The organism is Amycolatopsis alkalitolerans (assembly GCF_006152065.1).
GTDB lineage: Bacteria > Actinomycetota > Actinomycetes > Mycobacteriales > Pseudonocardiaceae > Amycolatopsis_E > Amycolatopsis_E alkalitolerans.
On sequence record NZ_VDFW01000001.1, the window covers coordinates 171,870 to 400,858 of the forward strand.

The following is a 228,989-nucleotide window of genomic DNA, read 5'->3' on the forward strand; positions in this document are numbered from 1 at the left end:
TCCTGGCCTGCCTGGCGCCGGCTGCCATCAGCTCGGGAGTCAGGTCGGCCGCCGTGACCTCGGCGCCGGACCGCGCCGCCGGAAGGGACGCGTTACCGGTTCCAGCGGCGGTGTCGAGCACCCGCTGCCCCGGCCGGAGATCCGCGGCGGTCGCCAGGTCCTGGCCGAGGTCGGCGATCAGCCCCGCGATCCGCCGGTAGTCGCCGAGCGCCCAGAACGCCTTCGTGGCCTCGATGCTCATGGTCCCCACTCTGGCCATGCGCCCGGCTGGGTGGAAGTTCGAAAAGCGGACTGTCGCGCGGGCTCATCCTGAGGCAGGCTCGGATCGTGCACGAGTACGGCCAGTACTGTCCGATCGCGCTCGGCGCCGAAGTGCTGGCCGAGCGCTGGACGCCGATCATCGTGCGCAATCTGCTGGTCGGCTGTGCCCGGTTCGGCGAGATCCTCGACGGAGCGCCGGGACTGCCGCGCAGCGTGCTCGCCCAGCGGTTGCGCAGGCTGGAACGCGACGGGGTGGTCGAGCGGACCGGCACGGGCCGGGATGTGCGGTACCGGCTCACCGAATCCGGACGCGAACTCGCCGACGTGGTGCTCGCGCTCGGCGTGTGGGGAGCGCGCTGGCGGGAGTCCGCGCCTGCCCAGTGGGATCCGTACCTGATCTTGTGGACGCTGTCCCGCCTGATCGACCCGTCGTCGCTGCCACGGCGCCGCGTCGTCGTCCGGTTCGACCTCACCGGAGATTTCACGCCGGGCCGCTACTGGATCGTGGCGAGCGAGCAGGGCAGCGAGGTGTGCGTGACCTCGCCGGGATTCGCCGAGGACGGCGTGGTCGTCACCGATGTCGAGTGGCTGTACCGATGGCACGTCGGCCAGGTCGGCCTCGGTGCCGCGGAACGCGCGGGCGGGATGACCGTGACCGCACCGCGCTGGCTGGCCAGGACGTTGTCCGCCTGGGGCTCGCTCAGCCCGTTCGCCGGGATCAAGCCCGCCCGAACGGGAAAGGGCCCGGTGTGACTTAGCATCACACCGGGCCCTCCACCCCCGGGACTGCTCAGGACGCCTGTGGTTTCCGCCCGGCGAGCAGCCCGGCCCCCAGTGCGGCCGCCGCGATGATCACGGCGCCCCAGCCGTTCGCGACGGCGTACCCGTGCACGGTCGCGCCCGCCACGCCGAGCCCGGCCGCCGACGCGGTCGCGCCCGAGGCGATGGTGTTCAGCGAAGCCGTCCCCAGCGACGCGCCCACCTGCTGCGAAGTGGTGACGAACGCCGACGCCACACCGGTGTCCTTCTCGTCGATCCGCGCGGTCGCGGTGTTGATGACCACCGGCATCGCGAACCCGGCACCGGCGCCGAGCATCAGCTCGACCGGCAGGATCAGGCCCCAGTAGGAGGAGTCCGGGGTCAGCTGCGTCAGTATCGCCAGCCCGGCGGCCATCAGCAGCATGCCGATCACCAGCAGCGGCCGGGGCCCGGTCTTCGGCAGCAGCCGGCGCGAAAGCAGCATCGACACGAGCAGGTTGCCCAGCAGGAACGGCAGGAACGCCACCCCGGCCTGGAACGCGCCGTAGTGCATGATCCCCTGCAGCTGGAAGGTCAGGAACAGGAACATCCCGAACATGCCGAACGAGGTCGCGGCGATCGTCAGGTAGCCGGCGGACCGGGTACGGTCGCCGAGGATGCGCAGCGGCAGCAGGGGATTGTCGATCCGCGTCTGCCGGTAGACGAACGCCACGAGCAGTACGACCGCCGCACCGACGAAGCCGAGCACCAGCCCGTCACCCCAGCCGCGGGTCGCGGCCTCGGACAGCGCGTAGACCAGCGACACGATGCCGCCGGTGCCGAGGATCGCGCTGGTCCAATCCAGCCGGGTCTCGCGATGCCCCTTGGTCTTCGGCAGCACGAACCAGCCGAGCACCGCGGCGACGGCGGCCAGCGGCAGGTTCACATACAGGCACCAGCGCCAGTCGAGATACTCGGCGAGCGCACCACCGGCGAGCAGGCCGAGCGCGGCGCCGGACATCATGATCGTGCTGTAGATCGCGAACGCCTTCGCACGTTCCTTGGCTTCGGTGAACGTGATGGTGAGCAGGGACAGCGTGGACGGCGCGAGCAGTGCGGCGAAGACCCCCTGCGCCGCCCTGGCCGCGATGAGCATGCCCGGTCCGGTCGCCGCGCCGCCGACGGCGGAGGCGAGCGCGAACCCGATCGCGCCGATGATGAGCGTGTTCTTGCGCCCGAACCGGTCGGCCAGCCGGCCGCCGAGCAGGAGCAGCCCGCCGAACGCCAGCGTGTACGCGCTGATCGTCCACTGGCGGCCGGCGTCGGACATGCCGAGCGCGTGCTGCGCCGAGGGCAGCGCGATGTTGACGATGGTGGTGTCGACGATGACCAGCAGCTGGGCCAGCCCGATCGCGGCCAGTGCCCACCACCTGCGCTGGTCCACCCGTGACTCGGGCGGCGCGCCGAGTGTCGTTGTCATGGTGATCCCCTCACGAAGTATGCTGTGCGAGCCGTTAACTTGTCGGCCGGCAAGTTAACGTGCCAGTCGCAAGGTAAGCTAGAACTAGCCGGGCGTCAAGTTAGTTTGAGAGGGTTCTCAGGGAGGACGGCGATGGCGGGGCGTCGCAGTGACACGAGGGAGCGGATCCAGCGGATCGCGCTCGAGTTGTTCGCCGAGCAGGGCTATGAGAAGACCTCACTGCGCGAGATCGCGGAGAAGCTCGATGTCACCAAAGCGGCGTTGTACTACCACTTCCGCACGAAAGAGGACATCGTCGCGAGCCTGCTCGAAGATCTCGCGAGCTCGATGGACGAGGTGCTCGCGTGGGCGCGCGAGCAGGACGATCACGCCAAGATGCGCGAGGAGCTCATCCGGCGGCTCGCGAAGCTCGTGGAAGGGCAGTTCGGCCCGCTGATGCGGTTCATGCAGGATAACCAGCCCGCGCTCAAGGACTTCCACGATCGCAACCCGCTGGTGGGCCGGATGAAGGAACTGTTCGCCATCATCGCGGCCGACGAAACGGATCCGCGCGCGCAGCTTCGGGCCCGGCTCGCGGTCGTCGCGCTGATGCTCGGCAACAACCCGCAGTTCCACGAGGAGACCGGCGGGGTGGCCCAGCCGGAGGTCGCGCTCGAGGTCGCGCTGGAACTTGTTTCTCCTCGTGGGCGGGCGGCTGGGCAGGCCACGTAGTCTTGACGGGTGCTAGCCGTCGTTCCGCCTCCAGTCACCGTGCGGGTGCCGTCGAAGATCAACCTGCACCTGTCCGTCGGCGACCTGCGCGAGGACGGGTACCACGACCTGACGACGGTGTTCCACGCGCTGTCGCTCTCGGACGAGGTGACCGTGGCGGTGGCCGAGGAGCCGGGCCTCGAGGTCTACGGCGAGGGTGAGGACGCGGTCCCGACAGGGGCGGACAACCTCGCCTGGCGCGCGGTCGATGCGCTCGCCGCGTATGTGGGGAAGGCCGAGCCGAAGGTGCGCGTGGTGCTGCGCAAGGGAATCCCGGTGGCGGGCGGGATGGCGGGCGGCAGCGCGGACGCCGCCGCGACGCTGGTGGCGCTGACCGCGCTGTGGAAACTGGATCTCGGCCGGGACGAGCTGGCGAGCATCGCGGCCAAGCTCGGCAGCGACGTGCCGTTCGCGCTCTACGGCGGGACGGCGCTCGGCACTGGTCGCGGCGAGCAACTCGTTCCCGTGCTGTCCCGGCACACCTTCCACTGGGTGCTCGCGTTCGACCATCGTGGACTGTCCACTCCGAACGTGTTCGGTGAGCTGGACCGGTTGCGGGAGAACGGCAACCCGCCGCGCGTCGGCTCGCATGCACCGGTCGTCGAGGCGCTCGCGTCCGGTGACCCGCGGCAGCTCGCGCTGCTGCTCGGCAATGACCTGCAGGCCGCGGCCGTCTCACTGCGCCCGGGGCTGCGGCGCACGCTGCGCGCCGGGGTGAACGCCGGCGCGCTCGCCGGGGCGGTATCCGGGTCCGGGCCGACGTGCGCGTTCCTGTGCGAGGACGCGGAAGCCGCGCTCGAGGTCGCCGCCGAACTGGCGGGTGCGGGCGTCTGCCGGACGGTCCGCGTCGCGCACGGTCCAGTACCCGGTGCCCGGTTCGTCGGCGGTGACGACGTCAACCGACCCACTCCTCCTCCCCAGGTACACGCGTAAATGGCTAATCTGGTCAATCTTGAATCGGTCGGCAAGTCCTACGGTGTGAAGCCGTTGCTCGACAATATTTCCCTCGGTATCGCCGAGGGTGAGCGCATCGGGGTCGTCGGTCTCAACGGCGGCGGCAAGACGACGCTGCTCGAAGTGCTCTCAGGGCTGGCCGAGCCGGACTCGGGCCGGGTGAGCCGCGTCCGGGACCTGCCGATGGCGGTGGTCACCCAGCGCACGGAGCTGCCCGAGAGCACCGTCCGTGATGCGGTCCTGTCGCACTACGCCGCCGAGCACGAATGGGCTGCGGACCCGCGCGTCCGGTCTATTGTGGACGGGCTCGGGCTCACCGCGCTGGGCCTGGATTCCCCGACCACCAACCTTTCCGGCGGTGAGCGCCGCCGGGTCGCGCTGGCCGCCGCGCTGGTCGGTGATCTCGACCTGCTCGTCCTCGACGAGCCGACGAACCACCTCGACGTCGAAGGCGTGCGGTGGCTCGCCGACCACCTGCTGGCGCGGCGCACCGCGCTCGTCGTCGTCACGCACGACCGGTGGTTCCTCGACACGGTGTGCGGCCGGACGTGGGAGGTCGCGAACGGCCGTGTCGAGCAGTACGAAGGCGGGTACGCGGACTGGATCTTCGCGCGCGCCGAGCGGGCGCGGCTCGCGGCGAGCGCGGAGGAGAAGCGGCGGAACCTCGCGCGCAAGGAGCTCGCCTGGCTGCAGCGGGGCGCGAAGGCGCGGACGTCGAAACCGCGCTACCGGATCGAAGCGGCCGAAGCGCTTATCGCGGACGTGCCGCAGCCCCGCGATGCTGTCGAGCTGCTGAGCTTCGCCCGCCGCCGGCTCGGCAAGACGGTGGTGGAGCTCGAAGACGTCACGCTGCACGCGGGGGACAAGCCGGTGCTGGAGCACGTGACCTGGCGGATCGGACCCGGTGACCGGATCGGTTTGGTCGGGGTCAACGGCTCGGGCAAGACCACCCTGCTGAAGCTGCTGGCCGGGGAGTATGCGCCGGAGTCCGGGCGGCGCGTCGAGGGCAAGACCGTCCGGCTGGCGCATCTTTCGCAGGAACTCGAGGACCTGCCCGGGCACTTGCGCGTGCTCGAAGCCGTCGAGGAGATCGCCGGGCGTGTGGTGCTGGGCAAGCAGGAGATGTCTGCCTCGCAACTCGCCGAGCGGCTCGGCTTCCCGGCGGCGCGGCAGTGGACGCCGGTGGACGATCTGTCCGGCGGCGAGCGGCGGCGGTTGCAGCTCGCGCGGTTGCTGATGGGGGAGCCGAACGTGCTCCTGCTCGACGAGCCGACGAACGATCTCGACATCGACACCTTGCAGCAGCTGGAAGATCTGCTCGACTCGTGGCCGGGCACGCTCGTGGTGGTCTCGCACGACCGGTACCTGGTCGAGCGTGTCTGTGACGGCGTGTACGCGCTCCTCGGCGACGGCCGGGTGACGCATCTGCCGGGCGGGATCGATGAGTACCTGGCGCGGCGCGAGCGCACGGTTTCGCCGGCTCCCGCGCCCGCACCCGCTGAGCGGCGCCCGAGCAGCGCGGCCGAGCACCGCGCGGCGATGAAGGAGCTGGGCCGCCTGGAGCGGCGGCTGGATGTCTTGTCCAAACGCGAGTCCGAGCTGCACGAACAGCTCGCCGCGAACGCCACGAACCCGGAGAAGCTCGTCGAGCTCAACACGGAGCTGAAGTCGGTGCTGGCGGAGAAGGACGACGTCGAGTCCCGCTGGCTGGAAACCTCCGACCTGATCGACTAACCCGAGCCGAGAGCCGGATCGTGTGCGTCGAAAGCCCGGCTCGCGGGTGCACAGTAATGTTCCGGGCATGAGCAGGTTCGTGGACACGCTCGTCGCTACCGCGACGGGCGGCGGTCGGCAGCAGGGAATGGTCACCGGGGAACCCAAGGAGCCGGTGCGGCGGACGTGGGCGGAAATTCACGAGCAGGCCAAGCGCGTGGCGGGCGGGCTCACCGAGGGTGGGCTCGAGGCGGGCACCCCGGTCGCCGTCCTCGCGGCCGCGCCGGCGCTCATCGCGCCGACCGTGCAGGGGGTGTGGCTCGCCGGCGGCAGCGTCACGATGCTCCACCAGCCGACCCCGCGCACCGACCTCGCGATCTGGGCCGAGGACACCGTCAAGGTGCTGAACATGATCGGCGCCGGGCTGGTCCTGCTGGGCGAGCCGTTCGACGCGCTCGCGCCGGTGCTCACCGAGCACGGGATCGAGTTCCGGATGATCACTGAGCTGCTCGAGGCCGAACCGCTCGCCGCGCCCGTGCCGATGGGCGAGGACGATCTCGCGCTGCTGCAGCTGACCAGCGGGTCCACCGCCGAGCCCAAGGCCGTCCGGATCACCCACGGCAACCTGTACGTCAACATCAAGGCGATGGTCGACCGCGCGGAGTTCGTGTTCGACAAGGACGTCATGGTGTCCTGGCTGCCGACCTTCCACGACATGGGCATGGTGGGCTTCCTCACCGTGCCGATGACCTTCGGCGTCGAGCTCATCAAGATCACCCCGGTCGAGTTCCTCTCCGGGCCGCTGATCTGGCCGGAACTGATCAGCAAATACCGTGCGACCACGACGGCCGCGCCGAACTTCGCGTACGCGATCGTCGGCCGCCGCCTGGCCAAGGTCGAGGACGACGACGCCTACGACCTCTCGACCCTGCGGATCGCGCTCAACGGCGCGGAACCGATCGACGAGACCGCGGTGAAGACGTTCACCGACGCGGGCGCCCGGTTCAAGATGCCGGCCGAGTGCGTGTTCCCCGCCTACGGCATGGCGGAGGCGACGCTCGCCGTGTCGTTCGCGCCGCTGTTCACCGGCCTGACGCTGGACTACATCGAGGCGAACGCGCTGGAGGCAGGGGACCGCGCCGTCCCGGTCCCCGAGGGTGATCCGCGCCGTGGCACCGAGGAGATCCGGTCCTTCGCGGTGCTCGGGCGGCCGCTCGACGGGCTGGAGGCGCAGATCGTCGACGGGGACGGGAAGGTTCTAGGGGAACGCGAGGTCGGCGAGATCCGGCTGCGCGGCGAGGCGGTGACGCCCGGGTATCTCACGGTCGAAGGCCCGGTGCCGACGCAGGACGCGGACGGCTGGCTCGCCACCGGCGACCTCGGGTACCTGGTCGACGGGCAGATCGTGATCTGCGGCCGGAAGAAGGACGTCATCATCATGGGCGGCCGCAACATCTACCCGACGGACATCGAACGGGCGGCCAGTTCGGTCGAAGGCGTGCGGGCCGGCAACGCGGTCGCCGTCCGGCTCGAAGCCGGCACCCGGCGCGAGCGGTTCGCGGTCGTGCTGGAGTCGAAGCTCGCCGGGGACGCCGAGGCGGAGCGGGCCCTGATGAAGGAGGTCGCCGCCCGCGTGCGTGACGCGGTGGACCTGCGGCCGTTCGCGGTGGTCGTGCTGCCGGCCGGCAGCCTCCCGAAGACCCCGTCCGGCAAGGTGCGGCGAGCCGCGACAGCGGACCGCTTCGCCGACCGGATCGAGCAGTCGGCCAGTCGTTGAGGTTCGGCTCGTAGGAGAGCCTGGCTTCCAATGTTCTGGGCTGTTGTGTTGGAGGTTGGGTACCACGTTCCAAGTCTGGTTGCATGGTCGCAACCTCATTGGCCTACGACTCCATGGCGAGGTAGCTGCCCCGACGGTATGCCGACAGTTCGCGTCTTCCGAGCGCGGCTTCGATCGGATTACGGCCGCACGGGGAGGGGCGGGACAGCCCGCGGCCGTCCCGCCCCCTCTGTTCGCTCAGGAAGTTCTCGTGTCCAGGGGATCGTCCTGGAGAGCGGGCGCCGGGGCCCGGGTGGCCGTCGCCTCGGTGCCGGTGCGGGCGGACGGCAGCGGGTGTGCCTTGCCGAACCGGTCGGCGAGGGTGTCCTCGGCCGTCTCCAGGAACTCGTCGACTTCGCGCTCGTCGTAGCCGCGCTTGCCGAGTAGTGGTCTGTCGAACTCCACGTGGTGGACTTCGGCGGCGGTCAGGTCGTCTTCGTCCTGGAGCGTCTTCGCGATGCGCCGGACGAACGCGTCGACCTCGTTCTTGGCGTAGCCGCGCCGCCCGATCGGCGCGTTGGCGAACTCGACGCGGTAGGCGTCTTCGGCGGTCAGGGACATGAGAGTTCTCCTAGCTCGAGGCCGTTCCGTATTCAGTCCTAGCCGCGGTGCAACGCACCTGGAAGGTCTGGCCCCGGCATGAAACTCGATGGAGCCCCTCGCGCACGCCTTCGAGTGAAGATCGGCTACGCAGCGTGGAAGGCGTTCTGGGCCGCTGTCAGCCCTTTGCCGATGAGCGCTTCGACGGCGTCGGCACAGCGGTCGACCTCCAGCGGGAGCTCCTTGCGCTCGACCGTGGAGAACTCCTTCAGCACGTAATCGGCCGGATCCATCCGGCCGGGCGGGCGCCCGATACCGAAGCGGACCCGGTAGTAATCCTTGGTGCCGAGCGATTTGGTGATCGACCGCAGCCCGTTGTGCCCGTTGTCGCCGCCGCCCAGCTTCAGCTTGAGGCTGCCGAACGGCAGGTCGAGTTCGTCGTGGATCACGACGACGCCGGCCGGGTCGATCTTGTAGAACTTGGCGGTCGCCGACACCGGCCCGCCGGAAAGGTTCATGAACGAGCGCGGCTTCACCAGCACGGCGCTTCGCTCGGCCAGCCTGCCCTCGAGCACCTCGGCGCCGCCCTTGTGGGCCTTGAACTTGCCGCCCATCCGCGCGGCGAGCTCGTCCAGCACCATGAACCCCACGTTGTGCCGGTTGCCGGCGTAGCGGGGCCCGGGATTACCGAGGCCGGCGAGCAGCACCCGCTCACCGGCCCCGGGCAGCTCGGCGGTCACTCCGCGGCGGCCTCGGCTTCTTCCTCGGCCACAGCCGGGGCTTCTTCCTCCGCGGCCTGCGGTTCGTTGATCGCCACGACCAGGGCCTCGGGGTCGGTCAGCAGGGTCGCGCCGGCCGGCAGGGCGACCTGCCCGGCGAGGATCCGGGTGCCGATCTCGATGCCCTCGACGGAAACCTCGACCTGATCGGGGATGTGCAGCGCCTCGACCTCGACCGACAGGGCGTCCAGGTCCTGGTTGACCAGCCCGCCCGGCCCCGGGGTCCCGCTCAGCACGATCGGGACGTCGACGGTGACCTTCTCGCCGCGCTGGACCACCAGCAGGTCCACGTGCTCGATGTAGTTCTTGATCGGGTGCACGGTGATGGTCTTGGTCAGCGCCAATTCGGTGCTGTTCTCGACGTCGAGGGTGAGCACGGCGTTGCTGCCGTTCTCGCGCACGACGCGGGCGAACTCGATGGCCGGCAGCGCCAGGTGGCGGGGGTCGGTGCCGTGGCCGTACAGCACGGCGGGGATCTTCCCGGCGCGACGGGTGCGGCGCGCGGCGCCCTTGCCGAACTCGGTGCGCGGTTCGACGGACAGACGTACCTCGGACACGGTCTTGCACTCCTTCAACACGGTGGAACCCGCCTGTGCGGGATCAGGCTGGCGGTGCCTGCGGCGGCGGGCTCACGGCACGTGGACAGCGCGTGGCTACTCAAGCCGCCGCGTCGATCACGTCGGGCACGGCGTACCCGCCTCGCCGAGACAACCTGTTCAGTGTAAGCAACCGCCTGTTCAGGGGTTGCGGTGGGTCGCCAGGGCAAGTAGGAAACCTTGGGAGTCAGGGGGTGCCCGGATGCGGCGAAGGACAGTGAGTGGCTTTCTTGCGCTTGTCGTGGTTTTCGCGCTCGCCGCGTGTGAGAACCCGTCGTCCGGCGGCGCCGCCGCGGACCCCCGTACCGCTTTCGGATCCGCGCTGACAACGCTGGCCGAGGAGACGGCGGTCATCTACCACCTGGCCGAGGGTGCTGCTTTCACCGTGACGGCCAAGGGGCTCGCGCACGGCACGCTGCCGCTGCGGAACCAGCAGGTCAGCGCCCTGCACGCGGGCGGCGATCTGTATCTGCGGGCGCCGTCGGACTACTGGCGCGGGCAGGGCATGTCGGAGGGTCGCGCCGCGGAGTACGGCATGCGCTGGGCGCGGTCGGTCCTCGCGTTCGATCCCGGCTGGGCGCTTGTCCCGGCGACCGTCGCGCAGGCGCTGCGCGCGGCGGTGTCGCCCGCGACGCCCGCGTCGCGGATCACGCTCGCCAACGGGCTCGATGTGTTCGACGCCGCCGGCCTGCGAGTCAGCGCGGAACCCCCCTACCGGGTGATCAGCTTCGCACCCACGCTGCTCGGACCCGGTGTCGTGCAAGTGTTCGGAGACGACGAGATCGGCGTGCGAGGGCTGGCGCCGGGCGAGTTGACCGGCCTGCGGACCGCGTTCGACGGTGCGGTGGACAGTCTCGGCCGGCCCTTCGTCGCCGGACCGGTGGTGGCGGCCGGCGTCACGGACAACTCGCTGAACTGCACGGCGGCCGGCGCCTGTACGGACACCGTCCGGGTGTCGAACAGGCTCGTCGGGCACGCGCCGGAGGCCTCGGCGCGGCTCGTGCTCCGGTCGTCGGTTTCGTCGAACCGGCTCGGCGCGCAGGAGTGCGGTCAGGAGGTCGTCGCACCGCTCGACGAGGAGACGACGATGGCCTGCTCGGTCCGGTTCACGCTGCCGAGGCTGTCCGGCACCGCGACGGTCTCCGCCGTGCCGACCGTGACCGCCGAACCGGTCGCCCAAACCGACCCGGCCGCCTTCAAACAAGACGCCGCCACCGAACTCGGCTCGTGAAAGCCGACCTCGCGTGCGGTGAAAGCCGGATTCTGCGCGCGAATTCCGACTCGCGGGGAGGCCTGGCTTAACGCGCCGGGCGGAAGCCTCAGGCGTGCCCGTCGAAGAGGCTCGTGACCGAGCCGTCCTCGAACACCTGCTGGATCGCCTCGGCGAGCAACGGCGCGATGGACAGCACGGTCAGCCGCGCGAAGCGCTTCTCCGCCGGGATCGGCAGGGAGTTGGTGACGATCACCTCGCGCGCCTTGCAGTTCGACAGGCGTTCGGTGGCCGGGTCGGACAGGATGCCGTGGGTGGTCGCGATGACGACGTCGGCCGCGCCCTCCTCCAGCAGCGCGTCGGTGGCCTTCACGATCGTGCCACCGGTGTCGATCATGTCGTCGACCAGCACGCACAGCTTGCCCTCGACGTTGCCGACGACGCGGTTCGCGACGGCCTGGTTGGGCTTGTCCGGGTCGCGGGTCTTGTGGATGAACGCGATCGGCCGGTCACCAAGCTGCTGCGCCCACTTCTCCGCGAGCCGCACACGGCCCGAGTCCGGCGAGACGACCGCGATGTCGGCGTCCCCGTAGGTCTTCTTGATGTGCTGGGCCAGCAGGCTCTGCGCGAACAGGTGGTCCACCGGGCCGTCGAAGAAGCCCTGGATCTGCGCGGTGTGCAGGTCGACGGTCATGATCCGATCGGCGCCCGCGGTCTTGAACAGGTCGGCGATCAGCCGCGCGGAGATGGGCTCGCGGCCCTTGTGCTTCTTGTCCTGGCGCGCGTACGGGTAGAAGGGGACGACCACGGTGATCCGCTTCGCGCTCGCGCGCTTGAGCGCGTCCACCATGATCAGCTGCTCCATCACCCACTCGTTGATCGGCGTGGTGTGGCTCTGGATCACGAAGGCGTCCGTGCCGCGCACCGACTCCTCGAACCGCACGAACAGCTCGCCGTTGGCGAACGTGTGCGCGGTCTGCGGGGTGATCGTCGCGTTGAGGTGCTTGGCGACCTCATCGGCGAGCTCCCGGTGTGCTCGACCGGAGAAGAGCATGAGGTTCTTCTTCGGCGTGCCGGACTTAGGACTCATTCGACGACTCCCGCTCGGTTTTTTCGGTTTCTTCGGCGGCGAGCGCGGCTTCCGCCGCCTCCGCCGCGGGTGTGCCCGCCCTGCGCCGGGCCACCCAGCCTTCAATGTTGCGCTGCGGTCCGGTTGAGACCGCAAGCGCCCCCGGTGGAACGTTTCGCCTGATCACCGTGCCCGCGCCGCTGTGGGCACCGTCACCGACCTCGACCGGGGCGACGAACGTGGTGTCCGAGCCGGTGCGCACGTACGAACCGATGGTGGTGTGGTGCTTGCGCACCCCGTCGTAGTTGGCGAAGACGCTGGAGGCGCCGATATTGCTGTGCTCACCGATCGTCGCGTCACCGACGTAGGTCAGGTGCGGCACCTTGGCACCCTTGCCGATGTTCGCCTTCTTCGTCTCGACGAACGTGCCGATCTTGCCCTGCGCACCGAGCACCGTACCCGGCCGCAGGTATGCGAAGGGGCCGACGTTCGCGTTCTCTCCGACCTCCGATTCCGACCCGTGTGTGCGCAGCACGCGCGCACCGGCGCCGACCCGCACGTCGGTGAGCGTCGTGTCCGGGCCGACGACCGCGCCCTCGCCGATCGAGGTCGCGCCGCGCAGTTGCACGCCCGGCTCGATCAGCACGTCGCGCTCGAGGGTCACGCCCGCGTCGAGCCAGGTGGTGGCCGGGTCGACGACGGTGACGCCGGACAGCTGCCAGCGACGCACGATCCGGCGGTTGAGCTCGGCACCGAGCACCGACAGCTGCACCCGGTCGTTGACGCCTTCGGTCAGCCACGGGTCGTCGACCACGAGCGCGCCGACTTTGCGGCCCTCGGCGCAGGCGTTGGTGAGCACGTCGGTCAGATACAGCTCACCTTGGGAGTTGTCGGTGGACAGCTTCGTCAGGCCCTCGGAGAGCAGGGCCGCGTCGAACGCGTAGACCCCTGAGTTGATCTCGGAGATGTCGAGCTGGTCCTCGGTCGCGTCGCGTTGCTCGACGATGCCGCGCACGGCACCTTCGGTGTCGCGGATTATGCGGCCGTAGCCCGTCGGATCGTCGAGAACCGCCGTCAGCACCGTGACGGCGTTGCCGTTCTCCTCGTGCTCGGCGAGCAGGGCGGCCAACGTCTCGGTGTCGAGCAGCGGTACGTCGCCGTAGCTGACCAGGACCGTGCCCTCGACAGCGGCAGGCAGGGCGTCCAGCGCGCAGGAGACCGCGTGCCCGGTGCCGTGCTGGACCTCCTGGACGGCGGTGGTGATCGCGCGGCCGAGCGTCTTGCCCAATTGGTCGAGATGCTCGCGGACAGTCTCCCGGCCGTGCCCGACGACTACCACCAGATCCTGCGGGCCGAGCCCGGCGGCCGCCCGGACGGCGTGTTCGACGAGCGGTCTGCCGGCGATGGGGTGCAGCACCTTCGGGATCTTGGAACGCATCCGGGTGCCCTCACCCGCGGCGAGGACCAAGGTGCTCAACGAGCCGGTCACGGCACTCCCAACCTGCAGACGGGGTCGACTACCGGGCGTCGATCCTACGGAAGCTCTTCCAGGCTCGGCGCCGGGTCGGCCTCCGTCCAGCCCACCGCCCCTTCGCCGGGGATCGCGTTCGTCGTCGCGATCTGGTCCCCGCCACCGCGTTTCGCCTGGTACATCGCGGCATCGGCGCGTGAGAGCACCTGGTCTGCCCGCTCCTGCGGGCGCAGTGAAACGAGGCCGACGGACAGGGTTACCCCGTGCGAGAGGTGATGTGGCAGGGACGACACGGCGTTGACCGCGCGCCCGAGCGCCTGCTTCGCCGCCGAGACCGGCGCGCCCGGCAGCAGCGCGACGAACTCGTCACCGCCGTAGCGGGCCACGATGTCGTCACCGCGCAACGCGTCCCGCACCGTGCTCGCCACGACCCGGAGCACGTCGTCACCTTCGGCGTGCGAATGCTCGTCGTTGACGCCCTTGAACCTGTCGAGGTCGATCAGCGCGACGGCGAGCGGCTGCGCCGCGGTCGACTGGGACAACGTGCGCAGATGCTCGTCGAGCGCGCGCCGGTTCGGCAGGCCGGTGAGCGGATCCTGCAGCGCCTGCTGGCTGATCGCGCCGTGCTGGGCGGACAGCCGCTCGTGCTCGCGGCGGGTGTTCAGCGTCGCGATCTGCGATTCGCGCAGCGACCACAGCTCCAGTTCGAGTGCCGTGGCGTACTCGACGTACGAGTGGAGGTTTTCGCCGCCGAGCGCGTCTTCGGAGTCCAGCCGGGCCAGCTCGCGGGCCAGGTTGAGCCGCATCGACGGCTGCGAGGTGTCCTCTTCGAGGTTGAGCCGCATGCTCTGCAGTGTCTTCAGCGCCTCGTCACGGCGGCCTGCGGCATAAAGGCAGCGGGACAGCGCGATGGCCACGATGACCTGCTCGTGCGGGTAACCCGGCTCGACGAGCAGCCGCTGCAGCCGGTCCACATGCGCGGGATCGGGGACGGCGAACGCGAGCGCGGCGGCCAGCACGCCGACCTGATCGACCGCGGACAGCCCGATCCGGCGCGGGAACAGCGATTCCGCGAAGGGGGCCTCGACCGCGACGGCCATCGACGCGGCCGTCTCGAACTTCGCGGCCGCCTCGGCGTACCGCTCCACCCGTTCCAGCCGCAGCGCCCAGCCGAGCAGCATCTTGATCCGGTTCATCAGCTGCAGCGTGATCTCGTGCGGGCCGGCGGTCTCGCGGATCGCCTGGTGTGCCCGCGCGATGACCTCCTCGGCGGCTTCGTACACGCCGAGCTGGTTCAGCACGAGCCAGCAGTCGATGAGCGCGCTGGCCTGTGTCTTCGCCCATTCCCGGCGTGGTACCTGCATGTCCGGGCGGTCGGAATCGTCGAGGATCGCCAGCGCGCGGGCGATCTCGGTGAGCGCCGCGTCCTCTTGCGAGGCGAGCACGAGCCGGCGGCCGCGCAGCGCGTGCGCGTCGGCGCGGTAGAGCGAGAGCCCGTGGCGGCGGGTGTGGGCGAGCATCTCGTCGAGCAGCCGTTCGGATTCGCCGGCCAGGCCGCGGGTGACGAGCCGGGCGAGCGCCGCCGCGCGCAGCAGTTGCGCGACCAGGATGGGTTCGCCGCGGCGCTGGGTCTCCTCGAGCAGCTCGTCCGTGGTGCGCACGATCTGCAACTGCTCTTCGTGGTCCGTGTGCTGAACCGCCGCGATCAGTTCGCGCGCGCGCCCCACCAGCCAGGCGTCGGACAACTCGGCCAGCGCCGGCCTCTTGCTGGTCTCGCTCTCGCCTTGCAGCGGGGCACCCCCTCGCTCGTCGGGGTCGGGCACGGCAGCTCCGCCGCCAGGATTCGAACCTGAACTGTCAGAACCAAAATCTGAAGTGCTGCCTATTACACTACGGCGGATCGTGCCTGGTCAGGATACCGATACCGGAAACCGGGCCGGGGCTTGGGGTTGCGGCCGGTTCTGTGCTCTCCCCAGCGGGCAAAACCTCCTGTACCGTAACTTACGCAAACGTAGGTAAGGCGACCCTTTCCCGGGTCGTTTTCGCAGGAGGAAGTGGTTGCGCATGACGGCTACGCTGGATCCCACTCCTACCAAAGGCCCGAAACCGCTGATCAATGGTCAGCGCCCGGCCGGCATCCAGTTCGCGGTCTACCTCGGGGTGCTCCTGCCGCTGATCGCGCTCGCGGTCGCGGTGCCCTTCGCCTGGGGGTGGGGGCTGAGCTGGGTGGACGTCGGGTTGTTCGTGGCTTTCTACGGGTTGTCTGGGCTCGGGATCACCGTCGCCTTTCACCGGTATTTCACGCATGGTTCGTTCAAGGCCAAGCGCTGGCTGCGGATCGCGCTCGCGATCGCGGGCAGCCTCGCCGTCCAGGGGCCGGTGATCACCTGGGTGGCCGATCACCGCAGGCATCACGCCTTCTCCGACCGTGACGGCGATCCGCATTCGCCGTGGGCGTACGGCACTTCGCCGCTGGCGATCGCGAAGGGTTTCTGGCACGCGCACATGGGGTGGCTGTTCGAGCGCGACCAGAGCAACGCCGAGCGGTTCGCCCCGGACCTGCTCAAGGACCCGGCGATCAAGAAGGTCGACGAATACTTCTGGCTGTGGACACTGCTCACGCTGACAGTGCCCGGTTTGCTCGGCGGGCTCATCACGTGGTCGTGGTGGGGTGCGGTGACGGCGTTCTTCTGGGCCGGACTGGTGCGGGTGTGCGTGCTGCACCACGTGACCTGGTCGGTCAACTCGATCTGCCACATGATCGGCGAGCGCCCGTTCGCCGCGCGCGACCGGTCGGCGAACTTCTGGCCGCTGGCGATCCTGTCCTTCGGCGAGTCGTGGCACAACCTGCACCACGCGGACCCGACCTCGGCGCGGCACGGCGTCAAGCGCGGGCAGATCGACCTTTCGGCGCGCGTGATCTGGGCCTTCGAGAAGTTCGGCTGGGTGAACAACGTCCGCTGGCCCACCCCCGCGCGGCTGGCACGCCTGGCCGCCGAATAGGCCGGCCCCTCGCCCACCACCGCCCTCAGCGGAGACGCTGCGCGTCGCAGTACTGTCCCTAGTGTGGCGGGAAGACGGCGAGCGAAACGTGAGGCGGCTACCGGCGCGCGGCCGCCGGAGCCGGTGGCGCGCGTCCGGATGACGGGCGCCGAGCGCAGGCAGCAGTTGCTGAACGTCGCTCGTTCGCTGTTCGCGGAGAAGGGTTTCGACGGGACGTCGATCGAGGAGATCGCGAACCGCGCGAACGTCTCCAAACCCGTCGTGTACGAGCATTTCGGTGGCAAGGAAGGGATCTACGCGGTCGTCGTCGACCGGGAGACCCGCCTGCTGCTGGACCGGATGGTGTCCACTTTGCACGGTGGGCACCCGAAGGCGATGCTCGAGCAGGCGGCGAGCGCGCTGCTCGGGTATGTCGAGGAGTCGCACGACGGGTTCCGGATCCTGGTGCGCGATTCGCCCGTGGCCAGTTCGACCGGCACGTTCTCGACGGTGCTGAACGACATCGCGAGCCAGGTCGAGCACATCCTCGGCCAGCAGTTCGCCGCACGCGGGTACGACGAAAAGCTCTCCGCGCTGTACGCGCAGGCGCTCGTCGGCATGGTCGCGCTGACCGGACAGTGGTGGCTCGACGCGCGCCGCCCGAAGCGCGACGAGGTCGCCGCGCATCTGGTCAACCTGGCGTGGAACGGGTTGTCCCACCTGGAGCACAAACCGAAGCTGCGCCTGTACTAGCGGGCCGAGAGATCGGCGAGCAGGATCCGCAGGAGCCCGGCCAACTGGTCGCGCTGCCCCGGTGTCAGCGCGGACAGCAGCCCTTCTTCGTGCGTGAGCAGATCGTCGACCGTGCGCTCGACTTCCGCATGCCCGGCTTCGGTGAGTTCGACGAGTACCCCGCGGCCGTCCTCGGGGGAACGCATCCTGCGCACCAGGCCTTCGCGCTCGCTTCGCGCCACGCGCTGGGAAACCGCGCCGGGGCTGACGAGGGTGCGCCGGGCGAGTTCGCTCGGCGGCAGCCGGTACGGCGGGCCGGCGCGGCGCAACGTGGACAGCAGGTCGAGGGTGCCGGCGTCCATCCCGAGGCGCAGCATCGTCGCGCGGCGGTCCTCGTCGAGGACCCGGCCGATCCACCAGATGCGCGTGATCACCCCGATCGACGCGACGGGCGTGCCCGGCCGCTCACGTGCCCAGGCCTCCTGGATGGCATCTGCGCCGTCGCTTGACGGGTTTTCCGTGACGCCGGTACGGTCGGTCATGACAGTACTTTAGCAATAAAGGATAAAATTCCCATGGCAGATTCCAGGCAAGTCGTGGTGACCGGCGGCGGAACCGGGATCGGATACGCGATCGCTTCCCGGTTCGCGAAGGCCGGGGATGAAGTGACGATCACCGGGCGGCGCGAGAACGTGCTGACGGAGTCGGCGGCCTTGCTGGGCGCTCGTGCCGTCCCGTTCGACGCGAGCGATCCGGCGGCGGTGGAAGCCGCGCTCGCGGACCTGCCGGACCGGGTAGACGTGCTGGTCAACAATGCCGGCGGGAACGTGGAGTTCGGGGGTGGCGGCTCGGATCTGGCCGCGCTGGCCGGCCGATGGCGCGCGAACTTCGCGGCGAACGTCCTTTCCGCCGTGCTGGTGACGACCGCGCTGAAGCCACGCCTCGCGGACAACGCGCGCGTCATCACGCTCGGCTCGATCGCGGCGAACAAGGGCGCGGGTTCCTACGGCGCGGCGAAAGCGGCGGTCGAATCGTGGACCGCCGACATTTCCCGGGAACTAGGCCCGCGCGGGATTACGGCGAATGTCGTCGCGCCGGGCCTGATCGGGGAAACGGAATTCTTCCAGGGCACGCTGACCGGCGAGCGGCGCGAACTGCTGATCTCGCAAACGCGGAACAAGCGAGCGGGAACAGTCGAGGACGTCGCGGAACTGGTCGGCTTCCTGGGAAGCCCGGACGCCGGCCACCTGACCGGCCAGGTAATCCACCTGAACGGCGGCGCCCACCTAGCAAGGTGACCAACCGAAGGCCACCAGCCGCCCACACCCCCCGCCCCTCCGCGAACACTCACAGATCGGGGCGGGGGTGGGTTCTCGCGGCGAGGGCGCCCAGCACCCGGTTCAAAGATGCCTCGCCGGCGGGCAGGCTCCGGGATGACCCGAGGGTTCGCGGTCATCTTGCGTCGGGCGGGTGGTCGGGTTGGGTGGTCATCCCGTCGCCTGCGGTTTGCGTGTATCGTGGCGGTGTCAGGCGACGGGATGACCACCCACGAGCCCTTTGCGTTGTTAGCTGGGGGTGATTCGCAGGAGTTTGTCGTTGCTGCCATCCGAGGTTGTCACGTATAGGGTGCCGTCTGGGGCTGTTCGTGCTGCTCGTAGGCGGCCGTAGGTGTCGTCGAATTCCTTTGGCAGCGTGACATCCGTGATGGTGCCGTTGGGGTCGGCGCCGAACAGCAGCATCTTCTGGCCCTTCAGCGCGACGACAGCCAGCAGCCCATCGAGTGGGCCCCATTGTGCGCCGGTGAGGAAAGTTGCGCCGCAGATGGCTTCGGTGACCTGGCCCGATGTCCACAGTGCACGGACTGCTCCGGGGAAGCGGTCGGTGTCGGTCATCGGGACGCTCTCGTCGTACGACGTCTCGGTACCGCTCTTCGACGGGTCCCAGCCGTAGTTGGCGCCCGGGCGGATCAGGTTGATTTCGTCGTCGAACGTGGGACCGTGTTCGGCGGTGAAGACCTGACCGGTGCCGGGCCGCACCGCCACGCCCTGCACGTTGCGGTGGCCGTAGGTCAGGATCCGCTGCTCGTTCGGATCGGCCGAGGAGATGAACGGGTTGTCCGGGAGCGGCGCGCCCGTGCGCAGGTCGATCCGCAGCACCTTCCCGCCGAGACTGTGCCGGTCCTGCGCGATCGTCGGCCGCGCGGTGTCCCCGGTGCCGACCAGCAGCGCCCCGTCGGCCGCGATGGCGGGTCGGCAGCCGGAATGCCGCCCGCTCGGGTTGACCGGCAGTCCCGTCAGCAGATCCCGCACCTTCGTCGCGCTGCGTTCGTCCGGGGCGAGGGTCCAGGTGGTGAGCCGGATGTCCACCGGCTGCCCGCCTTCCTGGTGGGTCTGGCACATCGTGAACAGGCGGCTCCGCGCGAAGTCCGGGTGCACGACCAGCCCCATCAGCCCGCCCTCGCCGCGCGCGTACACGTCCGAGAGATCGGCCGAGACGTTGTGCGCCCCGGACGCATCCACCAGTGACAACCGGCCCGCACGTTGCGTCACCAGCAGTTTCCCGTCCGGCAGGAAGCCGACGTCCCATGCGTGTTCGAGCCCGCTCGCGAGCACTTCGGTGTGCAGGCCGGTCTCCTGCGGCGGCGCCGCCGTAGTGGTACAAGCGGTCAGCAGGAGGGCGAACGGGACGATTCGGATCCAGCGCATGCGGTCATTGTGGCCCGGCGAGCGCTTCCGCGGTGGCCTGATCGGCGGGAAGGAAGGTCTCCAGGCGCAGTTCGGAAATCGTGACATCGACGGCTGTCGCGAAAGTGGTGATGGCGGTGATCAGCCTGAGTTCACCGAGCGGCGTCCGCAGGCGCAGCGGCACCGCGAACCCGAGGTGGTCCGGCGCCGGAGCCAGCGGGCCTGGCAGGTAACCCGCCAGTTCCGCGAGCATCGCCTCGTGCCGCTCGTGCGGGGCGCGCGCGTTCGCCTGGCGTGGGCGTTCGAGCACATGCCGTGCCCAGTCGTCGAAGTTGACGATCCGCGGCGCCATCCCGCGCGGGTGCAGGGCCATCCGCAGCACATTGACCGGCGGTTCGAGCAACTCCGGTGCGACGCCTTCGGTGAGCAGATCGAGCGCGTCGTTCGCGGCGACCAGATCTCCGAACCGGTCCACGACGACCGCCGGGTACGGGCGGTGCCCGTCGAGCAACCGCCGCAAACCGTCCAGCACCGGCTTCACTGCCGGATCGTCCAGCCGCGTTTCCGGGTAGCTGGGCGCGTACCCGGCGGCGAGCAGTAGCGCGTTCCGTTCCCGCAGCGGCAGTTGCAGCGACTCGGCCACCCGCACGACCATGCCGCGGCCCGGCGTCGAGCGGCCGTTCTCCATGAAGCTCACGTGCCGTTGCGTGGTTCCGGCGCGCAGCGCGAGTTCCAGTTGCGACAGCCGGCGCCGCCCGCGCCACTCCCGCAGCGCCGCCCCGAAATCGTTCACACCACCATCGTGGCATTCCCTCCGGGGAATTGAGCTCATACCGTCACGCGGCAACTGTGGACGGATGAAATTCGGATTGCTTCTGCCCTCCGGGCGGCTGCCGGCCCGCTCGCTCGTCGACATCGCCGTCCGCGCCGAAGAACTCGGCTTCGACTCGGTGTGGGCCGGTGACTCGCTCGTGCGTGCCCGCGTCGAACCGTTGACGCTGCTCACCGCCGTCGCGCAGGCGACCAGCCGGATCACGCTCGGCACCGCGGTCCTGATCCCCGCGCACCGGCATCCCGTCCAGGCCGCGCTGAGCATTACCGCACTCGACCAGCTCTCGGGCGGGCGGCTCGTGCTCGGCGTCGGCGCCGGGTTCCCCGGGTTCAGCGAGCAGGAGTTCGACCTCGTCGGTGTGCGCTTCAAGACCCGCTTCTCCCACCTCGACGACACCGTGACGTTGTGGCGGCAGCTGTGGACCGGGCAGCCGGAATCCTTCCACGGCAAGGTGCTCCACTACGACTGGCTTCCCGAGGTCCCGCCGCCCGCGCGGCCGGGAGGGCCGCCGATCTGGCTCGGCGGGATCACCCCCAACGCGCTCCGGCGCACCGCCCGGCTCTACGACGGATGGTTGCCGTACCCGCCGGACCCGGCCGAGTACGCGAGCGCCCTGGCGACGATTCGCGAGGGCGGGCGTCCGGTCACGCCGGCCCTGTTCGCGACGGTCTACCTCGACGACGACATCGAACGCGGTACGGCGCGGCTCGATTCGTACTGCCGCGATACCTACAACCGGCCCCTCGACGTCATCGGCACGATCCAGGTGATGCTCACCGGACCGGATGTGCGCGCCCAGTTGGCACGATTCGCCGGGGCCGAGCACGTCTTGCTGCGGATCGCCGCCTCCGATCCCGCGACGTTCGAAGAGCAGCTGGAAAAGGTCGTGGACATGCTGCCGTAGGCTGGACGGTGAGAGCCGCTACCCGGTCTCGTCCCGGGCAGTGGCATGTCCGCATGCCTGCGCAGGGGAGTTTTCGTGACCGACGGGGTGTTGTCCGGTCTGCTTTCGTCCGTCCTCACCGATCCGGCGTTGCGTGGCGTCCTCGAGCGGGCCGGTTCGCCGCTGCTCGACCTCCAGGGCCCGACGGCCGCCCGCCAGCTCGTCGTCGCCGCGCTCGCGGCCGACGAAGGCGCCGGGCGGCCGGTCCTCGCCGTGACCGCGACCGGCCGCGAGTCCGAGGAGCTGACCGCGGCGCTCACCGCCCTGCTCGGTCCGGACATGGTCGCCGACTTCCCGTCCTGGGAGACGTTGCCGCACGAGAAGCTGTCCCCGCGGGCGGACACCGTCGGCCGCCGGCTCGACGTGCTGCACCGGCTCCGCGGCGGCGATGCGCCGCGCGTGGTGGTCGCGACCGTGCGCAGCCTGATCCAGCCGATGGCGCCCGGCCTCGGCGAACTGAAGCCGCTGGATCTCGTCGTCGGCGAGGACAACGACTTCGAGGGGGTGCTCGATCGTCTCGTCGTGCTCGCGTACACGCGGGTCGACATGGTCGAGAAGCGCGGCGAGTTCGCCGTGCGCGGCGGCATCCTCGACGTGTTCCCGCCGACCGCGAACCACCCGTACCGCGTCGAGTTCTGGGGCGACGAGGTCAGCGAGATCCGTGCGTTCGCGGTGTCGGACCAGCGCTCACTGCCGGGGGAGATCCAGGCCGTCCACGCGCCGCCGTGCCGGGAGCTGCTGCTCACCCCGGAGGTCAAGGCCCGCGCGGGTGAGCTGGCCGAGCAGTACGCGGCCGACGCGCAGCTGGCCGAGATGCTCACGAAGCTCGCCGGCGGCATCCCGTCGGAAGGCATGGAGGCGCTCATCCCCGTGCTCTGTGAAGGGGAGCTGGAGCTGCTGACCGACGCGATGCCCGAGGGCACGCACGTCCTGCTCGCGGATCCGGAGAAGATCCGCGCCCGCGCGCACGACCTGGTACGCACGGGGCAGGAGTTCCTCGAAGCGTCCTGGATGGCCGCGGCGGGCGGCGGGCAGGCGCCCATCGACCTCGGCGCGTCCGCGTACCGCGACCTCGGCGAGGTGGCCGGGCATGCCCGTGACACGAACCGCCCGTGGTGGACGCTGTCGCAACTCACGAGCGAGGACGTCTACCAGCTGGCGGTCGAGCCGGCGCCCGCCTACCGCGGGGACGTGGATCGCGCGATCGCCGACCTGCGGGCGCACCTGGCGACCGGCGGCACGGGGGTCCTGGTCGTCGCTGGGCACGGCACGGCGAGCCGCGCGGTGGAACAGCTTTCCGGCGCCGAGGTCCCCACCACGCTCGCCGAGGACGGGCTGGTCAAGGAGCCGGCCGCGGGTGTGGTCACCGTCGCCTGCGGTGGCCTGACCGAGGGTTTCGTCGCGCCGGAGCTGGGCCTGGTCGTGCTGACCGAAGCCGATCTGACCGGGCGCGGCGCCACCGCCGCATCGTCTACAAAGGACCTCGGGACGAAGATGCCGTCCCGGCGGCGCAACGCGGTCGACCCGCTCGCGCTCAAGAAGGGCGACTACGTCGTGCACGACCAGCACGGCATCGGCCGCTTCGTGGAGATGGTCCAGCGCACCATCTCCGGCGCCACCCGCGAGTACCTCGTGCTCGAGTACGCCTCGTCCAAACGCGGCCAACCGGGCGACCGGCTGTATGTGCCGACCGACCAGCTCGACGAGATTTCGCGGTACGTCGGCGGCGAGCTGCCCACGCTGAACAAGCTCGGCGGCTCGGACTGGAAGAACACGAAAGCCAAGGCACGCAAGGCGGTCAAGGAGATCGCGGCCGAACTGGTCCAGCTCTACGCCGCCCGCCAGGCCTCGCCCGGGCACCCGTTCGGTGCGGACACGCCGTGGCAGCGCGAACTGGAGGACGCGTTCCCGTTCATCGAGACCAATGACCAGCTCGCCGCCATCGACGAGGTCAAGGTGGATATGGAACGCGGCGTGCCGATGGACCGTGTGATCTGCGGCGACGTCGGCTACGGCAAGACCGAGATCGCGGTGCGCGCGGCGTTCAAGGCGGTACAGGACGGTAAGCAGGTCGCGGTGCTGGTGCCGACCACCCTGCTGGCGCAGCAGCACCTCAACACGTTCGGCGAGCGGATGCGGTCGTTCCCGGTGACCATCAAGGGCCTGTCGCGGTTCACCGACAAGTCCGAAGTGGACAGCGTGCTCGCCGGGCTGGCCGACGGCGCGGTGGACATCGTGATCGGCACGCACCGGCTGCTGCAGACCGGGGTGCGGTACAAGGATCTCGGCCTCGTGATCGTGGACGAGGAGCAGCGGTTCGGCGTCGAGCACAAGGAACACATCAAGGCGCTGCGCACGCATGTCGACGTGCTGACGATGTCCGCGACGCCGATCCCGCGGACGCTGGAGATGTCGCTCGCCGGCATCCGTGAGATGTCCACGATCCTCACCCCGCCGGAGGACCGGCATCCGATCCTGACCTACGTCGGCGCGTACGACGACAAGCAGGTGGGTGCCGCGATCCGCCGCGAGCTCCTGCGTGACGGCCAGGTTTTCTACGTGCACAACAGGGTTTCCTCGATCGAGAAGGCCGCGCGGCGGCTGCGCGAGCTGGTGCCGGAAGCGCGGATCGTGACCGCGCACGGCCAGATGAACGAGGACAGGCTCGAGAAGATCATCCAGGGCTTCTGGGAACGCGAATACGATGTGCTCGTTTCGACGACGATCGTGGAGACCGGACTCGACATCTCCAACGCCAACACGCTCATCGTCGAGCGCGGTGACCTGCTGGGTCTCGCGCAGCTGCACCAGCTGCGGGGCCGGGTCGGCCGTGGCCGCGAGCGCGGGTACGCGTACTTCCTGTACCCGGGCGAGTCGCCGCTGACCGAGACCGCGCACGACCGGCTCGCGACGATCGCGCAGAACACCGAGCTGGGCGCCGGGATGGCGGTCGCGATGAAGGATCTGGAGATCCGCGGCGCCGGCAACATCCTCGGCGCGGAGCAGTCGGGGCATATCGCGGGCGTCGGGTTCGATCTCTATGTGCGGCTGGTCGGTGAGGCGGTGGACGTGTTCCGCCGCAGCGCCGGTGCCGAAGCGGCGGAAGAGGAGGAGCTCGGCGAGGTCCGCGTGGACCTGCCGGTCGACGCGCATATCCCGCACGACTACGTGCCGGGCGAGCGGCTGCGGCTGGAGGCGTATCGCAAGATCGCCTCGGCACCCGACGCGGAGGCGCTGGCGGCGGTGGAGGAGGAGCTCATCGACCGCTACGGCCAGCCGCCGGCCCCGGTGCACCGGCTGCTCGCGGTCGCGCGGTTCCGGCACGCGTGCCGCGCGGCGGGCGTGACCGAAGTGACCGTGCAGGGCAACACGATCCGCTTCGCCCCGCTTCCGCTGCCGGACTCGAAGCAACTGCGGCTCAAGCGGCTATACCCGAAGGCGATGTTCAAGGCGGTGACGAACACGGTCTCGGTCCCGAAACCGACCGAAGGCCCGGCCGGCGGCCGGATCGGCGCCCCGCCGCTGCGCGACGAGGCGCTGCTGACCTGGTGCGAAAAGCTCCTCACCACCCTCACCAAGGAGCCCAGCCCAGTCGCTTGACCGCCGTGTTTGCCCTTCCGGACGCCGTGTTTGCCCTTCCGGACGGTGAGTTGGCTCGCCGCGGCGGTGACTTGGCTGTCCGCGGCACGGGCCCCCGCCGCGGGAGGGGCCCCCGCCGCGGGGCGGGCAAACACGCCTGCGGGAGGGGCCAACACGCCTGCGGGGCGGGCCAACACGCCGGGCTCCCAAACTGGTGACTGCTGTGAGAGGGTACGCGTGTGATGCGGATCATGAGTCGTTCCCGTGCGGTCGTCGCCGTCCTCGCCGGCGTGCTGGCGCTTGCCGGATGCGGGTCCGGGCCGAGGCAGGTCGGGGCCGCGTTCCTGATCGGGAACCACGAGGTCACCCAGGACCAGGTGCAGGCGCTGATCGACAAGGCGGTGCGGGAACAGCCCGCCGCTCAGCAACTCGCGCAGCAGCACAAACTCGACCAGCTCGGCCGCGCGATCGTGAGCCAGCTCGTCGTGCACGAGCTGGTCACCACCGCGGCCCGGCACGAGGGGCTCACCGCGGACGAGAACCTGGTCACGCAGACGCTGGCGCAGGATCCGCTCGCCGCCCCGGTGCCCACCACGGGCGTCGACCCGTCCCAGGTGCCGGACCAGATCGCCTACCGCGCCCGCGATCACCGCGAGGCGGTCACCGACCAGGTCCTGATGCGCGACCTCGCCCTGAAGTACTTCGACAAGATGTCGGTCACGTTCGACTACACCTCGGTGGTCTCCGAGCGCCCGGGCGCGACCATGCGTGATCAGGCGCTCGCCAAGGCGGAGCAGATGGCCGCGAACCCGGCGGCCGCCGCGCAGGTCATCCAGGCCGACACCGCCGCGGGTGCGGAGACCAGCGTCGGCGAGCGGGTGCCGGCCGTGCAGGCACCCGACCTCGCCGCGACCGTGGTGTTCGGCGCGCTGCCGGGCAGCGTCATCGCGTTCCAGCCGAGCAGCCAGCAGGCGGCGTGGATCGTCGCGGTAATCCGCCAGCGGGACCTGAACACGCGCCAGTCGGTCGACCAGACGACCGAGCCGACCGCGAGCCAGCTGGTCGCGATCGGCCAGCGGCTCCTGGAGCCGTACGCCGACGTAGCCGGGCTGAAAATCAACCCGCGCTACGGTGTATGGGACCCGGTCGCGATGACCGTCGCGCCCAGTGCCGCCGAAACCACCGGCGCCGTCATCTCCGTGAAGGGATCCACTCAGCCTTGACCGCCACCGTCGTCCTGCTGCCCTACCCCGACGCCGGTGTCCCCCTCGCCGCGATCCCGTATGTCCGCGACGCGCGAGCCGTGTACGCGAGCGGGCTCGATCTGCCGGGCGCCAAGCCGGCGCCCGAGCCGTCGGCGCTGGCGCGGGAGGAGGGCCCGCTGGTGGTGTTCGCGCCCTCGATGGACGATCCCGCGGTCCAGGCGCTGCCCGGCGCGCAGGTCATCACGCAGCCACAAGGGGCCGGGCTGGTCGAGGCGGCACAGGTGATGGACGTGCTGCGCTCGCCGGGCGGTTGCCCGTGGGACGCCAAGCAGACGCACGAGTCGCTGCGGCAGTACCTGGTGGAAGAGACCTACGAGCTTCTCGACGCGATCGAGGAGAACGACCGTGTGGCGCTGCGCGAGGAACTCGGCGACGTGCTCCTGCAGGTACTCTTCCACGCTCGTCTGGCGGCCGAGGACGCGGGCGAACCGTTCGACATCGACGCGGTGGCGGGTGCGCTCGTGGCGAAGCTGGTCGGGCGGCATCCGCATGTGTTCGCGGACGCGGAGAAGATCCACACGCCCGAGCATCAGGAAGTGAAGTGGGAGGAGCTCAAGCAGGCCGAGAAGCAGCGTCAGTCTATTGTGGACGGCGTCGCGCTCGGTCAGCCCGCGGCCGCGCTCGCCGGGAAGCTCGGGCAGCGCAGCGGCCGCGCGGGCATCCCGCTCGACCTGTTCCCCTCCGGTCTGGACGCCCCGGGGCGGATGTTCACCCTCGCCGCCACCGCGCGTCGCGCGGGGGTGGACCCGGAGGGTGAGCTGCGGGCGGTGGCGAAGCGCTTCGCCGCGCAGGTGCGCGCGGCGGAGGCGAACGCGCGTGCGGCCGGCGTCGATCCGTCCACTTTGGAGGCCGAGGGCTGGCGCGCCTACTGGCCGAAGAGCGAATCGCCCCAGTAGCCGGTTTCCGACACCCCGGGCGGCACGGCGAACAGCGCCGAACCGGTGTGCTGGACGTACTCCATCATCGTGTCCTTGGCCGAAAGCGCGTTCTGCATCGGGATGTACTGCTTGCCCGGGTCCCGGTTGAAGGCGATGAAGAACAGCCCGGCCTCGAGATGCCCGACCCCGTCGGACCCGTCGACGAAGTTGTAGCCGCGGCGCAGGATCTTCACGCCGTTCAACGATTCCGCCGCGGCCAGCCGGATATGCGAGTCCGCCGGGATCATCGGCTCGCCGTCCGCGCCGCCGACGTGCAGGTCCACCGGGTCGAACTCGGCGTTCTGCCCGAGCGCGGCCCCACTGCCCTTCGCCCGGCCGACGATCTTCTCCTGCTCGTCGAGCGAGGTCCGGTCCCAGGTCTCGATGTGCATCCGGATGCGGCGCGCCACCAGGTAGGAACCGCCCGCGAGCCACGGCTGGTCGTCGGTCTCGGTGACCCAGACGTGCTCGTCGAGCGCGGACGACTCCTCGGCCTTGAGGTTGTTCGTGCCGTCCTTGAACCCGAACAGGTTCCGCGGGGTGCTCTGCGTGGTCGAGGTCGAGGAACTGCGCCCGAAGCCCAGCTGGGACCAGCGCACTTCGGTCTTGCCGAAGCCGAGCCGCACCAGGTTGCGCACCGCGTGCACCGCCACCTGCGGATCGTTCGCGCACGCCTGGATGCACAGGTCGCCGCCGCTGCGCGCCGGGTCGAGGTTGTCCTTCGGGAACGCCGGTAAGTCGGTGAGCGCGGCTGGGCGGCGCGAGGCGAGGCCGAACCGGCCGTCGAACAGCGACGGTCCGAAGCCGATCGTCAGCGTGAGCGCGGACGCGGGGAGGTCGAGCGCTTCGCCGGTGTCGTCGGGCGGCGCGGCCTTCGCTCCGCCGACCGCCCCGGACATGCCGACTTCCCGGCCGGCCGTCATCCGCCGCGCCGCGCCGGTCCAGGTCTTGAGCAACGACACCAGCGCCGCGCGGTCCTTCGTCGTGACGTCGAGCGCCGCGAAATGCAGGTGTTCCTGCGCGGGCGTGACGATCCCGGCCTGACGCGCGCCGGTGAACGGCACGATGTCCGTTGCCGCGGCGGCGGTGTTCGTGCCGAGCGCGCGGTCGATCCCGACCCCGGCGGCACCCGCCCCGACGAGCGCGGCGCCGGCGCCGGCGAGGCCGAACACCCGGCGCCGGGACACCTCGCTCATTGCGCCACGACCTCCGCGACCTTGCTCAGCGGTTCGCTCAACGCGTCGACCGCCGACGCGAACTCCTTGATCTGGTCCTGGCTCAGCTCGGTGTAGTACTTGAACCCGTCACCGGCGCGGGTCGCGTCGAGCAGCTTCTGCACGTTCGCGAACTGCCCGTCGATGGTGGACACCAGCGCCGCGTCCCGGGCCTGCAGCACCGGCCGCAACGCCTGTACCGCCGCCTTCGAACCGTCCACATTGGCCTGGAAGTCCCACAGATCGGTGTGCGAGAAGGCCTCCTCCTCGCCGGTGATCTTGCCGGTCGCGACCTCGTCGAGCAGTTCCTTGGCGCCGTTGCCCAGATCGAGCGCGCTCAGCTCGAGCGTCTTCGACTTGCCGATCAGGGCGTTGACGTCCGAGACGAGCCGGTCGGCGACCTGCGCGCTGTCCGGCTGCAGCCCGGTCACCCACAGATCCTTCTCCAGCCGGTGGAAACCGGTGAACTGCTGGCCCTGTTCGAGATCCGCCTCGCGGGCGTCGATCGCCGGGTCCAGGTCGCCGAACTTCTCCGCGACCGGCTCGATCCGCTCGTAGTAGACGCGGGTGGCCGCATAGCGCGCCTTCGCGTCTTCGACGTTGCCGGATTTGACCGCGTCGGCGAACTTCTGCGTCTCCGTGCGGAGCACGTCGGTCTGGTCTTCCACATAGGACGCGTAGCTCTTGGTGGCGGCGGCCAGTTCGGCGTTCGAGTCGGCCTGCTTCGCCGCGCTGCCCGCCACGGTGAACGTGCCGCGGATACCGTCGCCGGTCATACCGGGCTTGCACGCGGTCTGATAGGTACCGGCGGTCGCGATCTCGACGGTGAGCTTGCGGGTCAGCCCGGGGGCGATGTTCTCGACCTCGCCCATGATCCGGTCGCCCTCGGCGTAGAGGTAGAACTCGGTGACCTTGGTGCCCTTGTTGGTGACCTCGAAGGTCAGGTTGCCCGCGTTCGCGGTGGTGGCGGAGACCTCGCACGCGGTATCGGAAGCCGAGACGGTGATGGGCCCGCCGCCCCCGCTCGCCGAATCCCCGCCGCCCGAGCATGCGGCCAGCGTCAGCAGCGCGGCCGGACCGGCCAGCGCGAACAGTCTCTTCGGCAAGGTCACTCCTTCGCACCCGCGAGGGCGGGTTTCGGGGCGGTAGGCCGCAGGAACAGCGGCAGCACGATCAGGACGTAGGCCACCCATGCGGTGGCCTGCAGGACGGTGGTCTGCTGGGAGTAGTTGAAGATCCCCTTCAGCAGCGCGCCGTACCAGGAGGTTTCGGGGATCGCGCCCGATGTGTCGAACGCGAGGGTGTGCAGCCCCGGCAGGAACGCGGCCTCCTGCAGATCGTGCAGGCCGTAGCCGAGTACCCCGGCGGCGACGAAGACGAGCAGCACGCCGGTCACGGTGAAGAACTTGCCCAGGTTGAACCGGACGGCGCCGCGGTAGAGCAGGTACGCGATGGTCACCGCGGCGGCGATCCCGATGGCGAACCCGATCAGCGGCTGCGTCGTGCCGCCCTGCGCGCTCTGCACCGAGGCGTAGAAGAAGACCGCCGTCTCGAGGCCTTCGCGGCCGACCGCGAGGAAGGACAGCAGCAGCACCGCGAGCGGGCCCACGGCGAGCGCTTCGTCCATCTTCCCGCGCAGTTCGGCGGCGATCGTCCGGGACGCCTTGCGCATCCAGAAGATCATCGCCGTGACGAACCCGACGGCGACGATCGACAGGCTGCCGCCGAGCAGTTCCTGCTGTTCGAAGGACAGCTGCGCGGTGGTGTAGGTGAGGATCGCGCCGAACGCGATCGACAGCAGCACCGCGGCGGCGATCCCGGGCCAGACCCAGCGAAGGGCCTGCCGACGGTCGGTCTTGACCAGGAACGCAACCAGGATGCTCACCACGAGGGCGGCTTCGAGGCCTTCACGCAGGCCGATGAGCAGGCTCGAGAACAACAACTTGGGGCCTCCTCAGTGCGGTCCGTTCACAGGATGTTTTAGGTAAGCCTTGCCTGTATGTCTAGTGCCAGTATGCCCCCGGCGTGCCGGATTCCGGGCAAATCGGGCGTTTCTGGGCGCGTTTGGGCTGGTCAGCGCCTTAGGTGAGGCTTAGATAACGAATTGTGTGATCCCGGCGTCAGTAGCGCATGAGGGTGAGGCCGCTAACCTGATCCGGTGGTCGAGCCCACCCATCCAGGGGACACCAAGCCGCGTCGCTCGGCGTCCACGCTGTGGCTGGCTCTCGGTGTCGTCGCGACCGGCCTCATCCTGATCTTCACGTTGGGCACAACCAGGCCCGACAGCCCGAAGCCCCTGCCCGCGCCTGGGCCGCCGTCCCCGCCGCCCGCGGCCGCGGCGCCCAAGCCGGCCGTCGCCGCGCCCGTCGACCGGCCGACGAAATCCGACGAAGCCCAGTTGGACGAGTGGGCTCGCGACCTCGCCGGGCCCACGAAGCTCCCGGCTGTGCTGCTCGGCGCCTATGGCCGTGCGGAGATGCGGATGCGCGAAGAGGCGCCGAACTGCCACCTTTCGTGGGCGACGCTCGCGGGGCTGGGCCAGGTGCAGGCCGTCGGCTCCGGACCGCTGCCGGTGCCGCAGCCGATCTGGAACCGCTGGTCCGCACGCGCGACGAACGACGCGAAACGCGCGGACATGCGCAACGTCGCCGACGCCGCGTACACCGTCGCCCGCTACCTGTGCTCGACCGGTGCGGACCTGTCGACCGCGAACGGCTGGTGGTCGACGATCCTCGGCTACACCCAGTCCCTGCCGGACACCCGCGACACCCTCACCGCCGCCGACACCTTCGCCACCGCCGCCCCAGCCCGCTGAGCGGGGGCGGGGCGGTCAGGTTTCTTGCAGCCGGACGCGGGCGTTGACCTCGGACAGGGCGTCCTGGTACTCGGGGACCGGGTTCATCGCCCAAGCCATCCGTAATTGACCGAGCGCCTCGACCAACCGGCCGAGGCGCTGCAGTGTGCGGCCCAGTACGAACCGGGCGTAGTGATCCGACGGATCGAGCTCCAGCACGCGCGTGAACGCCTGCTCGGCATGCCTGAGCTGCGCGGAATGGAAATAAGCGCGGCCGGCCAGCAGCTGCACGCTCGGTTTGTCCGGTTCGGCGTCGAGCACTGGCTGCAGTGCCCTCAGCGCGTCGAGCGGGCGGCGGTTCTCGACCAGCGCCTCGGCTTGACGGAACGCCTCGAACCGGTTGTCACCGACATGGTCCGGAGTCAGGTTCTCGCCATCCATAGTCAGATCGACGTTACCCCGCGGGACCGGCTTTCGGCAGGGGTGCGATCACGGGTCGGGATGGCGGCATGGTGCACTACACGCCCATGAGCGAACCTCGGTACCTAGGTCTCTCGCCGTACCTGTACTACACCGACGCGACCGAAGCCCTCGACTGGCTGGTCCGCGTGTTCGGCTTCACCGAGCGGGTCCGCTACGTCGACGGCGCCGGCCAGGTGTTCCAGGCCACCGTCGCGGCCGGCGACGCCGAGATACTGCTCGCCGGCGTCGGCGCGGACTACTGGGAGAGCAAGGGCGTCGACCGGCCCGTCGGCCAGTTGAACGTGGTCTACGTCGACGACGTGGACGCTCAGTTCGAGCGGGTGTGCGCGGCGCTGGGCGAGGGCACCGACGTCACGCCGCCGCAGGATCAGCCCTACGGCGCGCGCGTGTTCACCGTCGCGGACATCGGCGGCAACAGCTGGACGTTCTGGCAGCGCATCTCCGACACCGCCGATCTGCCGCCGGGCTGGCAGGAAATCAGGGCGGAGCCTCCAACGGGTGACGATGATCTGCCGTTAGGCTGAACCCGTCATCGCCCGCACGACATGAGGAGCGACGAGTGGCGGTCATCGAGCAGGTAGGCGCCCGCGAAATCCTGGATTCCCGCGGCAACCCGACTGTCGAGGTGGAGGTGGCACTCGACGACGGGACGCTCGCGCGGGCCGCCGTCCCGTCGGGCGCGTCGACCGGTGAGCACGAGGCCGTCGAACTCCGCGACGGCGACCCCAAACGCTACAACGGCAAGGGCGTCGAGCGTGCGGTGGCCGCGGTACTCGACGAGATCGGCCCCGAGCTGATCGGTATGGAGGCGGTCGAGCAGCGGGTCGTCGACCAGAAGCTCGTCGATCTCGACGGCACCCCCGACAAGTCCCGCCTCGGCGCGAACGCGCTCCTGGGCGTGTCGCTCGCGGTCGCGAAGGCGGCCGCGGAATCCGCCGAGCTGGAGCTGTTCCGCTACCTGGGCGGGCCGAACGCACACGTGCTTCCCGTCCCGATGCTTAACATCCTCAACGGCGGCGCGCACGCCGACACCGATGTGGACATCCAGGAGTTCATGATCGCGCCGATCGGCGCCGAGTCCTTCCGCGAGGCGCTGCGCTGGGGCGTCGAGGTCTACCACTCGCTCAAGTCGGTGCTCAAGGGCCGTGGCCTGACCACCGGCCTCGGCGACGAGGGCGGCTTCGCGCCGAGCCTGTCGAGCAACCGCGAGGCGCTGGACCTGATCACCACCGCGATCGAGAAGGCGGGCTACCGCCCCGGCCGCGACGTCGCGCTGGCGCTGGACGTCGCGGCGACCGAGTTCTTCGCCGACGGCGCGTACAGCTTCGAGGGCAGCAAGCGCACCGCCGAGCAGCTGACCACGTACTACTCGGAACTGCTCGACGCGTACCCGCTGGTGTCCATCGAGGACCCGCTGGCCGAGGACGACTGGGACGGCTGGGTCGCGCTCACGAGCCGGCTCGGCGAGCGCGTGCAGATCGTCGGCGACGACCTGTTCGTCACCAACCCGGACCGGCTGGAGCAGGGCATCGACCGCGGCGCCGCGAACGCGCTGCTGGTCAAGGTCAACCAGATCGGCACCCTGTCGGAGACCCTCGACGCGATCACGCTCGCGACCTCCTACGGCTACAAGAGCATGATGAGCCACCGTTCCGGCGAGACCGAGGACACCACGATCGCCGATCTCGTGGTCGCGACCGGCGTCGGCCAGATCAAGACCGGCGCGCCCGCACGCAGCGAGCGGGTCGCGAAGTACAACCAGCTGCTGCGGATCGAGGAGACCCTCGGCGACGCGGCCCGCTACGCCGGCGACCTGGCCTTCCCGCGGTTCACGCCGGAGAGCTGACGGTCGCGCCGATGGACCAGCGGGGCAGGGAGCGGACCAGACGGGGCCGCCGCACGGAACGCCGTGCGGACGGCCAGTCGCCGCGCCGCGCCGCGGGTTCGCCGAGCGCGGAGAGCCGGCGTCGCCGGGTGCGGCGGGAGCCGGTCAAGTCGCGCCTGCGCCGGGGGCTCGGGGCGAAGCAGCCTGGCGGGGCGGCCCGGGTGCTCGGCATGTCGACGACGCGGCGGGCCGCGGTGCTCGCCATCGTCGTATGCGCGCTGGCGTTCACCCTGGCCGTGCCTTTGCGGACGTACCTGAGCCAGCGGGCGGAGATCTCCCAGCAGGAGCAGCAGCAGGCGCACCTTCGCGACGAGGTCGCGCGGCTGCAGGCGCGGCAGGCGGCGCTCAACGATCCGGCGCAGGTCGAGGCCGAGGCGCGGCGCCGGTTGCAGTACGTGATGCCCGGCGAGACGCCGTACCTCGTCCAACTGCCCGAGGACACGCCGCAGGGGCAGCAGCAGAGGGCGCGGCAGCAGGCCGAGCCCGGCGGCGCGGCCTGGTACGAGCAGCTGTGGTCCACGGTCGGGCACTGAGCGCGGCTTGCGACAATAGGTTCGTGGAGAAGACGTTCGAGCCGGTGACCGAAGCCGACCGCGAGATCATCGCGCAGCAGCTCGGCCGCCCGCCCCGGGCCCTGCGCGCGATCGCGGCCCGGTGCCCCAGCGGCCATCCGGCGGTGGTCCAGACCAGTCCGCGGCTCGAGAACGGCACGCCGTTTCCCACGTTGTACTACCTGACCTGCCCGCGCCTGGCCTCTCTCGTCGGGCGGCTGGAGGCGTCCGGCGTGATGAAGGAGATGACCGAACGCCTCGCCGTCGACGAGGAGCTGGCTGCGGCCTACCTGCGGGCGCACGAGTCGTACCTGGCCGAGCGGGACGCGATCGAACCGCTCGGTCACCAGATCACCGCGGGCGGGATGCCGGGCCGGGTCAAATGCCTGCATGTTCACCTCGCGCACACCCTCGCGCGCGGCCCTGGCGTGAACCCGTTCGGGGACGAGACGCTGGAGTTGCTGCGCCCCGACTGGCCGTCCGGCGACTGTGCCTAGCGCCAGCCCCTCGCCCACCGCCACCCTCAACCGAGGCGCTTCGCGCCGCAGTACGCTTCCGAGCATGCCCCGAGTTGCCGCGATCGACTGTGGAACGAACTCCATCCGCCTGCTCGTCGCCGAGCTGACCGAGCGCCACGACGGCACCGTCGACCTGCGTGACCTGCACCGCGAGATGCGCATCGTGCGGCTCGGGCAGGGCGTGGACGCGACCGGCGAGCTCGCCCCCGAAGCGCTGGAGCGCACCCGCGTGGCGCTCGCCGACTACACGATCGCGGCGCGTCGCAAGGGCGTCGAGCGGGTCCGCATGGTCGCCACCTCGGCCACCCGCGACGCCCGCAACCGGGACGATTTCTTCGCGATGACGAGGGAAGTCCTCGGTGCCGAGGCGGAGGTGATCAGCGGCGACGAGGAGGCGCGGCTGTCATTCACCGGCGCGGTCGGGGAGCAGGATCCCGACGACGGACCGTTCCTCGTGGTCGACGTCGGCGGCGGTTCGACCGAACTGGTGCTCGGTGAGTGGGACGGCCGGAGTGCCTCGATCACCGCGGCGAAGTCGGTCGACGTCGGCTGCGTGCGCCTCACCGAGCGGGCCCTGAAGTCGGATCCGCCCACGGCGGACGAGATCGCCGCGGGCCGGGAGTTCGCGACCGGCGTGCTCGGGCAGGCCTTCGACGTGGTGGACGTGTCGAAGGCGAGGACCTGGATCGGGGTCGCCGGCACGGTCACCACGCTCTCGGCCGTGGCACAGCAGCTGCCGGAGTACGACTCGGAGCGCACGCACCTTTCCCGCCTGTCGCGGGCGCAGCTGTTCGCGCTGTCGGATGAACTGCTCGCGGCCGACCACGAAACCAGGGCCGCGAACCCGGTGATCCACCCCGGCCGGGTGGACGTCATCGGCGGCGGGGCGCTCATCGTGCGGTTGCTCGCGGAACAGCTGGCCGAGCGCGGTGGGCCCACGGAGCTGATCGTCAGCGAGCACGACATCCTCGACGGGATCGCCCTCTCGCTTGCCCACTGACTTTAGTCGGGTTTTTGTGCCGCTTTACCAAAACCTTAGGTAGGTTCCTCTCACCCTGTGGTGAGGAGGAGTTTCCTTGAGAAGATCCAGGTTGCTCGTCGCCGCGCTCGCGGTACCGCTGATCGGCGGTATCGTGATCGCCGGTCCGGCGGCCGTGGCACGACCGCGGCTTTCGGGTGCGACGACGGAGTTCACCGTGCTGGCGGCCGCCGGGCAGAGCGTCGCCGCTGCGGAACAGGCCATCCGGGCAGCGGGTGGCACGGTCCTGCACACCAATACCGCCGTCGGGCTGATCACGGCCAGCGCCCCGGCCGACGGGTTCGCCGAGCGGGTCTCCGCCGACCGCGCGATCTACGGTGCGGCCAAGGCCACGTCGATCGGGCAGGCGCCCAAGGACAAGGCCGTCAGGAAACCCGGCGCGGTGGAGAAGGAGGGCGGTTCGGCGAAGAAGAAGGCGGTCAAGCCCGCCGGCACCGACCCGCTCGACGACCAGTTGTGGGGCCTCAAATCGATTCGCGCGGATCTTGCGCGCACCGTGCAGCCCGGTGACAAGCGCGTGAAGGTCGGCGTGATCGACACCGGCATCGACGGCTCGCACCCGGACATCGCGCCCAACTTCGACGCCGCCGACTCGCGCAACTTCACCCGCGACATCCCCACCGACGAGACCGGCGCGGTGGTCGACGGGCCGTGCGAGTACCGCGGCTGCGTCGATCCCGCGAACCACGACGACAACGGCCACGGCACGCACGTCGCGGGCACGATCGCCGCGGCCGCCAACGGTTTCGGCGTCTCCGGGGTCGCGCCGAACGTGACGCTGGTGAACGTCCGCGCGGGCCAGGACTCCGGCTACTTCTTCCTGCAGCCGACCGTCGACGCGCTGACCTACGCCGGTGACGCCGGGATCGACGTGGTGAACATGTCGTTCTATGTGGACCCGTGGCTGTACAACTGCGCGGACAACCCGGCCGACTCCGAGGCCGAGAAACTCGAGCAGCGCACCATCACCGAGGCCATCGCGCGTGCGCTGAACTACGCCCACCGCAAGGGCGTGACGTCGGTCGTCGCGCTCGGCAACGAGCACAGCGATCTCGGCGCGCCGCAACCGGACATGACGAGCCCGGACTACCCGGCCGACTCGACGCACGACCGCACGATCGACAACGCGACCTGCCTGTCGCTGCCGGTCGAAGGCCCGCACACGATCGGCGTCGGCGCGTTCGGCCCGTCAGGGGCCAAGGCGGACTACTCGAATTACGGCACCGAGCAGATCTCCGTTTCGGCGCCGGGCGGGTACTACCGCGACGGGTTCGGCACGGACTGGTTCCGCACCAACGAGAACCTGATCCTCTCGGCGTACCCGAAGAACGTCGGGATCGCGGACGGGAACATCGACGCGCACGGCAACGTCACGCCGGACGGGGTCGCGCTCGGCGTGCAGAAGGCCGTCGCACCGGACGGCCGGGTGGGCTATTACCAGTTCCTGCAAGGGACTTCGATGGCCACGCCGCATGCGACGGGTGTCGCCGCGCTGATCGTTTCGCAGTACGGCAAAGCGGGCCGTGGCGGCTTCGGGCTGAGCCCGGACGCCGTGCAGCGCGTGCTCGAAGGGACGGCCGCACCGATCGCGTGCCCGGTCCCGCGGACGGTCGACTACCTCGACGAGGGCCGCGACGCGTCGTTCACCGCAACCTGCGCCGGCACGCCGGAGTTCAACGGGTTCTACGGCAACGGTTCCGTCGACGCCTATGCCGCCGTGAAACACGGCGGGGCGTACGCGCGGGATTGAGGCAACCGTTCCGGGCGCGCCGGCCGTCCATCAGGTATGCGGCTACTCGTACTGCTGGTGGTCCTCACGGCCTGCGGGACTCAGGCCGGCGCCCCGGAACGCGCCTGCACGGCGATCGGCGCGATGCCAGGCATCAGCGTGGCGATCGCGCCGTCCGTGGCCGCGCGGTTCGGCGGCACGGCAGGTATCGACGTGTGCTGGAACGGTTCGTGCCACGGCTATCCGGTGGTGCTTACCCCGGCCACGACGGCGGTCGCCACACCCTGCACCGGCGGTCCCGATGACACCTGCGGTGCGCGGATGCGGGAGACCGGCGGGAAGACCGGGTTCGCGACGGTGCCCGGGCTGCCCGCCGCTCCGGTGACGCTGACCTTCTCCGGCGAGACCGTGAGTGTCACGCCGGAACTGGTGTACCCCAACGGTCCCGCCTGCGGCGCGGGCGGCCCGCAGGCGAAGATCACCGTGGACGAGAAGGGTGTGCGCTGAGGCCCCGCAATGGCTCAGCAGGGGTCGCAGGAGGCGGTGGCGAGACCGATCACTCCGCAGATCTGCCGTTCTTACCCTGATTGGCTTTGAAGCGCGCTTTCTTCTGACGATTCCCGCAGGTGTTCATGTCACACCATTTACGGGTGCGGCTTTGGCTGGTGTCGAAGAAGGCGGCTCGGCAGGTTGGTGACGCGCACAGGGCCAGTCTTCCGTCTCGTTCGCCTGCGATGATGCTGATCGCGTCGGCGGCGATCACGCTGAGGGCGTCTTCCACGCGGGAGGCCGAGCTGAGCCGCCATTGCCGGTTACCCTCGGGGGTCAGGATCGCTGCGGCTCGACCCTGAGCGCTGCGGTCATTGATGACGTGGACGGCAGATGCGGGGAGCGCGTCGCCCACCGCGGCCGCTGTCGCGACGGCGTGAATCGACTCCCTCAGTTCCCGAGCGAGGTCGAGCTGGGCGGTGGTGCAGGAGTCCACGGCGAGGCCGTTCACCGCCAGCCAGTCGACAAGTCGCTGCGGCGTGGGAATGCGCTCCACAGCGTCCCCGTGGCGCTCCGACAGCGTCCCGGTGAAGCTGGTCGCCAGCACGTTACCGAGGCGGAAGTCAGGGAATCCAACACGCATGGAACCACCTTAGCTGGTTGCACGCGGACATCGCGGCGTGCTAGAACCGTCATAGCCGGTTCTACGACGCTCAGGAGGTCTCATGTCCCGTCCAGCCACCGACGTGCACGCATGTGAAACCCACGCACCTGACGCTGACCTCGACGATCTGCGCGCGCGATTGGCCGCGGCGCGGCTACCGGAGGCCGAGACGGTCTATCGCGCCGCGCCCGACCCTCGCCGATGGGACCAGGGCGTTCCTCTGGCCGACCTCGTCGATGTCGTGAACTACTGGCGCACCCGGTACGACTGGCGGTCGTTCGAAGCGCGCCTCAACCGGATCGGCCAGTTCCGCACGACCATCGATGATCTGGGAATCCACTTCCTGCACCGCCGGTCCGCGCGCGCGGACGCCACTCCGCTGATCTTGACGCACGGCTGGCCGGACAGCGTTGCCCGGTTCGTCGATGTGGTAGACGAGCTGGCAGATCCGAACGATGCGGACGCGCCGGCGTTCCACGTCGTGGTCCCGTCGCTACCGGGCTTTGGTTACAGCGACAAGCCGGCCACCACCGGGTGGGGAACCGAAAAGATCGCGGCCGCGTGGGTGGAACTGATGGGAAGGCTCGGCTACCGCAAGTTTGCAGCCCACGGCGGCGACTGGGGAGGCAATATCACCACGGTTCTCGGCGGCAGGTTCCCGGCACACGTTCTCGGCATCCACACGACGTTCGCGGAGGGACCGCCCGGGTTGACCACGGACGGGCTGACGGCGGTCGAGCGCACGTGGGCCGAGGAAACCCGCGATTTCTGGCGCCACCGCGCGGCGTACGCGAAGCAGCAGGCGACCCGGCCGCAGACCATCGGCTACTCGCTCGTCGACTCACCGGTCGGGCTTCTTGCCTGGATCCTCGACAAGCTCGCCGAGTGGTCCGATACCGAAGACAGCCCGTTCGAGACGATTTCCCGGGACCGTGTTCTCGACGACGTCACCCTGTATTGGCTGACGCGGACCGGCGCATCGTCGGCCCGCATCTACTACGAAAGCCACAACTCGCTCGATCCCGAACTTCGGGTCGACGTCCCCTCAGCAATCAGCATGTATCCCCGCGACGTCGAGAAGTGTCCGCGCCCCTGGGCGCAGCAGCGGTACCGGCAGATCGTCCGATGGACGTCACCCGAAACCGGCGGGCATTTCCCGTCGCTGGAGGTTCCCGAGTATTTCGTCAAAGACCTACAAGAAGGGCTCGCGGCGGTGCTGGCCGCTAATCGGTGAACGCGACCCGGCACTCGGTCGTGTCCTCCCCGGCTACCGGTTGCTGCTGGCCGCGATGAACGCGCCGAGATCCTTCGACTGCTGAACGCGTGAGGGCTCGTGCACGTACATCATGTGTCCGGCCGGGTAGTACGCCGACTCGACGTTTTCGCGCAGTTCTTCGGGGATCTGCAGGCGTGCCAGCACATGTTCGGCCGCGTAGTACGGCGTGGCGCCGTCGTAGTAGCCGAGCGCCACGTGCACCTTCAAATGCGGATTCGCCCGCATCGCCGCGCTGAGCCCGTCGACCACGGACACGGCGCGGCCTTCGAAGTCCGAATAGGACCAATCGCGCACGACGTCCATCGACAGGATCTCGTACGGCAGGTCGTTCTCGTATTCGAGTTCGCTGCGCACGTAGTGGTTGAACGCGGCCGAGTAGGCGCCGATGATCCGCGAGATCGACGCGTCGTCGCTCATCTGCTCGCGGCCGCCGTCCGGCTCCCAGGTAGTGAACCGGCCGTCCATGCGTCCTGTCGTCAGACCGCGATCCCGCAGGAGCTCCGTGAAGAACCGGACGTGCTCGATACGAAGATTCACCCTGTCCACATAGGACTCTTCGAGTCCGGTGAGCGAAGCCAGCGTCTGCACGGCGGCGGTGCGTTCCTCCGGCGACAGGCGGGCACCGCGTTCCAGCGCGTACGGCAGTTCTCGCGCGGCGAACTCCTCGGCGTCGGCGAGGACGTCGTCGAGCGGGCGGTCGCCATGGCGCCCGTGATAGTGCGCGATGGCGGCATACGTCGGGACGTACAGCGGATACGGCTTGTCGTTGCCCTCTGTGAAGCGGATAGTGCCCATGTCGAGCACGCTGCTGATGAGCATGAGGCCGTTGAGGTACAGCCCGTGCCGCTCCTGCAGGTGCGCGGCCAGCGCCGCGGCGCGCAGCGTGCCGTAGGACTCGCCGGCCACGAACTTCGGCGAAAGCCAGCGCCCGTTGCGTGAGGTCCACAGGCGGATGACCTCGCCGACGGATTCGATGTCCGGGGTGAAACCGAGGTGGTCCTTGGGTTTCTCACCGTTCGCCGCCCGCGAGTACCCGGTCGCGACCGGGTCGATGAACACCAGATCGCTGTGCACGAGCAGGGTTTCGGGGTTGTCGACCAGGCGGTACGGCGGCGGTTCGGGCGAGTCGACGTCACCGGAGACGACCCGCCGCGGCCCGAGCAGGCCCAGGTGCAGCCAGATGCTCGCCGACCCCGGGCCGCCGTTGAACGCGAACGTGACCGGGCGGGAACCGGGCTCGGCGTCATCGAGGGTGTACGAGGTGAGGAACACCTCGGCCTTGGGCCGGTGGCCCTCGAACTTGCCGTCGGTGAGCACCTCCTTGCGCACGACGATGCGGCCGGTGCGCACGGTGTACGCGAGCTTGCGGCGTTTGACGGTGAGCGTGTGCTGGGTGGTGACCAGCTCGTCGCTCGGCTCGGGCGCCTTCTTGTCCGTGGTCTCCTCTTCGGGGGTGTCGGGCATGACGTCAACATACTGTGGAGGGGTGACAAAGCTCAGGCCCGACACGATCGAGCGGCTCGACGAGGAGATCGCGGAATGCCGCCGCTGCCCGCGTCTGGTGGCGTGGCGGGAAGAAGTCGCCAGGACGAAGCGGGCGGCCTACGCGAACGAGACATACTGGGGCCGCCCCGTGCCGGGCATCGGCCCGGCCGACGCTTCGCTGGCGATCATCGGACTGGCGCCCGCGGCGCACGGCGGCAACCGCACCGGCCGGATGTTCACCGGCGATCGCTCCGGGGATGTGCTGTTCCAGGCGCTCTACGACGTCGGACTGGCGTCGCAGCCCACGTCCAGCCATCGCGGCGACGGGCTCGAACTGTACGGCACGCGGATCACCGCGCCCGTGCACTGCGCGCCGCCGGCCAACAAGCCGACGCCGGCGGAGCGCGATACCTGCCGGTCCTGGCTGGTGCGGGAACTGGAACTGCTGAGGCCGCGCCTGCGCGCGATCGTCGTGCTCGGCGCGTTCGGCTGGCAGGCGCTGCTGCCGGTGCTCGCGCAGGGGTGGACGCTGCCGAAACCGCTGCCGAAGTTCGGGCACGGGGTGGAGGTCGTGCTGGACGATCTGCACCTGCTGGGCTGCTATCACGTGTCGCAGCAGAACACCTTCACGGGCCGCCTGACGCCCGCGATGCTGCGGGAGGTCCTCGCTCGCGGCGCCGAGCTGGCCGGACTCGGCTGACTGACGCGTTGCGCGAGCACCCTGTCGGCGGCCACGCTGTGAAACCGATCTGAATCGTTTCGTGCTGGGACGGCGACCCCGGTCACAGCTGGTCGGGGTACACGAGCATCGTGCCGGGGAAAGTGGGAGGATGCCGGTATGGCCGCAGTGAAGTCGGAACCGACCCGGATCTTGATCTTGGGCGGTGGTTACGTCGGGCTCTACACCGCGTTGGGGCTGCAGAAGAAGCTTCGCGCCAATGAAGCGTCCGTCACCATCGTGGACCCCCAGCCCCACATGACGTACCAGCCGTTCCTTCCGGAGGCCGCGGCGGGCGCCATCGAACCCCGGCACGTGGTCGTGCCGTTGCGGCGGGTGCTCAAGCGCTGCCACGTGCTGACCGCGCGGGTCACCAAGATCGAGCACGAGCGCAAGTCCGTCACCGTCGAGGCCGCGGACGGGCATATCGAGCAGCTGAACTACGACGTGCTCGTGGTCGCGCTCGGGGCGGTCGCGCGGCTGCTGCCGATTCCCGGTCTCGCCGAGCAGGGCATCGCCATCAAGACCATCGGTGAGGCCATCTACCTGCGCAACCACGTGCTGACCAAGCTCGACGAGGCGGCCAGCACACTGGACCCGGAGCTGCGCAAGCGCCTGCTGACGTTCACTGTCGTCGGCGGGGGGTTCGCGGGTATCGAGGCGCTGGCCGAACTCGAGGACATGACGCGCTTCGCGACGCGGTACTACGAGAACATCGACCCGTCCGACATCCGCTGGGTCCTGGTCGAGGCGGCCGGCCGGATCCTGCCGGAGGTGCGCGAGACGCTCGGTGTGTGGACGGTCGAGCAGCTGGAAAAGCGCGGCATCGAGGTGTTCCTGTCCACCGCGGCGAAGTCGTTCGAGGACGGGCACGTCGTGCTGTCCGACGGCACCGAGTTCGACAGCGACACGATCATCTGGACCGCCGGGGTGAAGGCCAACCCGGTGCTCGCCACCTCCGATCTGCCGGTCGACAAGCGCGGCCGCCTCGAGGCGACGGCGTCGCTGCAGGTCGTCGGGCATCCGGATGTCTGGACAGCCGGTGACAACGCGGCCGTGCCGGACCTCGCCCGCACCGAGCAGGACCCGACGGCCACCACGCCGCCGAACGCCCAGCACGCGGTCCGCCAGGCGCGCGTCCTCGCGGCGAACATGATCCGCGTGCTGCGGGGCGGGCAGCCGAAGGACTACTACCACAAGAACCTCGGCGCGGTCGCCGGACTGGGCCTGCACAAGGGTGTGGCGGACACGCTGAACGTGAAGGTCAAGGGCTTCCCGGCGTGGGTGTTCCACCGCGCCTACCACCTCAAGGCGATGCCGACGTTCAACCGGAAGACCCGGATCCTGCTGGACTGGCTGCTGGGCGGCCTGTTCCGGCGTGAGGTCGTCTCGCTGGGGCAGATCAACAACCCGAAGGAAGAGTTCGCCAGGGCGTCCAAGTCCTGAGCGGCCGGGGCACCGCATATGCTGAGCGGTGCCCCCGTAGCCCAATCGGCAGAGGCAGTCGACTTAAAATCGATCAAGTGCGGGTTCGAGTCCCGTCGGGGGCACGCTCTTGCTGGTCAGTGGGTGGGGCTGAGGGCGCTCAAGATCGTCAGGTCCATTTAGGCCCCACGTTGCCGGCTCATCACAGATGAGGGTGGACTGGGAACTTTGACACGGCGACGGCGTCGCAGCTGCCCACCAGAGTTGCAGCAGCTCTAACTAGTGGCCGTGGCGCGCCCAGGACGGGCGCCATCTGTCGCTGCTTTGTCGGCCAGCGAAGTCGGCTTTGAGGAAGGCGAGCAGCTCGGCTAGATCGGGTTGCCGGTTGTTGGTACGCCAGATGACCCAAAGCGGGAAGACCGGTGTGGGGTCGACGATCGGGATGCGTCGAAGGTCGTAGTGCGCGGGCCAGAGATAGCGGGAGCCTTCGCCGACGAGGTTCGCGAGCGTCGCCGAATCGGCGATCTCGGTCATCAGCACCTCGGCCCCGAACGCAGGGCCCAGGACGTCGAGGGTGATCCCGAACGTGGCGCCGACCTCGGCGTAGTAGGCCGCGACCTCGTCCCCGCTGGGCAGCCCTGGCATCCAGATCGGGTGATCGGCGAGCTGGCGTGGGGTCACAGACGGAGCATCTGCAAGCGGGTGCTTCGGGCCGACCAGCAGCTCGTGGCGGTCCTCGATGACCAGGGCGCTGGAGAGTCCCGTGCCTGAGAGTTGCCTCCTCGGGTCGGTCAGGCCGCGGAACGTGGCGTCCATCGAGTTCGGCGTCATCATCGCGATGAGCCTGTTCAACCCCGTGGTAGCCACCTTCCGGCTCAAGCACATCGAACACGAGCGACTCTCACGCACGCTGTCGGCGTGGCAGATCAGCAGCAGCCTCGCCACAGCCTTCCTCACGCTCGCCTGGGGCGTCCTGGCAGCGCTGACGTCGACGAGGATCGCGATCGGGCTCGCCGGCCTTCTGCTGCTTGCCACGCCTCTGCTCCTGCTCCGGGCTGCGACATCGCGCGACAGCGCCCCTGTGCGCACCGTGGCACGTGGCGAGCGCCGGACGAGGCCGCTCATCACTGAGGAGATGTGACCGCCCGCCATACGGTGGCGGGTTTCGCGTGCCCTGACCTGACCACGTTCTGCCGACTCGACGAGCTCGGTCTCGAAGCCATAGGACAGCGTCTCGAGTTAGACCGCGCGGTGATCACGTGCCGGGTCGTCAAGTCCGATCAGTGGTGCCGTCGCTGCGGCGGTGAAGGCGTCCCGCGTGACAGCGTCGTCCGTCGGTTGGCGCACGAACCGCTGGGCTGGCGCGCGACCATGCTGGAGATCATCGTGCGTCGCTACAGATGCACCGATTGCAAGCACGTCTGGCGTCAGGACACCACGCTGGCGGCGAGCCGCGAGCGAAGTTGTCGCGCCGCGGGCTGCGGTGGGCGCTGGAAGCGATCGTGGTCCAGCACCTGACCGTCGCCCGGGTCGCCGAAGGCCTCGGGGTCGCGTGGAACACCGCCAACGACGCCGGCATGGCCGAAGGCAAGCGGCTGCTGATCGATGACTAGCGCCGGTTCGACGGCGTCACCGCGATCGGGGTTGATGAGCACGTGTGGCGTCACACCCGCCGTGGCGACAACCCGTGGAAGCTTCCGCTGCAGATCAGGTCGCGTAGTCATGCTCCGCTGCTGGCCCTGCTGGACCCGAAATAAGGTCAAGGGGTCGCGATATCAGGTCAGCATTGACTCTTCGGGATGTAGCCCTGCTGGCAGCCGTACTCGTGCTGGAGATCGCCGGACGTCTTTCCGCGGCCGGGACCGCCTGGATCGAGATAGCCTTGGTATTCGTGGCACTGCGGGTTGAATTTGCCCGCAGTGACCGCTCTTTGACCGCAACCCGGACCATTGGCTCCTGGGGTTGACCGTGTCGTCGTCGGACGCATTGAAGATTTGGTGGGCGGCCGGGTGGTCGGTGCAGGTGTGCTCGTTGACGTGGGCGGGGAGATCGTCGACGTCGAGGCTGGGGTCGATGAATGGGCCGGTGCAGCGGGCGGCTGGCTGGGCGCGGACGGGCTCTGCGCGCCGCATGCCGCCAGTGCGACGCTGAGGACGCCCACTAGCAGCGCGAATACAGCCCCGGACCTCATGCATTGTGGGTCGCCACGCTCAAGGTGCCTGTTATCGTGCGTCCCCGCTCTCGCCTAAATCGTAATGATCGAGTCCGCGGCGGGTTATCGTATGGGCATGACTGCCGCAGCGTCTCACCATGGTGCACCGGGGCCGGAGCGATTCGACTCGCCGCGGGACATCCGAACGGCTCTGTTGCCCGAGGAGGCTCCGGCGTTCGATGCGGCTTACCAGCGGGCTCTGCGGGAGGCGTCGGAGACGTTGAGCCTGGAGACGCTGCAGTCGATGTTGGCCAACTGGCGGCGGATCGCGCGGATGACGCAGGCCGATCCGGTCGCCCATCGCAGGATGTTGCAGCAGGCCGAGCGGACGCGGCGAACCGGGCAGCCGCCGGAAGACGCGGTCGAGTGGGAGCAGCTGCGCACGGAGCTGGGCGTCTGACCCTCTCGTGGTATATCGCATCGTGACGGACCCTCAGGTCCGTGCGCAGATCCGTGCCCTTCCGGCTGAAGTGCTGCCCTTGCTCGCCGACGCGATGGGCGTGCTCCAGCTGACCCCGTGGAACGGCCGGCCATACAACGAAGCCGACCCGGACGGCTGGATGCGGCAGCTCGACTTCGCCGACGACCGCGGGTTCATCACCTACCTCGTGCTCGACGACCAAGACCGGGTCGACGTGCTCAACGTGACCTGGTTCGGGTAGCGGGCCGAACAACATCAACTGCCCCACTTTTGCCCCACAATTGGTGTCAGCCGACGGCGACTGACCGTGCCGGTTGCGTGTTTGCGTTCGTTATTTGACCAGCTAGCGACAGGTGTCGCTAGGCATGGACAAACGTCGCGCAAGATCGGCTGGGAATCGATTCAGGGCGGGTTCGAGTCCCGTCGGGGGCACGCGCAAACCACCACCAGCGCCGGACTGCCGCGGGTCTTGAAGCCGTCACGATCGCGATGGGGCGTAGGCCAGTGTGCCGCCACGGGTGTATTCACATTCCACCCGCGTCGGCCTGCCCGGGCCATTCGGCAGGGGCTGGTGCGAACCGGATTCGCCGATTCGCGCGGTGCGTGGTGCCGGTTATCGCCGCGTCCGTCCCTGAGGTCTCATCCGCGCGGCCGGGACACGGTCACTGGTGGCGGCCCTCACAACGCCACCAGTGACCTGCCCCTGGCTCAGCTGACCCCCGCAGCCGGAGCGCAGGGAACCTCGTCCAGGGCGTCGGCCAGGTGCCGGGCCAGGTTGTTGACCAGCTGGATCAGCTGGGGCGTCGGCAGTGCGGCGACCATGCCCCGCAGGATCTGGAGTTTGGCCACCAGCCAGAAGTAGGTGGACGCCAGCGCGGGCGGCAGGACGGGCGGGTACTGCTGCAGCAGCGCGATGACGTGTGCCAGCTCGATGTTGACGAGCGCGGGGTCGGTCGTGGTGGACAGGTCGTACAGCGCCGACTGCAGCGCGTCCACTGTGGAGCACAACAGGGTCGTCTGCGTCGCTTCGGCCCGGGCGGCCTCCGAGTGCGCGGGTGTCGATGCCTCGGCGACGCCGGCCGTTCCGCCGATCATGCCGGCAGCCACCAGAGTGCCGACCACGGCACTTCGAACAGGGTTGCTGAACAAGGGGATCACCTTTCGAGAATCTGTCGGATGCCCCACGGGGGACGGAGCGCCGTTCGTCCCGCTACTCGCGGGGTCCGGGGGGCGTAGCAGATTGCCGAAGCGGTGACGGGCGGCCGTCCCGATGGGCAGAGGCAGCTTCCACCAATCGGATTTTCGCTGTCAACCTGAGACGATGGAAAATCCGGGGAAAGTCGGCAACTGGGCACTTTCGCGTGAATTACCGAACTTTTTCCAGGCGGGCGCGCGCGGTTTTCGGGCTCTGTTAAGACGATCGGGTGGCGTGCGGTTGTGCTCGACCGGCCGACGATAATGGGAAACTGGACGCGATGACCGTCCTTTTGCTACTCGTATCGGTGGCGGGGCTTGTCACCGGCTCCTTCCTCACCGTGGTGGTCCACCGCCTCCCCCGGGGAGAATCGCTGATCACCCCACCCTCGCGCTGCCCAGCGTGCGGCCACCGGATCCGTGCGCGGCACAACGTGCCCGTCCTGGGCTGGCTGCTGCGCAGGGGCCGATGTGCCGACTGCGGCGCGCCGATCGCCGCTCGCTACCCGGTCATCGAGCTGGGTACGGGCCTGTCCTTTCTCGTGGTCACGGCGAAAATGACCGGTATCGGGCTGACCTCGGCACTACCCGCGTACCTCTACCTCACCGCGGTCTCGATCGCGCTGGTCGCGATCGACCTCGAGCACCGGCGCCTGCCGAACGCGCTCGTGATTCCGTCCTGTGTGGTCATGGCCGTGCTGCTGGCGGTCTGCTCGGCCTACCGGGGCGCGTGGTGGCCGCTCGGGCGTGGCCTGGTCGGCGGGGCCCTGCTGTGCGCGGCCTTCTGGCTCATCGCGGTGCTGTTCCCCCATGCCATGGGGTTCGGGGATGTCCGGCTGGCCGGGCTCCTCGGCGGCGCGCTCACGTACCTGTCGTGGGCGGCGCTGGTGGTCGGTGCGCTCGCGGGCTTCGCGTTCGGTGCGCTGTTCGGCGTGGTGCTGTTGGCCACCGGGCGTGGTGATCGGAAGACGGCGGTGCCGTTCGCGCCGTTCATGGTCGCCGGCGCGTATCTCGGCACCTTCGCGGGCGACGCGATCGCCGTCTGGTACTCGGGGCTGTTCGGCGTGTGAGTCAGGACGCCAAGGCCCAGCTCAGCACGTTCACGACGCGGGGTGGCTGCGCGGATACGCGCACCTTCACCCGCAGCCGCGGGGTGCCCGTGCTGTCGCACGTGCTCGCCGCTCGGCACAGGTAGACCGTGAGGTACATGATGTTGGGCGCGGGGATGGGGCTGGCCGCCTGGTCCGGCACGTCGATCAGGGCGAGTGAAAGGTTGGCGCTGCCGGTGGTGCCGATGTACAGGGTCCGCGCGATCAGGCCCCACCTGAACACCTGATTGGTGCTGTTGTTGAGGTTCACGGTCAGCTGGGCGCGGGGAGCGTAGGTGGTGCCCTGGATGGTCAGGGTGGTGTTGGGGGACTGGTCGGTGCTGATGAGGGAGCAGCGGGGCGTCGCGGGCGGCAGCGTGGTGATGCACCCGCTCTGCGCGCTGACCGGGAAGGGACCGCCGAGCGCGGTCTTGAGGCCGTAGACCGCGATCGGTGGTCCCGACGGGCTTTTCGACGCGCAGATGGCGATCTGGCCGCCGGGGCTGCCCTGATGGCTCAGCGCGAGCTGGCTGTCGCCGCCGAAGACGAACTGCACGCCGCTCGTCGTGGTGGCCGACGTGCTGCCGGGCAGGACACAGGCGCCCGGCATCTGGGCGGGCGTCGGTGTCGTGTCCAGCGGGATGGTGGGTGTCCCGGCGATCAGGTAGGTCCGGTCGACATTCCACACATGGCTTCCCGCGTCGTTGAAGTCGAAGTAGTAGGTACCGGGCATGAAGTACACGATGCCCGTCGCGCAGCCGGTCATCAGGTTGAGCGCGGTCGCACTGGTGAACCGGCCCGGAGTCACGGTCTGGTACTGCGCGCCCGGTGGGCACGCGCCGATCGTGCCGTCACCGGGTGCGTCCGCAGGCGGGTCGTAGGACGCGCCGTGCGGGGTGAGCAGGCCCGGGTCGGTGCCGCGCGGGTCGGCCGCGGTGTAGTTGCACGTGGTGTAGGCCGCCGGCTGGATCAGGTTCTGGTTGACGCACGCGCCGCGCGCGAGGTTGTAGGCCGCGGTCGGCGGGTTGTCGTAGGTGTTGGTGATGCCCCCGGCGGCGGCGTTGATGGTGGAGTTCGAGAACACCCCGCCCCGGATCTTGATCGGGCCGGCGTTGGCGCCGACGTAGATGCCGTCCTCACCGCCGGTCCCGGTGCCCAGTGTGAGCGCCGCGCTGCCGGGGCTCGCGTTCGCGGACGTGGCACCGCTGCTCGCGCCGTTGCCGGCTGACGGGGCGCAGGACACATAAGCCGAGGCGGGAGCGGATCCGTCGGCGCCGGGGTAGAAGCTCGGCAGCACCATCGCGCTCGGGCTCGTCACGCAGGATCCCGGGATGCCGTTGAACGTGTCGGTGCGCAGCGCGTTGATCGCGATCTGCGCCGCGCCGTCGGCGCCGTAGGTGTCCGCGGCCTGGGCGCGCATCGCTTCCGTGGTGCGGGTGCTCGTGAACGTCAAGGCGATCACCGAGGTCACGACGAGGCTCACGACGGTGACGATGATCAGCGCGAAGATCAGGCTGGCGCCGCGGTCGTTCCGGCTCAAGACTGCCTCCGTTGCCCGGTGAGCGTGACGGTGTAGGGCGTGACCCGGTTCGTCGGCGCCCGGAAGGTGACGGTCATGGACACCGCGTCCGGCGCACCCGAGCATGGCGAGGAGCAGGTGACCACCGGTGGTGCGGCCGGGTAGAGATCGCGCGCCAGCGTCATCGCGGACTGTGGGGCGGCCGAGCCGGCGCACACGAGCCGGCGCAGCTGCGTGTGGTCGGCCGAAACCACGTAGGCGACCCGGGTCTGGACCGCCGTGGCGCCGGCGGGGTAGTCGTCCCACGCGAACCGGACGACCGGGGTGGTGCCACTCGCCCCGCACGGGTAGGGCCAGCCGGCGTCGCCGGTGGTGTCGATCGACGGCTGCGTGGCGTACGGGCTCGCGCTCGCGCGGACGCCGACGCTCGCGACGTCGCGGGCGAAGTAGGCAGCGGACAGCTGTGCGTCGGTCGATTCGGTCAGCCGCGCGGCGGTCTGGTCCGACGTGCGCAGGAAGACGAGCACGACCTGGGTGAGCGGGACCGTGATGATCCCGAGGATCGTGATCGCGAGCAGCAGTTCCACCAGGGTGAACCCGCCGTCGCGGCCGTTCAGCCGCATACCGTGCCGGTCCCGCAGGGGTTGCGTACCACCAGGGCCATCCGTTCCGTCGCCCGTCCGTCCACACTGGACACCATGAGCGTCAGCCGCTGCACCCCGAGATCGCCGGAAGTGCTGCAGGTGCCGGGAAAACCTGAACCGTTCCAGAAGCTCACCGAGGTGATCCGCGGGGTGGTGAACCCCGCGGGCGGGGCGAACCCGGCGCCGTAGCCCGGGGTGCAGCTGGCCTGGTAGCCGCCGACGCGGACCGAGGTCTCGATCGTCTCGGCGTAGTCGCGGATCGTCGCCCCGGCCGTGGCCGCCTTCCGGTGCGCGTCGGAGCTGATGACAGCGGTCGTCAGCCCGCCGACCAGCGCCACCCCGGCCAGGCCCAGGATCGCCACCGAGACGAGCAGTTCGAGCAGCGTTTCTCCGCGGTCTCCCGCCGCCATCACGTCTTCACCTGGTTGAACACGCCGTACATCGCCGAGACCAGCGCGACGGCGACGAAACCGACGATCGCACCCATCACGATGATCACGACCGGCTCGAAAAGAGCGATCAGCTTCTTGAGCTTGTGGTCCAGTTCCCCTTCGTAATAGCGGGCGGTGACCACCAGTTGCGCGTCGAGCGTGCCGGTGTCCTCACCGACCCGGATCATCTGGATCGCCGTCGACGGGAACAGCGCGGTGCCGGCGAGCGGCCGCGCGAGGCCCTCGCCCTCCAGCACGGACTCCCGCGCCCGGTCCAGGGAACGCTGGAACACCCTGTTGGGCAACGAATCCGTGGCCACCCGCAGCGCCTCCGGCAACACGACACCGGCGTTGACCATCGAGGACAGCAAGCGGCAGAAGCGTTCCACGAGCGCGTACCGGATCGTGCTGCCCACCGCCGGTATCGCGAGGAGCAGCCGGTCGCGGCCGTAGCGGCCGGCGCGGGTGCGGGTGACGAGGAACCCCAGCAGCAGCAAGACACCCAGGCCGCCCAGCAGCGCCCACCACCAGTGGCCGACGAAACCGGTCACCGCCAGCAGGACGCGCGTCGCCAGCGGGAGCTTGGCGTGCAGGCTGTCGAAGAACACCCGGAACCGCGGCATCACGAACCCGGCCAGGATGACCACGGTGCCGACGGCCATGACCGCGACGACAGCCGGGTAGATCGCCGCGGAGCGGATCCTGCGCCGGGCCGTCAGATCTCGTTCGAGGTACGCGGCGAGCCGCTCGAGCACGATGTCGAGCTCACCGCTCAGCTCCGCGGACCGGATGATCCCGCGGTAGTACTCGGGAAATATCCGGGGATGCCGCGCTAGGCAGTCCGAAAGCGTGTCCCCGGCGCGCAGCCCGTCCTCGACGTCGGTCAGCATCCGGCGCACCGAAGAGTTGCGGGCGTCGGTGCGCAGCGCGCGCACCGCGCTGGTCACCGGCAGGCCGGCGCGCACGAATGCGCCGAGCTGCCGCGACAGGTGCATCACCTCTTCCCGCTTGACCCGGGGTGCCAGGATCTCGGCCTGCAGCGGATTGCGCTTCTGGGTGATCCGGATGTCACTCAGATCGCGGTCGTAGAGGGCCAGCTCGACTTCCTCACGGCTGGTGGCCCGTTCGACACCACTGGCGGTGGTGCCGTCGGGCGCGGTGGCCACGTAGGCGAAGCGCGCCATGTCAGCTCCCCGTCACATAGATCGAGCGCATCGCCTCGGCAAGGCTGGTCACGCCGGTTTCGACGAGTCGTGCCGCTTCGTCCTGCAGCGACCGCATGCCGTGATAGCGGGCGATCTTGCGGATTTCGGTGTAGGTGGCCCGTTCGACGATCAGCTCACGGACCGCGTCGCCGACCGGCAGCAGCTCGTAGACACCGATCCGGTCGAGGTACCCGGTCTGCGAACAGAAGTTGCAGCCGGCACCACGGACGAACCCGTCGGCGGGCACCTTTCCTTCGATGGCGGCGAGGAACGACAGCTCGTCGCTGGTCGGCTGGTACGTCTCGCGGCAGTAGGTGCAGACGCGCCGGACGAGCCGCTGCGCGAGCACCGCCGTGATCGCCGAGGCGACGAGGAACGTTTCGATCCCCATGTCCAGCAACCGGTGCAAGGCGGAGGCGGCGTCCGCGGCGTGCAATGAGGACAGTACGAAGTGACCTGTCAGCGCGGACTGGACGGCAATCCGCGCTGTCTCCACGTCCCGGACCTCACCGACGAGGATGACGTCCGGGTCCTGGCGCAGGATCGACCGCAGCCCGTTCGCGAACGTGATCCCGGCCTGCTCGTTGATCTGGATCTGGTTGATCGCGGGAAAGGTGTACTCGACCGGGTCCTCGATCGTCATGATGTTGCGGTCGGGACTGTTGATCTCGTTGAGCGAGCTGTACAGGGTCGTGGTCTTGCCGCTGCCGGTCGGCCCGGCGCAGATGACCATGCCGTACGGGGAGCGCAGCAGTCCGGTGTAACGGGTGACGGTGTTCTCGGGCATGCCCAGCTCTCGCAGGTGGAACAGCGGGCGGCTCTTGTCCAGCAGCCGCAGCACGACCTTCTCGCCACCGACGACCGCGGTCGAGGCCACCCGGATGTCCACCGCGCGGCCCTCGATGGTCAGGCTGATCTGCCCGTCCTGCGGGCGGCGCCGCTCCACGATGTTCATCGCGGCGAGCACCTTGATCCGGCTGACGATGGACGGGCCCATCGACCCCGGGAGGTCGAGCACGTCGTGCAGCGCCCCGTCGATGCGGTAGCGAACCCGGATGCGTTCGGACTGCGGTTCGATGTGCACGTCGGACGCCCGGTCGCGCAGGGCCTGAGTGATGATCAGGTGCACGACCTGCACCACCGGCGCGTCCTCGCTCGCGGTCACCGCGTCGGTTGCGGCTGCGCCCTTGCGTGCCATGTCACGGGCTTCGAAGGCCTTCACCCGGGACCTGATGCCGGACAGCGCGCGGTAGGCGGCGCCGATGACGAACGCGATATCCGATGGCGGCGCGACCGCCAGCGCGAGCGGCCTGCCGATCGCCTCCTGCAGCCGGGCCAGCACATCCGCGGCCGGATCCGCCACCGCGACCACCACGGTGCCGTCCCGCACGGACAGCGGAATCGCGGTCAGTTCGCTGGCCTGGTTGTACGACAGCAGCTTCGTCGCCTCCGCGTCCGGGCGTACCGCCCGCAGGTCGACCACGTCGAGCCCGTACTGCCGGGCAAGCACCCACGCGAGGTCCCGTTCGTCGAGCACCCCGAGCTCGATCAGCCGCTCGCCAAGGCGCTTACCAGGGCTGCGCTGTGCCTCGTCGACCGCGGCGCGCACCTGCTCCGGCGTCGCCAGCTTCGCCTCGACCAGGAGCTCGCCGAGACGGCCACGGCGGCCCGGGACCGGCTTCGTCTGGGGCGGCGGCATTTCGGCCGGTTCGCCGGGCTCGCCGCGGCGGCGGATCACGCCTTCACCCCCCGCCGGACCCGGGGATCCTCCGCGAGATCCTTCGGGTAGAGGCTCCGGGTGACGGCGTCCTCATAGCTGATCTGGCCGGTGCGCACCAGCGCCGACAGCGAGCGTTCGAAGGTGATCATCCCGTCCTTCTGCCCGGTCACCAGGGAGTTGCGCAGCTGATGCGTCTTGCCCTCCTTGACGAGGTTGCGGACCGCGGACGTCGCGACGAGCACCTCGAAGGCCGCGACCAGGCCCTGCCCCTGGCGCGGGATCAGGCGCTGGTAGACGATCCCGGTCAGCGCGGCGGCCAACTGCGTGCGTATCTGTGCCTGCTGGTCGCCGGGGAAGGCGTCGATGATCCGAGCCAGCGCCTGCGCCGTGTCGTTGGTGTGCAGGGTGGCGAACACCAGGTGCCCGGTTTCGGCGATCGTGAGGGCGAACCGGATGCTCTCCAGGTCCCGCATCTCGCCGACCAGCAGCACGTCGGGGTCTTCCCGCAGCACCGAGCGCAACGCGGTGAGGAAGGAGTCGGTATCGGTGCCGACTTCGCGCTGGTCCACCACGGCGCGCTGGTGCTGGTGCACGTACTCGATGGGATCCTCGATCGTCACGATGTGGCAGGCGCGCTCGCTGTTGATCTGGTTGAGCACCGCCGCCAGCGTGGTCGACTTGCCCGATCCGGTCGGACCGGTGACCAGCACCAGCCCGTGGTGCCGCCGGGCGAACTCGTACAGCACCGGCGGCAGCCCGAGATCGCTCATCGTCGGGACTTCCCGCGGGATCATCCGGAACGCCGCCGCCGGACTGCTTCGCTGGCTGAACGCGTTGCCGCGGATCCGCGCGGTGTCCCGCCAGCTGAAGGCGAAGTCGTACTCGTTGGCGGCCCGCCAAGCTGGCAGCTGCTCGGGCCGGAGCACCTCGGCGAGCAGTGCTTCGATATCCGCCGGGCTGAGCGCCGTTTCCCTTGGCACGGCGAGAAGTTCGCCGTTGACGCGGATCTGTGGCGGCAGCCCGGCGGTGAGCAGCAGGTCCGTGCCGCGCCGCTCCCACAGGATCGCCAGCAGCCCGTCGACCCGGCTGGCCGCGGGGGAGGGCGGCACCACGGTGGGCTCCATGCCGGCTAGCAACCGGAATCGCTGGCGTAGCCGATCGTGTAGCTCGTCGCCGGCGTGCCCACGGTGTAGGCGACGTCCTTGGGCGCCGGTGGGTTGAGGAACTTGTTCTCCCCGGTCGTGAGCGTGTCGAGATCGGGCGGGTAGACGTTGTTCTTGGCGAAATAGGCCTCGACCGCGGTGGTCGCCGTGTTCAGGTCCGCCTGGCAGGCGGCCTTCTTGCCGCGGTCGGTGACGCCGACGATCGAGAAGACCACGATGGCGGCGAGAATGCCGAGGATCGCGATCACGATCAGCAGCTCGATGAGAGTGAAGCCGCTGTCGGACCGGGGTGTGGCTTGACGGCGTTGCAGCATCAGGCACCTCTTCCGAAGAGGCGGGTGTCCGGGCACCCGGCTAGTTTGACCATCCGGGGGCACGGGATGCGACAAGATGTCACGGCCGTTTCGCGGCGGCTTGCCCACCGCGGTGTGAACCCACTTTCTGCCCGGCGATTCCCTGGCGCAAGACGGAAAAGTCCGCGAGATCATGGAAACACCCGAACGTGTGGCGGGCGGTCAGGCGGCGGGCGGCAGCCAGGTCCTGGTCGACTCGGGACGGCCGAAGTAGAAGCCCTGCGCCTGATCGCAGCCGAGCCGGAGCAGGATCTCGGCCTGGCTCGCCGTTTCCACTCCTTCGGCGACGACCAGCAGACCGATCGCGTGCGCCATCGCGATGATGCCGCCCACTATTCCTTCGGTCTCAGGGGAGTGGCCGAGTGTCGCCACGAAGGACTGATCCACCTTCAGCACGTCGAGCGGTAACCGCTGCAGCTGGGCGAGTGAGGCGTACCCGGTGCCGAAGTCGTCGATGGCGAGTGTGACGCCGAGGCCGCGCAACGCGCGCAGTTTCGCCGCCGCACCAACCGGATCACGCATCAGCGTGGTCTCGGTGATCTCCAGGCACAGTGCGCTCGCGGGCAGGTCGGCGCTGCGCAGGGCGTGTTGCACGGTGACCAGCAGGTCCGGATCGTCGAGCTGGCGGGCGGAGAGGTTCACCGCGAGGTGCAGGTCGTTGCCCTGCCGCCGCCGCTCGGCCATGTCCCGCGTGGTCGTGCGGAGTGTCTGGATGCCGATCTTGTTGATCAGATCGCTCTCCTCGGCGAGCGGGATGAACTCGACGGGGGAGATGACGCCGAGCACCGGCTGGTTCCAGCGGAGCAGGGCTTCCACACCGACGGTCTTTCCCGTCGCCAGCTCGACCACCGGCTGGTAGGCGACCCACAGCTCCTCGTTGTGCACCGCCTGCCGCAGGTCCTGTTCCAGGCGCAGGCGGCGCTGCAGGCGTTCGCGCAGTGCGACGTCGAAGAACTCGAAGCGGCCCGGTCCGTTCGTCTTGGCCTGGTACATCGCCACATCCGCGTCCCGGATCAGATCCTCCGCGCTGCGCGTGTCGCCGCGACCGGCCACCACGATGCCGATGCTCGCGTCGATATGCAGTTCCCGGCCGGTGAGGCTGATCGGCGCGGCGAGACTGTCTCGCAGCCGCCTTGCCAGCGCCGCGGTTTCCTTCACCTCGCGGACGTGGAAGTCGACCACGGCGAACTCGTCGCCGCCGAGGCGGCCGACCAGGTCACCACGGCGCACCACACCGCTGAGCCGCTGGCCCACGACCCGGAGCACCTCGTCGCCGATACCGTGGCCGAGCGAGTCGTTGATGACCTTGAACTTGTCCAGGTCCACGAACAGGACGGTGATCGAGTCGTACCGCTTCTCCGCTCGCATCGCGTCTTCGAGCCGGCGGACGACCATGCGGCGGTTGGCGAGTCCGGTGAGCGCGTCGTGGGTCGCGTCGTACAGCAGGCGTTCGCTGATCTCGCGCCGTTCGGTGATGTCATTGAACGACGCGACGACCGCGTACGGCGGACCGTCGTCGGGGTCCAGTGGACGGCAGCTCACCGACAGCCACACTTCGGGGCTGCTGCGCGGTTTCGCCCGCACCGTCCTGGCGTTCTGCGGTTGCCCGGTCAGCCTGGTGATGTTCATCGGGCTCTCGGTCTCCGGGATGACCTTGCCGGTCTCGTCGTAGAGCTCGAACGGCTCCGGTCGCTTGCCGACGCCCTGGTCGGCGAGCACCTTGAGGATTCGTGAGGTGGCGGGGTTCACCGCCTCGACGGCACCCTGCTTGCTCAGCACCACCACGCCTTCCTCGAGCGAGGCTACGACCGAGGTGAAGTACTGTTCGGCGCGCCGCCGTGCCGTCTCGTCGGTGCACACGAGGACATAGCCGTCGTCCATCTCCGCCGCGGAGATGCGCAGGTGGCGAAGCTCTCCGTCGTTGATCCGGTGCATGGTCACCATGACGCCGCCCGGGTGCGTCACCGCGCCGGCCTCGAGCCGCACCCCCGTCAGGTCCTCGATCGTCCCGCCGAAGGCCATATCCGCGGAGACGCCGAAGATGGACTCCGCGGCCGGGTTGAAGCTCGTCACCTGCCAGTTCGCGTCTGTCGCGATGATCGCGTCGCTGACGTGCGCGACGAGCGCGGCCTGGTACCGCGTCGCGGCTTCGGCGGCGCGCTGCGTCGTGACGTCCCGCATGATCACCTGGAACGCCGGCCTGCCCTCCCAGGTGGTGCGCACCGAAACCGACTCGATCGTCACCGTGCCACCGTCGACCCGGCGCAGCACCGCCTCGGTGGGTTCGGAGCTGGCACCCGGTTCGGTGAGCGACCGGATCCGCGCCATCAGCGCGGAGAGGTCGTCCGCGTGCACGAAATCCACAATGGACCTGCCGACCACCTCGGCGGCGCTGCGCGCGCCCACGAACCGCACCGCGGCCGGGTTGACGTAGACGATGTCGCCGTCCTGATGGACGACGATGCCGTCGGGGCTGAGCTCCACCAGCAAGCGGTAGCGGTTGGTGAGATCGCTCAGCGCGCGCTGGGACTCCGCCTGTGCCGACACGTCCGTCGCCACCCCCACCAGCCCGGCGCCACCGCCGCAGCTGAACCGGCGGGCGCGGAAATGCGTCCAGCGAGTCCCGCCGCCGGGTTCGTCGAACCGCCGGACGAACTCCAGCTCCTGCTCGGCGGGAGCGGTTCGGGCCTCGTCGGTCAGCGGCTGGACGGCCTCGCGCAGGCGTGCGCTGATCGTCTCCTCGTCGGCTCCCGCGACGGCCAGCAGCTCGGCTATTCCGGGCGTCCAGGCGGCGGTACCGGTGGCGAGATCCAGCCGCCATCCGGAACCGGCGCCTTCGGACAGCGCGAGGTGCGTGACGAGGTCGGCGTCCAGGTTCGTGCCGGCGATGAGGCTGCCGGTATCGCCGACTTCGATACCCACGTTCTTCTCCGATCAGTGACAGCCGGGTACGTGGTCTTGATCGGCGGCGGATCCGGCCCGTTAAGGCAACGGGTGTCGACTGATCGGGTGTTTTCGGACCCGGGACCGTCGCACAGCGTGGCCCGGAGCCGGTCGATCGCGTTGGCGCAAAGCTGCGAAACGCGCGGCCGGCTGATGGAAAGCTCGGCGGCGAGCTCGGACTTGGGCCGTTCGTGCAGGAGACACTCGACCACGATCCTGCGGTTGCGTGGCGGCAGCCGGGCGATGGCCTCCCGCAGGCCGCGGATCCGTTCCTCGTGCAAGGCGATCTCTTCCGGCCCCGGCGCCTCGTCGGGCAGGAGGTTGGCCGCCAGGTCCGCGGTGAAGTCCTCGAGTCGCACTGACGTCGCCTGGTGCACTTCGTGCAGGGCGGCGTCCATCTCGATCAGGGGCAGGTTGAGATAGTGCGCGAGTTCGCGCGCCTTCGGTGTCCTGCCGAGCAGCGCGGTGAGCGACTCGCGGCCTGCGTTCACCTGGCGCGCCAGGCGCCTCGCCATTCGGCTGGCGCCGTCGAGGGCCCGCAGCTCGTCGAGCATCGCTCCCCGCACCCGGGCGGCCGCGAACCGAGCGAACGGCACGCCCCGGTCGCGTTCGTAGGCGTGGGCCGAGGACACCAGCGCGAGCAGCGCGACGGAGGTCAGGTCGTCCCGGTCGACGTGGCGGGGTATCCGGGCGGTCAGTTCGGCGACCATGTGGTGCACCCACGGCAGGTGGGCCCGGATGAGGTCTTCGGCCTCGGAATCCATCGTGGCCGGTCATCGTGCGGACAGCTCGAGGAAAGCCGCGGCGATCTCGGCTTCACGAGGCATGGTGCCTCCTTTCGCGGCAGACATCCGTAGTGTGGCGAGATTTCGCTGCGAAGATTTTTCTAGCTCCGTCCGGCCAGGTGGAAAACGTCTGCCGTTCATGTTCACCCGCAAAGGGTGAGATGGGCCCGGGAAGGCTTCGAGCAGGATCCCGGCGTTCTGCCGCGTGGAACCACCGGAAGCCCGGTTTTCGCTCTTGCCGTGGGCTCTGCGTCCCGGCCAGGCCGCTTGCGGCGGCGCGTAGTGCGGAGATGGTCCGGGCGACGGCCGGTATCCGCATCAGTTGAGGCGGCGCCAGTTATCGGCGTGCTCGGCGGGCCCGGGCCGGGAAGGATGCTTCATTCCAGCGTGTCTCTGCCGTCCAAAGTGGTCTCCGCGGCTGCACGCAGACCAGCCAGCCGGGGGAAAAGCGGCCGCAGCGCCGGGTACACATCTCGATAGACCGAGTACGTCTCGCGGTAGCGATTCCGGTCCGCTTCCTGGGGCTCGCGTGTCGTGGCGACCCGGCTCATCCGCTCGGCCACCATGCGGATGTCCTTCTCCCCGGCGAACCCGACCGCGGCGGCCGCGAGAATCGCGGCGCCGAGTGCGGTCGTCTCCGTTTCGGCGCAGACGTCGACCGGACGCTCCAGCGTGTCCGCGAGGAGTTGGGTGAACATCGCCGACCGTGAGCTGCCACCCATGGCGACGATCCGGTCGATGCGCCGGCCGCTCGCCTGCTCCATCAGTTCGAGCGTGAGTTTCTCCTCGTACGCCAGCCCTTCCAGCACCGCCCGGTACATCTCGGCCGGGCCGTGCTGATCGGACAACCCGAGAAAGCACGCTCTGGCACTGGAATCCCAATGCGGGGACTCCGCGCTGGTGAGGTACGGCAGGTACAGCACGCCGCGGGCGCCTGCCGGAACCTGCGCCGCCAGCGCCTCCATCCGCGGTTCGCGCGGGCCCCGCGCGGGGTCCAAACCAGACAGTGCGTCGCGGAACCAGGCGATGGACAGCGCTCCAGAGGACAGCAGCGCCTCGACCGTGTAAGCGCCGGGGATCGGGCTGGACAGCGTGCGAAACGCGTGCGACCACACGTAACTGTCGTGGTGCGCGCCCAAGGTCAGCCCGGTCCCGAGATTGAGGTAGGCACGCCCGGCCGACACCACATTGGCGCCAAGGCCGGCGCATTGGCCGTCGCCGGCACCCGCCACGACCGGAAGCCCCGCCGGGAGACCGGTTTCGGCGGCGGCGGTCGCCGACAGCTCCCCGACAACCGTGCCCGGCGCGACGAGCTGCGGCAGCTGTTCCGCGCTGAGCCCAGCCAACTCGAGCAGCCGTGGGGACCAGTCGAACGTGGTCATGTCGATCAGGGTCAGCGGGTCGGCGCAGGCCCAGCTGGTGGCCCGTACACCCGTGAGCCGCAGGACGAGATATCCGTGCACGTCGATGACCGTCGCCGCGCGCCGGAGCGCTTCCGGTTCGTGCTCGGCCAGCCACGCCAGCTTGTACAGGCTGGGCGTGGTCGAGGGTGGCTTGCCCGAGATCTCGTGCACCGCCGGAGTGCCCAGGCGGGCGATCTGCTCGCCGGCCCTCGTGTCGAGCCACATGATCGCCGGACGCAACGGGGCTCCGCTGCCGTCCAGGCAGGCAAAGGTTTCGCGCTGGTGCGTGATGCCCAGCGCCACCGGCTTCGCTCCGCGCGCGGCCAGCTGGGCACCGAGGTCGGCGAGGGCGCGGTGAGTGGCGGTCCACCAGTCGTCGGGGTTCTGCTCCTGCCAGCCGGGCGCCGGACTCGACCGGCCGTACGGGCACCGCGCCTCGGCGACGCCGGTCCCGTCCTCGGCGAAGGCGACCGCTTTGCTGCCGGTTGTCGAACAGTCGATTCCGATGATGACGTGCACCGTTGCACCTCCGTTGGCGGGCGCCGCTAGACGCGGGGCAGTACGGCGTCGGTGATGCGGGCACCGGGATCGTCGTGACCGGCCAGGATGTCCCGAATGGCACGGAACAGCGGGAGTTCGGACCATAGCTGCGGGGCTCGCTGATCGACCAGCTTGGCCGCGAGCCCAGCGGCCGGCACTCCCTCGACGGTCCTTTCCTCGGCCTGCATCGCGGCATAGGCCGCCGCGGCGGACTCGCCGGCTCCGATCCGGACGCCGTAGATCTTATTCCGGCCGGAGTTCCCGGTGACCTCCAGGTCACCGGCGCCGGCGAGCCCGATCGCGGTGCGAAGGCCGCCCCCCACCAGTTCGGCGAACAGCACCAGTTCCCGCACCGCGGCGGCGAAGGTCGCGGCCTTCAGGTCGTGGAATGGCTCGCCGCCCCGCGCGGCAAGCCCGTCGCACACACCGAGCGCGATCGCGTAGACGTTCTTCATCGGGGCACAGACCTCGACCCCGGACACGTCGTCCAGCGGTTCGGCCCGGTAGGCCGGGGTCGCGAAGTTCTTGGCGATCTCCTCGGCCAGAGCCTTGTCCCGCGCGGCGAACACGGCTCCGGTCGGCCGGCGCGCGGCGACCTCGTTGGCCTTGCAGGGCCCGCCGACGGCGATCACCGGCGGGAGGGTGACGCCCTGTTCGGCGGCGGTGTCCCGCATCGCGTCGGGCAGTAACCGGATCCGGCCGTCCGCGTCCGGCGCGAAGCCTTTGCTGGTCAGCAAGACCGCCCTGACCTTGGCGAGGCCCCTGGCCGCACGCCGGGTGACTTCCGCGACGCCGGCAGAGGCGACCGCGAGCACGGCCAGGTCGGCACCCGCGAGGGCGTCGTCCAGGTCCGGCGAGTCGAACAACGTCGTCGAACCGGCAAGGGGGACGCCGGTGCGCGGGTGCGGTTCGCCGCGCCGGCAGGCCGCGAGCAGGTGGTCGTCGAGCCAGGTTCCCCACAGGTTGACCGCCCAGCCGGCGTCGGCCAGGGGAGTGGCGAGCGCCGAGCCCATGGCGCCGGCGCCGAGGATGGTCACCGCGCGTGCGGTCATCGGACGCTCCTGGCGTGCGCGTCGAGTTCCTTGAGCTTGGCGACCTTGGTGTCGGACCGGCCCTCGTACTCCGCCGCCAGCCACGCGTCGACGATCGACTTGGCCAGTTCGGGGCCGACGGTTCGCGCGCCGATGGCGAGGATCTGCGCGTCGTTCGACTTGCGCGCACGCTCGGCGCTGTAGGTGTCGGCGGCCTGCGCGGCGCGCACCCCGGGAACCTTGTTCGCGGCGATGGCCATGCCGATCCCGGTGCCGCACAACAGAAGTGCGCGATCGTAGCTGCCACCCGCGACCTTGCCGGCCACCTCGACCGCGACGTCGGGGTAGTCGACCTTGCTCTCGCTGTGCTCCGGGCCGAACAGCTCGACGGTGAAGCCGAGCGATTCCAGATGCTCGGCGAGAACGGCGCGAAGCCCGGCAGCGGCTTCGTCGTTGCCGATCGCGATGGGCTTGGGGGACATGAGACTCCTCGTCTCGCATGCGCTGTGGAATTTAACGTCCATAACGTTACGCATGAGATTTAACAGGCTCAAGGGCTTGACGAGAGAAATCTCACCCATACTATGTTTGATATCTCGCCATGTACGTTAAGTTAGCGAGCAGCGGTAACCAACGGAGGTATCGTGACGAGCACCGCGATCGACCGCGCGGTCGAGACAGCCGAGAGCGCGGCCCTCGAACTTCGGGACGTGACGAAGGCGTTCGGCGGGATACCGGTCCTGCGTGGGGTCTCGCTTTCGTTGCGGCCAGGCACGGTCACCGCGCTGGCCGGGGAGAACGGCGCCGGGAAGTCGACCGTCATGAAGATCGCGTCCGGCCAGGTCCGGCCGGACGCCGGCGAGGTGCTGGTGCACGGCCGGCACCTGCGGCACGCGCAGCCGCGGGAGGCGCGGGGGCTGGGCGTGGGCATCGTGCCCCAGGAACTCGCGCCGATCCTCGACATGACGGTCTACGAGAACCTGTTCGTCGGACGGGAGTTGCGCGGCCGCGCCGGTCTGCTCGACCGGCGGCGGATGGCCGCGAAGGCCCGCGAGATGCTGGAGGTCTTCGAGGTCGACATCGACCCGCACGCGCCGATGCGCCGGCTCACCGTCGCGCTGTGCCAGATCGTCGAGATCGTCAAGAACACCACCGCTGGCGCGCGCGTCGTGCTGCTCGACGAGCCGACCTCGGCGATCTCCGAGCACGAGGTCGAGCGGCTGTACGCGATCATCGGCAAGCTGCGCGACCGCGGCGTCGCGATGATCTACACGACCCACAAGATGCAGGAGATCCAGGCGATCGCGGACCGTGTCGTGGTCCTGCGCGACGGGTCGCTGGTGCTGGACGAGCCGCGCGCCGCGACCACCGGCGACCGCATCGTGCACGCCATGGTCGGCCGGGAGCTCGAGGATCTGTTTCCCAGCCTGCCCGAACCAGGCGAGGACGTCGCGATGACGGTCTCCGGGCTCCAGGTGGCCGGGTACCGGGAGCCGGTGAGCCTGCAGGTCCGGCGCGGGGAGATCCTCGGCCTTGCCGGACTCGTCGGAGCCGGCCGCACGGAACTGATCGAAGCCGTTTACGGCGCGCGCCGCTCGCTGTCCGGTGAGATCACGGTCGCCGGGAAGCGGGTTCGCCGGAACTCCCCGACGGCCGCCATCCGCGCCGGGATGGCGCTGGTGCCCGAGGACCGCAAGCAGGCGGGTCTCGTCCTGCAGATGAACGTCCTCGACAACGGCTCACTGCCGCGGTTGAGCTCCTTCACCACGGCGGGATGGCTGCGCCAGCGATCCCGCGGCAAGGCGGTTTCGACCGTGATGTCCTCGATGAACCTGCGCAGCAGGGGGCTCGGCCAGCAGGTCGCCACGCTCTCCGGTGGCAACCAGCAGAAGGTCGTCCTGGCCAGGTGGCTCACCGGGAACGTCGACGTCCTGCTGCTCGACGAGCCGACTCGCGGGGTGGACGTCGGGGCCCGCAGCGAGATCTACGGCATCATCGCCGGGCTCGCGGCCACCGGGATGGCCGTCGTGCTCGCGTCCTCCGACATGGCCGAGGTGCTCGGCCTCACCCACCGCGTCCTCGTGATGCGGCAGGGCGCCGTGGTCGGCGGCCTCGACCGCACCGAGCTCCGCGATCCCACCGCGCAGCAGCGCATCTTCCGCTACGCCGCCGGCGTCGACGACTGAACCCGTTGCGCCCCTTCGACTTCCGCGCTTCCCCACATTCCCGACCGGCAAGGACGCCCGTGATGACCCGAGCACAGACAGAGCAGTCGCCGCGCGCCGCCGCTCCCACCGGTACCCGGACCCGGATCGGCGTGACCGTATCCGACATGTCCTCCTTGATCGCGCAGGGCAAGGAGGGGATGGCGGCGTACGCCGCGGAGCGCGCCATCGACCTGGTGTGGCAGTCCGCGGGCGGCCGCGGCGATGTCCAGGAAAGCCAGGTCGAGCAGCTCATCGAGGAGGGCGTTGACGCGATCGTCGTGGCGCCGGCGGTCGCGGACTCACTCGGCCCGCAGCTCACCGCCGCGGCCGATCGGGATATTCCGGTCATCGCGGTCAACACCGGTCTCTCCGACCCCTCGGGTCTGGCCGCGACCGTGCTGCCCGACGACATCGGCGCCGGGGAAGAGCAGATGAAGCTGATGGCCGGGAAACTCGGCGGCCAGGGCGCCATCGTGATCCTCAAGGGCAGTCCGGGATCCACCGCCGAGCGGGAGCGCACCCGAGGCATCGAGAACGTCCTCGCGAACTACCCGGGCATCACCGTGCTGGCCGCGAAAACCGCGAACTGGCACCGGGACGACGCGGCGGCCGCCATGCGCGAGTGGCTGTCGGCCCACGGCGACCGCATCGACGGCGTCGTCGCGCAGAACGATGACATGGGCCTCGGTGCCGTGCAGGCGCTCGAGGAGGCCGGCCGGAGCGTTCCGGTCGTGGGCATCGATGGGATCGCGGACGGCCTGCGAGCGGTGCAGACCGGTCATTTCATCGGCACCTTCCTGCAGCACGGCCGGGTCGAACTCGCCGCGGGGCTGGCGGTCGCCGCCCGGATCGCGCGGGGCGAGCAGGCCCAGCGGGCCTACACCTACACCATGCCGGCGGTGACCCGCGGCAACGTGGCCGGGGTCCTTGACCACGTGGTGACGGAGAAGGACCGGTTCCTGCAGCAGATCGCCACCTTGACCGACCAGAACCTGCGCACCGGGGACCTCGCGAACGAGAGCCCCCGGCGCCGGTGGATCAACAGCGACTGGCTGGGCAACTTCCTGCTCCGGCATTCGATGGTGCTGGTGATGCTCCTGGTCATCGCGTACTTCAGCTACCGCAGCTACCGGTTCAGCACCCTCGACAACTGGCTGACGATCGCGCTGGCGGCCGCCCCGTTCGCGCTGATCGCGCTCGGGCAGACACTGGTGATCCTCACCGGTGGGATCGACCTGTCCGTCGGCAGCGTGATCGCCGTGAGCGCCATGACTTCGGCGGCGACGATCAAGGCGCATCCGGACCAGCTGGTACTGGCCGTCCTCGTCGCCCTCGCCAGCGGCCTGCTCGCCGGCGCGGTCAACGGGTTCCTCGTGGCGCGCGTCAACGTGCCGCCGTTCATCGCGACCCTCGGCATGCTCACCGCCGGCTCCGGCCTGGCGTACGTGATCGGCGACGGCGCGCCCATCAACGGCCTGCCGCCGTCCTTCGGCAAGATCGCGAACAGCACGCTCTTCGGCATCCAGGCGCCGGTACTCGTGATGATCGCCGGCGTCGCGGTGTTCGCCGTCGTCATGTCGCGCACCTCCTACGGGATGCGGATCTACGCCGTCGGCGGCAACCGCACCGCGGCCGAGCTCGCCGGCGTCAAGTCCCGCCGGGTGCTGTTCAGCGTGTACGTGATCAGTGGCCTGCTGGCCGGCATGTCCGGGGTGCTGCTGGCCTCCCGGGTCATCTCCGGCCCGCCGAACCTCGGCTCCGGCTACGAACTGGACGCGATCGCCGCAGTGGTCATCGGCGGCGCCAGCCTGATGGGTGGCCGCGGCTCGATCTGGGGCACCATCCTCGGCCTGTTCCTCATCCAGACCCTCAACAACGGCCTGGACATCCTCACCGTGCCCGCCTACTGGCAGCAGGTGATCAAGGGCGTGCTCATCGCCGCCGCGGTCGCGGTGGACGTCTGGGCGACCAAACGCCGCGCCGCCTGACCCGTCACCCCCACGTGGAGCGAAAGGAAACGCAATGAAGCGCAAGATATTTCGGTTACTCGGGACGGGGGCCGCCGCCGCGGCGCTGTTCACCATGGCCGCCTGTGGAGCGGGTGACACCTCGCACGCAAGCGGCAAGACGCAGATCGGCGTCACCGTCTACGACATGTCCTCCTTCATCACCCAGGGCAAGGAGGGAATGGAGGCCTACGCCAGGGCGAACAACATCGACCTGGTGTGGAACTCGGCCGGCGGTGACGTCAGCACGCAGGCGTCCCAGATGGAACAGATGATCAACGCCGGGGTCAAGGCGATCATCATCGTCCCGGTGCAGGCGGACTCGCTCGGTCCGCAGATCGCCGAGGCCAAGGCCAAGCACATTCCGGTGATCGCGGTCAACACCACCCTGTCCGACGAGTCCGGGCTGGCCGCCACCGTGCTCCCCGACGACGTCGGGGCCGGCGCGCAGGAAATGGGGATGATGGCCGACAAGCTCGGCGGCAAGGGCAATATCGTCGTGTTGCAGGGACCGCTCGGCTCGTCACCGGAGCTCAACCGCACCAAGGGCATCCAGAACGTGCTGGCGAAGTACCCGGGCATCAGGGTGCTCGCCAAGGACACGGCCGACTGGAAACGCGACGAGGCGGTCAGCAAGATCAAGAACTGGCTGTCCAGCTTCGGCGACCAGATCAACGGCATCGTGTCGGAGAACGACGACATGGGAATCGGGGCGGTCCAGGCGCTGAAGGAAGCGGGTAAGAAGATCCCGGTGGTCGGCATCGACGGGATCGAGGACGGGCTGCGTGCCGTGCAGAGCGGCGACTTCATCGGCTCGTCGCTGCAGCACGGCCGGGTCGAGCTGGCCGAGGGACTCGCCGTGGCGAAGAACATCGTGGACGGCAAGCCCGTGAAGAAGCAGTATTCCTACGTGATGCCGGCGATCACCCAGGCCGATGTCGCCACCTACCTGCAGCACGTGGTCACCGCCAAGGACGCGTTCCTGCAGGGCCTGCCCCAGTTGGTCGAGCGGAACCTGGCGAGTGGGAACCTCTCCAACGAGAATTGAGCATTGCCGGCGGGCGGGCCGACCTGGCCCGCCCGCCGGATCAGGCCCAAGGAGACCAAACGTGGCACATCCCGACGCACGTCCTTCCGGCAAGCGGAGCGGCGACGGGCTGACCCGGCAGCAGCGTCGGCAGCGCCAGATCGCCGAAGCCGTGATCGACGGGGGCAGCATCCGCATCGAGGACCTGGCGGAGCGCTTCGACGTCAGCGTCATGACAGTGCATCGCGATCTCGACGAACTGGAGGCCCATGGCCTGCTGCGAAAGACCCGCGGGCAGGCGACGGCGCTGGCCTCGAGCCTGTTCGAGTCGAACGCCCGGTTCCGGCTCGGTCAGCAGCGGGCGGAGAAGGAAGCGCTCGCGCAGGCCGCGCTCAATCTGCTGGAGCCGGGGTACTCCGTTTTCATGGACGACTCGACCACCGGCGTCTACCTGGCCCGCCTGCTGCCCCAGCGGACGCCGCTGACCGTCATCACCAACTTCCGCGGCGTCATCGACGAACTGACCGATGTCCCGGCCATCACGGTGTTCGGGCTCGGCGGTCAGTACTTCGCGTGGTGCGACGCGTTCATGGGGGACATGACAGTCGCCGCCATCCGCAACCTCCGCGCCGACATCTTTGTGATGTCCACCTCGGCCATCACCGACGGCGTCTGCTTCCACCAGCACCAGGACACCGTCACGTTCAAGCGGGCGATGTTCGACTCAGCCGCCCAGCGCATTCTCTACGTCGACCACACGAAGTTCGGCCGGCGGGCCCTGCACGCCCTGCTGCCCTTGTCGGAGTTCGACGTGGTCATCGTCGACCGGGCGGCGCCGGCCGACGAGATGGCGCGCCTTGCCGACCTGGGCGTCACGGTGATCACCGCCGAACCGGTCGACTCCGTCGAGGCCACGCAGTAGTCGCCCCGCGCGGAAGTTGCCGAGACGGGGCTCGCGCGGCTGGCGCACAGGGTCCACTGTGGAGTTCGACGGGCTGGCTCCCGCGGAGCGGCCGACGCGCGGAAACGCGTGCGGCGCCTTCGCTGCAGACTGGGAAGGCCTGCCGACCCGGGACGCGCTCGCCACCTTCATGCGATCGACTCGGGTTTGCCCGCGACCACGAGCCGGGCCAGGACCTCCTGCTCCGCAAGGGGAGCCAAGCGCTGGCCGTCGCGCAGGCGCAAGGCGACCAGCCCGTCGGCCGCTTCCCGCGCCCCGACGACCGCCTGGAACGGCACCAGCCGCGCCTCGCGGACCCGGGCACCGAGGCTGCCACGGTTCGGATCGGACAGCTCCGCGCGCACTCCTGCCTCGACGCAGAGCCGCACGAACCTCTTGGCATGAGGTAGCTCCGCGCCGGACACCGGCAGCACGACGACCTGGACCGGTGCGAGCCATGCCGGGAAAGCCCCGCCGTGCTCCTCGATGAGCTGCGCGACGACCCGTTCCATGCTGCCGATGATGCTGCGATGCACCATGACCGGCCGATGCCTGCCGCCGTCGGCGCCGACGTACTCCAGGCCGAACCGCTCGGGCTGATGGAAATCGATCTGCACGGTCGACAGGGTCGACTCGCGGCCCGCGCTGTCAATGATCTGCACGTCGATCTTCGGGCCGTAGAACGCGGCCTCGCCTTCGACTGCCTCGTAAGGAAAATCGCCGAGGACGTCGATCAGCATGGCGCGAGCGCGCTGCCATATTTCGGGGTCTGCCACATACTTCTCGCCTGCACCGGGTAACGACAAGCGGTACCAGGCCGACCGTATGCCCAGATCGGCATACGCCCGGCGGATCAGCTCGAGCGCCGCGCGCGCCTCGCCCACCGCCTGTCCCGGTGTGCAGAAGATATGCGCGTCGTTGAGCTGGATCGAGCGAACCCGGGTCAACCCGCCCAGTACACCGGACAGCTCTGGCCGGTACATCCCGCCCAGCTCCGCGATCCGCAACGGCAGCTCCCGGTAACTGTGGGCGCGGGAACGGTAGATCAGCGCGTGATGCGGGCAGAGGCTTGGCCGCAGGACGATCTGCTCGCCGCCGACGTCCATCGGCGGGAACATGTCGTCACCGTAGTGCGCCCAGTGGCCCGAGATCTCGTACAGCTCGCGTTTGCCCAGCACCGGCGAGTACACATGCCGGTAGCCCTCTCGTTGTTCGATCTTTCGTACGTATTCCTCCAGGGTGTGTCGGATGGCCGCGCCTTCGGGCAGCCAGTACGGCAGGCCCGCCCCGATCAACCGGTCGGTGCCGAACAGGCCGAGTTGGCGGCCGAGCTTGCGATGGTCGTACATCGTGGTCTCCCTCGCCGGCGGGGGGCGAGTGACCACATCAGAAATACTCCGGGGCGCTCGCCCCGGGACAAAGTTCAGCGCGCCGGGACCGTCTCCGGCGTCGTCACGACGATGGCGCGCAACATGCCTTCGACCTTAGCAGCTCAACCGGTACCCGCCGAGCGGAATTCACTCAGGCCGACGAACCGGGGGCGTGGCCTCGATCAGCGTCTACTTTGTCACAACACAACGCCGCATTGTCCTTGGCGCACATGGGTATCGGTGCCGTTGCATCACTCCACTCGCCGCACCCTGTCCGCCGGTGACGCGGGACCACGGCGGTCTGCTGAGCATCCTCGGCCTCTGAGGTCGGTCGAACACGTGGCTTCCGCACCGAAGCCACGTTCGGCGCGAGGGAGGGTCAAGCGGGGGGCTACTACCGGTTCCGGTGATGCCCGTGGTGATCGTCGAACCCCGGCCAGTTCCCGTAGCCGCCCGGGTTCATCGGCCAGGTGTAAGTGCCCGCGGGGAGGTTCGGCGCCGAGACCCGCGGCGGCGCGACCGTCGTGCTCGTCGGCGCCGCAGCTTCGGTCGTCTTCTTCGCGGTGGGCAGGGTGCCGCTGAACTTGCCCTGGTCCGGCTGGCGCGCGGTGGTCGCCGGGATCTCCGCGGTGCCGGTCGGCGCGGCCGAGCCGAGCGTCGCGACCTGCGCGCCGACCGGAGCCGAGGCCAGCGCGGGGCTTTCCGACTCGGGCGTGTTGCCCGGCACCGGGCCCGACGCCGCCGCCTGCTCCGAACCCGGAGTCTGCGCGAGCGCCCAGCCACTGGCCAGCACGGCACCGGCGAAGGCGAGGCCGGCGATCTTCAGCCCGGTGCGGCCGGGCCGGCTCTTCTCCTCGTGCGGTGTCTCGACGACCGGCGCTTCGAGCAGGGCGGTCACCGTGGTCTGGTCGTACCGGTACTGCGCCGCGGCGTTGTCGACCGGCGGGAAGGCCGGGAGTGTGCCGTCGAACTGGCCCTCGTCCCCCCGGGAGCGACGGTGCGGGACCCGGCCGGTACGGGCACCGTTGCGAGCCAGTATCTCGGCGACCGTGGTCGCGCCCGACGTGGTGTCGAGACTGTGGGTCGCTGTCGTCACGGAGCGTGCCCTCCTCGTCCTTCGTCTGGGTGGCCACAGCCTACCGGGCCGGCGTCACCCTATCGTGGGAACACCGCGGGCGGGCAAGAGTCACCGCGGATTTCCGGGCCCGCGCGCATACTGGGCGAGTGCCCGGGGAGTGGATCCTGCACGTCGACCTCGACCAGTTCATCGCCGCCGTCGAGGTGGCCAGGCACCCCGACCTGCGGGGACGGCCGGTGATTGTCGGTGGCACCGGCGATCCGGCCCAGCGCGCGGTCGTCGCGACCGCTTCGTACGAGGCGCGCGAGTTCGGTGTCCACTCCGGCATGCCGTTACGGACCGCTGCCAAGCGATGCCCCGACGCGGTGTTCCTGCCGGTCGACAAGCCGGCTTATGAAGAGGTGTCCCAACGGGTCATGGCCACCCTGCGCCGGTTCCCGGTCGTGGTGGAGGTGCTCGGCTGGGACGAGGCGTTCGTCGGCGTGAGCACCGATGACCCCGAAGCCCTGGCGGCCCGGATCCAGCGCGCGGTCACCGAAGAGTCCGGTATGTCGTGTTCGGTCGGCATCGGCGATAACAGGCTGCGGGCGAAGACCGCGACCGGTTTCGCCAAGCCCAGCGGCGTGTTCCGGCTGACTCAGGACAACTGGTCCAAGGTCATGGACGGCCGGTCCACCGAGGCCCTGCAGGGGATCGGCCGCCGGACCGCCAAGAAACTGGCGGAGCTGGGCATCGACACCGTCGGGCTGCTCGCCGCCGCGGATCGCGACCGGCTCGCCGCCCGGTTCGGGCCGACGATGGGGCCCTGGTACCGGCTCCTCGCGCGTGGTCTTGGCGACCGTGAGGTGACGGCGACGCCGTACGTACCGCGCTCGCGCAGCCGCGAGACGACCTTTCAGCAGAACCTGACCGACCCCGCGGAGATCGCCGGGGAGGTCGCCGCGCTCGCGTTCCGGGTCGCCGACGACGTCGTCGCCGAAGGTCGCCCGGCGGCCCGCGTCGCGGTGAAGGTGCGGTTCGCGCCGTTCGTGACGCAGACGCGCAGCATGACCCTCGAGAATCCGACGAGTGACGCGGAAGTGTTGCGGGAAGCGGCTTTGACGGTACTCGGCCGGTTCGAGGACAACCGCCCGGTGCGGCTGCTCGGCGTGCGGGCGGAGTTCGACGTCACCGAGGCGACCTGAAACACGACGACCGATCAACCGGCGGCCGGCTTACGTTTCGCCGGTCGCCGTGACTGCCGGTCGGCTTGGCGACTGGCGGCACATCAGCGACGAGTGAGCGTCAAGAAACCGCCTTCCCCGGAAACCGTTCGCGCGTAAGAGGTTGCCACGCGAGAAAGCTCGTCGAAGCGCACCTGCCAGCCGTGCTGGGCGAACCAATCCGGCGCGCCGTCCCCGAGGCCGCCCTTCCACAGCGCGGTGTACTGCTTCGGGATTTTCCACGCGTTCGCGGGCACGGGGCCGTGTTCCAGCGCCAGCCTGCTGCCGGGTGCGGACAGTTCCCCCACCGAGCTGAGGAGGTGGGCGGCCTCGTCGAACGTCAGGTAGATCAGCAGGCCTTCGGCGAGCCACGCCGTTCTCACACCCGGGTCGAAACCGGCGGTGCGAAGCGTCGTAGGCCAGTTCTCGCGGAGGTCGACGGGTACGGCCGTGCGCACGCACCGGGGCGTGGCGTCGCGCAGTACCTCGTCCTTGAACGCCAGCACGTGGGGCAGATCGAGTTCGAAGAGCCGGACGCCCGGCGGCCACGTGAGCCGGAACGCCGTCGTGTCGAGACCCGCGGCGAGAAGCACGACCTGAGCGCAACCGGCGCTCAGCAGGTAGTCGTCGAAGAACCGGGTGCGGATGATCGCGTGCGTGGCGAACGCGGCGCCGATTCCGTTGCTGTCAGGGGTTTCCGGGAAGGCGCCGGGCAGCGCGTCGACGAAGGACTGGGCGTACGGATCGGAGAAGAGCCGGTCTTCGCGGCGGTTCTCGTGAGCACGGACGACCGCGACGCCCAGCGCCGTCCTGCCCACCCCGGTGAGAGACATATCGCTAACGATACATCTCTGCTGATGTAATCTGCCGGGATGGACGGTGGGCAACTGCATCGGCTCGGCAGGCGGCTGATCGAACTGTCGGCGGCGGCGACCGGGCAACCCGGCGATCTGGAGCTCACGCCGGGGGAACGGGCGGTGCTGGAGGATGTGATCCGGCATCCGGGCGGTTCCGTCGGCGAAATCCGCGAGCGCACCGGTTTCGTGCAGAGCCACGTGTCCGCCTCGGTGGCGAGGCTCCGCGAGCGTGGGCTGATCACGACGGCCGCCGATCCCCGCGACGGGCGGCGTACGCGAGTGCGGGTGACCGATCGGACGTCGCGAGCGATCACCCGCCGGGCGGGCCGCCGGATCGACAATGCGGTCGCGTCGGCGGTCGCGGATCGGGCTCAGGCGGCGCGGGCACTGGTCCTGCTGGACGAACTCGCCCGGCTCCTGCTCTGATTTTTATACCATTTGTCGGGAATGTTCGAAACTGCTCGACGAAATGGCTGGTTCGTGAGCGGCTGGCGAAATAGGGTCGACCCCATGGCAGAGTCGTCAGCATCCGGTGCCCGTCAGCGCCTCACGTCGGACCAGCGCAACTCCTTCCTCGCCGCGGTGCTCGGCTGGACAATGGACGCGTTCGACTACTTCGTCGTCGTCTTCGTCTACGCGGACATCGCGAAAAGCTTCGGCATGCAGAAGACCGACGTCGTGTTCATCACGACGGCGACGCTCCTCATGCGGCCGGTGGGGGCGTTGCTGTTCGGGCTGTGGGCCGACCGGGTCGGCCGGCGTATCCCGCTGATGGTCGACGTCGTCTTCTATTCGATCGTCGGGTTCCTGTGCGCGTTCGCCCCGAACTTCACGGTGCTGGTCATTCTGCGATTGTTGTACGGAATCGGTATGGGCGGTGAATGGGGACTCGGTGCGGCGCTCGCGATGGAGAAGATTCCGACGAAACGGCGCGGATTCTTTTCGGGAGTACTGCAGGAAGGTTATTCCTTCGGTTACCTGCTGGCTTCTCTCGCCTCACTCGTCATTCTCGACTGGGCCGGCCTGTCCTGGCGCTGGTTCTTCGCGCTGAGCATCATTCCCGCCCTGATCAGCCTGATCGTGCGGGCGCGGGTCAAGGAATCCGAGGTCTGGCAGACCGCGCGGGAGAAGATGCGCGTCACCCGGACCTCCATGAAGGACATCCTGCTCGACCCGAAGATCATCCGCCGGTTCGTCTATCTCGTGCTGTTGATGACGGCGTTCAACTGGATGAGCCACGGCACCCAGGATGTGTACCCCACATTCCTTTCCTCGCATTCCTCGAACGGCGCCGGTCTTTCCGCGACGACGGCGACCTGGATCGCGGTGATCTACAACGTCGGGGCGATCGCCGGCGGCCTGATCTTCGGTTCGCTGTCGGAACGGTTCGGGCGCCGCTACACGATCGCGTTCTGCGCCGTGCTCGGGCTGCCGATCGTGCCGCTGTTCGCGTTGTCGAAGACGGCCGCGTTGCTGTGCCTCGGCTCGTTCCTGATGCAGGTGATGGTCCAGGGTGCGTGGGGCATCATCCCGGCGCACCTGAGCGAGATGTCGCCCGACGCGATCCGGGGGTTCTATCCCGGTGTCACCTACCAGTTGGGCAACTGCCTGGCCGCGTTCAACCTGCCGATCCAGGAAAGCCTGGCCGCGCACCACGGCTACCCGTTCGCGCTGGCGGCGACGATCATTCCGGTGCTCATCGCGGTCGCCGTGCTGACCCTGGTCGGCAAGGAGGCGAAGGGTATCGCATTCGGCACGGACCGGACGGTTTCAGCCCCGGCGACCGCGGAAGGTTAGCGCGCACGGCCTAGAGTCGGCCCATGACACAGACCGCTACAGAGCTGGCGAGGGCGGTCCGGGCCGGCGAGCTCGACCCGGTCCGGTTGACCGAGCGGGTGCTCGACGGGATCGAGACGGCCGACCGCGTGGTCGGTGCGTTCCGGAAGGTGCGGCACGAGGCGGTGGCCGAAGCGCGCGAGCTGGCGCGGCGTGCCGATCTCGCCGGGCTGCCGCTCGCCGGGGTCCCGGTCGCGGTCAAGGACGTCACCGAGATCGCCGGGGAGTGCGCGTCATGGGGCTCGGCCGCACTGCCGGCGCAACCGTCCACAGAGGACTCCGAGCTCGTCCGGCGGCTGCGCGAGGCCGGTGCGGTGATCGTCGGGATCACCCGGGTGCCGGAGCTGTGCGTCTGGCCGATGACCGATTCCCCGGAGGGGATCGCGCGCAGCCCGTGGCAACCGGCCCGCAGCGCCGGTGGCTCTTCCGGGGGCAGCGGCGCCGCGGTCGCCTCCGGGATGGTGCCGGTCGCGCACGGCACCGACGGGCTCGGCTCAGTCCGGTTCCCGTCCGCGATGTGCGGGCTGGTCGGGATCAAAGCGGGCGCGGACCTGCTTGGGGAGACCGGGTGGTATGGCATGTCCGCGCACGGCAGCCTCGCCACGACGGTGGCCGACGCGGCGTTGCTGCTCTCGGTTCTGGCCGCCGAACCGGATCTCGCGCGGGTCGGCGAGCCGGGCCGGTTGCGGATCGCGGTGTCGACCGAGGTCCCGCTGACACATGCGCCGGTGCCGAAGCCGCTGTGCGACGCGGTCGACCAGGTCGCGGATGTCCTCGCCGCCGCCGGTCATCACGTCGAACGGGCGACGCCGCGCTACGGGGTCGAGGCGCCGTTGGGCATCCTGGGCCGCTGGTTCGCGGGCCCGGCGGAGCAGGCAGAAGGTCTGGACCGGGCACTGTTCCAGCGGCGGACGCAGGCGCATGTGAAGCTCGGCCGCGCGCTGCGGGCGGCCCGGCTGATCAGGCCCGGCACGAAGGAACGGTGGCTCGCCAGGGCCGAGGAGTTCTTCGGCGGCTACGACATCCTGCTGACCCCGACGCTGGCCACGCTCCCGCCGAAAGCCGAACGCTGGCACCAACGCTCGTGGCTCGCGAACGCGATCCCGGCGATCCGGTCGGCACCTTTCGCGGGGCTGTGGAATCTGGCCGGCTATCCGGCGATGTCCGTTCCCGCCGCGCGGCACCACACCGGCGTGCCGCTCGGCGTGCAGCTGGTCGCCGCGCCGCGGGGGGAAGCGCGGCTGCTGGCACTGGCCGCTCAACTCGAAGCGCGCAACCCATGGCCACGGCTTGCTGATACCGGAGCCCGGTAGGCGTTATTTCTGCTTCGCGGACGCGGGCTCGACCGGCTCGTGCGCGGGCTTCGTCGGCGGGAGGGCGGTGTCTGCCTTCGCCTGCTCGGGCTCCGAAGCCTTGATCGGCTGAACGACCTTCGTCGGCGGCGCGAAGGTGGCCACCGGTTTGCCGGCCACCGGGTTGGTCGGGGGCTCGATCGGCGCGGCACCGGTCAGGTCCACGACGGACTCCTCCCGCAGCGGCGTGAGGGCCGAGTGGCTGCGGGTCAGCACGTCGTTGGCCTTGCGCAGCCGGGTGAGCGCCTGGTCGCTGAGCGAGTTGAGGCGCTGGACCTTCCGGTTCGCCTCGTCCTCACGGCGCTCGGCGTCCGCCGTCGCGTCCGCGACGAGCCGCTTGGCACGCGCTGTCGCCTCGTCCACCAACCGCTTGGCCTCGGCCGTCGCATCGGCGATGCGGCGCTCGGCCTGATTCTTGCTCGCCGTCTTCTGGTCCGCGACGTGCTTCTCGAGCGCCGCACGCTGCGAAGCCATGGTGGTGTCGAAGTCGTGCTCGATGGTGCGGCGCTTGCGCTCGGCCTCGATGTCCAGCGCGGTACGCCGCTGTGCCGCTTCGGTGGTGAGCTTCCGGACCTCGTTCTTGGTCGCATCGAGTGCGTTCCGGTGCTCGTCGTCGAGGGCCTTGGCGTGCGACTCGAGCGTCTCGATCAGCTTCTGGTACCGCACACGCAGCTTGCTGGACACGTCGGTGCTCTTCGCCCACTCCTCGGCGGCGACCTCCGCCCGGCCGACGATCTCCTCGGCGCGGCTGTTCGCGAGATCGACCGTGCGCTGCATCCGCTCGTCGAGGTCCTCAACCCGCTCCGGCGGCTTCTTGAGCTCCTCGACCCGCATATGCAGCCGGCGGATTTCCGCGCGGGCGTTCTCCAGTTCCCGGGACATCGTGCTCGCCTGCGCCATCGCCGCGTCGCGATCGGCCATCACGCGCCGGAGGTTCATCTCGACGTGATCCAGGTACTGCAGCACCTGGCCGCGGTCGAAACCGTGCCACACCTGGTTGTATTCGCGCTTCAGCGGGAGCAGGCCGTTGTCTCGCTCGGAAACCATGCCGACGAAGGTACCTGGGTACAGGGTGTTAGCGCCGTCAGGTCAGCGCGTGTCCGGTGCACTCACCAGTGGAAGCCGCGCGTTAGTCTGATCAGGCGCGTCGCCGCCTTGGACAGGTTCCGTTCGCCCTTCCCGAGTTTGACCTCGCCGCTGCCGCCGGCCGCCGCCGAGTCCGGGAAGATGCGATAACCCTCGAAGGCCACGGCATCGACGAGTCCGGGCAGGAACGTGTACGCCGCCTGAATGAGGTAGCCCTCCGGGGTGCCGATGTGCTTGGGCCTGTCCTTGAGTGCCCGCACCACCATGTCCGCCGCCTGATCGGGTGATTTCGTGGGGAACGCGTCGTAGATCTTCGTCGGGCGGATCATGGGCGTGCGCACGAGCGGCATGTGGATGGTCGTGAACGTGACCCCGTCACCATGCGTCTCGGTCGCCGCGATCTTGCTGAAGTAGTCCAGCGCCGCCTTGGACGCGACGTAGGCGGAGAAGCGGGGCGCGATGCCCTGCACGCCGATCGACGAAATGTTGACGATATGCCCGAATTTGCGTTCCGACATATGCGGCAGCACGGCCAGGATGAGCCGCACGGCGCCGAAGTAGTTGATCGCCATCGCGCGCTCGTAGTCGTGGAACCGGTCATACGACAGCCTGATCGAGCGGCGGATCGAGCGGCCCGCGTTGTTGACCAGCATGTCGATACGGCCGTGCTCCTCGAGCATCTGCTTGACGATCTTGTTGATCGACTCCTCGTCGGTCAGATCCGCCGGGTACACCGACGCCGTGCCGCCGGCGGCGACGATCTCGTCGCGGACCTCTTCGAGTTCGTGCTGGCGGCGAGCGACGAGCAGGGGGACCGCGCCAAGGGCGGAGACCTTGAGCGCCGTCGCGCGGCCGATGCCCGAGGAGGCGCCGGTGATGATCACGCGCCGCCCGTCGAGTTCGCCGCGGCTGCCGTGGGCGCGGGCGCGGAACGGGTCGAGGTGCTCGCGCCAATAGCGCCACAGCACGCCGGCGTAGCTCTCCAGCCGCGGCACCTCGACCCCGCTCGACGCGAGTTCCTTGCGGGTCGCCGCGGACGCGAACACCGACGGGAACGACGCGGTCTCGAGCAGGACCGGCGGGATGCCCAGCCGGGCGAGGAAGGAGTCGCGGACCAGCGACACCCCGGGCACGTTCTCGCTCAGCTTCGCCAGCCGCAGCAGCCCTCCGGAGAGACGTTCGTCCAGTTGCACGTTGATCGTCGGGGCCCCCGCGACGCGTGCGAAGGCGTTGTAGACCGACACCACGGGCTGCGGTTTGGGGCTGACCAGGTGGAAGGCGCAGCCGTCGAGGCCGGGCTTGCGGACGAGGACCAGCAGCGCCTTGGCCACGTAGTCGACCGGCACGATGTTCGTATCCCCGAGATCGGGGCCGACGAGCGGCAGGTTCGGCACCCGGTTGAGCTTGTCGATGGCGGTGAACAGGTAGTACGGACCGTCCACTTTGTCCATCTCGCCGGTCTGCGAATGGCCGACCACGATCGCGGGCCGGTAGACCCGCCACGGCACGTCGTGTTGCTGGCGCACCAGCCGCTCGGCCTCGAACTTCGTCCGGTGGTACGCGGTCGGCAGACGCTGGCCGACGTCGAACATGTCCTCGGTGAACACACCCTTGTGGTCGCCGGCCACGGCGACCGAGGACACGTGGTGCAGACAACCCGCCTGGATGTCGGCGGCCAGTTCGACGACCTTGCGGGTGCCGTCCACATTGGCCCGGATGCTCGTCTCGTCGTCCGCGGTGATGTCGTACAGCGCCGCGAGGTGGACGAGGTGGTCGATCCCGCCGCGGAGCCGTTCGCGGGCCTGATCGTCCACGCCGAGCCGGTCGGCGGAGAGGTCGCCGGTGACGAGCGTGACCTTCTCCGGATGCGGCCACGCGCGCACCAGGTCGGCGAGCCGTTCGCGGGACGCGGCGCGGACGAGCAGGTGGACGTGCTCGGTGTCCTCCTGGTCCAGGAGCAGCTGGGTGAACTGGCGGCCGATCAGGCCGGTCGCGCCGGTCACGAGATACGCGGACATCGCGGGCGCCCCTTCTTGCGTGCGGAACCTGTGCAGGCATTGTGCTCGCCCGGCGGCCCCAAGACCACCGCCAGGCCGGTTCGGCCGCGAGCGCCGTCGGAACATTGGTCGAGACCGGGATCGACGATGGGTTCCGCGAGCCGCACGCCGGCTCCTCGCGTATCGTCGCCCCCGGATCGAAGGTTGGGTAAAGTCTTCTTTACCCGACGGGAACTGGTCGGCGGTCGCGACCGTTAGACCCCATGCAGGTGCCAGGAGATCCAGGAGGATCAAGGTGCGTTCCACAAGCAACCCCGCGTTCCGCCACTTGCCGGCGAACGCGGGCTACGGCCAGTACGGACCGAACGTAGGCTTCAACCAGCCACAGGGCGGGGTGCCCGGCTACGGCATGCCGCAGGCGCCCGCCGGGGCCGGCGACCGGCCGATGACGGTGGACGACGTCGTCATCAAGACCGGGCTCTCGCTCGGCGCGGCCCTGGTCACGGGCGTGCTCACGGCGATATGGGCGCAAGGACAGGTCGACGCGCGATCGACGGGCGCGGTGTTCGGTCTCATGGTCGTCGCCATGCTCGTCGGCCTCGGGCTGTCGCTGGTGATGATCTTCCGGCGCAAGCCCAGCGGGCCGATGACGCTGGCGTACTCGGCCGCCGAGGGCGTCTTCCTCGGCGCCATCACCGGCGTGTTCGAGATGATCTACCCGGGTATCGCGCTGCAGGCCATCCTGGGCACGGCCGGTGTGTTCATCGCGATGCTGGTGGTCTACAAGACGGGTGCGGTCAAGGTCACGCCGAAGCTGACCAAGTGGATCATCGGGGCCACCGCGGGTGTCGTCATCCTGATGCTCGCCAACCTGCTGCTCTCGATGTTCGGCGTGAACATGGGCCTGCGGGACGGCGGCGCGCTCGCGATCATCTTCAGCCTCGTGGTGATCGGTATCGCGGCGTTCAACTTCCTGCTCGACTTCGACATGGCCGACCGGATGATCCGGGAGGGTTACCCCTCGAAGTGGGCGTGGTTCGCCGCGTTCGGCCTGATGACCACCCTGGTCTGGCTGTACCTCGAGATCCTGCGGCTGCTTTCGTACCTGCAGAGCGACTAGCGCTTTCTCCGTAGAGACAGAGGACGCTCGGTAACAACCCGAGCGTCCTCTGTTGTTTTTCTGCCCGATCGGGGTGCCCGGCTCCCTTGCGTTAATCACTCAGTGTTAGATGCTGCAATCAAGCATTTCTTTCACATCTGTGAGGTCTCCGTGAGCGTTCCCCCCTCGCCGGGGCGAGACGGCCAACCGAACCCCTTCGTGGCCCCGGGCACCCCGCCGCCGTACGGCCGGCCCGGTGGCTATCCGCCGCCCGGCGGTCCCGGCCAGGTGCCCGGCTACGGCCCGATGCCCGGTGGTCCTGGTCAGCTGCCCGGCGGTTTCCCGCCGCCGGGGTCGTTCAACCCGCCACCGCAGAAGAAGAGCAAGTTGCGCTGGCTCCGGTTCGCCATCCCGGGGATCGTGCTGGTGCTCGTCGTGGGCGGGCTCGCCGCCCGGTTCATCGGGACGCCGACCGACCGCGCCGCGGTGGGCGACTGCCTGAACATCAAGGAGTTCAAGGACGGCGCGGAGCCGGCGAAGGTCGACTGCAACGATCCGTCGGCCAACGTGAAGATCGGCGTCCGGCTGGACGACGAGAACGCGAAATGTCCGGACGGGGATTACGACGAGTACTGGGTGAGCGGCGACCGGTCGTACAAGCTGTGCCTGATGCTCAACGCGCACGAGGGTGACTGCTTCGCGAACGTGCGGAGCGACACCGAGGGCTACAAGCGCGTCGACTGCGCCGACCCGAGCGCGGAGGTGAAGATCCTCAAGGTGGTCGACGGTACGGCGAGCGACTCGGCGTGTGAGGGCACGGGCGCGCACGGGGCCGTCAAGTACTCCCAGCCGCCGACGACCCTCTGCGCGACCAGCAGCACGAACAACGCCTGAGCCACCCCGGGGCGCCTTCGATGAGGGGGCGCCCCGGCTTCGAACGCATCAGCTCAGGCGCTCGAGGACCATGGCCATACCCTGGCCGCCGCCGACGCACATCGTCTCCAGGCCCCACTGCTTGTCGTGGTGCTGCAGCGAATTGATGAGCGTCGAGGCGATGCGGGCGCCGGTCATGCCGAACGGGTGGCCGACGGCGATCGCGCCGCCGTTGACGTTGAGCCTGTCCAGGTCGATGCCGAGGTCCCGGTAGGACGGGATGACCTGCGCGGCGAACGCCTCGTTGATCTCCACCAGGTCGATGTCCGAAATGGACAGACCGGCCTTCGCGAGCGCCTTCTTCGACGCCTCGACCGGGCCGTAGCCCATGATCTCCGGCGACAGGCCCGAAACCCCGGTCGACACGACGCGTGCGAGCGGCGTCAGGCCCAGTTCCCTGGCCTTCGTGTCGGACATGACGATCAGCGCCGCCGCGCCGTCGTTGAGCGGGCAGCAGTTGCCGGCGGTGACCCGGCCGTCAGGGCGGAACACCGGCTTGAGCCCGGCCACGCCCTCCAGCGTCACGCCCGCGCGCGGGCCGTCGTCCTTCGAGACCACGGTGCCGTCGGGCAGGGTGACCGGGGTGATGTCCTTGGCCCAGAAACCGTCCGCGATGGCCTTCTCCGCCAGGTTCTGCGAACGCACCCCGAACTCGTCCATCTCCTCGCGGGAGATGTCCTTCAGCCGCGCCAGGTTCTCCGCGGTCTGGCCCATCGCGATGTAGACGTCCGGGACCTGGCCGTTCTCGCGCGGGTCGGTCCACGCGTCGGCGCCGTCGGCCGCGGTCTTCGCGGTACGCGCCTCTGCGTCGGCGAACAGCGGGTTGTGCGTGTCAGGCCAGGAGTCCGAGCTGCCGTTGCCGAAGCGGGACACCGTCTCCACCCCGGCCGAGATGAACACGTCGCCCTCGCCGGCCTTGATCGCGTGCAGTGCCATCCGCGTGGTCTGCAGGCTGGACGAGCAGTACCGCGTGACGGTGCAGCCGGGCAGATGGTCGTACCCGAGTTCGACCGCGACGGCGCGGCCCATGTTGAACCCCGACTCGCCGCCGGGCAGGCCGCAACCCAGCATCAGGTCGTCGATGTCCTTCGGGTCCAGTTGCGGGACCTTGTCGAGCGCGGCGCGGACCATCTGGACGGTGAGGTCGTCCGGGCGCATCGACACGAGCGATCCCTTGCCCGCGCGCCCGATGGGCGAGCGGGCGGTCGACACGATCACGGCTTCGGGCATGGCGGGACACTCCTTCGGGTCGGGCTAAGCGGCTGCTTAGTCCTATCCTGCCTGTTTCGGGCCTCCGGGCAAACCAGGAAGCGACGTGGGCCACGGTCTACTGTGAGCCCGTGGAGTATTACGAGCATGTCGTGGACCTCGTGGGCAACACCCCGCTGGTCAAGCTGAACGTCCTCACCGAGGGGCTGCAACCGCTCGTGCTGGCCAAGGTCGAGTACCTCAACCCGGGCGGCAGCGTGAAGGACCGCATCGCGCTGCGCATGGTGGAAGCGGCCGAACGCTCGGGACAGCTCCAGCCGGGCGGCACGATCGTCGAACCGACCTCCGGCAACACCGGGGTGGGGCTCGCGATGGTCGCGCAGCGCAGGGGCTACCACTGCGTCTTCGTCTGCCCGGACAAGGTCAGCGAGGACAAGCGCAACGTGCTCAAGGCGTACGGCGCGCGCGTGGTCGTGTGCCCGACGGCGGTGCCGCCCGAGCACCCCGACTCCTACTACTCCGTCTCCGACCGGCTCGTCGAGGAGATCGAGGGCGCCTGGAAGCCCAACCAGTACGCCAACCCGGAGAACCCGGCCAGCCACTACCACTCCACCGGGCCCGAGATCTGGCGGCAGACCGACGGCCGGATCACGCATTTCGTGGCGGGCGTCGGCACCGGCGGCACCATCACCGGCACCGGCAAGTACCTCAAGGAAGTCTCCGACGGGCAGGTCGCCGTCATCGGCGCGGACCCGGAGGGCTCGGTGTACTCCGGCGGGAGTGGGCGGCCGTACCTGGTCGAGGGCGTCGGTGAGGACTTCTGGCCGCAGACCTACGACCGGAACATCGCCGACGAGGTCATCGCGGTCTCCGACGCGGAGTCCTTCGAGATCACCCGGCGTCTCGCGCTCGAAGAGGGGCTGCTCGTCGGCGGTTCGTGCGGGATGGCCGTCGCCGCCGCGCTCCGGCTTGCGAAGCGACTCGGTCCCGACGACGTGATCGTCGTGCTGCTGCCCGACGGCGGCCGCGGCTATCTCGGCAAGGTGTTCAACGACCAATGGATGTCCTCGTTCGGCTTCCTTTCCCCGGAACGCTCCGGTGCGACGGTCGGCGACGTGCTCAAGGCGAAGACGGGAGTCCTGCCCGACCTCGTGCACACGCATCCGAACGAGACCGTCGCGGAGGCGGTCGCGATCCTGTCCGAGTTCGACGTCAGCCAGATGCCCGTGGTGAGCGCGGAGCCGCCGGTGATGGCGGCCGAGGTGGTCGGCGCCGTCATCGAACGGGACCTGCTCGAGGCGCTGTTCACCGGCAAGGCCAACCTCGCCGACCGGCTCGACAAGCACATGTCGCCGCCGCTGCCCACGATCGGGGCGAGCGAGCACGTGAGTGCCGCGATGAAAGCGCTCTCCGGCGCCGACGGGGCGCTCGTCCTGCTCGACGGCAAGCCCGCGGGGGTGGTGACGCGCCACGATCTGCTGGGTTTTCTGGCGGGCAGGCGCGGGTAGATTTATCGTCCTTTTCGTCCGGGGCGTTACGAGCACCACGTCCAGGCATCCGATACCGTGTGCGGCCAGAGCACACACAGCCTTTCAAGGGGGTTCCAGGCCCACATGAGCGCTCCGCAGCCACCGAACCAGCCCTGGGGTGGCGGGCAACAGCCGCCACAGGGCCCGCCGAGTGGTCCACAGCCACAGCAAGACAGTCCGTTCGGTTCCTCCGAGCCCACGCAGGTGGTGCAGCCCGGTCAGTCGCAGGAGGGCTTGTTCGGGGAGACCGCCGAGCCGACCCAGGTCGTGCAGCCAGGTCAGCCCGGTGAGCAGGCCGAAGGTGGCGCGAGCGCTGCCGGGGAGCAGGGCGGGGAGTCGACTCAGCTGGTGCCCCCGGGCGCGCAGCCGCCGTCGTCGATCCCGTACGCCCCGCCGCCCAGCGCCGCGGACAACCCCGCTGCGGTCGCCCCGCAGCCGGGTCCGTTCGGCCAGCCCGGCGCGGCCCCCGGCCAGCAGCCGGGCGGGTTCCCCGGCCAGCCAGGAGGTTTCGGTCAGCCGCAGCAGCCGGGTCCGTACGGCCAGCCGCCGCAGGGCTTCGGCCAGCCGGGCCAGCCCGGTGGGTTCGGCGGGCCGCCGCCCGGGTTCGGCGCGCCCTACGGTGCGCCCGCCGGTGGCGGTGGGGGCAACGCTCAACTGTTCGGCTGGATCGCGGCCGGTGTCGTCGGGCTTCTCGGCCTGATCGGCGCCATCCTCGCGTTCACGCTGATGGCCGATATCGGCGGGGGTTCCGACGCGATCGCCCGTTGCGAGCAGCAGATCCAACAACTGGGGGGCAACCCGAGCATCTGTGGAGGGGACGCGGCCTCCAGCGGCAACACCCAGGCCTGGATCTACACCATCCTGATCGCGCTCGGTAGCCTGGCCGCCGTGGGCGGCGCAGTGTTGCTGTTCCTGAAGAACAAGCTCGCAGGCTACGTGATCGCCGGTGGCGGCGCGGTGATGCTGCTGTTCGCGATCGTCACCATGGCTGCGCTCAGCAGCCCGACCCGGATCGTGCTCGAACTGGTCTTCGGCATCCTGATCGCTGCGGTGGGTGCACTCGCGTTTTTCCCGCAGACGGCGCAGTTCGTCGGCCTCGGCGGTCCGTCCGGTCCCAGTGGGCCTGGTGGTTTCGGTGGTCCGCCCCCCGGCGGGTTCCCCGGCCAGCCGCCGTCTCCGTACGGCCAGCCGCCGCAGCCGGGCCAGTACGGCCAGCCGCCGCAGGGCTTCGGTCAGCCGTCCCCGTACGGCCAGCCGCCGGGTGGGCCGGCGCCGGGCAGCGGCGGGTTCCCCCAGCCGCCGAACCCGTACGGTCAGCCGCCGCAGGCTCCTCCCTACGGGCAGCCCGGCCCCTACGGCCAGCCGCCGCAGCAGCCGGGCCAGCCGCCGCAGCAGCCCTGGTGACGCACTGAAACCCAGCCGGTGCCCCCGGTCGCGAAACCGGGGGCACCGGCGTTTCCCATAAGCGAACCATGTCCGGAACGCCGGGCCCGCCGCTAGAGTGAGCGCACCATTCCGTGCTCGCCAAGTGAGGGCCATCGTGACGAACCCGTACGGCCATCCGCCAGGGCCCGGGGCTGTCGGACGGCGGCCCAGCGGCGTCACGGCGATTCTCGGCGGGCTGATCGCGCTCGTGCTCGCGGGGGTGCTGGGCTACCTGCCGGTGAAGGTGTTCATCGACTACGGCATCGATGATCTGCCGCGGAACACCAAGATCGTCCTCGGGCTGTACCTCGGTGCCGGGGCACTGCTGCTGGCCGGTGCCCTCGTCACGTTCTTCCGTACGGTCACCGGCGCCGTACTGCTGTTGCTCGGTGCGCTGGCGACGATCGGCGCCGTCGTCACCGAGCCCCTGTTGCTGTACCCGGGCTACTTCACGCAGTTCTTCGCGGCGGTGTTCCAGTTCGCGCCGGACCAGGCGTTCGTGCGGGTCGCCGCGACCGTGGGCGGGCCGGTCCTGCTGGTGCTCGCGTCGCTGCCGCGGACGTTCCGGTACCTGCGCCACCGGCCGAACGAGTACCCGAACGCCACCCGGCGCGCGGCCGGGTTCCACGAGACTGGTAGTTGAATGACCATGGACCATCAGCGATCGCGCGGCGGCGGTACCGGCATTCCCGCGGCGATACTGGCGCTGCTCGGCGGGGTCTTCCACCTCGTCGGTGTCGCCGGCGGAGCGGTACTGCTGGCCGGCGACGGCGCTCTCGGCCGCGCGCTGCTCACCTTCCTGCTGCATCTGGTGGTCGCCGCGACGCTGGTCACCGGCGGGGTGGGGCTGATCCTCGCCAAACCGTTCGGCCGGGCTTACACGATCGTCGGCGCGGCGCTGGCGTTGCTGCTGTATGTGTCGGTGCTGGTGCTGGCTTCGTTCGGGGTCTACTTCCTCGGGCTCGCCGACCGGACCCTGCCGATCGGCTACACGGCGCTGCTGTGTGTCCCGGCGACCGCGACGATCGTTCTGGCCAGCCTGCGGCCCACCGCGCGCTGGGTCACCAGCGGCTGGTCGTAGCCTGGGGGCATGACGGACGATTCCTCCCGGTTCGGTTTCGAGACGCGTGCCATTCATGCTGGTCAGGAGCCCGATCCGCGAACCGGTGCGGTCATCGTGCCGATCTACCAGACCTCGACCTACGCGCAGGACGGCGTCGGCGGCACGCGTGAGGGTGATTACGAGTACTCGCGCACCGCGAACCCGACCCGCACCGCCCTGGAGCAGCAACTCGCCTCACTCGAAGGAGCCCGTCACGGGCTTGCGTTCGCGTCGGGCATGGCCGCGTCGGACGCGGTGCTGCGGACGACGCTGCGCCCAGGTGACCATCTCGTGCTCGGCAACGACGCGTACGGCGGCACGTTCCGGCTCATCGACAAGATCCTGACCGGGTGGGGCGTGAGCTACACCGTCGCGAACCTCGCGGATGCCGGCGCGGCGCGCGCCGCGGTCCGCCCGGAGACGAAGCTCATCTGGTGCGAGTCCCCGAGCAACCCGTTGCTGGGCATCGCGGACATCCCGGCGCTGGCCGGCGTCGCGCACGGCGCCGGTGCCCGGCTGGTCGTGGACAACACGTTCGCCACGCCGTACCTGCAGACGCCGCTCGCGCTCGGCGCCGACATCGTCGTGCACTCGACGACGAAGTACCTGGGCGGGCATTCCGACGTCGTCGGCGGAGCGGTGCTGACCAATGAGGACGAGCTGCGCGAGCAGCTGTTCTTCCTGCGCAACGGCGCCGGCGCGGTGCCCGGCGCCTTCGACGCGTGGCTCACGCTGCGGGGGATCAAGACCCTCGCCGTCCGGATGGAGCGGCACTGCGAAAACGCGGAGCGGATCGCCGAGGCGCTGATCGCGCATCCGAAGGTCGCGCAGGTCTGCTACCCGGGGCTGCCCGGGCATCCGGGGCACGAGGTGGCCGTGAAGCAGATGCGGCGCTTCGGCGGGATGGTGTCGTTCCGCCATGCCGGCGGGGAGCAGGCGGCGCTGGACGCTTCGGCGCGGACGAAACTGTTCGTCCTGGCCGAGTCACTCGGCGGGATCGAATCGCTGATCGAGCACCCGGGCCGGATGACGCATGCGAGCGCGGCGGGTTCGATGCTGCAGGTCCCGGCCGACCTGGTGCGCCTGTCGGTCGGCATCGAGGACGCGCGGGACCTCGTCGCAGACCTGCTCGAAGCCCTGGGCTAAGGCCGGTAGTTGTTGTACTCGGCCGTCTGGCCGGAAGAATGCGCCGGGGTGGTCTGGAGCTGGTTGACCTGGCTGCCGTCCACGCAGCCGCCGACGAGTTCGATGCGGTTGTCATGGCGGATGTACTGCGCCGGGTCACCACAGGTGGCGCGGTCGACGGTGTAGAACGCGGCGCCCGTCAGCGCCAGTGCCGAGGTGATCGCCGCGACCAGAGGCAGCGCCCCGGCCGAACGACCGGCGCGGCGGGTGCTGCCGTCCACTTCGTTCCGCCTTCGCATCGTTACTCCCTGATTCCCGTCCCGGCCGGCTCCAGGGTACCTAAACCGCACGAACCGCCGGTGGCATGATCCCGGTTATGCGATTGGTGACCCTGGACCGGATCAACGAGGCGCGCCGGCTCCTCGAGGGGATCGTCCGTGTCACCCCGATGGAACACGCACGGGATCTGGAAAAGGTTCACGCCGGCCCGGTGCATTTGAAATGCGAGAACCTGCAACGCACGGGGTCGTTCAAGATCCGCGGCGCCTACACCCGGATGCACGGGCTCAGCCAGGAAGAGCGCGGCTGCGGGGTGGTCGCCGCGAGTGCCGGGAATCACGCGCAGGGGGTGGCGCTCGCCGCCTCGCTGCTGGGGATCTCCTCGACGGTGTTCATGCCGGTGCCCGCGCCGCTGCCGAAGCTGGCCGCCACGCGCGGGTACGGCGCCGACGTCCGCCTGCACGGCGCGGTGTTCGACGAGACGCTCGCCGAGGCGATCTCGTTCGCCGAGCACACGGGTGCGGTGTTCATCCACCCGTTCGACCACGAGGACGTGATCGCCGGGCAGGGTACGGCCGGGCTCGAGATCCTCGAACAGGTGCCGGACGCCGCGACCGTCCTGGTGCCGACCGGCGGTGGCGGGCTCGTGTCCGGGATCGCGAGTGCGGTGAAGGCGCTGCGCCCGGGCATCCGGATCGTCGCCGTGCAGGCCGAGGGCGCGGCCGCGTTCCCGCCCTCGCTCGCCGCCGGGAAACCGGTGCGGTTGCGCCAAACGCACACGATGGCCGACGGGATCGCGGTCGGCGAGCCCGGCGCGCTCACGTTCGAGCATGTGAAATCCCTGGTCGACGACGTGGTGACGGTTTCGGAGGAGTCGCTGTCCCGCGCCGTCCTGCTGTGCCTGGAGCGGCGGAAGCTCGTGGTCGAACCGGCCGGAGCGGCGGCGGTCGCGGCATTGCTGCAGTACCCGGGAGAGTTCGCCGGCCCGATCGTCGGGATCCTCTCCGGCGGTAACGTCGATCCGTTGCTGCTGCTGCAGATCATCCAGCACGGGATGACCGCGGGCGGGCGCTATCTCGCGCTCCGGCTGAAGGTGCCGGACCGGCCAGGGGTGCTCGCGTCGGTGCTGTCGCGGGTCAGCGAACTGGGCGCGAACGTGCTGGACGTGGAACATTCACGGGTCGCCGGTACGCTCGCGCTCGGTGAGGTCGAGGTCGCGCTGAACCTGGAGACCCGGGGGCCGGAGCACTGCACCGAGGTCACCGACGAACTCCAGCGGCTCGTACGCGAGCACGGCTTTGCCAAGTCGACCTAAAGTAGGCAGAGCTGATCAACCGGCAGCCGGCCAACAATTCGCCGATCGCCGTGACGGTGGTCGGCTTGGCAAACATCGACACAGCTAGGACGGGGGCGAACGTGGACGCACTCGATGCGAAGCTCCTGCTCCTGCTGACCGACGCGCCACGGCTAGGCGTGCTGGAATGCGCCCGGCGGCTCGGCGTCGCGCGCGGCACCATCCAGTCGCGGATGGACCGGCTCACCGAGCAGGGCGTGCTCGATGGGTTCCCGCCGCGGGTCGATCTGGCCGCGATCGGCTACGGGCTCACCGCGTTCGCCGTCATCGAGATCGCGCAGGGCAGCCGCACGGAGGTCGCCGCCGGGCTCGCCGCGATCGACCAGGTCTGCGAGGCGCACGCGACGACCGGGCAGGGCGATCTGTTCGTGCGGATGGTCGCGCGTGACCACGAGGACCTGCAGCGGGTGATCGACCGGATCGTGGCGCTGCCGGGCGTGCGCCGGAGCAACACCTCGCTCGCCCTGACCACGCCGATCCCCTCGCGCGTGCGCCCGTTGCTGGAGCGGATCGCTTACGACGAAACGAATTCCAGGTAGCGCTTGGCCGAGCGCTGCACGATCTCGTGACCGCCGGCGGGGATGACCGCGTCCCACCACGCGCCGTAGATCGCGTCGAACCGGTAGCCCGCAAGAATTTCCGCGGCGCGGCGGACGACCGGTGGCGACGAATTTCCGGTCGGGGATGACCTGCATGATGTCGCCGGACAGCAGGGCGCCGTCGCCTTCCGGCCAGTGCAGCACCGTGCCGCCCGCGAAGTGCACGCCGAGATTGATCAGCCTGAGGTCCTCCGCGACCTGTTTCGTCTCGCCGCTCCACCACTCGACGGCCGGGTCGGGGTGGCCGAGCCACTCGCGATCCTTCTCGTGCAGGTACACCGGCACATCGAAGGTGCGGGCCCATTCGACGACCGTCGTGTAGTAGTGCGGATGGCTGATCGCGATACCGGCGATCCCGCCGAGTGCGGTGATCTCGGCGACCAGCGCATCGTCCAGATACGCCACGCAGTCCCACAGGAAGTTGCGGGCTCACGAGAACCTAGCCCCGGGTGACGGACCTTCGCCAGCACGCGAAGGCCCGCCCGCCGGTCAGCCGGTGTAGGGAACGGCCTTGACGAGCTTCACCTTCTGCCTGGTGCCGTTGGGCAGGTCGTACTCACGCGACTCGCCCTCCTTGGCGCCGAGCAGTGCCTTGCCCAGCGGCGACTCGGGGGAGTAGACGTCGAGTTCGCCCTCGGCGCCCTCCTCGCGAGTGGCGAGCAGGAACTTCTCGTCTTCGTCGTCACCTTCGTAACGGACGGTGAGGATCTTGCCCGGTTCCGCGATGCCGTCGTTCGCGGGCGCCTCGCCGACCTTCGCACTGCGAAGCAGTTCTTGCAGGTGGCGGATACGGGCTTCCGCCTGGCCCTGCTCCTCACGGGCGGCGTGGTAGCCCCCGTTCTCCTTGAGGTCGCCCTCTTCCCTGCTGTCGTTGATCCGCGCGGCGATGACCGGACGATTCTCGATCAGTTCGTCGAGTTCGTGCTTGAGCCTGTCGAAGGCTTCCTGTGTCAGCCAGGTCACCTGGGTGTCGCTCACGGTCACCATCTCCTCGTCGTGCCTGCCGGACATGGGTATACATGCCGGCGTCCTCACCGAACCGCGCCCGGTGAGGCTCGTGATAAAGGAAAAACACGGCCCGTTGGGCCGTGCCGGTAGACCAGGATAGCACGTGGGGCGCCGTCAAGACCGCCCGATTTCGCCCCAGCTGCGACGTTGGGCGCGCGATTCACCCCGTTGGCCGCTAGCTACTTGACAAATATGTTGGTACCTCGTAAGAGCATCCGAACACGTCTGCGGTAACCGGGCGATCGATGCTTTGCACGACCGTTGTCTGCCGGCTGTGGTTGTCCCCGGCCGGGATGTAGACCTCCTTGCGGCCACTCTCCGCGCCGGAGTTGTCACGGAGGCGGACGATGCAGACCCCGGGCTTCGACGGGTCGTCACGGGTCACGTTGATCGTGACCGACATGGCGTTGCCGGGTTGCGCCGCGAAGGACACGCGTTCGGCGCTGATGGGCGCGGGCCCGAGGTTGACGTAGGCGACCCAGGCGACGATTCCGCCTGCGACCAGTGCCACGGCGGCGAACAGCCGCCGCCGCCACCGGGCGGGCGGCCGGCCGCCCGTGCCGTACCGCCCCTCGGGCAGCGCACGCGTGGTCAAACCCGGGCCTCCTGCTCTGTCCTGTCGTACCCCCGGGGACAATGGAGGTACGGACCGAGTATCCGTCAGGCTCGGAATAGTGGTGCAGAAGGGGTCGTTGGACGCATGGTGGAAGCTGACGAGCGGGGTTCCGAGGCGGATTCGCGCCTGCGCCTGATGGCGGTGCACGCCCATCCGGACGACGAGTCGAGCAAGGGTGCCGCGACGATGGCCAAGTACGTGGCCGAAGGCGCCGAGGTGATGGTGGTCAGTTGCACCGGCGGGGAGGCCGGGAGCGTGCTCAACCCGGCGATGGACGTGCCCGGGGTGCGCGAGAACATGACGCGGATCCGGCGCGAGGAGATGGCGAAGGCGGCCGAGATTCTCGGGGTCGAGCATCACTGGCTGGGCTTCGTCGACTCGGGTCTTCCCGAGGGTGACCCGCGCCCGCCGCTGCCGGAGGGCTGCTTCGCGATGGTGCCGATCGAGGAGCCGGTGGCCGAGCTGGTCCAGGTGATGCGGCGGTTCCGGCCGCACGTGGTGCTGACCTACGACGAGAACGGCGGTTACCCCCACCCGGATCACATCCGCACCCACGAGGTGTCGGTCGCGGCCTTCGACGCGGTCGCCGAACCGGACCGGTTCCCCGAGGCGGGCGAGCCGTGGCAGCCGCTGAAGCTGTACTACCTGCACGGGTTCTCCCGGCAGCGCATGCAACTGTTCCACGACGCGCTGACCGAGGCCGGGTTGGAATCCCCGTACACCGAGTGGCTCCAGAAGTGGGACCCGGACCGCGCGGACATCATGGAGCGGGTCACCACCCGGATCGACTGCGCGGACTACTTCAAGATCCGTGACGAGGCGCTCAAGGCGCACGCCACGCAGATCGACCCGACCAGCCGCTGGTTCGCCGTGCCGCTGGAGATGCAGCGGCGGATCTGGCCGACGGAGGAGTACGAACTGGTCCGCTCGCTTGTGGACAGCACCCTGCCGGAGGACGATCTGTTCGCAGGGGTACGTGAGAAGGTGACCACATGAGTTTCGTGTTGCCAGGGGTGAGCCCGGTCGAGACGACCGCGCTGGTCCTGGTACAGCAGCCCGACAGTGGCGACAACGGCGGCCAGGGCCAGGACTTCGGCAAGTCCTCGCCGGTCGGCTTCCTGCTGTTGCTGGTGTTCCTGATCGCCGTGGTGTTCCTGGTGCGGTCGATGACCAAGCACCTCAAGCGGGTGCCGAAGACCTTCGACGAGGAAGAGGCCGAGGCCGGGCAGGCTGAACAGGCCGAGCGGGAGAAGGAACCGGAGAAGACCGAAAGTTCGTGACGGCTCGCGGCGTGTCACCCTGGGGGCATGGCCAACCGACTCGCCACCGCCACGAGCCCGTACCTCCTGCAACACGCCGGGAACCCGGTGGCCTGGTGGCCGTGGAGCGCCGATGCGCTCGCCGAGGCCCGCCGCCGGGATGTCCCGATCCTGCTTTCGGTGGGTTACGCCGCGTGTCACTGGTGCCACGTGATGGCACACGAATCGTTCGAGGACGCCGACACCGCCCGGCTGATGAACGAGAACTTCGTGAACATCAAGGTGGACCGCGAAGAACGTCCCGATATCGACGCCGTCTACATGACCGCCACCCAGGCGATGAGCGGCCAGGGTGGCTGGCCGATGACCTGCTTCCTGACCCCGGAGGGCGAGCCGTTCCACTGCGGCACCTACTACCCGCCGCAGCCGCGCCCGGGCATGCCGTCGTTCCAGCAGCTGCTCTTCGCGGTCGCGCAGGCCTGGCGGGAGCGTCGCGAGGAGCTGCGGGAGGGCGCGGGCCGGATCGTTGAGCAGCTGGCGCGGCAGGCCGGGCCGCTGCCGGAAGCCGCGGTCGACGAGCGAGTGCTCACGGGCGCGGTGGAGAAGCTGGCCGCGGACGCGGATCGGGCCCGGGGCGGATTCGGTGGCGCGCCGAAGTTCCCGCCGTCGATGGTGCTGGAGTTCCTGCTGCGCCACCACGAACGCACGGGTTCCGCAGCGGCTCTGTCCTTAGTGGACGAATGCGCGGCGGCGATGGCCGGCGGCGGGATGTACGACCAGCTGGCCGGTGGTTTCGCCCGGTACTCGGTCGACGCGGACTGGGTGGTCCCGCATTTCGAAAAGATGTTGTACGACAACGCTTTGCTGCTCCGGGTGTACGCGCATCTGGCGCGGGTGACGGGTTCGGCGCGGGCGCTGGCGGTGGCGAGGGAAACCGGCGAGTTCATCCTGGACCAGCTCGGCACGGAGGAAGGCGGGTTCGCGGCGTCGCTCGACGCCGACACGCTCGGCGAAGAAGGGTTGACCTACGTCTGGACCCCCGGCGAGCTCCAGGAGGTTCTCGGCGAGGAAGGCCAGTGGGCGGCACAGGTGTTCGGGGTGACCGAGCTCGGCACCTTCGAGCGCGGCCGGTCCGTGTTGCAGCTGCGCCGCGAGCCGGATGACCCGGCGCGGTTCGAGCGAGTGCGTGCGGCCCTGCTCTCCGTGCGCGACCGGCGCCCCCAGCCGGGACGCGACGACAAGGTGATCGCCGCGTGGAACGGTCTCGCGATCACGGCCTTGTGCGAGGCGGGTGTCGCGCTGAACGAGCCGCGCTGGATCGAGGCCGCGGACCGGGCCGCTGTCGCGATCTCGGACATCCATTGGGTGGACGGCCGGTTGCGGCGCAGTTCGCGGCATGGCCAGGTGAGCGAGGCGGCGGGTGTCCTGGAGGACTACGCGTGCTTCGCCGACGGGTTGCTGGCCCTGCACCAGGCGACCGGCGACCCGCGCTGGCTCGAGGACGCGACGAGGCTGCTCGACATCGCGCTGGAACGCTTCGCCGCCGGTGACGCGCCCGGTGCCTACCACGACACGGCCGACGACGCGGAAACGTTGGTGCAGCGTCCTTCCGATCCGGCCGACAACGCCAGCCCGTCTGGTGCGTCGGCGCTCGCGAACGCCCTGGTCACCGCTTCGGTGCTGGCCGGCTCCGAACGCGCGGCGGCCTATCGCGACGCGGCGGAGCAGGCGTTGAGCCGCGCCGGGCAGCTGATCACGAAGGTGCCGAGGTTCGCGGGCCACTGGCTTTCGGCCGCCGAGGCGCTGGCCGCCGGTCCCGTGCAGGTCGCCGTGGTCGGCCTCGACCCGGAGGCGTGGTCGGAGCTGCGGACCACGGCCGCGCAGCTCGTGCACGGCGGTGGTGTCGTGCTGGCGGGCCTGCCGGACAGCGCGCCACTGCTGGCCGAGCGCCCGCTCGTCGACGGTGCGGCGGCGGCCTACGTATGCCACGGGTATGTCTGCGACCGGCCGGTGACCTCGGCGGACGCGCTCGAAGCCGCACTCGCGCGCTGAGTTTCGCCCTCGGCAAACAGCCTCGTGCTCGCCGCCGGTCCGGCGTAGCGTCTGTAGCGTTGTAATCATGTAATCGCGGAGGTTGTGATGCGGGGACATCGAGGCTGGAAAGGGCGCGGCGGCTGGCAGCAGGGCGAGGTGCCCTCGGCCGAGGACGCGGCAGGCTGGTTCGCGGGGCGGTTGCCGGACGGCTGGTTCACGGGTGCACCGGAGATCACCGTCGACCGTGAGGAGATCCTCGTCGTCGGCGAATTGCCGCCGCTGACCGGCGAGTTCGACGACGACGCGGCGCGGGCCGCAGCCGAATCCGGCCGGATCAGCCGGTTCCGCGAGGAGACGCGCGAGCAGCGCATCGAGATCGCGCGGCAGGCCGAGCACCGGTACCAGCGGAAGGTCGCGTGGGGTGCCCGGATCGGGGACACCCAGGAGTTGTTCACAACGCTGTCCGTGCCGGTGATGACCCGGCTGCGCCAGCCCGAGCGGCAGGTGCTGGACACCCTGGTGGACTCCGGTGTCGCGCGGTCCCGGTCCGAGGCGCTGGCCTGGGCGGTGCGCCTGGTCGGGCAGCACGCGGAAAGCTGGCTGACCGAACTGCGACAGGCGATGTCCACTGTGGACGACCTGCGCGCGAAGGGGCCGGACCTCGGCTGAGCGCTGCGAACTCGCGCCCGCTGGGCGAAGGTCGACAACTTTGAGCCTCCTTTGGGTAAGGTATCATTTTGTCACTTACCTCAAAGGAGGCTCAAACGATGGCCAGGACGTTGGCCGAGCTGAAGGCCGTGCTAAATGGCAAGTCCTCGGCGAAGGTGGAGACCGAGAGGCTCGACTTCAAGGAGCAGAAGTCGAACTTCAAGGAAGCCTGCAACGACCTCGCCGAGGCGGCGGTCTGCTTTGCCAACGGTAGCGGAGGCGCGATTGTCGTCGGTGTCGTCGATGGCGAGTCGGGAGATGCCGCCTTCGTTGGATGTGATCTTGACCCCGCGATCCTTCGGTCGAGGATCCATCAGCTCACCAACCCCGGGTTGCTGGTGGACATCGATGTGGTCGAGTTCTCGGGAAAGCGTCTGCTGGAGATTCGGGTTCCGGAAGGGCTGGAAGTCTACTCGACCACGAAGGGGTACACCTACCAGCGAATAAACACGGACTGCGCTCCCATGAGACCGGCCGATGTCGCTCGATTGACCGAGGAACGTCGTGGTATCGATTGGTCGGCTGCGTCGAGTGGTCGGCCGGTTGACGAGGCGGACCCACTGGCGTTGAGGTATATCAGGCGTCTCTTGGCCAGTTCGGCGGACCGGAGTAGGCAGCAATACGCCGAGCTCGGCGACTTGGACCTGCTCAGGGTATTGAAAGCCGTCGGAAATGACGGGCTGCTCACCCGGTCGGGCGAGATCCTGTTGTGCGCGCCGGGCCCCGGCGCTTCTGACGAGGTCGTAGTGTACCAACACAAGCGTACGCAATCAGGAGAAATTGATTCCATCGCCAGGCTTCCGGCGCCGGCCGTCACCGCCTTCGAGGAGCTGATACAGTTAATCCGGGCCAGGCAGGGAATTACGCCTGTCACACTTCCTGACGGTCAGCAGTTGCAGATAGAAGATTATCCATCGGGGGCTGTGCGTGAAGCTATTGCGAATTCCTTTATTCATGGCGACTGGCGGCTTCGGGTTCCGATTCAGGTCGAGCATTCGCCGCAATATCTTCGTATCGACTCTCCTGGGCCGTTGGTATCAGGTATCATGACCAGCAACATCTTGACCCATGGATCGCGGGCACGGTTCCCCGCACTGGCTGCTGGGTTCAGAACTCTGGGGCTTGCCGAGGAAGTCGGGCAAGGGGTCGATCGAATGTATCGCGAAATGATTCGATCCGGCCGGGACATTCCGATAATTTCCGAAGATCCAAGCCGTGTTTCGGTCCTGTTTCGTGGTCAGCCGCCGAAGGTGAGAATAACCAAGTTCCTGGCCACTTTGCCGGCGCCGGAACAGAATGATACCGATACTTTGCTGATCGTTCGCCGCCTATGTGACAAGCGAACTGTCAAGGCGGATGCCGTAGCCAGTGAGATTCAGCGCAGCAATGAAGAGGCGCAGGCTGTCCTCCTGCGCTTGTCTGCTCAGCCGGGCAACATCCTGGAGCCGACGCGTGGAACGATGAATCGACGATTCCCGTCGTATCGTTTACGTGCAGAAGTTGTCGCTCAATTGGGAAACGCGGTCGCCTATCATAGCAGGGCCATTGATGACATTGATAATAAAGTCATCGATCACATCAATGACTATGGTGAGATAAATAATCGTACAATACAACGGCTATTCGATGTGGATGTCTATCAGGCACGCGATATTCTGCGCGATCTTGTTGGGCGGGAAATAATAGCGCGCACTTCGACGCAGAGGCGAGGTGTCGCGGTCAAGTACTCGGCAGGCCCGAGGTTTCCGGATAACAGACGGCGCAGGAAAAGCCGATAGGGATTCGTCGAACCAATTGGAGTGGCCGGACCTCGGTTGAGCGCTGCGAACTCGCTCCCGCTGGGCGACGCTGTGCGGTACGAACCCGTTGACGGTCGTATTGGGCGGACGCTGGGCGGCGCTGCGGCGCGACGTCCGGGCGCAGCAGGCGGCGAACGGCTACCTGGAGCCGCGTGACGCGGGCACCGAGGAGTACCGGGCCTGGGTGCTCGAGCAGCTGCGTACGCTGGCGAAGACCGGGCATCCGCGTCTCGGATTCGCCCGCGAGTACGACGGCGGTGACATCGGCGCTTCGGTCGTGTCGTTCGAGATGCTCGGGTACGGCGATCTGTCGCTGATGGTCAAGGCCGGGGTGCAGTGGGGACTGTTCGGCGGGGCCGTGCAGCTGCTCGGCACGCAGCGGCATCATGAGCAGTACCTGGCCCGGATCATGGACCTGGACCTGCCGGGCTGTTTCGCGATGACCGAGTCGGGCCACGGCTCGGATGTGCAGCACGTGTGCACGACAGCCACCTACGATCGGCGGGCGCGCGAGTTCGTCATCGACACGCCGGATTTGGGGGCGCGTAAGGATTACATCGGCAACGCGGTGCGGCGACGCCACGGCGGCCGAGCTGCTGGGCAAGCTGCGCGATCTGTGCGCCCTGTCGGCGGTCGAGGAGGACCGCGCGTGGTTCCTGGAGCACGGCCGTATCACCGCTTCGCATACGAAGGCGGTGATCGCGGCGGTGAACGACCGGTGCCGCCAGCTGCGGCCGCGCGTCCGGGAATGGTGGACACCTTCGCGATCCCGGAGGCGTTCCTGCGGGCCGAGATGCTGGAGGACTGATTGATGACACGATCGCGTGTGTCCGAGCCGAGTGACGAGCAACTCGAGATCACGCAGCGCCAGGTCGAGGACGCGGTGGCGCTGACCGTGGTCGGCGAGATCGATTTGAACACCGCCCCGCAGCTGGACGCGCCGTTCGTCGTGCGCTTTCTCAGTCACCGCATGGGCCGTGTGTGGTCGATCTGAGCAGGGTGGCTTTCCTCGGCTCGTCCGGATTGAAGACCCTGGTGCGCGCCGCGAGCGAGGCCGAGCGGCGCCGGGAGCCACTGCGGATCGTGGTGGATGCGAACCGCCCGGTGATCCGCCCGATCGAACTCACCGGCCTGGATCAGGTCTTGGCGCTCTATCACGGCGTCGACAAGGCACTCGTCGGCGATTCACAAGAGCGGTGACGATCGCCGCTGCCTGGAGCTACGCGTACAGCGCGAGCCAGATCGCGATGTAGTGCGAAATCGCCGCTAGGACGGTGCAGGCGTGGAAGAACTCGTGGTATCCGAACGTGTCAGGCCAGTGGTTGGGCCAGCGGATGCCGTAGAAGATGGCGCCGACCGTGTAGAACAGGCCGCCGACCAGCAGTAACACCAGGGCGGCGAGACCGGCGTGGCGCGCCAGTTCGGGGAGTACGAAGATCGCGACCCAGCCCAGTGCGATGTAGATCGGCACGCCGAGCCAGCGCGGCGCGGACGGCCACAGCATCTTCAGCGCGACGCCCGCGAGCGCCCCGCCCCAGACGACGCCCAGGATCACCCAGCCGGTCGGCTTCGACATCGACAGCACGGTGAACGGCGTGTACGTCCCCGCGATGAACAGGAAGATCATCGAGTGGTCCGCGCGCTTCATCCACTTGTACCCGCGCGGGCTCCACAGCCGCCGGTGGTACAGCGCGCTCACCCCGAACACGCCCATCACCGTCAGGCCGTACACCGAAGTGGCGACCGCCGCCGTGCCCGAGACGGTCGCGCCCGCGACGGCCACGAGCGCCACGGCGCAGACGAGCGCGCCGAAGAACGACCAGAAATGCAGATGACCGCGAAGGCGCGGGCGGGTGTCCACAACCGGGGACGCAGTCTCGACCGTCACACACCTGAGGTTACGGGACCGTAGGTCTTATTCCCGTGAGCGTGGCGGGAACCACGCTCCACTCTCCGGGCGGTCGGAACCGCGGTCTCACACCGTCCTGCGTACGCTTGGTCGACGTGAGCCTTCGCGCTATCGGGTCCCGTATCGCCTACACCGTCTACGGGCGGCGGCTGATCCAGCAGGCCGCCGGAAACCACCCTCGCCATATCGCGATCATGCTGGACGGCAACCGGCGCTGGGCACGCGAAGCGGGGTTCACCGATGTGGCCGACGGGCACCGCGCGGGCGCCAAGAAGATCGCGGACTTCCTGTCCTGGTGCCGCGAAGCCGACGTCGAGGTCGTCACGATGTGGCTGCTGTCGACCGACAACCTCTCCCGCGCGCACGAAGAGGTCGAGGCGCTCCTCAAGATCATCGTCGACGTGGTCGACGAGCTCGCGGCCCCGGAGAACCCGTGGCGCCTGCGCATGGTCGGCGCGCTCGAGCTCCTGCCGGCCGACATGGCCCGCAGCCTCAAGGCGGCCGCCGCGCGCACCGACGGGCGCGACGGCATGGAGGTCAACATCGCGGTCGGCTACGGCGGCCGCCAGGAGATCGCCGACGCGGTCAAGAAACTCCTGCTCCAGCACGCCGACGAGGGCACGTCGATCCGAGAGCTCGCCAAGATCCTCGACGTCGACCACATCTCGGAGCACCTGTACACCTCGGGCCAGCCCGATCCGGATCTCATCATCCGAACCTCGGGCGAGCAACGCCTTTCGGGCTTCCTGCTGTGGCAGTCCGCACATTCGGAGTTCTGGTTCACTGAGGCGTACTGGCCCGCGTTCCGCCGGGTCGACTTCCTGCGGGCGATGCGTGATTACGCCTGGCGGCACCGCCGATTCGGTACTTGACATCACCGGCCGGGTCGGCCACTTCGTTTCAGATCTACCGTCGGTGAGGTGACGAGTTGGCGAATCACCTGCCTGGCTGCCTGCAAGATCCGTGATTCGCAGGTAACTTCCGTGGTGATGGTCCGTGACCTTGCGGACCATCGCGGGAGGCCCTGGACGTGGCGGTAGTTGACGGAACGACGGCGGTACCAGCCGTGACGTCGTTCGCGCAACACACGAGGGGGTCGGCACCCGGCCCTCGTGGCCGCGCCCGCTGACGCAAACCAGCGTCGGAAGGCGGACGGCCAGCCAGGGTGGTGCCCGGCCCAGCGAGTGCGGGCGTGGTGCCGCGCCTGAGGGAGATGCCGTCGTGACTGCGCAGCGTTTGCCCCGAAAGCCCGCGTCCGGTGCGGAAGGCGCCGGAGAATCAGCGGCTGGTCCGCAATCGGAGGAAATCCAGCGGCACACCTATGTGCTCGACACCTCGGTCCTGCTTTCGGACCCATGGGCTGTCACCCGGTTCGCCGAGCACTCCGTCGTGCTGCCACTGGTCGTGATCAGCGAACTGGAGGCGAAACGGCATCACCCCGAGCTGGGCTGGTTCGCGCGGGAGTCCCTGCGCCTGCTCGACGACCTGCGCCGCACCCACGGCCGGCTGGACTCGCCGGTGCCGATCGGGGACGCCGGCGGCACCCTGCACGTCGAGTTGAACCACTCCGACCCGACCGTGCTGCCGCCCGGATTCCGGACCGACTCGAACGACCACCGGATCCTCGCGTGCGCGCTCAACCTGGCCGTCGAGCGGACGAGCGTCACCCTGGTGACGAAGGACATCCCGCTGCGGGTCAAGGCGGGCGCGGTCGGGCTGGACGCGGACGAATACCGTGCGCAGGAGGTGACGCCCTCGGGCTGGACCGGGATGGCGGACGCGGACGTGCCGCAGGAGGCCATCGACGCGCTGTTCCAGAACGGTGTCGTCGATCTCGCCGACTACGGCCGGCCCGAGATGGCCGAACTGCCGTGCCACACCGGGTTGCGGCTGCTCGCCGGCAGTTCGAGCGCGCTGGGGCGGATCACCCCGGACAAGCAGGTGCGGCTGGTCCGCGGCGACCGGGAGGCGTTCGGCCTGCACGGCCGGTCCGCCGAGCAGCGTGTCGCGCTCGACCTGCTGCTCGACCCCGAGGTCGGCATCGTCTCCCTCGGCGGCCGGGCGGGCACCGGCAAGTCGGCGCTGGCGCTGTGCGCGGGCCTGGAGTCGGTGATGGAACGGCGGGAGCACCGCAAGGTCGTGGTGTTCCGCCCGGTCTACGCCGTCGGCGGCCAGGAACTGGGCTACCTGCCCGGTTCGGAGAGCGAGAAGATGCAGCCGTGGGCGCAGGCGGTGTTCGACACGCTGGGCGCCCTGGTCAGCCAGGAGGTGCTGGACGAGGTCTTCGACCGCGGGATGCTCGAGGTCCTGCCGCTCACGCATATCCGCGGCCGGTCGCTGCACGACGCGTTCGTGATCGTCGACGAGGCGCAGTCGCTGGAGCGCAACGTCCTGCTCACGGTGCTGTCCCGGCTCGGCACGGCTTCGCGAGTGGTGCTGACGCACGACGTCGCGCAGCGCGACAACCTGCGTGTCGGGCGGCATGACGGCGTGTCCGCGGTGATCGAGAAGCTGAAGGGCCACCCGCTGTTCGCGCACGTCACGCTGACCCGGTCCGAACGTTCGCCGATCGCCGCGCTCGTCACCGAGATGCTGGAGGACCACGGGTGAGCCGGACGGCCGCCCCCTCTCACCAACCGGCGGGGAGGGGGCGGCCCTCGGCGAACCCGGCGGCGGACTGCACGCCGAGCGTCGCGCGCTCGTGGAACTCAGCCGTCGTGCGCGCACCGGCGTAGGTGAACGAGGACCGCACGCCCGCGCAGATCGAGTCGATCAGGTCCTCGACGCCGGGCCGCGCCGGGTCGAGCAGCATCCGCGAGGACGAGATGCCCTCCTCGAACAGGGCCTTGCGGGCGCGGTCGAAGACGTTGTCGGTGCGCGTGCGCCCGGCGACGGCGCGTTTGGACGCCATGCCGAAGGACTCCTTGTACGGGCGGCCGTTCTCGTCGTAGCGCAGGTCGCCGGGCGATTCGTGGGTACCGGCGAACCAGGAGCCGACCATCGCCGCGGAAGCCCCGGCGGCCAGCGCCAGCGCGACGTCCCGCGGGTGCCGCACCCCGCCGTCGGCCCACACGTGCTTGCCGAGTTCCGCGGCCGCGGCGGCACATTCGGCGACGGCGGAGAACTGGGGGCGGCCGACGCCGGTCATCATCCGCGTCGTGCACATCGCGCCGGGGCCGACGCCGACCTTCACCACGTCCGCGCCCGCCGCGATGAGATCGCGCGTGCCCTCCGCGGTGACCACGTTGCCCGCGACGACGGGCACCTGCGGCGATACCGCCCGCACGGCCTCGAGCGCGGAGATCATCTTCTCCTGGTGGCCGTGCGCCGTGTCCACGACGAGCACGTCGATCCCGGCGGCCAGCACGGCCTCGGCCTTGGTCGCGACATCGCCGTTCACGCCGACGGCGGCGGCGACGCGCAAGCGGTTGCGCGAGTCCACGGCGGGCGTGTAGATGCCGGCGCGCAGCGCGGCGGTCGGGGTGAGGACGCCGACGAGCTTGCCGTCGCCGTCCACGCCGAGCGCGAGCCGGGCGCCCGCCGCGTGCAGGTGCTCGAACACCTCACGCGCGGGCGTGTCGAGGGGCAGGGTGACCGCGGGCGGCTCGGCGACCTCCGACAGGCGGGCGAACCGGTCCACCCCGGCGCAAGCGTTTTCGTCCACGATGCCGACCGGGCGGCCCTTGTCGTCGACCACCACGACGGCACCGTGCGCGCGCTTGCCGACGAGGTTGAGCGCGTCCGCCACGGCGTCGCCGCCGGTGACCACGAGCGGGGTGTCCCAGACGGTGTGGCGGCTCTTCACCCAGCCGACGATGTCCGCGACCGCGGCCGGGTCGACGTCCTGGGGCAGCACCACGAGGCCGCCGCGGCGCGCGACCGTCTCGGCCATCCGGCGGCCGGCCACTGCGGTCATGTTCGCGACGACGATGGGGATGGTCGCGCCGGTGCCGTCCACGGTGGACAGGTCCACGTCGAACCGGGACTCCACGTCCGAACGGTTCGGGACGAGGAACACGTCGTCGTAGGTCAGGTCGTGAGCAGGGCCGTGGCCCTCGATGAAACGCACGAGTACCCAGAATAGGTCATGGGACAATGGGCGCATGCCCGACCGCGATCGAGACGCCGGAGGCAGGGCCCGTAACGCCCGCCCGCGTGACGGGCTGGGCAGGCCGTTGCCCTATGGCGCGCCAGGCGTCGAGCGCCAGCCCGAGGGGGTCGTGCGCACCCCGGAGGAGACGATCACCGAGGCCCAGCGGCTGCTGGGGGAGGGCAAGCCGTTCCACGCACACGAGGTGTTCGAGGACGCCTGGAAGTCCACCGATGGGCCGGAGCGGGAGCTGTGGAAGGGGCTCGCGCAGGTGGCGGTCGGGCTGACGCATCGTGCCCGCGGGAACGCGAAGGGCGCCTCGGCGCTGCTCGCGCGCGGCGCCGAGGCGATCGAGCCGTTTGCCGCCGAGGCGCCTTACGGCATCGACGTCACCGGCTTGGTGGCCTGGGCCCGCAACGGCGCCCCCGGCCAGCCCCGCCTGCTCGCCTGACCCGCACTCTCCACGCTCGCCGGTTACGTCGGGACGTTCGCGCGTTCGGCGCCGATGGTGGTCGACTGGCCGTGGCCGGTGTTGACCACCGTGGCATCCGGCAACGCGAACAGCTTGGTGCGGATGGAGTTCACGATCGTCGGGAAGTCGGAGTACGACCGCCCGGTCGCCCCGGGGCCGCCGGAGAACAGCGTGTCCCCGGTGAACACGGTCGCCAGCTCCCGCGAGTACAGGCACACCGCGCCCGGCGCGTGCCCGGGCGTGTGCAGCACGGACAGGTCCGTGCCCGCGATCGTCAGGATCTGGCCGTCCTCGAGTTCCGCGTCCGGTGCGATATCCGAATGCGTGAGATCCCACAGCACCCTGTCGTCCGGGTGCAGCAGGATCGGCGCACCGGTGCGCTCGGACAGCGCGGGCGCGGCGTTCACGTGATCGTTGTGCGCATGCGTGCAGATGATCGCCCGCACGACCCGGTCACCGATCGCGCCGGCGATCGCGTCCGCGTCGTGCGCGGCGTCGATGACGAAGACCTCGCGGTCGTCACCGATGAGCCACACGTTGTTGTCGACGTCCCAACGGCCGCCGTCCAGCTCGAACACGCCGGACGTGACCACGTTCTCCACCCTTGCCGTCATGCTCACGACCCTACGACTCGCTCGAGCGCGCCCACAGGTTCAGACCCGAATCGGTGGCGTGCTTGTCGATCTCCGTGAGCTCCTCAGCGGTCAGCGCGGGCGCCCGCAGTGCGGCGATGTTCTGCTCGAGCTGCCGCACGGAGGACGCGCCGATCAGGGCCGAGGTGACCCGCGGATCCCGCAGCAGCCAGGTCAGCGCGAGCTGAGCGAGGGACTGACCGCGCCGCCGCGCGATCTCGTCGAGCGCGCGCAGCTTTTCCACGTTCCGTTCGACCGACGCCGGATCGAGCGACTTCCCTTGCGTGGCACGAGAACCCTCGGGGATCCCGTTCAGATACCGGTCGGTGAGCAGACCCTGCGCCAGCGGAGCGAACCCGATGCAGCCCGCGCCCTCCTTCTCAAGCACGTCGAGCAGGCCGTCCTCTTCGATCCAGCGGTTGAGCATCGAGTACGACGGCTGGTGGATCAGCAACGGCACCCCGTGCCCGCGCAGGAGCGCGGCCGCTTCACGCGTGCGCTCCGCGTTGTACGAGGAAATCCCGACATACAGGGCTTTTCCTTGCTGCACGGCGGAAGCGAGCGCGCCCACGGTCTCTTCGAGCGGGGTCTCCGGATCGAAGCGGTGCGAGTAGAAGATGTCCACGTAGTCGAGGCCCATCCGGCCCAGCGACTGGTCGAGGCTCGCGAGCAGGTACTTGCGGGAACCCCATTCGCCGTACGGGCCGGGCCACATGTCGTAGCCCGCCTTGGTCGAGATGACCAGTTCATCCCGGTACGGGCGGAAATCCTGCGCCATCAGCCTGCCGAAGTTGGCCTCGGCCGAACCATAGGGCGGGCCGTAGTTGTTGGCCAGGTCGAAATGCGTCACGCCGAGGTCGAAGGCGCGGCGGAGGATCGCGCGCTGCGTCTCGAGCGGGCGGTCGTCGCCGAAGTTGTGCCACAGGCCCAGCGAGATCGCAGGCAGCTTGAGGCCACTGCGGCCCGTGCGCCGGTAGGTCATTTCTTCGTAGCGGTGCTCATCGGCACGGTAATGGGTCACGTTTTACAGCCTAGTCGTTCAGCGGGTGGACACCTGCTGGACGGATCCGGATGAAAGCGTGCGGGTATGTGCATGAATTGTGGGGAAGGCGTGTCCCGCCGTGGGTTCCTGGCCGCGGCGGGTGCGGGGGCGGGCCTGGCCCTCGCTCCGATGACGTTCGCCGAGGCGGCCGAAGGATCGCACACGCAGGTGCTGACCGGCCATCTCGACCAGGGTGTGCCGGACTTCGTGTACCTGCCCGTGCAGGTGCCGAGCGGGGTCAGCCAGATTTCTGCCGTCTACAGCTACGACAAGCCGGCAGTGCCGTCCGGAACGCCCGGAAACTCGTGTGACATCGGGGTTTTCGACGCGCGCGGCACGAAACTCGGCGGGGCGGGTTTCCGCGGCTGGTCGGGTGGGTTCCGTGACCGGTTCTCGATCAGCCGCGCCGAGGCCACACCGGGTTACCTGCCCGGCGACGTCATGCCGGGCACCTGGAACATCGTCCTCGGGCCGTACCAGGTCGCCCCGCAGGGGATGAACTACCGGGTCGAGGTCACCCTGACCTACGGCGATCCGGGCGCGCCCTTCGAGCCGCACTACCCGCCGGTCAAGGCCCGCGGCCGCGGCCGCGCCTGGTACCGCGGTGACTGCCACCTCCACACGGTGTACTCCGACGGGAAGCGCCTGCCGGCCGAGGTCGCCGCGGGCGCGCGGGAGGCGAAGCTCGACTTCATCACCTCGACCGATCACAACACCTCGTCCTCGCACGCCGTATGGGGCGAGTTCGCGGGCGACGATCTGCTGATCATCCTCGGTGAGGAGGTCACCACCCGCAACGGGCACTGGCTCGGGCTCGGCCTGCAGCCGGGGCAGTTCATCGACTGGCGCTACCGCTCGACGGACGGCGCGGTCGGGGACTACACGCGTGCGATCCACCGCGTGGGCGGCCTGTGCGTGGCCGCGCACCCGTACTGCCCGTGGATCGCGTGTGCCTTCAAGTTCGGCTACGACGGGTTCGACGTGGTCGAGGTGTGGAACGGCCCCTGGACCTGGGACGACGACGCGACGGTGTCCACATGGGACAACAAACTCGTGGAAGCCGTCCGGGGCAAGGGAAACTGGCTGCCCGCGATGGGCAACAGCGACGCGCACAACCCGGGCCAGGTGATCGGCCTGCCGCAGAACGTGGTGCTCGCGGACAATCTGAGCCGCGATGCGGTCCTCGCCGGGCTCAAGGCGGGCCGCACCTGGATCGCCGAGTCCGCCGGCGTGGACCTGACGTTCGCCGTTTCCGGCCCGCGCGGCCAGTCCGCCGGTATCGGTGAGCGGCTGGACGTCGGTGACAACGACAGGATCGCGGTGCGGCTGGACGTCAAGGGCGTGCCGAACGGCACCATCCGGCTGATCACCGACGAGGGGCAGATCCTGCAGACGAGCCTGCCCGCGAGCGGGACCGGCACCGTCACCTGGCTGACCACGCCCGCCGTGTCGAAGTACGTCCGCGCCGAGGTGCGGCATCCGCTCGAGAACGGCAGCGCCGGCGCGCCCGCACTCTCGCCGGGGCTCAACTTCGGAGCCATGGCCGCGATGACGAACCCCATCTTCCTCGGGCGCGGCTGATCGGCGTAACGGCGGAAATCGTTATCTGACAGGGGCGACAGGGCGCATTCCATCTGTTAACTTTCCTCCGTTCCGTCGCACTTCTGGGGGATGGAGCCGGGAAACGATTCCCAGTCCCCCGCTCGGGGGTTGTGCGACATCAGTTTTTGTTTTCCGGAGGAGGTTTCCGTGGCGCGCTCTGCCGCCCGACGATGGAACAGATACCGGCCGGTGATACTCGCCGCGGCGATTGGTCTGGGCATTTCGGTCGCCCAGGTTCCCGTTGCCGGTGCGGCGGTTTCTCCCGAGTTGCGGCCGGTCGGTTCGGTGCCGGCCGTACCCCACGGTGCGGCACGGCTCGCCGCGCCGGCCGCCGATCAGCCGGTTCAGCTCAATGTGGAACTGGCCCCGCGCGACCCCGCCGCGCTGCAGGCTTTCGTGACCGCGGTGTCCACTCCGGGCTCCCCGCAGTACCGCCAGTATCTGAAGAAGGGCCAGTTCGCCACCACGTTCGGGCCCAGCAAGGCTTCGATCGACACGGTGACCGAGGCCCTGAAGGCACAAGGGCTGCAGCCCGGCCCGGTCAGCGCGGACGGGCTCTCCATTCCGGTGCACACCACAATCGGTGAGGCGGCTCGCGCGCTGCACGTCGGCTTCGCCGGGTACCGGCTGGCAGACGGGCGGACCTCCTACGCCAACACGGACGCCGCCGAACTGCCTTCGACCGCGGCCGCGGTCGTCACCGGCATCGTCGGGCTGAACGACCTGGTCAAACCTGTCGCCCATCACACCAGGTCGAGCCGGACCGTGGCGGCGCCCACCTCGGCTTCTTCGCCGTTCCAGCCGAACACCGCCACGCCGTCGTACTGTTCGGACATCAAGAACGTGCTGGCCAGCAACGGATTGACCGACACCCAGGACTACTGGGAGCCGGCCACGCTCTCGGCGAACTACGCCTACGGTACGTCCCAGCTGTACAACCAGTACGGCAACATCGGCAGCGGTGTCAACGTCGGTGTCTTCGAGTTGGAGAATTACTCCCAGGCCGACATCGATGCGTTCAAACAGTGCTTCGGCCTCCGCACCTCCGTCTCGGCGGTCAAAGTGGACGGTGGCCCGACCGCGCCGGCGGACATGAACACCGGCGTCGGCCTTGAGTCCGCGCTGGACATCGAGATCCTCGCCGGGCTCGCCCCGGGCGCCGGGATCACCGTCTACCAGGGACCGGACAACCCGTCGCCCGCGCAGTACCTCGACGTGTACCGGCGCATGGTCACCGACGACTCGGTGCAGGTGATCTCCACTTCGTGGGGCATCTGCGAGCCGAACCTGCGTGACGTGGACCCGACCCTGATGAGCTCGGAAGCGACGATCTTCCAGACCGCGGCGGCGCAGGGGCAGACCGTGGTCGCCGCTTCGGGCGACTCCGGATCCACCGACTGCTACCAGGGCGCGGGCAGCCCGCACGGCAGCGAACTGGCCGTCGACGACCCCGCGGCGCAGCCGAACGTCCTCGGTGTCGGCGGCACTCGCATGACGCTGCCCTCGGGCGGCAGCTCCGTCGTCCAGTCCACCTGGAACACCACCGGAAACCCGTCCGGCGCGAGCGGCGGTGGCGTTTCCCCGAACGAGGTGCTTTCCGGTGCCGCGAACTACCAGAGCGGTGTCCAGGGTGCCGGCTACAGCAACGTCTGTGGGGCCGCCTCGGGCGAACAGTGCCGGCAGGTGCCCGACGTGTCGGCGCTCGCCGATCCCAGCACCGGCTACCTGGTCGCCTACGGCCACGACGCCACGTCCCAGTACTGGACCATCATCGGCGGCACGAGTGGGGCGGCACCGCTGTGGGCCGCGATCATCGCGCTGTCCGACGCGAGCCAGTCCTGCGCGGCCAATGGAGCGGTCGGGCTGGTGAACCCCGCCCTGTACCAGAACGCGAACCTGCTGACCGACGTGACCACAGGCACCAACGTGATCCCGGATTCCGGGTACACCGGGAATCTCTATTCCGCCGGGACGGGCTATGACCTCGCGACGGGGCTGGGCACACCGAAGGCCCCCACCCTCGTCGAGGCCCTGTGTGCCGCCAAGCCGGCGTCGGTGGGCAGCACCTTCACGGCCGTGGCTCCGACCCGGGTGCTCGACACCCGGTCCGCGATCGGGACTTCGGGCACCGCACCCCTGGGCGCCGGTGCCACGCTCCCGTTGCACGTCACCGGTGCGAACGGGGTGCCCTCGAGCGGCGTGACGGCCGTCGTGCTGAACGTGACCGCGACCGAGCCCACCGATTCGGGGTTCCTGACGCTCTACCCCGATGGGCAGCCGCGTCCGGCGTCGTCGAACCTGAACTTCGTGCCGGGCGAGACCATTCCCAACCTGGTCACCGTTCCGGTCGGGTCGAACGGCGTGGTCGACATCTACAACAAGTTCGGCACGGTGCACGTCGTCGCCGACCTTTTCGGCTACTACGCGACCGGTGCCGGCAGCTTGTACAACCCGCTCACACCGGCTCGGGTGCTCGACACCCGGTCCGCGATCGGGACCTCGGGCACCGCGCCCCTCGGTACGGGCGCCACGCTTCCGTTGCAGGTGACCGGTGCGAACGGGGTGCCCTCGAGCGGGGTGACGGCCGTGGTGCTGAACGTGACCGCGACCGAGTCGACCGACGGCGGGTACTTGACCCTTTACCCTGACGGGCAGTCGCGTCCGGCGTCGTCGAACCTGAACTTCGTTGCGGGGGAGACGATTCCGAACCTGGTCACCGTTCCGGTCGGGTCGAACGGTGTCGTCGACATCTACAACCGGTTCGGCACGGTGCACGTGATCGCCGACCTGTTCGGCTACTTCACCAGTAGCGGCACCGGGTACAAGTTCCACACCTCGACCCCGCAACGGTTGCTCGACACCCGCAGCGGTCAGGGCGTGGCGCCCGGCCAACCGGCGCCGGTCGGGGCGGGCGGGGTGCTCGCGCTCCCGCTGACCGACACCGCCGGTCCCGGGAACGCGGGCCCGCTGGCGAACGCCGCCGGGCTCGTGCTCAACGTGACGGTGACCGGATCCACCGATGGTGGGTTTCTCACTGTCTATCCCTCCAATGTGGCCCGTCCTGCCTCGTCCAATTTGAACTTCGTGGCGGGACAGACCATTCCCAACGCGGTCGTGACAGCCGTGAACGGCTCCGCGATCGATTTCTACAACCGGTTCGGCACCGTCCAGGTGATCGCCGACCTGTTCGGTTATTACGCGTCGAACTGAGTCACGTACTCTGCTTGGGGCCCCGTTCCGGCGGGGCCCCAAGCAGGGGACAAAGGTAAGGAATGAGCTGGTTCGCGTCGATTCCGGTCGGCCTCGTCTGTGTCGCATGGCTGCTCGTACCGGGCCTTCTGGTGACCTACCCGATCGGACTGCGCGGCATCGCCGCCTGGGCGGTGGCGCCGATCGTGACCGTGGCGATCACCGCTTCGTTCGCCGTAGTCGCCGGCAAAGCAGGCATTTCCTGGTCGGTCGGTGCCGTCGTGATGGCGTGCGCGGCGGTCGCGATCGTGATCGGCGGCGGCGCATTTCTCCTGCGGCGCCGGGTCCGGGCACGTGAGCCCGACCCGCGGCGGCTCACGCTGGCGGCCTTGCTCGGCCTGGTGGTCGCCGCGATTCTGGGCGCGATCGCGTTCGCCCGAGGGGCCGGCGAACCGGAGTCGATCTCACAGACCTTCGACGGGGTGTTCCACTACAACGCCGTCGCCTCGATCCTCGATTCCGGGAACGCGTCCTCGCTGACGCTCGGCAGCCTCGGCTCGCCCGGCATCCCGCCCGCGTTCTACCCGGGCGCGTGGCATGACCTCGTGTCGCTCGTGGTGCTCAGCGGCGTCGCGTCCGTACCCGTCGCGACGAACCTGATGGCCGCCACCGTGGCCCTGGTGCTCTGGCCGCTGTCCTGCCTGCTGCTGGCCCGGCAGATCTTCGGACGTTCCCCGGCTGCGCTGGCTGTCACCGGGGTCGTCAGCATCGGCTTCGGTGCGTACCCGTGGGGCCTGCTCAGCTTCGGTGTGCTGTGGCCGAACCTGCTCGGCATGTCCCTGGCCCCCGCTTCACTCGGGGCCGTGCTTTCGCTGTTCGGGGTGGCCAGGGAGGACGCGATCGGCCGCGGCCGGGCCTGGCTGCTGCTGCCGGTCATCCTGGTCGCGCTCGCGCTCGGCCATCCCAACGTCCTGTTCAGCGTCGCCGCCCTGTCGATCTTCCCGGTCGGCACCATGCTGCTTCGCCGCGCCTGGCGCCGGCCATGGCGTGGCCTCGCCGAGATCGCGGGCGCGGTGGCCGTCTTGCTGCTCGGCTGGTGGTGGGCCGCGACCACACCGGCGCTCGCGACCGTGCGCACGATGCCGTGGCCGCCGGTCACCACGCCCGGGCACGCGGCCGGTGAAGTCCTCAGCAACGCGGCACCCGGGTACGACCCGCTGTGGGTGCTCTCCGCGCTCGTCCTGGTGGGAGTCGTCTACTGCCTGTGGCGCAGCGGCTGGCGCTGGCTCGTCGGCGGGCAGGTGCTGTCCGCGGCCCTGTATGTCGTCAGCGCCGGGGTCAACAAGCCGTCCACGTACAAGTTCACCGGCTACTGGTACAACGACTCACACCGGCTCGCCGCCATGATCCCGATCACCGCCGTCCCGCTGACGGTCGCGGCGCTCCTGCTCCTGGTGGCGCTGGTACGCCGCGTTCTTCCGAGAGCGCAAGAGGTTCTGGTCGCGTCGATACTCGGGGCGATCCTGCTCGCCGTCACCGGCGGACTGTACGTGCGCAGCCACATCTCGATCCTGGCCGGGCACTACACCAAGGCGGCCGGTGAACCGGGCAACCGGCTGTTCGATGCTCGCGAACGGGCCTTCTTCGCCCGCATCCAGCATGAGCTGCCCGCCGGTGCGAAGGTCGCGGGGAACCCCTGGAACGGCAGCGTGCTGCTGTGGGCGCTGTACGACCGCCCGGTGCTGATCCCGAACCTGGTCATCGCCACCACCCCGGACCAGGACTACCTGTCGGCGCATCTGATCGACGCCGCGGCCGACCCCCGGGTCTGCGAGATCGCGAACCGCCTTGGCGTGGGGTACCTGGTCGTCACCGACAACCTCTTCTGGCCGGGCTCGCCGGAGACGGCGAAGTACCCGGGCCTGGCCGACCCCGGCAACCGGCCGGGATTCCGGCTCGTCGACGCCGACGGGCCGGACAAGCTGTATCAGCTCACGGCTTGCGGGCGATGAGCACGAACTCGTTGTAGGGGAAGGCCTTCCCGGCGAACCGTGGCAGTGGGAACGAGATCCGCCGCTCCACCGCGAGCCCCAGCTGCCTGGCGACGTCGGTGAGGCCGTCGAAGTCGGTGAACTCGACATGCGTGCTGTCGGTGGCGTAGCCGCGTTCCTGCGGGCAGATGAACACCACGCGAGCCCCGGGCGCCAGGCAGTCCAGGTAGCCCGCGAGTACCTTGACCGCCTCGCCGCGAGTCATGTGCTCGATCAGATGGGCCGCCAGCAGGCCGCCGAACCGCCCCGGCCGCGAGTACTCGGTCTCGCCGAATTCTTCGGTCGTGAACGCCGTCAGTCCGCGCTCGCGGCACACTTCGACCGAGTGCGCGTTGTGGTCGACCCCGACCCCGCGCGGCGCCAGATGCGTGAGGTTGCGGCCCAGACCGCACCCGACGTCCAGCACCTCCCGATCCCCGAACAGGCGCCGGACGTTCCACCGGTACGGCGCCTGGACGTTCAGGACTCGTTTCCACCACGGTTGTTCGAGCCGGATGAGCCGGTCCGTGTAGTCGGCACCGTCGGTGGCTCCGGGAGCGTTCACCCCGGTGAGCGTACCGGCGCGACGGCGGCCGAAAGCGTGCCGGGCCAGCGTCGCGGCACCGCGCCCCTGCCGGGCCAGCAGCATGCCCGGCAGCATGCTGAGCGCGAACAGCCGCGAGGACAAGTGCAGTTCCGCGGCCCGCGCCGCGCGGTCCCACCCGTGGGCGCGCATGCTGTCGGCGGTGTCGAGGAAGAACCGCTCGGCCTCGACGAAACGCGCCCCGGTCTGTGCCGTCGCCGACGATTCGCTGCCGGCGTGGCGGCGGTATTCGAAGCACACGGTCTCGTCGACGACGAGCGTCTCGCCGGCCTGGACGAGTTCGAGCAGCAGCGCCAGATCCTGGATGACCCCCAGATCCTGCCGGAACCGCACGCCTTTCAGGCTACTCGCCCGCCAGCACAGCGACGGGAAGTACAGCCAGTCTCCCCGCACGAGGCTCAGCGCGAGCGCCTCGCCCGACATGGTGAGGCGGCCGCGCACCGCCGGTGCGTACACGCGCCGTTTCGCCTCGTCGACCAGCGTGCGGGCGGGCCTGCCGGAGCCGTCGATCAGCCGCACGCCAGGCTGGATGATCCCCGCCTCCGGCCTCGCCTCGTGCGCGGCCAGCACCGTGGCGACGTAGTTCGGGAGCATCCGGTCGTCGCAGCCCATCAGCACGACGAGTTCGTGCTCGACGAGGTCGAGGCACCGGTTGAAGTTGCCGGTCACCCCCAGGTTCCGCTCGTTGCGCAGGTAACGGACGCGGTCGTCGTCCAGCCCGGCGAACCATTCGGGTACCCCGGGCTCGCGGCCGTCGTCGACCACCGTCAGGCGCCAGCGCGGATCGTCCTGCGCGAGCACGCTTTCGACGGCGGCCCGCATCAGGGCGGCGTCGCCGTAGTAGGGCATGAGGATGTCAACGAGGGTCATGCTGCTGCTTCTTGTACTCGTCGAACTCGAGCCGAATGATCGCCAGGTCCTCGGCCAGCTTCCGGGTTTCGTTCTCGACGCGCGAGAGCTCCCACGACAGGTGAAGCGCGACGCCGACGAGGAACGTGATGCCCACGAAGAACAGCAGGTTCACTGGCAGCGTGACGCCGGTCAGCCTGCTCAGCGCGGTCAGCAGGCCGGGGAAGACGGTCAGCACGAGGATGATCACCCCGACGACCAGCCACAGCACGGCGTACTTTTCGCTGAGCTGCCGGCGCCGCAGCAATTCGAAGATCCCGGCGAGGATCAGCAAGCTGCCGAACAGGGCCACCAGGTACGAACTCATCGCGACACGCCGCCCTTCACCGGAACCGGCGCCGGCTCGACCGCGACCCTCCAGCGCCGCACCAGAGCCAGTAGCAGCGCGAACCCCGCGCGAAACAGGTAGACCCCGGCCTTGATCGGCCGGTGGCTGGGGCGTCCGTCGCTGCGCGGCCGCATCCGGGCCGTCACCTGCGTGACGCGGCAGCCGGCACGCAGCGCGATCACCAGTGACTCGACGGTGTCGCCCAGGTACTCGGCCGGGTAGTACCGCGCGAACAGGGGCAGCGCACGTGGCCCGGTCGCTCGGAACCCCGATGTGGTGTCGGTGAGCTTGGTGCGAGCCAGCCGCGAGATCACCTTCGCCAGCACCACCATCGCCCATCGCCGGGGCCCCCGGACCCGGTAGCCGCCGTCCTCGTCGAACCGGGCGCCGATCACGATGTCGGCCTCGTCCAGTTTGGCGAGCAGCGCGGGGACTTCGCGCGGATCGTGCTGGCCATCCGCGTCCACCTGGACGGCGGTGTGGTAGCCGCGCCGCAGGGCGTACCTGAACCCCGCTCGCATGGCGCCGCCGACGCCCAGGTTGTACGGCAATTCGAGCACGGTCGCGCCCGCCTGCCGGGCGGCGGCGACCGTGCCGTCGGTCGAGCCGTCGTCGACTACCAGGACATCGAGGTCCGGCAGCGCCGTCCGGATCTCGTGGATCGTTCGCCCGATGCACGGTTCCTCATTCCAGGCCGGAACGATGATCAGGACCCGTCCACCGGGCGGCTGTCTCTCCACGGCAGCAGTTTAAGTCACCGTTTTACGGGTCCACGCAACGCTGTGCGCGCGGCGATCACCATGCCCGCCACGACGAGAACCGAGCCCGTGAGCTGTGCCAGCACGGCGATGTCGACGGGGTCACCCGGCAGGAACAGCAATCCCGTCAGCGCTACCGACCCCAGCAGCCACGACAGCGTCGTCGCCCGGTGCATCCCCAGCGCCACCAACGCCGGCTGCAGCACCTGCGCCACCATCAGCGCGACGGTGCCCAGCGCCAGCCAGCCGAGCAGCACACCCGGCAGCGCGACGCGGGCGCCGAAGAACACGCGCAGCGCCCACGGACCCAGCGCGAACGACACTGCCACCCCCACCGCACCCACCACCGCGACCGAGGTCAGGATCAGCCGCAGCTTGCGCCGGAAATCGGCGAGGTCGCCCCGGGTCGCGGCGGCGGTGAGCGTGGGCAGCAGCAGGGCCTGCACCGGCGCGAAGAGGAACAGCGGGATGCGGACCAGCACGAATGCCGACGCGAACGCGGCTGCCGTCGCCGTGTCCTCGTCCAGCCGGGCCGACACGATCACCGGCGCCAGATTGGCCACCAGTTGGGCGAGGACGGTCGCCCCGGCGAGCACCGCGATGGCCGCGGCCATCGCGGTCAGCGATCGCTCCGGCGCGCCCTCGTTCCCGGGCACGCCGCCGCGCAGCGCCGGCAGCCCCGCCAGCACCCCGACGGCCGACCCGGCCGCGAAGAGCAGCCCGTAGGCCGCGCTCCCCGGCGCGGCCAGCACCGCGACCAGGATGCACGGCAGCAGCCGTCCCACGCCCTCGAACGCGAGCGTGGCCGCATAACCGCCGAAGCGCCGCTGGCCGCCCAGCAGGCCGCGGACGAGGTACACGGCCGCGGAGGTGGCCGAGCCCAGGACCAGCGCCGCGAACAGCGCCCAGCGACCGCCGAACGCTTCGGGCACCAGCACCGGCGACACCGCGAGCAGCAGCACGACCACCAGGCCGAGCAGCCCGGCGCCCGCGACCGTGGCCCGCCGCCGCACGACGTCGGCCGCCATCCCGGAGCTGATGCTCCGGCTGGCCTCCTGCTCGACCGCGGTGAACACACCGGGGCCGATGATGTTGATCAGCAGGTAGAGCGAGGCGATCGCGGCGGCGTCCCCGGTCGGCAGCGTGTGTCCGGACAGCGCGAGAAACCCGTACCCGGCGGCACCGACCAGCGCGAGCCCACCGCCCATCAACGCCGGGGGCCCGAGACGTCGCCGAGCGAACGCGGGTGCGGTCACAGCGCAACGGTACTGGGCTGCTCGTTACCAGTCCGACGGCAGCCACGGCGGAAACGGGTTTCTACGAGCAGGTCGGCTGCGGACCGTGTCCGCCTGCTTTCCGTCGGACCAGTGACTGGCGACCGTTCGCCAGGGACCTCCGGCTTGCCGGTCAAAGCACCATCCGGCCCGACGCGATAGCCTCCGCGACTCGCCTCTCCGTTGCCGTGCTCTCCTCGTCGGACGTGTCGAGCACATGCGGCTCCAGCGCGCCGAGGTCGGCGAACTGGTCCCACATGAGCAGGACCGGATGCTCGTCCACCAGCGCGTCCGGTGCCGTCCGGCCCCGCGCGCGAGCCAGCGCCACCTCACGACGCGGGCGCAGCACCACGTAGTGCACCGGCACATCCGGGTGAAGCCGCGCCTGCGCACGGAAGTGGCCGAGCATCCACGGGCCGACGATCCCGTCGACTACAGCGGTGAACCCGCCGGCCGAGTAGGCGAACGCCGCGCCGGCGATGACGTCCATCACCGTCTCGTTCTGCGCGTGGGAGGCCGGTTCGTACGGCGGTATGGCCCCGGCCACGAGGTAGTGCCAGAAATCGTCGGTGTGCAGGTGGGCGGCTTTGGGGTAGCCACGAGCCACCCGAGCCGCGACCGTCGACTTCCCGGCGCCCGGCGGACCGGTCACTATCACCACATCAGCCACGAACGAAGAGCATCGCCTCCTCCGCCACTGGATGCCAAGCCAATTCCGACTCCGGTGCCAGGGCGAGCCATTCCTTCATCGGCGTGCCCTTGTTGGCGTCGAACCGGATCCCCTCGCCCACCTCGACCAGCTCGTCCACTCTGGACTTCGGCAGCTTCACCACGAGCCGCCCGCGCACGAACATCGCGAAGATCTTGCCGCGCACCCGCAGCGCGTGCGAGCCGAACCTGCCTCCGGTGCTGCCCGGCGGGGCCACGTCGGGCAGCCCGGTGAACCGGTCCACCAGATCTTCGAATCGCTCCTCCGGTCCGCCGGCCCGGCCACCACCCCCGGCGGACCCCCTCCGCGTGGCTCGCCTATCTCCCTTCACCGTGCCCGTCTCCCTTCACCGTGGCGCGCACCGCGCCGATCGTGTCCGCTTCGGCCGGGTCCTTGTCCGGGCGGTACCGGACCACCCGGGCGAAGCGCAGCGCGAGCCCGCCCGGATACCGGGAACTGATCTGCGCGCCGTCGAGTTCGATCTCGACGACCAGTTCCGGGCGCACGTAGACCGCCCAGTCGTCACGCCGCGATTCGAGCTCCTGGAAGACTTTCGTCTGCCAGGCCAGCAGCTCGTCGGTCAGCCCCTTGAACGTCTTGCCGACCATGATCGGCGGCCCGCCGTCCGGATCGCGCGCGCCGAGGTGCAGGTTCGACAGGTACCCCGTGCGGCGCCCGTGCCCCCATTCCGCGGCCAGCACCACGAGATCCAGCGTGTGCACCGGTTTGACCTTCAGCCACGCACGCCCGCGCCGCCCCGCCGCATACGCCGAATCCAGCGATTTGACCATCACACCCTCATGCCCGGCCGCGAGCGCCGAATCGAGGATCGCGGCCGGATCGGCCGGTTCGGCCTCACCCGGGATGAGGTGCTCACCGGCCACCGAGCGCAGCGCCGCGTTGCGTTCCGACAGCGGCGCGTCGAGCAGATCCTGCCCGTCCAGGTGCAGGCAGTCGAAGAAGTACGGCCGCAGCAGCAGCGCGCGAACCTGCTCCTCGCGCGTGCTGCCGAACCGGCTCATCGTCTCCTGGAACGGGCGGGGCCTGCCGTCGTCGGTGAGCGCGAGCGTCTCGCCGTCCAGCACGACGGCCTCGCACGGCAGCTCCCGGACCAGCCGCACCAGCTCCGCGACGTTCTTCGTGATCTCGCGCAGCGTCCGCGTGTACACGTGGACCTCGTCGCCCATGCGATGCACCTGGATGCGCGCACCGTCCATCTTGTACTCGACGATGGCCTCGGAATGTTCCCGCAACGCCTCGTCGAGCGACTCCGCCGGCGAGGCCAGCATCGGCCGCAGCGGCCTGCCCAGCCGCAGACCGAACCCGGTCAGCGCCGCCTCACCACCGGTGACCGCGGCGAGCGCCGTCACCGGCAGCTGCCCGGACAGCATGAACGCGCGCCGCACGGCCTCGCCGGGCACCTCGGCCGCGGCGGCGACCGCGTCGAGCATCACGCCCTCCAACGCACCTTGGCGCAACTCCCCGGTGAGCAGGCGGAAGAGGAACTGCTGCTCTTCCGCCGTGGCGCGGGCGAACAGCGCGTGCAGCGCATCCACGCGGCGTTTCGCCGATCCGCTGCCCGACATGTCCGCGACCTCGCCCAGCGTCGTGTCGACCTCGGCGACCGTGAGCGTCGGCCCGCGGGCGGCGGGCGCGCCGAGCTCGGCCAGCGTGCGCCAGCCCGTCCCGATCCGCCCCTGGCTCGGCTGACCGGTGAGGAAGGCGACGACGGCCGGCAGTTCACCGTGGCCGGCGCGGTTGATCAGCTCGCCCAGCGTCGCGATCTTGGCCTTGCGCGAGCGCGTGGCGGCGAGCTCGGCGGAGGCACTGACGACGTCGGCGAGGAACATGTCGCCATCATGCCCCGGGGGTACGACAATTTCGCGGGGGCGAGCACGAGGGCCACGGCCGCGAGGCAGATCCCCAGGCCCGCCAGCCCGAGGACGGTGACCTGCTGGCCGAACATGAACCAGGCGAGCAGCATCGTGGTCGGCGGGGTGAGGTAGAGCAGGGTCGACACCGTCGTCAGCGAGGTGCGGCGCAGCAGCAGCCAGTAGCAGCCGTAACCGCCGAACGTCGGCAGCACCACGACCCACCCGATGGCGAACCAGAACCGGCCGCTGTCCGGTGGCGTGAGCATGCCGATCGCGGCCGCGAGAACGGTGAACAGCACGGCACTCGTCGTGCACTGGATGACCAGCGAATCGGCGATGCCGGGCTTCGTCCCGCGCCCGATCAGGCTCCCGGCCACGAGCGCGAGCATCCCGCCGAACGGGAGCAGATACGCCCACCACGGCGTGCCGAGATGGCCCGAGAGGTCTCCGGAAACCACGACGGCGACCCCGGCCAGCCCGCCGCAGAGGCCGATCCACTGGCGGCGCGTGGCCCGGTCGATGACCGCCGAGACGACGGGTTGCAGTGCCGCGACGAGTGCCGTGGTGCCCGCCGCGACGCCCAGCGCGGCGGCTTCGTACACGCCGAACAGGTAGCAGCACTGGGACAGCAGGCCTACCACGATCTGCGAGCCGAGCCACGCGCGTTTCGGCCGCCGCCAGGCAAGCAGCAGCGCGGCCGCGATGGCGAACCGCCAGGCCAACAGGGTGACCGCGCCCGCGGAACCGGCGCCGAGCGTCGCCCCGGCGAAACCCGAACTCCACAGCAGTACGAAGCCGGCGCCGAGCGCTGCCGTCCACATCGGACCTCCAGGTATACAGATCTGTCTACCTCGGCTAGCGTAACTAAACAGACCGGTATACTGTCAAGGGATGAAGACCTTGACGCCCGCGGCGCAACGGGTGCTCGATGTCGCCGCGGAGTTGTTTTACGCCAAGGGAATCCACGCAGTCGGGGTGGACACGATCGCGGCCGAGGCTGGGGTGACGAAAAAGACGCTGTACGACCGGTTCGGGTCGAAGGACGAGCTAGTCGGCCAGTACCTGGCGCAGCGGGACGAGCGCTGGCGCGCGCACGTGCGCGAGGTGGTGGCGCGCAGTCCCCGCACCAGCGCGGTGCGCAGGCCACTGCTGGTGTTCGACGCGCTCGAAGAGTGGATGGCGCACGAGACCGCGCGCGGATGCGGTTTCGTCAACGCCCACGCCGAGCTGCCCGAACGGGACCATCCGGGCCGGCGCGTGATCCAGGCGCAGAAGGAGTGGCAGCTGGCCTACTTCCGCGAGCTCGTGGCGGGCCTGCGCAACCCGGCACGGCTCGCGGAGTCGTTGTTCATCCTGCTGGAGGGGGCCACCGTCGCGGAGTCACTGCAGGTGGTGCCCGGCGCGGTGGCGAACGCCAAACGCCTGGCGCGTCAGTTGCTGGAGGCGGCGGCCTGATCACTTCCCGCCACGGGCCATACGCAGCACGTCGAGCGCCTCGTCGAGCTGAGCCTCGGTGAGCTTGCCCTGCTCGACGTAACCGCGCTCGATGACGACTTCGCGGATCGTCTTCAGTTCCCTGAGCGCCTGCTTCGCGACGGCGGCCGCCTCTTCGTAGCCGATGTACTTGTTCAGCGGCGTCACGATCGACGGCGAGCCCTCGGCGTACGCGCTGGTGCGGTCGGCGTGCACGGTGAGCGCGGCGAACACCTTGTCCGCCAGCAACCGTGACACGGCCGCGAGCAGCCGCGCCGACTCGAGGACGTTGCGCGCGATCACGGGCAGGTTCACGTTGAGCTGGAAGTTGCCCTGCGAACCCGCGAACGCGACGGCTGCGTCATTGCCGATCACCTGGGCCACGACCTGCAGCGTCGCCTCCGGGATCACCGGGTTCACCTTGCCCGGCATGATCGAAGAGCCCGGCTGCAGGTCGGGCAGGGCCAGTTCGGCGAGACCGGTCCGTGGGCCGGAACCCAGCCACCGCAGGTCGTTCGCGATCTTGCACAGCGACACCGCGACGGTCCGCAGGTTCGCCGACGTCTCGACCACGCCGTCCTGGCTGGCCTGCGCCTCGAAGTGGTCGCGGGCCTCGGTCAGCGGCAGGCCGGTGACACGGGCGAGTTCCTCGGCCACGGCGGCGCCGAAGCCTTCGGGCGCGTTCAGCCCGGAACCCACGGCCGTTCCGCCGATGGGCAGCTCACCGAGCCGCCCGAGGCCCGACTGCAGGCGCTCGATGCCGTAACGGACCTGCGCGGCCCAGGCCCCGGCCTCCTGGCCGAGTGTGATCGGGACGGCGTCCATCAGGTGCGTACGGCCGGACTTCACGACGTCCTGCCACCCCGCCGCGCGCTGCTCGATCGCGCTCGCCAGGTGGTCGAGAGCGGGGATCACGTCCGTGAGTACCGCTTCCGTGGCGGCCACGTGGATTGTCGTGGGGAACGTGTCGTTCGACGACTGCGACGCGTTGACGTGGTCGTTCGGATGCACGTCGGTGCCCAGGCGGCGGCTCGCGAGCGTCGCGATGACCTCGTTGGCGTTCATGTTCGACGAGGTGCCGGACCCGGTCTGGAACACGTCGATCGGGAAATGCGCGTCGTACCGGCCGTCGGCCACCTCGTCGGCGGCGGCCGCGATCGCCCCGGCCAGTTCGGGCTCGAGCACCCCCAGCCGGACGTTGACCCGGGCCGCGGCCGCCTTGAGCAGGCCGAGCGCGCGGATCTGGGCGCGTTCCAGGCCGCGGCCGGAGATGGGGAAGTTCTCGACGGCACGCTGGGTCTGCGCCCGGTACAGCGCGTCGACGGGCACCTTCACCTCGCCCATCGTGTCGTGTTCGATCCGGTATTCCTGTTCAGCCATGACGCCAGTTTCGCGCAGCGCGACGGCATCCGCCTCGTGTGTTTCGGCACGCGATGTGGCTACGATCTAGACGGTCCCGATCACCGGCGGAGGGCGGTACACCCCATGGAGCGTTCGGTCGATGTGCTCATCGTCGGTGCAGGGCCGACCGGATTGTTCGCCGCCTACTACGCCGGGTTCCGCGGGCTGTCGATGGCCGTCGTCGACTCGCTGCCCGAGACCGGCGGGCAGGTCACGGCGATGTATCCGGAAAAGATGATCTACGACGTCGGCGGGTTCCCTGCGGTACGCGGCCGTGACCTGATCAAGGGCCTGGTCGAGCAGGCGGCGCCGTGGGAGCCGGGATACCTGCTCGGGCGCAAGGCGGAGCACCTGCGTGACGGCCCGGACGGCTTGGATGTGCTGCTCGACGGCGGTGACGTCGTGCATGCCGGCGCGGTGCTGATCACCGCCGGCATCGGCGAGTTCACCCCGCGGCCGCTGCCTGCCGGTGACGGGTGGCTCGGCCGCGGGATGGTCCATTTCGTGCCGTCGCTCGACGTGCACGCCGGGCAGGACGTGGTCGTGGTCGGTGGCGGCGACTCGGCGTTCGACTGGGTGCTCGCGCTCGAGCCCATCGCGTCGAGCGTGACGCTGGTGCACCGGCGCGCGAAGTTCCGGGCCGCCGAGTCGATCGTGCGGGAGGCGCGGCAGCGGGGGATTCGCATGATCACCGACGCAGAGGTCACCGAGATGCGGGCCGGCGCGGACGGTGCCCTGTGCGAGGTGCTCGTCACCCCGAAAGGGACCGAGGAGCCGGCCGTGCTGCCCGCGCAGACCGTCGTCGCGGCGCTCGGGTTCACCGCGGATCTCGGGCCCATCGAGAACTGGGGGCTGGAGATCGACCGTCGCGCGATCAATGTCGACTCGACCATGGCGACCGCCCGCCGGCGCGTCTACGCCGCGGGTGACGTCGCCGCGTACCCGGGCAAGGTGAAGCTGATCGCGACCGGATTCGGCGAGGCGGCGACGGCCGTCAACAACATCGCGGTCGCGCTCAACCCGGAAGCGCACCTGTTCCCCGGGCATTCCAGCAACGCGGAATGAGCCCCGGCCCTGGGGTCTGCTGGACCGTGTCGTTCAGGCCGACGGGGTCGGGCTGGGCGTGGTACTCGGCGTCGGCGAAGGTGCCGGGCTTGGTGCCGGCGCCGGGCTCGGAGTGGGCGCCGGGCTCGGCGTGGGGCTCGGGCTGGGCGGGGGCGGCGCGAGCAGTTGCGTGATCCAGCCCGCGTAGGCGACGGCCGAGGTGTAGATCGACGGCGCCTTCGCGCAGGTCGGAGAGTCGTCGCCGGGACGGCTGGTCACCCCGAGCAGCGCCCAGTGCCCGTCCACCTGCGCGACCTCCGGGCCGCCGGAGTCACCGAAGCAGGCGCCTGACTTGCCGTCCGGGCTGTCGGTGCACAACTCGACGTCCTTGTTGATCGGCGCCGTGCACCGGGCCGGGTCGACCAGATGCGAGTCGAGTTGCTGCAACATCGTGGGACTTTGGCCGCAGCCGACCGTCGGGCAGGTCTGGCCCCAGCCGAGCAGCCGCACGGCGGTGCCGACGGTCGTGGCCGTGCCGAGCCCGATCGGCGCGGCCGTCACCGGCGCCGACAGGTGCACCACCGCGATGTCCCCGCCGGCGCCGGACGGGTTGTAGCCGGGGTTCACGACCAGCCTGTCGGGCTTGGCCACCTCTCCGCCCTGGGTGCGGTCGTTGCTGCCGACCCGGACGGTGAACGACGCCGGGTCGCGGCCCTGCACGCAGTGCGCGGCCGTGACCACCCAGGACGCCTGGAGCAGCGAGCCGCCGCAGAAGAACTCGCCGCCGGTGGTCTGCAGCGCCGCCGCGAACGGGTAGGGCTGATCGGCCTCCGTGCCGCCGACGATCCGGGGTTCGGCGGCCGAACCCGGCTGGACGAGGAAGAGCAGCGCCAGCAGGCAGCCGGCGATGCCGATGAGCGCTCCCTTCACGGCAACGGCGGCACGTGGTCTTCGTCGCCGGGCTGCCCGTCGAAGTCGATGGACGAGTAGGCACGCAGCTTGGTCAGCCGGTGGTAGCCGTCGATCATGCGGACCGTGCCCGACTTCGAGCGCATGACGATCGACTGCGTGGTCGCGCCGCCGGCCCGGTAATGGGTGCCGCGCAACAGGTCGCCGTCGGTCACGCCGGTGGCGCAGAAGAACACGTTGTCCCCGCTCACGAGATCGTCGGTGGTCAGGATGCGGTCGAGGTCGTGCCCCGCGGCGATGGCCTTCTCCCGCTCGGCTTCGTCCTTCGGCCACAGCCGCCCCTGCAGCTCACCGCCGAGGCACTTCATCGCGCAGGCGGCGATGATGCCCTCCGGGGTGCCGCCGATGCCGAGCAGCAGGTCGACACCCGTGCTCGGGCGGGCGGCGGCGATCGCGCCGGCCACGTCGCCGTCGGAGATGAACCGGATCCGGGCGCCCGCCTCGCGGACCTCCTTGATCAGCTGGTCGTGCCGGGGGCGGTCGAGGATGCAGACCGTGACGTCGGAGACGTTGCTGTGCTTGGCTTTCGCGACCCGGCGGATGTTCTCCACGACCGGTGCGGACAGGTCGACCACCCCGGCCGCCTCCGGCCCGACCGCGAGCTTTTCCATGTAGAACACGGCCGACGGGTCGAACATGGCCCCCCGCTCGGTGACCGCGAGCACGGCGAGCGCGTTCGGCATGCCCTTGGCCATCAGCGTGGTGCCGTCGATCGGGTCGACCGCGACGTCGCACGCCGGGCCGTCGCCGTTGCCGACCTCCTCGCCGTTGTAGAGCATGGGCGCTTCGTCCTTCTCGCCCTCGCCGATGACGACCACGCCGCGCATCGAGACGGTCGAGATGAGCTGGCGCATGGCGTCGACCGCGGCGCCGTCGCCGCTGTTCTTGTCGCCCTTGCCGACCCAGCGTCCCGCGGCCATCGCGGCCGCCTCCGTGACCCGTACCAGCTCCATCGCGAGGTTGCGGTCAGGCGCTTCCTTTCGTCTGGCCGAGGTGGGGGACGAGGTGTCGTTCGACATGGGGTGCCTCCCGGTTGGGTGCAGGGCGGATGTCGATTCTCTCAGACCGGGAGGGCGCCACAGGACAATCCCGGCATGGTGAAACTCACTCTGCGTCTTCAGTGTCGTCCTCGACCGACTTCAGCGCCGCTTCGATGCGCTCTCTCGCGCCCTCGAGATGGCGCTCGCAGACCTTCGCGAGGTGCTCGCCCTTCTCCCACAACGTCAGCGACTGCTCCAGGGACAGCCCGCCGGCCTCGAGCTCCCGCACGACCTCGACGAGCTGGTCGCGGGCCTGTTCATAGCCGAGCTCTGTGTTTTCCGCGGCCTCGCTCACTGGTGCAGACTAGCGCGCCCGCCAGTGCGTGGTCGTATCCCATGAACGCGCGCGCGAACTCGCTGCCGTCACCGTCGGTGATCGCGTCCTCGATGCGGCCATGCGCCCGCGCGACGCGCTCGCGGTGCGGAGAACCCGCGCCGAACCACCATCTGGTGCCGGTGTAGGCGGAGGTCGCCTCCGACAGCCGGCGCAGCCACGCGCCGAGGCCGCATTCGCCGGCATCGGCGCCGGTCAGCAGGCAGGCCCAGCAGGCGTCGGCGGCCCGGTCCGCCTCGGTGGCGCGATGCAGCACGGCGTGCGCACCGGCGTGCACGGCGGCGCCGGTGGTGAGCGGCAGGAACGTGGGGCTGCGCACTTCCTACTCTCCAGGCTCGATCGTCTGTGCGACCACGTGCACGGCGCCGTCGACGACCCGCACGCGCAGCGAAGTTCCCTCCGCCACTTCAGAGATGGATCGGAGCACCTGAAGGTTGCCTTCGGCGTCGGGATATTGCACGACCGTGTAGCCGCGTGCCATCGTCGCGGCCGGCCCGAGCGCGGTCAGCCGGGCGCGCGCGGACGCGACGGCGACCTGTTCATGGGACAGCGTGTTGAGCATGGCCCTGCGTCCGCGTTCCCGGTGGAGTTCGGCGTCCTCCGCGCGGCGCTCGACGGGGCCGAGCGGATCGGCGAGCGCGGGACGGCTGCGGAGCTGGTCGAGCAGGCGGCACTGGGTGTCGACCCAGCCGTGCAGCGCGCGGCGGGCACGGTCGCGCATCTGGTGGACGCGCGCGGTTTCCTCCCGGACGTCGGGAACGATCCGCTTGCCCGCGTCGGTCGGGGTCGAGCAGCGGAGGTCGGCGACGTGATCGAGCAGCGGGGTGTCGGGTTCGTGCCCGATGGCGCTGACTACCGGCGTGCGCGTGGCCGAGACGGCGCGGCAGAGCGCTTCGTCGGAGAAGGGCAGCAGGTCTTCGACACTGCCGCCGCCACGGGCGATGACGATGACGTCGACGTCCGGGTCGTTGTCGAGAATGGACAGTGCCTTGCGGATCTGCGGGACCGCGGTGGGACCTTGGACGGCGGTGTTGATGACCTGGATGGGCGCGGCGGGCCAGCGGTTGTGCGCGTTGACAAGGACATCGTGCTCGGCGGCCGACGCGCGCCCGGTGATGAGTCCGATTCCCTTGGGGAGGAAGGGAAGTCTGCGTTTGCGCTCAGGTGCGAAGAGCCCTTCGGCTTCGAGCAGGCGGCGGAGCCGTTCGATCCGCGCGAGTAGCTCCCCGATGCCGACGGCGCGGATTTCGGCCGCGCGGAGGCTGATGGTCCCGCGTCCGAGGAAGAACGCCGGCTTCGCGAACACGACGACGCTCGCCCCTTCGCGAAGCGGGGGCTCGATGGCTCGTACGAGCCGCATCGGCGCGGTGACGGTCATCGAGACGTCGGCGGAGGGGTCGCGCAGGGTGAGGAAGGCGGTCTGCGTACCGGGGCGGGCCGAGACCTGCGTGACCTGTCCCTCGACCCAGACGGCGCCGAGCCGGTGGATCCAGTCGGCGATCTTGCGTGCGACGGTGCGGACCGGCCAGGGATGCTCGGCGCTGGTCTGGTCCTTTGTGGCGGCCTGATCGGCACCGGCCGCCGGGCGGTTGTCGGTGGTCACTGGCCGCCGGGACCCCCGCCGTTGTCGCCTTCGGACAGTCGCTGGACGTTGCCGATCCGCCGCGCCAGCATCCCGACGAACGACGGCCGGTTCTCGTGCGCGCGCTCGTAGGCGAGGAGCTCCTCGAGTTGTCCGAGAGTGAACCTGCGCAGCCGCGCGCGCAACTGGGGCAAGGTGAGCTCGTCGTAGTTGGCGAGCCCGGCCGAGCCGGTCAGCCCTTCGGGTTCGAATCCGACGCCTTCAGGCCCGGACGCACCGATCTCCTCGGCCTCGCCGCCGATCTGCTCGACTGCGCCGGTTTCGGTGCCGTTTCCGCTGTCGAACTCGCCTTCGAGATGGTCCTCGGCGAGCGCGCGCTCTTCTTGTTCCCACGGGTCGCGGGCGTTCTCGCTCACCTCACGGAGCACGGTCGCCGCACGGTGGCCGTTGTTGCCGTTCGGTGGTTCCTCGTCCGGCGGAAGGTCCTCGTCGAACGTGGCCCAGCCGGGGGTCTCTTCGACCGGGCGCAGCGACGACAGCGCCTCGTCACCCTTGATCGCGAGTTCGGTGACCTGTTGCTGCAGGCGCATGGAGAACTGCAGGACCTGAGAGACCACGGTGACCGGCAGCCCGAGCAGGTTCTTCGGCAGCTCGCGGGCTTGTTCGGCCGCCGTCACGGCCAGCCCCGCGGCGACGCGGAGGGGGAACGGGAGGGGCTTCATGCGTACAGCGTGCCGCACATGCGCCATCCTGCCCAACCGATCATGTCCGGTGGCCTATCCGACGTGACCGGCCGCACAGCGGTGCCGGCCCGTACCCTGGTGGCATGAGTGCAGCGAGCCCTGCCACCGAGCCCGCCAAACGAGTACTGCTGGCCAAACCGCGTGGCTACTGCGCGGGGGTGGACCGTGCGGTGATCGCGGTCGAGAAGGCCCTGGAACTCTATGGTCCGCCGGTGTACGTGCGCAAGGAAATCGTGCACAACCGGCACGTCGTGGACACGTTGCGGGAACGCGGAGTGATCTTCGTCGACGAGACCTCGGAGGTGCCCGACGGCGAACTGGTCGTGTTCTCCGCGCACGGGGTTTCTCCGGCCGTGCACGCCGAAGCCGCCGAGCGGAACCTCCGCACGATCGACGCGACGTGCCCGCTGGTCACGAAGGTGCACAAGGAAGTCAATCGCTTCGCCAAGGACGATTACGACATCCTGCTCATCGGCCACCAGGGACATGAGGAGGTCGAGGGCACGTCCGGCGAAGCGCCCGAGCGCGTGCAGCTTGTCGACACACCTGAGGATGCGGCGGGCGTGCAGGTGCGTGACCCGTCGAAGGTCGTGTGGCTGTCGCAGACGACGTTGAGCGTGGACGAGACCATGGAGCGCGTCGAGCAGTTGCGCGAGCGCTTCCCCGGCCTGGCCGACCCGCCCAGCGACGACATCTGTTACGCCACGTCGAACCGCCAGGTCGCGGTCAAGGCGATGGCCGCCGAGTGCGATCTGGTGCTGGTGGTCGGTTCGCGCAACTCGTCGAACTCCAAGCGCCTGGTCGAGGTCGCCCTCCAGGCGGGCGCTCGTGACGCGCACCTGATCGACTTCGCGCGCGAGGTCGACGAGTCCTGGCTCGAGGGCGTCACGACCGTCGGCGTCACCAGCGGTGCGTCCGTACCGGACGTGCTGGTGATGGACCTGCTGGCCTGGCTCGCCGAGCGCGGCTGGGCCCAGGTCGACGAGGTCACCACGGCGAACGAGAAGATCGCCTTCGCCTTGCCGCGGGAACTGCGCCAAGCAGCCAAGTAACCGGGATTCGGGCGGAGCCTGGCCCAGCGGCGCCCGCCTTCACGTGGCAGCCCGTGCGCCCGCCCCCGCAGCCGGCGGGTCGGCAGGCGCCCGCGTTCACGGTGGCCGGTCGGCTGGCAGCCGCGCTCATGGGTGCGGGGGAGCACAAAGGCAGCGCTCGCGGCGGGCGTGCTCGCGGTGGGTGGCCGTGCAGCGGCAGCGCTCGCGATAGGCGGGCATGCAGCGGCCGTGCTCGCCGTGGACGGCCGTGCTCGCGGTGGCGGTCGGCTGGCGCCGCACTCATGGTGAGGCCGGTCGGCTGGCGGCGCACTCATGGGCGAGCGGGCCTGCGGCGGCCCCCGCTCACGGTGAGCGGGCGGGCAGAGGCACGCCCATGGGCAGCCGGACGGCAGCACCGCCCACCGCGAGCGGTCGGCTTAGGTCAGCGCTCGTCGTCCCAGGGGCGGCGAGCACGCGGAGGCGGTCCACCGCGCTGACCGGGTGCACGTCGTGGCGGTTCGCCCCCACCACGCGGCTCACCGCCACGCGGAGGCATCCGGCGAGGACGGCCGCCTGGCGGCTCAGGGCCGTCGCCACGGCGACGCTCGTCGTCCGGCGCCGCACCGCGCGCCGGGCGCCCACGGCGGGCCGCAGGCGGCGGTGGCACCTTGCCGCCGCGCGGACCTGGCTCGCCCTCACGGTCACGGCGGGCACCACGCGGTTCGCCGCCGCGCCCACCAGGCCCCCCACGCGGCGGCAGGTCCTCCGGACGTCGCCGTGGCGTCATCGGCAGCGACGGATGCTGCTCGCTGGCACCGGGCCTCTGCGGCCGACGCCCATCGGCGGGCCGGCGCCCGCGCGGGGCGTCCTCACGCCCGGCACCGTCACGCGCGGGCTTGCCGGTCCGGCCACCGGCCGCACCGCCGCCACGCGAGGCCGAAGGCCGCCTGGCCGGCGCCTTGTCGGCCGAGTTCGGGTCCCGTTCGCGGTACAGCCGGAGGATGCCGATGGCCAGCGTGAAGCCGGTGGTGACGGCCATCGTCGGGAACCCGTTGATCAGCGGCGTGCCCACGGCGAGCGCCTTCGCAAGCGTGTCACTGTTCGCCGGCAGCCCGGAAATCAGCAGCACCACCAGCGGCACGGCGATCGCCAGTACCAGCGGCGGTTGCACCATGGGCCCGAAGAGGCTGCGCCGCTGCACCGCGCAGATCGCGCCGACCGAACCGAGGAAGTAGCAGATCCCGAACACCCAGCCGAGGCCACTCCGCAATTGCATGTCGATGATCGCGCCCAGCAAGGCGAGGCCGAACGCCAGCAGGACGGCTCCCCACCAGGGCAGCCCGCGTCTCTCGCCGACGATGGGACGCGCGTCCCAGGGCACGGCTACCTCGTCGGCGTCGGGATCGCTCTGCCGATCGCGAATGGCGGTCACAGAGCAACACCGTAACTCCTGGCGGACACGAACCACTCGCCGCTCCGCGCAGTTGGCCCCAGGGCGTGGTCACAATGGACCATTCGGCCTACGCTGACCAGCGCTTTTACCTCTGCTGACCTTATTGGCAATCTGCTGGTTACGGCTCCCGGGCGATTGGTGGTCTGGACCCGGTGCTTGTTCAGCTCGTGGCCAGTTCGTCCCCCTTCCGGATCGCCGGCACCTCGGTGGGAGTTCCGGACGCTTCGGTCAGCGGCGTCACCGATGCCCGGAAGCCCTCCAGCGCGTCCAGCTCGCGCCGGCGGGCAGACAGGAAACGCTGCAGATGCGTGCTGGACAGGTTGAGCGCCTCCACAGCGTTTCCCGCCGCCCGGTGCGCGGCTCCGGCCCCGGCTCGGACTCGTTCGATGTCCTCGACGACCGCCCGGTCGCTCGCCGCGAACAACGCCGCCGAAGCCACGACCGCGAACCCCGTCGGGCCACACAGGAAGACCCGCCGGTCCAGCATCCACCGCAGCAGCTCGGGATCGGTGTCGAGCGCGGCGACGACCGCCGCGTCGGAGGGAACGAACATGACCGTGCCGTAGATACCGTCCGCCCAGCGCTGGTAACCCTTGCCCGCCAGTTCCGCGGCCCGCGAACGCAGGTTGCGCACGTGCACCCGGAGCGCATCGAGCCGTTCGTCGGCATTGTCCGTCTCGACGGCCTCGGCCCAGCACGCCATGCTCGCCTTCGCGTCCACCGGGACGGTGCGATCGCCACCGACCCGGAGCACCATGTCCGGTTTCGCCGCGCCGCCGCCCGCCAGGTCGGTCTGCAGGGTGAAGTGCAGTCCCTCCCGCAGACCCAGCGCCCGCGCGGTTTCCGCCAGAACTTGTTCCCCCAGTTCGCCCCTGCCGCTGATCGAGGCGAACGCCACCTCGTACCGGCGCAGGGCCGCCTGCTGCTGATCCACGCGTGAGCGCTCGACCTCGACCTGCCGCGCGACGGCGTCCGCACGGCGCATGCTGTCCGTGTAGAGCCGCCAGAGCAGGACGATCGCCACCAGTAGTGCCAACGCGATGACGATGGCCGCCGTGCTGATCACGGTGGATGCCACGTCGTCCCTCCCTTCTCCGATCTCGGTCCGTGCTCTCGCATCATGGCGGAGCCCACCGACAAAACCGGCGACCGGACCGGTCGAACACACGTTCGGGTGAAGCGGTGCGGCATGTCTCCACGTTTCTGTCGGTGGTCGGCTTTAACTTGGGCCTCGTGAGATTCCTGCACACCTCCGACTGGCACGTCGGACGTACGTTCCACAGCGCGGATCTGCTCGCCGAGCAGGCCTTCGTGCTCGGCCACCTGGCGGACCTGGTGACCGCCGAGTCGGTCGACGCCGTCCTGGTGTCCGGCGACGTCTACGACCGCGCGGTGCCTTCGGCGGAGGCCGTGCAGGTCGCGAATCGTGCCATGGCAAGGATTCGCGCGGCCGGTGCGCAGCTCGTGCTCACCTCCGGGAACCACGATTCCGCGCCACGACTCGGCGCGTTCGGTGATTTCGCCGCGGCCGGCGGGCTGCACCTGCGCACCTCGGCGGACCGGATCGCCGATCCCGTGCTGATCGAGGACGGGCACGGTCCGGTCGCGATCTATGGAATCCCTTATCTCGAGCCGGAGCCGGCGCGGCATGCTCTCGGTGTTCCGGATGCCAAGGGGCACAACGGTGTTCTCGCCGAAGCGATGCGTCGCGTCCGGGCCGATCTGGCCACCCGTGCGCCCGGCACCCGGTCGGTGGTGCTCGCGCACGCGTTCGTGACGGGAGGGCGCGCGACGGAGTCGGAGCGCACGATCGCGGTCGGTGGGGTCGAGCAAGTCGGCGGCGACGTCTTCGACGGAGTGGACTATGTCGCGCTGGGGCACCTGCACGGGCCGCAGACGCTCGCGGAGCATCTGCGATATGCGGGAAGCCCGCTCGCCTACTCGTTTTCCGAGGCGCTCCAACGGAAATCCGTGTGGCTTGTGGACTTCGACGCCGGTGGGCTCGCTGAGGTGCGGCGACACGAACTGCCGGTGCCCCGCCGGCTCGCGAAGCTCACCGGGAGCATCGGCTGGCTGCTCGGCGCGGAGGAGCACGCCGAACTGGCCGACTGCTATCTCTCCGTCACGCTCACGGATTCCGTTCGCCCTGTCGATGCGATGCGCCGTCTGCGAGAGCGGTTTCCCCATGCGGTGCACCTGGAATGGCAGCCGGAGAACGGCAAAGCGACGGCCGCGTTGCGTTACGCGGAGGCGGTGCGCGGTCGGCCGGACAGCGAGATCGCCCGGAGTTTCCTCGACGACTGCCGAGGTGCGCCGCCGAACGCACGTGAGGAGAAGCTGTTGCGCAGTGCTCTGGAGAACGCGGGCAGAGGTGAGGAATGAGGCTGCATCGCTTGGAGGTGACCGCGTTCGGTCCTTATCGGACGCGTGCGGTGGTCGATTTCGACGCGCTCGGTTCGGACGGCCTGTTCCTCCTACACGGCGATACCGGAGCGGGCAAGACGACGCTTCTCGACGCCGTCGCGTTCGCCCTGTTCGGCTCCGTCCCCGGCGCGCGAGGCGAGGTCAAGCGGCTGCGATGTGACTTCGCCGAGCCGGACGAACTGACCGAAGTCGTGCTCGAACTGACCGTGCAGGGGCAACGGATGCGGCTCGTGCGCAGTCCTGAGTATCACCGGCCGAAACGTCGCGGCGACGGTACTACCAAGCAGCAGGCGAAGGCCTCGCTCGCCTGGCTCGGTGGTGCTCCGGAAGGCTTTCCCGCCGAAGGCCTGACCAGGATCGACGAGGTCGGTCGCACGGTCCAGGGGCTGCTCGGGATGAACGCCGAACAGTTCTTCCAGGTCGTCCTGTTGCCGCAAGGAGAGTTCGCACGCTTCCTGCGCGCCGAGACCGACGAACGGGAGAAGCTGCTCGAGAGGTTGTTTGGTACCAGGCGTTTCGCCGACGTGGAGGCCTGGTTCCGTGATCTTCGTGTCCAGCAGAGGCACGAGCTGGACCGGCGTGGGCAGGAGTTCGGCAGGTGGACGGCGCGGTTCGCGCAGGTCGCCGGTGAAGAGGCGCCCGAGCGCGATCTCGCCGAGTGGGTCGCCGCCGTCCGACAAAGCGCTGCGGACGCGGTGGCGGGTGCGCAGGCGGCGGAGGAACAGGCGCGCGCTGCCTGGGATTCGGCGGACAGGCTGCTCGCGGAACGCCGGACGGCGTCGGAACGCGTGCATCGTCTGCGCACGGCTCATCGACGCCTGTCCGCTCTGGAAGAGCAGCAGGCGGAACGAAACGGTTGGGCAGCCGAGGTCGCGGCTGCTCGCCGCGCGGCCACCGTGGCGGGAACGGTGAGTCAGGCGGACCGCGCTGCCGGGCGGTTCGGGGAAGCCCTTGCCACGGAACGGATTCGGGCGGACGAACTCGCCGCGACCGGGCACGCGGGCGGGCAAGCAGACGTGGTGGAGCTCCGGCGTCTTGCCGGGCTGCTGCGCGAAGAAGCTGGAGCGCTGGCCGGTCTGGTCGCGGAGGCGGAGCAGCAGGCGCGCGATCAGCGCGAGATCGAGCAGCTCGTCGACAAGGTGCAGGAGGCCAGGGCGAGCGCTCTGGTATTGAGCGAGAAGCTCGATGGCATCCCACAGCGCGTGGAGGAGTTGCGGCAGCAGTTCGAGATCGCGAACGCGGCTGCCGTGCGTCTCGAAGCGCTGCGCGCCCAGCAGTCTGAGCTGGCCGATGCTGTCCGGGATGCCGAGCGACTGCCCGGCGCGATCCAGGCGGTGACCGTCGCGGACGATCGCGTCCGCGCGGCAACGGATGAGCACCAGGAAGCGCGGGCGCGCCGGCTGAGGCTGCGCGAGCTGAGGCTCGATGGCATGGCCGCCGAACTCGCCGCTGGACTCGCCGACGGTGAGGCTTGCCCGGTCTGCGGTGCCGCCAGGCATCCGGCTCTCGCCCGTCCTGCGGACGGGTCGGTGGACCGGGAACAGGAGGCCGAGGCCGAGTCGCTGGAGAGCCGCGCCGAACGCAGGCGAAGCGCCGCCGAGGTAGCCAAACGTGGGGCCGAGACTGCCCTCGCCGCGCTGTGTGAACGCTTGCAGGGTCGCGGCGGCGAAGACCTGAACGCCGACCTGCGGCTGGTACGCGGTCAGGTGGAAGAGCTCGAAGCGCAGGTCAAGCAGCGGGCGCGGCTGGCGAGCGAGGCCCGGTCCGCCGAGGCCGAGGCGCAGTCACTGACGGGCAAGCTACGCGCGGCCGAGCAGGCGGCGACCGCGGCCGAGGCTCGCCGGCGCACGCTGCTGGAGCAGACGGAAGAGCGAGCACGTCGGCTGGACGAGGCTCGCGGCGAGTACTCGGACGTCGCCGCGCGACGGGCGCAGCTCGGGCTGGTCGTGCGCGCGCTCGACACGCTGACCGACGCGCGGTCGGAGCGGGTCGCCGCCGAACGGCAGCTCGAGCAGCGCCGCGAGGAGCTGCGGGAAAGCCTCGCGAAGGCGGGTTTCGCGACGGTCGAAGAAGTACGGGCGGCGGCGCGGCCGGACGAGACCGTGGCACGGCTGGAAAAGCGGCTTTCGCAGGCTGCGGCCGAGGAGGCGGCGGCCCGCGCCGCACTCGCCGAGCCCGAGCTCGCGGGCGTCTCGCCGGACGATCAGATCGACGTGGAGTCGGCGGCGACGTCGGCGCGGGAAGCTCGCGAAAATTCCGAGGCCGCGGTCGCGACACTGCGTGCGGCTACCACGCGGGTGAACGAGCTGGAGACGCTGGCCGCCCGGCTATCCGCCGCGGCCGAAGCGATCAGGCCGCTGGAGGACGAGTTCGACGAGCTCGACGCGCTGACCGATGTCGTCAACGGGCGGGGCCAGAACGCGCGCCGGATGTCCCTGCGGTCGTACGTCCTCGCAGCCCGGCTCGAGGAGGTGGCGGTTGCCGCCACGACACGGCTCGGGGCGATGAGCCAGGGCCGCTATTCGTTCGTGCATTCCGACCGGGCGGGTTCGCGCGGCACCCGAGGCGGCCTCGCGCTGGATGTGCTGGACGACTATTCGGGCACCGTCCGGCCCGCGAAGACCTTGTCCGGCGGCGAGTCGTTCCTGGCCTCGCTCGCGCTGGCCCTCGGCCTCGCGGACGTCGTCGCCGCCGAAACGGGCGGCGCGCTGCTCGACACTCTCTTCGTCGACGAGGGTTTCGGCACGCTGGACGCCGAAACCCTCGACGTCGTCATGGACATCCTCGACGAGCTTAGGGCTGGAGGACGAGTCGTCGGCCTCGTCTCTCACGTCGAGGAGCTGCGCCAGCGCATTCCGACCCGGTTGCGGGTGCGCAAGGCGCGGACCGGTTCGACCCTGGAGGTGCGGATATGAGCTAGGTTGTGTTTGACCAGCGGCGGAGCCGCTCGTCGTGGGCTGTCAACCGGCGCCGCCACCCGCACCGCTACGCAAGCCGCCTTCGGAAGGCCCGCTAACGGAGCTCGGGTGACTCGTGATCGAGCAGCCAGCGCTTGACCTCGATGCCCCAGCGGAAACCGCCCATCGCGCCACCGATGCGCAGGACCCGATGACAGGGCACGAAGAGCGCGGCGGCGTTGCGAGCGCAGGCGGACGCGGCCGCCCGGATGGCCGCGGGTCGGCCGGCGAGCGCGGCGTAGTCGCTGTAGGTGACGGGCTTTCCAGCCGGCACCGTCCGCAGCACGTCCCAAGCGTGCTGCAGGAACTCGCCCGAGCGCTGACGCACCGGGATGTCGTCGATGGCGTCCAGTGCGCCGGCGTGGTAACGGCGAACCGCGGTACTGACCGCGCCGAGGTCGCGCTTCTCGCGCAGCTCACCCGGAACGAGTGAACGCGAGATCTGCGGGGTGAGCGCATTCAGGTCGGCGGTCCAGCCGGAAGCCAGGACGGCGCCGTCGGATGCGACGACGGCCGTGAACGGGCCGATGGGTGTGTCCATTGTGGACCAGTGGGCGATGCTCATTGGGTTCTCTCCTTACGGCTTTTGGGTCTCGGTTCGGTCAGGCGCTGCGCCACAGGTACATGCCGGCGTAGGAGCGCCACGGGCGCCAGGCCTGGGAGTGCTCGGTGAGTCCGGTGATGCCCAGGGCCGCCGCTCCCTTGCGGACCACCAGGTCGTCCGCGAGGAGCAGGTCCGGGGCGCCCAGGACACGCATGAGCACGTAGTCGGCGGTCCATGGGCCGACGCCTGGCAGGGCGAGTAGTTCGGCGCGCAGTTCGCCGGCATCGCGGCCGACGTGCACGTCGACCGCGCCCGAGGCCATTGCCTCCGCAGCCGCGCAGATGGCCTCGGTGCGGCGCTCCGGTCCGCGCAGGACGTCGCGTCCGCGTTCGGCGACCGTCTCCGGCGTGGGGAACAGCGTGCCCCATGGGAGTTGTTCGCCGAGGGCTTCGGCGAGGCGTCCGGCTGCCGTGCGGGCGGCGGCGACGGAGACCTGCTGGCCGAGCATGGCTCGCAGCAGCAGCTCCGGGCCGTCGACGGCGCCGGGTACCCGGATGCCCGGTGCCGCCGCGACGGCGGGTGCCAGGGTGGCGTCGGCGCTGAGCACGCGGCGCACTGCTTCAGGGTCGGCGTCGAGGTCCAGCAGACGGCGCGTCCGGGCGACGGCGCTGCCCAGGTCACGCACGTCCGCGAGGTGCAGCTCGCAGCGGACGTGACCGTCCTTCGGGGTGAGCACGATGCTCGCCGGGCCGTGGGGCAGCCGCAGCGTGCGGCCGAAGCCGCCGTCGTCGACCCACTCCACGCCCGGCACGGCCCGAGCGGCGAGAAAACCGAATATGCCGGCGGCATCGAACGGTTTGCGATACGGCAGGCGCAGGCTCAGCCTCGTGCCGGTCGTCTCGTCGGCGTGCGCGTCTTCCGGCCGCCCGCGTGAAGCCGTGGCCGAGGCACGCAGCTGGGACGGCGTGCGGGCGAAGACCTCGCGGATCGTGTCGTTGAACTGGCGGACACTCGAGAATCCGGCCGCGAACGCGACGTCCGCGAGTGGTAGCTCGGACAGCTCGATGAGCAGCCTCGCCGAGTGGGCGCGGTGGGCGCGGGCCAGTGCCAGTGGGCCCGCGCCCAGCTCGGCGGTGAGCACGCGGCCGAGCTGCCGTTCTGAGTAGCCGAGCCGGTGCGCCAGGCCCGGTACGCCGTCGCGCTCGACGACGCCGTCGGCGATCAGGCGCATCGCGCGGGCGGCGAGATCGGCGCGAAGGTTCCACTCGGGAGAGCCCGGGACCGCGTCCGGCAGGCAGCGCCGGCACGCGCGGAAGCCGCTGGACTGGGCCGCGGCGGAGGTCGGGTAGAACCGCACGTTGGCGGCCTTCGGGGTGAGCGCGGGGCAGGACGGCCGGCAGTAGATACCCGTGGTCTTGACGGCCACGATGAACTGCCCGTCGAAGCGGGCGTCGCGGGATGCGAGCGCGCGGTAACAGCGCTCCGTGTCTCGCCAAAGCGCCTGGCCGGTGAGCCCGGCCCCGGTGACTACGGCTGTCATGGGTTCGATACTGCCAGCAGGTCAGACGGTTGACTGGCGGAAATCCGACACGACCATGAGCTGCCTGGTCGTGGCGATGACCGAACGGGGCTGCGGGTTCGCAGCTGGTCGGCGTGGCCTACGCGACCGGGCGGTGAGGCCAGCGACGGCGCGCAACTAAACTGGTCCTCCGTGAGTCTCACCCTCGGCATCGTCGGACTGCCCAACGTCGGCAAGTCGACCCTGTTCAACGCACTGACCCGGAACGACGTGCTCGCCGCGAACTATCCGTTCGCGACGATCGAGCCCAATGTCGGGGTCGTGCCGCTGCCCGACGACCGGCTGGACAAGCTCGCCGAGGTGTTCCACTCCGAACGGATCGTCCCGGCCACGGTGTCCTTCGTCGACATCGCGGGCATTGTGAAGGGCGCCTCCGAAGGGGCGGGTCTCGGCAACAAGTTCCTCGCGAACATCCGCGAGGCCAACGCGATCTGCCAGGTGATCCGCGTTTTCGACGACCCGGACGTGGTGCATGTCGACGGCCAGGTGGACCCGTCGGCGGATATCGAGACGATCAACACCGAGCTGATCCTCGCGGACCTCCAGACCCTGGAGAAGGCGTTGCCGCGGCTGGAAAAAGAGGCACGCACCAAGAAGGAGAACCGGCCGGCGCTCGAGGCTGTCCAGCAGGCCAAGCAGATTCTCGACGGTGGTCGCACGCTCTTCTCCGCGCAGAAGGAGCTCGACACGGGTCTCCTTCGCGAGCTGAGCTTGCTGACGACGAAGCCGTTCCTGTACGTGTTCAACGCCGACGAAGGCGTGCTCACCGACGAGGCCAAACGGGCGGAGCTGACCAAGCTCGTCGCACCGGCGGACGCGGTCTTCCTCGACGCGAAGATCGAAGCCGAGTTGCTCGAGCTGGACGACGAGGAGTCCGTCCGCGAGCTGCTGGAGTCCGTCGGCCAGCCCGAGCCCGGGCTGTACGCGCTGGCACGCGCCGGGTTCCACACGCTTGGCCTCCAGACCTACCTCACGGCGGGCCCGAAGGAGGCGCGCGCGTGGACGATCCCGCAGGGCGCGACGGCGCCGCAGGCGGCTGGCGTGATCCACACCGACTTCGAGCGCGGGTTCATCAAAGCCGAGGTGGTCTCGTTCGACGACCTCATGGCCGCCGGCTCGATGGCGGCCGCCCGCGCCGCTGGCAAGGTCCGCATGGAGGGCAAGGACTACGTCATGGCGGACGGCGACGTGGTCGAGTTCCGCTTCAACGTGTAGTCGCGTTCCGGTTCAACGTCTGATTTCTGAAGCATTCCCTCGCCGGGTCTGCTCGCCGCGTGGAGCAGCATAAGGCCCATGGACGTGACGCTGATCGAGGCTGAGAGCCCCCGCGGAATCGTGTTGTTCGGACCCGGGGCGGGCGGTGCCCCGGATCGCTACCGGCACGTTCTCGAGGCCGCTGCGGCGGACGGCTACACCGTCGCCGCCCCGATCCATGAGCGCTTCGACGGCCGAACGGTCACCGACGACCAGATGCTTGAGCGTGCCGACGGTCTGCAGACCGCTCTCGCAGCGGTCGACCGTCCAGACCTTCCCGTGGTCGCAGCGGGACACTCGGCAGGGGCGTGGGCGGCCCTTTGCCTGGCGGGCGCTCTGCCCTGTGGCCGTGATCGGCAGCCGCTCGAGGTGCCGGCTGAGCCTCGGGTGAGCAGGCTGGTGCTTCTCGCCCCGACGGTGGGCTGGTTCCAGGGCTCGGGTGCGCTGGATCGGGTGACTGTTCCGACGACCGTCTTCGTCGGTTCGTCCGACGTCGTGACGCCGCCGTCGAGCGCAGAGTTGCTCCGGGCGGTGCGCGGGAGTGTCGAGATCCGCTCGTACGACGGGGTCGGGCATCTCGACTTCATGTGTGATCTGCCGCCTGGCGTGCAGCCGACCGCGGGGCTTGATCACAATGCCTTCCTGGATCGGCTGGCTGCTGACTTCGTCCGGGCGCTTTCGTAGCTCCTCGGGACAGATGTGTTTTCGTGACGCAACTCGGTGGAGTTCCGTTTCAACGTGTGACCAACCGCGCCGTGGCTCAGGACCTCGCGCGGCTGAAGACACGTGGAGAGGTTCAGCCGGTGAAACCGGCGAATCCGAGGGCGATCACGACGAGCAACGTGGTCGTCGTGGAGATGGCGGCGACCCAAGCGCGCTGAGCGGCGGTCAGGGCGGAGGCGGTGCGGTTCATGGCGTTCCCTCAGGGGACGAGAATGGCATTTGCGCGCGTGAAACCGCCTTGATCACGGCTCACGTTACCGTGGTGTGGGGTAAATCACTTCGTGGAATGGCGGCTTCGGGCCGTGTACCAGAGCACCGCACCCGCCGCGCCGATCATCAGCACGAACGCCATCGCGCCTACGACGACTGCTCGCGTCTCGCTGGGCGGCTGGGCCGGCGCGCTGTCCGGCTGTTCGGACGCCGCCGCGCTGTCACGCGGGCCAGATGTCGCTGCGGCATCGCGTGGGCCGGATGTCGCCGGGTCATCGGGCGTTGCCGCACCGCCGGACGTCGCGGCGCCGTCGGGCAGGCCGGACGGCGCTGTGCCGCCGGTCGTCGCCGCGGCGTCGGATGCCGCCGCGCGGTCGCGCAGACCTGACGTCGCTGTGCCGCCGGACGGCGCTGTGCCGCCGGTCGTAGCTGCGGCGGCGTGTGGACCGGAGGTGGCCGCATTGTCACCCGGGCCGGACGCCGCCACCTGATGAGCGGTCGCCCCCGTGCTCACCGGGCCGATGCTCTCGGCCGCCTGCGCGACTCCCCCGAACGACAATGCGCACACCGCCGCCACCGCGGCGGCCCCGATCATGATTTTCGACATCGTGCATCCCCTCCGTTGAGGCGACGCATCGCACACCGCGGGATGTTGCCGCGGTTGCCGAGATCACAACTGGTCGACGACCCCGTCGATCTCGGTCGCCATCGACACGTCCATCTCGGTCAGCCCGCCCGCGGAATGGGTGCTCAGCCGGAACGTCAGGTTCCGCCACCGGATGTCGATATCCGGATGGTGGTCCTCACTTTCCGCGATCTCCGCGACCCGGTTCACCACCTGGATCGCCTGCGGGAAACTCGCCAGTTCCACCGTGCGCGCCAGCGCGTCTCCCTCGCGTTTCCAGTGCGGCAGCCTGGTCAGGGCCTCGGCAACCTCTTCGTCGCTCAGTAGCTTCGCCATTCCTCCATCGTGACGGGTACGCTGCTCGGTTGCCACGGGAGTCCGGTCCTCAAACCGGGCTGAGAGGCGGGCCGCCGGCCCGCGACCGTTCGCACCTGATCCGGATAATGCCGGCGCAGGGAGGCCGAATCCCTTCCTGCCGGCGAGCGCAAGGAGGGGTCCATGAGAGCCAAGTGGAGCACGGCGGCCGTGCTCGGCCTCACCGCCGTGCTGACCGCGGGCTGCACCCTGGTCGGCAGCGGCTCGGACGAGCACTCCGCGGCGACGGTCACCCTGGTCACGCACGATTCCTGGGCCGCACCGCAGCAGGTGCTCGACGCCTTCCAGCAGCAGACCGGCATCAAGATCGTGATCCTCAAGAAGGGCGACGCGGGCGCGCTGACCAACACGCTCGTGCTCACCAAGGCCAACCCGATCGGCGACGCGGCCTACGGGGTCGATTCGACGTTCGCCTCGCGTGCGCTCAGCGAAGGCGTCTTCGAGTCCTATACCAGCCCCGAGGCCGACCGAGGCCCGCAGCGCTACGCCGTCGACACCGACCACCGCCTTTCCGCCGTCGATCTCGGTGACGTGTGCCTGAACGTCGACACCACCTGGTTCGCGCGGACCGGTATTCCGGCTCCCACGAGCTACGAAGACCTCACCGACCCGCGGTACAAGGACCTGCTCGTCGTCGAGAACCCGGCGACCTCTTCGCCCGGGCTCGCGTTCCTGCTCGGCACCGTCGCGAAGTACGGCGAGCAGGGCTGGCAGGACTACTGGCGGAAACTGAAGGACAACGGCGTGAAATCCGACGCCGGCTGGGAAGAGGCCTACAGCCAGGACTTCTCCGGCTCCTCCGGCAAGGGCCCGCGGCCGATCGTCGTCTCCTACGCGTCCTCGCCGGCCGCCGAGGTCGGCGCCGACGGCAAGCCGCGCACGAAGGCGCTGCTCGACACCTGCTACCGCCAGGTCGAGTACGCCGGGGTGCTCGCCGGCACGAAGCAGCCCGCCAGGGCCCAAAAGGTGATCGACTTCCTGCTGTCGCAGCAGTTCCAGACCACCGTGGCGGACAACATGTACGTCTACCCGACGCGTGAGGGCGTCCAGTTGCCGAAGGGTTGGGCGGACGTGGCGCCGCTCCCGCCGGACCCCGCGACGTTGCCCGGCGACCAGGTGCAGGCCGGGCGTGAACGATGGATCGGCCAGTGGCGCTCGTTGCTCGGCCAGTAAGCCGCGCCGGCCTGGGCCTGCTGGCCCTGATCCCGCTCGGGTTCCTGGTCGTCTTCTTCGCCTGGCCGGTGCTCGCGATCCTCCGGCGAGGGTTCGTGGGCGGCGGCGTGCTGACCGTGCTCGGGCAGGGCGAGACCTGGCGCCTGGCCTGGTTCACGGTCGCGCAGGCCGGCGGCTCGACGATCGTCGCGGTGGTCGCCGGGATGCCACTGGCCTTCGTGCTGGCGCGTCTCCGGCTGCCCGGCGCCGGTCTCCTGCGCATCCTCGTCCTGGTGCCGTTCGTCCTGCCGACCATCGTGGTGGGGCTCGCGTTCCGCGCGCTGTGGCCGGACGGCGGGGTGGCCTCGATCGTGTTCGCCAACGCGTTCTTCAACGTCGCGGTGGTCGCCAGGACCGTCGCGGGGTTGTGGTCGCATCTCGATTCGAGGGCGGAGGACGCCGCGAGGGCGCTCGGTGCCTCGCGGTGGCGGGCGTTCCGTTCGGTGACGCTCCCCGCCCTGCTGCCCGCGATCACCTCGGCCGCCGCCGTCGTGTTCCTGTTCTGTGCCACCAGTTTCGGGGTCGTGCTGGTGCTGGGCGGCGCCCGCTTCCGCACTCTGGAGACCGAGATCTACCTGCGCACCGAGTACCTGCTCGACCTCACCGGCGCCGCCGCGCTCTCGCTCGTGCAGATCGCCGCCGTACTCGCGGTGCTGCTGATCGGTGCGGCGGCGCGGCGGCGGCGGGAGACAGCGCTGAAACTTCGCGCCCGGAAGGAGACCGCCAGGCGGCCGGTGAGGGGCGAGTGGTGGGTTGTCGTGGCAGCGGCCGCCGTCGTAGGCCTGCTGCTCACCCCCATCGTCGCGCTGCTGGTCCGGTCGGTGTCCACGGAGGACGGTTGGAGCCTCGCCGGATACGCCGCGCTCGCCGGCACCGGCAACGACGGCACGTTGCAGATCTCCGGTTGGGGCGCGGCGGTGAACTCGTTGATCACGGCGACCGACGCCACCGTGCTCGCCTTGGCGATCGGGGTCTCCGCGGCTGTCCTGGTCGTCACCTTGCGCCGCGCGCCAGGCCGGGCCTCGCACGGGCTCGCCGAGAGCCTCGACGCGGCACTGATGCTCCCGCTCGGCGTCTCCGCCGTGACCGTCGGTTTCGGTTACCTGGTAACGCTCGACGCCCTGCCCGGCGACCTGCGGACCTCACCGCTGCTGGTGCCGCTCGCGCAGGCACTGGTGATCATCCCGCTCATCGTGCGCATGGTGCTGCCCGTGCTCCGGTCGATCGACGACCGGCTGCGCCAGGCCGCCGCGACGATGGGCGCGGGGCCGCTCCGGGTGTGGCGGGAGATCGACGTGCCGCTCGCGACGCGGTCGGTGATCGCCGCAGCGGGTTTCGGGTACGTGGTCGCGCTCGGTGAGTTCGGTGCGACGAGTTTCCTGGCGCGGCCGCAGACTCCGACGCTCCCGGTCGCCATCGCTTCGCTCATCGCGCGGCCCGGTCAGCTGAACAACCAGATGGCCTACGCGGCGTCCGCACTGCTGATGTTGGTGACGGCGGCCACCGTGGTCGTGATCGACCGGTTCGGCTCCGGCCGGGTGGGCGAGTTCTGATGTCTCTTTCCGTCCAAGGCCTGACTGTTCGCTACGGCTCGTTCACCGCCGTCCGGGACGCCGAACTCGACATCGCTGACGGCGAAGTCCTTGCGCTGCTGGGCCCGTCCGGCTCCGGCAAGTCCACGTTGCTGCGGGCGATCACGGGCCTCGAGCCCCTCGCCGCGGGCACGGTGCGCTGGGACGGCGAGGATCTCGCGAAGGTTCCGGTCCATGAACGCGGTTTCGGGCTCGTGTTCCAGGACGGGCAGCTGTTCCCCCATCGCGACGTCGCGGGCAATATCGCGTTCGGGCTGCGGATGCGGCGGATGCCCGCGAAGGAGCGGGCGGATCGCGTCGAGCGGCTGCTCGAGCTGGTGGGGCTGCGGGGTTACGAGCGACGCCGGGTGATGGAGCTGTCCGGCGGTGAGGCGCAACGGGTCGCGCTCGCCCGGGCGCTCGCTCTTGAACCGCGGTTGCTGCTGCTGGACGAACCACTGTCCGGTTTGGACGCCGGGTTGCGCGAGCAGCTCGCGGTGGAACTCGCCGAGGTGCTGCGGAACGCGAAGATCACCACCCTGCTGGTGACCCACGGTGTCGAACTTCGGGAAGCCCGGCACCGACACGTTGTTCAGCGACGGGATCGGCGAGGAGGAGACCAGCGGGTAGGCCGTGGGCTGCCCGGTCGCCGCCATGGTCTTGGCGTCGCAGTACAGGTTCTGCCAGCTCGCCCCGGCCGGTTTGGTCAGGAACTGGTGGAACTCGCCGAAGTCGCGCACCGACTTCCCGGCCGCCTCGGCGCCGGTCCAGATGAAGCCGGAGCTCTGGTGGCCGAGCGCGTCGTCCTCGGTGTCGTAGCTGCGCTTGTACTCACCGGCCGAGGACTCCGTGTACTCCGGGTTGTCGGCCTGCATCAGCCAGTTGTGCCCCTCGGCGGAGTTCGTGCCGATGTCGTAGGTGTTGTCGTAGAGGCCGAACTGCTGCGCCATGGCGTGCTGGTTCGGCGTCACGTTCTCGCCGAACTGCGCGAGCGCCGGGTCGCCGTTGCCCTTCGCGATGTCGCCGTAGTCCTGGTCGTAGGTGCGGTTCTCCTTGACGATCAGGAAGACGTGCTTGATCGTCGACGGGTCACCGAGCCGCTGCGGGACCGGCACCGGGGCGGCCTTGCCGTTGTCCTGGGCCAGCTGGACGGAGTTCGGGGTCCACCCGTTCTGCTGGAAGACCTTGGCCGTGTACCCGCGGATGGCGGCGTCGTCCGGCAGCTGGAACTTCTGCACGCTCGAGGTCGTGTCGTGCGTGCCGTGCCCGGCCTTGGTCGTCGGGCGCAGCGCGTCGATACCGCGGGTGTTGGACACCACGACGTCCTTGCCGACCGTGGTGATCGCCGCCGGGAAGTAGTCGGTGGGCAGCAGGCCGAGGTAGCTGACCGGCTCCTGCGCCCTGGCGTAGCGGTAGACGGCGACCGCGTTCGCGCGGCCGAGCGTCACCAGCAGGTGGCCGTCGTCGGTGAGGGTGATCCCGTCCGGCTCGTACCCGACGGAGGCCTCGGGCCACGGCTGTGTCGCGATGGTCTGGACTACCTGGTCGAGGCGGGTGTCGACGACCGAGACGCTGTTGCTGTTGGTGTTGGCGACGAACAAGGCCCCGTTCTTCGCGTACAGGGCGGTCGGGTGCAGGCCGACGTCGATGCTCTTGGCGGCGGAGGCCGGGTTCGCCAGGTCGATGACGCTGACCGTGCCGGTGGTGGTGGCGCCGGTGAACGAGCTCGCGGGGACCTGGGTGTTGTACGAGTTCAGTGTGGTGTCGCCGGGACGCGCCGGGCGCCCGCCTTCGTTGCTGACATACAGCTTGTCGCCGACGCGCGCCAGGTCACGCGGGGCGTTGCCGACGGCCCAGCTCTGCTCGATGGCGCCGGTCGCCGCGTTGATGGCGACGACGCGGTTCTGGCCGTTGACCGCGGAGTACACCGTCGAGCCGTCGGGTGAGAAGATCGCCTGAGCCACCAGCGCGTGCTTCGGCCCGTCCACGGGGATCTTGACCGCCGTCGGGCTGGCGACGGTGCCGTCTGGGTTGACCGTGAACCGGGTGTAGCCGTCGGTCTGGCCCATCCACAGCGTCTTGCCGTCGGGGGAGTAGGTCGGCCCTTCCTGGCCCACGTCGTTCCCGGCGATCTTCAGGTTCGCCGTCGCCGAGTTGCCGACGAGCTGCTGCACCTTCCAGTTCTTGAGATCGACGATGGTGAGCGCGATCCCGCCGTCGGTGGTCAGCGCCGCGAGGTGGCTGCCGTCCGGGCTGACCGTGGACGCCATGATCTTGCCGTTGTTGACGACGAGGTGGTCACCGATCGGCTTGAGGTACTGGTCGCTGGAAATGACCTCGCCCTTGTCGGTCTGCTGGCCGACGTGCTGGGTGCCGAACTGCTGCGTCGAGGCGAGACCGACGCCGGCGCCCGTGCCGACGAGAGCGAGCGTGACGCTCCCGGCCGTCGCGAGGCGCAGCCGGCGGCCGCTGCGTTGACGGAGAAGGCCGATGCCGGCCTTCTCGGCACGCCGTCTACGGCGCGTTACCTGCATTGGGTCATCCCTTTCAGTGGGTGGGGAGCAGTTCGACGTTGCCGTCGAACTGCCAGAGCGGGTTCGGCTGGTCCCCGGTGGGGGTCCGCACCTGGAAGTAGCCGTTCACTTCCTTCGGTCCGTCGCCGTCGGCGACGTACCTCCCGTCCGCGGTGACGTCGAGCTGGTAGATCGCCGATCCGGTGATCTCGACGCCGGGGATATGCCACGAGACGACGCATCGCCAGTCGTTGCCGGGGCCGTCCGGTGCGACCAGGCCGCCGCCCTTGGTGCACGCCGCCATGGCCGCCAACTGTGCCTCCGTGACGTCGGGGCGGTGCAGTTGCGCGGCCTGCATGCGGTAGAGGTGGGCGAACTCCGTGGCGAGTGAGTTCTGCACCTTGTCCTGCTCGATCCCGGAGCCCGTGGCGGACGTCGACACGGCGACGATCCCGGCGGTGAGGGCGAGCAGTGCGACCAGCGGCAGCGCTCCGGCGGCGAGCGCGCGCCGCGCGGAGCCGTCGTAGCTGAGGTTGGTGAAGTCACGCCGGCGGAAGAGCAGGTAGGCCAGCGCCGTCGCGACCACGGCCCAGACCAGGCTCACCACGATGCTGATCAGCAGGGGGCCGAGCTGCGCCGGGCTGGTGAACAGGCCGGTCCAGGCGATGAACGCGTAGCTGGGCAGTGCCAGCCGGACGGCCACGGGCAGCGGCAGCATCTGGGCGAACTCCATCGCCAGCGCGACCACCACGGGCAGCAGCAGTCCCATCGGCGACCGTCCGAACGCGACGGATCCGAGCAGCCCGATCGCGGCGAGGGTCAGCGTCGGGGCGACGACGCAGACCCACGCGAGCAGGACCTTGCCCGCGGCGGCCCCAGGCGCCAGCAGATGGCCGTCGAGACCGACCAGAGGCCGGTTCCCGATGGCGGCCAGGCCGCCGACCACCCCCGACACGGCCAGCCCGGCCACGAGCAGCAGGATGACCGTGAGGCTGGCGAGCGCCTTGGCCGCGAAGACCCGCCGGTACGACCGGACCGCCACCAGCAGATGGCGCCAGGTGCCGAGCCGGTCCTCGGCGGCGAAAACGTCGCCGGCGACCAGCGAGGTCAGCAGCGGGAGCGCGTAGGTGCCCGCGAAACCGAGCATCACCAGCGGACCGGCCCACCCGGTCGCGTGCATCCAGCGGCCGAAGGTGGTGTCCGTCGGCAGCGAACTCTGCTCGCTGACCGCCGCGACGAAGAGCGCGGGCGCGAGCCAGCAGGCGAGGATCAGCAGCCGTACCCGCCATTGGGACACCAGCTTGACCAGTTCGAAGCGGTAGCCGCGTGCCAGGGGTACCGGGCGGGCGGCCGTGGGCTCGGCGACGGTCGCGGTCATCGGCCGGCCTCCTGCTGTTCGGTGAGGGCCAGGAACGCCGCCTCGAGCGGCGACACGACGGGCGCGAGTTCGCGCACCGCGACGCCCGCGCGGACGAGCCGCCCGACCAGTTCGTCGAGGGCGGGCACCAGGGCGCGCACCACGAGCACCTCGGTGTCCTGGCGCGGTCCGGTCTGGTCGACGATGCGAATGCCCGGGGTGTCGAGAGCCAGCTTGCGGGCGGCTTCCGCATCGGAGGCGCGGAGCCGGTAGTCGAGCTCACGGTTCTCGGCGGACAGCTTGCCCAGCGGACCGGAGAACACGACGCGTCCGGTCGCGAGGATGGTGACCTCGGAGCACAGCGCTTCGAGATCCTCCATCCGGTGGCTGGAGAGCACGACCGTGGTGCCGCCCGCCGCGAGGCGGTTGAGCACGCTGTGCACGTGGTTCTTACCGGCCGGGTCGAGGCCGTTGGACGGCTCGTCGAGCACCAGCAGCCGGGGCCCGGTGAGCACCGCCGCGGCGAGCCCGAGCCGCTGGCGCATGCCGAGCGAGAAGCCGCGGACCCGATCGCCCGCGACGTCGGTGAGCCCGACCTCGTCGAGGACTTCGTCGACGTCCGCCTGGCCCTCGTCGCGGAGTGCGGCCAGCGCGGCGAGGTTCTGCCTGGCGGTGAGTGAGGGGTAAAGGCCGGGGCCGTCCACGAAACCCGCGACGCCGTCGGGAGCGGCGAGCGCCCGCCCGACCGGCGCGCCGAGGATCTCGAGACGGCCTTCGTCGGCGACGGCGAGGCCCAGCAGGAGGCCGAGCAGCGTCGTCTTCCCCGCGCCGTTCGGGCCGACCAGCCCGTGGATCTGCCCTTGTGCCACATCCACGTCGATGCCGTCGAGCGCGACGACGTCGCCGAAACACTTGGTGATCCCGCGAGCCCGAACCCCGAGCGTTGCGTCCATGGGCCCCCTCTTTCCGTGCGCTCACCGGAACTTAGGTAGCGCACATGACGCATGCGGAGGCCCAGAGTTGAACGTTCCTCAAACGGGAGACGAAACCGGCAGATCGGGCGGGAAATTTGTCCCTTTCGCGGTGGTGCTGCTCACCCGAAGGGCGCAATCCAGACGATGCGCGTGCCGCCGGTGTCGGGTCGTTCGATGGCGAGGTGACCATCGAATCGCGCGGCGCGTTCGGAGAGGTTGTGCAGTCCGCTCATCGCGACGGTCTCGGGGATGCCGACGCCGTCGTCGTCGACCTCGATGGAGAGCTTGTCGTCGACGACGAGAGTGACCGTGACGGTGGTGGCATGCGCATGACGGACAGCGTTCGAGACGGCTTCGCGGACAACGGCCTCGGCGCCTTCGGCGAGGCTCGCGGGGAGGTCGGAGATCGCGCCGGTGATGCGGACCGTCGTGTACAGATCGCTGCTCCCGACGGTCTCGGCGACGATTTCGTGCAGGCGTTTGCGCAGCGGGGCTCGGCGGGGGTCGGTGTGCAGATCGAACACGGCGGTGCGAATTTCGTTGATGATGCTCTCGGCGTCGTCGATGAGATCGGCGATCCTGCGGCGGACCTCGGGGTTCAGGGCGCGAGGGTAGGCGCTCTGCAAGCCGAGGATGTGCAGGAAGAGGCGCTGGATGACCTGATCGTGCAGGTCACGGGCGGTCCGGTCACGGTCGGCCATGATGGCGAGCTCGCCGAGCCGCCGCTGGTCCTCGGTCACCCGGATGGCGATCGCGGCCTGATCGGCGAACGCCGCCGCGTCCGGGAGTTCTTCCGGGTCGAACGGAGCCGCGCCCGCCCGGCGCAGCGCGACGAGCACGCCGGAGACGGTGTCGGCGGCCGCGCGCAGCGGGAGGACGAGCGCAGGCCCAAGTTCTTCCTCGGGCTCGTCGAAGAGCTGGTACTCGAGCGTGGGTAGCTGTGCGGGCACGGCGTCGCGGAAGGCGCTGCCCTGGCTGGAGCGGTCCACGGGGATTCGCCGCCCGCGCAGCGCGCCGGCCAGGTGCCCCTCACTGTGGGTGACGATCAGCGCGTTCACCTCCGACGGTGGGAGTTCCGGGTCCTCGGGCTCGGCGATGAGCACGCTGTCGGCCCTGGTGAGCTCGCGCGTGTGGTGGGTGACGAGCTGGAGCACGTCGGCGACGTGGGTACCGGCGAGCAGGGCGGCGCGGACCTCGCTGGTCGCCTGCTGCCAGCCTTCGCGCCGCCGGGCGTGCTCGTAGAGGCGGGCGTTGTCCACGGCGATCCCCGCCGCGGCGGCTAACGCCTGCAGCACCACCTCGTCGTCATCGGTGAAGGGCTGTCCGTCGTGCTTTTCGGTGAGGTAGAGGTTGCCGAAGACCGTGCCACGGACGAGTACCGGGACGCCGAGGAACGTGCGCATCGGGGGATGGTGTGGCGGGAATCCCGCCGACGACGCGTGCCGGGACAGATCGTCGAGGCGCAGCGGTTTCGGTTGCTGGATCAGCAGGCCGAGCAACCCGTGCCCGGTGGGCAGATCCCCGATCTTGGCGCGGGTGTGCTCGTCGATGCCCTCGTAGACGAACTCGGCCAGGCGCACCCGGGTGTGGTCGAGCACGCCGAGCGCGCCGTACCGGCATCCGACGAGGGTGACCGCGGCGCGCACGATCCTGCGCAGCGTGGCGTCCAGCTCCACGCCCGCGGCGACCGACAGCATCGCTTCGCGCAGGCCGCCGAGCTGGTCCCGCGACCCGGCCAGCTGCTCCACGCCGTCCCGGACGTCCCGCAGCAGCTCGCGTATCCGCAGCTGTGACAACGTGCCGCGCAGCGAGGGCACCACTTCTTCCGAGTTCTGATGCTCATCAGGCATGGCCGGTCCGTTCCCGCGGGGCGACAGTTCTGGATAGCCACTGGGAAGCGCGGCAAACGCCGGTGAAGCCCGTGGCCGGTAAACGAAACATCCGCCAGGGTCTGGAGCGGAGGGTGTAGTGCTGCCAACCCCTTCGTCAGGGGCCCACCATAAGGCGATCCGCAGGATGCTCGCGATACTCCGGATGAGTGCAATGATATTGGTAGCGTCGTGCCGGGAGAAACCATTATGGAGACAGGCGATGGATATGCGGGGATTCGCGACGGCGCTGACGAGTCTGGTCGCCGCGGTACCGCATGGACGCAGTAGCGCCGAGTTCCTGGGCCAGCTGGAAAAGATCGTGGATGCCCGGCTGGAGGTTTTTCACAGCCTGATCAGCGAGGTCCAGCGGCTGCTCGATGTCGAGGGAACCGCGGTGATCCTGGGCGGCGCCGCGGACACTCCGCTGCGGCGGGTAGCCGAGACGCCCGTCGAACTCGCGGTGTTGCAGGAGACTCAGATCCGCCAGCACCGTGGCCCCGACATCGACTGCCTGGCAACGGGAGAGTTCGTCGACGCCATCGATCCCGACGAAATACGGGCACGATGGCCCGGATTCGGGGATCTCGCCGTGGCGGCGGGAATCTCGGCGCTGGGCGCCATCCCGTTGCGTGCCGGCGACGCCGTGATCGGCAGCATGCTGCTCGCGCGTACCCGCCCCGGGCCGCTGGATCCGGTCGGGTTCGAGGCCGTGGCGGCACTCGCCGACGTCGCGGCGACGGCCGCGCTGCGGACGTACAGCCTCGACCGGTGCAACACGCTGGCCGAGCAGTTGAAGGTGGCGCTCGACAGCCGGATCCGTATCGAGCAGGCGAAGGGCGTGCTGGCCGCGAAGCTCGGCACCAGCCCGGACGAGGCGTTCGCGGTGCTCCGCAAGACCGCGCGCGATCAGAACCGCAAACTCGCGGACCTCGCCGGCGACGTCATCGAGGGGCGGTTCGACCCGGCCGCGGATCGGTGACAGCCCGGTTCGCCTCTTCGGCGAACTCGTCGATCGCGCCGATGAGTTCGCGCAGCGCGGGGAGCGCGGCCGAAAGGACATGCTGCCAGCCGGGATGCAGACCGGCGAGCGCGGTGCGGAGGATCTCGGCGTTGGTGGCCTGCCAGTGGCGGACCATGTCCTCACCGGCCTCGGTCAGGGTGAGCCGGACAGTGCGGCGGTCGCCCACACCGCTGGCGCGGGTGACCAGATCGCGGGCACGCAGGCCGTTGACGAGCGTGGTCACCGAGTTGGGTGCGAGGCGCAGTGCGCGGGCGAGCTGACCGGGCTGGGCACCGGGGTTGTCGGCCAGGCTGGAGAGCAGTTCGAGCTGTGCCACCGAGAGCGGGTTGCCGGGGTCGGCGCCGCGAGCGGCGCGGCGCATCGCGCGGCGCAGGCGCGCGACGACATCCGCGAGTTCCGCCTCGGTCCCGGTCATTGCGGGCTGCTCCGCGAACTGGGGACGGACAGGCCCGTCGCACCCGCGATCAGCGCCACCGCCGCCATCACGTACAGGGCCATGTCGTCCCCGAACGCGCTGACCCCGCCGCCGACGTGCAGGGACAGGGTCACCAGCGCGACACCCAGCGCGGTCCCGAACCCGCGTGCCATGTTCACCAGCCCGCCTCCCGTCGCCGAAACGCGCTCCGGGATCGCGCCCATGATCGACGAGTTGTTCGCCGGGATGAACACGCCAAGCCCGAAGCCGACCAGCAACAGTAGCGGACCGACCAGACCGGGCGAGCCGGGAGATACCGGAAGCACGGCCAGGCCCCCCACGCACATCACCGAGCCGAGCACCGCGCGCCCCCGGGAGCCGAGGCCGCGCGGCAACAGCCGGCTCGCGCCGACGGCCGCCAGCCCGAACCCCGCCGGCAGGCTGGTCAGCACGAGCCCGGCCATCCCATGAGCGCCCAGGACCTGCGGGAACAAGGCCAGCGGGCCGAACAGCACGAGGTAGCCGCACAGTGCCCCGACCAGGCCGAGGGACACGGCCGCCGGCCGCAGCACGTCCAGGTCCACCAACGGGCTCGCCGCGCGCCGCTCCCGCCAGCGGAAGGCCACGACCGAGGCGACCGCGAACAGCGCGAGCGCGGCGATCATCCAGCCGGGCAAGTGCAGGCCGGAGACCGCGGACAGGGTGAGCAGGAGTGCGGTGGAACCCACCGCGAGCAGGGTGAGACCGGCCGTGTCGAACCGGCCGAGCGCGGTGCGCTGGCGCGTCCTCGGCAGCAGGAACCGCCCGGAGATCAGGCCGATCACCCCGACCGGGACGTTGACCAGGAACACCCAGCGCCAGCCGACCGAACTCACCAGCAGACCGCCGATCGCGGGACCGAGCGCCAGCCCGAGCGCCTGCGCCGCGGCCTGCACGCCGAGCGCGGAGCGCATCTTCGCGCGGGGCACGCTGTTGACCACCAGCGCGACGCTGTTGGCCTGCAGCATCGCCGCGCCCACCGCCTGCAGAACGCGGAAGCCGATCAGCCAGCCGAGCCCGGGGGCGAGACCGCAGGCGACCGAGGCCACGGTGAACACCGCGAACCCCCAGATGTACATGAGCTTGCGCCCCGCCGCGTCCGCGAGCCGCCCGGCCGCGGCGAGCAATCCGACCAGCCCGAGCAGGTAGGCCAGCGAGACCCACTCGACCGCCGCGAGCGGCTGACCGAACTCGTGCTGCAGCGCGGGAAAGGTCAACGTCACGATGCTGGCGTCCAGTTGGCCCATGAAGGCGCCGAAGCACACCGTCGCGACCGCGAACCACCCCGCGTGCGGATGTTCCCGGATCACCCTCGGCCGTGGCCGCTCGGTCATTATCGCCATCTGCCCTCCCCGTCCGTGTCCTCAATTTCATTCTGACACAGAACTATCTCTCGTCAAGAAAGCGACAGATTGGCACAAAATTCGTTCTGTCGCAGAGAGATATGGGAGGTTTGGGGCACTCGGGGGACGCGGCCGCGCGTCCCCCGAGTTCGGCTCACGCGAGGGCGAACGCCTGCTGCCAGGCGGTGTAGCCGCCGATCAGATCGGACACGTCGGACTGGCCGGCGGCGCGCAGCAGGCTGGCGGCGATCGACGAGCGCGTCCCGTGCGCGCAGTAGACGACGACCGGTTCGCCGGGCACCTCGTCGAGCCGCCGGGGCAGTTCGGCGAGGGGGATGTGCAGGGCGCCTTCGATCGCGCCGTCCGCGATCTCACCGGGGTTGCGCACGTCGAGCACGACCGGTGCGGGCGACTCGTCGAGCCGGGCGCGCAGGTCGTCCACGGTCAGGCGGGGCGCCTGGCCGATTTCGTCCGCCATGGTGAGGAAGGCGCCTTCGGGTTCGCGCAGGTACCCCGGGACGCTGTCCAGGCCGATGCGGGCCAGGCGGACGACGATCTCCTCCTCGCGGTCCTGGGGTGCGACCACGAGGATGTCCTGCCCCGGGCGCACGACCGTGCCCGCGCGTTCGGCGAACCTGCCGTCCGCGGGCACGTTGAGCGCGCCCCGCACGTGCCCGGCCGCGAACTCCTGCGGATCACGTGTGTCGAGCACCACCGCGCCCGCCGCGCGCCGCTCCAGGAACTCCGCCACGTCGAGCGGTCGCAGGTGCGCGGCCACGTCGAGCAGTTCGTGGTCTTTGCGGTTGAGCACTGCGTCGTAGCCGAAGTAGCCCGGAGCGGCCGGCTGGCCCTCGGTGACCAGCGCGACGAACTCGTCCTGGGCCATCGGCCGGCATGCGTAGTTCGTGAGGCGCTGCATGCCGATCGTGGACTGCCGCTCGGTCGACAGGTTCTTGCCGCAGGCGGACCCGGCCCCGTGGGCGGGGAACACGCGGACCTCGTCCGGCAGCGACATCAGCTTGTGCTGGATGCTGTCGTAGAGCAGGCGGCCGAGTTCGTCCGCGCCGACACCGAGCGAGGACAGCAGGTCGGGGCGCCCGACGTCGCCGATGAACAGGGCGTCGCCGGTCAGTACCCCGTAGGGCACGTCGTCGGCGCGGTGCTCGTAGACGAGGACACTGATGGATTCCGGCGTGTGGCCGGGCGTTTCCATGATCTCCAGCGCCACGTCGCCCAGTTCGATGCGGTCGCCCTCGGCCAGCGGCCGGAACGGGTACTCGGCGCCCGACGCGGCGCGGCCCAACCCGATCCAGGCGCCGGTCCGGTCGGCGAGTTCGAGATGACCGGAGATGAAATCGGCGTGGAAGTGGGTGTTGATGACACCCTCGATCGTGAGCCCGTGGGCGCGGGCGTCGGTGAGGTACTCCGACACGTCGCGGCGCGGGTCGATGACGACGGCACGGCCGGTGCGCTCGTCGGCCACGAGATAGGACGCCTGGGAGAGGCAGTCCAAATAGTACTGAGTGAACAACATGATGATCCTTCTCTAGAACCGGCCCGTGAGCATGCCGTGCCAGTAGAGGGCGGGCAGGCCGTAGCGCTTGAGCAGCCACATGTCGCGGCGCTCCTTCGTCGTGTCCACGAACGGGATCGTGGGCGTGGGGTTGAGCTGGTAGTCGAACTCCGCGAGCAGCATCTTGTCCCTGGCGGTGACCAGCGGGCAGGACGTGTAGCCGTCGTACCGGGCCTCCGGCGGCTTGCCGGACAGGACGGCACGCAGGTTCTCCACGACCACCGGCGCCTGCTTGCGGATGGCGGCACCGGTCTTCGAGGTGGGCAGGTCCGCCACGTCGCCGAGCGCGAAGACGTTCGGGAACCGCTTGTGCCGCAAGGAGTACTGGTCGACGTCGACATAGCCGAAGGCGTTGTCCGGGCCGGCCAGCCTGCTGTTCTTGATGACGTCGGGAGCGCTCTGCGGCGGCACGGCGTGCACCAGATCGAAGGACAGGCTTTCCTTGGTGCCGCTGGTGTTGTCGACGATCTCCGCGGTCCTCGCCGAACCGTCGACGGTCGCCAGCTCACTGCGCAGCCGAACCTCGATCCCGTACCGCGCCGCGATCTTTTCCAGCTGCGCGGCCCAGACCGGCACCTTGAACATGGCCGGATCCGGGATGGCGAGCACGATCCGGATGTCGTCGAGCACCCCTTGCTTGCGCCAGTAGTCGGCGGCAAGGTAGGCGATCTTCTGCGGGGCGCCCGCGCATTTGATCGGCCCGGACGGCTGGCTGAACACGGCCGTGCCGGAGCGCAGGTTGCGGATCAGTTCCCAGGTGCGCGGCGCGAGGTCGGCCCGGTAGTTCGAGCTGACCGGCGCCATCGCCAGTGCCTCGGTGAGCCCGGGCACGCGGCCGAAATCCAGTTGCAGACCGGGCGCGACGACGAGTGCGTCATAGCTCACCGCACGCCCGCTTTCGGTGGTGAGCGCACCGGCTTCGGGGTCGAAGCCGGTCGCGGCCTCGCGAATCCATTCGACGCCACGGGGGATCAGATCCTGCTCGCGACGGGCGGTGCTGCGCTGATCGGCCTGGCCGCCGCCCACGAGTGTCCACAATGGCTGGTAGTAGTGCGTGGTCGCCGGATCGATCAGGGTCACGTCGGGCGCGCCTGCCCGGCGCAGCCGCGCCGCTACGGTCAGCCCGGCGGAACCGCCGCCGACGATCACGATTCGTTGCTGGGGAAAGGAGTGGGCCACCCTGGCCTCCTCATCTAGCTTACTTCTATGCCCCCGGGGGTATCCACCAAAGTACGCAGAACGGTCAGCGCGTGCAACCGCCCGGTTTCCGGAGGTTTGACCTGGTACCCCGCAGGGTAGTTGCACGAAAGCCTCCGACCTGGCTAATCTGGGCTGTATTGGATACCCCTATGGGTATAGGAGAGGTGTACATGGTCAAGGAAGTCGACGTGCGGGAACTGGCCGCGGCCCACCGTGGCGGCGCGCTGGTGGTGGACGTGCGTGAGCCCGGCGAATACCTGGGCGGGCACGTCCCCGGCGCCCGGTTGATCCCACTGAGGAGCCTGCCGGCCCGGATCCCGGAACTGCCCCGTGGCGAGCGCATCTACGTGATCTGCGCGAGCGGGAACCGGAGCCGTACGGCGGCGACCTGGCTCGCCTCCGCCGGGCTCGACGCTCGCACGGTCAACGGTGGCACGAGTGCGTGGATCGCAGGCGGAGGACCGGTTGTGCGCGGCCCCCACGAGAATGCGGCGTGAAGGAGGAGGACTGATGGTGGAAATCATCCCGATCGACACAGCGACCCTGGGCGACCGCAGCTATGTGGTGCACGACGGCAAGGTCGCCTTCGTGGTGGACCCGCAGCGTGACATCGACCGCGTGCTCGCGGTCCTCGAGGATCGCGGAGTCCGCCTGACGGACGTGTTCGAGACCCATATCCACAACGACTACGTGACCGGCGGGCTCGCGCTGGCGCAGCTCACCGGCGCGGCTTACCACGTCAACGCCGCGGACGAGGTCTCGTTCGAGCGGAGCCCCATCCAGCCCGGGCACACGATCCTCGTCGGCGCGATGAAGGTGCGGGCGGTGGCCACCCCGGGCCACACGTTCACCCACCTCGCCTACGCGCTCGACGCGCCGGACGAAACGCCCGCGGTGTTCACCGGTGGTTCGCTGCTGTTCGGCTCGACCGGCCGTCCGGACCTGCTCGGGCCGGCGAACACCGGCGAGCTGGTACACGCTCAGTACGCGTCCGCGCACCGGCTGGCCGAGGAGCTTCCCGACGAGACGAGGGTGTTCCCGACACACGGTTTCGGCAGCTTCTGCTCGGCCACCCAGGCCGAGGGCGACTCGTCGACCATCGGTCACGAGAAGCAGGCCAATCCGGTGCTGACCCAGCCGGAGCAGGAGTACGTCGACGCGTTGCTCGCGGGCCTGGACGTGTACCCGGCGTACTACGCCCACATGGGGCCGGCCAATGCCGCGGGCCCCGAGGAGCCGGATCTGTCCGAGCCAAGCCGGGCGGACGCCGCCGAACTGCGCCGCCGGATCGAGGCGGGGGAGTGGGTGGTCGATCTCCGGAACCGCACGGCGTTCGCCGCCGGGCATGTCGGTGGCACGCTGAACTTCGGTCTGGACGGCGGCTTCGCGACCTATCTCGGGTGGCTCATTCCGTGGGGCACGCCGTTGACCGTGCTGGGCGCCACGGCGGATGATGTCGCGACGGCCCAGCGAGAGCTGATCCGGATCGGCATCGACCGGCTCGAAGCCGCCGCGACCGGCTCGCCCGGCGAGTGGACCGACCGTGAGCTGCAGTCGTATATGACGGCGGACTTCACGGATCTGGCTCAGGTGCGGCATCACCGGCCGGTGGTCGTGCTCGACGTCCGGCGCACCCAGGAGTGGGCCGAAGGACATCTCGAGGGCGCGGTCCACGTTCCGCTGCACGAGCTGCTGGACCGGATCGGTGACGTGCCCGACGGCGAGGTGTGGGTGCACTGCGCCGCCGGTTACCGCGCCTCCATCGCCGCGTCCCTGCTCGCGGCCGCGGGGCGGCAGGTCGTGCCCATCGATGACGACTACGCCAAGGCAGCACCCGCCGGCCTGCCGATCGTCACGCCGGAGATGACGGCCTCGTGATCCTGCTGCTCGGGCTCCCGGCGGGGCTGCTGATCGGGATGAGCCTGGGCGCGCTCGGCGCGGGAGGATCGATCCTCACCGTGCCCGCCCTCGTCTACCTGCTCGGCCAGACGCCCCACCAGGCGACCTCCGCGTCGTTGCTGGTGGTCGGCGCCGCCGCGCTGGCGGGAGTCGGAGCACATTGGCGAGCCGGCCGCGTGCGGCTCGGACCGGGCCTGGTCTTCGGGGCGGTGGGCGCGGCCGGCTCCGTCCTGGGCTCCAAGGCCAGTGCCCTGGCCGACCCGAACGTGCTGCTGCTCGGATTCGCGGGCCTGATGGTCGCGGCGGGTGTGGGGATGCTGGCACGGGGGCGCAACCGCCAGCACGAGCCCGACGAGGACGGCGCGGGAGGAGGAGGCGGCGTCGCCACCAAGCGGCGCGTCGATACTGCACGAGCCGTCAAGGTGCTCGTCGCGGCGACCGTGGTCGGGCTGCTTACCGGCTTCTTCGGGGTCGGCGGCGGTTTCGTCGTCGTGCCCGCGCTGGTGCTGGCCCTGGGCTACGACACGGCGACCGCAGTGGGCACCTCGCTGGTCGTGATCGTGATCAACAGCGCCGTGGCGCTGGCCACGCGCGTGGCCGGGCACGGGGTCAGTTTCGACTGGCCCCTGCTCGGCGTGTTCCTGGTGGCCGCGGTGGCCGGCGTCCTGCTGGGCAACCGGATCGCTTCCCGTGTGGCGCCACAGAAACTCACCACGGCCTTCGCGGTCATGCTGCTCGTGGTCGCGTTCTACACCGCCGTGCGGAGTGCGCTCCAGCTGTGATCGACGCCCCTTGTCACGGGCGGGGCGGTCATTGGGTGGTGTAGGTGCGGCTGGTGGGTGTGGTGACGCTGCCGGTTCCGGTGGCCGGGTCGTAATCCACGGTCCATCCGGGTTCGTCACGCAGATGGTGGTGGCGGGCGCATTTCGGCCCGCCGTTGAGGTGGCTCGCCGGACCGCCCCGGGCGAACGGCGTGAGATGGTCGAAGTCGCAGCGGCGGGCGGGCCGGTGACATTGCGGGGCCGTACATTCCCGGTCCCGGGCGGCGATCAGGTCACGCAGGGCGTGGTTGGGGCGGTACTTGCGGGCGCCGATCCCGGTGACCACCCGACCGGCATCGGTGATGACCTTCCGCCCGATGCTGTCCGGGTCGGCCATGATGTCGCGGGCGATGGGCGCGGGGACCGGTCCGTAGCCCTCGAGCTCGCAGCCGTGGTCGGTGATGGTCAACGCCGTACTGGCCGGCATGCGCAGATGCGCCATCGCCGCCGCCGCGGGGACGGTTACCCCGGGATCGCGGCCGAGGAGCAGGTCCGCCCGCAGCTGCTCTACGGTGCGCTCGTCGCCACGATACCGGAGGTGGCGAGCCAACGCGTCGATGCGGGCATAGGCGGCTGAGGCCACCTCGGTAGGGAGGTCCGCGAGCAGGGTGGCATTTCCATGGCGACCTCATCGGCCAGGTAGCGGCTATCCCCGCGCCGGGTGCACAACCGCTCCACCGCACGGGTTTCCAACGCATCCGCGGCCGCCCGCGCTCGCCGCGCCACCGCGACAGCCTCCACTCACTGCCCGATCGTCGGAGAACTCCGCGATCACAGTGGGGGAGATGTCCAGCCAGAAATGGCCCGGCAGCACGGTGGTGATCAATGAAGGCGCCCTGACCCGCTTACCATGTCACCGCCGATCGGCCCTTCTGTGCCATCCCGCGGTTCTTCAGTGAGCTGCCCGGCATCGCGTCACGCGACGCCGGGCTGATCGCCCCGGAAATGTCAGCGGGCGCCGGGGATCTCGCATGCGTTCGGCGACAGGATCCGTTGCACCAGGCCGAATCCGAGCACGGCGAAGGACACCACGGCCGCGGTCAGGCTGCCGTGCGCCAGTAGCGCGATCGACACCGGGACGGCGACGATGGCGACCTGACTGCACTGCGAGCAGCCCCGGTTCAGCCCGCCTTCCGGTGTCACATAAGTGGAAACGAGCCAGCCGGCGAGCGCGGCCATGCCAAGCCACACCGGGTACCACCACCACGCCAGCCCCTGGGTGAACCCACCAAGGACCAGACCGTATCCGGCCAGGGCCACGATTCCGGTGACCAAGCCGACCGGCAGCCGGCGAAGACGCGTCGTCAATTGTTTCTCCGTTTCGGGGAAAGCGTGGCCCGCGCGGGGACGGGGTAAGGGGTTCGCGCGGGCCACGCCGGTCGGTCAGCGCCGGCCGAACGGCCACCACGAACGTGGCTCGCGCGGTTCCGACGCGCACGAGCAGCGCTGCGAAACGGGAACGCCCGCGAGCACCTGCTCGACATGCTGGCCACAGCCCCGATACGTGGGCTTCTTACACCGTGGGCACGTCACTCTCTGGCACATACACACCTCCTGCGAACTACCCTACCAAAGTACCCTGGGGGGTATCCAGAAGGCTAGCCGGGAAGATGGTGCCGCCGCAAACAGGCCCCCCGTCCCGCGACGTTCCGGGACGGGGGGACGAGGCCGGCCGCCAGGAGCTGTCGAGACGTACCCGCAGGCCTTACCTGGGGCGGCACGGCGCTCGCGCTATGGGCCCCCGAAGGCGAGTGGGGCCCGCGTGGCTGCTCGCCACGCGGGCCCCACCGCCGTTCACGGGGTTTCGCCGTCGTCCTGGCCTGGTTCCTCCGGGACGCGGCGTTCGACCTCGATCTTCCACTCGTTGGCGAACGCGGCGATGGCGCCGACGGCGGTGACCACGGGCGCCGCGATCGCGGCCACGACGCCGGCCGTCACCGGGATCTCGATGACGGTCTGGCCCTGCTCGTTCTTCACCACGATGCGACGGACGTTGCCCTCGTGGATGAGCTCCTTCACCTTGGCCACGAACTCTTCGCCGCGGGCCTGGAAGGCCTGCTTCCGGTCGAGTGTCTTTTCTTCGGTCATGTGCACACTCCTTCCCCTTGTCTGCACCCCGAGCCTGCACGGGCCGGGGCCGGCGCACCGGGGCCGAAGCTCCCCGCTTCGCGGGACCGACGTCACGAGACGATGGCGAAGGGGCTGCCGCTCACTCGCCCTGGGGGAAGTCGTAGCTGCCCGGCACGGACTCACCGGCCTGCGGGGCGCCGTAGACGAGCGCGATCTCGTCGTGCGCGTTGAGCTGGATGGCGGCGGGGTTCCCGGTCTGCGGTTTGCCGTTGATGTAGGCACGCAGGGTCTTGCCGCCGGTCGCGCGCAGTGAGCCGATGTTGTCCGCGGACAGGCTCACGTTCCACTCGGTGAAGAACTCGCCCAGCGTGAATGCGCGCTGCACGGGCGACTCGATGTGGATGACGCCCGTCGCGTCGTGCGTGTGCATCGGGCTGATGCTGCCGCGGGTCGCGTCGATGCCGATGTCGGCGGGGACGCCGACCGGTTTCCCGTCCACCAGCACGTCGAGATGGGCGTGGATGTGCTCGACGGTGCCTTCCTCGGTCAGCATGGGCAGCCCGGCCGCCGCGACCGCCGCGGTCGCGTCCTGCGGGGCAGGCCACGGGGGCGCGCTGTCCTGACCGGCGGCCGTGGTCGCGGGCGGGTTGTTGATGCCGGTCGAGGGTGGCGCGGCCCCCGGCTTCGTACCGGACGACCGGGTGGTGACGACGATCACGACCACGAGCAGCGCGACGACGGCCACTGCGGCGCCGCCCCACAACCAGCCGGAGCGGCCACCCGACCGCGCCCGCGCGACCGCTTTCGCCGAAGATTTCCGTTTCGCCGCCATGGTTTGCTCCATAGTCCCGGATCCGCTGCCGTGCCCATCATCCGCCTGCCGGGAAAGGCCGCGCACGGACGGGTCGTCAGTACCGCACGTCGCTCGCCAGCAGCGGCGGATACACCGAAGACTCCTCACCGTCCACAGTGGTCCCGGCGAACTGGAGCATCGCGCGTACCTCGCCGTTCACCGCCGCCGGGTAGCCGAGTGCCGGAGCGGAAACCTCGTCCAGCACCCGGAGCTGCTCGCGGGTCAGGTGCACCTCCAGCGCGGCGAGGTTGTTCTCCAGATGTGCCACGCGCCGGGCGCCGACGATGGGCACGACCGTGCCCCGGCGGTGGCGCAGCCAGGCCAGTGACACCGCGGCGGACGTGGTGCCGCGCTCCTCGGCGATCGCCGCGACGGCTTCGATGACCTTGAACTCCTCGTCGCTGGGACCGCCGACGAAGGCGGCGCGGGCGGAATCGGTGATCTCCGTGCCACGCCGGTACTTGCCGGACAGGAAACCGTTCTTCAGCGGGCTCCACGGCACCAGCGCCATGCCCTGGTCCAGCGCGAACGGCGCGACCTCGCCTTCGACGGTGCGGGCGAGCAGCGAGTACTCGACCTGCAGCGCGATCAGCGGGGTCCAGCCGTTCAACTGGGCGAGGGTCTGGGCCCGCGCGGTCAGCCACGCGGGCGTGTTGGAGAACCCGACGTAGCGGATCTTCCCGGCGTGCACCAGATCGTCGAGGGTCCGCATGGTCTCTTCGATCGGCGTGTTGCGATCCCAGTTGTGCAGCCAGTACAGGTCGAGGTAGTCGGTCCGCAGGCGGCGCAGGGTCTCGTCGAGTTGGGCGCGGATCGAGGTGCGGCCCGCGCCACCGCCGTTGGGGTCGCCGGGGAAGAGGTTGGCGAAGAACTTCGAGGCCAGCACGACGTGCTCCCGGCGCCCGGGGCGCGCGGCGAAGAAGTCGCCGAGGATCTTTTCGGAGTGGGTGTTGGTGTAGAAGTTCGCGGTGTCGATGAAGTTTCCGCCCAGATCCAGGTAGGTCGCCAGGATCTTCTCGGATTCTTCGACGCTGCAGCCGGCGCCGCCGGGGTCTTCCCCGAAGGTCATCGCGCCGAGTGCGAACGGGCTGACCCGGAGCCCGGAGCGGCCGAGCGTGACGTAGTGGTCGAGCGGCATGAGCTGTCCTTTCGCGGTGTCTCGGACTGTCCCTTCCAGGCAACCGCGCGCCGCGCCACGGCGGTAGACCGATCCTCGCCAGCTCTTGCACGATCCTGCCGATCGGGGTTGCCGCGTGGCACTCGGCGTGCTTCGGTGGGGTGATGGGAGTCCTGGCGGAGATCCGGCGCGATATCGCCGTGCACGCGCGGCCGGACCTGCACACGCCGATCGACGGGCTGCTGTTGTCCAAAGTGGAGAACGAGGAGCCCGGCTACTCGCTGACCGAGCCCCTGCTGGTCGTCATGGCGCAGGGTGGCAAGCGGCTCCTGCTCGGTGACCAGGTTTACGAGTACCGCGCGGGGCAGTGTCTCGTCGTCGCCGCCGATCTGCCCGTGACGGGCCATTTCCTGGACTCCAGCCCGCGACACCCGGCACTGTCGCTGGGCCTGGTCCTTCGCCCGGCCGTCATCGCTCCGCTGGTGCTGCGGGCTCCGGCGGGGCGCCGGCCCCGGCAGGCGGACCGGCTCCCCGCGATCGCGACCAGCGAAGCGAGTCCCGAGTTGCTCGACGCCGTGGCCCGGCTGCTGCGGCTGCTCGATCATCCCGAGGACGCCCGCGTACTCGCCCCGCTGCTCGAACAGGAGATCCTGTGGCGGCTGCTGACCGGGCCGTCCGGTGGCGTGCTCAGGCAGATCGGTCTTGCCGAAAGCAGCCTGTCCTATGTCAATCGGGCAATCCGCTGGATCCGCGACCACTACGCGGAGCCGATCCGGATCGGCGAACTCGCCGGGCTGGCCGGGATGAGCCCTTCGGCCTTTCACCGGCATTTCCGCGCGGTCACGGCGATGAGCCCGGTGCAGTTCCAGAAGCGGATCCGGCTCCAGGAGGCGCGGTCGCTGCTGGTCGCCGACCCCGGTGACGTCGCGGGCATCGGTCACCTCGTCGGCTACGACAGCCCTTCGCAGTTCAGCCGTGAGTACCGTCGCCTGTTCGGCGCGCCGCCCGGGCAGGACGCGGCCCGGCTGCGTGCGGACGCCGCTCGGCGGCCGGCCGGGCAACTGCCGTGATCACCTCCCGAGCAGGCGGTACTGCCGCAGCGCCAGGGGAACGAAGATGAGCGTCAGCACGGCGGGCCACGATGCGGCCAGCAGGACGGAATGATCCACCGCCCAGCCCGCATCCGTCCACGCCGGACCGCCGAGCAGGTGCCGGACGGCGGGGGCCGTCGACGAGACCGGGTTCCAGGTGGCGATCGCGCCGAGCCAGCCCGGCATCGTGTCCGGCGAGACGAAGACGCTCAAGAGGAACCCGGCCGGCCACACCAGGATCTGCACGCTCACCGCCGATTCCGGGGTCTTCAGCAGGAGCCCCAGATAGATCCCGGCCCAGCCGAGCGCGAATCGCAGCCACAGCAACAGGACCAGCGCCGGGACCGGACCGTGCTCGGGCCGCCACCCGATCGCCAGCCCGGCGGCCACCATCACGGCGAGGCCCGCGGCACGGCCTGACCAGCGAGCAGGTGGTCGCCGCCGCGATCGGGATCGCCGACGCCGACCGGGACCTGACCCCGCTGTCGATGCGGCGCGTCGCCGAGTCGCTCGACGTGGGCACGATGTCGCTCTACACCTACGTGGCCTCACGCGCCGAACTGGTCGAGGCGATGCTGGACTCGGTCAGCCGGGAAGCGGTCGCGGAACTGGAGAAGATCGGCACGGACGGCTGGCAGGAGGGGCTGCGACGGGTCGCGGCCGGCAACTGGCACCTATACCTGCGCCATCCGTGGCTGCTGCAGGTCTTCACCGGCCGCCCGGGGCTCGGGCCGAACGTGATCGCCCGGTACGACCTCGAGTTGCGCGTCGTCGACGGCATCGGGCTCACCGACGTGGAGATGGACGCCGCGATCACCCTGGTGCACACGCATGTCGAGGGCGTCGCCCGGCGCAAGATCGAGGCCGAGCGCGTCGTGCGGCGCACCGGGATGACCGACGCGCAGTGGTGGGAGAAGACCGCGCCGGCGCTGGCGAAGGTGTTCGACGCCGCGCGCTTCCCGGTCGCCGCGCGCGTCGGCCAGGCAGCGGGGGAGGAGCACCAGGCGGCCCACCGTCCCGAGCACGAGTACGCGTTCGGCGTGGAACGGCTGATCGAAGGGATCGCGGCACTCGTGCGGCGCTGAAGCCGGTGGTTGCGCTACCTTGCACGGCATGCAGCGACGCGTGATCGGAGCTCTGCTCGGGGTGCTGCTCGCGGTACCGGTCGTCTTCTCCGGTGCGACAGCCGAGGCCGCGCCGGTGAAAAGCTGCGCGCTCCCCGCGTCGGGTTCGGCCTTCGAGACGGCCTCGCCCGGGCAGGAGGCGATCGACCCGGCGGCGGTCGACGCCGCAGTCACCTACGCGCAAACACAGCTGCGCGCGTCCGTGCAGATCTTCCGCGACAACTGCAAGATCGGGCAGGGCCTCGCCGATCCGGTGACCGATCAGCTGCCGATGGAGATCTTCAGCGCCACGAAGTCCGTCGTGTCCATCCTGACCGGGATCGCCTACGACCAGCACAAGATCGGGCTGGACGACCCGATCGGGAAGTACCTGCCCCCGGGCCTCGGGGACGCCGCGCACCGGGCCATCACGGTCCGCCAGTTGCTCACCGAGACGTCCGGTTTGGACGAAGCCATCCTGTCGGAGTTCGCCACCGTCGGCACCGATCCCGACGTCGTCCAGGAAGCGCTCGCCCAGCCGCTGACACACCGGCCGGGCACCCACTTCGAGTACAGCCAGCGCACGCCCGACCTGCTCGCCGCGGTGGTGCAGAGCGCGGTGGGAGAAGACCTCCAGGACTTCGCGCAGACCTACCTGTTCGGGCCGCTCGGCATCGACCGGCACAGTTACGTCTGGCTGCGCGACCGCGCGGGCAACACCTACGGCTACGCGAACCTGTTCATCCCGCCGGCGCAGTTCGCCAAGCTCGGGCTGCTGACGCAGAACGGCGGGACCTGGCGCGGAAAGCGCATCGTCTCCGCCGGCTACCTCACGCGGGCGCGGGCGAACACGCCGACCAACCCGTGCTACGGCTTCCTCTTCTGGCACAACGGCGGCGACTCGTGCACCTCGGCCAACATCCCGGCCGCGCAGACCGTGCGCGGACCGCTCATCGGCAGCGCGCCCAGTGACCTGTTCGCGATGGTCGGCGCCTTGCAGCAGAACAACTTCATGATCCCGAGCCTGCACATGACGGTCACCTGGACCGGCGCCTTCGGCGACACCGCGCCGAACCTGGCCGGCCTGCTCAGCGCGGCGCCCGGCGCGGACCTGTACTACAACTTCTTCCGCATCCTGCTCCGCGGGGTCCGCGACGTCCACGTGCCCGATCCGGGCCCGTACCGCACACCGCCGCTCGATCTGGACGTCAACCCGGTCAACTACCTCGACCCGGCGGTGCTGCTGCGGGACGTCGCACCGAACTCGCACTGCACCATCCTGGTCTGCACCAGGCCATGAGAGCGGAACGCCTGGTGGCGCTGCTGTTCACGTTGCAGAGCCGCCGCAGCGCGACGATCGCCGAACTGGCCGGGGCGCTGGGCGTGTCGGAGCGGACGATGCACCGCGACATCGCCGCGCTGCAGGCCTCCGGTGTTCCACTGTGGACGGAGCCGGGGCGGCACGGCGGGGTGCGGCTCGTCGAAGGCTGGCGCACCAGGCTCGACGGGCTCACGTCGCGGGAAGCGGTCGCGATCTTCGCGATGGGCGTGCCGCGGGCGCTGGCCGAGCTGGGCCTGGGCACGGCGGTCTCCGCGGCGCACGCGAAGGTTTCGGCGACCCTGCCCGCGCCGCTGCGCGAGCAGGCGCAGCATCTCGCGCAGCGGTTCCACCTCGACGCGCCCGCGTGGTTCCGCCGCGAGGACGAGACGGAGCATCTGGCCGCGGTGGCACAGGCGGTGTGGGAGCAGCGGCGGCTGCGGATCGGCTATCGCGGTGCCGAACGGGTGCTCGACCCGCTCGGGCTCGTGCTCAAGGCCGGGGTCTGGTACCTGGTCGCCCGCGTCGGCGAGAGCCTGCGCACGTACCGGGTCGGCCGCATCGACGAGGTCGAGCAGCTGGACGAGAAGTTCGAGCGCCCGGCGGACTTCGACCTCGCGAGCTGGTGGGAGCGCTCGTCGGCGGAGTTCGAGCGGTCGCTGCGGCGCACGCTGGTGCGGGTCCGGCTCAGCCCCACCGGAGTCCGCGCGCTGCCCTCGGTCATCGACGCCGACCTCGCGGTCAGCGCGCTCGACGCCGGCACGCGCGGGCCCGACGGCTGGACGGAGGTCGAACTGGCGCTGGAGGAGCCCGAGATCGCGGCCGGGCAACTGCTCGGGCTCGGCGCCGAGGTCGAGATCCTCGAACCGGCCGCCGTGCGGGCCGCGTTCGCCGACACCGCACGGCGGATGGCCGAACGTCACCGGTAACCGGTCGCGTCGGCCGGCCTGCCCGCTTCGAGATAGCGCCACGCGTCGGGCGCGCTGCCGTCGGTGTCGGTGAACCCGTAGACCTTGGCGAGCTGCCCGCTGCTGAGCGTCTGCCCGGAGAAGCGGGCCCTTTCCGGGTCGGCGGCCAGCGCGGCGACCGCGCGCCCGACGAAGGCGGGTGACTCCGAAATGACGAAATCCGGTCGCCCGGCCACCGCGTCCCGCCAGGATTCCTCGGTGACGCCGAAAGCCTCCAGCATGGCCTCCGAACGCAGCCAGCCCGGGGTCACCGCCACCGCGGTGCACCCGTGCTCCCGCAGCTCGTCCGCCTGCGCGAGTGCCAGGTGGTGTGCGGCGGCTTTGGCCAGGTAGTAGGAAAGCGAGGTGCCCTCGCGGAACTTCGCGTTGTGCTCGGCGGTGCCGTCGGTCATGTCCACCACGAGCCCGCCGGGGCGGCGGATCACCAGTGGCAGCAGGTGATGGCTCGTGATGATGTGCGCGTCGATGCCGAGGCGGATCATGCGCAGGCTCTTCTCGAGCGAGTGCTCCCACACCGGCTTGCCCCATTCGAGATGACGATCGCCGCCCCAGATGCCGTCGATCAGGATGTCGAGCCGGCCCTGCTCCCGGTCGATACGGTCGGCCAGCTCGCGGACCTCTCGCGGTTCGAGATGGTCGACGCGCAGCGCGATGCCGCTACCGCCCGCCTTCTCGATGAGTTCCACCGTCCCCTCGATGGTCTCCGGACGGTCCACTTCGGACCTTCGGGCCCCCGAACTGCGTCCCGTGACGTACACCGTCGCGCCGCACCGGCCGAGCTCGACCGCGATCGCCCTGCTCGCGCCCCGGGTTCCCCCGGCCACCAGCGCCACCCTGCCGTTCAGTTCTGTGCTCATACCCGCCACGATCGCGGTGAACCCTGCCAGCTCATGACATGGTTTGTCAGCCGAGTTGCGTCCTGAGGAAGGCGAGCTTGTCGGGGTTGAAGATCGCGTGGATGGTCGCGATCCGTCCCTCGTGGGTCTCGGGCACGAGCACCCCGGTCAGCATGCCGTTCTCCCACACCAGGATGGCGGGCTCCCCGTTGACCTCCGCGATGGTCGTCTTCGCGTCCTTCGCCCTGCTCGTCGAGGCGAATCCACCGAGGAAACGGGCGGTGGCGGCCCGGCCGGAGATCGGGCGGCGCGCCGCGGTCGCCTTGCCGCCGCCGTCGGACCAGACGGCGGCATCACCGGTCAGCAACCGCTCGAGTCCGGCGACATCGCCTTCGAGAGCGGCGGCCAGGAACCGCTCGACGAGCTTCGCTTCCTCCCCAGGAGACGCGGTGAACCGCCGGCGGGGCTCGCCGACGCGAGCCCGCGCCCGGTGGTAGAGCTGCCGGGCGTGCGCCTCGCTGGTACGCAGGACGCCGGCGATCTCCCGGTGGCTGTACTCGAAGGCCGCGCGGAGCACGAACGCGGCCCGTTCCGGCGGGGTGAGTTTTTCCAGCAATACCAGGAAACCCACCGACAGCATGTCCCGCTGCTCAGCCAGCTCCTGCGGATCCGGGCCGCCGGTGAGCACCGGTTCGGGCAGCCACGGGCCGACATACCGCTCGCGCCGCGCGCGAGCCGAGGTGAGGCGGGTCAGGCACAGGTTCGTGACGATCTTCGTCAGCCACGCCGCCGGGCTCGCCGGCTCCGGCCCGGATCGCCAGCGCAGGTACGCGTCCTGGACGACGTCCTCGGCTTCACCCGCCTCGCCGAGCATCCGGTAGGCAAGGCCGAACAACCGCGGCCGGTTGTCTTCGAACTCCGCGAGCCTGGTCTCGTCGTCCACAACCCCGATTGTGCCCGCGAACTCGCTCCGGGAACCGTGGTAGTGCGGCGGCGCGCCGTCCTCGCCCAAGGTGTGATGACCGTCACGTCACAACGCGGTCGGCCGTTCCGTCATGTGCGTGAAGCCCTTTCGCAGAAAGGAACGCGACCGATGGCCCCACAAATCGTCGTGCTGGGCGCCGGCTATTCCGGTCTGCTCGCCGCGAAGCTCGCCGCCCGCCGGACCGGTGCGCCGGTCACCCTGATCAACGACCGCGAACGGTTCGTGGAACGCGTCCGGATGCACCAGCTGGCCTGCGGGCAGCCGCTGGCGGAGCTGCCCATCCGCGAGCTGCTCACCGGGACGGGCGTCGAGTTCGTCGCCGGCCGGGCCGTCCGGATCGACGCCGGGAACCGGGAGATCACGCTGGCCGGCCGGGCGGAGCAATTGTCCTATGATTTGTTGATCTACGCACTCGGCAGCCACGCCGAACTGGATTCGGTGCCGGGAGCGCGCGAGTACGCCCACACCGTCGCGGGCTTCGAGCAGGCCCGCCGGCTGCGGGATCGGCTGCGTGCCGGCGGTTCGGTCGCGGTGGTCGGCGGCGGCCTGACCGGCATCGAGGCGGCGGCCGAACTGGCGGAGAGTCACCCGGACCGCCAGGTCCGGCTGGTGACGGGCGGCGAGCTGGGCGCCGGACTGTCCGCGCGCGGTGGCCGGTACCTGCGGCGCGCGCTCGGACGGCTCGGTGTCGAGTGCCACGAGGGGCTTCAAGTGTCCCAAGTGGACGCGACCGGTCTGCGGGCGGCCGATGACGAGAAGGTGCTGGCGGATACCGTGGTGTGGACCGCGGGCTTCCGGGTACCCGGGCTGGCGGCGGACGCGGGTTTCGCCGTCGACGGCCGCGGGCGGATGATCGTGGACCCGACGCTGCGCTCCGTCTCGCATCCGGAGGTCTACGGCGTCGGTGACGCGGTCGCGGCCCACCGGGCGGCCGGTCAGGAACTGCGGATGGCCTGCGCGACGGCGATACCGTCGGCCCAGCACGCGACCAGGGCGATCGCCGCCCGGCTCGCCGGGCGCACGCCGGCGCCACTGCGCTTCCGGTATTTCAACCAGTGCATCAGCCTCGGGCGCCGCGACGGGCTCGTCCAGTTCGTTCGCGCGGACGATTCGCCGGTGGAGGCGATCCTCACCGGCCGGGCGGCCGCGCGGTACAAGGAGGCGATCGTGCGGGGGACGGTGTTCGCCCAGCGGCATCCCGGTGTCACCGCCCTGGTGTGACGACGCCGAAGCCCGCGACATCGAGCCGAGGCAGGCGTCACGCAGTTCGGCGCGCGAGTACGCCAGGGTCACCAGCCATTCCACGCAGATGGTCCGGACGAACACGAGCCAGCTCATCAGCACCGACGACGCCTTTTCACCGTCGAAGGCCGCGACATCGAGCACGCGCACCCGCCCGGCCTCTCGTCGCGCCCGCACCTTACTTGACAGTGTCCAACAGTAGTTCGCTTCTCCGGCCGGCTTCGAGCGCACAATGCGGTATGGCGACGAATCTGGAGCTGCGGACCCCGCACGGCGTCATGCCCGCCTGCTACGCGGTGCCGGAGTCGCCGCCGCCATGGCCGGGCGTGGTGGTGATCCACGATTTCACCGGGATGAGCCACGATCTGCGCGCGCAGGCGGACTGGCTGGCGAGTGAAGGATTCCTCGCGGTCGCACCTGATCTCTATTACTGGGGCGGCCGCTTCCGGTGCCTGCGCACCATCATGCGGGACCTGGGCCGCCGCCACGGCCGGTCGTTCGAAGACGTCGAAACGGCCCGGGCGTGGCTGGTGGGGCGCGCCGACTGCACCGGAAAGGTCGGTGTGATCGGGTTCTGCATGGGCGGCGCCTACGCGCTGGCCCTCGCGGCGGACCGGGGTTTCGGCGCGTCGAGCGTGAATTACGGTGGCTGCCCAGGAGATGCCGGGGACTGGCTGCCCGCCGCGTGCCCGATCGTCGGGAGCTTCGGCGGCGCCGACCGCTCACCTCTCGGGCGCAGGGCGGGGCTTCGGCTGGAGGGCCTGCTGACCCGGTTCGGCATCCCCCATGACGTGAAGATCTATCCCGGCGCCGGACACGGGTTCATGAACGACCATTCCCGCGAGGACACCACACTCACGCTGCGGTTCCTGACCCGGATCTCCGGAACGCGGTACGACGAGCGGGCCACCGAGGACGCGCGCCGGCGCATCGTCGCGTTCTTCGGTCGCCACCTGGGGAACGGGGCTTGACGGCGGCCGACGTCCGCGTGAAAGGTTCAGCGGTCTCGTTCCGGCCGGCGGGGAGCTCCCTTGTCCTGTGGCCTTCGCTGGGAAAGGATGCCAGCGACACTTCCCGGACCAGAATGAAGGACTGTGGACGCTCCCGCGGTGGCCCGTACGCCGACCGGCCGCAAGTTACAGCTGGCTGCGCTGCTGAGGCATCTGCGGGAGAAACGGCACCTCACGCAGCACGAAGCCGGTCGGGCGGTCTGGTCGCGCGCGAGCGCGGCGAGCGTGCAGAACAAGATCGCCCGGCTCGAGAGCGCGGACACCGGTATCACGATCGAGGACCTCGACGCACTGCTGCGTGTCTACGCCGCCTCCGATGATCACCGCAGGCTCGCGACCACGCTCAACAGCGAGCTGTCCCAGCGCGGGCGCTGGCAGGGCTACCGCTCGGTCTACTCCGAGTCGTACCGGCGCTATGTCGACCTCGAGGAGGACGCCGAGCTGATCCGGTTCGTGGCGAACGAGCGGATTCCCGAGGTGCTCCAGTGCGAGGCGTACGCGCGCGCGGAGCGCCCTTCGGGCCAGATGGCGGACCTGGCCGTCCAGGCCCAGCAGGCGAGGCAGCAGGTGCTGTTGCGGGATGCCGCGCCGTGGTTCTACGCCGTGCTCAGCGAGTCTTCGGTGCGCGGAGTGCAGGGTGACGAGCACGTGATGGCCGGGCAGGTGGAGCACCTGATCACGCTGTCGCGGCGGCCCAACGTCACGGTGCAGGTCGTGCCGTTCAACACCGGACGCGGGCCGCGGGTCATCACGCAGAAGGGGATCCTGGAACGGTTCGCGCTCATCCGGCTGGCTTCTCCCGGCGTGCTCGGCGAGCTGCCGCGGCATCTGGACTACGCGTTCACCAGGGTCGGCGACGAGCTCAACTGGAGCGACGACGTGCAGCATTATGAGGACCTGTGGAGCAGGGCCAGCAGCGCCGCACTCTCCCCGCACGAAACGAGGGCGTTCCTGCGGTGCGTGGCCAAGGACTTTCGCTGATCGAGGTGGGATATGCAGGAGCCCGAGCGGACGGCGGCGACCGCGGCCGGGGTGTGGGACTGGTTTCTCGGCGGGCGGCATCATGTGGCGGCCGACCGTGAGGCCGCGATCAACAGCCAGCGGTCGTTCCCGCTGGCCTCGCGGGTGGCGAAGTACAACCGGGAGTTCCTCCACCGGACGGTGCGGTACCTGACGTCGGTGGGCGTCGCGCAGTTCCTGGACATCGGGTCCGGCTACCCGGTGGCGGGGAGCGTGCACGAGGTCGCGCCGGGCAGCCGTGTCGTATATGTCGACTACGAGCAGGACACCGTGGACGTGAGCCGGCAGATCCTCTCGGACAGTCCGGACGCGACCTCGGTCCACGGCGATCTCCGGGATCCAGAAGGCATCCTGGGCCATCCGGAGGTGACGGGGCTGCTGGACTTCGAACGGCCCGTCGGGCTGCTCCTGATGTCGGTGCTGCACTTCATCCCGGACGAACTGGACCCACGGGGCATCGTTCGGCGGTGCACGGCGCCGCTGGCACCGGGCAGTCACCTGGCGATCAGTCACGGCACGCGGCCATCGGACGAGCGGAGCCGCCGGTTCCAGCAGGACTGGGAGCGGGTCTACAACCACACCGTCGTGGAGAACTTCCACAGTCGGAGTGCCGGCGAGGTGACGAGCTTCTTCGACGGGACGACGATGGTGCCGCCCGGACTGGTGCTCGCGCAGGACTGGCATCCGGACGATCCGGACTACGTCGCCGACGCCGAGGACGAGGCGCGGCAGGTCCTGCTGGGCGGGATCGGCCGGATGGGCTGAGTTTTCCCTGGTACAGCAAGGAAAAACACCCCCGAGTTGCCGCCATCGAACGCCTGTTCTAGGGTGTGGATGAGGGTTGGAGTCGCAGGGGAGTCGAGTATGGCCTACAAGATCACTCATCGTTCGCGCGCGCAGGAGATCCGGTTCCCGACGCAGGCGGCCGCCGAGCGGTACGCCGAGCAGCTGGCCGGTGGCCTGGGCAAATGGACGGTCGTGGAGGCGGGTCAGGACCCGCGGCCGGGCGAGCACGACGAGGAGGCGCGTTACTGATCCGACCACCAGGACGCAGACCCCGAGTAGGGTCTGGTGCCTTTGTCGGCCCATGGGTGATCCTCCTGGGGTGACCATGCGCATGGAATGGGTCGGCCTGCTCCGTCACGGCGAGAGCACCGGCAACGTCGCGCGCGAGGAGGCCGAAGCCCAAGGGCATCAGGTCATCGACATCGCCGAGCGTGACGCCGACGTGCCGTTGACCAGCGTGGGGCAGGAGCAGGCCGCCGCGGTCGGCGGCTGGCTCGCCCGTAAGCCCGTCGATCTCGTCGTCGCCTCGCCGTATGTGCGGGCGGCCGAGACCGCGCGGATAGCGGTCGCCGCCGCGGCGGCGAAGGGAGCGGCGGCCATGCTGGTCGTCGACGAGCGCCTGCGTGACCGCGAGCTGGGCGTGCTGGATTTGTTGACCCGCAAGGGAGTCCGTGAGCGGTGGCCCGAGGAGCAGCGCCGTAAGGACCGCCACGGCAAGTTCTACTACCGGCCACCGGGCGGCGAGTCGTGGGCCGACGTCGTCCTGCGCACCCGGTCCCTGCTCCGCGATCTGCACCACGAGGCGGCCGGCCTGCGAGTGCTGCTCGTTGCCCACGAGATGACCGTGTTCGCGCTGCGGTACCTGCTCGAGGGCGTAGCCGAGCCCGAACTGCTCCACGTCGCCGCACGCACGACAGTCGCGAACGGCTCGATCACCGGCTGGCAGCACGTCGCCGACGGCCGGTATCGGCTCACCGAGGCCCAGGAGATCCCGGTCGGCGGCGACGATGCGGCGTCGTCGGTGGGGTGAGTCCGGAGCGGCAGGTCAGGGCACCACCGTCACGGGCCACAGCCCGGCCCGCACCAGGCGGTTCGCGACGGAGCCGACCAGCCGGTGCCCGGTGCTCTCCGAAGCCCCGACCACGACCAGATCCGCCCGCCGGTCGATCGCCACCCGCTTGAGTTCGGTGAACGCGTCGCCCCTGCGGACCTCGAACGTGACGTTGACGTGCGCTTCCTTGACCCAGTCCGCGATCGGCCGGCGCAGTTCGGCGATCATGTCCCCGTACGCCTCCTCCTGCGCGGCGCCGATCAGGCTGGGCGACATCCCGGTCCACACCGACGGGGACAGCACGTACACGACCACCAGCCGCGATCGTTGCCGCCGCGCGAGGCCCGCCGCGTACGCGCCCGCTCGCAGTGCGCTCGGTGAGCCGTCGACGCCGGCCAGGATCAGCTGCGGGCCGTCCTTGCCCCGCTCGAAGGGGCCTGGCCGCCAAGCCGGACCGTACTCCTCGACGATCGGCAGGGACGTGGTGTCGTCGGTGCTCACGCGATCATTATCACCCGCGGGCCGCGGCGCCCAGCGGCGGCCGCTGTTCGTCCACAATAGACCGCTACAGGTCGCACGGCCGGGACGGCGGGCAGCATCCCCGGCAAGTCCACTTCGGACACCCTGCCTAGCATGGGCCCGCACGACGGGGCCAGGCCGAGTACCTGCGGGCGCCGTACGCCGACTTCAATCTGCTGGAACTGTCGGCGTCGTCCGGTCGACCGGCGGTATCGGCGTGGTTCGCCGACCTCGGTGGCGCGTTCGCCGGTGTCGTCACCGGAAACCCGGTGCCCACCGGTTCGGGCTGGGCACCGCGGACGCGTCCCGGACCGAGCCCTCGGTGACCGCGGTCGGGCCGTTTCGTGCCGTTGCCCGGATTCGCGGCGGGCTCGCGATGGGTGGGCAGAGCGTCGCGGCACCGCGCTTCGGGGCGGCGACGACCTGCCTGACCGGCGCGCTCACGGCGTTGCGCGATCTGGTCCGTGGCCGGGCGGTGCCGCTGGTGCCCGTGCTGGCCGTCGCGATCGCGGGCGTGCTCGCCAAAAGACGCTAGGGTTTGCGCCCGACGCCGGCCCAGATCACCGACTCCTCGGGGCTGGCGAACTCCAGTTCCGGCGCGTTCGGGCCGCTTTCCTCGGGATGCCACAGCGGGGTCCAGGTCATCCCCGGGGGCACGAGTTCGAAATCGCCCAGCAGCGCGCGGATTTCGCTCTGCTCGCGCCAGACGACCGGGTTCGACGAAACGTCGTAGAGATCCTTGACCTCGAGGAGTTTCTCGCGGAAGGCCGGGGGGACGCCCTCGGTGGTGACATGCGAGATCGCCAGGTACGAACCGGAACGGAGCAGCTCGCGGTACCGCGCGACGGCCCGCGGGCCGATGTCGGTGCCGTCCCGGCCGGGTTGCTGGATGTGCAGCACCGCCACCAGCAGCACCGCGACCGGCCGCGCGAAGTCGATCACGCCGGCGTCGCGGGCGCGATCCCACAGGCCGTCCGGATCGCGCATATCGGCCTGGATCACCGCATGGCGCGCCGGATCGCCGTGCTTGTCCAGCAGGTATCGCGAATGCGCGACCGCGACCGGCTCGTTGTCGACGTAGACGACCTTGGCGCCCGATGCGACCTCGTCGGCGACCTGGTGCGTGTTGCCCATCGTCGGGATGCCGGAACCGATGTCGATGAACTGCTCGACGCCCAGCCCCACCAGGTGCCGCACCGCGCGATGGAGGAACAGGCGATTGGCGACCGCGACCGATTTCAGCACCGGGAACCCGCCCACCACCTTCTCGCCGAAGGCGCGGTCAATCGTTCAATTGGTCGAACCGCCGAGGAGAAAGTCGTAAACCCTGGCCACGCTCGGGTGCTCGAGGTCGACACCTTCGGGCGGAAACGGCTCAGGACCGAGCTGGCTCACCGCGGTTCCTCTCGATCGCTTTTGACGCAATGGTAGCGGTCGGGGCGGTTCTTGTGGCGACGACCGGAACTGTCCATTGTGGATCAGGAAACGACCTGGTGGCGAGCGCGCTGCGTGGCTAGTTCGGGCTCCGGTCACCCGTTGGGCCGGTCGTATCGCCCGGCTTCGTGACGGCGCTCGCTGTCGGTGACGGCCCTTTCCGCCGATCGGGGGCGCGTATCAACCGCGTATCCCGGGCAACAAGTGGAAGGATTCAGGATGCAACGGACAAGCCTCCGGTCCCCGCCGAACCAGCGTCCGTCCCCCGGCGGATTGGGGGCCGGCCTTGAGCCCCGACAAGGCCGGCCCCCGCTCCTCGCGAGTGGTACGCAGCCGTTGCCACCCAAGCCGGATAACCGTGACCGTGGTCGGATCGGCAACGGTCGGCCCGTGCCGATTCGGCCGGAGGCAGGTGGGTACGGTTCGCGGCCGACCTGCCGTGGAAGCCCCGCCTCCGCCGTGGCTGCCGTGGGATCGGTAACCATCGACCCAGCGAGAAAGCGCTTTCACGCCGCTCACCACGGGTTGTTCTCGTCCTCGTCCCCCTCGGACGGGTCCGCCCGGTGCTTCGGCTCGTCCGGAACCGGCGCGGCGCCGTCGGTTTCCTCGTCCTCGTCCGGGCTGGGGAAGCGATCGCGCAGGTTGTCCACCAGCAGCGACCGCGTCTGCGGATCCTCTTCGCCGATCTCCTCGGTCATCACCTCGGCCACCCGCTCCGCGATCCCCGACTGCGCGCGCCGCATCGTCGTCAGGATCTGCGCGGACAGCTCGTCGAGCGGCATGCTCCGGGCCCGGCCGGACAGGTTCAGATCCGTGACGCTGCCGTCGGCCCGGACCGTGACCTGCACCGAACCGTCCCGGTTGGTGGAGCTCAGCCGGATCTCTTCGGTGCGCTCCTGCGCCGCCTTGTAGCGCTCGGCCTTCCGCGCGAAGCCTTCGGCCCACGCGTCGATCCGTGCGGCCGCTTCCTCGGGGTTGCCCATCAGGTCGCCGAGCCCGTTCGCGGCGGTCATTCGGCCACCGCCGTCCCGATCCGGCGCGCCATCCTGGTGGCGGTGGCGTCGGACCGCAGTTGAGCCTCGAACGGCCGCGCGTTGCCCTTGTCCCGCTCGTCGTAGCTCGATGCCGCCGTACGCACGTTGCCCGCGGTGGTGCTCATCCCCTCGACCGCCGACTTGAGTGTGTCCGTGGCGTCCTGCTGTGTCGTCGCGTTGACGATCGGCGGCAGGAACGAGCACAGCAGGCCGTAGGCCTCGCTGTCCATGACGACCGTGCCGGCCGCGTTGACCGCGGTGTTCAGCCGGTCGCTCAACCCGTCGAGATGGCTCGCGTGCGTGCGGAGCTCGTCCGGCACCACTTCGAAGGACATGACGCCCCCTACTTCTTCTTGGCCTGCTTGTTCTTCCAGTCACCGATGACCGGCGGGGCGACGACCTGCTCGGGCTCGAACAGGTCGGGTTCGCCTTCGAGGTAGTCGGCGTGCTTGTGTTCCTTGTCCTCGCCGCCCTTGCCGCCGCGGCCGGCACCCATGCCCGAGGCGCCCGGAGTACCGGCCTTGCCGGCCGTGCCCGCGGCACCACCACGTGCCCCGGCCGCCTCTTCCGCGGCAGCCGCCGACGCGCCGGAGCTTGTCCCGCCACCGAGCTTGCTGCCACCCCCGGCGCCGCCGCCGATCCCCTTCACGCCACCGGCTCCGCCGACGCCTTTGAGGCCGCTGGAACCGCCGAGCCCGCCCGCGCCGCCGAGGCCGGCGGCGGAGATCGGGTTGCCGGTGATCGGGTCTATCCCGGTGAGCGGCGGACCGCCACCGAGCCGGCTCGCGATGCTGTCGCCGTTGACCCCGCCGGAATAGCCGATCGTCGGCAGGTTCGGGGTGCCGCCGCCGGGGGCGGAGCTGATGCCGGTGCCGGTGTACGACGAAGGCAGAGTGCTGTCCGGCAGTGACGGGATCGAGCCCCCGCCGCCGGAGCCACCGGTCGTCGAGCCGGAGCCGGGTAGGTTCGGTATGTCCACGTTTCCGCCCGGAGAGCCGCTGGGCGAACCGTTCGGTGAGAACCCGCCACCGCCCAGGCCGGGCGCGCCCGCGCCGGCCGGCGTGTTGCCGGGGCTGCCCGCGCCACCCTGAGCCGGGATCTCGCCGGCGCCACCCGCCGCGGCGCCACTGCCGGCCATGAGCGGTCGCCTGCCGGTCCCGGATCCGGGGCCCGCCGAGCCGGTCGGCAGCGACGACGTACGCGCAGTGTCGCCCGCGAGCTTCGGCGGGGGCGGGAACGCCGGGGTGCCGGTCGCCTGCCCGATCGTCTGGTCGTACTGCGTCATGATCCGCGCGGCCTGCTGCCGTGCCGCCTGCTGCTGCCGCAGCGTGGTCTGATCGGCCTGCGCCTGCTGCGCGTACGTCATCGGGTCGGTGATCGTCTGCAGCCGGGCGTTCGCGGCCTGCGCGTCGAACTGCACGGGCGGGTTGGCCGCCATGTGGATCTGTGCCTCGTTGAGCGCCTGCGAGTGGATCTCCTGCTGGCGCCCGGTCAGCGTCGCGCCCGTGGCCGTGGTGCCGAGCCATTGCCCGACGTCGGCCAGGTGCTTGCGGGCCGCGTCGCCACCGGCACCCTGCCAGTTCGACATGCTGTCGTTGATCGCCCCGGCGAGGTTTCGCTGATGCTCGGTGAGCTCGTTGCCCAGCCGGACCCATTCCTCGGAGGTGACGGCGACCGCGGCGGAGTCGGCGTCGTCGGTGATCGCGGACATCATCTGCGGATGGGTGGCGTTCTCCCACAGGGTGTGCGGCGCCGTCCCGTGGTCGCGCATCTCCAGCTCGTCGTGCAAGCCTTGGCGGGCGCTGGAGATCTTCTGCTCGTAGAGCCGCTGGATCGCCTGGTTGCGTTCCTGCGGCGTGACCGCCTTGCCGAGCCAGCCCTTGGCGATCTCGTCGTCGATCTCCTTTGTCGCGTCGGCGCGGATCTCGTCACCCGAGGCGGCGGTGGAATCGACGGTGCCGATGTAGTAGGGCGAGTTCGGATCCTGCGTGACGTCGTCGACGGCGCTCCCCGGCGCGGACAGGTCCACGGTCGTTCTCCTCCGTATGCTCAGGGCTGCTCGACGGTGCCGGCCCGGCGCAGCGCGGTGCCCGAGTCGCCGTCCTGGGTCCGGTAGTTCGACTTGGCGAGGTTGATCGCCTCGATGTAGGTGGGCAGCTCGGCCTTCGCCTGCTGTAGCTGCGTGAGCAGCCCGCGCTCGTCGGTGGCGGTGTTGACCATCAGGTTCGACACCCACTTCGAGGTGGCCGTGGTGCTCATCTTGGGCGACTGCTGGAACTGCTGCAGCGCCGACCAGCGCGCCTCGAGCGAGTCGATGATGCCCTGCAGGGCCTGGATCATCCGGTCGCCGGTGGTCTCGTCCACGGCGAACCCGCGGTTGGCGGCCATTGTCTTCAGCTCGACCCCGCTGAGCAGGCGCTGGGCCGGCTGCGGCGCCTGGTCCACCTGGCGCGCCGATTCCTCTTCGCTCATCCTGCGGTGCCTCCCGAACTCAGTAGACGGCGGAAATCAAGCCGCGGAGGGCCTCGGCGACGTCGGCGAACCCGGCTGGAACATACCGGGCGGTGATCGTGCCGGAACCCTCGGTCGTGGTCTGGACCAGGTAGCGGCCGGACTCGGTGTCGAGCCAGGTCACCGGCGGCACCGGCCGGCGCTCGCCGTGGCGGCCGGTGCCGGTCGCGGTGAAGTAGCCGCCGCCGAGCCGCGGCTCGGCGAAGATCTCCTCGAGTCGTTCCTCGTCGGATTCGAGGCGGCGCGGCGCCGGACTGCGCGCCCGCACCAGGCTGCCGACTTCGAGGCTCTCGAAGGCCTCGGTCTCCTCCTCGTCGAACTCCTTCTCGGCCTGGCGCAGTGCGGCCATCGCCGAACGCGGCCGGTCCTCGCGGTGTGAAATGCTCAGTGGGCCACCGGGCGCGGCGTTCGTGCCCGGCAGCGCACCGGCGACCGTGCGGACGAGTTCCTCGTCGGGCATGAGCGAGAACCGCAGCGTGTCCTCACCGCCGGCCTGGCTGATCACGACCGCTTGCGCGCCGTCGGTCGCGGCGAACACGGCGAGTTCGCCGAACTCGACGTCCGTGCCGGTCGCCGTCACCGAAACCCGGTGCACGCCCCAGAGTTCGAACGCAAGCCGCACGTTGCGGTTCAGTTCGCCGTGGACGGACAGCCGCCGCTCCTCGAGGTCGTGGTAGACCCGCCGCGCCAGCTTGGCGAAGCGGACCGGGTCCACGGTCGTATTGCCGATGCGCAGCGGGAAGACGCGGACATCCACGTCCATCGCGCGCCCGACGACGACGGCCTCCACGCTGCCGAGCGTGAAGTCGAACCGAGACACCATCGACGCTTACGCCACCTTTCCTGGCCGGCCTGGACAGAACACCGGCCCACTCCGGGAAGTGAACCGGTGACGATGAGTGTGGACTGTTCGTTGTTCAGTCTCCGCGCGTGGGTGACCGATGTCGAGTGGTCCCCGGTCCCGGAGACGGTGATCACAACGCGGCATCGGTCGTGCACACCGCAGATTTTGACGGGACAGCACGGTTCCGGGTTCACACCTGCCGGTGAGGTTGCCCGAAGGTCGCCGGGATCCGGGGCGAACGGGCAGTAAGTCAACTGGTCAATCTGTGAATCATCTTGTCTTCTTGATCAACTAGTTTTCGGGACAAGCGACCGAAAGTCCTCACTTGCTTCCAACCGATGTAGTTAATACATTGACTAAATCGACTGCGAGGAGGCGAGAGCCATGGCGTACTACCGCCAGGTGGGGCAGGTGCCGCCGAAACGGCACACGCAGCACCGCGCGCCCGAGGGCGCCTTGTACTACGAGGAACTGATGGGCGAGGAAGGCTTCTCCAGCGACTCGTCCCTGCTCTACCACCGCCACATCCCGTCGGCGATCCTGGACTCGGCGCCGTGGCGGCTGCCGGACCAGACCACTGCCGTCAACCATCCGCTCAAGCCCCGGCATCTGAAGCTGCACGAGCTGTTCTCCGGTGAGGAATGGAAGCGACACGACATCGTGACCGGCCGGCGGCTCGTGCTCGGCAACGGTGACGTCCGGATTTCCTATGTCGCGGCAGGCGAAGCGTCGGCGCTGTACCGGAACGCGGTCGGTGACGAGTGCGTGTACGTCGAGGAGGGCGAGGGCGTCGTCGAGACGGTGTTCGGCGCGCTCCCGTTTCGCCAGGGCGACTACGTGATCCTGCCGCGCGCCACCACGCACCGATGGGTGCCGCACGGGCTGGTGCGCGCGTACGCGATCGAGGCCAACTCGCACGTCACTCCCGCGCGCCGGTACCTGTCGAGGTTCGGGCAACTGCTGGAGCATTCGCCGTTCTGCGAACGCGACCTGCACGGGCCGGCCGAACCGCTGGCGACCGAGGGCGCGGACGTCGAGGTGCTGGTCAAACACCGTGGCCGCACGGGCATCGTGGGCACCCGGTTCGTCTGCCCGCGGCACCCGTTCGACGTCGTGGGCTGGGACGGCTGCCTGTACCCGTACACGTTCAACATCGCCGACTTCGAGCCGATCACCGGGCGCGTGCACCAGCCGCCGCCCGCGCACCAGGTGTTCGAGGGCGAGGGCTTCGTCATCTGCAATTTCGTGCCCCGCAAGGTGGACTACCACCCGCTGGCCGTGCCGGTGCCCTACTACCACTCCAATGTGGACTCCGACGAGGTGATGTTCTACTGCGGCGGGGACTACGCGGCGCGCAAGGGATCCGGGATCGGGCCGGGCTCGGTCTCCCTGCACCCGGGCGGGCACGCGCACGGGCCGCAGCCGGGGGCGTACGAGCGCAGCATCGGGGCCGAGTTCTTCGACGAACTGGCCGTCATGGTCGACACCTTCCGCCCGCTGGAAGTGGGCGAGGGCGGCGCCGCGGCCGAGGATCCCGGCTACGCCTGGACGTGGGCCCGCGAAGGGTGACCGGGCCACCGCGGCGAGGCATCGCCGCGGGAACCCAGGCTGCCTTGTGGATCCGCTGAACGCCTAGTGTGTCGTGATCTCGTTGTTGTTACGCGCGGGTGTGTTTGCTTGCCAGGGCACTGAGTTGGCCCCTAGCGTCACCGAGTTGGCCGACCGCCCTCGCCGAGAGCAAACTCAGCAACCGGACCAGCCAACTCGGCGCCGCAGCGGGCAAACTCACCGACGCTGCGGGCAAACACGGCAACGTAAACCGGACAGGATCACCCGACACTAGCCCTGGGGAACGGCCACCCGCTCGTCCCGCGGACGCCGACCCGGTGCCGGGGCCAGCAGGACCGCGCAGATGGGCACCGCGAGCGCCACCGCGGCCAGGACGAACACCGGGAACAGGAAGGAGAACACCTCGACGCCGGACGGGTCGGGCGCTGAGATGTCCAGATGCACCCGCATGGCCGCCATCCCGGTGTAGTGCATGCCCGTCACGGCGACCCCGGCGACCAGGCCCGCCGCGAGCCGGTGCAGCGGTTTGTCGGCCGCGACGGTGAACCACAGCGCGGCCGTCGCGGCGACGACGGCGATCGCGACCGACAGCGCGACCAGCCCGGCGTCGTATCCGATCGTGCCCTTGATCTCCAGCGCCCACATGCCGGTGTAGTGCATGAGGTTCACCGCGCCGCCGGTGACGAGCCCGCTCGCGAACAGCCGCCACCAGCTGAACCGCGCCCCCACGCCGAACAGCAGCAGCCCCCCGAACGCCGCCGCCACCGCCAGCACCGCCGACAGGACCGTCCACCGCACGTCGTAGCGCACCGGCAGGCCCGGAGTTTCGAAACCGAGCATCGCGACGAAGTGCATGAGCCAGATACCGACCCCGCCGAGCGACAGGGAAGCCAGGCCGAGCCAGCCGAGCCGGCTGCGCGTGTCCGCCGCGTGGCGCGCGTGCAGCGTGCACGCGAGGCCGAGGGTGCAGCCCACCGCCGAGGTGAGGTAGGCGAGCACCACGAGCCAGCCACCCAGCGCGAAGTGCTCGACCTGATTCATGTTCACCGGGCCTCCCAGCGCCTATCTCGCGGCACTCAACCGCGCCATCGCGTGTTCCGTGGCCGCGATGAGCGCGTGCTTGGTCGATTCAGTCGAGCGCGCGTCACACGTGATGACCGGGACGGCCTGGCTCACCGCGAGCGCGGTCCGCACGTCCTGGGTCGAGTGCCGCTGCACGTTGTCGAACTTGTTGATCGCGATGACGAACGGCAGCCGGCGCGATTCGAAGAAGTCGATCGCCGCGAAGCTGTCCGCGAGCCGGCGGGTGTCGACCAGCACCACGGCCCCGATCGCGCCGCGCACCAGGTCGTCCCACATGAACCAGAACCGGTGCTGACCTGGCGTGCCGAACAGGTACAGCACCAGGTCCTCGGCGAGGGTGATCCGGCCGAAGTCCATCGCGACCGTGGTGGAGGTCTTGTCGGGCACCTCGGTCAGCTCGTCGATCCCGGTCGAGGCGACGGTCATCACGGCCTCGGTGCGCAGCGGGTCGATCTCCGAAAGCGCACCGACGAAGGTGGTCTTGCCGACGCCGAAGCCGCCCGCGACGATGATCTTCGCCGAGGTGACCCCCGAAGCCTGGTCATAGTGTGCGTAGTCCACTGAGGACCCTTTCCAGCAGGTCGTGTCGTTCGTCCCAGGACGCGTTGTCGGAAAGAGTGTCCCGCACGACGACCCAGCCGGAACCCACCAGATCCGCCACAAGCACCCGCGCCACCTGGAGCGGCACCTGAAGATACGCCGCGACCTCGGCCAATGACAGTGGGTGCAGGCACAGTTGCGTCACCATGGACTGCGGGCTCGCCCGGTTGAACGGCACCGACCGGCCCTCGAGCGTCGTCTCGACGAGGGCTTCGATGGCGAGCTCGACGGCGGGCCGGGTCCGGCCCTCGGTCCACGCGTAGGGGCGCGCCAGCGATGGCGGCCCCGGGTCATGCACGGTCCGCCCCGCCGGGTGCCCGCGGCGGGGTGTCCACCATCTTGCCGACCCGGTCGACCAGCAGCGTCATCTCGTAGCCGACCAGTCCGATGTCGCAGCCGGGGCTCGCGAGCACCACGAGGTTCGAGCCGTCGCCGACGCTCATCAGGAGCAGGAACCCGTCCTCCATCTCGATCACCGACTGGACGACCCGGCCCGCGGTGAACAGCTCCGCGGTGCCCAGCGCGAGACTCGAGAGGCCCGAAGCGATCGCGGACAACTGGTCGGCGCGGTCTCGCGGCAGGCTCTGCGAAGCGGCCACGAGCAGCCCGTCGGCGGAAACCAGCGCGGCGTGCGCGACCCCGGCGACCTCCTCGGTGAACGCGGAGACCAGCCAGTTCCGGGAGGGGGCGGTCGATGAATGCGTCACGATCTCTCCTCGTTCGCGGTGCGCTGCCTGGCCGCCCGCATCCCGTTGTAATGCCTGGACAGGTTGTTGCGGACCGCGGCCGGGTCGCGGAAGCCGGCCTGCGCCCGCGCGGGGCGGGGCAGCGCGGCACCGGGCGCGAGCTGAGCGCCTGGCTTGCGGGTCGGCAGGCCCGCAGGGGAGAGGGCGGTCGAGGCGGGGGCGTGCACGGCGCTCTCCGCGGCACGGCGGGCGTCGTCGGCGGGAGTCACCCAGTTCCGCGAGGCCGGCGCGAGTTCCGCCGGCTCGTCCCCGCTGTGCTCGGTGAACCAGTTCGACACGACCCGGTCGAAGATCGGCGTCGGGCCCTGCGCCGGGACGACCGCCGGGCGCGGCGGCACGCGGCTGCCGTTCACCGGGCTCCCCTCCGCGATGATCAGCTCACGCGGGAGGTGCACGCTCGCGGTGACGCCGGTGCGCCCGGCGCGGGTCATCGTCGGCCGCAGCCGGACCGTGACCCCGTGCAGCGACGCGAGCCGCCCGACCACGAACAAGCCCATCCGCCGCGTGGTCTCCGGGCCCACCGTGTCCCCCGCGGCGAGCCGGTGGTTCGCGGTTTCGAGGTCCTCGGTCGTCATGCCCAGCCCGTTGTCCACGACCTCGACGAGCAGCCCGCCGTCGGCGCCGCGGTCCGCGGTCAGGTACACCTTCTCCTCGGGCGGGGAGAACCGGGTCGCGTTCTCCAGCAGTTCGGCCAGCATGTGCACGACGTCCGCCGCGGACTGCGCGCGCACCGCCCCGTTGGGCACGTTGACGAGCGAGACGCGCCGGTAGTCCTTGACCTCGGAAGTGGCGCCGCGCAACAGCTCCACCATCGAGACCGGCCCGGTGTCGTGGCGCACCGGGGTGCCGCCGGCGAGGACCTGCAGGTTCTCCCCGTTGCGGCGCAGGCGGGTCGCGAGGTGGTCGAGACGGAACAGCTCGTCGAGCCGCCGCGGGTCGCGTTCGTCGGATTCGAGTCCCTCGAGCACAGTCAGCTGCAGCTCGACCATCGACTGGCTGCGCCGGGCCAGGGTCATGAACATCTCGCTGACCTGCTTGCGCAACTCGGCCTGCTCACCGGCCAGGCGCACGGCCTGGCGCTGCATATCGTCGAACGCGTGCGCCAGCTGGCCGATCTCCTCGCCGGTGGCGATGCCGACGGGTTCGACCGGCGGCACCTGCTCGCCCGCCCGCACTCGTTCGATCGTCTCGGGCAGCCGCCGGTGGGCGGCGTCGAGCGCGGCCGCGTGCAGCCTCCGCACCGGAGAGACCACCGAACGCGCCATCAGCAGGGCGATCGCGAGCGCGGCCAGCAGCGCGCCGATCACCAGCGCCGTGTCGCGAAGCGCGCGGGAGCGGGTGTCGTCGGTCTGGGCGGAGATCATGTTGGACTGTCCCGCGAACGTCTCGGCGACCAGATCGCCCAGCCCCGCGCTTTCCGTCGCGATCGGCAGCAGCAGCGCGCTCAGCTCGGCCCGCCGGTCGCTCGCGAGCGAGGACTGGAGCACGGCGCGCCGGTCGATGGCGGACGCCGTCGCGGCTGTGAACCTCGCCACGGCGTCGGCGGTCAGCCCCCGCTGCACCTGGTTGCTGAGCACGGCCTCCTCGGCGGCGGCCTGACCGGCGGCCGCGAGCGTGGCCTGGTCCGCGGCGCCGGACCGGATCGAGCGCAGGAGCGCCTCCTGCACGGCGAGCGTGGTGCGCAACTGCACGAGTGCGGCCGCGGTGTTCGCGGTCGCGTCGAGGCCGCTGTCACCCGCCCGCGTTCGCCGTGCGCAGGCCGGCGAGCCTGCCCAGCGCCGTGTTGAGCGCGCGTTCGACGCCCGCGGGCAGATGCGCGAAATCGGCGTCGTGCTGCACGGTGGTGACCTTCGCGTCGACCGCGTCGATCTGCGCGGTCGGCGCGGCGCCCGGCTGCGCGGCCGCGGTGGCCACCATCTCCTGGTCCACGAGGTCGGCCAGCTCCGCCGCCCCCCGCACGACGCTCAGCTGATCGCGGACCGCGCTGAACCTGCTCGCCTGGTCCAGCTCGGCCTTGACCCGCGCACCGGCCAGCGTGAGCGCGACGATCACCGGCACCAGCAGCACGGCGGAGATCTTGGTCCGCAGACTCCAGCCGCCCGGTGGCCAGACCACCCGCCGCCGGCGCGCGGCCCCCCCGGTTCGTTCCATTTTTCACGATTCCTGGACACGCGGAAAACCGACAAGTTCGGAATAGATCCCCCGACAAGACAAGCGCGTAGGAGACAACCGCAGAACGCCCACCTTGTCAAGTGTTCAATCGGCGTAATGCTTTCCGGCGTGGAGAGCCGGTACCGAAAGCGCTTTCACGACCACGGACCGTGCGCCACGATTATCCGGAAGTCCATTCGGACTAGTCCGAATGGTGGCGGGAAAATCGGCAGTCGCCGAGGACATTTCGCGGCCGGGCGCGGCGGTTGTTCATTTTCCGGATGCGGCGGATATCCGGGGCAGGGCAACCCGCGTCTCGGGCAGGCCGTCGAAGAGGTCACCGTGCACCCTCACGCGGGCGAGCGTGTCTTCGCTGGTGAAGGTCATGTCCTCGACGCGACGGCACGCGCTCACCTCGGCCCAGGTGACCGGGGTGGACACCGTCGGCAGTTGCCTGCCGCGCAGCGAATACGGCGCGACGGTGGTCTTCGCCTGGTTGTTCTGGCTCCAGTCGATGAACACCTTGTCCCGGCGTAGCGTCTTGGTCATCCTGGCGACGACGAGGTCCGGATGCTCGGCCGCGAGCCGGCGGGCGAGCGCCTCGGCGTACTCCGACGGGGCCTCGGGCCGCCGGGTGCGGATCGCGCAGTAGAGCTGAAGTCCCTTGCTGCCGCTGGTCTTCGCGAACGCCGTCAGCCCGTCGGCGGTCAGCGCCTCGTGCAGCCAGCGCGCGACCTGGCAGCATTCGACGACCGTGGCGGGCTCGCCCGGGTCGAGGTCGAACACCAGCAGATCCGGGTTGCGCCTGGCGTCCTTCGGCCCGACAGTCCACTGTGGAACGTGCAGCTCCAGTGCCGCGAGGTTCGCCGCCCAGACAAGCGTCGGCACGTCGTTGATCAGCGGGTAGCTGTTGACGCCCTCGCCGCGGTGGTGGCTTTCCAGCCGCGCGGTCCTGACCCAGCCCGGCGCGTGGCGGGCCACGTCCTTCTCGTAGAACGGTTCGTGATCGACACCGTCGGGATAGCGGCGGAACGTCGCCGGCCGCCGCTGGAGATGGGGCAGCATCGACGGGGCGATCTTGGCGTAGTAGTCGATCACGTCGCGCTTGGTGAACCCGGCCGCGGGGTAGAGCACCTTGTCCAGGTTGGACAGCGTCAGGCGGCGCCCGTCCACCTGTACCGCGATCCGTTCCCCTGCCATGGGTCCACCTTGCCCCAGCGAGGCCGGGTTCGCACGGGAAGAGCCGGGGTGGTCCCCGGCGGGGCAGGGGGGAGCCCGCCAGGGACCACTCGGCGCCGGAGCGCCCCGAGGGGGGAGGTGGGCGCTACACGGGGCCGGTGAGCGGACGGATGTCCGCCGACTCACGCTGCCAGTGTAGAACCGAATTCGGACACCGCACAGCGATCGCCGGAACCCGGAGAGTCATTTCCCGTTGACCAGGCCCGATGCGAAGGGTGAAATACGCTCTGTCATCCCGCGACTGCGCAAAGCCAAGGAGGAGCATGGTGAAACGCGCGTTGGCGCACCCCGGTCCGGCCGGGCCCGTGATCGTGCTCGAGGCGCTGCACAACCTCGCCCGCGTCCAGCCGGAACTCGCCACCGTCACCGTCACGGTCACGGGACGGGGCTTGACGAAGAAGGTGCTGCTGGCTTCGCTCGCCGCGTGCGTCGAGGCCAACCCGGCGTCGATCGATCCCAACGCGATGCTGCGGGTGCTGACGTACACCCCATGAACTCCTTTGAAGATCTGCTGGCCGCGACCGAGTCCTGGCCGCCGAATCTCGCCGTTGCCGCGCGGAACCTGCGCCCGCTCGGGGCCCGGGTGGTCGGCGCGCTGCACGACCATATCCGGGAACACGGTTCGTTCGTCGCGCATTCACGACGTTTCCTCATCGAGGCGCGGGCGTGACCTCCGCCAGCACGAGCCGCGAAAGCGTGCCGGGCGTCAGGCCGTCCGCACGCTGCCACAGCTCGCGGGCGACCGCTTCCCGCTGGCTCATGTCGGCGACCGCCTGAAGACCGTTTTCCTTGAGCAGCACGGAAATCTGCTCGGGAGAGAAGCAGCTTCGCCACGGTTCGCCGCGGTCCGCGGCCACGGCGGACACACCATCGGCGTACGCCTGGGCCGCAGCGTCCCGAAGCTCCGCCGGAACCAGGTAGTCGGCCGACAAGCGGCTGCCCGGCGCGAAGTTTCCCACCACCGCAAGCGTTCTGGCGATCGACTCGCGGCTCAGGTACATCGTGACGCCGAGCCAGCCGACGAAGGCCGGTTCGCCCGGATCGAATCCGGCTCCGGCGAGCGCTCGCGCGAGATCGCCGTTCTCGAAGTCGAACGGGACGTAGGAAGCCGCACCCGGCAGCCGGTCTCGCTTCCACTGCTGCATTTCCGGGTGGTCGACCTCGAACACCCGCACACCGAGGGTGTCGCGATGCGCGAACGAGTCGAGACCGGCGCCGAGCAGCACGTACTGGCGGGCGCCCGAGGCGGCGAGCGCGTCCTCGGTGAACCGGCTGCGGACGGCCGTCTGGATACGGGCGCTGCGCAGGATCGGGTGGTCGCCGTGAGATCGGTGGTATCGAACGAGCTCCTCGGCGCGGTCGCCGAGGAGCGTCATCGCGTGGACGTCCGCGAACAGGCGCGGCTCGGCATCGACGATCAGATGGGCGGCACGCGCGGCCGCGGCGGTGAAAGCGGTTTCACTGAGCATTCGCCCACGCTATCCGAACAATTTCTAAGTATAGCACAAAAAAGAAAATTCCGGAAGATCGCTACGATTCCCATTCGGTCAAGGATTCCCATGCCCGCAGGGTTCGGCGGCTCTCGAAACGGCGAGGCTCACCGCTGAGCGGATCGGTGAACTCCAGCGTCTTCGCGAGCAGCTGCAAGGGCCGGCGGAAGTCGTGCAGCGGGGTTTCGGTGACCACGGGGTAGAACCGGTCGCCGAGGATCGGGATGCCCAGCCGGCTCAGGTGCACGCGCAGCTGGTGGGTGCGTCCCGTCGCGGGCACCAGCCGGTAGCGGCCGAGCCCGTTCGCGTGCTCGATCAGCTCGACGAAGGTCTCCGCGTTCGGCTCGCCCGAGACCTCTTGCGCGGTAACGGTTCCGCGTTCCTTCACGATCCGGCTCACCACCGTGCGCGGCAGTTCGAGCGCCGGGTCGAACCGGGCGACGGCCTCGTACTCCTTGCGCACCCGCCGATCCCGGAACAGCGTCTGGTACGCGCCCCGGTGCTCGCGGTGGGTCACGAACATCAGCAGCCCGGCCGTGACCCGGTCCAGCCGGTGCGCCGGGCTGAGCTCGGGCAGGCCGAGGTCGCGCCGCAGCCGCACGAGCGCCGTCTCGACCACGTGCCGCCCGCGTGGGATGGTCGCCAGGAAATGCGGTTTGTCGACCACGACGAGGGTGTCATCCGCGTACACGACCGAGATCTCGAACGGCACCGGCGTCTCTTCGGGCAGATCGCGGTGGAACCAGATGTACGCGCCCGCCTTGAACGGCGTTTCGGCCGTCACCGGCCCGTCCAGCCCCACGATCCGCTCTTCGGCGAGCATCTCGTCGAGCCGAGCCGGAGGCAGCCGGGGGATGCGTTCGACCAGGTGGTCGCGGATCGTCGCCCACGGCCCTTCCAGCGGCAGCCGCATGCGCGCGGGAGCCAGCCCGTTGCGCGGCGGGAGCGGGGCTTCGGGCCGGGTACGCACACCCCGAGGATAACCGGGGTCGGCGCGCGCCCCGAGAAACACGGTTCTGTCGGTCGTGTCCGATACCCTGTCCTACCGTGGGTCGCCGGTTCGACGCCACATCACGCCACGACCTGGGAGAAAGACCCTGTGACCGCTTCTGCTGAGCCTCTGTACGGGGCCGATGACCTCACACATCTCGAGGGACTGGAAGCCGTTCGGAAGCGACCCGGTATGTACATCGGGTCCACCGACAGCCGCGGGATCAACCACCTCTTCACCGAGATCGTGGACAACTCGACCGATGAAGGTGTCGCGGGTCACGCCGGCCGCGTCGTGGTGACGCTGCACGCCGACGGCAGCGTCCAGGTCGATGACGACGGCCGCGGTATCCCCACCGACAAGCACGCCAAGTCCGGGCTGTCCGGGGTCGAACTGGTGCTCACCCGGCTGCACGCGGGCGGCAAGTTCGGCGGTTCCGGCTACAAGACTTCGGGCGGCCTGCACGGCGTCGGCGCGTCGGCGGTCAACGCGCTGTCGCACCGCTTCGACGTTGCGGTCAGGCAGCGCGGCAAGGTGTACGAGATGTCCTTCGCGCACGGTGTGCCCGGTGTGTTCGACGGTCCGGGCCCGAAGGCGAAGTTCACGCCGCAGCCGGGCCTGCGCGTCGCGGGCCGGATGAAGCGCGGTGAGCGCACCGGCACGTCGATCCGGTACTGGTACGACTCCCGTTACTTCGAGACCGGCGCGAAGCTCGACACCGAGGCCGTGCGCGCCAAACTGCGGAACACCGCGTTCCTCGTGCCGGGTGTCACGTACGTGCTGCGCTCCGCGACCGAGGACACGATCAGCGAGGAGACCTTCTCGTACCCGAACGGCCTGCGGGACATGGTCGACTTCCTGACCCCGGACGGTGACAAACCGGTCTCCGGCACGCTGATGATCACCGGCGAGGGCACATACAAGGAGAACGCCGCCGACCAGAACGGCGTGATGAAGTCCAATGTGGAGCGCCGGGCCGAGGTCGAGGTCGCGCTGCGGTGGAGCACCGGTTACGAGCGCACGGTCGAGTGCTTCACCAACACCATCCGCAACGTGCACGGCGGCACGCACCGCCGCGGTTTCGACCGCGGCTCGCTGAAAGCCTTGCAGGAGGCCATCTCCAAGACCCGCGGGCTGCTCAAGCCCAAGGAGGAGCTGCCCACTGTGGACGATGTGCTGGAGGGGATGACCGCGGTCATCCACGTCCGCATCCCGGAGCCGCAGTTCACCTCGCAGACCAAGGACGAGCTGTCCACGACCGGGATCACGCGGGTCATCCAGGGCGTCGTGGAGAAGCAGCTCAAGGCCTGGACGGAGGAGCGCAGGACCAAGGCGGAGGCCAAGGTCGTGCTGCAGAAGGTGGTCGACGCCGCGCGCGTGCGGCTCACCCAGAAGCAGCAGAAGGATGCCGCCCGCCGCAAGACGGCGCTCGAGGGCGCGGCGATGCCGCCCAAGCTGGTCGACTGCCGCACGACAGGCGTTTCGCGCAGTGAGATCTTTCTCGTGGAGGGGGATTCGGCCCTCGGGTGTTTCGTCGGTGACACGCGGGTCGCACTGGCTTTCGGGCAGAGCAAGTCGTTCGCCGAGCTTGCAGCGGATTGGGTGCAGGGCATCGGCCACTTCGGCTACGCGACCAGCAAGGCGGGCCGGGTCGTGGTGGTCCCGCTGGTCGCGCCCAGGCTGACGAAGCGCGGCGCACCGCTGGTGCGGGTGACTTTCGGCAACGGTGAGTCGGTCCGCTGCACCCCGGACCACCGGTTCCGGCTTCGCGACGGTTCCTACCGGCGAGCCGACGAGTTGGCCCCGGACGATTCGCTGATGTCGCTCCACCGATCCGTCTCGGCGAAGGCCGGCGCCACGGCGAACGGCGAGTGGCACGGCTCCCTGAGCGATGGGGACCGCTCGAAGAGGCAGTGGCAGGGCGAGCGGCTCGCGACGGTGCTGGACGTCCCCGATGGCGAACTCGCTGAGGCATCCGGGACCTTGCGCTCGCGCACCGCAAGGACGGGGCCGGGGTTCGATCGCCTGCTGGTGCGCCACGGCGGAGACTTCGGGGGCTTTCGTGAGCCCACCGGCATGGTCGATCACCGGGTGGCCGCTGTGGACGCTCTGGCGGAAACGGCCGACGTCTACGACCTGACGGTGGAGGGCTACCACAATTTCGCGCTCGAAGCCGGCGTCTTCGTCCACAACAGCGCCCGGATGGCGCGAGTCTCGGAGTATCAGGCACTCCTGCCGTTGCGCGGCAAGATCCTCAATGTGCAGAAGGCATCACTGGGTGACACGTTGAAGAACGCGGAGATCGCCTCGATCGTGCAGGTGCTGGGCGCGGGCTCCGGCCGCACCTTCGACCTGTCGACGATGCGGTACGGCCGGGTCATCCTGATGGCCGACGCGGATGTCGACGGTTCGCATATCCGCACCCTGCTGATCACGCTGTTCGCCCGGTACATGCGCCCGGTCATCGAGGACGGGCGGCTGTACGCGGCGATGCCGCCGTTGCACAAGGTCACCGCCAAGGGCCGGAGCCCGGAGACGTACTTCACCTTCACCGAACGGGAGATGGAGGCGAAGGTCGCCGAGCTACGGGAGGCGGGCAAGCAGGTCGTCACGCCCGTGCCGCGCTTCAAGGGGCTCGGCGAGATGGACGCGGACGAGTTGTGGGAGACCACGATGAACCCGGCCACCCGCTCGGTCCGCCGCATCACCCTCGACGACGTGGAAGCCGCGGACGCCGCGCTCGAACTGCTCATGGGCGAGAAGGTCGAACCGCGGCGCAACTGGCTGGTCGAATCCTCCGCGCGGGTCGACCAGGCCGCGATCGACATCTAGGAGTACCTGAACCATGGCCAGGCGCAAGACCCCCACGACGCGCGTCGATCCCAGCGCGTTCGACAACGCGGGCGCGAACGTCTTCGACAACCCGGTGAAGACCGAGATGGAGGACTCGTACCTGGAGTACGCGTACTCGGTCATCCACTCGCGGGCGCTGCCCGACGCGCGCGACGGTCTCAAGCCGGTGCACCGCCGGATCCTGTACTCGATGAGCGAAAGCGGTTACCGGCCGAACCACGCGTACGTGAAGTGCTCGCGCGTGGTCGGTGACGTGATGGGCCGCTACCACCCGCACGGCGACAGCGCGATCTACGACGCGATGGTCCGCCTGGCGCAGGACTTCTCGATGAACGCCCCGCTGGTCGACGGGCATGGCAACTTCGGTAGCCCAGATGATGGACCGGCAGCATCGCGGTACTGCGTCATCGGAGACACGCGCATCCGGCTGGCTGACGGATCGAGCCCACGTATTGCCGATGTGGTGAACCTGCCTGCCGACTCCGAGGCCGACGCCGACTTCGAAGTCCTCGACAAGGACGGGAAGCCGGTCCATGTGTCGAAGGTGTTCAACTCGGGCGTCCATCCGACGATCCGCATGACCACCAAGTCGGGTTTCTCGTTGCGCGGCAGTCAGAACCACCTCGTCCTCTGCCTGGAGGCACCGCTCGGCGTGCCGCTCTTCCAATGGCGGCGGCTCGACGAGGTGAAGTCGGGTGCAGTGGTGTGCATCGCTCGTAACGCCTGGATGCAGGTCGTTCCGACCGCCCGGGAGTACATGGTCGGCGTGCTCGCGGGCGCCGGGGTCTCCGAAGGCTTGGATGTCCAGGAGTTCAGCGGCGGCACGGATGCCCTCCGGGCGAGCCCGCTCGCCGAATGTGCCGGCCATCAGGCCCGGGACAAAGTCGTGCCGGAGTTCATCTGGAACGGCACTTGGGGAGTCAAGCGCGCGTTCCTGATGGCTGCCTTCGAAGGTGATGGCGGCTGCCGTGTCGCCCTTGACGGCTTCACGATCCAATACAGCAGCTACAGTGAACGGCTCGCCTGGGAACTCCAGGAACTGCTCGCCGAGTTCGGCGTGATCGCCACGCACCGGCAATACACCCGCCCCAACGGCTCGGTCGAGCATCGGCTCGTGGTGTCGGGGCTGCGTAACGTCCGCGCCTTCGCCGAGCGCGTCGGGTTCCTCAAGACCAAGCAGGCCAAGCTGCAGGAGTTGCTCAAGCGCTCCGGCCTGAGGCCGCACCGCCTCAGCGGTGACCGGGTGCCGTTCGTCGCCGACTACGTCCGCGGTGCGCTCGACTTCGACCGCCGGGGCAGCGGCCGGAAATGGTTGACCCAGCACAACTTCGATCGCATCGAGCGGTGGGAGACCGAGCGGCTGCGCATCATCGACCACATCGAGGACACCGAGGTGCTGGCGACGATCCTGCCGGTCATGGACTCGGGCTACCGGTTCGAGGAAGTGACCGAGGTCGCCGCGGCCGAACCTGCCGAGGTCTACTCGGTCCGGGTCGATTCCGACGATCACTCGTTCCTCGCCGGCGGTTTCGTCAACCACAACACCGAGGCGCGTATGTCGCCCGAGGCGATGCTCCTCGTGGGCGAACTCGGCGAGGACACCGTCGACTTCCGGCCGAACTACGACGGTTCGCTGCAGGAGCCGTCGGTGCTGCCGGCGGCGTACCCGAACCTGCTGGTCAACGGCACGTCCGGGATCGCGGTCGGGATGGCGACCAACATGATCCCGCACAACATGGGCGAGGTCATCGGGGCCGCGCGGTGGCTCATCAACCACCCGGCCGCGAGCCTCGACAAGCTGATGGAGTTCGTGCCCGGTCCCGACCTGCCGACCGGCGGCCTGTTGCTGGGCCTCGACGAGGTCCGCAAGGCGTACGAGACCGGCCGCGGCGTGGTCCGCATGCGCGCGAAGGTCGAGATCGGCCCGCTGGAGGGCAGCCGGGGCCGCCAGGCCATCACGGTCACCGAACTGCCCTACGGCGTCGGGCCGGAGAAGGTGATCGAGAAGATCACCGACGAGGTCAACAAGTCCAAGCGGCTCACCGGGATCGCGGACGTCAAGGACCTCACCGACCGCGAGAACGGCACCCGCCTGGTCATCGAGTGCAAGGTCGGGGTGAACCCGCAACCGCTGCTCGCGGACCTGTACCGGCTGACGCCGCTGGAGCAGTCCTTCGGTATCAACAACCTGGTGCTCGTCGAAGGGCAGCCGCGGACGCTCGGGTTCAAGCAGTTGCTGGAGGTCTTCCTCTCGCACCGCTACGAGGTCGTCACGCGGCGGACCCGGTACCGGCGGCGCAAACGCGAGGAGCGGTTGCACCTGGTCGAGGGTCTGCTGATCGCGCTGCTGGACATCGACAAGGTGATCCGGCTGATCCGCAACAGCGAGAACGCGCAGGAGGCCAAAGACGGCCTGATGAAGCGCTTCAAGCTGTCCGAGATCCAAGCGACGTACATTTTGGACACCCCGCTGCGGCGGCTGACCAAGTACGACAAGCTGGAACTGGAAGAGGAACAGGACAGGCTGCGCGACGAGATCGCCGAGCTGACCAAGATCCTCGAGGACGACCGGGAGCTCAAGCGGGTCGTCTCGGCCGAGCTGGCCAAGATCGCCAAGGAGTTCCGCACCGAACGGCGCACCGCGCTGATCGACGGGGATCTCAAAGAGGTGCTCGCGGCCTCGCAGCCGGCGGGCCCGCGCGAGGTCGCGGACGACCCGTGCCAGGTGATCCTCTCGGCCACCGGGCTGGTCGCGCGCTCGGCCGCCGAGTCCGAGGAGGCCCCGGAGGGCCGCCTTCGCCACGGGCGCGTCAAACACGACGCGGTCGCGGCCCTCGTGCACTCGACGGCACGAGGCCAGGTCCTGCTGATCTCGAACCGCGGGCGGGCGTTCAAGATCGACGTGCTCCCGTTGCCCGTGCTGCCGGAACAGGCGGGCACGGTGTCGATGCGCGGTGGGATGGCCGCGCGTGAACTGGCGCCGCTGGACAACGGCGAGAAGGTCATCGGGATCGCCCCGCTCGGCGAGCAGGCGGCCGATTCGCCCGGGGTCGCGCTGGGTACCCGCCAGGGCGTGGTGAAGGTGTGCGCGCCCGAATGGCCGGTGCGAGCGGACGAGTTCGAGATCATCAGCCTCAAGGACGGCGACGAGCTGGTCGGCGCCACCTGGCTGACCAACCGGAACGAGACGCTCGCGTTCGTCACGTCGGACGCGTCGCTGCTGAGGTTGTCCGTGTCGCTCGTGCGCCCGCAGGGGCTCAAGAGCGCCGGCATGGCGGGGATCAAGCTCGTGCCGGACTCGCACGTGGTGTTCTTCGGCGCGGTCCGCACGGACGATCAGGAACACGGTGAGCCGATGGTCGTGACGGCGACCGGGCAGACGGTGAAGACGACCCCGTTCGCCGAATACCCGGCGAAGGGCCGCGCGACGTCAGGCGTGCGTGCGCACCGGTTCCTCAAGGGTGAGCACGCGGTGACGGTGGCGTGGATCGGTCCGCGACCGGCGGGTTCGGCTCGCAACGGGGATCCGGTGGAGCTGCCCGAGCCGACCGTCCGCCGCGACGGGTCCGGTGCCGCTCATCCGGGGCCGGATGTCGTCGGTCACCTCATCGAGCGCGGATGATCCACCCGGGGTAGCCGAGGGTATACGGAAAGCGAGGTATTTCCCGCTGGTTGGCGGCCGTGGGAGGACGGAGTTACCTTGGCCGAAGTCCCTACGTGAGTTTCCCGAGTTCCGAGGCTGGTTAACCACCGACTATGGCAAGGACGGCGAGCGCGGAAGGCTGGCGTCGCCCGGTCAGTACGGTGACCGACACCCACGCCGACAGCGCGCTGCTGCATCGGGTCTGCCAGGAGCTACGGGTGGACACCGTCGTGGTCCTGCTGCTGGCACCTGGCGGGCGTGAGCTCGTCGCGTCCGCCGCCGTGGGCATCGAGCTCGAGGTCCGCCACGGCGTGCGCATCCCGGTCGGCCAGGGCTTCGCCGGGCGGGTCGCCGCCGAGCGGCGGCCGGTGACGCTGGATCGCGTCGACGGCACGACGGTGTTCAACAAGCTGTTGTGGGAAAAGGGAATCCAGAGCCTGCTGGGGGTCCCGATCCTGGCCGGCGGTGAGGTGGTGGGTGTGCTGCACGTCGGCAGCCTCACACCACGCGAGTTCACCCAGGAGGACGTCGAAGCCCTGCAGGCCGCGGCGCAAAGCTACGCGTTGTCGATCCGTCTGCAGCAGGCCCAGGCCGCGACGGCGCTGCAGCGCAGCCTGTTGCCCGCGAACCTGCCGGAGATCCCGTCGCTGGACTTCGCCGCCCGCTACGTGCCCGGCGGCCACTCGAACTTCGCGGGGGACTGGTACGACGTGTTCTCGCTGCCCAACGGTTGCCTGGGCATCGTGATCGGCGACGTGGTGGGTCACGATCTGCCGGCGGCCGTCGTGATGGGCCGGGTACGCAGCGCGTTGCGCGCGTACGCGCTCGAGACGACCGACCCGGCCGACGTGCTCACGCGGCTCGACCGCAAGTTGCAGCATTTCGAGCCGGGCATGATGGCCACCGTCCTCTATGGCACGCTCGACCCCGGTTTCGACCGGCTTCACCTGTCTTCGGCCGGCCACCTCGCGCCCGTGCTGGCTCGCCGCGGCGCGCCGGCCGAGTTCGCCCAACTGACGGTCGATCCGCCGATAGGTACGGTCCGCGAACCGCGGCGGCACACCACCTCGGTGGCGCTGCCGCCCGGCACCGTCGCCTGCTTCTACACCGACGGTCTCGTCGAGCGCCGCCACGCGCCGATCGAGGCCGGTCTGGAACTGCTTCGTTCGACGGTTGCCGAAGGCCCGGCCGAAGAGGTGTGCACCGGGGTGATGTCGGCGCTCATCGGTGACCACGTGCCAGGAGACGACGTCGCACTGCTCGCCGTCCGGCGCGAGGCCGAGATCGGGGCGATGGAGATCGCGGTGTCCGCGGTACCCGAATCGCTCAAGGACATCCGCTCGGCGATGCGCCGGTGGCTTTCGTCCACGGGGATCGGCGGCGATGTCGGCGGCGATCTCCTGCTGGCGGCTGGTGAGGCGTGCACCAACTCGGTCGAGCACGCGTACGGCCCGGCCGGCGGTGACGTGCGCGTGCGGCTCGAACGGCTCCGCGGTGAGGTGGTGATCACCGTTCGGGACAGCGGGCGCTGGCGTCCGGCACGCGGGAAGAACCGCGGGCGCGGGCTGACCCTGATGGGCAAATGCGGTGACGTGCACGTGGAGCGCGGCACCGAAGGCACCACGGTCGTCATCCGGCGCCGGCTGTGGCCGGAGGGACCGGAATGACCACGGCGAACTTCAGCGCCAGCGTGGACGGGGGCGAGGTCCTGGTCCGGATCGCCGGCGAGATCGACCTCGCGAACGCCGCCGAGGTCCAGCAGCGGATCCACGCGGTGATCACCAACGACGCGATACGGGTCGTGCTCGACCTCGCGGGTCTGGACTATCTCGACAGCGCCGGGCTGCATGTGCTGTTCACGCTCGCGGAACGGTTGCGGCTACTGCAGATCGGGCTGGACCTGGTGGTGCCGCCGGGCGCCCCGGTGCGTCGCGTGGTGGAGTTGTCCGGTCTCGCGCCCGTGGCGCGCGTGCTCCCCGAGCAGGGGCAGCGCCGTTCGTCCTAATGGGAGTCGCGGGGCACCGCGTGGCCGCGGCGACCGTGCAGGAAGCCGAAGTCGGCCCCGGTGTCGGCCTGCTCGACGTGGTGGGTGTAGAGCCAGGTGTAGCCGCTGGTCTGGGGGTTGTCCGGGGCTTTCCAGGCTTCCTGCCGCCGGGCGAGTTCGGCTTCGTCGACCTGCAGGGTCAGCGACCGGTTGGGCACGTCGAGGGTGATCTCGTCCCCGGTCTGGACCAGGGCGAGCGGCCCGCCGACGGCGGATTCGGGAGTGACGTGCAACACGACGGTGCCGTAGCCGGTGCCGGACATGCGCCCGTCGCAGATGCGCACCATGTCGGTCACCCCGGCCTTGAGCAGTTTGGCGGGCAGGGCGACGTTGGACACCTCGGGCATCCCCGGATACCCCTTGGGGCCGGCGCCCCTGATGACCAGGATCGTGTCGGGGGTGACGTCGAGATCCGGGTCGTCCGACACGGCGTGGTAGTCCTCCACGGTGTCGAACACGAGCGCCTGCCCGGTGTGGGTGAGCAGGTGCGGGGAGGCGGCGGACTGTTTGATCACCGCCCCGCCCGGGGCGAGGTTGCCGGTGAGGACGGCGGTGCCGGTGCCGGCCGGCTGGAACGGCTCGCCGGTCGAGGTGATCACCTCGGGGTTCCAGTTTTCGGCGCCGGCCACGGTGTCGGCGACGCCGAGGCCGGTGACGGTGACCGGGGCCGGGTTCAGCAGTCCCGCGTCGAGAAGCTGGCGTTGCACCACCGGCAGGCCCCCGGCGTAGCAGAAGTCCTCCATCAGGAACCGGCCCGAGGGCATCAGATCGACCAGCGTGGGCACCTCACGCGCCAGCGCGTCGAAATCGCCGAGCCGCAGCGGAACCTCGGCCCGGCCGGCGATCGCCAGCAGGTGGATGATCGCGTTGGTCGATCCGCCGATTGCGGCGTTGACCCGGATCGCGTTCTCGAACGCCTCCCGCGTCAAGATCCGTGACGGGCGCAGGTCCTCCTCGACCATCTCCACGATCCGGCCCCCGGCATCCTGGGCGATTTCGAACCGGCGCGCGTCCACCGCCGGCCACGTCGCCGACCCCGGCAGCTGCATGCCCAGCGCCTCGGCCATGCACGCCATCGTGGAGGCGGTGCCCATCGTCATGCAGTGCCCGTTGGAGCGGGCCATGCAGCCTTCGGCGAAGTAGCACTCCTCCTGGGTCATCCGGCCCGCTTTGAGTTCCTCCTCGAACTTCCACACATGCGTGCCGGACCCGACGTCCTGGCCCCGGTACTTCCCGTTCAGCATCGGGCCGCCGGTCACCATCACCGCGGGCAGATCGACGCTCGCCGCGGCCATCAGCATCGCCGGGGTCGTCTTGTCGCACCCGGAGAGCAACACCACACCGTCGAGGGGGTTGGCGCGGATGAGCTCTTCGACCTCCATCGCCATCAGGTTCCGGTACAACATCGCCGTCGGCCGCATCAACGACTCACCCGTGGACATGGTCGGGAACACCAGCGGGAACCCGCCCGCGGCCCACACCCCGCGCCGCACCGCGTCCGCGACCCGGTCCAGGTGGGCGTTGCACGGCGCCAGTTCGGACGCGCTCGTCGCGATTCCGATCACCGGGCGTCCGTCGAACACCCCCGCGCCGAAACCCTGATTCCGCATCCACGAGCGGTAGATCATCCCCGCCCGGCCGGACGCACCGAACCACGCCGCACTACGCCTCACACCAGCCACAAGCTGTTCCTCTCTTCGACGACGGCCAGGACAAACATTAAATCATTGGATGATTACCTGTCCAGAAATAGAAGTTGTACTATGCTAACTGTTATAGGTGTACAACTATTTGGGAGCGCTCTTGCCGGAGCTGACCTACCGCCGGAAGCTGCTGGTGCTGGCCATCTGCTGCACGAGCCTGTTCGTCGCGTCGCTGGACAACACGATCGTCAACCTGGCCCTGCCGTCGATCCAGCGTGAGTTCTCCACCCGGGTGTCGAGCCTGCAGTGGACCATCGACGCCTACTCGCTGGTCCTCGCCAGCCTGCTGATGCTTTCGGGCTCCACCGCTGACCGGCTCGGGCGGCGGCGCACGTTCCAGACCGGCCTCGCGGTGTTCACGCTCGGCTCGCTGCTGTGCAGCCTCGCCCCGAACGTGGGGCTGCTCATCGTGTTCCGCATGATCCAGGCCGTCGGCGGATCGATGCTCAACCCGGTGGCCATGTCGATCGTCACGAACACGTTCACCGATCCGAAGCAGCGGGCGCGCGCGATCGGTATCTGGGGCGCGGTGTTCGGCGTCAGCATGGCGCTCGGGCCGGTCGTCGGGGGCGCGCTGGTCGACGCGATCGGCTGGCGGTCCATCTTCTGGATCAACGTGCCCATCGGGGTCGCGGCCTTCGTGCTGGCCGCGGTGTTCGTGCCCGAATCGCGGGCGGCCCGCGCGCGCCGGGTGGATCCGGTCGGGCAGTCGCTGATCGTCGTGATCCTCGGCAGCCTGACCTACGGGATCATCGAGGCACCGCGCGCGGGCTGGAGTTCCGCGCAGACGATCGGCTGCTTCGCGCTGGCTGTGCTCGCGGTGGCGCTCCTCGTGCCGTACGAGAAGCGCCGCGAGGAGCCGCTGATCGACCCCCGGTTCTTCTCCAGCGCACCGTTCTCGGGGGCGACGCTGATCGCGGTGTGCAGTTTCGCCTGCATGGGCGGGTTCCTGTTCCTCAACGCGATCTACCTGCAGAACGTGCGCGGGTACTCGCCGCTGCACGCCGGGTTGCTGACCCTGCCGGCGGCCGCGATGATCCTCGCCCTTTCGCCGGTGTCCGGGCGGATCGTCGGCGGCTGGGGGCCGCGCCTGCCGCTCGTGGTCGGTGGCGTGGGCATCGCCGCCTCGGCGCTGATGCTCACCTGGCTGACCGCGCATTCGTCGCTGGGATTCCTGGTGCTGACCTACTTCGTGTTCGGGGTCGGGTTCGGCATGGTCAACCCGCCGATCACGAACACCGCCGTCGCCGGGATGCCGAGGGAACAGGCCGGGGTCGCCGCCGCGGTCGCGTCGACGAGCCGGGTGGTCGGCGGTGCGCTGGGTGTCGCCGTGCTGGGCGCGGTGGTGACCTCACGCGTCAGTGGCCCGATCGAGACCGGATTCGCGGCCGCGAGCCATGCCGCATGGTGGATCATGGCTGGATGCGGAGTCGCGGTTCTCGTGCTCGGGTTCGTGACGACCGGCCCATGGGCGCGCCGGACGGCGGCGCGGTTCGTCGAAGCGGAGATGCTCGAGGCGGGCGCGCGGTGAACGATGTCGCGGCCCGCGCGTGGGGCCGCATGCTCGATCTCGTGCTGGAGCGCAACGACCGGCGCAAGGAGGTCGTGGACGCGCTCGGCATGAGTTTCGTGAAGACGAAAGCCCTGCGGCGCCTGGCCGCGCGCCCGATGACGATGCGGGAGCTGGCCGAGGAGCTGCTGACGGACCGGCCCTATGCGACCGTCCTGGTCGACGACCTCGAACGGCGCGGCCTGGTGCAGCGCGAAGTCCACCCCGAGGACCGCCGCTCGAAGATCGTCAGCGTGACACCGGCCGGCCGGGCGGTGTCCGACACGTCGGCGCAGATCCTCCAGCGGGCGCCGGCGTCGCTGCTCGCCCTGCCGGAAGAGGATCTGGCCGCACTGGACCGGATCCTGGCCAGGCTGGCCGAATGAGGTGGCTGCCTCAGCGGGATGCGATGAACACGAACTCCCGTCCAGGCCTGTCCGGTGCTTCGCGGATCTCGTCGATGCGGAAACCCTGCGCCTCCAGGGTTTCCTCGACCTCATCCCGGTCGCGGAACCGTAGCGTCGAGTCCGACGTGAGTACCTGCCCGTCCGAGGCGAACCGGTACGTCCACCGGAAAGTCACCAGCGGCAAGCTCACCTCGACGAGTTCGACCCGGCTTTCGACCTCCCCGGTGACCCGGTGCGAAGCCCCCCGCGTCCACTCCTGTCATCCCCGATACGCCGGGTCACGGGTCTCGAACACGAGATGCCCGCCGGGGCGTAACGCCGTGTGGATGCCGCGAAGCGCGCCTTCCCAATCATCGGGCGAAACGATGGCCTGGGCCACGTTCCCGGTCATCGTGACGCGCACCCAGCGCCTCGGCGACGGCCGCGTAGACCTCGAGATCCGGGCGGGCGCCTTCGAGCGTGTCGTAGATCGGCACCAGCCGGGGATGCTCGAAGACCTCGTCCATCAGTCTCCCATGGTCACCGTGCGGCAGGCCAGATGCAGCGCGAGCCGCTCGTCCCGGCGCGTCAGATCCACGCCCAGCAACTGTTCCACCCGCGCGATCCGTGCCGCCACCGTATTTCGGTGCACGCCCAGCACCGCGGCCGTTTCCGCGAGCGACGACTCAGCGTCGAGGTATGCGGCCAGGGTGCGCACGAGATCACCCGGCGCCGGCTGCAGGGGCGCGACAAGGGCACGCGCCGCCGGTTCGAACGTGTCCGTGCGTGTCCATTCCAGCAGCAGCTGCGCCATCCCGAGCTGGTCGACGTGCAGGAAATGCCCCGCCTCCGGCCGGGTCGCGGCCAGGCGCGCGGCATCGGTCGCTTCCGCGATCGTCGTCGCGAGCCCCTCCGCGCGCGGGTACGGCCGCCCGACGCCCATATGCGTCACCAGCGTGCGACCGAGCGCCTTGTGCGCCGCGCGCAGCCGTGCCGCCAGCTTTCGCACGCGTGCGGCGGTCGGCTCCTGATCGAGCGTGAGCCAGCCCGTCCACCCCTCGCCGTGCTCGGCGATCACCGTGTCCTCCGCCCCGAGCGCGCGCACCACCTCATGGGTCCGCGCCACCGTGTCTACTGTGGACGACGCGCCGACGCGGATCCCGATATGCCAGCCGCCGAGCCGCCAGCCCGCGTCCGCGATCCGGCGGCGCAGATCCGCGCCTGGCTCGGCGTCGAGCCGCAGCAGATCGGTGAGCAACGCCGTCCGCGAACGCGCGTCCCGTTCCAGCTCCAGCCGGTTCGCCAGCAACCACCGCTGCACCGCGCTCGCCGCGACCGCGAGCGCGGGCGGTACGACGTCCGCCCGCGCCGCCGCGATTCCTTTCAGGGCCGTCGCGACCCACAATCCGGGTCTGGGATGTAACGCCGGATGCGCCAGCAGCACCCCGTCGTCGAGATCGATCCGTTGGGGCACAGGCTCTTCGGCTCGCACGAGACCGGCTTCGGCGAGTTCGCCGGCAAACGGCTGACCTTGGTTGTCCAGCAGCGCGACGGGAGCGCGCAGCAACTCCCGCAGCACCGCGACAGCCTGGTCCGGCGAATGCGGCCGGTCGTCGAGCGCACGATGCGTAGCCAGCACAAGCTGTGCCCGGTCGAGGTCCGGGGCGACGAGGTGCAACCGCGCGCTCACCAGCAGCTCCAGCGGGTCGGTTTCGCTGACCAGCAACGGAATGCCGAGCCTGTCCGCGAGTAGGCGCGTGCCCGTCAACGGCTCCACGGCGGGCAGGAGCAGCCCTGTTCCTCCGGCGTCGGCACTGCGGCGCAGCAGGGCGTCGATCCGCCAATCGGCCGGAGACACCGGACCCGCGAGCACCACGAGTTCGTCCGCGACCGGCACCTGCCCGAGGTCGAGTGTCGCGCGCACTGTCCGCAAAGGACGATCAGGATCGCCCGCGAGGACACGGACAGCGGCCCATTCCGGGGTCGCGAGCAGCGTGCGCAAGGTCATGGCAGCACCGGTTCCGTGTCGATCCCGAACGCGCGCGGTTCGAGGACGGGCAGGTGGCGGGGATCGGTCCAGAACGGCGCCGCCGGCAGCCGCAACACCGCCACCTCGACGCCTTCACGGATCGCGTCGCAGCTGATCGGTACGCAGGTCCGGCGGTCGACGACGGTGAGCACGTCCGGGGTGGACGCCACCGCGCGCCCGTCCCGCATCGCGAGCAGGTACTCGTTCTCCATTTCCAGCCGCAGCAAGGACCCGTCGCGGTGGTCGGTCAGCATCACGCTCCCGCGCCCGAACCCCGGCCGCCCGTGCTCGCCGGGCCCGATCCGGCGCGCGACCTCGAGGACGCGACCGGCAGCGAGCACGTCGCCGCCGACCGCTTCGGACAGTGTCGCGGCCGTCGGGCTTTCGCCGATCGCCAGCACGCGATGGCCCAGGTCTAGCGCGCCGCTGATCGAGCCGGGCACCGCCGCCTCGGACAGTTCCGGCGCGGGGATCGGCGCGAGCGCGAGGATCGCCCAGCCGCTCGAGCTGGCGAGGAAGGCGCGCGCGGTGCGCTCGATCGTCGCGTCAGAACCGCTGGCCAGCACCAGAACCTGGCCGCTCGGTTCGGCGACGACCGCCGGGGCGAGGCCACGCCCCACCGTCGCGACGGACAGCTGATCGAGCCGGGGCAGGCCGCGGCCCGACAGGTCGGCATCCACAATGGACAGGCCGAGGTCGTGCGCGGCGGCGATCGGCATCACCCCGTTGAGCCCGCCGACCTCGATCGAAATCAGCGCGTCGGCCCGCTCACCGGTCCACCGCTCGATCGCCGCGACGGCCGTCGCGATCTCATCGCCGCCGGGGAGCTTCTCGGTGAACACCGCCGTCGCCCCGATGACCCCGACCGGCACGACCTTCGCGTCCGGCGCGAGGCCGGCGACCGGGGTCAGTTCGGCGGGCAAACAGTTGCGCAGCAAGGCGGCGGCCGTGATCGTGTCCCCGCCGCCACCCGAGCCGAGCAGCGCGACACCGCGTTCGAGCGCGGGCACGTCGCGGGCCGTGATCTGCATGGGAAGACGGTAGACGAGGCGAAGCGACGACGCCTAATCCATCGTCTGGCCCCGCACGCTGGCATAGTGGACCGGTGACCAACGAAGCGCTCACCGCGGAACTCGTGACCGCACCCGCGCCCACCGGACTCGCGCTGTCTCCGGACGGCGGGTGGGTCGCGTACCTGCTGGGCGAGGACCTCATGGTCGTCCCGGTGGACCGGAGCGCGCCGCCACGAAAGCTGGCCGGCGGGGCGACAGTGCCTCGATGGGCGCAGGATTCGGTCTGCTTTCTTTCGGGCGGGCAACTGCACCGGATCGCGCTCACCGGCGAGGCCGAGCAGGTGACGCGGTCGCGGCCGGGGATCCACGACTACCTGCCGCTGGCCGATCCGGCGTTGATCGCCGTCATCGCGCCTGAGCGCGAAGACAGTGATGTGCGAGTGTGGAGCGAGGCGGAGCGGGACCGGCTGTGGCTCTACGACCTGCGCGAAGGCGGTCTGGCCCCGCTCGGGGACTTCGGTGACCGGCATGTCGTCGAAGTGGCCCAACGGCCCGGCGGCGGCCCGCTCGCCGTGTTGACCTGGTCCAAGCCCGAGATCGATCCTGGTTCGTACGAGCCCGAGGTACATCTGGTCGAGGACGGTGCGGTCACGAATCTGGGCCCGGCGACCGCGGAGGCGTCGTCGCTCACCTGGCGAGGGCCGGAGCTTGCCTATCTCGGGAAGACGCCCCCGGGTCTCGTCGGCGGGGATGCGGTGTTCGGCCTCGTCCCGGGAGAGGGTGCCGAACACCGGAATCTGACCGCCGGCGAGCCGCGGTGCCCGGTCGAGATACTGCCGGACCTGACGGTGTACGCGCGCGGTCTGGATACGTGGATCGGGGACCTCGAAGTGCGCGGTCTCGCCGGGTCGGTGACCGCGGGCGAGAACCTGGTCGCCGCCGTGATCAGCACGGCGTATGAGCCGCCGGAGGTGTACGCGGGTCCGAAGGGCGGGCCGCTGAAACGGCTTTCCGACACCAGGCCGGAACTGCGCGAGATCCGGTGGGGCGTCCAGGAACGCTTGTGGTACCGGGCTTCCGACGGGCTCGCGCTCGACGGTCTGCTGATCCTGCCAGCGGGCAAGTCGCGTGTGGACGGTCCGTTCCCGCTGGTCACCCTCGTGCATGGCGGCCCGTACGGGCGGTACGCCGATTGCTTGCAGCTCGCCTGGTATCCCTCTGGTCAGTGGCTCGCGACCGCGGGGTACGCCGTCTTCCTGCCGAACCCTAGGGGCGGGCAGGGCCACGGCCACGAGTTCGCGGCGACCGTCGCCGGCGCGGTCGGTCTCGATGAGTGGACCGATATCGTCGCGGGCATCGATTTGCTCGTCGCCGAAGGGTTAGCCGATCCCGGCCGGCTCGGCATCGGCGGGTGGAGCCATGGCGGGTTCGTGGCGGCGTGGGCGGTCGGGCAGACGACGACGTTCAAGGCGGCGCTGGTCGGCGCGGGGATCAGTGACTGGGGAATGCTCGCCGCGACCGGGCAGTTCGGCGCGGCGGAGGCGGCGCTCGCCGGCAGTACCGGCTGGGAAGGGCCGGGCCCGCACCAGCACGACAGGGTGAGCCCGATCAGCTACGCGTCGAGGATCCGGACTCCGGTGCTGATCGCGCACGGCGCGGCCGACACGAACGTTCCGGTCTCCCAAGCCGAATTCCTGCACCGCGCGCTGCGCCACCACGGCGTCGAGCACGAGTATGTCCTCTATCCCCGGGAAAACCACGCGATCCGCGAGCGTGCTCATCAGATCGATCTGCTGCACCGCATGCGGGCCTGGTTCGACCGGTGGCTCTAATGCGACGCCGGGCAATCCTCGCGGCCGATATGCCGACGCCCACCGTGATGCGGGACGGTCTCGCCGTGTACGTCATCGGCACCGGCGAGCCGGTGCTGCTCATGCCTGGCCCGCATCGCTTCCAGCGGCCGGGACTGCGCACCGCGGACGCGCTGATCGCGGGTCTGACCGGGCTTGGCCGCGCCGTGGTCACCTTCGACCCGCCAGGGTCGGGCGCCTCGACCCGGCCCGCCCGGTTGGGCATGGCGGAAATGCGCGGCTGCGCCGACGAGGCGCTCGCGGCGGCGGGTGCTCCGGAGCGGGTCGACGCGCTCGGTCACAGTATGGGCGGGCTGGCGCTGCTGGACTACGCCCTGGACCGGCCGGCCCGGATCCGGCGGATGGTGCTGATCGGCACGGGCAGCGGTGGCTACCGGCACGCGCCCGGGGCGTTGTGGAACCGCACGCACCCGCATTTCGCGCGCCTGGCGATGCTGGGCAGCCTGCACCTGCTCGTGCCGCGGCTGGCGACCGAACGGATCCTGAACAACCTCATCGAGCGCGAGTCCTACTGCGACAAGGCGCTGGCGCACCCAGCACCGGTATCCGCCACCGACTGGCTGTGCGCGCCGCGGGGCCGGGCAGACTGGCACCGGATCGCCAGGAAGCTCGAGTTCGGCCCGCGCCTGGCCGAACTCGATGCGGCGGTGCTGATCCTGTGCGGGCGGCATGACCCGCAGTTCCCGCCGTCGTGTTCGAACCAGCTCGCCACCGGCATCCGCCGAAGCGAGCTGATCTTCTTCGAGCGCAGCGGCCACTACCCCTTCATCGAAGAAGGCGCTTTCTGGTCTGCGGTCGGCACCTTCCTCGCGCGCACCACGGGGTAGAACGCCGGCGTTCAGCCTTGAGCCGCCGCGGGGACGATATCCTCGACGGGCCGGAATTCATGTGGTAGCCCGAAAGCCGCGGGCCCGAACGTCGCGAGCGCCTCGGAGGTGCGCATGAGCCGCGGGGTCGAGATGCCGACGACCGTCACCCGCTGGCCGTAGCGCAGGGTCTCGGTCGTGATCGGCTCCGCCGTTTCCGCTTCCAGCACGCAGATCAGATCCGGCACCAGGCAGCGCACCTCGCCGTCGACCCGGGCCACCAGGTTCTCGTTCTGGAACTCCAGCTCCAGCTTGTGCTCCCCGTCGAAGGACAGCGCGGCCGCGCGGCCCCGCGCGAACCCCGCTTCGGTCCGGCGTTCCACGTCCGCGATCTTGCCGCGGAAGAGCACGCGCAGATCGCGGTACAGCGTCTCTCTCAGGGCCTCCGCCAGGCATGCGATCGGGTCCGTGCCCCGGCCCTCGCGGATTGCCCGGCCCACCCTCAGCGCGAGGCTCAGCGTCCGCGGGATCGCCGTGCGTTTCACGTCCGCACCGCTCATCGAGTACTCCGCGATATGCGCGACCCCGCCGAGGCGGATCGTCACCCCGCGCGCGATCCACTCCATACGCCGGTTGTCCGTACCGGTGTCGATCACGGTGACCTCACCGCCCTCGCCGGCGACCGCCATCGGCGAGCCCGGCACCCCGTACACGCCGAAGGTTTCCATCTGCAGCTCGGGAAACGCCCGGCCCATCCCGTCCGCGTCGACGACGGGCAACCCGGTCCGCGCACCGACGACGAGCGGGATCATCGAGTTGATCCCACCGCATTCGATCGGCATCGTGGCGCTTGCCCGCACGCCGAGATGCTTTTCCAGCGCCGCCAGCGCTGTTTCGGGCTCGCGCCCGCTGGGCAGCTTTTCGAACACGACGGTCGGCGCGCCCATCTGCGCGGTCGGGATCACCAGCGCGTCGTCGTCGACCTCATCGGGGTCCAGTACGGTCACCGGGCCGTGCTCGCGGATCGCCTGCCGCACCAGAAGCCGCCCGACGTACGGGTCGCCACCGCCGCCGGTGCCCAGCACCGCCGCGCCACGCGCGAGATCTTCGAGATGGTCCTCGGTCAGCTGCCAGCTCAAGCGGAAACCCCCACCGGGTCGATGTCGTAGCCGAAGTACCGCGGCCCGGCCAGCTCGATCCCGGCCTCGGTATGCCAGCGCGGGTCGGCGGGCGCCGCGATCACCGTGACGCGCTGGCCGAACCGCAGGGTCTCAGTGGTCACCGCCTCACTGGTCTCCGTGTGCAGCACGCAGATCAGGTCCGGCACCGAAGCCAGCGTGCTACCGTCACGCGCGGCGACCAGGTGCTCGTTCTGGAAGCGCAGCACCAGCTCGCTGCCGGAATCGGTGTCCAAACCGGACAGCCGCGCCTCCCCGCGCGCGAATCCCGTGACCGTCCGGCGGGCGACGTCGATCACCTTGCCGGTGAACAGCGTCCGCCCGCGCAGCCGCTCGGCCACCGCGCGCACCGATCTCGTTTCGCGGACCAGCTTGCCCAGTTCCGCGCACAGGCTCAGGGTGCCGGGCACCATCGACTCGCGCGCCTGCGCGCCGGACATCGCGAACGTGCTGATCGCCGCCGAGCAGCCCATGTCGATCGCGGCCGAGCGAACCAGCCGTTCCGCCCAGTGATTGTCCACTGTGTCCAGGATCCCGCGGTTCCCCTTCTCGTCCGCATAGGCCATCGGGGTCGCGCGGATGCCGTACAGGGTCGGCAGCACCATCTGCAACTCGGGGAACGCGCGGCCCATCCCGTCGGCGTCCACGAGCGGCAGGCCCAGCTGCGCGGCCGCCACGGCGGGAACGAGCGAGTTGACCCCGCCCGCTTCCGCGCAGGCGATATGGGTGAGCTCCTTGCCGAGGTACCCGGCGAGCGAGCGTGCGGCGAGCCCGATCTGCTCGGCCGAGGGCAGTTTCTCCACCATCACCGTCGGCGCGCCCAGCATCGCGACGGGCAGGACCACCGCCTCGTCGGGTAGCTCGTCCAGCGCTACCAGAGGAACCGGTCCGTGCTCGCGTACGGCCGAGGCCGCCAGGAGCCGCCCGATGTACGGGTCGCCGCCGCCACCGGTGCCGAGGATGGCCGCCCCCCGCGCCAGATCGTCCAGATCGCCGTTCGTCACTGCCCTCATCACGCGGGCCCCAGCTGGAGGTCACCGACCGCCTTGACCCGGATTCGGGTCGCGTTGCCGGGCAGGTACGGGATCGGGACCTCGTCGAAGTCCACGATGTCCACACTGGACGGACTCGCCCCGGCGGCGACGGCACGGTCCACCGCTTCCTGCTTGGCCTCGTCGACCACCGTGTCCCGGCGACCGGGTTCGATCGCGTACACCCGGTCGACCTCGCCGCCGATCTGCGCGATCGCGGCGCCGATCGCGTTCGCCACCGCGTAGTGGTCGGGCCGGTGCACCTCGCCCGCGCCGGAAAGCTTGTCCGGCAACAGGATCGACCCGCCGCCGACTGCCACCACGGGGAGCGGTTCGGCCGAGGTCCGCATCCTCTCGACCACATCGGACACGGCGCCCGCGACCCGCTCGAGCGCGGCCTGCACGAGCTCGCGGTCGAGATGCGCGACCAGACCCGGGTCACCGATCTCGGCGCGGCCTGCGGCGACCGCGATGTCGGTGGCGGTGAGCGTGTCACCGCCGAACACCAGCGCTTTCGAGGTCAGCTCGTACCCGACCGAGTCGGGCCCGACCCGGTCCGGGCGCACGCGGCTGCCGCCGCCGATCCCGATCGAGAGCACATCGGGCATCCGGAAGTTCGTGCGGATCCCCGCGACGCTCACGTCCGTCGTCGCCTCGCGCGGGAACCCTTGGCGCAGCACCCCGACGTCGCTCGTGGTACCCCCGACATCGACCACCGCGCAAGTGTCTAAACCGGACAGGACGGCGGCGCCACGCATCGAGTTCGTCGGCCCGGACGCGAAGGTCGCCACCGGGTAGCGGCGGGCGAAGTCGACATCCATCAGCGTGCCGTCGTTCTGGCTCAGATACAGCGGCGCGGTGATACCGGCGCCGCCGACCGACGCGGCCAGCCCGTCCACGATATGCGCGGCCAGCTCGCGCAGTGCCGCGTTGATGACGGTCGCGTTTTCCCGTTCCAGCAAACCGATCCGGCCGATCTCGTGCGACAGCGAGATCGCCACGTCCGGCAGTTCGGCGCTGATGATCTCCGCGGCCTGCGCCTCGAACTCGGCGTTGACGGGGGAGAACACGGAGGTGATCGCGACGCTGCGCACCCCGGCGTTCCCCATGTCCTCGGCGGCCCTGCGCAGCTCGTCGGCGTTCAGCTCGGAGATGTGCCTGCCGTCGAACTCGTGGCCCCCGTGCGCGAGGTAGCTGCGCCCGGCGATCGCGTCGACGAGCCGTTGCGGCCAGTCCACCATCGGCGGCAGCGACGCGCCCGCGGGGAGGCTGAGCCGCACGGCCGCGGTCGGTGCCAGGCGGTGCGCCTCCACCAGCGCGTTGATGAAATGCGTGGTGCCGATCATCACCGCCCGCACCGCGGCCGGGTCGAAGGCCCGCTGCCGTTGCAGACCGTCGATCGCGGCGACGATGCCCGAAGTGACGTCCTCGGTGGTGCTGGTCTTGATCTCCGCCAGGACCTCCCGGCCGTCGAGCAGGACCGCGTCGGTGTTGGTGCCGCCGACGTCGATACCGATGCGCACAGGGATTCTCCTTACAGGGCAGTTGCCGGTTCGGTGTCGGCGGTGCGGCTCATCCCGACGCCGCGCACCAGGCCGAGCTTCCCGGCGACCACGTAGAGCACGAAGCCGACGACGAGCGAGTTGATACTGGGCAGTCCCCATTCGACGAACTTGCCGACGAGCGCGGCCGCGAGCCACACGACGATCGTGGCCGGTACCCAGTTCGGCGCGTCGTCCGGCACTCCGGCGCGGGCCGTTTCCAGGTTGCCGCGCCAGCGCTTCACCACGAAGTACTCGGCGACCATGATCCCGGCGATCGGCGGGAACGCGACGCCCAGCACGGTGAGGAAGTCGGTGAACGCGTCCAGGATCCCGGCCGCCGCGAGGACGCTTCCGGCGAGACCGAGCACGCCGGTCACCACCGCCCGGTTGAGGCGCTTGCCCGAGACGGTGCCGACGAAGTTCACCACGCCGAGCCCGGCGGAGTAGAGGTTCCAGTCGTTGATCTTGATGGTGCCCGCGATGACCACGAGGATGCCGACCCACCCGACCGAGGACGTGACGATCGTGGTGATCTCCGACGTCCTGACCGCATGCGCCAGCAGGACCCCGGCCATGCCGATCACGTACTCGCCGATGGTGACGCCGACGATCGTCTGCTTCGCGACGTCGCCCGCGGTCCGGTTGAAGCGGGTCATGTCCGGGGTGATCACCGCCCCCACGATGAAGCCGCCCGCGACGAGTGTGGTGCCCTGCAACAAGGTCAGGCCCGGCCCGGGCGGTGCCGACGACGCGAGGGCGCCGACGTCGTGTTTGGACAGTTCGGAAATGATCGACCAGCCGACGAGGACCAGGAAGGCCGGCACCGTCAGGTACGCGGTCCACGCCATGGAGTGGAAGCCACGCATCACGATCGCGGTCACGATCAGGCCGAACACCAGTGCCCAGGCCCATTCCGGCAGCACGCCGATGAGCTGGACCAGGCCCTGCGCGGAAACCGCGGACTGGATACCGAACCAGCCGATCAGGCTGATCCCGATCGCGAGCCCGATCAGGGCCGAGCCGCCGCGGCCGAACCCGGTCCAGCGGGCGAGCATCGAGGTGGACAGGCCCTCGCGCATGCCCATCACCCCGACCAGGATCATGATGAGTTCGAGGATCACCGCGCCGAGGGTGAACGCGAGGAATGCCGGCCAGAAGCTCATCCCGAAGCCGACGGTGGCGCCGAGCAGGAACTGGGACAGCGCGGATACCTGGCCGAACCGCTGGACGGCGACCGACCACCAGGAGTAGCGGGCGCTCCGGGGCACCCTGGTGAGGGCGTAGTCGTCGACACCGACAGTTGAGGCCATGCCGACCTCCTTATCCGGGGGAGTGTTCCGCACACCGTAACCTCGGGCCCCCCGACCGTCACCGTGCGATGTGCACAGTCGGTCTCGTCCGACTATGCGTCTCGCACGGCAGAGACCGCGTCGAGCAGGCGATTCACGTCGTCGGCGCTGGTGTACGGGGCGATGCCCGCGCGGACCGCGCCGGTATCTCCGAGGCCCAGGTGCCGGGAGCATTCGAGCGCGTAGAAGCTGCCGGCCGGCGCGTTGACTCCGCGTTCCGCGAGGCCACGGTAGACGTCGGCCGACGGGACGCCGTCGACGGAGAACAGCACGGTCGGCGCGCGGCGGCGAGTGGGGGAGCCGTAGCGGGTGACACCGGGGATCGCGGCGAGCCCGTCGTCGAGCAGGCGCAGCATGCTCTCCTCGTACTCCTCCAGCGCTCGCATCGAGTCGAGCAGGCGGGCGCGTCGCGTCCCGCCGCCCGGGACGAGGCCCGCGAGGAAGTCGATGGCGGCCGTGGCGCCGGCCAGCAGTTCGTACGGCAGCGTGCCCAGCTCGAATCGTTCGGGGACGGCGTCGGTCGACGGGGCGAGCTTGTCCGGATGCAGGGTCTCGAGCAGGGAGGGGGAGGCGGCGACGAAACCCAGATGGGGGCCGAGGAACTTGTACGGCGAGCAGCCGAAGAAGTCCGCGCCGAGTGCCGCGACATCGACCGGGGTGTGCGGGGTGAGATGCACACCGTCCACATAGCACAGTGCACCGGCCTCGTGGACTTTCGCCGCGATCGCGGGCAGATCCGGGCGGGTACCCAGCAGGTTCGATGCGGCTGTCACCGCGACGAGCCGTGTCCGGTCGGTGAGCAGATCGGTGACAGCCTCGACGGGCAACTCGCCCGTGGCCGGATCGAAGTCGGCCCACCGCACATTGGCGCCGCTCTGCACCCACGGGCGGATGTTCGCGTCGTGATCGAGGCGCGTCACGACGACCTCGTCGCCCGGCGACCACGTCTTGGCCAGTGCGCGGGAGAGGTCGTACGTCAGCTGCGTCATGCTGCGGCCGAACACGATGCCGCCAGGCTGGCCGCCGACGAGATCGGCCGCCGCCTGCCGGGCTTGACGGACGATCTCTTCGGCGCGGCGCTCCGCGGCGGTTACCGTGCCACGGTTGGAGATCGCCGACACGAGCGTCGCGGCGACGGCCTCGCCGACGGCGTCGGGGACCTGCGATCCGCCAGGACCGTCGAAATGTGCGGCGCCCTCTTCGAGCGCGGGGAAGTGCTTGCGTACCGCGTCCACGTCATAAGCCACGGCCGCCAGCATGGCTGACAGTGCCGTTCGTGACCAATCCGACGGCAGTCACGGCGGAAACGGGTAGCTCCCAGCAGATCGGCTGCGGACCGTGTCCGCCTGCTTTCGGTCGGATCGGTCAGGCCGGCGCGAATGTCCGCCGGTAATCGTGTGGTGATACGCCGACCATCCGGTGAAAATGGTGTCTGAGCAGTGCCGCGGTGCCGAACCCGGACTCGCGGGCGATCTCCTCGATGCTCAGCCGCGTGTCCTCGAGCAGGGCCCGGGCGCGCAGCACGCGCTGGGTGGACAGCCACTTGTGCGGCGTTGTCCCGGTCTCCGCGACGAACCTGCGGGCGAACGTGCGCTCGGACATCTGCGCCCGGCGAGCCAGCGTCGCGACCGTGTGCTCCTGGGCGAGATTTTCCAGTAGCCACGCGAGGATCGGCTGCAGGCTGTCGCCGGTGCACTCCGGGATCGGCAGTTCGACGAACTGGCGCTGCCCGCCGTCACGCTGGGGCGGCACGACCATCCGACGCGCGATCGCGGTCGCGATCGCGGACCCGAGTTCGCGCCGGACCAGGTGCAGGCAGGCGTCGATGCCGGCGGCCGTGCCCGCGCTGGTGATCAGGTCACCCTCGTCGACGAACAGCACGTCCGGATCGACCTTCGCTTCGGGGAAGCGGGCCTGGAAGTCGGCGATGTGGTGCCAGTGCGTGGTGCAGCGGCGGCCGTCGAGCAGGCCGGTGGCGCCAAGCAGGAACGCGCCGCTGCACACGGAAAGCAGGGTGGCGCCGCGGCCGGCCGCTTCGCGGAGCGCTTCGAGGACGGCGGGCGGGTACTGCGCACGCACCGCGGCGGCGGGGATGGCGACCAGGTCGGCGCCCGCGAGCCCGTCGAGCCCGTGCGCCGGGGTCATCTGGACGCCGGGGATCGTGGTGGCGAGCGGCCGGCCAGGACGCTCGCCGCACACACGGAACTCGAACTTCGGCACGCCGTCGTCGGTCCGGTCGATCCCGAAGACCTCGCAGATCACCCCGAACTCGAACGGCGCCAGTTCGTCGACCAGCACCGCGGCGACGGTGTTCAGCATGGCTGGATCTTATCGCATATCGTCAGACCTGCCACTGTTGGCAGGAAGTGATGGGGCGAAAAATAGTTGCCATGACGAACCTGATCATCTTCATCGCCGCACTCGCCCTGCTTGGCTACGCCATCGAGCGCAACCACCGGCGTCAGCGTCCGGGGCGGATGAACGGCAGCGTCAATTTCGAAGACCGGGACCGAGAACGAATAGCGGAGGAGTTCAGAGCCGCGCCGCGGTCCCCTCGCCCGGCACCCTCGCCCGACTCCGGTCAGGCCCCCCACGACGTCGGCGCCTGGCTGGTTTCGGGCGGAGCCTGACTACACTCGAAGGACCTCGAAGCAGAGGAGGTCGAGCGTGGCCGAGCTCGGGCTGGCCGATACGAACGGCATCCTGCGGCTGCCCTGGATCAGTCCCGACAGGTCCAGCGCGGGCCTCGGCTGGCCGGATCTGTACGTGTCCACGCAGTCCGAGACGCCGTACCGCGCGAGCTTCGACGCGGCCGGCACGCACCTCGTCATCCTGCATCTCGGCGGACCGGTCACGGTGCGCCGAGGCCGCGATCTCGTCCGCCGGATCCCGGCGGGCGGGCTGTTCATGCATCCGGCCGGGCGCGACCTGACGGTCGAGCTGGGCGGGCCGCTCGACACCGTGCACGCGTACTTGTCGGACACCGTGCTGCCGGTCGAGCTGAACGAGGAGATGGGCGTCGCGGACCCGCTCGTCGAGCAACTGATGCTCGCCCTCGACGGCGTGATCCGGCGGTGGGAACCGTCCGCGCGCACGTACGTCGACCATCTCACCGGGCTGTTCGCGGCGCACCTCGCGCACCATTTCGGCCGGGAGCGGGTCCGCGAGAAGGCCGCGTGGCTGTCGGAGCGGCAGCTTGCCGAAGCCAATGACTTGATGACCGCACGGATGGCCGAGCCGATCCCGCTGGCCGATCTCGCCGCCGCCGTGTCGCTGAGCGTCAGCCAGTTCACCCGCCGCTTCAAGGCCGCGACCGGCGAGACCCCGCACCGCCACCTGATGCGCCTGCGTGTCGAGCAGGCCTGCCGCCTGCTGCGCACCAGCAGCCTCGGTATCCGGGAAATCGCCGTGCGGTGCGGGTTTTCGCATCAGGAGCACCTGACCCGCGTCATGCGCGCGCGGCTCGGTACCACGCCCGCCGCGTACCGCAGAGGACGTTGACGACGTCCTGGACTCCCGTGCTCCTGCCGGGTTGATGCGTCTTTCGTGCAGAAGGACGCTGGGATCGTGCAGGCGACCGTGCCACCGGTCGCCCGATACTCGGCAAGAGCACAAAGGAGTGAAGGCGATGCGGAACTTCGTGTACTCGGCGCATCCGTCGCGGGTGGTGTTCGGGCCAGCGGCGCAGGTGCGCGACGAGGTCGAGCGGCTCGGCGGCACCCGGGTCCTGCTGCTGACCAGCCGGTCGGCCGATGCCGGGCCGGTGCGTACCGCGCTCGGGCCGCTGCTGGTCACCGAGTTCGGCGGTGCCGTGATGCATACGCCGGTCGAGGTCACCGAGCGTGCGCTCGAGCGGGCCAAGGGTGCCGACTGTCTCGTGGCCGTCGGCGGCGGTTCGGTCACCGGCCTGTCGAAGGCGCTCGCGGTGCGCACGGGCCTCCCGCAGGTGATCCTCCCGACGACCTACGCCGGTTCCGAGGTCACGCCCGTCCTCGGCGAGAAGTCGGGCGGCGAGAAAATCACCAGATCATCGGACGAAATCCGGCCCGAGACCGTCATCTACGACGTTGCGCTGAGCCGCCACCTGCCGGTGCCCGTTTCGGTGACCAGCTCGGTCAACGCGATGGCCCACGCGGTCGAGGCGCTGTACTCGCCGCAGGCGAACGCCGTCGTGGACGGGATGGCGCTGGAGGCGATCAGAAAGGTCGCGCGCTCGCTCCCGGTTCTCGGCGCTGATCCGTCCAATGTGGAGGCACGGGCCGACTTGCTGGAAGCGGCCTGGCTCGGCGGACTGTGCCTCGCCGGCGTCGGGATGAGCCTGCACCACAAGCTGTGCCACACCCTGGGCGGATCATTCGACCTTCCCCACGCCGAGACCCACACCGTCGTGCTCCCGCATGCCATGGCCTACAACGCGCCTGCCGCTCCCGCGGTGATGGCGCGAATCGCCGAAGCGCTCGGCGCGACCGATGCGCCCAGCGGCGTCTTCGATCTCGTCGCGAAGGCGGGCGGGCCGACTTCGCTTCGCGAGCTCGGCCTTGCCGAAGCGGATATCGCAAAGGCCGCGGAACTGGCGATCGCGAAGCCGTACCCGAACCCGCGCGAGCTCACCCGCGACGGCATCGAGGAACTCCTGCGCGCGGCGTGGCGCGGCGACCGTCCCGGCGGAGGTCGTGCTGTTCCGGACCTGAGCTGGCTGACCGCGCAGGTCGTCACGAGCTTCGACGGCGCGCCCGATCCGCGCGTCAAGCAGCTGCTCACCGATCTCGTCCGGCATCTGCACCACTACGTCACGAAGAACGACGTCGCCCAGCCGGAATGGCAGTACGCCATCGAGTTCCTCACGCGCGCCGGGCAGATCACGACGGACACCCGCCAGGAGTTCGTGCTGCTTTCGGACGTGCTCGGCGTGTCCAGCGCGGTCGACGTCCTCACGAACTCGCGCACGCCGGGCACCACGGCCTCGGCGGTGCTCGGCCCGTTCTACGTCGAGGGCCCGCCCGCAGCCGAGCACGGCACGGACATCGCCGCCGGCCTGCCGGGCACCCCGCTGTGGGTCGACGTGCTCGTCACCGACACCGGCGGGAAACCCGTACCGGACACCATGGTCGACGTGTGGCAGTCCAATGAGGACGGCTTCTACGACGTCCAGTTGCCCGACCTGAACGGCCCCGTCCTGCGAGCCCGGTTCCACACCGACGCCGAAGGCCGGCTGCGGTTCTGGACGATCCTGCCGAGCGAGTACCCGATCCCCGACGACGGACCGGTCGGCCAGATGCTCGCGGCCACCGGGCGGCATCCGTGGCGGGCCCCGCATCTGCATTTCATGCTCGCCAAGCCCGGGTACACGCAGCTGATCACCCAGTTGTTCGTGCGCGGCGGGGCTTATCTCGATACGAGCGCGGGGCTGGGCGACGCGGTGTTCGGCGTCAAGGACGACCTGATCGTCGATTTCGTGCCCCAGCACGGACCCACGCCCGACGGCCGCTCGATCGACGCCGAATGGCGGCGGCTCGACTTCACCTTCAAGATCGCACCGGAGCAGAGATGACCTACGACACCGATGTCCTGGTCGTCGGCAGCGGTCCCGCCGGTGGCTCGGCCGCGCTGCTGCTTGCCACGTACGGCGTGCGGACGCTGCTGGTCAGCAAGTACGGCTGGGTCGCGAACACGCCGCGCGCGCATATCACCAACCAGCGCACGCTCGAGGTGCTGCGCGACCTCGGCGTCGAGCAGGAGGCGCTCGACGCGGGCACGCCGCAGGAGTTGATGGGCGACACGGTCCTGTGCACGTCGCTCACGGGCGAGGAGATCGGGCGGATCCGCACCTGGGGCACCGGGCCGGCGTCGCTGAGCGAGTACGCCTCGGCGAGCCCGTGCGGGATGATCGACCTGCCGCAGACGTATCTCGAACCGATCCTCGTCTCGCGTGCCGCCGCCCGCGGCGCGAAGGTCCGGTTCGACACCGAGTTCCTATCATTGGACCAGGACCAAGACGGGGTCACGGCGCGGCTGTCCGACCGGGTGCGCGGTGACGAGTACTCCGTCCGCGCCCGGTACCTGATCGGCGCTGACGGCGGGCGCAGCCTGGTCGCGGAGCAGGTGGGCCTGCCGATCGCCGGGCAGAGCGGCAAGGCCGGCAGCATGAACATCGTCTTCAAGGCCGACCTGTCGGAGTACGTCGCGCACCGGCCGAGCGTCCTGTACTGGGTGATGCGGCCCGGTGCGCATCTCGGCGGGATCGGGATGGGCCTGGTGCGCATGGTTCGCCCATGGCACGAATGGCTGCTGACCTGGGGATACGACATCGAGCAGCAGCCACCCGATGTCGACGGCGCGGGCGCCAGGGAGATCGTGCACGATCTGATCGGTGACCCGTCGGTCGACGTCGAGATCACGTCCACTTCCTTGTGGACGGTCAACCACAGCTACGCGACCGAGTATTCGGCGGGCCGGGTGTTCTGCGCGGGGGACGCGGTGCACCGGCACCCGCCGTCGAACGGGCTCGGCTCCAACACATCGATCCAGGACTCCTACAACCTGGCCTGGAAGCTCGCGATGGTCATCCGCGGCGAGGCCGGACCCGGGCTGCTGGACACCTACACCGCCGAACGGGCGCCGGTGGGTCAGCAGATCGTGGACCGCGCGAACCTGAGCCGTGACCAGTTCGGCCCCATTTTCGAAGCGCTGGGTATCGCGGGCGGCAGCGACGACGAGGGGATCGTCGCCGGGTTGGCCGCGTGCCGCGCGGAGGACGCCGAAGGTGCGAAGCGGCGGCAGGCGCTCGACGAGGCGATCCAGCTCAAGAACTACGAGTTCAACGCGCACGGCGTGGAGCTCAACCAGCGTTACCGATCGGCGGCCGTGCTGGACGACGGCAGCCCCGCGGAGGACTGGTCGCGCGATCCCGAACTGTTCCACCAGCCGAGTACCCGGCCCGGGGCGAAGTTTGCCGCATGTGTGGCTGGTGGGCGCGCACGGAGCACGAGTGTCCACATTAGATCTCGTCGGCAAGGGCGGGTTCACGGTGGTCACCGGTTTGGCGGGCGGCCAGTGGCAGACCGCGGCGGCTCGCGCCGGGATCCGGTGCGTCCGCATCGGCGCGGACGGCGCCCGCGACGCCTACGGTGACTGGGGCCGGGTGCCCGGCCTCGACGAAGAGGGCTGCCTGCTCGTGCGGCCCGACGGCTACATCGCCTGGCGCGGCCCGGCGCTCACCGAAGGCCACGCGAACGCCTTGGCGCAAGCCCTTTCCCAGATACTCCAACGGTGACAACACGCCGCTCCGCGTGCGGTGCCGGTGGTTGCCGGTCCGACGGGCGGCCACGGCTACCGGCTCAAGGTAGGCCGCGCGCCGGCTGATCCTTTCGGCCGGATCGGTGCTGTGCTGTTGGTTACTGGGCTGATGGCAGCCGCGGGTGTCCGCGTGTGCGTCGCCTGGGGACCGTGCCCGCTTTTGGCCGGAAGGTGCTGTGCCGTTTGTTGCCAGTCCGGTGGCAGCGTCGGGTGTCCACGTGCGCGTTCTGCCGGGGGCCGCGCCCCTTCGCCTTCGGCCGGGCGGTCCTGCGCCGTTCGTTACCAGTCCGGCGGCGACGGGTGTCCACGTGTACGTCGGTCGGGGGCCGTGTCCGCTTTCGGCCGGACGGTACTGCGCTGGTCGTTGCCAATCACGGCTGTCCGGCTTGCGTAGCAACGGTTGCGTGCTGTTCGGGGCCTGCCTACTTTGGCCGGATCGGTAACACGCGGTTGTTCCGGATGAAACCGATCGGAAATAACTCCTGGCTGTACTGGTCGCCATCACGACAGTACCCCGCGAGGAGGGCGTTCGGTGTCTCATCCACTCGATGGCCGCCATCACTGCGTGCTCGTGATCGGAGGCGGCCAGGCCGGGCTTTCGATGAGCCACGGCCTGCGGGCCCGCGGTATCGACCATCTGGTTCTGGAGCGGGACGAGATCGGGCACGAATGGCGTGACCGCCGGTGGGACACCTTCTGCCTGGTCACCCCGAACTGGCAGTGCCAGCTACCCGGTTTTCCCTACCGCGGCGGCGATCCCGACGGGTTCATGAGGCGCGGCGAGATCGTGTCCTATATCGAGGAGTACGCGAAGTCGTTCGATCTCCCGGTGGTCGAAGGAGTCGAGGCGACGCGGCTGCGCCTGACCCCGCACGGGTTCCTGGTGCGTACCACCCGCGGGGACCTGACCGCGGACCAGGTTGTGCTCGCGACCGGGCCGTACCAGGTGCCACTGATCCCGCGGATCGCCGAGCGCCTGCCCGAATCGCTGACGCAGCTGCATTCCTCCCAGTACCGGAACCCGGCGCAGCTGCCGCCGGGTGCGGTGATGGTGGTCGGCACCGGGCAGTCGGGCTGCCAGATCGCGGAGGACCTGCACCTGGCCGGCCGGCGCGTGCACCTGGCGGTCGGCAGCGCGCCGCGGGTCGCGCGCCGGTACCGCGGTCGGGATGTCGTGGCCTGGCTCGACGATATGGGCTACTACCGGCGAGGTATCGACGAGTTCGCGGACGCCGACGCGGTTCGCTTCAGGGCGAATCATTATGTGACCGGCCGCGACGGCGGGCACGACATCGACCTGCGAGCGTTCGCCCGCGAGGGAATGTGGTTGTACGGCAGGCTTTCCGGTTTCCGCTCCGGTTCGTTCCGGTTCCAGCAGGATCTGCGCAAGAACCTCGACGGAGCGGACGCGGTGTCCGAGGGCATCAAGAACTCGATCGACCACTACATCGCGGTCGCCGGGATCATGGCGCCCACGGAGGACTGTTACGTCCCCGTATGGGAGCCGGATCAGGAGCCGACCGCGCTGTCGCTTTCGGACAGTGGCATCACGTCGGTCGTCTGGAGCACCGGTTTCGGCCGGGACCACCGATGGATCGACGTGCCCATCTTCGACGGTCGCGGCTACCCGACGCACGATCGCGGCGTGACCAGTTGCGAGGGGCTGTATTTCCTCGGGCTGCCCTGGCAGTACACCTGGGGCTCGGGCCGTTTCTGCGGGGTCGCGGCGGACGCCGAGTTCCTGGCCAACCGCATCGACCTGGTGTACCGGGGCGGCAAGAGTCACGAGGTGCGCTGGCTGGCGGGAGCCCCGCGGGGCGGTTACGAGAACGACGACTGGGTCGCGCCCCGGACCGTCGCCTGAGCTTGATGTCCGAAGGGATTTCCATGGTATTCGACGCGCACCGCCACCTCGGCGTGTTGCCGGCGTACCCCTTCTACGGCGGGCCCGCGATCAACCCCGATATCAAGGCCCGCGCGACGATCGCGGAACTGGTCGCGGATCTCGACGCCGAAGGGACCGAACGCGCGCTGGTGATCCCCAACTACGGGGTGCCGGGCCCCGGGGTCGCCTTCGGCTTCAACGAGTTGTGTGTCGAAGCCGCCCAGACCGACGACCGGATCCGCGCCGCGCTGTGGGTTTCGCCGCTGCCGACCGATCAGCAGCGCACCGAACGTGCGCTCGCGCTCGCCGGGGAACCGGGCGTGAGGGCGCTGAAACTGAGCTTCCTTCTCGGTGGCCGCGCCAACGACCCCGCCTGCCGCCCCGTGCTGGACCGGATCTTCTCGGTCGCGCGCGAGCGTGAACTCGTCGTGCACGTGCACACCTCGCCGGGCGCGGCCTCGGACATCGACGAGGTCGGCAATCTCGTCGAATGGTACGGCGATCAGGTCGCCGTGCATCTGGTGCATTTCGGTGGCGGTATGAGCGGTCACATCAAGCTCGCCGGGTCCCGGTTCTTCGACTGGATCGAGGCGGGAAAGCGGGTCTACACGGACTTGTCGTGGGCCATCGGGTTCGCACCCCGGTGGCTGGCGGAGGAGGTATCGCGGCGTGGCATCGGCCACGACCGGATCCTGTTCGCCAGCGACGAGCCCTGGGGCGACCGGGAAGGGGAGTACGCCCGGATGCGGGCGGCCACCGCGGACGGTGAGCTCTCCGGAATGGTGTTCCGGGAGAACTTCGAAAAACTCTACGGCTGAACCCACGGAAGAACGGAAATCGAAGGAGCTGGCATGCCCGAGTTGACCGACCTGGAGCAGAAGAGTCTCGAGGAGATCCCGCACCCGGCCTTGCCGGAGGGGTCCACATTGTACGGCGGGACCAAGATCTTCCCGGATTACCAGGCGGAGAACGGCGAATCGTACTTCACGCTGGTCCACGGGATCGCGCACGAGTCGTCGGTGAGCTTCGTGGCGATCCTGCAGGCGACCCGCGCGCTGCGCAAGGGATTCGAGACCGCGATCTACTTCTACGGCCCCGGTTCGCTGAACTGCCTCGCCACCCGGGGGTTCCCGACCACGGGTAACGCGGCGTTCCCCGGCGAGATGAACATCAACGACCAGCTCAAGACGTTCATGGCCGAGGGCGGAAAGGTCTACTGCTGCAGGTTCGGCCTGTCGCTGCACGGCGCGCGCGAAGAGGACCTGATCGAGGGCGTCATCCCGGCGCATCCGCTCGACGTGCAGGACGCCCTGATCCACTACGCCCGCAAGGGCGCGATCATCAACTCGACCTACATGTTCTGATGAGCCGGGGAGCCGCAGTGCGCGTTGGTACCGAAGAGGAACACGGCGTTCTCGAGGGTTCGCCGTCCTTCGCAGCCCGGGTGGACATCGCCGTGCGTGGCGTGCGCTGGGATGCGCCCGTCCGGCGGGACAAGGGCGCCGGGCCGAGCGATGACGGGCATCTGGTCGTCGACGGTGCCAACGCGGCGCTGCCGCTCAACCCGGAAAGCCCGTACACGGTCCGCGAAGGTCGTGTCTACAACGGCGGGATCGACCTCGGTCTGTCGGTGGAACCCGTTGCGCGGCCCAGGTTCTACGACCTGAAGACCGCGGACGGTGTGCCGTACCGGCAGATCGCGCTCCTGCACGGCCGTGATGTGCTCGCGACGACGGTCGTGCAGACCTGTATCCGGTATGTGGAAGATCAGCGTTGCCGGTTCTGCACGATCGAGGAGTCGTTGCGGGCCGGATCGACCATCGCGGCGAAGACGCCCGCGCAGCTCGCGGAGGTCGCCGGAGCGGCAGTGCGGTTGGACGGGGTCCGGCAGATGGTGATGACCACCGGCACCACCGCCGGCCCCGACCGCGGCGCGCGGCATCTCGTCCGTTGCGTGCGCGCGGTACTGGCGGCGGTGCCGGGCTTGCCGATCCAGGTGCAGATCGAACCGCCGGGCGACCTGTCCGTGCTCACCGAGCTGCACGAGGCGGGTGCGACGTCGATCGGCATCCACGTCGAGTCCCTGGACGACGACGTGCGCCGTCGGTGGATGCCGGGCAAGTCGACGGTCCCGATGAGTGAGTACGAGGCCGCCTGGGACGCGGCGGTGCGTGTGTTCGGCCGCAACCGGGTGTCGACTTATCTGCTCATCGGCCTCGGTGAGAACCCGGACGAGCTGGTGGCCGGCGCCGGGAGGCTGATCGAACGGGGTGTGTATCCGTTCGTCGTGCCGATGCGCCCGATGCTCGGCACGCTCGCACGTCGAGACGGCGCGAAGGCCCCGTCCGCGGGGTTGGTCAGGGACGTCACCCGGCGTGTGGCGGCGCTGCTCCGGGACGCGGGGATGACCGGCGCCGACCAGGGTGCGGGATGCGCGGCGTGCGGCGCGTGCGGTGCGCTGAGCGCGGCGGGAGCCTGACATGCGCGACGTACTGGCCGTCCTCGGTGACCGTGTGAGCGTCGAGCGTCAGCCGGCGTTTCAGATCGAGCGAGCCGACTCCGCCGCGGCGATCGCCGCGTACCGGACGTTGCGCACCCGGGTGTTCGTCGAGGAGCAGGGCCTGTTCGCCGGCCACGACCTCGACGAGCACGATGAGGACCCGCGCACGGTGATCCTCGTGGCGCGCGACCGCGAAGGCACCGTAATCGGCGGCGTCCGCCTGTACCCGGCCGTCGACGAGCCCGACCTCGGCTGGTGGATCGGCGGCCGCCTGGTTGTCGCTCCCACGCATCGAAGGCGCACCGTCGCGCCGCCGGTTCTCCCAGCGGCCCGGACGGCCCGGACGACAGCCGCGACGAGCGCGGGCCGCGTCGGCGCTGCCCTGGTACGCGCGGCGTGCGCCTACGCCGAGAACGCCGGTGTCATGCGTTTCGAGGCCACCATCCAAGTGCGCAACGAAACCATGTTCGCCCGGCTGGGCTGGCACCGGATCCGCCCGGTCACCGTCGCCGGCACACCGCACGTCCTGATGCGGTGGCACATCGGCCGCATCCAGGCGCTTGTGGACGCGACCAAGCGCGACCTCGGGTCATTGCTCACCGGCCTGGCCGGCACCCCCGGCTTCGTCGGCGATGACGGCGTGCCGGTGCCCGGCAGCGACCTCGTCGCGGCCTGCGACGCGATCCTCCCCTCGATGGTCGAACGTGACCCCGAGTGGGCCGGCTGGTGCTCGGTCCTGGTCAACGTCAACGATCTCGCCGCGATGGGTGCGGAGCCGGTCGGCCTGCTCGACGCCCTCGGCGCCCGCGACAGGTCGTTCGCGAGCCGAGTACTGGCGGGCCTGCGGCGGGCGAGCGAGGCCTACGGGGTGCCGGTCCTCGGCGGCCACACACAGTTCGGCGTTCCCGCCGCGCTGTCGGTCACTGCGCTCGGGAAGACGTCGCACCCGGTGCCCGGAGGCGGGGGACGGCCGGGCCATGCCGTCCGCCTGACCGCGGATCTCGGGGGCCGGTGGCGCCCGGGCTATGCCGGGCGCCAATGGGATTCCACGACATCCCGACGCAAACCGGAGCTGCACGCGATGCTGGCCTCGGTCGGGCAAGCCCGCCCGGCCGCCGCCAAGGACGTGTCGATGGCGGGTGTCGCCGGCACCCTCGGCATGCTCGCGGAGGCCAGTGGCTGCGGTGCCGAGCTGGACCTGGCTCGGGTACCCCGCCCTGCGGGGACGAGTGTGGGCGATTGGCTCACCTGCTTTCCGGGATTCGCGATGCTCACCGCGGACGAGCCGGGTACCGGCCCGCTCGCGGCCGGCCCGGCCGTATCTGTCGACTGTGGACGGTTGGTGCCCGGTCATGGCGTCGTGCTGCGCTGGCCGGACGGGGAGAGAACCGAAGTACTCACCGGGGGTGTGACGGGATTGGGAAGGGCATGACCTCCTTGAGGATGGCCGCGGCCGCGGCCGCATTCGATCGGGATCTGGACGGGGATTTCGCCCGGATCGAAGGGATCATCGAGCAGGCCCGCGCGCAGGGTGTCGGCCTGCTCGCCTTACCCGAGGCTTGCCTCGGCGGCTATCTCGCCGACCTCGGTGGTGGCGCCGAAGGCCCGCCACCCTTGACGCTCGACGGTGCCGAGATCAAACGCCTGACGAAGCTGGCCGGCGACATGGTCGTCGTCGCCGGGTACTGCGAGCACGACGGTGATCGCCTTTACAACAGCGCGGTCTGTGTCAATGGCGACGGTGTGCTCGGCAACCACCGCAAGGTGCACCAGCCCCTCTCGGAGGACGCGAGTTACGGCGCGGGCCAGTCTTTCGCCGCCTTCGACACGCCGGTCGGCCGCCTCGGCACCATGATCTGCTACGACAAGGCGTTTCCCGAGTCCGCCCGTACTCTGGCGCTGGACGGAGCCGAGATCGGTGTGTGCATCTCGGCGTGGCCGGGAAGCCGCACGAACCCGGCCGCCGACCTCGCCGAGGACCGCTGGAAGCGCCGGTTCGACCTGTTCGACCGGGCCAGGGCGCTGGAGAACCAGATCGTATGGCTCTCGGCGAACCAGTCCGGCACCTTCGGCGCGTTGCGGTTCGTGGCCAGCGCGAAGGTGGTCGACCCGGGTGGCGAGATCATTTCCGACACCGGGGTCACGGAGGGTTTGGCGGTGGCCGAACTCGACGTGACGCACGCGCTGGAAACGGCCCGGCGTTCGATGGGGCATCTGCGTGATCGGCGCCCGGAGGCATATCCGGGCCTGGGTGGCGGCGAGGAAGAACTCGCCGCGACGAGATACTAGGTTCCATGGGTCTCATCCGGATCGGTGCGGTGGCGGCGCATTTCGGCCGCGACCTCGACTTCGACCTGCAGCGCATCGGCACTTTGATCGAGCATGCGCGAAGCTCCGGGGTGTCCTTTCTGGTCCTGCCGGACGCGGCGCTGGGCGGTTACCTCGCCGACCTCCGCCATCCCGATCCGGACGCCCTGCCGCCCGCGCTCGATGCCGAGGGGCCCGAGGTCGGGAAGGTCGCCGCGATGGCCGCGGAGATGGTGGTGTGCTTCGGCTTCTGCGAGGCCGAAGGCGACTTGCGGTACAACGCCGCGGTGTGTGTGACAGGGGACGGCGTGCTGGGCCGGCACCGCAAGGTCCACCAGCCGGCGGGGGAGTCGGCGGCATACGCGCCCGGCGAGCGGTTCGCCGCGTTCGAAACTCCCGTCGGCCGTGTCGGCATGCTCATCGACTACGACAAGACGTTCCCCGAATCCGCCCGGACCCTCGCGGTCGACGGGGCCGAGGTGCTCGCTTGCCTCTCGGCCTGGCCGACGAGCATCACCAACCGCGCGCCGCGGATGGCACAGGATCGGCAGTCGCGGCTGTTCGACCTCTACGACCAGGCCAGGGCCGCGGAGAACCAGGTTGTGCTGGCTTCGTCGAACCAGACCGGCGCGATGGGCGGGATGCGGTTCCTCGGGCAGGCCAAGGTCGTCGGCCCTGGAGGTGACATCCTTGCGCGCACCTGGGCCAAGGCGGGGATCGCCGTCGCGGAACTGGACGTGCAGGCGGAGATCTCGACCGCCCGCCGCGTGCTGAAGCACCTCGACGAGCGCAAGCCCGAGGTCTATGAGGCATGAGGATCGCGCTCCTGAGCTACTCGACGAAACCGCGCGGTGGGGTGGTGCACACGCTCGCGCTCGCGGAGGCGCTCGCGGCAGAGGGACAGGACGTCACGGTCTGGACCCTCGGCCGTGGCGGGGACAGCGGGTTCTTCCGGCCGGTGGACTTCCGGGTGCGCGTGCGGATCGTGCCCTTCCCTGAAGTCGAGGGCGAGGCCGTGGGGCCGCGGATACTGCGCTCCATCGAGACGATGCGTGCGGCTTTCGAACCGGATGGCTACGACATCGTGCACGCCCAAGACTGCATCAGCGCGAACGCGGTGGACCGGTGCGTGCGGACCGTCCACCACATCGACCACTTCACGACCCCCGAGCTCGCCGCCTGTCACGAGCGGGCGATCGTGCGGCCGCACGCGCGCGTGTGCGTTTCGGCCTCGGTGGCGAAAGAACTGGCCGAGGGCTGGGGAATCTCGGCCACCGTGATCCCCAACGGGGTGGAGGCTGCGCGATTCTCCGCGGCGGCTTCGCCGGCCGCCCGGTGGCAGCGGCAGCGGTGGCGCGAGCGCCTGGGCCGGTATGTCCTTTCGGTGGGCGGGATCGAACCGCGCAAGGGCTCGCTCGACCTGCTCGAAGCCTTCGCTCTGCTGGACGAACCTGGTGTGCGCCTTGTGATCGCCGGCGGGGAGACCTTGTTCGACTACCGCGACTACCGTGCCCGATGGGAACGGCGCGCGATCGAACTGGGCGTGTCGCCGGTGGTGCTGGGTGCCGTGGCTCATGACGAGCTTCCTTTCCTGGTTGCGGCGGCCGGGGCCTTCGCCTTCCCGTCGGTGAAGGAAGGTTTCGGGCTGGCCGCGATGGAGGCCGTAGCGGCCGGAGTTCCTTTGGTGGCACGAGATCTGCCGGTGCTGCGTGAGGTGTTCGGTGGGGTGGCGGGCTTCGGCTCGGATGCGCAGGGCCTGGCGCAGGAGCTTTCGCGGGCGTTGGCGGGGCCGGATCCCGCCCGGCGAGCGGCGGGCGAGGCTCTCGTTTCTCGCTACACATGGAGTGCGGCGGCGCGTTCTCATATCCAGCTGTACCACGCCCTGGCTTCCTGAGCGCGAACCTTCCACCGATCCGGTGAACGTTTCCGTGGATCGAGCCGTTTTTGTCGGTCCCTCCCGGCATAGTGGCGGCAAGCCCGAAGACCGAGGAGGCAGTAATGTCCATTGTGGATACAGAAGTTGGTTTCCGTTCTACTTTTCTTGCCGTGCAAGGAGATTCCTGGATCGACTACGTGTGCG

At 69.8% G+C, this 228,989-nt stretch carries 212 protein-coding genes, 2 tRNA genes, 9 pseudogenes and 1 riboswitch (1 of these 224 only partly in view); of the genes and pseudogenes, 113 read left to right on the forward strand and 110 right to left on the reverse strand.

What is annotated here, in order from left to right; all coding sequences use genetic code 11:
• Positions 1-241: the start of a class I SAM-dependent methyltransferase gene (locus tag FG385_RS00735; protein WP_139094603.1), read on the reverse strand. 563 nt of this gene lie to the left of the window's left edge; 241 of the gene's 804 nt are visible here — the first part of the coding sequence; the start codon lies at positions 239-241; its stop codon lies beyond the left edge, outside the window.
• An 86-nt stretch (positions 242-327) separates the two neighbouring features.
• Between FG385_RS00735 and FG385_RS00740 the strand changes: the two genes are divergently transcribed.
• Entirely contained in the window at positions 328-1,014 is a 687-nt protein-coding gene (locus FG385_RS00740; protein ID WP_139094604.1) for a winged helix-turn-helix transcriptional regulator, read from the forward strand.
• Between the two features lie 37 nt (positions 1,015-1,051).
• Here FG385_RS00740 and FG385_RS00745 read toward each other — a convergent pair whose 3' ends face one another.
• Complete coding sequence (locus FG385_RS00745; protein ID WP_139094605.1) at positions 1,052-2,479, reverse strand: MFS transporter; 1,428 nt, start codon at positions 2,477-2,479, stop codon at positions 1,052-1,054.
• Between the two features lie 132 nt (positions 2,480-2,611).
• On the opposite strand from FG385_RS00745, the gene FG385_RS00750 reads away from it, so the two are divergent.
• The 4 genes from FG385_RS00750 to FG385_RS00765 all read left to right on the forward strand — a co-directional run bounded on the left by FG385_RS00750 (position 2,612) and on the right by FG385_RS00765 (position 7,673).
• The gene (locus tag FG385_RS00750; protein ID WP_139094606.1) at positions 2,612-3,190 is read left to right on the forward strand and encodes a TetR/AcrR family transcriptional regulator; all 579 of its coding nucleotides are present in this window, start codon (positions 2,612-2,614) and stop codon (positions 3,188-3,190) included.
• Between the two features lie 9 nt (positions 3,191-3,199).
• A complete protein-coding gene (locus tag FG385_RS00755) occupies positions 3,200-4,162 on the forward strand; it encodes a 4-(cytidine 5'-diphospho)-2-C-methyl-D-erythritol kinase (protein ID WP_139094607.1) in 963 nt (320 codons plus the stop codon).
• The gene (locus FG385_RS00760) at positions 4,163-5,917 is read left to right on the forward strand and encodes an ABC-F family ATP-binding cassette domain-containing protein (RefSeq protein ID WP_139094608.1); all 1,755 of its coding nucleotides are present in this window, start codon (positions 4,163-4,165) and stop codon (positions 5,915-5,917) included.
• A gap of 67 nt (positions 5,918-5,984) precedes the next feature.
• Positions 5,985-7,673 (forward strand): fatty acyl-AMP ligase, encoded by a 1,689-nt coding sequence (locus FG385_RS00765; protein ID WP_139094609.1) that lies wholly within the window; start codon positions 5,985-5,987, stop codon positions 7,671-7,673.
• Between the two features lie 237 nt (positions 7,674-7,910).
• Here the strand turns inward: FG385_RS00765 and FG385_RS00770 are convergent, their stop codons facing one another.
• The 3 genes from FG385_RS00770 to FG385_RS00780 form a co-directional block, all read right to left on the reverse strand.
• A complete protein-coding gene (locus tag FG385_RS00770; RefSeq protein ID WP_139094610.1) occupies positions 7,911-8,273 on the reverse strand; it encodes a DivIVA domain-containing protein in 363 nt (120 codons plus the stop codon).
• Between the two features lie 125 nt (positions 8,274-8,398).
• Positions 8,399-8,992, reverse strand: a complete 594-nt coding sequence (pth, locus tag FG385_RS00775) for an aminoacyl-tRNA hydrolase (RefSeq protein WP_139094611.1) — start codon at positions 8,990-8,992, stop codon at positions 8,399-8,401.
• A complete protein-coding gene (locus tag FG385_RS00780) occupies positions 8,989-9,588 on the reverse strand; it encodes a 50S ribosomal protein L25/general stress protein Ctc (protein ID WP_139094612.1) in 600 nt (199 codons plus the stop codon). The genes pth and FG385_RS00780 overlap by 4 nt, the downstream gene beginning before the upstream one ends.
• 256 nt (positions 9,589-9,844) lie before the next feature.
• Between FG385_RS00780 and FG385_RS00785 the strand changes: the two genes are divergently transcribed.
• On the forward strand, positions 9,845-10,858 hold the full coding sequence (locus tag FG385_RS00785) for a hypothetical protein (protein WP_235022290.1): 1,014 nt from the start codon (positions 9,845-9,847) through the stop codon (positions 10,856-10,858).
• Between the two features lie 88 nt (positions 10,859-10,946).
• On the opposite strand, the gene FG385_RS00790 is transcribed toward FG385_RS00785, so the two are convergent.
• The 4 genes from FG385_RS00790 to FG385_RS00805 all read right to left on the reverse strand — a co-directional run bounded on the left by FG385_RS00790 (position 10,947) and on the right by FG385_RS00805 (position 15,277).
• Entirely contained in the window at positions 10,947-11,927 is a 981-nt protein-coding gene (locus tag FG385_RS00790; protein WP_139094614.1) for a ribose-phosphate diphosphokinase, read from the reverse strand.
• Positions 11,917-13,395, reverse strand: a complete 1,479-nt coding sequence (glmU, locus tag FG385_RS00795; protein WP_139094615.1) for a bifunctional UDP-N-acetylglucosamine diphosphorylase/glucosamine-1-phosphate N-acetyltransferase GlmU — start codon at positions 13,393-13,395, stop codon at positions 11,917-11,919. Before glmU ends, FG385_RS00790 begins: the two co-directional genes overlap by 11 nt.
• A gap of 44 nt (positions 13,396-13,439) precedes the next feature.
• Positions 13,440-15,200 carry a diguanylate cyclase domain-containing protein gene (locus FG385_RS00800; RefSeq protein ID WP_456061866.1) on the reverse strand — a complete coding sequence of 587 codons (1,761 nt, stop codon included), beginning with the start codon at positions 15,198-15,200 and terminating at the stop codon, positions 13,440-13,442.
• 5 nt (positions 15,201-15,205) lie between these two features.
• Positions 15,206-15,277 (reverse strand) — tRNA-Gln (locus tag FG385_RS00805).
• Positions 15,278-15,441: 164 nt separating this feature from the next.
• Between FG385_RS00805 and FG385_RS00810 the strand changes: the two genes are divergently transcribed.
• Positions 15,442-16,380 carry an acyl-CoA desaturase gene (locus FG385_RS00810; protein ID WP_139094616.1) on the forward strand — a complete coding sequence of 313 codons (939 nt, stop codon included), beginning with the start codon at positions 15,442-15,444 and terminating at the stop codon, positions 16,378-16,380.
• Positions 16,381-16,518: 138 nt separating this feature from the next.
• Positions 16,519-17,112 carry a TetR/AcrR family transcriptional regulator gene (locus FG385_RS00815; RefSeq protein WP_139094832.1) on the forward strand — a complete coding sequence of 198 codons (594 nt, stop codon included), beginning with the start codon at positions 16,519-16,521 and terminating at the stop codon, positions 17,110-17,112.
• Here FG385_RS00815 and FG385_RS00820 read toward each other — a convergent pair.
• The gene (locus FG385_RS00820) at positions 17,109-17,633 is read right to left on the reverse strand and encodes a MarR family winged helix-turn-helix transcriptional regulator (protein ID WP_139094617.1); all 525 of its coding nucleotides are present in this window, start codon (positions 17,631-17,633) and stop codon (positions 17,109-17,111) included. The two genes, FG385_RS00815 and FG385_RS00820, sit on opposite strands and share 4 nt — an antisense overlap.
• A 33-nt stretch (positions 17,634-17,666) precedes the next feature.
• On the opposite strand from FG385_RS00820, the gene FG385_RS00825 reads away from it, so the two are divergent.
• On the forward strand, positions 17,667-18,389 hold the full coding sequence (locus FG385_RS00825) for an SDR family NAD(P)-dependent oxidoreductase (protein WP_139094618.1): 723 nt from the start codon (positions 17,667-17,669) through the stop codon (positions 18,387-18,389).
• A gap of 267 nt (positions 18,390-18,656) precedes the next feature.
• Here FG385_RS00825 and FG385_RS00830 read toward each other — a convergent pair whose 3' ends face one another.
• Positions 18,657-19,796, reverse strand: a complete 1,140-nt coding sequence (locus FG385_RS00830; RefSeq protein ID WP_139094619.1) for a PQQ-dependent sugar dehydrogenase — start codon at positions 19,794-19,796, stop codon at positions 18,657-18,659.
• A 4-nt stretch (positions 19,797-19,800) separates the two neighbouring features.
• Positions 19,801-20,568 (reverse strand): helix-turn-helix domain-containing protein, encoded by a 768-nt coding sequence (locus FG385_RS00835; protein ID WP_235022291.1) that lies wholly within the window; start codon positions 20,566-20,568, stop codon positions 19,801-19,803.
• Between the two features lie 64 nt (positions 20,569-20,632).
• Here FG385_RS00835 and FG385_RS00840 point away from each other — a divergent pair, with 64 nt between their 5' ends.
• From FG385_RS00840 to FG385_RS00855, 4 genes are all read left to right on the forward strand, one after another.
• Positions 20,633-21,511, forward strand: coding sequence for an LLM class flavin-dependent oxidoreductase (locus FG385_RS00840; RefSeq protein WP_139094621.1), 879 nt, complete (start codon positions 20,633-20,635; stop codon positions 21,509-21,511).
• 90 nt (positions 21,512-21,601) lie between these two features.
• Positions 21,602-25,150 (forward strand): transcription-repair coupling factor, encoded by a 3,549-nt coding sequence (mfd, locus tag FG385_RS00845; RefSeq protein WP_139094833.1) that lies wholly within the window; start codon positions 21,602-21,604, stop codon positions 25,148-25,150.
• A gap of 230 nt (positions 25,151-25,380) precedes the next feature.
• On the forward strand, positions 25,381-26,352 hold the full coding sequence (locus tag FG385_RS00850) for a SurA N-terminal domain-containing protein (RefSeq protein WP_327436803.1): 972 nt from the start codon (positions 25,381-25,383) through the stop codon (positions 26,350-26,352).
• Entirely contained in the window at positions 26,349-27,290 is a 942-nt protein-coding gene (locus FG385_RS00855; RefSeq protein ID WP_235022292.1) for a MazG family protein, read from the forward strand. The genes FG385_RS00850 and FG385_RS00855 overlap by 4 nt, the downstream gene beginning before the upstream one ends.
• Here the strand turns inward: FG385_RS00855 and efeB are convergent.
• The 3 genes from efeB to efeU are packed head-to-tail and all read right to left on the reverse strand — an operon-like array spanning position 27,260 to position 30,467.
• Positions 27,260-28,507, reverse strand: a complete 1,248-nt coding sequence (efeB, locus tag FG385_RS00860) for an iron uptake transporter deferrochelatase/peroxidase subunit (RefSeq protein WP_139094624.1) — start codon at positions 28,505-28,507, stop codon at positions 27,260-27,262. The genes FG385_RS00855 and efeB overlap by 31 nt on opposite strands.
• Positions 28,504-29,637 carry an iron uptake system protein EfeO gene (gene efeO / locus FG385_RS00865; protein WP_407645441.1) on the reverse strand — a complete coding sequence of 378 codons (1,134 nt, stop codon included), beginning with the start codon at positions 29,635-29,637 and terminating at the stop codon, positions 28,504-28,506. The genes efeB and efeO overlap by 4 nt, the downstream gene beginning before the upstream one ends.
• Positions 29,634-30,467, reverse strand: coding sequence for an iron uptake transporter permease EfeU (gene efeU, locus FG385_RS00870; RefSeq protein WP_139094626.1), 834 nt, complete (start codon positions 30,465-30,467; stop codon positions 29,634-29,636). Before efeU ends, efeO begins: the two co-directional genes overlap by 4 nt.
• Positions 30,468-30,683: 216 nt before the next feature.
• Here efeU and FG385_RS00875 point away from each other — a divergent pair, with 216 nt between their 5' ends.
• The gene (locus FG385_RS00875; RefSeq protein WP_139094627.1) at positions 30,684-31,340 is read left to right on the forward strand and encodes a lysozyme family protein; all 657 of its coding nucleotides are present in this window, start codon (positions 30,684-30,686) and stop codon (positions 31,338-31,340) included.
• Positions 31,341-31,355: 15 nt separating this feature from the next.
• Here the strand turns inward: FG385_RS00875 and FG385_RS00880 are convergent, their stop codons facing one another.
• On the reverse strand, positions 31,356-31,760 hold the full coding sequence (locus FG385_RS00880; RefSeq protein WP_139094628.1) for a tetratricopeptide repeat protein: 405 nt from the start codon (positions 31,758-31,760) through the stop codon (positions 31,356-31,358).
• A gap of 86 nt (positions 31,761-31,846) precedes the next feature.
• Between FG385_RS00880 and FG385_RS00885 the strand changes: the two genes are divergently transcribed.
• From FG385_RS00885 to FG385_RS00915, 7 genes are all read left to right on the forward strand, one after another.
• Positions 31,847-32,326, forward strand: coding sequence for a VOC family protein (locus FG385_RS00885; RefSeq protein WP_139094629.1), 480 nt, complete (start codon positions 31,847-31,849; stop codon positions 32,324-32,326).
• Between the two features lie 35 nt (positions 32,327-32,361).
• Positions 32,362-33,648, forward strand: a complete 1,287-nt coding sequence (gene eno, locus FG385_RS00890) for a phosphopyruvate hydratase (protein WP_139094630.1) — start codon at positions 32,362-32,364, stop codon at positions 33,646-33,648.
• An 11-nt stretch (positions 33,649-33,659) separates the two neighbouring features.
• A complete protein-coding gene (locus tag FG385_RS34200) occupies positions 33,660-34,220 on the forward strand; it encodes an FtsB family cell division protein (RefSeq protein ID WP_200834235.1) in 561 nt (186 codons plus the stop codon).
• A gap of 23 nt (positions 34,221-34,243) precedes the next feature.
• Complete coding sequence (locus tag FG385_RS00900; protein ID WP_139094631.1) at positions 34,244-34,735, forward strand: DUF501 domain-containing protein; 492 nt, start codon at positions 34,244-34,246, stop codon at positions 34,733-34,735.
• Between the two features lie 64 nt (positions 34,736-34,799).
• Positions 34,800-35,756 carry a Ppx/GppA phosphatase family protein gene (locus FG385_RS00905; protein WP_139094632.1) on the forward strand — a complete coding sequence of 319 codons (957 nt, stop codon included), beginning with the start codon at positions 34,800-34,802 and terminating at the stop codon, positions 35,754-35,756.
• A 76-nt stretch (positions 35,757-35,832) separates the two neighbouring features.
• Positions 35,833-37,545 (forward strand): S8 family serine peptidase, encoded by a 1,713-nt coding sequence (locus FG385_RS00910; RefSeq protein ID WP_139094633.1) that lies wholly within the window; start codon positions 35,833-35,835, stop codon positions 37,543-37,545.
• 36 nt (positions 37,546-37,581) lie between these two features.
• The gene (locus tag FG385_RS00915; protein ID WP_139094634.1) at positions 37,582-38,031 is read left to right on the forward strand and encodes a hypothetical protein; all 450 of its coding nucleotides are present in this window, start codon (positions 37,582-37,584) and stop codon (positions 38,029-38,031) included.
• 49 nt (positions 38,032-38,080) lie between these two features.
• Here FG385_RS00915 and FG385_RS00920 read toward each other — a convergent pair whose 3' ends face one another.
• On the reverse strand, positions 38,081-38,656 hold the full coding sequence (locus FG385_RS00920) for a CGNR zinc finger domain-containing protein (protein WP_139094635.1): 576 nt from the start codon (positions 38,654-38,656) through the stop codon (positions 38,081-38,083).
• 82 nt (positions 38,657-38,738) lie between these two features.
• Between FG385_RS00920 and FG385_RS00925 the strand changes: the two genes are divergently transcribed.
• Positions 38,739-39,911, forward strand: a complete 1,173-nt coding sequence (locus FG385_RS00925; protein WP_139094636.1) for an epoxide hydrolase family protein — start codon at positions 38,739-38,741, stop codon at positions 39,909-39,911.
• A gap of 33 nt (positions 39,912-39,944) precedes the next feature.
• Here FG385_RS00925 and FG385_RS00930 read toward each other — a convergent pair whose 3' ends face one another.
• Positions 39,945-41,417 carry a S10 family peptidase gene (locus FG385_RS00930; RefSeq protein ID WP_139094637.1) on the reverse strand — a complete coding sequence of 491 codons (1,473 nt, stop codon included), beginning with the start codon at positions 41,415-41,417 and terminating at the stop codon, positions 39,945-39,947.
• Here FG385_RS00930 and FG385_RS00935 point away from each other — a divergent pair.
• From FG385_RS00935 to FG385_RS00945, 3 genes are all read left to right on the forward strand, one after another.
• Entirely contained in the window at positions 41,416-42,138 is a 723-nt protein-coding gene (locus FG385_RS00935) for a uracil-DNA glycosylase (RefSeq protein WP_139094638.1), read from the forward strand. The genes FG385_RS00930 and FG385_RS00935 overlap by 2 nt on opposite strands.
• Before the next feature lie 138 nt (positions 42,139-42,276).
• On the forward strand, positions 42,277-43,602 hold the full coding sequence (locus tag FG385_RS00940) for an NAD(P)/FAD-dependent oxidoreductase (protein ID WP_139094639.1): 1,326 nt from the start codon (positions 42,277-42,279) through the stop codon (positions 43,600-43,602).
• Between the two features lie 30 nt (positions 43,603-43,632).
• A tRNA-Leu gene (locus tag FG385_RS00945) sits at positions 43,633-43,706 on the forward strand.
• A 154-nt stretch (positions 43,707-43,860) separates the two neighbouring features.
• Here FG385_RS00945 and FG385_RS34595 read toward each other — a convergent pair.
• Complete coding sequence (locus FG385_RS34595) at positions 43,861-44,397, reverse strand: LysR substrate-binding domain-containing protein (RefSeq protein WP_235022295.1); 537 nt, start codon at positions 44,395-44,397, stop codon at positions 43,861-43,863.
• Here FG385_RS34595 and FG385_RS34600 point away from each other — a divergent pair.
• The 4 genes and pseudogenes from FG385_RS34600 to FG385_RS00970 all read left to right on the forward strand — a co-directional run bounded on the left by FG385_RS34600 (position 44,387) and on the right by FG385_RS00970 (position 46,455).
• Positions 44,387-44,722, forward strand: coding sequence for a hypothetical protein (locus tag FG385_RS34600; RefSeq protein WP_139094640.1), 336 nt, complete (start codon positions 44,387-44,389; stop codon positions 44,720-44,722). The two genes, FG385_RS34595 and FG385_RS34600, sit on opposite strands and share 11 nt — an antisense overlap.
• Before the next feature lie 14 nt (positions 44,723-44,736).
• Positions 44,737-45,263 (forward strand): annotated as a pseudogene (locus FG385_RS00960) (ISL3 family transposase); the annotation flags it as partial.
• A gap of 606 nt (positions 45,264-45,869) precedes the next feature.
• Positions 45,870-46,193: a DUF6247 family protein gene (locus FG385_RS00965; RefSeq protein WP_139094641.1), complete on the forward strand. Its 324-nt coding sequence runs from the start codon at positions 45,870-45,872 to the stop codon at positions 46,191-46,193.
• A gap of 22 nt (positions 46,194-46,215) precedes the next feature.
• Entirely contained in the window at positions 46,216-46,455 is a 240-nt protein-coding gene (locus tag FG385_RS00970) for a hypothetical protein (protein ID WP_235022296.1), read from the forward strand.
• A gap of 467 nt (positions 46,456-46,922) precedes the next feature.
• Here FG385_RS00970 and FG385_RS00975 read toward each other — a convergent pair whose 3' ends face one another.
• Positions 46,923-47,309 (reverse strand): hypothetical protein, encoded by a 387-nt coding sequence (locus FG385_RS00975; protein ID WP_139094643.1) that lies wholly within the window; start codon positions 47,307-47,309, stop codon positions 46,923-46,925.
• Positions 47,310-47,689: 380 nt separating this feature from the next.
• Here FG385_RS00975 and FG385_RS00980 point away from each other — a divergent pair, with 380 nt between their 5' ends.
• The gene (locus FG385_RS00980) at positions 47,690-48,478 is read left to right on the forward strand and encodes a prepilin peptidase (RefSeq protein ID WP_139094644.1); all 789 of its coding nucleotides are present in this window, start codon (positions 47,690-47,692) and stop codon (positions 48,476-48,478) included.
• 1 nt (position 48,479) lies between these two features.
• Here FG385_RS00980 and FG385_RS00985 read toward each other — a convergent pair whose 3' ends face one another.
• The 12 genes from FG385_RS00985 to FG385_RS01040 form a co-directional block, all read right to left on the reverse strand.
• The gene (locus tag FG385_RS00985; protein WP_139094645.1) at positions 48,480-50,036 is read right to left on the reverse strand and encodes a hypothetical protein; all 1,557 of its coding nucleotides are present in this window, start codon (positions 50,034-50,036) and stop codon (positions 48,480-48,482) included.
• The gene (locus FG385_RS00990) at positions 50,033-50,638 is read right to left on the reverse strand and encodes a PulJ/GspJ family protein (RefSeq protein WP_139094646.1); all 606 of its coding nucleotides are present in this window, start codon (positions 50,636-50,638) and stop codon (positions 50,033-50,035) included. The genes FG385_RS00985 and FG385_RS00990 overlap by 4 nt, the downstream gene beginning before the upstream one ends.
• Positions 50,629-51,069, reverse strand: coding sequence for a PulJ/GspJ family protein (locus tag FG385_RS00995; RefSeq protein WP_139094647.1), 441 nt, complete (start codon positions 51,067-51,069; stop codon positions 50,629-50,631). Before FG385_RS00995 ends, FG385_RS00990 begins: the two co-directional genes overlap by 10 nt.
• Positions 51,069-52,274 carry a type II secretion system F family protein gene (locus tag FG385_RS01000; protein WP_139094648.1) on the reverse strand — a complete coding sequence of 402 codons (1,206 nt, stop codon included), beginning with the start codon at positions 52,272-52,274 and terminating at the stop codon, positions 51,069-51,071. Before FG385_RS01000 ends, FG385_RS00995 begins: the two co-directional genes overlap by 1 nt.
• Before the next feature lies 1 nt (position 52,275).
• Positions 52,276-54,033, reverse strand: coding sequence for a GspE/PulE family protein (locus FG385_RS01005; RefSeq protein WP_235022297.1), 1,758 nt, complete (start codon positions 54,031-54,033; stop codon positions 52,276-52,278).
• Positions 54,030-55,139 carry a type IV pilus twitching motility protein PilT gene (locus FG385_RS01010; protein ID WP_139094649.1) on the reverse strand — a complete coding sequence of 370 codons (1,110 nt, stop codon included), beginning with the start codon at positions 55,137-55,139 and terminating at the stop codon, positions 54,030-54,032. The genes FG385_RS01005 and FG385_RS01010 overlap by 4 nt, the downstream gene beginning before the upstream one ends.
• Positions 55,140-55,144: 5 nt before the next feature.
• Positions 55,145-55,492, reverse strand: coding sequence for a type II secretion system protein (locus FG385_RS01015; RefSeq protein ID WP_139094650.1), 348 nt, complete (start codon positions 55,490-55,492; stop codon positions 55,145-55,147).
• A gap of 201 nt (positions 55,493-55,693) precedes the next feature.
• Positions 55,694-58,420 carry a sensor domain-containing protein gene (locus FG385_RS01020; protein ID WP_139094836.1) on the reverse strand — a complete coding sequence of 909 codons (2,727 nt, stop codon included), beginning with the start codon at positions 58,418-58,420 and terminating at the stop codon, positions 55,694-55,696.
• Complete coding sequence (locus FG385_RS01025; RefSeq protein ID WP_139094651.1) at positions 58,303-59,238, reverse strand: sigma-70 family RNA polymerase sigma factor; 936 nt, start codon at positions 59,236-59,238, stop codon at positions 58,303-58,305. The genes FG385_RS01020 and FG385_RS01025 overlap by 118 nt, the downstream gene beginning before the upstream one ends.
• A gap of 398 nt (positions 59,239-59,636) precedes the next feature.
• The gene (locus FG385_RS01030) at positions 59,637-61,181 is read right to left on the reverse strand and encodes a xylulokinase (protein WP_200834237.1); all 1,545 of its coding nucleotides are present in this window, start codon (positions 61,179-61,181) and stop codon (positions 59,637-59,639) included.
• Between the two features lie 26 nt (positions 61,182-61,207).
• Positions 61,208-62,254 (reverse strand): NAD(P)H-dependent glycerol-3-phosphate dehydrogenase, encoded by a 1,047-nt coding sequence (locus FG385_RS01035; RefSeq protein WP_139094653.1) that lies wholly within the window; start codon positions 62,252-62,254, stop codon positions 61,208-61,210.
• Positions 62,251-62,715, reverse strand: a complete 465-nt coding sequence (locus FG385_RS01040; protein ID WP_200834238.1) for an RpiB/LacA/LacB family sugar-phosphate isomerase — start codon at positions 62,713-62,715, stop codon at positions 62,251-62,253. Before FG385_RS01040 ends, FG385_RS01035 begins: the two co-directional genes overlap by 4 nt.
• Positions 62,716-62,877: 162 nt before the next feature.
• Here FG385_RS01040 and FG385_RS01045 point away from each other — a divergent pair, with 162 nt between their 5' ends.
• From FG385_RS01045 to FG385_RS01060, 4 genes are all read left to right on the forward strand, one after another.
• Complete coding sequence (locus FG385_RS01045) at positions 62,878-64,419, forward strand: sugar ABC transporter ATP-binding protein (protein WP_200834239.1); 1,542 nt, start codon at positions 62,878-62,880, stop codon at positions 64,417-64,419.
• Positions 64,420-64,481: 62 nt separating this feature from the next.
• A complete protein-coding gene (locus FG385_RS01050; protein ID WP_139094654.1) occupies positions 64,482-66,428 on the forward strand; it encodes a substrate-binding domain-containing protein in 1,947 nt (648 codons plus the stop codon).
• A gap of 34 nt (positions 66,429-66,462) precedes the next feature.
• Positions 66,463-67,494: a substrate-binding domain-containing protein gene (locus FG385_RS01055; RefSeq protein WP_139094655.1), complete on the forward strand. Its 1,032-nt coding sequence runs from the start codon at positions 66,463-66,465 to the stop codon at positions 67,492-67,494.
• Between the two features lie 61 nt (positions 67,495-67,555).
• A complete protein-coding gene (locus FG385_RS01060) occupies positions 67,556-68,395 on the forward strand; it encodes a DeoR/GlpR family DNA-binding transcription regulator (protein ID WP_235022298.1) in 840 nt (279 codons plus the stop codon).
• 167 nt (positions 68,396-68,562) lie between these two features.
• Here the strand turns inward: FG385_RS01060 and thrS are convergent, their stop codons facing one another.
• Entirely contained in the window at positions 68,563-69,762 is a 1,200-nt protein-coding gene (gene thrS, locus FG385_RS01065; protein ID WP_139094657.1) for a threonine--tRNA ligase, read from the reverse strand.
• Positions 69,763-70,177: 415 nt separating this feature from the next.
• Positions 70,178-70,879: a hypothetical protein gene (locus FG385_RS01070; protein WP_139094658.1), complete on the reverse strand. Its 702-nt coding sequence runs from the start codon at positions 70,877-70,879 to the stop codon at positions 70,178-70,180.
• Positions 70,880-71,007: 128 nt separating this feature from the next.
• Here FG385_RS01070 and FG385_RS01075 point away from each other — a divergent pair, with 128 nt between their 5' ends.
• Positions 71,008-72,045, forward strand: a complete 1,038-nt coding sequence (locus FG385_RS01075; protein ID WP_139094659.1) for a DNA polymerase IV — start codon at positions 71,008-71,010, stop codon at positions 72,043-72,045.
• 83 nt (positions 72,046-72,128) lie between these two features.
• Here the strand turns inward: FG385_RS01075 and FG385_RS01080 are convergent, their stop codons facing one another.
• Positions 72,129-72,896 carry an SAM-dependent methyltransferase gene (locus tag FG385_RS01080; protein WP_235022299.1) on the reverse strand — a complete coding sequence of 256 codons (768 nt, stop codon included), beginning with the start codon at positions 72,894-72,896 and terminating at the stop codon, positions 72,129-72,131.
• Between the two features lie 39 nt (positions 72,897-72,935).
• Between FG385_RS01080 and FG385_RS01085 the strand changes: the two genes are divergently transcribed.
• The 3 genes from FG385_RS01085 (at position 72,936) to FG385_RS01095 (ending at position 76,069) form a co-directional block, all read left to right on the forward strand.
• Positions 72,936-73,346 carry a MarR family transcriptional regulator gene (locus tag FG385_RS01085; protein WP_139094661.1) on the forward strand — a complete coding sequence of 137 codons (411 nt, stop codon included), beginning with the start codon at positions 72,936-72,938 and terminating at the stop codon, positions 73,344-73,346.
• An 84-nt stretch (positions 73,347-73,430) separates the two neighbouring features.
• A complete protein-coding gene (locus FG385_RS01090) occupies positions 73,431-74,717 on the forward strand; it encodes an MFS transporter (protein WP_139094662.1) in 1,287 nt (428 codons plus the stop codon).
• 23 nt (positions 74,718-74,740) lie between these two features.
• Complete coding sequence (locus FG385_RS01095) at positions 74,741-76,069, forward strand: amidase family protein (RefSeq protein WP_139094663.1); 1,329 nt, start codon at positions 74,741-74,743, stop codon at positions 76,067-76,069.
• A 3-nt stretch (positions 76,070-76,072) separates the two neighbouring features.
• Here the strand turns inward: FG385_RS01095 and FG385_RS01100 are convergent, their stop codons facing one another.
• Both FG385_RS01100 and FG385_RS01105 read right to left on the reverse strand, forming a co-directional pair.
• Positions 76,073-77,155 (reverse strand): coiled-coil domain-containing protein, encoded by a 1,083-nt coding sequence (locus tag FG385_RS01100; protein WP_139094664.1) that lies wholly within the window; start codon positions 77,153-77,155, stop codon positions 76,073-76,075.
• A gap of 62 nt (positions 77,156-77,217) precedes the next feature.
• Positions 77,218-79,212 (reverse strand): SDR family oxidoreductase, encoded by a 1,995-nt coding sequence (locus FG385_RS01105; RefSeq protein ID WP_139094665.1) that lies wholly within the window; start codon positions 79,210-79,212, stop codon positions 77,218-77,220.
• 274 nt (positions 79,213-79,486) lie between these two features.
• Between FG385_RS01105 and FG385_RS01110 the strand changes: the two genes are divergently transcribed.
• Both FG385_RS01110 and FG385_RS01115 read left to right on the forward strand, forming a co-directional pair.
• Complete coding sequence (locus FG385_RS01110) at positions 79,487-80,311, forward strand: Bax inhibitor-1/YccA family protein (RefSeq protein WP_139094666.1); 825 nt, start codon at positions 79,487-79,489, stop codon at positions 80,309-80,311.
• Positions 80,312-80,461: 150 nt separating this feature from the next.
• Positions 80,462-81,184 (forward strand): LppU/SCO3897 family protein, encoded by a 723-nt coding sequence (locus FG385_RS01115; protein WP_139094667.1) that lies wholly within the window; start codon positions 80,462-80,464, stop codon positions 81,182-81,184.
• A gap of 48 nt (positions 81,185-81,232) precedes the next feature.
• On the opposite strand, the gene FG385_RS01120 is transcribed toward FG385_RS01115, so the two are convergent.
• Positions 81,233-82,453 (reverse strand): acetyl-CoA C-acetyltransferase, encoded by a 1,221-nt coding sequence (locus FG385_RS01120; protein WP_139094668.1) that lies wholly within the window; start codon positions 82,451-82,453, stop codon positions 81,233-81,235.
• A gap of 110 nt (positions 82,454-82,563) precedes the next feature.
• Here FG385_RS01120 and FG385_RS01125 point away from each other — a divergent pair, with 110 nt between their 5' ends.
• The 5 genes from FG385_RS01125 to FG385_RS01145 all read left to right on the forward strand — a co-directional run bounded on the left by FG385_RS01125 (position 82,564) and on the right by FG385_RS01145 (position 87,634).
• Positions 82,564-83,940 (forward strand): cystathionine beta-synthase, encoded by a 1,377-nt coding sequence (locus tag FG385_RS01125; RefSeq protein ID WP_139094669.1) that lies wholly within the window; start codon positions 82,564-82,566, stop codon positions 83,938-83,940.
• Between the two features lie 228 nt (positions 83,941-84,168).
• Positions 84,169-85,365: a hypothetical protein gene (locus tag FG385_RS01130; protein WP_235022325.1), complete on the forward strand. Its 1,197-nt coding sequence runs from the start codon at positions 84,169-84,171 to the stop codon at positions 85,363-85,365.
• Between the two features lie 136 nt (positions 85,366-85,501).
• Positions 85,502-86,029: a hypothetical protein gene (locus FG385_RS01135; protein ID WP_139094671.1), complete on the forward strand. Its 528-nt coding sequence runs from the start codon at positions 85,502-85,504 to the stop codon at positions 86,027-86,029.
• The gene (locus FG385_RS01140; protein WP_139094672.1) at positions 86,030-86,467 is read left to right on the forward strand and encodes a hypothetical protein; all 438 of its coding nucleotides are present in this window, start codon (positions 86,030-86,032) and stop codon (positions 86,465-86,467) included. It begins immediately after the preceding gene.
• 9 nt (positions 86,468-86,476) lie between these two features.
• Positions 86,477-87,634 (forward strand): cystathionine gamma-synthase, encoded by a 1,158-nt coding sequence (locus tag FG385_RS01145; RefSeq protein WP_139094673.1) that lies wholly within the window; start codon positions 86,477-86,479, stop codon positions 87,632-87,634.
• On the opposite strand, the gene FG385_RS01150 is transcribed toward FG385_RS01145, so the two are convergent.
• Positions 87,631-87,912, reverse strand: coding sequence for a hypothetical protein (locus FG385_RS01150; protein WP_139094674.1), 282 nt, complete (start codon positions 87,910-87,912; stop codon positions 87,631-87,633). The two genes, FG385_RS01145 and FG385_RS01150, sit on opposite strands and share 4 nt — an antisense overlap.
• 77 nt (positions 87,913-87,989) lie before the next feature.
• Here FG385_RS01150 and ilvA point away from each other — a divergent pair, with 77 nt between their 5' ends.
• Both ilvA and FG385_RS01160 read left to right on the forward strand, forming a co-directional pair.
• Positions 87,990-89,207, forward strand: coding sequence for a threonine ammonia-lyase (gene ilvA, locus FG385_RS01155; RefSeq protein WP_139094675.1), 1,218 nt, complete (start codon positions 87,990-87,992; stop codon positions 89,205-89,207).
• 101 nt (positions 89,208-89,308) lie between these two features.
• Complete coding sequence (locus tag FG385_RS01160) at positions 89,309-89,785, forward strand: Lrp/AsnC family transcriptional regulator (protein ID WP_139094676.1); 477 nt, start codon at positions 89,309-89,311, stop codon at positions 89,783-89,785.
• Here the strand turns inward: FG385_RS01160 and FG385_RS34605 are convergent.
• The 3 genes and pseudogenes from FG385_RS34605 to FG385_RS01175 all read right to left on the reverse strand — a co-directional run.
• Positions 89,761-90,268 (reverse strand): annotated as a pseudogene (locus FG385_RS34605) (MBL fold metallo-hydrolase); the annotation flags it as partial. The gene FG385_RS01160 and the pseudogene FG385_RS34605 overlap by 25 nt on opposite strands.
• Positions 90,269-90,334: 66 nt before the next feature.
• Positions 90,335-90,832, reverse strand: a complete 498-nt coding sequence (gene greA, locus FG385_RS01170) for a transcription elongation factor GreA (protein WP_139094839.1) — start codon at positions 90,830-90,832, stop codon at positions 90,335-90,337.
• Positions 90,833-91,028: 196 nt separating this feature from the next.
• A complete protein-coding gene (locus FG385_RS01175) occupies positions 91,029-91,448 on the reverse strand; it encodes a DUF4307 domain-containing protein (protein WP_235022300.1) in 420 nt (139 codons plus the stop codon).
• A gap of 105 nt (positions 91,449-91,553) precedes the next feature.
• Here FG385_RS01175 and mca point away from each other — a divergent pair, with 105 nt between their 5' ends.
• The 9 genes and pseudogenes from mca to FG385_RS01215 all read left to right on the forward strand — a co-directional run bounded on the left by mca (position 91,554) and on the right by FG385_RS01215 (position 98,469).
• On the forward strand, positions 91,554-92,465 hold the full coding sequence (gene mca, locus FG385_RS01180) for a mycothiol conjugate amidase Mca (RefSeq protein WP_139094678.1): 912 nt from the start codon (positions 91,554-91,556) through the stop codon (positions 92,463-92,465).
• Complete coding sequence (locus FG385_RS01185) at positions 92,462-92,749, forward strand: hypothetical protein (RefSeq protein ID WP_139094679.1); 288 nt, start codon at positions 92,462-92,464, stop codon at positions 92,747-92,749. The genes mca and FG385_RS01185 overlap by 4 nt, the downstream gene beginning before the upstream one ends.
• Positions 92,750-92,776: 27 nt before the next feature.
• On the forward strand, positions 92,777-94,780 hold the full coding sequence (locus tag FG385_RS01190; protein ID WP_139094680.1) for a thioredoxin domain-containing protein: 2,004 nt from the start codon (positions 92,777-92,779) through the stop codon (positions 94,778-94,780).
• Between the two features lie 87 nt (positions 94,781-94,867).
• Entirely contained in the window at positions 94,868-95,431 is a 564-nt protein-coding gene (locus FG385_RS01195) for a hypothetical protein (protein ID WP_139094681.1), read from the forward strand.
• 98 nt (positions 95,432-95,529) lie between these two features.
• A complete protein-coding gene (locus FG385_RS01200; RefSeq protein ID WP_235022301.1) occupies positions 95,530-97,248 on the forward strand; it encodes an RNA-binding domain-containing protein in 1,719 nt (572 codons plus the stop codon).
• 70 nt (positions 97,249-97,318) lie between these two features.
• Positions 97,319-97,843: pseudogene (locus FG385_RS01205) on the forward strand (acyl-CoA dehydrogenase family protein); the annotation flags it as partial.
• On the forward strand, positions 97,734-98,081 hold the full coding sequence (locus FG385_RS35515; RefSeq protein ID WP_407645443.1) for an acyl-CoA dehydrogenase: 348 nt from the start codon (positions 97,734-97,736) through the stop codon (positions 98,079-98,081). The pseudogene FG385_RS01205 and the gene FG385_RS35515, both read left to right, overlap by 110 nt.
• On the forward strand, positions 98,081-98,263 hold the full coding sequence (locus FG385_RS01210; RefSeq protein WP_139094683.1) for a hypothetical protein: 183 nt from the start codon (positions 98,081-98,083) through the stop codon (positions 98,261-98,263). The genes FG385_RS35515 and FG385_RS01210 overlap by 1 nt, the downstream gene beginning before the upstream one ends.
• On the forward strand, positions 98,251-98,469 hold the full coding sequence (locus FG385_RS01215) for an STAS domain-containing protein (RefSeq protein WP_139094684.1): 219 nt from the start codon (positions 98,251-98,253) through the stop codon (positions 98,467-98,469). Before FG385_RS01210 ends, FG385_RS01215 begins: the two co-directional genes overlap by 13 nt.
• A 19-nt stretch (positions 98,470-98,488) precedes the next feature.
• On the opposite strand, the gene trhA is transcribed toward FG385_RS01215, so the two are convergent.
• A complete protein-coding gene (trhA, locus tag FG385_RS01220; RefSeq protein ID WP_139094841.1) occupies positions 98,489-99,130 on the reverse strand; it encodes a PAQR family membrane homeostasis protein TrhA in 642 nt (213 codons plus the stop codon).
• A gap of 143 nt (positions 99,131-99,273) precedes the next feature.
• Between trhA and FG385_RS01225 the strand changes: the two genes are divergently transcribed.
• A complete protein-coding gene (locus FG385_RS01225; RefSeq protein ID WP_139094685.1) occupies positions 99,274-100,050 on the forward strand; it encodes an isoprenyl transferase in 777 nt (258 codons plus the stop codon).
• 451 nt (positions 100,051-100,501) lie between these two features.
• Positions 100,502-101,788 (forward strand): PhoH family protein, encoded by a 1,287-nt coding sequence (locus tag FG385_RS01230; RefSeq protein WP_139094842.1) that lies wholly within the window; start codon positions 100,502-100,504, stop codon positions 101,786-101,788.
• Between the two features lie 19 nt (positions 101,789-101,807).
• Here FG385_RS01230 and guaB1 read toward each other — a convergent pair whose 3' ends face one another.
• Entirely contained in the window at positions 101,808-103,247 is a 1,440-nt protein-coding gene (gene guaB1 / locus FG385_RS01235) for a GMP reductase (protein ID WP_139094686.1), read from the reverse strand.
• A gap of 34 nt (positions 103,248-103,281) precedes the next feature.
• Here guaB1 and FG385_RS01240 point away from each other — a divergent pair, with 34 nt between their 5' ends.
• Positions 103,282-103,719 carry a DUF309 domain-containing protein gene (locus tag FG385_RS01240; protein WP_139094687.1) on the forward strand — a complete coding sequence of 146 codons (438 nt, stop codon included), beginning with the start codon at positions 103,282-103,284 and terminating at the stop codon, positions 103,717-103,719.
• Positions 103,720-103,742: 23 nt separating this feature from the next.
• On the opposite strand, the gene FG385_RS01245 is transcribed toward FG385_RS01240, so the two are convergent.
• Positions 103,743-104,354 (reverse strand): MBL fold metallo-hydrolase, encoded by a 612-nt coding sequence (locus FG385_RS01245; RefSeq protein ID WP_139094688.1) that lies wholly within the window; start codon positions 104,352-104,354, stop codon positions 103,743-103,745.
• A gap of 10 nt (positions 104,355-104,364) precedes the next feature.
• Positions 104,365-105,393, reverse strand: a complete 1,029-nt coding sequence (gene mgrA, locus FG385_RS01250; protein ID WP_139094689.1) for an L-glyceraldehyde 3-phosphate reductase — start codon at positions 105,391-105,393, stop codon at positions 104,365-104,367.
• Between the two features lie 90 nt (positions 105,394-105,483).
• Between mgrA and FG385_RS01255 the strand changes: the two genes are divergently transcribed.
• The 3 genes from FG385_RS01255 to FG385_RS01265 all read left to right on the forward strand — a co-directional run bounded on the left by FG385_RS01255 (position 105,484) and on the right by FG385_RS01265 (position 112,217).
• Positions 105,484-106,995 carry a CehA/McbA family metallohydrolase gene (locus tag FG385_RS01255; protein WP_327436805.1) on the forward strand — a complete coding sequence of 504 codons (1,512 nt, stop codon included), beginning with the start codon at positions 105,484-105,486 and terminating at the stop codon, positions 106,993-106,995.
• A 168-nt stretch (positions 106,996-107,163) separates the two neighbouring features.
• Positions 107,164-110,226 (forward strand): S53 family peptidase, encoded by a 3,063-nt coding sequence (locus tag FG385_RS01260; RefSeq protein ID WP_160148700.1) that lies wholly within the window; start codon positions 107,164-107,166, stop codon positions 110,224-110,226.
• Between the two features lie 62 nt (positions 110,227-110,288).
• The gene (locus FG385_RS01265) at positions 110,289-112,217 is read left to right on the forward strand and encodes a DUF6541 family protein (RefSeq protein WP_139094691.1); all 1,929 of its coding nucleotides are present in this window, start codon (positions 110,289-110,291) and stop codon (positions 112,215-112,217) included.
• On the opposite strand, the gene FG385_RS34210 is transcribed toward FG385_RS01265, so the two are convergent.
• From FG385_RS34210 to FG385_RS01305, 8 genes are all read right to left on the reverse strand, one after another.
• A complete protein-coding gene (locus FG385_RS34210; protein WP_200834242.1) occupies positions 112,198-113,709 on the reverse strand; it encodes a glycosyltransferase in 1,512 nt (503 codons plus the stop codon). The two genes, FG385_RS01265 and FG385_RS34210, sit on opposite strands and share 20 nt — an antisense overlap.
• Positions 113,696-114,055 (reverse strand): DUF2304 domain-containing protein, encoded by a 360-nt coding sequence (locus FG385_RS01275; RefSeq protein WP_139094692.1) that lies wholly within the window; start codon positions 114,053-114,055, stop codon positions 113,696-113,698. The genes FG385_RS34210 and FG385_RS01275 overlap by 14 nt, the downstream gene beginning before the upstream one ends.
• On the reverse strand, positions 114,052-114,816 hold the full coding sequence (locus tag FG385_RS01280; protein ID WP_139094693.1) for a glycosyltransferase family 2 protein: 765 nt from the start codon (positions 114,814-114,816) through the stop codon (positions 114,052-114,054). The genes FG385_RS01275 and FG385_RS01280 overlap by 4 nt, the downstream gene beginning before the upstream one ends.
• Positions 114,817-114,830: 14 nt before the next feature.
• On the reverse strand, positions 114,831-116,090 hold the full coding sequence (locus FG385_RS01285; RefSeq protein ID WP_139094694.1) for a polysaccharide biosynthesis protein: 1,260 nt from the start codon (positions 116,088-116,090) through the stop codon (positions 114,831-114,833).
• A 151-nt stretch (positions 116,091-116,241) separates the two neighbouring features.
• The gene (locus FG385_RS01290) at positions 116,242-116,778 is read right to left on the reverse strand and encodes an AAA family ATPase (protein ID WP_139094695.1); all 537 of its coding nucleotides are present in this window, start codon (positions 116,776-116,778) and stop codon (positions 116,242-116,244) included.
• Complete coding sequence (locus tag FG385_RS01295; RefSeq protein ID WP_235022302.1) at positions 116,771-117,061, reverse strand: TfoX/Sxy family protein; 291 nt, start codon at positions 117,059-117,061, stop codon at positions 116,771-116,773. Before FG385_RS01295 ends, FG385_RS01290 begins: the two co-directional genes overlap by 8 nt.
• Before the next feature lie 73 nt (positions 117,062-117,134).
• Complete coding sequence (locus FG385_RS01300; RefSeq protein ID WP_139094696.1) at positions 117,135-118,667, reverse strand: ATP-dependent DNA ligase; 1,533 nt, start codon at positions 118,665-118,667, stop codon at positions 117,135-117,137.
• Positions 118,580-119,512 carry a DMT family transporter gene (locus FG385_RS01305; protein WP_139094697.1) on the reverse strand — a complete coding sequence of 311 codons (933 nt, stop codon included), beginning with the start codon at positions 119,510-119,512 and terminating at the stop codon, positions 118,580-118,582. The genes FG385_RS01300 and FG385_RS01305 overlap by 88 nt, the downstream gene beginning before the upstream one ends.
• A gap of 70 nt (positions 119,513-119,582) precedes the next feature.
• Between FG385_RS01305 and FG385_RS01310 the strand changes: the two genes are divergently transcribed.
• The gene (locus FG385_RS01310) at positions 119,583-120,146 is read left to right on the forward strand and encodes a TetR/AcrR family transcriptional regulator (protein ID WP_139094698.1); all 564 of its coding nucleotides are present in this window, start codon (positions 119,583-119,585) and stop codon (positions 120,144-120,146) included.
• Here FG385_RS01310 and FG385_RS01315 read toward each other — a convergent pair whose 3' ends face one another.
• Positions 120,147-121,544, reverse strand: coding sequence for a class II fumarate hydratase (locus FG385_RS01315; protein ID WP_139094699.1), 1,398 nt, complete (start codon positions 121,542-121,544; stop codon positions 120,147-120,149).
• Between the two features lie 105 nt (positions 121,545-121,649).
• Here FG385_RS01315 and FG385_RS01320 point away from each other — a divergent pair, with 105 nt between their 5' ends.
• Positions 121,650-122,630: an NAD(P)/FAD-dependent oxidoreductase gene (locus FG385_RS01320; RefSeq protein ID WP_139094700.1), complete on the forward strand. Its 981-nt coding sequence runs from the start codon at positions 121,650-121,652 to the stop codon at positions 122,628-122,630.
• A 33-nt stretch (positions 122,631-122,663) separates the two neighbouring features.
• Here the strand turns inward: FG385_RS01320 and FG385_RS01325 are convergent, their stop codons facing one another.
• The 6 genes from FG385_RS01325 to FG385_RS01350 all read right to left on the reverse strand — a co-directional run bounded on the left by FG385_RS01325 (position 122,664) and on the right by FG385_RS01350 (position 127,256).
• The gene (locus FG385_RS01325; protein WP_139094701.1) at positions 122,664-123,539 is read right to left on the reverse strand and encodes a S1 family peptidase; all 876 of its coding nucleotides are present in this window, start codon (positions 123,537-123,539) and stop codon (positions 122,664-122,666) included.
• Positions 123,536-124,597, reverse strand: coding sequence for a class II fructose-bisphosphatase (glpX, locus tag FG385_RS01330; RefSeq protein ID WP_139094702.1), 1,062 nt, complete (start codon positions 124,595-124,597; stop codon positions 123,536-123,538). The genes FG385_RS01325 and glpX overlap by 4 nt, the downstream gene beginning before the upstream one ends.
• 85 nt (positions 124,598-124,682) lie before the next feature.
• A complete protein-coding gene (locus tag FG385_RS01335) occupies positions 124,683-124,913 on the reverse strand; it encodes an exodeoxyribonuclease VII small subunit (RefSeq protein ID WP_139094703.1) in 231 nt (76 codons plus the stop codon).
• Entirely contained in the window at positions 124,876-125,271 is a 396-nt protein-coding gene (locus tag FG385_RS01340; protein ID WP_139094704.1) for a hypothetical protein, read from the reverse strand. The genes FG385_RS01335 and FG385_RS01340 overlap by 38 nt, the downstream gene beginning before the upstream one ends.
• Before the next feature lie 3 nt (positions 125,272-125,274).
• Entirely contained in the window at positions 125,275-126,555 is a 1,281-nt protein-coding gene (gene xseA, locus FG385_RS01345) for an exodeoxyribonuclease VII large subunit (protein ID WP_139094705.1), read from the reverse strand.
• Entirely contained in the window at positions 126,552-127,256 is a 705-nt protein-coding gene (locus FG385_RS01350; RefSeq protein ID WP_139094706.1) for a lipid droplet-associated protein, read from the reverse strand. Before FG385_RS01350 ends, xseA begins: the two co-directional genes overlap by 4 nt.
• A 104-nt stretch (positions 127,257-127,360) precedes the next feature.
• On the opposite strand from FG385_RS01350, the gene FG385_RS01355 reads away from it, so the two are divergent.
• Positions 127,361-128,329 (forward strand): 4-hydroxy-3-methylbut-2-enyl diphosphate reductase, encoded by a 969-nt coding sequence (locus FG385_RS01355; RefSeq protein WP_139094707.1) that lies wholly within the window; start codon positions 127,361-127,363, stop codon positions 128,327-128,329.
• 421 nt (positions 128,330-128,750) lie between these two features.
• Here the strand turns inward: FG385_RS01355 and FG385_RS01360 are convergent, their stop codons facing one another.
• Together FG385_RS01360 and rmuC are read right to left on the reverse strand one after the other, a co-directional pair.
• A complete protein-coding gene (locus FG385_RS01360; protein ID WP_139094708.1) occupies positions 128,751-129,740 on the reverse strand; it encodes a DUF6542 domain-containing protein in 990 nt (329 codons plus the stop codon).
• Positions 129,741-129,921: 181 nt separating this feature from the next.
• Positions 129,922-130,839: a DNA recombination protein RmuC gene (gene rmuC, locus FG385_RS01365; protein ID WP_139094709.1), complete on the reverse strand. Its 918-nt coding sequence runs from the start codon at positions 130,837-130,839 to the stop codon at positions 129,922-129,924.
• Positions 130,840-130,994: 155 nt separating this feature from the next.
• On the opposite strand from rmuC, the gene FG385_RS01370 reads away from it, so the two are divergent.
• Positions 130,995-132,143 carry an exonuclease SbcCD subunit D gene (locus tag FG385_RS01370; protein WP_200834243.1) on the forward strand — a complete coding sequence of 383 codons (1,149 nt, stop codon included), beginning with the start codon at positions 130,995-130,997 and terminating at the stop codon, positions 132,141-132,143.
• Positions 132,140-135,100, forward strand: coding sequence for an AAA family ATPase (locus FG385_RS01375; protein ID WP_139094711.1), 2,961 nt, complete (start codon positions 132,140-132,142; stop codon positions 135,098-135,100). Before FG385_RS01370 ends, FG385_RS01375 begins: the two co-directional genes overlap by 4 nt.
• A gap of 97 nt (positions 135,101-135,197) precedes the next feature.
• On the opposite strand, the gene FG385_RS01380 is transcribed toward FG385_RS01375, so the two are convergent.
• Together FG385_RS01380 and FG385_RS01385 are read right to left on the reverse strand one after the other, a co-directional pair.
• Positions 135,198-135,707, reverse strand: a complete 510-nt coding sequence (locus FG385_RS01380; protein WP_139094712.1) for a methylated-DNA--[protein]-cysteine S-methyltransferase — start codon at positions 135,705-135,707, stop codon at positions 135,198-135,200.
• A 37-nt stretch (positions 135,708-135,744) separates the two neighbouring features.
• Positions 135,745-137,226 carry an AlkA N-terminal domain-containing protein gene (locus FG385_RS01385; RefSeq protein WP_139094713.1) on the reverse strand — a complete coding sequence of 494 codons (1,482 nt, stop codon included), beginning with the start codon at positions 137,224-137,226 and terminating at the stop codon, positions 135,745-135,747.
• A gap of 171 nt (positions 137,227-137,397) precedes the next feature.
• Between FG385_RS01385 and ychF the strand changes: the two genes are divergently transcribed.
• Together ychF and FG385_RS01395 are read left to right on the forward strand one after the other, a co-directional pair.
• Positions 137,398-138,480: a redox-regulated ATPase YchF gene (ychF, locus tag FG385_RS01390; protein WP_139094714.1), complete on the forward strand. Its 1,083-nt coding sequence runs from the start codon at positions 137,398-137,400 to the stop codon at positions 138,478-138,480.
• A gap of 78 nt (positions 138,481-138,558) precedes the next feature.
• On the forward strand, positions 138,559-139,203 hold the full coding sequence (locus FG385_RS01395; protein ID WP_139094715.1) for an alpha/beta hydrolase: 645 nt from the start codon (positions 138,559-138,561) through the stop codon (positions 139,201-139,203).
• A gap of 313 nt (positions 139,204-139,516) precedes the next feature.
• Here FG385_RS01395 and FG385_RS01400 read toward each other — a convergent pair whose 3' ends face one another.
• On the reverse strand, positions 139,517-140,059 hold the full coding sequence (locus tag FG385_RS01400; protein WP_139094716.1) for a hypothetical protein: 543 nt from the start codon (positions 140,057-140,059) through the stop codon (positions 139,517-139,519).
• A 63-nt stretch (positions 140,060-140,122) separates the two neighbouring features.
• Complete coding sequence (locus FG385_RS01405; protein WP_139094717.1) at positions 140,123-140,413, reverse strand: 4a-hydroxytetrahydrobiopterin dehydratase; 291 nt, start codon at positions 140,411-140,413, stop codon at positions 140,123-140,125.
• A 24-nt stretch (positions 140,414-140,437) separates the two neighbouring features.
• Positions 140,438-140,552: riboswitch (TPP riboswitch) on the forward strand.
• A 23-nt stretch (positions 140,553-140,575) separates the two neighbouring features.
• On the opposite strand from FG385_RS01405, the gene FG385_RS01410 reads away from it, so the two are divergent.
• From FG385_RS01410 to FG385_RS34610, 3 genes and pseudogenes are all read left to right on the forward strand, one after another.
• Positions 140,576-141,625, forward strand: a complete 1,050-nt coding sequence (locus FG385_RS01410) for a thiamine ABC transporter substrate-binding protein (protein ID WP_139094718.1) — start codon at positions 140,576-140,578, stop codon at positions 141,623-141,625.
• Positions 141,626-141,651: 26 nt separating this feature from the next.
• Entirely contained in the window at positions 141,652-143,217 is a 1,566-nt protein-coding gene (locus tag FG385_RS01415; protein WP_139094845.1) for an ABC transporter permease, read from the forward strand.
• A pseudogene (locus FG385_RS34610) lies at positions 143,217-143,798 on the forward strand (ABC transporter ATP-binding protein); the annotation flags it as partial. The gene FG385_RS01415 and the pseudogene FG385_RS34610, both read left to right, overlap by 1 nt.
• Here the strand turns inward: FG385_RS34610 and FG385_RS01425 are convergent.
• The 4 genes and pseudogenes from FG385_RS01425 to FG385_RS01440 all read right to left on the reverse strand — a co-directional run.
• Positions 143,790-145,769 (reverse strand): annotated as a pseudogene (locus tag FG385_RS01425) (phosphoesterase); the annotation flags it as partial. The pseudogenes FG385_RS34610 and FG385_RS01425 overlap by 9 nt on opposite strands.
• A gap of 13 nt (positions 145,770-145,782) precedes the next feature.
• Positions 145,783-147,126 carry an ABC transporter permease gene (locus tag FG385_RS01430; RefSeq protein ID WP_139094719.1) on the reverse strand — a complete coding sequence of 448 codons (1,344 nt, stop codon included), beginning with the start codon at positions 147,124-147,126 and terminating at the stop codon, positions 145,783-145,785.
• Positions 147,123-148,058: an ABC transporter ATP-binding protein gene (locus FG385_RS01435; protein WP_139094720.1), complete on the reverse strand. Its 936-nt coding sequence runs from the start codon at positions 148,056-148,058 to the stop codon at positions 147,123-147,125. The genes FG385_RS01430 and FG385_RS01435 overlap by 4 nt, the downstream gene beginning before the upstream one ends.
• Positions 148,059-148,198: 140 nt before the next feature.
• On the reverse strand, positions 148,199-149,929 hold the full coding sequence (locus tag FG385_RS01440) for a GAF domain-containing sensor histidine kinase (protein ID WP_200834245.1): 1,731 nt from the start codon (positions 149,927-149,929) through the stop codon (positions 148,199-148,201).
• A 241-nt stretch (positions 149,930-150,170) separates the two neighbouring features.
• On the opposite strand from FG385_RS01440, the gene FG385_RS01445 reads away from it, so the two are divergent.
• Positions 150,171-150,929 carry a GAF and ANTAR domain-containing protein gene (locus FG385_RS01445; protein WP_160148701.1) on the forward strand — a complete coding sequence of 253 codons (759 nt, stop codon included), beginning with the start codon at positions 150,171-150,173 and terminating at the stop codon, positions 150,927-150,929.
• Here the strand turns inward: FG385_RS01445 and FG385_RS01450 are convergent.
• From FG385_RS01450 to FG385_RS01465, 4 genes are all read right to left on the reverse strand, one after another.
• Complete coding sequence (locus FG385_RS01450) at positions 150,892-151,386, reverse strand: MarR family winged helix-turn-helix transcriptional regulator (protein WP_139094722.1); 495 nt, start codon at positions 151,384-151,386, stop codon at positions 150,892-150,894. The two genes, FG385_RS01445 and FG385_RS01450, sit on opposite strands and share 38 nt — an antisense overlap.
• On the reverse strand, positions 151,383-152,768 hold the full coding sequence (locus tag FG385_RS01455; protein ID WP_139094723.1) for an MFS transporter: 1,386 nt from the start codon (positions 152,766-152,768) through the stop codon (positions 151,383-151,385). Before FG385_RS01455 ends, FG385_RS01450 begins: the two co-directional genes overlap by 4 nt.
• Positions 152,769-152,922: 154 nt before the next feature.
• Complete coding sequence (locus FG385_RS35220; RefSeq protein ID WP_139094724.1) at positions 152,923-154,302, reverse strand: MBL fold metallo-hydrolase; 1,380 nt, start codon at positions 154,300-154,302, stop codon at positions 152,923-152,925.
• Positions 154,303-154,314: 12 nt separating this feature from the next.
• A complete protein-coding gene (locus FG385_RS01465) occupies positions 154,315-155,520 on the reverse strand; it encodes an NAD(P)/FAD-dependent oxidoreductase (protein ID WP_139094725.1) in 1,206 nt (401 codons plus the stop codon).
• Between the two features lie 170 nt (positions 155,521-155,690).
• Between FG385_RS01465 and FG385_RS01470 the strand changes: the two genes are divergently transcribed.
• The 3 genes from FG385_RS01470 to FG385_RS01480 are packed head-to-tail and all read left to right on the forward strand — an operon-like array spanning position 155,691 to position 158,222.
• Positions 155,691-156,038: a rhodanese-like domain-containing protein gene (locus tag FG385_RS01470; protein WP_235022303.1), complete on the forward strand. Its 348-nt coding sequence runs from the start codon at positions 155,691-155,693 to the stop codon at positions 156,036-156,038.
• A 13-nt stretch (positions 156,039-156,051) separates the two neighbouring features.
• Complete coding sequence (locus tag FG385_RS01475; protein ID WP_139094726.1) at positions 156,052-157,419, forward strand: MBL fold metallo-hydrolase; 1,368 nt, start codon at positions 156,052-156,054, stop codon at positions 157,417-157,419.
• Positions 157,416-158,222 carry a sulfite exporter TauE/SafE family protein gene (locus FG385_RS01480; RefSeq protein WP_139094727.1) on the forward strand — a complete coding sequence of 269 codons (807 nt, stop codon included), beginning with the start codon at positions 157,416-157,418 and terminating at the stop codon, positions 158,220-158,222. Before FG385_RS01475 ends, FG385_RS01480 begins: the two co-directional genes overlap by 4 nt.
• 28 nt (positions 158,223-158,250) lie before the next feature.
• Here the strand turns inward: FG385_RS01480 and FG385_RS01485 are convergent, their stop codons facing one another.
• The 5 genes from FG385_RS01485 to FG385_RS01505 all read right to left on the reverse strand — a co-directional run bounded on the left by FG385_RS01485 (position 158,251) and on the right by FG385_RS01505 (position 162,322).
• Positions 158,251-158,844 (reverse strand): HNH endonuclease, encoded by a 594-nt coding sequence (locus FG385_RS01485; RefSeq protein ID WP_139094728.1) that lies wholly within the window; start codon positions 158,842-158,844, stop codon positions 158,251-158,253.
• A gap of 365 nt (positions 158,845-159,209) precedes the next feature.
• Positions 159,210-159,569: a hypothetical protein gene (locus FG385_RS01490; protein WP_139094729.1), complete on the reverse strand. Its 360-nt coding sequence runs from the start codon at positions 159,567-159,569 to the stop codon at positions 159,210-159,212.
• Positions 159,570-160,055: 486 nt separating this feature from the next.
• A complete protein-coding gene (locus FG385_RS01495; protein WP_139094730.1) occupies positions 160,056-160,349 on the reverse strand; it encodes a DUF4342 domain-containing protein in 294 nt (97 codons plus the stop codon).
• A 121-nt stretch (positions 160,350-160,470) separates the two neighbouring features.
• Positions 160,471-161,163 carry a hypothetical protein gene (locus tag FG385_RS01500; RefSeq protein WP_139094731.1) on the reverse strand — a complete coding sequence of 231 codons (693 nt, stop codon included), beginning with the start codon at positions 161,161-161,163 and terminating at the stop codon, positions 160,471-160,473.
• Positions 161,164-161,239: 76 nt separating this feature from the next.
• Entirely contained in the window at positions 161,240-162,322 is a 1,083-nt protein-coding gene (locus tag FG385_RS01505) for an aldo/keto reductase (protein ID WP_139094732.1), read from the reverse strand.
• A 143-nt stretch (positions 162,323-162,465) separates the two neighbouring features.
• Here FG385_RS01505 and FG385_RS01510 point away from each other — a divergent pair, with 143 nt between their 5' ends.
• Positions 162,466-163,371 carry an AraC family transcriptional regulator gene (locus FG385_RS01510; RefSeq protein WP_139094733.1) on the forward strand — a complete coding sequence of 302 codons (906 nt, stop codon included), beginning with the start codon at positions 162,466-162,468 and terminating at the stop codon, positions 163,369-163,371.
• On the opposite strand, the gene FG385_RS34625 is transcribed toward FG385_RS01510, so the two are convergent.
• Positions 163,372-163,785, reverse strand: coding sequence for an ABC transporter permease (locus FG385_RS34625; RefSeq protein ID WP_139094734.1), 414 nt, complete (start codon positions 163,783-163,785; stop codon positions 163,372-163,374).
• Positions 163,786-163,823: 38 nt separating this feature from the next.
• Here FG385_RS34625 and FG385_RS34630 point away from each other — a divergent pair, with 38 nt between their 5' ends.
• Genes FG385_RS34630 through FG385_RS01530 form a run of 3 tightly spaced genes read left to right on the forward strand, consistent with a single transcriptional unit; the run spans position 163,824 to position 166,742 of the window.
• Complete coding sequence (locus FG385_RS34630; protein WP_235022304.1) at positions 163,824-164,477, forward strand: TetR/AcrR family transcriptional regulator C-terminal domain-containing protein; 654 nt, start codon at positions 163,824-163,826, stop codon at positions 164,475-164,477.
• Between the two features lie 28 nt (positions 164,478-164,505).
• Positions 164,506-165,795: a serine hydrolase domain-containing protein gene (locus FG385_RS01525; protein ID WP_139094735.1), complete on the forward strand. Its 1,290-nt coding sequence runs from the start codon at positions 164,506-164,508 to the stop codon at positions 165,793-165,795.
• Entirely contained in the window at positions 165,792-166,742 is a 951-nt protein-coding gene (locus FG385_RS01530) for a helix-turn-helix transcriptional regulator (protein WP_139094736.1), read from the forward strand. The genes FG385_RS01525 and FG385_RS01530 overlap by 4 nt, the downstream gene beginning before the upstream one ends.
• Here the strand turns inward: FG385_RS01530 and FG385_RS01535 are convergent.
• Positions 166,733-167,638, reverse strand: coding sequence for an SDR family oxidoreductase (locus FG385_RS01535; protein WP_139094737.1), 906 nt, complete (start codon positions 167,636-167,638; stop codon positions 166,733-166,735). The two genes, FG385_RS01530 and FG385_RS01535, sit on opposite strands and share 10 nt — an antisense overlap.
• Positions 167,639-167,684: 46 nt before the next feature.
• A complete protein-coding gene (sigJ, locus tag FG385_RS01540; protein WP_139094738.1) occupies positions 167,685-168,560 on the reverse strand; it encodes an RNA polymerase sigma factor SigJ in 876 nt (291 codons plus the stop codon).
• A 150-nt stretch (positions 168,561-168,710) separates the two neighbouring features.
• Here sigJ and FG385_RS01545 point away from each other — a divergent pair, with 150 nt between their 5' ends.
• The 6 genes from FG385_RS01545 (at position 168,711) to FG385_RS01565 (ending at position 173,690) form a co-directional block, all read left to right on the forward strand.
• Positions 168,711-169,823: an NAD(P)/FAD-dependent oxidoreductase gene (locus tag FG385_RS01545; protein WP_139094739.1), complete on the forward strand. Its 1,113-nt coding sequence runs from the start codon at positions 168,711-168,713 to the stop codon at positions 169,821-169,823.
• Between the two features lie 260 nt (positions 169,824-170,083).
• Complete coding sequence (locus FG385_RS01550) at positions 170,084-170,815, forward strand: dienelactone hydrolase family protein (protein WP_139094740.1); 732 nt, start codon at positions 170,084-170,086, stop codon at positions 170,813-170,815.
• Positions 170,816-170,938: 123 nt separating this feature from the next.
• Positions 170,939-171,835 (forward strand): helix-turn-helix domain-containing protein, encoded by an 897-nt coding sequence (locus tag FG385_RS01555; protein WP_139094741.1) that lies wholly within the window; start codon positions 170,939-170,941, stop codon positions 171,833-171,835.
• Positions 171,836-171,847: 12 nt separating this feature from the next.
• Positions 171,848-172,639 carry an SAM-dependent methyltransferase gene (locus tag FG385_RS01560; RefSeq protein ID WP_139094742.1) on the forward strand — a complete coding sequence of 264 codons (792 nt, stop codon included), beginning with the start codon at positions 171,848-171,850 and terminating at the stop codon, positions 172,637-172,639.
• Between the two features lie 99 nt (positions 172,640-172,738).
• Complete coding sequence (locus tag FG385_RS34215) at positions 172,739-172,909, forward strand: hypothetical protein (protein ID WP_200834247.1); 171 nt, start codon at positions 172,739-172,741, stop codon at positions 172,907-172,909.
• Between the two features lie 76 nt (positions 172,910-172,985).
• A complete protein-coding gene (locus FG385_RS01565) occupies positions 172,986-173,690 on the forward strand; it encodes a histidine phosphatase family protein (RefSeq protein ID WP_235022330.1) in 705 nt (234 codons plus the stop codon).
• A 15-nt stretch (positions 173,691-173,705) separates the two neighbouring features.
• On the opposite strand, the gene FG385_RS01570 is transcribed toward FG385_RS01565, so the two are convergent.
• A complete protein-coding gene (locus FG385_RS01570) occupies positions 173,706-174,212 on the reverse strand; it encodes a universal stress protein (protein ID WP_235022305.1) in 507 nt (168 codons plus the stop codon).
• A gap of 340 nt (positions 174,213-174,552) precedes the next feature.
• On the opposite strand from FG385_RS01570, the gene FG385_RS01575 reads away from it, so the two are divergent.
• Positions 174,553-174,765 carry a hypothetical protein gene (locus tag FG385_RS01575; protein ID WP_139094744.1) on the forward strand — a complete coding sequence of 71 codons (213 nt, stop codon included), beginning with the start codon at positions 174,553-174,555 and terminating at the stop codon, positions 174,763-174,765.
• Here FG385_RS01575 and FG385_RS01580 read toward each other — a convergent pair.
• The 6 genes from FG385_RS01580 to FG385_RS01605 all read right to left on the reverse strand — a co-directional run bounded on the left by FG385_RS01580 (position 174,762) and on the right by FG385_RS01605 (position 180,032).
• The gene (locus FG385_RS01580; RefSeq protein WP_327436811.1) at positions 174,762-175,517 is read right to left on the reverse strand and encodes an SAM-dependent methyltransferase; all 756 of its coding nucleotides are present in this window, start codon (positions 175,515-175,517) and stop codon (positions 174,762-174,764) included. The two genes, FG385_RS01575 and FG385_RS01580, sit on opposite strands and share 4 nt — an antisense overlap.
• A 662-nt stretch (positions 175,518-176,179) precedes the next feature.
• Entirely contained in the window at positions 176,180-176,677 is a 498-nt protein-coding gene (locus tag FG385_RS01585) for a YbaB/EbfC family nucleoid-associated protein (RefSeq protein ID WP_139094745.1), read from the reverse strand.
• Positions 176,674-177,033, reverse strand: a complete 360-nt coding sequence (locus FG385_RS01590; RefSeq protein WP_139094746.1) for a type VII secretion target — start codon at positions 177,031-177,033, stop codon at positions 176,674-176,676. Before FG385_RS01590 ends, FG385_RS01585 begins: the two co-directional genes overlap by 4 nt.
• 8 nt (positions 177,034-177,041) lie before the next feature.
• Positions 177,042-178,727 (reverse strand): hypothetical protein, encoded by a 1,686-nt coding sequence (locus FG385_RS01595; protein ID WP_235022306.1) that lies wholly within the window; start codon positions 178,725-178,727, stop codon positions 177,042-177,044.
• A 20-nt stretch (positions 178,728-178,747) separates the two neighbouring features.
• Positions 178,748-179,170 (reverse strand): hypothetical protein, encoded by a 423-nt coding sequence (locus FG385_RS01600; protein ID WP_139094747.1) that lies wholly within the window; start codon positions 179,168-179,170, stop codon positions 178,748-178,750.
• Between the two features lie 19 nt (positions 179,171-179,189).
• Positions 179,190-180,032: an ESX secretion-associated protein EspG gene (locus tag FG385_RS01605; protein ID WP_139094748.1), complete on the reverse strand. Its 843-nt coding sequence runs from the start codon at positions 180,030-180,032 to the stop codon at positions 179,190-179,192.
• A 405-nt stretch (positions 180,033-180,437) separates the two neighbouring features.
• Here FG385_RS01605 and FG385_RS01610 point away from each other — a divergent pair, with 405 nt between their 5' ends.
• Positions 180,438-181,622: a homogentisate 1,2-dioxygenase gene (locus FG385_RS01610; protein ID WP_139094749.1), complete on the forward strand. Its 1,185-nt coding sequence runs from the start codon at positions 180,438-180,440 to the stop codon at positions 181,620-181,622.
• A gap of 270 nt (positions 181,623-181,892) precedes the next feature.
• On the opposite strand, the gene FG385_RS01615 is transcribed toward FG385_RS01610, so the two are convergent.
• The 7 genes from FG385_RS01615 to ligD form a co-directional block, all read right to left on the reverse strand.
• Positions 181,893-182,663 (reverse strand): MHYT domain-containing protein, encoded by a 771-nt coding sequence (locus FG385_RS01615; protein WP_139094851.1) that lies wholly within the window; start codon positions 182,661-182,663, stop codon positions 181,893-181,895.
• A 21-nt stretch (positions 182,664-182,684) separates the two neighbouring features.
• Complete coding sequence (locus FG385_RS01620; RefSeq protein ID WP_139094750.1) at positions 182,685-183,266, reverse strand: GTP-binding protein; 582 nt, start codon at positions 183,264-183,266, stop codon at positions 182,685-182,687.
• Entirely contained in the window at positions 183,247-183,603 is a 357-nt protein-coding gene (locus FG385_RS01625) for a DUF742 domain-containing protein (RefSeq protein WP_139094751.1), read from the reverse strand. The genes FG385_RS01620 and FG385_RS01625 overlap by 20 nt, the downstream gene beginning before the upstream one ends.
• The gene (locus FG385_RS01630) at positions 183,596-184,012 is read right to left on the reverse strand and encodes a roadblock/LC7 domain-containing protein (RefSeq protein ID WP_139094752.1); all 417 of its coding nucleotides are present in this window, start codon (positions 184,010-184,012) and stop codon (positions 183,596-183,598) included. Before FG385_RS01630 ends, FG385_RS01625 begins: the two co-directional genes overlap by 8 nt.
• Entirely contained in the window at positions 184,009-185,736 is a 1,728-nt protein-coding gene (locus FG385_RS01635; RefSeq protein ID WP_235022307.1) for a sensor histidine kinase, read from the reverse strand. Before FG385_RS01635 ends, FG385_RS01630 begins: the two co-directional genes overlap by 4 nt.
• 46 nt (positions 185,737-185,782) lie before the next feature.
• A complete protein-coding gene (locus tag FG385_RS34635) occupies positions 185,783-186,202 on the reverse strand; it encodes a hypothetical protein (RefSeq protein WP_235022308.1) in 420 nt (139 codons plus the stop codon).
• A 270-nt stretch (positions 186,203-186,472) separates the two neighbouring features.
• Positions 186,473-187,402, reverse strand: a complete 930-nt coding sequence (ligD, locus tag FG385_RS01640) for a non-homologous end-joining DNA ligase (protein ID WP_139094753.1) — start codon at positions 187,400-187,402, stop codon at positions 186,473-186,475.
• A 305-nt stretch (positions 187,403-187,707) separates the two neighbouring features.
• Between ligD and FG385_RS01645 the strand changes: the two genes are divergently transcribed.
• Positions 187,708-187,935, forward strand: coding sequence for a hypothetical protein (locus FG385_RS01645; RefSeq protein WP_139094754.1), 228 nt, complete (start codon positions 187,708-187,710; stop codon positions 187,933-187,935).
• Positions 187,932-188,111, forward strand: a complete 180-nt coding sequence (locus FG385_RS34220; protein ID WP_200834248.1) for a hypothetical protein — start codon at positions 187,932-187,934, stop codon at positions 188,109-188,111. The genes FG385_RS01645 and FG385_RS34220 overlap by 4 nt, the downstream gene beginning before the upstream one ends.
• Here FG385_RS34220 and FG385_RS01655 read toward each other — a convergent pair.
• Positions 188,092-188,910: a class I SAM-dependent methyltransferase gene (locus tag FG385_RS01655; RefSeq protein ID WP_139094755.1), complete on the reverse strand. Its 819-nt coding sequence runs from the start codon at positions 188,908-188,910 to the stop codon at positions 188,092-188,094. The genes FG385_RS34220 and FG385_RS01655 overlap by 20 nt on opposite strands.
• A gap of 61 nt (positions 188,911-188,971) precedes the next feature.
• Positions 188,972-189,844, reverse strand: a complete 873-nt coding sequence (locus tag FG385_RS01660; protein ID WP_139094852.1) for an RluA family pseudouridine synthase — start codon at positions 189,842-189,844, stop codon at positions 188,972-188,974.
• Between the two features lie 270 nt (positions 189,845-190,114).
• Here FG385_RS01660 and FG385_RS01665 point away from each other — a divergent pair, with 270 nt between their 5' ends.
• From FG385_RS01665 to FG385_RS01680, 6 genes and pseudogenes are all read left to right on the forward strand, one after another.
• A complete protein-coding gene (locus FG385_RS01665) occupies positions 190,115-192,754 on the forward strand; it encodes an ATP-binding protein (protein WP_235022310.1) in 2,640 nt (879 codons plus the stop codon).
• Between the two features lie 13 nt (positions 192,755-192,767).
• Positions 192,768-193,394: pseudogene (locus tag FG385_RS35520) on the forward strand (DNA gyrase subunit A); the annotation flags it as partial.
• Between the two features lie 312 nt (positions 193,395-193,706).
• Positions 193,707-193,925 (forward strand): annotated as a pseudogene (locus tag FG385_RS35525) (LAGLIDADG family homing endonuclease); the annotation flags it as partial.
• Positions 193,926-194,315: 390 nt separating this feature from the next.
• A pseudogene (locus FG385_RS35530) lies at positions 194,316-196,397 on the forward strand (DNA gyrase subunit A); the annotation flags it as partial.
• A gap of 134 nt (positions 196,398-196,531) precedes the next feature.
• Positions 196,532-198,085: an ATP-binding SpoIIE family protein phosphatase gene (locus FG385_RS01675; RefSeq protein WP_139094758.1), complete on the forward strand. Its 1,554-nt coding sequence runs from the start codon at positions 196,532-196,534 to the stop codon at positions 198,083-198,085.
• Positions 198,082-198,423: an STAS domain-containing protein gene (locus tag FG385_RS01680; RefSeq protein ID WP_139094759.1), complete on the forward strand. Its 342-nt coding sequence runs from the start codon at positions 198,082-198,084 to the stop codon at positions 198,421-198,423. Before FG385_RS01675 ends, FG385_RS01680 begins: the two co-directional genes overlap by 4 nt.
• Here the strand turns inward: FG385_RS01680 and FG385_RS01685 are convergent.
• Complete coding sequence (locus FG385_RS01685) at positions 198,420-200,144, reverse strand: IlvD/Edd family dehydratase (RefSeq protein ID WP_139094760.1); 1,725 nt, start codon at positions 200,142-200,144, stop codon at positions 198,420-198,422. The two genes, FG385_RS01680 and FG385_RS01685, sit on opposite strands and share 4 nt — an antisense overlap.
• 121 nt (positions 200,145-200,265) lie before the next feature.
• On the opposite strand from FG385_RS01685, the gene FG385_RS01690 reads away from it, so the two are divergent.
• Together FG385_RS01690 and FG385_RS01695 are read left to right on the forward strand one after the other, a co-directional pair.
• Positions 200,266-201,696: an MDR family MFS transporter gene (locus tag FG385_RS01690; protein ID WP_139094853.1), complete on the forward strand. Its 1,431-nt coding sequence runs from the start codon at positions 200,266-200,268 to the stop codon at positions 201,694-201,696.
• Positions 201,693-202,100, forward strand: coding sequence for a MarR family winged helix-turn-helix transcriptional regulator (locus tag FG385_RS01695; RefSeq protein ID WP_235022313.1), 408 nt, complete (start codon positions 201,693-201,695; stop codon positions 202,098-202,100). The genes FG385_RS01690 and FG385_RS01695 overlap by 4 nt, the downstream gene beginning before the upstream one ends.
• 10 nt (positions 202,101-202,110) lie before the next feature.
• On the opposite strand, the gene FG385_RS35385 is transcribed toward FG385_RS01695, so the two are convergent.
• From FG385_RS35385 to FG385_RS01710, 4 genes are all read right to left on the reverse strand, one after another.
• A complete protein-coding gene (locus FG385_RS35385; RefSeq protein WP_327436807.1) occupies positions 202,111-202,305 on the reverse strand; it encodes a hypothetical protein in 195 nt (64 codons plus the stop codon).
• Positions 202,306-202,471: 166 nt separating this feature from the next.
• A complete protein-coding gene (locus FG385_RS35390) occupies positions 202,472-202,627 on the reverse strand; it encodes a hypothetical protein (RefSeq protein ID WP_327436808.1) in 156 nt (51 codons plus the stop codon).
• Complete coding sequence (locus tag FG385_RS01705; protein WP_139094762.1) at positions 202,627-204,108, reverse strand: PucR family transcriptional regulator; 1,482 nt, start codon at positions 204,106-204,108, stop codon at positions 202,627-202,629. The genes FG385_RS35390 and FG385_RS01705 overlap by 1 nt, the downstream gene beginning before the upstream one ends.
• Positions 204,105-205,160: a DUF917 domain-containing protein gene (locus tag FG385_RS01710; protein ID WP_139094763.1), complete on the reverse strand. Its 1,056-nt coding sequence runs from the start codon at positions 205,158-205,160 to the stop codon at positions 204,105-204,107. The genes FG385_RS01705 and FG385_RS01710 overlap by 4 nt, the downstream gene beginning before the upstream one ends.
• A gap of 74 nt (positions 205,161-205,234) precedes the next feature.
• Between FG385_RS01710 and FG385_RS01715 the strand changes: the two genes are divergently transcribed.
• Entirely contained in the window at positions 205,235-206,974 is a 1,740-nt protein-coding gene (locus tag FG385_RS01715; protein WP_139094764.1) for an alpha/beta hydrolase family protein, read from the forward strand.
• The gene (locus FG385_RS01720; protein ID WP_139094765.1) at positions 206,974-207,840 is read left to right on the forward strand and encodes an alpha/beta fold hydrolase; all 867 of its coding nucleotides are present in this window, start codon (positions 206,974-206,976) and stop codon (positions 207,838-207,840) included. The genes FG385_RS01715 and FG385_RS01720 overlap by 1 nt, the downstream gene beginning before the upstream one ends.
• 11 nt (positions 207,841-207,851) lie before the next feature.
• Here the strand turns inward: FG385_RS01720 and FG385_RS01725 are convergent, their stop codons facing one another.
• The 6 genes from FG385_RS01725 to FG385_RS01750 form a co-directional block, all read right to left on the reverse strand.
• On the reverse strand, positions 207,852-208,958 hold the full coding sequence (locus FG385_RS01725) for a DUF917 domain-containing protein (RefSeq protein WP_139094766.1): 1,107 nt from the start codon (positions 208,956-208,958) through the stop codon (positions 207,852-207,854).
• On the reverse strand, positions 208,955-210,010 hold the full coding sequence (locus tag FG385_RS01730) for a DUF917 domain-containing protein (protein ID WP_139094854.1): 1,056 nt from the start codon (positions 210,008-210,010) through the stop codon (positions 208,955-208,957). Before FG385_RS01730 ends, FG385_RS01725 begins: the two co-directional genes overlap by 4 nt.
• Complete coding sequence (locus FG385_RS01735; RefSeq protein ID WP_139094767.1) at positions 210,010-211,551, reverse strand: hydantoinase/oxoprolinase N-terminal domain-containing protein; 1,542 nt, start codon at positions 211,549-211,551, stop codon at positions 210,010-210,012. The genes FG385_RS01730 and FG385_RS01735 overlap by 1 nt, the downstream gene beginning before the upstream one ends.
• Positions 211,552-211,562: 11 nt before the next feature.
• The gene (locus FG385_RS01740) at positions 211,563-212,882 is read right to left on the reverse strand and encodes a purine-cytosine permease family protein (RefSeq protein WP_139094768.1); all 1,320 of its coding nucleotides are present in this window, start codon (positions 212,880-212,882) and stop codon (positions 211,563-211,565) included.
• A 92-nt stretch (positions 212,883-212,974) separates the two neighbouring features.
• Positions 212,975-214,168, reverse strand: a complete 1,194-nt coding sequence (locus tag FG385_RS01745; protein ID WP_139094769.1) for a cysteine desulfurase-like protein — start codon at positions 214,166-214,168, stop codon at positions 212,975-212,977.
• Between the two features lie 118 nt (positions 214,169-214,286).
• On the reverse strand, positions 214,287-215,240 hold the full coding sequence (locus tag FG385_RS01750; RefSeq protein ID WP_139094770.1) for a helix-turn-helix domain-containing protein: 954 nt from the start codon (positions 215,238-215,240) through the stop codon (positions 214,287-214,289).
• A gap of 71 nt (positions 215,241-215,311) precedes the next feature.
• Here FG385_RS01750 and FG385_RS01755 point away from each other — a divergent pair, with 71 nt between their 5' ends.
• The 13 genes and pseudogenes from FG385_RS01755 to FG385_RS01810 all read left to right on the forward strand — a co-directional run bounded on the left by FG385_RS01755 (position 215,312) and on the right by FG385_RS01810 (position 228,803).
• Positions 215,312-215,551 carry a hypothetical protein gene (locus FG385_RS01755; protein ID WP_139094771.1) on the forward strand — a complete coding sequence of 80 codons (240 nt, stop codon included), beginning with the start codon at positions 215,312-215,314 and terminating at the stop codon, positions 215,549-215,551.
• Positions 215,552-215,588: 37 nt separating this feature from the next.
• The gene (locus tag FG385_RS01760; RefSeq protein WP_139094772.1) at positions 215,589-216,422 is read left to right on the forward strand and encodes an AraC family transcriptional regulator; all 834 of its coding nucleotides are present in this window, start codon (positions 215,589-215,591) and stop codon (positions 216,420-216,422) included.
• A 127-nt stretch (positions 216,423-216,549) separates the two neighbouring features.
• Complete coding sequence (locus FG385_RS01765) at positions 216,550-218,472, forward strand: maleylacetate reductase and hydroxyquinol 1,2-dioxygenase domain-containing protein (RefSeq protein ID WP_139094773.1); 1,923 nt, start codon at positions 216,550-216,552, stop codon at positions 218,470-218,472.
• Positions 218,469-219,509, forward strand: a pseudogene (locus FG385_RS35785) (FAD-dependent oxidoreductase); the annotation flags it as partial. The gene FG385_RS01765 and the pseudogene FG385_RS35785, both read left to right, overlap by 4 nt.
• Positions 219,510-219,909: 400 nt before the next feature.
• A complete protein-coding gene (locus FG385_RS35790; protein ID WP_327436809.1) occupies positions 219,910-220,194 on the forward strand; it encodes an aromatic-ring hydroxylase C-terminal domain-containing protein in 285 nt (94 codons plus the stop codon).
• A 555-nt stretch (positions 220,195-220,749) separates the two neighbouring features.
• A complete protein-coding gene (locus tag FG385_RS01775; RefSeq protein WP_139094774.1) occupies positions 220,750-222,081 on the forward strand; it encodes an MSMEG_0569 family flavin-dependent oxidoreductase in 1,332 nt (443 codons plus the stop codon).
• Positions 222,082-222,104: 23 nt separating this feature from the next.
• The gene (locus FG385_RS01780; protein WP_139094775.1) at positions 222,105-222,920 is read left to right on the forward strand and encodes an amidohydrolase family protein; all 816 of its coding nucleotides are present in this window, start codon (positions 222,105-222,107) and stop codon (positions 222,918-222,920) included.
• Positions 222,921-222,953: 33 nt separating this feature from the next.
• The gene (locus tag FG385_RS01785; protein ID WP_139094776.1) at positions 222,954-223,466 is read left to right on the forward strand and encodes an MSMEG_0572/Sll0783 family nitrogen starvation response protein; all 513 of its coding nucleotides are present in this window, start codon (positions 222,954-222,956) and stop codon (positions 223,464-223,466) included.
• A 17-nt stretch (positions 223,467-223,483) separates the two neighbouring features.
• Entirely contained in the window at positions 223,484-224,581 is a 1,098-nt protein-coding gene (locus tag FG385_RS01790) for an MSMEG_0568 family radical SAM protein (RefSeq protein ID WP_235022322.1), read from the forward strand.
• A 1-nt stretch (position 224,582) separates the two neighbouring features.
• A complete protein-coding gene (locus FG385_RS01795; RefSeq protein WP_139094778.1) occupies positions 224,583-226,034 on the forward strand; it encodes an MSMEG_0567/sll0787 family protein in 1,452 nt (483 codons plus the stop codon).
• Complete coding sequence (locus tag FG385_RS01800; RefSeq protein ID WP_139094779.1) at positions 226,031-226,891, forward strand: carbon-nitrogen hydrolase family protein; 861 nt, start codon at positions 226,031-226,033, stop codon at positions 226,889-226,891. Before FG385_RS01795 ends, FG385_RS01800 begins: the two co-directional genes overlap by 4 nt.
• Positions 226,892-226,896: 5 nt before the next feature.
• Positions 226,897-227,724: a carbon-nitrogen hydrolase family protein gene (locus tag FG385_RS01805; protein ID WP_139094780.1), complete on the forward strand. Its 828-nt coding sequence runs from the start codon at positions 226,897-226,899 to the stop codon at positions 227,722-227,724.
• Positions 227,721-228,803 (forward strand): MSMEG_0565 family glycosyltransferase, encoded by a 1,083-nt coding sequence (locus FG385_RS01810; RefSeq protein ID WP_139094781.1) that lies wholly within the window; start codon positions 227,721-227,723, stop codon positions 228,801-228,803. The genes FG385_RS01805 and FG385_RS01810 overlap by 4 nt, the downstream gene beginning before the upstream one ends.
• Positions 228,804-228,989: the final 186 nt, after the last annotated feature.

Coding starts and splice junctions, on each gene's coding strand:
- FG385_RS00745 (WP_139094605.1), bottom strand. CDS start 2,479: ATGACAACGACACTCGGCGCGCCGCCCGAGTCACGGGTGGACCAGCGC.
- FG385_RS00750 (WP_139094606.1), top strand. CDS start 2,612: ATGGCGGGGCGTCGCAGTGACACGAGGGAGCGGATCCAGCGGATCGCG.
- FG385_RS00760 (WP_139094608.1), top strand. CDS start 4,163: ATGGCTAATCTGGTCAATCTTGAATCGGTCGGCAAGTCCTACGGTGTG.
- FG385_RS00765 (WP_139094609.1), top strand. CDS start 5,985: ATGAGCAGGTTCGTGGACACGCTCGTCGCTACCGCGACGGGCGGCGGT.
- FG385_RS00770 (WP_139094610.1), bottom strand. CDS start 8,273: ATGTCCCTGACCGCCGAAGACGCCTACCGCGTCGAGTTCGCCAACGCG.
- FG385_RS00790 (WP_139094614.1), bottom strand. CDS start 11,927: ATGAGTCCTAAGTCCGGCACGCCGAAGAAGAACCTCATGCTCTTCTCC.
- FG385_RS00810 (WP_139094616.1), top strand. CDS start 15,442: ATGACGGCTACGCTGGATCCCACTCCTACCAAAGGCCCGAAACCGCTG.
- FG385_RS00815 (WP_139094832.1), top strand. CDS start 16,519: ATGACGGGCGCCGAGCGCAGGCAGCAGTTGCTGAACGTCGCTCGTTCG.
- FG385_RS00820 (WP_139094617.1), bottom strand. CDS start 17,633: ATGACCGACCGTACCGGCGTCACGGAAAACCCGTCAAGCGACGGCGCA.
- FG385_RS00825 (WP_139094618.1), top strand. CDS start 17,667: ATGGCAGATTCCAGGCAAGTCGTGGTGACCGGCGGCGGAACCGGGATC.
- FG385_RS00830 (WP_139094619.1), bottom strand. CDS start 19,796: ATGCGCTGGATCCGAATCGTCCCGTTCGCCCTCCTGCTGACCGCTTGT.
- FG385_RS00840 (WP_139094621.1), top strand. CDS start 20,633: ATGAAATTCGGATTGCTTCTGCCCTCCGGGCGGCTGCCGGCCCGCTCG.
- FG385_RS00850 (WP_327436803.1), top strand. CDS start 25,381: ATGAGTCGTTCCCGTGCGGTCGTCGCCGTCCTCGCCGGCGTGCTGGCG.
- efeB (WP_139094624.1), bottom strand. CDS start 28,507: ATGAGCGAGGTGTCCCGGCGCCGGGTGTTCGGCCTCGCCGGCGCCGGC.
- FG385_RS00880 (WP_139094628.1), bottom strand. CDS start 31,760: ATGGATGGCGAGAACCTGACTCCGGACCATGTCGGTGACAACCGGTTC.
- FG385_RS00885 (WP_139094629.1), top strand. CDS start 31,847: ATGAGCGAACCTCGGTACCTAGGTCTCTCGCCGTACCTGTACTACACC.
- FG385_RS34200 (WP_200834235.1), top strand. CDS start 33,660: ATGGACCAGCGGGGCAGGGAGCGGACCAGACGGGGCCGCCGCACGGAA.
- FG385_RS00905 (WP_139094632.1), top strand. CDS start 34,800: ATGCCCCGAGTTGCCGCGATCGACTGTGGAACGAACTCCATCCGCCTG.
- FG385_RS00915 (WP_139094634.1), top strand. CDS start 37,582: ATGCGGCTACTCGTACTGCTGGTGGTCCTCACGGCCTGCGGGACTCAG.
- FG385_RS00920 (WP_139094635.1), bottom strand. CDS start 38,656: ATGCGTGTTGGATTCCCTGACTTCCGCCTCGGTAACGTGCTGGCGACC.
- FG385_RS00925 (WP_139094636.1), top strand. CDS start 38,739: ATGTCCCGTCCAGCCACCGACGTGCACGCATGTGAAACCCACGCACCT.
- FG385_RS00935 (WP_139094638.1), top strand. CDS start 41,416: ATGACGTCAACATACTGTGGAGGGGTGACAAAGCTCAGGCCCGACACG.
- FG385_RS00930 (WP_139094637.1), bottom strand. CDS start 41,417: ATGCCCGACACCCCCGAAGAGGAGACCACGGACAAGAAGGCGCCCGAG.
- FG385_RS00940 (WP_139094639.1), top strand. CDS start 42,277: ATGGCCGCAGTGAAGTCGGAACCGACCCGGATCTTGATCTTGGGCGGT.
- FG385_RS34595 (WP_235022295.1), bottom strand. CDS start 44,397: ATGGACGCCACGTTCCGCGGCCTGACCGACCCGAGGAGGCAACTCTCA.
- FG385_RS00965 (WP_139094641.1), top strand. CDS start 45,870: ATGACTGCCGCAGCGTCTCACCATGGTGCACCGGGGCCGGAGCGATTC.
- FG385_RS00975 (WP_139094643.1), bottom strand. CDS start 47,309: ATGATCGGCGGAACGGCCGGCGTCGCCGAGGCATCGACACCCGCGCAC.
- FG385_RS00980 (WP_139094644.1), top strand. CDS start 47,690: ATGACCGTCCTTTTGCTACTCGTATCGGTGGCGGGGCTTGTCACCGGC.
- FG385_RS00990 (WP_139094646.1), bottom strand. CDS start 50,638: ATGCGGCTGAACGGCCGCGACGGCGGGTTCACCCTGGTGGAACTGCTG.
- FG385_RS00995 (WP_139094647.1), bottom strand. CDS start 51,069: ATGGCGGCGGGAGACCGCGGAGAAACGCTGCTCGAACTGCTCGTCTCG.
- FG385_RS01000 (WP_139094648.1), bottom strand. CDS start 52,274: ATGGCGCGCTTCGCCTACGTGGCCACCGCGCCCGACGGCACCACCGCC.
- FG385_RS01010 (WP_139094649.1), bottom strand. CDS start 55,139: ATGGAGCCCACCGTGGTGCCGCCCTCCCCCGCGGCCAGCCGGGTCGAC.
- FG385_RS01015 (WP_139094650.1), bottom strand. CDS start 55,492: ATGCTGCAACGCCGTCAAGCCACACCCCGGTCCGACAGCGGCTTCACT.
- FG385_RS01025 (WP_139094651.1), bottom strand. CDS start 59,238: ATGGATTCCGAGGCCGAAGACCTCATCCGGGCCCACCTGCCGTGGGTG.
- FG385_RS01035 (WP_139094653.1), bottom strand. CDS start 62,254: ATGACCGCACGCGCGGTGACCATCCTCGGCGCCGGCGCCATGGGCTCG.
- FG385_RS01040 (WP_200834238.1), bottom strand. CDS start 62,715: ATGTCCCCCAAGCCCATCGCGATCGGCAACGACGAAGCCGCTGCCGGG.
- FG385_RS01050 (WP_139094654.1), top strand. CDS start 64,482: ATGACCCGAGCACAGACAGAGCAGTCGCCGCGCGCCGCCGCTCCCACC.
- FG385_RS01055 (WP_139094655.1), top strand. CDS start 66,463: ATGAAGCGCAAGATATTTCGGTTACTCGGGACGGGGGCCGCCGCCGCG.
- thrS (WP_139094657.1), bottom strand. CDS start 69,762: ATGTACGACCATCGCAAGCTCGGCCGCCAACTCGGCCTGTTCGGCACC.
- FG385_RS01080 (WP_235022299.1), bottom strand. CDS start 72,896: ATGTCTCTCACCGGGGTGGGCAGGACGGCGCTGGGCGTCGCGGTCGTC.
- FG385_RS01085 (WP_139094661.1), top strand. CDS start 72,936: ATGGACGGTGGGCAACTGCATCGGCTCGGCAGGCGGCTGATCGAACTG.
- FG385_RS01090 (WP_139094662.1), top strand. CDS start 73,431: ATGGCAGAGTCGTCAGCATCCGGTGCCCGTCAGCGCCTCACGTCGGAC.
- FG385_RS01095 (WP_139094663.1), top strand. CDS start 74,741: ATGACACAGACCGCTACAGAGCTGGCGAGGGCGGTCCGGGCCGGCGAG.
- FG385_RS01100 (WP_139094664.1), bottom strand. CDS start 77,155: ATGGTTTCCGAGCGAGACAACGGCCTGCTCCCGCTGAAGCGCGAATAC.
- FG385_RS01105 (WP_139094665.1), bottom strand. CDS start 79,212: ATGTCCGCGTATCTCGTGACCGGCGCGACCGGCCTGATCGGCCGCCAG.
- FG385_RS01120 (WP_139094668.1), bottom strand. CDS start 82,453: ATGCCCGAAGCCGTGATCGTGTCGACCGCCCGCTCGCCCATCGGGCGC.
- FG385_RS01140 (WP_139094672.1), top strand. CDS start 86,030: ATGACCATGGACCATCAGCGATCGCGCGGCGGCGGTACCGGCATTCCC.
- FG385_RS01145 (WP_139094673.1), top strand. CDS start 86,477: ATGACGGACGATTCCTCCCGGTTCGGTTTCGAGACGCGTGCCATTCAT.
- FG385_RS01150 (WP_139094674.1), bottom strand. CDS start 87,912: ATGCGAAGGCGGAACGAAGTGGACGGCAGCACCCGCCGCGCCGGTCGT.
- ilvA (WP_139094675.1), top strand. CDS start 87,990: ATGCGATTGGTGACCCTGGACCGGATCAACGAGGCGCGCCGGCTCCTC.
- greA (WP_139094839.1), bottom strand. CDS start 90,832: ATGGTGACCGTGAGCGACACCCAGGTGACCTGGCTGACACAGGAAGCC.
- mca (WP_139094678.1), top strand. CDS start 91,554: ATGGTGGAAGCTGACGAGCGGGGTTCCGAGGCGGATTCGCGCCTGCGC.
- FG385_RS01185 (WP_139094679.1), top strand. CDS start 92,462: ATGAGTTTCGTGTTGCCAGGGGTGAGCCCGGTCGAGACGACCGCGCTG.
- FG385_RS01190 (WP_139094680.1), top strand. CDS start 92,777: ATGGCCAACCGACTCGCCACCGCCACGAGCCCGTACCTCCTGCAACAC.
- FG385_RS01195 (WP_139094681.1), top strand. CDS start 94,868: ATGCGGGGACATCGAGGCTGGAAAGGGCGCGGCGGCTGGCAGCAGGGC.
- FG385_RS01200 (WP_235022301.1), top strand. CDS start 95,530: ATGGCCAGGACGTTGGCCGAGCTGAAGGCCGTGCTAAATGGCAAGTCC.
- FG385_RS35515 (WP_407645443.1), top strand. CDS start 97,734: ATGTGCAGCACGTGTGCACGACAGCCACCTACGATCGGCGGGCGCGCG.
- FG385_RS01210 (WP_139094683.1), top strand. CDS start 98,081: ATGACACGATCGCGTGTGTCCGAGCCGAGTGACGAGCAACTCGAGATC.
- FG385_RS01240 (WP_139094687.1), top strand. CDS start 103,282: ATGCCCGACCGCGATCGAGACGCCGGAGGCAGGGCCCGTAACGCCCGC.
- FG385_RS01245 (WP_139094688.1), bottom strand. CDS start 104,354: ATGACGGCAAGGGTGGAGAACGTGGTCACGTCCGGCGTGTTCGAGCTG.
- FG385_RS01265 (WP_139094691.1), top strand. CDS start 110,289: ATGAGCTGGTTCGCGTCGATTCCGGTCGGCCTCGTCTGTGTCGCATGG.
- FG385_RS34210 (WP_200834242.1), bottom strand. CDS start 113,709: ATGACCCTCGTTGACATCCTCATGCCCTACTACGGCGACGCCGCCCTG.
- FG385_RS01275 (WP_139094692.1), bottom strand. CDS start 114,055: ATGAGTTCGTACCTGGTGGCCCTGTTCGGCAGCTTGCTGATCCTCGCC.
- FG385_RS01300 (WP_139094696.1), bottom strand. CDS start 118,667: ATGTTCCTCGCCGACGTCGTCAGTGCCTCCGCCGAGCTCGCCGCCACG.
- FG385_RS01305 (WP_139094697.1), bottom strand. CDS start 119,512: ATGTGGACGGCAGCGCTCGGCGCCGGCTTCGTACTGCTGTGGAGTTCG.
- FG385_RS01310 (WP_139094698.1), top strand. CDS start 119,583: ATGAAGACCTTGACGCCCGCGGCGCAACGGGTGCTCGATGTCGCCGCG.
- FG385_RS01315 (WP_139094699.1), bottom strand. CDS start 121,544: ATGGCTGAACAGGAATACCGGATCGAACACGACACGATGGGCGAGGTG.
- FG385_RS01320 (WP_139094700.1), top strand. CDS start 121,650: ATGGAGCGTTCGGTCGATGTGCTCATCGTCGGTGCAGGGCCGACCGGA.
- glpX (WP_139094702.1), bottom strand. CDS start 124,597: ATGTCGAACGACACCTCGTCCCCCACCTCGGCCAGACGAAAGGAAGCG.
- FG385_RS01350 (WP_139094706.1), bottom strand. CDS start 127,256: ATGAAGCCCCTCCCGTTCCCCCTCCGCGTCGCCGCGGGGCTGGCCGTG.
- FG385_RS01355 (WP_139094707.1), top strand. CDS start 127,361: ATGAGTGCAGCGAGCCCTGCCACCGAGCCCGCCAAACGAGTACTGCTG.
- FG385_RS01375 (WP_139094711.1), top strand. CDS start 132,140: ATGAGGCTGCATCGCTTGGAGGTGACCGCGTTCGGTCCTTATCGGACG.
- FG385_RS01380 (WP_139094712.1), bottom strand. CDS start 135,707: ATGAGCATCGCCCACTGGTCCACAATGGACACACCCATCGGCCCGTTC.
- FG385_RS01385 (WP_139094713.1), bottom strand. CDS start 137,226: ATGACAGCCGTAGTCACCGGGGCCGGGCTCACCGGCCAGGCGCTTTGG.
- FG385_RS01395 (WP_139094715.1), top strand. CDS start 138,559: ATGGACGTGACGCTGATCGAGGCTGAGAGCCCCCGCGGAATCGTGTTG.
- FG385_RS01400 (WP_139094716.1), bottom strand. CDS start 140,059: ATGTCGAAAATCATGATCGGGGCCGCCGCGGTGGCGGCGGTGTGCGCA.
- FG385_RS01405 (WP_139094717.1), bottom strand. CDS start 140,413: ATGGCGAAGCTACTGAGCGACGAAGAGGTTGCCGAGGCCCTGACCAGG.
- FG385_RS01410 (WP_139094718.1), top strand. CDS start 140,576: ATGAGAGCCAAGTGGAGCACGGCGGCCGTGCTCGGCCTCACCGCCGTG.
- FG385_RS01430 (WP_139094719.1), bottom strand. CDS start 147,126: ATGACCGCGACCGTCGCCGAGCCCACGGCCGCCCGCCCGGTACCCCTG.
- FG385_RS01435 (WP_139094720.1), bottom strand. CDS start 148,058: ATGGACGCAACGCTCGGGGTTCGGGCTCGCGGGATCACCAAGTGTTTC.
- FG385_RS01440 (WP_200834245.1), bottom strand. CDS start 149,929: ATGCCTGATGAGCATCAGAACTCGGAAGAAGTGGTGCCCTCGCTGCGC.
- FG385_RS01445 (WP_160148701.1), top strand. CDS start 150,171: ATGGATATGCGGGGATTCGCGACGGCGCTGACGAGTCTGGTCGCCGCG.
- FG385_RS01450 (WP_139094722.1), bottom strand. CDS start 151,386: ATGACCGGGACCGAGGCGGAACTCGCGGATGTCGTCGCGCGCCTGCGC.
- FG385_RS01455 (WP_139094723.1), bottom strand. CDS start 152,768: ATGGCGATAATGACCGAGCGGCCACGGCCGAGGGTGATCCGGGAACAT.
- FG385_RS35220 (WP_139094724.1), bottom strand. CDS start 154,302: ATGTTGTTCACTCAGTACTATTTGGACTGCCTCTCCCAGGCGTCCTAT.
- FG385_RS01470 (WP_235022303.1), top strand. CDS start 155,691: ATGGGTATAGGAGAGGTGTACATGGTCAAGGAAGTCGACGTGCGGGAA.
- FG385_RS01475 (WP_139094726.1), top strand. CDS start 156,052: ATGGTGGAAATCATCCCGATCGACACAGCGACCCTGGGCGACCGCAGC.
- FG385_RS01495 (WP_139094730.1), bottom strand. CDS start 160,349: ATGACCGAAGAAAAGACACTCGACCGGAAGCAGGCCTTCCAGGCCCGC.
- FG385_RS01500 (WP_139094731.1), bottom strand. CDS start 161,163: ATGGCGGCGAAACGGAAATCTTCGGCGAAAGCGGTCGCGCGGGCGCGG.
- FG385_RS01505 (WP_139094732.1), bottom strand. CDS start 162,322: ATGCCGCTCGACCACTACGTCACGCTCGGCCGCTCCGGGCTCCGGGTC.
- FG385_RS01510 (WP_139094733.1), top strand. CDS start 162,466: ATGGGAGTCCTGGCGGAGATCCGGCGCGATATCGCCGTGCACGCGCGG.
- FG385_RS34625 (WP_139094734.1), bottom strand. CDS start 163,785: ATGGTGGCCGCCGGGCTGGCGATCGGGTGGCGGCCCGAGCACGGTCCG.
- FG385_RS01525 (WP_139094735.1), top strand. CDS start 164,506: ATGCAGCGACGCGTGATCGGAGCTCTGCTCGGGGTGCTGCTCGCGGTA.
- FG385_RS01530 (WP_139094736.1), top strand. CDS start 165,792: ATGAGAGCGGAACGCCTGGTGGCGCTGCTGTTCACGTTGCAGAGCCGC.
- FG385_RS01535 (WP_139094737.1), bottom strand. CDS start 167,638: ATGAGCACAGAACTGAACGGCAGGGTGGCGCTGGTGGCCGGGGGAACC.
- FG385_RS01545 (WP_139094739.1), top strand. CDS start 168,711: ATGGCCCCACAAATCGTCGTGCTGGGCGCCGGCTATTCCGGTCTGCTC.
- FG385_RS01550 (WP_139094740.1), top strand. CDS start 170,084: ATGGCGACGAATCTGGAGCTGCGGACCCCGCACGGCGTCATGCCCGCC.
- FG385_RS01560 (WP_139094742.1), top strand. CDS start 171,848: ATGCAGGAGCCCGAGCGGACGGCGGCGACCGCGGCCGGGGTGTGGGAC.
- FG385_RS34215 (WP_200834247.1), top strand. CDS start 172,739: ATGGCCTACAAGATCACTCATCGTTCGCGCGCGCAGGAGATCCGGTTC.
- FG385_RS01565 (WP_235022330.1), top strand. CDS start 172,986: ATGCGCATGGAATGGGTCGGCCTGCTCCGTCACGGCGAGAGCACCGGC.
- FG385_RS01585 (WP_139094745.1), bottom strand. CDS start 176,677: ATGACCGCCGCGAACGGGCTCGGCGACCTGATGGGCAACCCCGAGGAA.
- FG385_RS01590 (WP_139094746.1), bottom strand. CDS start 177,033: ATGTCCTTCGAAGTGGTGCCGGACGAGCTCCGCACGCACGCGAGCCAT.
- FG385_RS01600 (WP_139094747.1), bottom strand. CDS start 179,170: ATGAGCGAAGAGGAATCGGCGCGCCAGGTGGACCAGGCGCCGCAGCCG.
- FG385_RS01605 (WP_139094748.1), bottom strand. CDS start 180,032: ATGGTGTCTCGGTTCGACTTCACGCTCGGCAGCGTGGAGGCCGTCGTC.
- FG385_RS01610 (WP_139094749.1), top strand. CDS start 180,438: ATGGCGTACTACCGCCAGGTGGGGCAGGTGCCGCCGAAACGGCACACG.
- FG385_RS01615 (WP_139094851.1), bottom strand. CDS start 182,663: ATGAATCAGGTCGAGCACTTCGCGCTGGGTGGCTGGCTCGTGGTGCTC.
- FG385_RS34635 (WP_235022308.1), bottom strand. CDS start 186,202: ATGGAACGAACCGGGGGGGCCGCGCGCCGGCGGCGGGTGGTCTGGCCA.
- ligD (WP_139094753.1), bottom strand. CDS start 187,402: ATGGCAGGGGAACGGATCGCGGTACAGGTGGACGGGCGCCGCCTGACG.
- FG385_RS34220 (WP_200834248.1), top strand. CDS start 187,932: ATGAACTCCTTTGAAGATCTGCTGGCCGCGACCGAGTCCTGGCCGCCG.
- FG385_RS01655 (WP_139094755.1), bottom strand. CDS start 188,910: ATGCTCAGTGAAACCGCTTTCACCGCCGCGGCCGCGCGTGCCGCCCAT.
- FG385_RS01660 (WP_139094852.1), bottom strand. CDS start 189,844: ATGCGGCTGCCGCTGGAAGGGCCGTGGGCGACGATCCGCGACCACCTG.
- FG385_RS01665 (WP_235022310.1), top strand. CDS start 190,115: ATGTACATCGGGTCCACCGACAGCCGCGGGATCAACCACCTCTTCACC.
- FG385_RS01675 (WP_139094758.1), top strand. CDS start 196,532: ATGGCAAGGACGGCGAGCGCGGAAGGCTGGCGTCGCCCGGTCAGTACG.
- FG385_RS01680 (WP_139094759.1), top strand. CDS start 198,082: ATGACCACGGCGAACTTCAGCGCCAGCGTGGACGGGGGCGAGGTCCTG.
- FG385_RS35390 (WP_327436808.1), bottom strand. CDS start 202,627: ATGGACGAGGTCTTCGAGCATCCCCGGCTGGTGCCGATCTACGACACG.
- FG385_RS01705 (WP_139094762.1), bottom strand. CDS start 204,108: ATGACCTTGCGCACGCTGCTCGCGACCCCGGAATGGGCCGCTGTCCGT.
- FG385_RS01710 (WP_139094763.1), bottom strand. CDS start 205,160: ATGCAGATCACGGCCCGCGACGTGCCCGCGCTCGAACGCGGTGTCGCG.
- FG385_RS01720 (WP_139094765.1), top strand. CDS start 206,974: ATGCGACGCCGGGCAATCCTCGCGGCCGATATGCCGACGCCCACCGTG.
- FG385_RS01730 (WP_139094854.1), bottom strand. CDS start 210,010: ATGAGGGCAGTGACGAACGGCGATCTGGACGATCTGGCGCGGGGGGCG.
- FG385_RS01740 (WP_139094768.1), bottom strand. CDS start 212,882: ATGGCCTCAACTGTCGGTGTCGACGACTACGCCCTCACCAGGGTGCCC.
- FG385_RS01750 (WP_139094770.1), bottom strand. CDS start 215,240: ATGCTGAACACCGTCGCCGCGGTGCTGGTCGACGAACTGGCGCCGTTC.
- FG385_RS01755 (WP_139094771.1), top strand. CDS start 215,312: ATGACGAACCTGATCATCTTCATCGCCGCACTCGCCCTGCTTGGCTAC.
- FG385_RS01765 (WP_139094773.1), top strand. CDS start 216,550: ATGCGGAACTTCGTGTACTCGGCGCATCCGTCGCGGGTGGTGTTCGGG.
- FG385_RS01780 (WP_139094775.1), top strand. CDS start 222,105: ATGGTATTCGACGCGCACCGCCACCTCGGCGTGTTGCCGGCGTACCCC.
- FG385_RS01785 (WP_139094776.1), top strand. CDS start 222,954: ATGCCCGAGTTGACCGACCTGGAGCAGAAGAGTCTCGAGGAGATCCCG.
- FG385_RS01795 (WP_139094778.1), top strand. CDS start 224,583: ATGCGCGACGTACTGGCCGTCCTCGGTGACCGTGTGAGCGTCGAGCGT.
- FG385_RS01800 (WP_139094779.1), top strand. CDS start 226,031: ATGACCTCCTTGAGGATGGCCGCGGCCGCGGCCGCATTCGATCGGGAT.
- FG385_RS01805 (WP_139094780.1), top strand. CDS start 226,897: ATGGGTCTCATCCGGATCGGTGCGGTGGCGGCGCATTTCGGCCGCGAC.
- FG385_RS01810 (WP_139094781.1), top strand. CDS start 227,721: ATGAGGATCGCGCTCCTGAGCTACTCGACGAAACCGCGCGGTGGGGTG.